Raw genomic sequence first — 230,686 nt, forward strand, 5'->3', positions numbered from 1 at the left:
TGTGCTGTTAAAGCGCTGAACGATGTTGCGGCGGATGAGTCTCTGCCTAAAGAAGTGCGTGAAAAAGCGGCATTTGCTGCGGCAAACCTACTGATTTCAGATTTTGAGGATAAGTAATGAATCTAGCGAACTTTGAATCCATGGATCCTGTCATGCTCATGAGCATTGTAAATATGAAGCTACGCGACGACTTCGGTGGTGACTTAGATAAACTGGTAGCTTTCTTCGATATCGATCGCACAGCACTAGAAGCAAAACTGGCTTCTGCTGGTTTTGACTTTCTTCCAGAAGCAGGACAATTCCGTTAACCCGCAGCAATCACCGCGGGTAACTGAAACGGGGAATAACCAACATGAAAAAGGGCTTGATGATCACTCATCAAGCCCTTCTCTTTTGTCCAATAGACGTTTCGATTAGCCGAATGAAGCCCATATGACCGTAGCCACAAGAATTGGACATACAAACTTCACATACGCAGGCCATAACTTACCAAACCAACCTTGCGTAAACTCCGGGCAACCTTGCTCAAGCTCTTTGATTTTTGAGTTGCGATTCCATACCCAACCACCAAATAAGCAGAATAAGAGCGCAGCGGTTGGTTGTAGATACTGAGTAGCAACCGTCGCGACCATACCAAACAGAGCGCCAAAGTTATAAACAATCACCACACTGAGCAAGGCGATGAGACCACCTAAAACCCAGCTCGTTGCGCTACGCTTGGTGTTGAAACGCTCACTCACTAACGCCACTGGACACTCTAACATTGAAATTGAAGACGTTAGCGCCGCAATCGTCAGCAATAAAAAGAACACAATAGAGAACAATTGACCAAGCAAACCTAAGCTATCAAACATCAACGGCAATACGGTAAATACCAACGTATCAGAGCTTAATAGAGAGCCATCTTCAGCATAGATTTGAACGCCTTTTTGCATCGCAACAAACATCGCTGGCATCACCACTAACCCTGCAATGAAAGCAACGGCAGTATCTACCATGGTCACGTTCATCGCCATCTTTGGTAGGTTCTCTTTCTTACTCAAGTAAGAGCCATAAATCAGCATTGAACAGCCACCGATCGTAAGCGAGAAGAAGCCCTGCCCCATTGCAGCAAGAATCAACTTGCGGTCCCATACCTTTTCGAAATCCGGTACCAAGTAATGCTTTAGCCCTTCCATCGCACCGTTTTGCGTCATGATGTAAGCAAACAGTAGAGCAAACAAAACAAACAATGCTGGCATCAAACGTGTGGACCACTTCTCAATACCTTGTTTTACGCCACCTTGTACGATGAGAATCGTTAGCACATAAAAAGTAATGGCTCCGAACAAGTTACGTTCAACGCTAAAGCCCTTTAGCCATTGAGTTACAGCTTCTAACCCCATTAGATCTGTGATTGCACCCAGTAAAAAGCAGATCAACCAACCACCGACAATAGAGTAAAACGCTAAAACAGCGCTTGGTACGCTTAAACCAATCCAGCCCACAATACCGCCGAGCTTTTTACCTACCGGATGATTGGTAAGCAAACGCATACTATCCACCGGGTTGGCTTGACCATGACGACCAATCGCCATTTCAACCACCAGCATAGGAAATGCGACGATAAGAATCATCACCAAATAAACCAACAGGAAAGCACCGCCGCCATTACTGGCAGCTTGGGTTGGAAAGCCCCAAATATTGCCAAGGCCAACTGCGGCACCTGCGGCTGCTAAGATGAATCCGAGACGAGAGCCAAAATGCTCACGAGGCTGAGAAGAGGTTTGCTGTGTCATACTACTCACACAAAATATCATTGAACTAGCTAACTAGTACACTATAGCAATATTCACTATTCAACAAGAGCACTCCGGTTAAATACTCGACAGTTGAAACAATTCACAGTCATTCAGCTTGTAAATTTTAACGTACATCTCACATTCATCATTCTAAGACCTGGCGACTTTTGTCTTTTTCACACGCCTAGAATTTGTGATTCTCCCATCGTGAAGTGAGCCGAAAAATAATGAGCTTTGGTGTAAGGAACGAATAGTTCCTCGTGATACTGTGTCGAAAAGCAGAATATTGTGCTTCGCTTTTTCCCCCTTATGTCTATTTATCAGCTAGTTATTACTCTGTTCTCATTTATATCCATGACTCAAGGAGAGGAAAATGAAGGTCACTCTACTTCACGGAGCGATGGTTGCAGCACTCAGCGTCAGCTACCAAGCTCAAGCCTATAACTGCCAAAGCCTACCCGACTGGGACAGCACTGCGACTTATACATCGGGCACTTTAGTAAAAACGCAAGGAGCCGCTTACGAGGCCGCGTATTGGACGCAAGGCAATGACCCTGTTACCAATTCAGGGGCTTGGGAGGCATGGAAAGCGTTAGGGCAATGTGATGGTGGAAGCAACAACCTAGAGCCAACAGTGTCATTCTCCTCTCCAACAAACAACGCACAAATTCCCGAAGGCAGTGCGATCACCTTGCTAGCCAACGCAGCCGACGAAGATGGCCAAATCGCACAAGTTGAGTTTGTTGCAGGCAACCAAACGGTTGCTGTGGTAACTCAAGCACCATTCGAAGCATCTTGGACCGCTATTGAAGGTGTCTCGCAATTGACCGCGATTGCGACCGATAATGAGGGAGCCGTTACCACCACGACGATTTCTATCCAAGTTCAACCACAAGTCGAGTTGCCACCACCTAGTATTTCACTGACAAGCCCATCGGGAACGGAAGCGCTTAACGTGGGTGGGAACCTCACGGTGGCCGCTCAAGCTGATGATATTGATGGTGTGGTCACACAAGTTGAGTTCTTCGTGAACAATCAATCCGTTGCGATTGATACCAGCGTACCTTACGAATATCAATGGACCGCGAGTGCTGGTACACATTCGTTTAAAGCACAAGCGACTGATGACACAAACCTCTCAACCATGAGCCAAGAAATAACGCTTGTTGTTAGTAATTCAGAAACAGGGACGGGCGGATGTGCAGATGCAGTGCCTTACGCGGCGGGAACGAGTTATCAAGTTGGCGACCTAGTTTCTCACTTCAACCAAAAATATCGTTGTGACGTTGCGGGTTGGTGTTCCTCGGATGCGACATGGGCTTACGAGCCTGGTGAAGGGTTATATTGGCAAGATGCTTGGAGTGGCCTAGGTGCTTGTTCGACACCACCGCAAGTTGCCATTACGGCACCAACGGATGGACAAGTTGTGCTCGCTGGCAGCAATAACGAAATCACGGCTAACGCAAGCGATGCTGATGGCACAGTCACGCAAGTTGAGTTTTTTGCGAACAACACCAGCTTAGGGGTCATCACTCAAGCACCATATTCCGTTACTTGGAACGCCACACTTATTGGCGCTAACCAGCTTAAAGCCGTCGCAACCGATAATGATAACAACACGTCAGAGTCCTTGGTTGGTGTGGAAGTCAGCGATAAAGATTTGGTCGTCTCACTGACTTCACCAAGTAGCGGTCAAACCGTCGGCTTAGGCAAAAACCTCACATTAAGTGCCAATGCAACGTCTTTAACTTCAGGCATTAAGCACGTTGATTTCATGATCAACGGCTCTATTGTTGCAACCGATACCACGGCACCTTACACAGCCAACTGGACACCAACTGCACTTGGTAACTTTACAGTTAGCGCCCAAGCTGTGGATTTGTCAGGAAGCAATGCATTGTCTGACGCAGCAGCAATAACGGTGGTTGAGCAAGCAGAGAAACGTCATAAACTCATCGGTTACTGGCACAATTTTGTAAATGGGGCTGGCTGTCCAATTCGTCTAGCGGATATGGCTGATGCGTGGGATGTGATTGATATTGCCTTTGCCGAAAATGACCGCAACAGTGATGGTACCGTGCACTTTAATCTATATTCAGGCGATATTTACAGCGATTGTCCAGCACTCGATCCAACACAATTCAAGCAGGACATGGCAGCGCTTCAAGCTAAAGGTAAGAAGTTTGTTCTCTCTCTTGGCGGCGCAGAAGGCACGATTACGCTGAATACCGTTCAAGACGAAGCCAACTTTGTCTCTAGCCTAACAGGTCTTATCGCTGAGTGGGGCTTTGATGGTCTTGATGTGGATTTAGAGAGTGGATCTAACTTGGTTCATGGCTCGCAAATTCAAGCTCGCCTTGGTCGTGCTTTGCTTCAAATAGAGCAAAATATGGGTGGCGACATGTACCTAACCATGGCACCTGAGCATCCTTATGTTCAAGGCGGCTATGTGGCTTACAGCGGTATTTGGGGAGCTTACATTCCTGTGATAAACGAGACACGCAGCACGCTCGACCTACTTCACGTCCAGCTATATAACAACGGTGGCTTGCCAAACCCATATCTGCCAGGCAGTGCACCAGAAGGCTCTGTGGATATGATGGTAGCGCAATCTAAAATGCTTATAGAAGGCTTTGAATTGGCCGACGGCACTCAGTTTGCACCACTACGTGATGATCAAGTCGCAATCGGCTTACCTTCAGGTCCTAGCTCGGCAAATTCAGGCCAGGCTCCGACACAGAATATTATCAGCGCACTAGATTGTTTAACCAGAGGCACTTCATGCGGCACCGTTAAGCCAGCGTTCAATTACCCGAATTATGCAGGGGTAATGACGTGGTCTATCAACTGGGATCAGCATGATGGTTTTAATTTCTCAAAACCTGTCGGCGATAAGCTCACCGAGATGAACGCGCAATAAGCTATCAAAGAACAAGCGGGTAAAACGGAAATATCGTCTTGCTTTCATTACTTGTTCAAGTATGTAAAAACGAAAAGAGAGCACAATTGTGCTCTCTTTCTTTATACCATTGAGTTCTACTTTTTGAAGGGTAATTAAATCGTAAATACTCGGTAATCTTTTAGCTCAGGGATTTTCTTCAACAAATCGTCTTCTTGCCCTGCCATGTCATCCAACGAGTCGCACAAGTCTTCTGCTTGTTGCTCTACCTCTTTCGAATGCTCAGCTAAACGCTCTTCTACTTTCGCGCTGAGTTCAGCCATACTCTCCGATAATGCAGTGAGGTTTATTCCCCCCTCTTCCTTCATTTTTTTCGATAAAGCATCCAACGAACTCGCTAAAAACTCTTTATTGAAGATCTCTTGTGCTTTTGCAAAGTCTTCAGTCCACCCTTGTGTCATGGACTCAAAGCTTTCCGCTGGTAGAATGAAATCACCATCTTTGTAGTAACGTGATTCAACATCAGCGAAAAAGTCCTGTACTGCGACTTTGACGTTATCAAACGCGCCAGGTGCGTCTAGGCTTTCCGCGACATCATCGATGATGTCATTTGCAAGCGCTAAACCATCACTCGCCAACTGCTTTGCTTGTGGAATATACGCGTTCATTTTTTCGCGATAGTCTTCAATTGCCGCTTTTTGGTCGGCATTGAGTTCAATTAGCTCACCTTTGATGAATAGGTTGTTATCCTCATCCACGACAGCTTTATCACCTGTCGTTTGGCGAATTTCCAAGCTTTGCCCATCCATACGAACTTCATTATTGATGTCCACACGACACTGCGCTGCATAACCAGTAGCACTGACCATCAGCAATGAGAGTGTAAAAAGCTTTTTCATGTCATTCTCTTTTATTTAACATTACTCGTGTTAAACATAACACTGAGTGATACATGAGATGTCAGCAAACCGTCACGACTTCGTAACAAGTTGTTTTTTCTCCTATTTTTACATCAATCTCATCGCCTTCTTCTTTCCCGAATAACGCTCGACCAAGAGGAGATTTTGCTGTTAAGACAAAGACTTCCTGAGCCTGATATTTAACAGTCAGACCACCAGAACAAGGGCCTACAAAGAAGTGCTTTTCAAGCAAATTCTCATCTGCGAGAACGACGTAAGCACCTACACCAACAGGTGCGCCTTTAAAGTCGCGAGTCACTAGAGCGCGATATTGACGCAGCTCGTCTTCACTCTCTTGGATTCGCATTGCTTGTCCATGAGCAAGATACGCGGCTTCAAGTGCTAACGTATCGTACTTATGCTCGGGAACAGTTTCTTCATCTGTCGCGGCATCAATGGCTCGCTGAGCCGATGCATGGGCCACTTGAAGTTTTTCTTCCAGATGTTGGATGATAATTTGGACTAAGTCAGCTTTGTTCATACTTTTAGGACGCGCGTTTGGCACTCAGGGTGTGTTAATGTACCTAAGTTTACCATCAAAGAAAGGTTTCCCTATTATGCAAAGTGACTCGCTGCATCAAACACTTCAATCCGTATTTGGTTTTGACTCATTACGCCAAGGTCAACAACCCGTAATTGAAGCGGTTATGAATGGTTACTCTGCTGCGGCCATCTTTCCTACGGGTTCGGGTAAGTCTCTCTGTTACCAATTGCCAGCAACCGTATTGCCTAATCTTACGTTGGTGATCTCGCCGTTGTTGGCGCTAATGAAAGATCAGCTAAACTTTTTGCAAAATAAAGGGATCCCAGCCGCTTCTATCGATAGCAGTCAAAGCAGAGAAGAGTCACAACGCGTCATGGCAGGGGTAAAAAATGGACAGATCAAAATATTGATGATTTCTGTTGAGCGCCTAAAGAACGAGCGTTTTCGTGAGTTCATTCGCCAAGTGCCGATCTCTTTGATGGTGGTTGATGAAGCGCACTGTATTTCCGAATGGGGACATAACTTCCGCCCTGATTATCTCAAGCTACCGCAATATCAACGTGAACTGAACATTCCACAATCTTTGCTTCTCACTGCAACAGCAACGCCCGCAGTTATTGAAGACATGAAACAAAAGTTCGATATTGCCAGTGAACATATTACCGTTACAGGCTTCTACCGCCCCAATCTGGATATCTCGGTGATCCCGTGCGAGGAAACAACGAAACAAGAAAAGCTAAGTGAAATCATCGCCTCTTCTCCTAAGCTTCCAACTATCGTATACGTGACACAACAGCAGACAGCAGAGCAAGTAGCAAAATCACTAATCCATATTGGCATTAATGCTCACGCGTACCATGCTGGTATGAAAAGCGACATCCGTGAACAAATCCAACAGCAGTTCATGGATAGCCAAATTGACTGTATTGTTGCAACGATTGCATTTGGTATGGGGATCGATAAATCTGATATCCGCCGCGTCATTCACTTCGACTTACCCAAATCAATCGAGAACTACGCACAAGAGATTGGACGTGCAGGCAGGGACGGGCAACGTTCTGAGTGCATTCTGCTAGGCAATACGTCCGGCTTAACGGTGTTGGAGAACTTTGTCTATGGTGACACACCTGAACTAACCTCGATTAACTATGTAGTCGAGCAAGCGAAAGAACATGCTCCACAATGGGAGGTAGTGCCACTGCGTTTATCGCGTGAAAGTAATATCCGCCAATTGCCACTCAAAACCTTGTTGGTTTATTTGGAGCTACATAAACTCATTGAAGCAAAATACAGTTACTTTGCGGAATATCGCTTTAAGTTTTTGCACGATCAGCAATTTATTGTGAATCAATTTCAAGGCGAGCGACGTCAATTCGTGGAGGCTATTTTCTCCTGCTCGCAAAAAGCCAAAGTGTGGTGCCAAGTTGACCTAGAAGCGTTATGGATGAACTATCAATCGGAACGCAGCCGAGTTGTCGCAGCCCTCGACTATTTTCACCAGAATGGTTGGATAGAGCTAGAGAGCAAACAACTGACCGACGTGTACTCTGTTTTGCCAACCACACAGAGCTCTGATGTTTTAATCCAACAACTGTATGAACTGTTCCAATCCAAAGAAAACAAAGATATCGAAAGAATTCACACCATGCTGCGCTTGTTCCAGTCAGAACACTGTTTGAGCTCACAATTGGCGAACTACTTTGCGGATCACAATGCACCAGAGCAATGTGGTCACTGCTCCGTGTGTCGTGGTCAAGTCGCCTCGTTCCCAACACCACAAGGTAAGGATATTGAGCCACCTCAAGTAGCAATGTGGGTGCAGGAATTTATTCAGCTCTCCCCTTCCGCTATCAGCAATAATGCTGTCGCCCGCTTCTTGTGTGGAATTAGTACCCCTTTAATTAGCCAGCTAAAAGCTTCAAAACTGGCGGGTTATGGTGCGATGGCCAATACAAGCTTTGAACAAGTATTAGCTCAGGTAGAAGCAGTAAGAGCCTAGAAAAAGCTCAATTGACGCGCTTGGTTCTCGGGCTTGAGCATCACGTTCAAGCCTAAAAGGCGTATTTCCCGTCCGTTTTGGCGCTTAAGAATATCTCTTAGCAAGATCTTGAAGTCCTCAAGCTCCAATTGCGGATGGATATGCTCAATTGTTGTCAGTTGAAAGTCGGCAAATTTGACTTTAATACCTTGTTTAATAATCGATTTATCTGGGCTTGCACGCTCTAAGCGTTTCTCGAGTTCAGGATAAAGTTTATCCTCGATCACTTGCCAACATTCATCATAGCTCGAGATATTCTGGCTGAATGTCCGTTCCACACCGACGGATTTTCTCTCTCGCTCAACGACGACCTCTCGATTATCAATTCCATGGCTACGCTGCCATAAAGATGCTCCCTGACGACCAAACTGTCTCAGCAATTCACGATAGTCGCTGTTTTTAATATCCTCACATCGATAAAAGCCCGCTTGATGTAGCTTCTCAAGACTCACCTTCCCAACACCAGGAATGTTTTCCAGCGGAAGTGTATCGATAACTTCCTGGACCTTATCTGGCGGGATAACAAACTGACCGTTGGGTTTATTCATATCAGAGGCAACTTTGGCAAGGAACTTAATCGGTGCAATGCCCGCCGATGCCGTCAGCCCAAGCTCATTCCAAATGTCGCGTCGAATAGACTCTGCGATCAACGTTGCGGAGCCACGACAAGCTGTCGAGTCCGTGACATCGAGGTATGCTTCATCTAATGATAGAGGTTCAATGATAGGCGTATAACGCTCAAAAATAGCACGAATCTGCTGAGAGACTTGTTTGTACACGTGCATTCGACCGGGAACGACTAGTAAATGGGGGCAGAGTTGCAATGCTCGCGCCGTTGACATTGCACTACGAACGCCATATTTGCGCGCCTCATAATTACAGGTGCTAATCACGCCACGCTGTTTTTCATGACCGCCAACGGCGAGTGCAATGCCACGGTAACTGAGGTTATCTCTCATCTCTACGGCAGCATAAAAACAATCCATATCGACGTGAATGATTTTTCTGATTCGGTCTGACATAGCCATTAAACACTGTTCAAAAAAACAGTATAATTTAAATCTGCCTTGATAGAAATGAGAGTTTGTAAACGTGCTTTAATCTCGTAACATCACATCAAGCTGATCGACCAACTCTGCCCAGTCTGCGTCTTCTTCAATGGCTTGTTTGAGAAATGTGGCCTGCGAACTTGTCCAAAAGCTGGCTTCATGCAGAGGGGCTGAAGCTCTTTTGTGCCGATGTTCGTTAATAAAGTCCTTTATCTCTTGAGGAGAGCTGCCGAGGCCTAGTTGTTGAAACAATTCAGCCATACCGTGTTGATGCATTTCCATATTTCCTCCTAAGTTAACGCGCTTTAGTTTGAGTATATAACCAAATAACAGTTAAGTACGGTGATTAAAGGGAAATGACTTGGCTGTGAAGTCTGCACCGACTTAAGCTTCCGGTCATCCTAGATTAAACGTAGCAAGCAAAGTATAAACTCTCAGAGAAGTAGAGCGAGAAATATAAAAAAACCCAGCTTTAGCTGGGTTATTTTGTATTACTCTTTGGATGACCGATACTTAAGCAATTCGATCTTTTTCCCATGCAGCCAATTTCTCAGCTCGCGCCGCTTCACGTGCTTCACGTTTCTTACGCGCGTCACATGGTTCTGGACAGTTACATACTTTCTCAATACCCACTGCACCAAGACCGCCACAGCTACCCTTCACTACTTTCTTCTGGAAGATGTAGCCAACAGCCATCGCTGCGATTACCGCAACAAAAACTGCAAACGTAATTAGAAATGTACTCATAAGAACATGCTCACTTCTGTTGTTATTTCTTCATGAACGGCTTGTATGCTTCCGAAGCCAGCTCTTTAAAACCATTTTCCGTCTTCACAATCATGAAAACAGGAATATTATTTTCGTTCGCAATTGCCATGCCTTTGTCTTCACCTAGCACCATAAGACCAGTTGCAAGACCATCAGCAGTCATCGACGATTTATCTAATACCGTTACAGACACCACTTTATGATGAATAGGTTTGCCTGTTCTTGGATTAATAATATGAGAGTATCTCACACCATTACTCTCAAAGTAATTACGATAGTCACCACTTGTTGCAATTGCCATGTCCCCTGGCTCAATAATTTCTTGAATTGAGCGCTCATCAATAGTCGGCTTTTCAATCGCTATGCGCCACGGCACGCCTTCACGATTCACGCCTTTGAGGCGCATTTCGCCGCCCACTTCTACCATGAAGTTATGAACCCCTTCAGATTGAAGGTAGTCAGCAACCACGTCAACCCCCCAACCTTTAGCAATAGTTGATAAATCGACATACAAGTTAGGAATATCTTTGGACAATTTATTGCCATCAACAGATAGGTGGTGAATGCCAGTATTGGCTTTGCGTGCCGCTAGCTCTTCATCTGTAGGAACGACATCAGGGCGAGCTTCTGGGCCAAAGCCCCACAGGTTAACTAAAGGACCGACTGTCACATCCAACGCACCTAAAGTAAGACCGTTAAGGCGAATTGCTTCTTTCACTACCGTTGCAGTTTGTGTCGAAACTGTAAATGGCTCGCTCGTTTGATGCTGGTTAAAACGACTTAACTCTGAATCATCACGGTAGGTCGACATTTGGTCATTAACCTCTTCCAATAAGCGATCAATTTCCGTCTGCATCGCTTTTGGCGTTGGAATACCATCTTGCTCAATATATTTGATGTTATAAGAAGTCCCCATGGTAGGGCCACTTAGATGAATTTGATCTGCTGGCTGCTCACAGCCAGCCAAAACCAATAGAGAAGCGAATGCAACAAGCCACGTTTTCACTTGTTAACTCCCAATGTTGTTGAATTGATATGGGGAATGGGACCGATTACTTAAATCCAATTACCTATATCAACTGTTGAATATTATTTTTACTTCTACAAAAAATAATGGCTAGCTCTTAGAGAGCTAGCCATAGATTCAATCACTTGGAGGGATTAACCACCGAAGTCATCTAGTAGGATGTTTTCATCCTCTACACCTAGATCTTTTAGCATGCCGATAACAGCCGCATTCATCATAGGTGGACCACACATGTAGTATTCACAGTCTTCTGGCGCTTCGTGATCACGTAGATAGTTCTCGTAAAGAACGTTGTGAATAAAGCCAGTGTAACCATCCCAGTTATCTTCTGGAAGTGGATCAGACAGTGCACAGTGCCATACGAAGTTATCATTCTCAGCTTGTAGCATATCGAAGTCTTCTACGTAGAACATTTCACGCTTAGAACGTGCGCCGTACCAGAAAGACATCTTACGCTTAGAGTGTAGACGCTTAAGTTGGTCGAAGATATGTGAGCGCATTGGAGCCATACCAGCACCACCACCAACGAATACCATTTCTGCATCTGTATCTTTCGCAAAGAACTCACCAAATGGACCAGAAATAGTACACTTATCGCCTTCTTTTAGAGACCAGATGTACGAAGACATGATGCCTGGTGGTACGTCTGGATTGTTCGGCGGCGGAGTTGCGATACGAACGTTAAGCATGATGATACCGTGCTCTTCTGGGTAGTTAGCCATTGAGTATGCACGGATGGTCTCTTCGTTAACTTTAGACTCGTAACGGAAAAGGTTGAACTTCTCCCAGTCTTCACGGTATTCCTCAGGAATATCGTAGTCTGCGTATTTCACGTGGTGAGCAGGTGCTTCAATCTGGATGTAACCACCAGCACGGAAAGGTACTGATTCGCCATCTGGAATTTGTAGCTTAAGCTCTTTGATGAATGTCGCTTTGTTATCGTTAGAGATAACGGTACATTCCCACTTCTTAACGCCGAAGATTTCTTCAGGAAGCTCGATGTCCATGTCAGTTTTCATAGCAACCTGACACGCTAGACGCTCACCTTCACGCGCTTCACCTTTAGTAATATGGTCAAGCTCGGTTGGTAGGATGTCGCCGCCACCTGATTTAACTTTTACGCGACACTGACCACATGAGCCACCGCCACCACAAGCAGAAGATACGAATACGCCAGCACCGGCTAGAGCACTCAGTAGCTTACCACCTGGTTGTGTAACGATCGCCAGAGAAGGGTCATCGTTCACAGAAATTGTAATGTCACCTGTTGGTACAAGCTTAGACTTAGCGAAAAGAATCACTAGTACTAGTGCAAGTACGATCAGAGTAAACATCACTACACCAAGAATAATGTCCATTGACTATTCCTTAATTGTTGCGGTTTACCCGACTTACAGTTGAACACCAGAGAAAGACATAAAGCCTAACGCCATAAGACCTACAGTGATAAATGTGATACCAAGACCACGCAGACCTGGAGGTACGTCAGAGTACTTCATCTTCTCACGGATACCTGCAAGAGCAACGATTGCTAGCATCCAGCCCACACCAGAGCCGAAACCGTAAACGATAGATTCAGCAAAGTTGTAGTCACGTTGTACCATGAAAGATACACCACCGAAGATTGCACAGTTTACTGTGATCAGCGGTAGGAAGATGCCTAGCGCGTTGTACAAAGGTGGGAAGAAACGGTCTAGAACCATCTCTAGAATCTGTACAAGTGCTGCAATTACACCGATAAAGGTGATGAAGTTTAGGAAGCTAAGGTCCACGCCCTCAACTAACGCGTTCTCTCTCAGAACTAGGTTGTATACTAGGTTGTTCACAGGAACAGCGATAGTCAGTACTACCACAACTGCAACACCTAGGCCGAAAGAGGTCTTAACCTTCTTAGATACGGCAAGGAAAGTACACATACCTAGGAAGAAAGACAGAGCCATGTTTTCGATGAAAATCGATTTAACTAACAGACTAATGTAATGTTCCATGACGTCCTTACTCCTTCGCTTCTACTTGTTCTGGTTTCAGAATACGGATTACCCAGATAAGGAAGCCGATTAGGAAGAATGCTGATGGTGCTAGTAGCATTAGGCCGTTAGGCTGGTACCAACCACCGTTGCTCACTAGAGGTAGAACTTCTAGGCCAAATAGTTTGCCTGAGCCAAATAGCTCACGGAAGAAACCTACAGTGATAAGAACGAAACCGTAACCTAGACCGTTACCAATACCGTCAATAAGAGATGGTACTGGCGCAGACTTCATTGCGAATGCTTCAGCACGACCCATTACGATACAGTTAGTGATAATCAGACCAACGAATACAGATAGCTGTTTAGAGATATCGTATAGGTAAGCTTTTAGCACCTGGTCTACCACGATTACTAGCGATGCGATAATTGCCATCTGAACGATGATACGCACACTGTTAGGAATGTGGTTACGGATCAATGAAACAGAGAAGTTAGACAGCGCAGTTACAAATGTTACCGCTAGCGTCATTACAAAAGCTGTTTCTAGTTTAGTTGTTACTGCAAGAGCAGAACATACACCAAGAACTTGTAGCGCGATTGGGTTGTTATCCAATACTGGCGCTAGAATGCTCTTTTTAACGTTTTGTGCACTAGACATTAGTTAAGTTCTCCGTCACGAACTTTTGCTAGGAAAGGACCAAAGCCCTTGTCACCTAACCAGAAGTCAAATGTGTGTTGAACACCATTACTAGTGAGCGTTGCTCCTGATAGGCCATCAACACCGTGCTCAGAACCTTGCGGTGCACCGCCTTTCACGACCTTAATCGCTGGCTGATGATCTTCATTGTACAATTTCTTGCCAATGAATTGATCGCGCCATGAAGGGTTCTCTACTTCACCACCAAGTCCAGGAGTTTCACCTTGCTCGTAGTAAGTAATAGCAGACACAGTGTTACCATCAGTTTCAACGGCTACAAAGGCATACATCATCGACCATAGTCCTTTACCGTGCATAGGCAAGATAACTTTTTGGACTTCATCTTGGTCTTTTACTAAGTACACCACTGCTGTATTCGCACGACGACGGATATCAGCGACGTCTTCTTCTGGTGTCAATGCGATTGAACGTTCTGCATCTTTTGATGCTTCACGCTGATCGTACGTAGATGCATTACCCTCAGTAAAGTTACCTGTTTCAAGGTCTACCAGACGAGGTTCGATGTACTCAGCAAATAGCTCTGGTACTTTCTTACCGTTCGCGTCAATGCCTGCAACTTCAACGATCTTTGATTGCTTATCTAGGACAGCGTTAGCTTTTTGCTTATCACGCAGACCTACTGCTGCTGTTGATACGATGATTGAACAAACAAGGCTCAACCCGATAACAACACCCAGCGTCTTTTTAATGCTGTCGTTATTACTTGCCATAGCGTGCTAGTCTCCGCTTGATGTTCTTCTCAATCACTACATGGTCGAACAGAGGTGCGAATAGGTTCGCGAATAGAATCGCCAGCATCATACCTTCTGGGTACGCCGGGTTAACTACACGGATCATCACACACATTGCACCAATCAGGATGCCGTACCACCATTTACCTTTGTTAGTAAATGACGCTGATACTGGGTCCGTTGCCATGAAGAACATACCGAATGCAAAACCACCTAGAACTAGGTGCCAGTGCCATGGCATGTTGAACATTGGGTTAGTGTCAGAACCGATCACGTTAAACAGAGTCGATACTGCAATCATACCGATCATTACGCCCGCAATGATGCGCCATGAAGCGATTCGCATGTAAACGATCATCGCTGCACCGATCATTAGAGCTAGAGTCGATACTTCACCAATAGAGCCAGGGATGTTACCGATGAAAGCGTCCATCCAAGTGATAGGAGAACCAGTTACTGTGTTAACTAGAGCACCGTTACCACCTTGAGCCCATTGGCTAAGAGCAGTTGCACCAGAGAAGCCGTCAGCTGCAGTCCATACTACGTCACCCGAGATTTGCGCTGGGTAAGCGAAGAATAGGAATGCACGACCTGCAAGTGCAGGGTTAAGGAAGTTACGACCTGTACCACCGAAGATCTCTTTCGCAACAACAACACCAAATGTGATACCTAGTGCCGCTTGCCATAGAGGTAGCGTTGGTGGAACGATAAGTGCGAACAAGATAGAAGTAACAAAGAAGCCTTCGTTTACTTCGTGCTTACGCACCATACAGAAAAGCACTTCCCAGAAACCACCAACAAGGAATACTGTTGCGTAGATAGGTAGGAAGTAGGTCGCACCTAGTAGCATCTTACTGCCAACCCCTGCATCAGCGGCAATCGTTCCGCCCAGCATTTCAGTTAGCCAGTAGTGCCAGTTACCAGAGATAACTGTCGCTAGTTGATCACCAGCGTACATGTGGTTAAGCGCTGCAATAGCTTGGCCACCTGCGTTGTACATACCCCAGAACATTGCTGGGAATACCGCAAACCAAACCATGATCATGATACGTTTTAGGTCAACGCTATCACGAACGTGCGAGCTTTTATTTGTTACGATACCTGGAGTGTAAAAAACTGTTGCTACAGCTTCGTACAGGGCAAACCATTTTTCGTGTTTACCACCAGGCTCAAAATGATGCTCGATGTCTTCAAGAAACTTTTTAAGAGCCATGAAAATTACCCTTCCTTCTCGATAGTATCTAGGCATTCACGAAGTAACGTACCGTACTCGTACTTACCTGGACATACAAAGGTACACAATGCTAGATCTTCTTCATCCAGTTCAAGCGCACCCAGTGCTTGAGCACTGTCTGTATCACCTGCACATAGATCACGAAGCAGCAGAGTAGGCTCCATATCTAGAGGCATTACGCGTTCGTAGTTGCCAATTGGAACCATTGAACGATCACTACCATTGGTCGTCGTTGTCATATTGAACAACTGACCTTTGAATACGTGACCAAGGAAAGAGCGAGTTACCGAGAACTTATTCTTACCAGGCATTGCCCAGCCAAATAGTTCTTTCTCACGGCCTTCACGTAATACAGAAACCTGTTGATGGTAACGGCCAAGATATGCGTGTGGACCAGTTGCATGTGTACCTGTCAGTACAGAACCAGAAATCACACGAACTTCGCCAGGCATCAGCTCGTTATCTGTTAGGTCATCCAAGCTTGCACCGATTACGGTACGAACTAGACGAGGGTTATTCACAACTGGACCAGCTAGAGACACAACACGATCTGTGTATAGCTCACCAGTTAGGAACAGCTTACCGAACGCGATAACGTCTTGGTAGTTGATGCTCCATGCCACATTTTCTGCATTCACTGGGTATAGGAAATGCATGTGGGTGCCAGCAAGACCTGCTGGGTGAGGGCCATCGAAGACGTGTTCTTCTACGTTAGACTGTGAAGAGCGTGGCAAACTAGTGCCAGATTTACATACGTAAACCTTGCCTTCTGTCAGGGCTGAAAGAATGTCTAGACCAGCAATGAATGCTTCTTGTTGCTCATTAATGATCAACTCAGGCTTAGCTGCTAGTGGATTAGTATCCATTGCAGTTACGAAAATAGCCTTAGTAGAAGACTCGATTGCAGGAACCTTGCTAAACGGACGAGTACGTAAAGCGGTCCATAGGCCAGAGTCAACCAACTGAGTCTTGATCACTTCACGATCTAGACCTGAAAGTTGAGCGGCTTCGAACTTATCAAATGTCACCTGCTCTTCACCTGCCACTTCAATCACTACAGATTGAAGGACACGTTTAGCGCCACGGTTAACTTCGATCACTTTACCGGCTGCTGGTGCAGTAAATTTCACGCCAGGGTTCTTTTTATCTTCAAAAAGAACTTGCGCTTTTTTCACTTCATCACCAACGCGGACATGCATGGTAGGACGCATGCCAACGTACTCTTCGCCAAGCAAGGCGACTTTTTTGATGGTCTTACCATCATTAATCACCTGGGATGGAGTTCCTGCGATAGGAAGATCCAAGCCCTTCTTTATTGTAATCATACGCACTTGCACTACTTTTATCGGGAAAAAGATTCTTTTGATTGCGTAACTTTTAGACACGACATCAGTGTCCGGTTTTGATGTTGTTTTAAACATCAAAATCGCAACATCCTATTAAAAATCTCGTCACAAGGAATACGCGAGATTTATCAGGTGCCGTAGTCTAGCATTTTTTAGGAACTTGATGCCATGACCAATCATTAGAATAGAGGGGTTATTTCGGTAGAATCAGGTCTAAAAGGTCAAAGAATAGTCATAACTTTGACCGATCGCACAAATGCCATATTCCATACATATCTTATGGAAAAGTCATATTCATCGCCTGAAATACCCTGCAATTTTCATTCATTTGTTGAAACACTGTTAACACATTTTTTAACCAGAATTTGTGCCACATCAATGCCCCTAAAGAATGTAAAACGAAAAAAGATGGCCTTAGCCACCTTTTCTCTGCACCTTTATATTTTGCGTCTTTAGTGACCGCCACCCATACACATAGGGCTATCAGGAGCGCCATCTTGTTCTCGCTTCCACTCTTCATCAGTGTATGTATGGATAGCTAGTGCATGAATGTGGTTATCTAGCTCATCTGCCAAAATTTGATGAACTTGGCGATGGCGTCCAATCAAACGCTGTCCCGCGAACGAATCACTCACAACAATCACTTTGAAGTGACTCTCCGAGCCTGGTGGCACATTATGCATGTAGCTCTCATTAATCACTTTGAGATAGCTTGGTTGCAGCTCACTGTGTAGTTTCTTCTCTATGATTTCTTGGATCATATTCGTTCCTCATTGATGCGAATTCCATAAGTATATACCTAAGTAAAGCAGACGTGTATCACTCAAACATCACTCTCATTATTGATGCATTTTACGTTCAACTGATTTCAAAGCGCTTGACGCTATGAACATGCCTAGAGAGCGAGCACCACTGAACACGTAAAATTTGACAGCTTTTTGTATCTCGACACGTCATCATTTGCGACAATAACACTTAATTTCTAAATCAACTTACATTTAGCTATGAAAACCGAACTGAATCTTCACGAGCGAAGCCTAACACTTTATCGTTTCCCAAAACGCAGCAATGAAACTCTACAGGCGTGGGATGCCGGTGATGAGTATCTTATTAATCATGTTGAAGAACTTGCTTTGCCAAACAATCAAAACATCCTCGTGATTAATGACAGCTTTGGTGCCCTCTCCTGCTGGTTTTCAGAAAAGCACCATGTGACGCTAATGAGTGATTCATTCATTTCTCATAAAGGTGTGCAGCAGAACCTTGAGCAAAACCAGTGCAATAAGGTAGCGTTTTCAACCACGATGGACCCCGTACCTTCCAATACTGATCTCGTATTGCTGCAACTGCCAAAAAGTAACCGTCACCTCGTTTGGATACTCAGTCAGTTAAAAAAAGCACTGCCTGCATCCTGCCCCATCATTGCAGTTAATAAAGCGAAAGACATTCATACTTCAACGCTAAAACTGTTTGAAAAATACTTGGGTGAGACAAAAACATCTCTGGCATGGAAAAAGCACCGATTGGTATTTGCTCAAGCAACGGTTGAACCAACAATTGAAGTGAGCCCTTTCACTACTTGGCGCGTTGATGGCGAAGATATCGAACTCAAGAACATGCCAAATGTCTATTCAGGAGAAAGCTTAGATTTAGGTGCGCGTTTTATGCTGCAGCACCTACCTCAAGACCCATTGGTAGATAATGTTATCGATCTCGGTTGCGGTAATGGTGTTCTGTCTGTGAAGTTTGGTCAGCTGAATCCGAATGCTCGATTAACATGTGTTGATGAAAGCTTTATGGCGCTTGAGTCCGCGAAGCAGAACCTGCTAGATAACCTTGGTAAAGATAGAGACATACAGTGTGTTGCAAACAATTGTTTGGACGGTTTTAAACACAACAGCTGCTCTATGATTATGTGTAACCCACCCTTTCACCAACAGCAGGCAATCACCGATCATATTGCTTGGCAAATGTTCTGTGATGCAAAGCAAGTATTAAGTGAAGGTGGTAAGTTACTGGTGATTGGAAATCGTCATCTTGGTTACGACGCAAAACTAAAACGGCTGTTTGGCGATAAGAATGTGAAACTTATCGCTTCCAACAATAAGTTTGTGATTTTACAGGCCACAAAAAATCCTGCTAAATTAAGCGCAAAATAAGCTTTAGCAAAATAGTTAAAAGGAATAATAAAATGAGAAAATTGGTACTTGCGGCTTCGGTTGCGTTGCTTGCTGCGTGTTCAGCTCCTCAACAGCCTCAGCTGAATTTGATGCCAGAAAGCACACTGAGCACCAATCCAATTGTTCAAGGCAAGACTTACAGCTTGACCAGCAAAGATGTACGTGCAGCGCAGTACGTGGCGTTGGTGGATAACGGCCGTTCGAACATTCTTCCTCTTCATGCTAAACAGAATTTACGTATTGCGTTAGAAGAAGCATTAGAGAAGCAGTTTTTATCTCAGGGCTTCCATGCCGATCTAAACAGCAACAATGCAATTGAATTAAACGTTCAAGAAGCATTAGTTAACGTAAAACATTCGGTGATGGAAAATGAGATGGATGCGAAAGTCGTGCTTGAAATCACCGCAGAAACACCAGAAGGTAAACTGGTCAAAACTTACACAGGCACTGCGAAGCGTTCTGGCACATTGAGTGCGTCTGATGCCGACATTGAGCAAACACTGAATGATGTAGTGACATTAACACTTAAAGAAATTGCCAATGATCCTGAGCTTCGTCAATACATGCAGGAGCGTTTCTAATGTTACGCAAGGCAATTCTTTCTCTCGCGCTACTCAGCTGCAGCGTTTGGGCTGGACCAAAAGTGGCGTTTGAAACAACGTTAGGTTCATTTACTGTCGAACTGAATGAAGATAAAGCGCCGATTACGGTAGCGAACTTCCTGAAATATGTAGAAGACGGTAGCTATGAAGGCACTATTTTTCACCGCGTTATTCCAGGCTTTATGGCGCAAGGTGGTGGCTTTAACCAAGATATGCAAATGGTGAAGACTTACGCTCCAATCAAAAACGAGGGTAATAACGGTTTAAATAACGACCGTGCGACGATTGCAATGGCACGCACCAACGCGCCTGACTCTGCTACTCGTCAGTTTTTTATCAATTTAGTCGACAATGATTTTCTAAACTACGGCGCTCGTCCACCGGGTTATGCGGTATTTGGCGAGGTCACGGAAGGATTCGACATTATCCAAAAAATGGCAAAACAGCCAACTACGACGACTCGCGGTATGCGTGATGTTCCCGAGACTCAAATCGTCATCACTAAAGCAACACTACTTAAATAGCCAAAACGATAAGCCCTTTGAATAATCGAAGGGCTTTCTCTTTCAACGGCTTCATTTTATTGGATTGATTTATGTCTTCATTACCTTCCATCACTTGGTTGGAAACGGTAAAAAGTTACCTCGATAAACGACTCATGTGGGTTTTCATGTTGGGCTGCTCTAGCGGCTTTCCGTGGGTACTTATCGGTTCAAATATGTCTGGCTGGCTAAAAGACGCTGGTTTGACCCTATCCGCAATAGGCTACTTTGGTAGTGTCTTTGCGGTTTATGCAATTAACTTTCTCTGGGCGCCACTCGTAGACCGGGTGAAGCTACCAGTGCTCTATCGACTACTTGGACAAAGGCGTAGCTGGATTTTCTTCTGTCAAAGTATTGTACTCGTCGCGACGGTATTTATTGCGGGCGTGAATCCAGCAGAGAACTTGGTGTTTGCGTCTCTACTCGCCTTGTGTATTGCAACCGCATCAGCCACACAAGACATTGCGATTGATGCTTTTCGTATTGATACTTTCCCAAAATCAGAAGAATCTAAGCTGCCACAAGCTTCTGCAATGGCGGTCATTGGCTGGTGGACAGGTTATTCATTACCAGGTTATTTAGCGTTTGTTAATGCTGATAGCGTCGGTTGGAATGGCGTGTATTACGGGATGGCGGTGATAGTCGGCATTCTAATGGTTTTTACGATTTTAGTCGGAGAGCCTAAAACTCAACGCGAACAACTTCAGTCTGCCGCTGAACAACGCCACAAAGAAGTGGTTGGTTCAAAAGTCGTGGCTTGGTTTACTGTGACTGTTGTAGAACCTTTCCTTGACTTCTTTAATCGCAATGGCGTCCGTGTCGCGATTACTCTTTTGCTGTTCGTTTTCCTATTCAAAATTGGCGAAGCGTTTTTGGGCAGGATGTCGATCGCGTTCTATAAAGATATTGGTTTTAGTAACGAACAAATTGGTTATTACTCCAAACTGATCGGATGGGGAGCCACTATCTTCTTTACCTTTGTCGGAAGCATGTTCAACGTCAGGTTTGGTATTGTACGTGGATTAATGATCGGCGGTATTGCTATGTCTGCCAGCAACTTGATGTTTGCTTGGATTGCATCGGTAGGCCCAAATGAGCACCTGTATTTAGCAACCATTATTGTCGATAACTTTACGACTGCTTTCTCAACTGTCGCTTTTGTTTCATTTTTGACGATTCTAACCGGACAAGCATTCTCGGCAACTCAGTATGCGTTGCTTGCCTCTTTGGGCAACTTCGGACGAACGACTCTTGCTTCTTTCAGTGGAGAACTGGTGGACTACCTCAATGACTGGAGCACGTTCTTTGTGCTTACCGCTGTTATGGTCGTGCCAAGCTTGATTATGTTGTACTCGCTACGACATTACTTTGATGCTCTATTGGAAAAAGCACGTCACAAGCACTAAGAAGCGCATCAAAAAACCACCGAATTCGGTGGTTTTTGTTTTGCGAGATATGAGATAAGAGGTCTATGGGTATAGCCCTTTGCCAAACATATTAAATATACGTGCCACACCTTGAGTAAAGATCATCGGCTCGGTCAATACGGTTAAACACAAGCAATCTTCTCCGACTTTAGTGTAAGGGCTGTGCTTCACTGACGCGTCTCGAATCATCAAATCGCCCTCTTCATATTGGCCATCCTCATCACTAAACCCACCATGTAGGATCAATGTAGATTCTAAGCCTTTGTGCGTATGTTGAGGGATTTGCACATCTTCTCCGATGTACATTAAGCTAACACGAGCATCTTCCCCTAGATCAATCTGAGCACTGAAAACCTTGCCTCCGTAACTTCTCCATGACCCTACAAGGTCAGAGAAACGCGCTAAGGTTTTGGGAAGCTCAAAGCTCTTTCCTGCAACATTCACTGCGGCAGGATCTCGGATAACGATGTTATCTGTCGCTGGCTCCGCATTGATAATATCATTGAACATATCGTCGAATTCAGGGACATATTCAGAGGGGATGTCGCTCACGATATTCGCTTGGCTGGCTTCGACTTGGTTCACATAAGCTCGGCACTTGGTACATGTTTCTAAATGGGTTGCGACCACAAGACCAGAAACTGCATCAATGCTTCCCGAAGCGTATGCTTCTAACAAGCTGTTATCTGGGTGTTTGTTCATAGTTGCTCCGTATGCATTGAATGCCTTAGCTTTTCTACTGCAAGCCTCAGCCTGGATTTTACGGTACCGAGGGGTATATCAAATAATTCAGCGACCTGCTGATGAGGTAGCTCTTCAAGATACACCGCTTGTAAAACGTCTCTCTGATTTTTCGGTAAAATATCTAAAAATTTAACCACCTGTTCTTTCAACATGTCTTGCTCTGGTGAATAATGATCAACAAGATCTGGTGGATAATATTCTGACGGCCAAATGTCATCAGAATGAATGTGCAACTCCTTACCTTTCTGCTTTCTCAACAGATCAAAGCATAGGTTTCGGATTATGGTGTATATCCAAGTCGATAACGCGCTCTTTTCCCCATCATAGAGGTGCGCTTTCTGCCAAACTGTCGCCATGGTCTCTTGCACCATCTCCATAGCAACTTGCTCATTACCAACATGTTTGTAAGCGAATTGCTTCAGCTTGGGTGCGTAAAAACGGAATACAAAAGCGAACGCATCTTTATCTCGAGCCTTCACTTTGTCCATGTAATCGTTCCAATCACTGCGCCCCAGTTTTTTTGGGCTATCACTCATCATAATCGGCCTTAATTTTAGGGAGGAGTCATCTCCTCCCATTCGTCCTAATCGGTAACGTCATCAACCAACAAGTTGAAGCCACCGTTGTTCCCATCATCAATGGCAACCACCTGATACACAACACCATTCATCACATTGACTGGTGCTGAATCAACAGCAACCGTACTTGGATCGCCTGCCACTGTCACGGTTACATAATAGGTACCTTCAGCGACATATAATCCCTGAACGCTATCTTTGTACGCAAAATTAGCAATAGTTGGATCACTTCCATCTATTCCAGCGCTTGTAGTGAGATAAATATCCACCATTTCCGCTACGGGATTCGCCGCCGCATGTGTCACATTCAGCGTCGCGCTAGTTGCCACTGCACGTCTCATGTCTTCAACAACTAGAGGTTCGATATCAATCGTTGGGCTAACAACACCGACTGCGTAAACACTGTAATCCATTCCGCCCGCAACCATTAATCCGTCAACATCGATAATAGGGTTGGTTGTTGTGCCATCCACGTAAACGTCAATATCGTAAGCGCCAGCATCGAGATCCAAATAACCACGAATCTCTTTGAACGCTAAGTCGGCAAGAGGACCGAAGGCCGCCCCGTTAACGTTGACATCGACGATTGGCGCTCCATCGACAAGATGTCCAACTCTTACTTCAGCTTGGCTGCCCATATCCTCGATTATAGAAGATCCTGAACCATCCAATACCAACAGCTTAACCGGTGACGTGCTATTTGAATCTCCGGTACTGATAGCGGCAATCGTCAAGTTTGAATTAGCAGCAAGAGATATTGTGCCCGAGTCAAAAGCAACGCTATCCCCAACAGCAAGTCGAACTTGGTACTCACCAGCGGGGATGTTCAATACGTCTGTAGATGCTTTATATGCAAGATTCATAAGCGGTGTCGCGCTAGCAAGATCAGCCCCTGGCTCAGTGACGTAGAGATCAACGGCAGGAACGCCAGACGCTGCATGAACAACTTGAACATCTAAACTATTGGCATCAGCCATTGAATCGGCGCTGCGAGTCACAACTAAAGGTTCTACTGGGTTTGGTGAACCATTGGCATCACCAACAACGAACACGTTGTAATTGAGGTCTGAATCAAGGTCTAGTTCTGTTTTAGGTATTACGGTCGCGGTTTCATCGCCTGGAAGTTGAACATCAACTTGAATGGAGTTCATGCCCTCACGTAACTTCATGTAACCAGAACCCATACCATAATCAACACCTGTCAATGATGATTTATCGTTTATCCACACATTTGCAAGCGGCGCATCAGAAGACGCATGTACTGCTTGCAAATTGGAATACTCGATGGTGTCGCTGTCGGAGCCACACGCCGCCAGTCCTAATGCCGCCACCATAGTTAGCGCAGCTCTGCTAAATCCTTTCATATCCTTGCCTCTTTGTTAGTCGGGGCTTCTATGGCTTCTGTCAGAAATTGCAACGCAGGAATGCAGTTCTCTGCGCCAACGAGCTGTTCGAACAGATTGCAGTCTAAAGGAAGTAATTCAAGCCAGCGCTGGGTCACCCAAGCTGAGTCATCGTAAAAACGATGCTGGTAGAGATTTCCAAGTTGAGGAAACTCTTCATAAACATGGGATAACTGCTTGCTTAAATAGAAGAAATCTGGTGAGTTGTCTGGATGTTGCCAATTTTCTAACCATTCGACCTCTGCATGGCGTAAGCCGTCCGCATCTGCACGAACTCGTTTGACAACAAAGCGTTTCTCACCAGCGACTGTAATACCAAGAAGACCATCACTGAGTGTTTCAAAATCAACGATCCTGACCAAAGTTCCGATAGATGAAACATTTCCCACGTCTTTAGGGTCACCTTCATTACCTACTAGGCAAACTCCAAAACCCACATTTTGTAGGCTGCATTCCTTTACCATTCGCTTATATCGTGGCTCAAAAATGCGCAGATTCATTTTACCTTCAGGGAGTACAACTGAAGTGAGTGGGAATAACATGACTTCTTTCATTCAAACGTCCTCTTTGATTCACCGATACATACGAATCCCTTATCACTCCGATCACTAACGATTTATGTTGGTTAATCGACTGGCTTAAAAAGTCATAAAATCGCTTACGCAAACGATCCAAATCACATATTTATTGCAATCAAATGCAACAAACAAAAAGTTCCGTAAATAAAGATAATTTCGTGACGCAACTCACCAAAAACGTTCAATTTTGCACCCTTTATCACTTTCATTTGGGATTTTTATCGCTATTATTCCCGCCAATTGGAAAGCGCAGCACAGATTGCGTGTTCTGAATCATTACAAACATAGAGAGTCCCCTTATGCGTAAATCACTTTTAGCTCTTAGCCTTCTAGCGGCTACTTCAGCTCCAGTTATGGCGGCAGATTACTCTGACGGCGATATCCACAAAAACGATTACAAGTGGATGCAATTTAACCTAATGGGTGCATTTGACGAACTTCCAGGTGAGTCTTCGCACGACTACCTAGAAATGGAATTCGGCGGCCGCTCTGGTATCTTCGATCTATACGGCTACGTTGATATCTTCAACCTAACTTCAGATAAAGGCAGCGATAAAGCAGGAGATCCTAAGATCTTCATGAAATTTGCACCACGTATGTCTCTAGATGCAGTAACTGGTAAAGATCTATCTTTCGGTCCAGTACAAGAGCTATATGTAGCAACGCTTATTGAGTGGGATGGCACAGATTACAAAACTAATGCATTCTCAGTAAACAACCAAAAAATTGGTATTGGTTCTGACGTAATGGTTCCTTGGTTTGGTAAAGTTGGTGTTAACCTATACGGTACTTACAACGGCAACAAAAAGGATTGGAACGGTTTCCAAATCTCGACTAACTGGTTCAAACCATTCTACTTCTTCGAGAACGGTTCATTCATTTCTTACCAAGGCTACATCGATTACCAATTCGGTATGGATGATGATGCAGGTAACAAATTTGGTTCAACCGCGTCAAACGGTGGTGCAATGTTCAACGGTATCTACTGGCACTCAGACCGCTTCGCAGTGGGTTACGGTCTAAAAGGCTACAAAGACGTGTACGGTATCAAAGATACTGATGGGTTTAAGTCAACTGGCTTTGGCCACTACCTAGCTGTAACTTACAAGTTCTAATTGAACCACTAAGTTTGCTCAAAAATGGCGCCTTTCGGCGCCATTTTTATTTGCTTTCCTTTTTTCCCTCATTATCCTTGCAGCAAACCTTTTTAATGAGAGCGTTTGGTGAATATCCTTATCCTCGGTCCAGGTGCGGTGGGCTCACTCTGGGCAACAAAATTTCAGCTTGCCGGACACAATGTTTCATTGTGGGGAAGAAGTTCAGAGAGACAACAATCACTTCAGTTGGATGACACACCTGCAACCGTATTCAGTAATCAAGATATTTCCTCAGTAAATAAAGCGGATCTCATTTTGATCACGGTAAAAGTTTGGCAAGTGGAAGACGCCATTCAGCCTTTACTGCCTCATATCAACGCTGACACGATTATCATGCTGATGCACAATGGTATGGGTACCGCCTCTGGCGTGGAGAAGGCTCTGCCAAACAATCCGATAGTGCTCGCCACAACGACGCACGGCGCATACAAACCAGATAACCAACACGTACTGCATACCGGTCACGGAACAACGCAAGTGGGTGGTTATAATGACAAAGGAATGCAGTGCGCTTTTCTGCAAGATGTTATGCATCATGCCCTTCCAGAGGCCATTTGGAATCCACACATCCAATCTGCGTTATGGACTAAGTTAGCAATTAACTGCGCGATTAACCCACTGACTGCGATTCACCAGTGTAAGAATGGTGAGCTTGCGCAGCCCGAGTTTAAGATACAACTCGAAAGCATCACTCAAGAACTGGTTGAAGTAATGAGTAAAGAAGGTATTGCTATCGAGTTTCGCTCTCTTTTCGATACGGTAATGCAAGTGGTGAACGCCACAGCTGAGAACTATTCTTCAATGAGACAAGACGTATTCCATCAGCGTCGAACGGAAATTGATTTTATAACCGGATACTTGTTAAAGGCTGCCGAGAAACATCGCATCAATACGCCTGAGAATTTAAAACTTTACCAACGCATCAAACAAATAGAACAAAGCTGGACAGAACAATGAGTAAGAAAATCTTAGTGCCAATCGCTCCGGGCACCGAAGAAATGGAAGCCGTCACCGTTATCGACATGATGGTTCGCGCGGGTTATGACGTTACGGTAGCGAGTGCTGCTTTTGATGGCTCATTGACGATGAAAGCTTCTCGCGGAGTCACACTAACAGCCGATTGTAAGCTGGTCGATATCGCTGATGATGAGTTTGACGCCATAGCGCTTTCTGGTGGTGTTGGTGGTGCAGAAATTTTTCGTGATAGCACGGTGATGATAGAAATCCTTAAGCAGCACATCTACGAGGGAAAGTTGGTCGCTGCTATCTGCGCAGCACCGGCGTTGGTATTGCAACACCATGATCTTTTCCCACAATCACTGATGACCTGTCACCCGAGCTTTCAGTCACATATCCCGGAAGAGAAGTGGCGCAGCAAACGCGTGACCTTTGATATCAACCACAACCTTATCACCAGTCAAGGTCCGGGCACTGCTTTAGAGTTCGCAATGGAAGTAATCATTCAACTCTCAGGTAAAAAACACGCATGGTCAGTTGCTGAACCAATGATCCCTCTGCCTACTCTGCATTACCATAAGCTTGGTGAAGAATAATGTTTGACGTAAATGCTGTACGTGAGCAATTTCCCGCTCTAAATCAATCCGTCAACGATACGCCCTTAGTGTATCTAGATAGCGCAGCGACAACGCAAAAACCGCAATGTGTGATTGATGTCATCAGTCATTACTACAGTGCGCAAAATGCCAATGTTCACCGTGGCAGTCATAGTTTAACGGCTAATGCCACCAGCCAATTTGAAGCGGCACGAGAACGAGTGGCAAACTTTATTGGTGCAAACAGCTCTAAAGAGATCATTTGGACACGGGGCGCAACCGAAGCACTGAACTTAATTGCTCAGACTTACGCCCGCAGCACGTTACAACCGGGTGATGAGATCTTGATTAGCGAGATGGAGCACCACGCTAACATCGTGCCTTGGCAAATCGTGGCAGAGCAAACGGGCGCCAAAGTCATAAAAGTTCCAATGACATCAGATTGCCAGTTCGACATCAGTGCATTTGAGGCGCTTCTGTCTGACCGCTGTAAAATTGTTGCTTGTGCGCAAATCACCAACGTCACGGGCACACGACAACCTATCGAAAAAATCACTGAACTAGCGCACAGCGTTGGCGCGGTTGTTGTGATTGATGGCGCTCAAGGCATCGTCCATGAGCAGCTTGATTTATCGGTATCAGATATCGATTTTTACGTTTTCTCAGGTCACAAACTTTATGCGCCAGCAGGTATTGGCGTTTTATACGGCAAGCTTGAACTTTTGGAAGCCATGCCACCATGGCACGGCGGTGGTAAAATGGTTGAACGCGTTTCGTTCGAGAAAACGACGTTTTCTGCACTTCCTGGTAAATTTGAAGCGGGCACACCAAACGTTGCGGGCGCGATTGCTCTAGCGAAAGCCATTGAGTGGTACCAAGGTTTTGACCATCACGAAGTAGAGGATCATCTCCATGTGCTTCAGGATAAGGCCTACCAAGCACTAAGCGCGTTGGATGACATTCATATTCTAGGCTACCAACCGAACGCCTCTGTACTGACGTTCGTCATGGACGGCGTTCATCACCAAGACATGGCAACGCTGCTCGATCAACAAGGCATTGCGGTACGAGCAGGACACCACTGCGCTCACCCATTGATGGATGCGCTAAATGTGAAAGGCACGGTACGCGTCTCTTTTGGTATTTATAACACGACGAACGATGTGGAAAGACTCATCGCCGCTGTAGAAAAAGCCGTCGACATGCTATAACGCCAACGGTTTGATTTGGAGTAACCAACAAGGTTACTCCATCTGCCTATCCAGAGTCGCCACGCAATTTCTGCCATTTCTTTTCGCAGCATAAAGCGCTTTATCTGCATGCGCATACAAACGTTTGGTGGTTTCATTTCTGCCTATTTCCACCACGCCTACACTCACCGTGACCGGAATTTCAATCTTTTCAAATTCGAACTGACAATTTTGAATATGGGAACGTACTTCCTCTCCTACCTCTTTCGCCGCCGACAGAGAAGTTTCTGGCAAAATAATCGCAAACTCCTCCCCTCCGACTCTTGCGAAAATTTCGTCTTTGACGAGTAAGTGAGAAACCAAATCAGCTAACGTCTCTAAGACATAATCCCCCGCATCATGACCACGTTTATCATTGATAACTTTAAAAAAATCCAAATCAAATAATAACAACGCGGAGTGATAATCCGGAGCTTGGGATTTAATAACTTCTTCTGTGAGCTTTTCGAAAAAAACACGTCGATTGTAGATGTTGGTAAGAGCATCAATTTGGCTTTGATGGCGAAGAAGGGTTTCAACTCGGTGGCGATTGGAGATGTTACGTGTAAGAATAAGGACAACGCGACGACCTCGGTATTTTATAGCGAGTGGGCAATATAATGAACCAGGATCAATAGAATGGTTAATTAACGCTAAAATAGTCGACCATTTGCATATTTTTACCCATATGCAAAAGATGTCTCAACTCAGATACAAAAAACGCCAAACAGCTAGGCTATCCGGCGTTTTTTAAGAATTGGGAAAATGACTCATTACACGGCGGTTTGCTTAATCTGCTCTACAATAGCTTTCAAGCCATTACCACGTGACGGGCTTAAATGTGCAATAAGCCCCAGTTGATCAAAATAAGCATCGATGTCAAATGCTTGAATTTGATCGGCCGTTTTTCCGTCATAAGCCGCCATCACCAAGGCAATCAATCCACGGACGATACGCGCATCGGAGTCCGCACAAAAATGCCAAACGCCATCTTGCTCTTGGCTCACTAACCACACCAAGCTTTCACAACCCGAAACGGTAACTTGTTCTGATTTCAGCTCTTCTGGCATTTGTGGCAGCTTTTTACCCCACTGAATAACCTGACGGTAACGATCTTCCCAGCCTTTAAATTGCTGCATAGTCGCTACAATGTCTTCGCTGGTGATATCTGTACCAAATGGAGAAACGGGAAAATCTGTCATGATGCGCTCTTCTTCTAGTTTACTTCTTATATTTTGAAATCAACTTCTCAACGATTCGCGATACCGCGACAAAGCCAAACGTTGCAGTTACGACAGTCGCCGCACCAAAACCGCTAGCACAATCCATACGTTTTGGGCCTTCCGCTGTCGACTTCACACCACACACTGAACCGTCTGCTTGAGGGTACTTCAACTGCTCGGTTGAAAACACGCAATCAATACCAAACTTACGAGCCGGATTCTTAGGGAAGTTATGATGACGACGCAAGGTGTCTTTGATTTTCTTCGCTAGAGGATCTTGGATCGTTTTCGTTAAGTCAGCGACCATGATCTGCGTTGGGTCAACCTGACCACCAGCGCCCCCCGTAGTGATCACTTTGATCTTGTTGCTGCGGCAATACGCCAACAAAGACGCCTTCGCTTTTACGCTGTCAATCGCATCTAGCACGTAATCAAACTCTTTGCTTAAGTACTCATGTTGATTGTCTGGCGTGATGAAATCATCAATCAGATTAACTTTACACTCTGGGTTGATCAATTTGACACGCTCGGCCATCACTTCAATCTTGCTTTGGCCAACGGTGCCAGTCATCGCATGAATTTGGCGGTTAATGTTCGTGACACAAACATCGTCCATATCAATCAGAGTTAGCTCACCGATCCCCGTACGAGCCAGCGCTTCCACCGCCCATGAACCTACGCCACCAATACCAATCACACAAACGTGTGCAGCGCGAAGAATGTCCACTTCGCTGTTGCCATAAAGACGACGAGTGCCGCCAAAGCGTTGATTGTAGCTGTCAGATGCTGGGGTATCGAGTTCACGCATATTGAAGTCCAGATGATCGATAGAAAAACAAAGAGTGCGATTTATACGCACTCTTTGATGAAATGTCTAGATAAGAGAGTGTTCCTCTCTCTTGGACGACTATTGTAGCTTTTCTGGCGGTAAAGCCCAAGGCGCTTGAGTTGGTGAGTTTTCTAACCCAAGTTTCCACACTCGACCAAAATGCTTGTAGTGCCCTGCTTCCGTTCCTGCTCTCGCACCAATGCCATGATACAGATCCAAATGGTTCTGTTTTACCGCACCACCAGTGTCTAAAACGATCAGCATTCGCAGTTGATGCGCACCACTCCACGTACCATCGGCATTCAGCAGTGGCACTTCCGCCAAGATTGGCGTACCCATTGGTAAGATAGAACGGTCACCCGCGACGGCGGCCATTGGCAACAACGGAATACCAGCCGAGCCTGTTACTGGCGCTTCTGCTTTTGGCGCAAAGAAAACGTAAGAAGGATTTTGCTCCAACAACTCGCGTACTGTTGCGTCGTCGTTGTCCATCACCCACTCTTTAATCGCTTTGAGAGACATTTTTTCACGCGGCACTTCACCACGTTCAATCAAAATGCGGCCAATACTGACATAAGCTTTGTTGTTTTTACCCGCGTACGCAAAGTACTCCAACGTATCATCATCTTCAAAATGCACGTAGCCACTGCCTTGTACTTCCATCATAAATGGGTCGATACGATTAGGCGCGTAACCTAGCACCAAACCTTGTCCATCTAGTGCTCCATTGTAGATCTCCGCGCGAGTCGGACAATCTGATGAGCAGTTTGGCTTGCCATAAACTGGGTACTTAAAAATGTCGTTTGGTGTATGACGCAGTTCCATCACGGGAGAGAAGTATCCGGTAAACAACACATTACCTTTTTTATCACCACCACCCAATTGCGCGGCTTGAATGCCAAACGCACTCAACGCACTGGTATCTCCGCTCTGTTGCGCCCACTCACTTAATCGTTGATATAGCGGTTGGTACATCTTCGCCATGGATGGTGACTTTATCACCACTTGCTCAGCTTGCTTGTTAAATTCAGTAAAATCGCGTGGTTTGTTAGACTCAACCACATCCACTTGATTGAGGATCTGAGGAAACTCACCATCAAGATATTGCTGAGCACGTTCATTTTGTTGAGCACAGCCAAAAAGTAGGCTCAAAGAGATAATAGGAAGGAGTTTTTTTAACACGTGTCTTTTCCGTAAAAGAGAATAGCAAAAGGATGGCAAACAAATGCATACGGTGCAATTGAAAAGCAACGACAAAATGTTTCAACGCTAAGCCAATCCGTTCACTCGTTGTGAATTCATTCAGTTAATGCAACATGATAGCAGCGGAAGAATTACGGAATTGTCCGGATTATGTTTGGAAGTAAAATTTACTGATTGAGAGATGAAGTTGTGATCATCCATGTGACTCACAGACGCAAGGACTCTCAGCTTAAGAGACAATAATAAAAACGACTATCTTACCGCAATCCTTGCTCGACCCTCTAAACGGAATACAGGTAGATAATGCGCATTGGCATCCAGCTTCATTTCTGCATGCTGCTTACCCACAAAATTGAAGTGCCGCTCATTTGAACCCACTCGATACGAAAACGAATCCCCATCGAATTCAAAACTGGTCGCCACTGTAGAACCATTTACGGTAACACCGCGCTCACTCAACACAAATTCTTCACGAGCATAAGGCGCAACATCTTGCTCAACCCAGCGACCATAAATAGTCGATTTGGGAATGGGCGGATTAATGGTTCGAGTAATCAAATCACTATACAGCATGCACACGACAACGGTTCCAACTATCGCTATAAGCATGAGAGAACGCTCTAGCCACTTACGAAGCATTGATTTAGATGACGTTTTTGACAGATTTGAAGCAGTGATCGCAGCATTCTTATTAACAACAGAAGACATGAGGTTCACGTATTGAGAAAAGACGCGCTCATTGTAACTCTCCCCTTCAACGGGACCAAGAACCTACCTCAATATGTTTGTGCTTTATTCCAAAATTTCACCTTGCCACCAAGTGAATAAAAAGGCATTATTTTGACATAATTAAACAAAGGAATGGCTGTAGTGAAAATTCGTAGTACTGCTCTCGTAAAAGGATTCCGTCAATCAACACCTTATGTCAATGCTCACCGCGGAAAAACCATGGTGATCATGCTGGGCGGAGAAGCCGTCGCACACAAAAATTTTGGCAATATTATTAATGATATCGCACTCATGCACAGCCTCGGAATTAAAGTCGTGGTGGTGTATGGTGCACGTCCTCAAATTAATCAGCTGCTAGAAAAACAAGACCTCACTACGCCTTACCACAAAAATATCCGCATTACGGATGAATCGGCTTTATCTGTTGTTATGCAAGCTGCCGGACAACTTCAACTTGCGATTACTGCGCGCCTATCAATGAGCCTCAACAACACTCCGATGGCAGGCACCCAGCTCAATGTCGTTAGCGGAAACTACATCATTGCTCAGCCACTCGGCGTTGATGACGGGGTGGATTATTGCCATAGTGGACGCATTCGCCGCATTGACACCGACGCGATTAATCGCACGCTAGACCAAGGCTCTATTGTGCTACTTGGCCCCATTGCGAGCTCCGTGACTGGCGAGTGTTTTAACTTACTTTCTGAAGAAGTCGCGACGCAACTGGCGATCAAGTTGGGCGCAGACAAACTGATTGGTTTCTGTTCAGAACAAGGTGTCATTGATGACAACGGTAATGCTGTCGCCGAGTTGCTGCCAATTGAGGCGGAACATGTCATCAAGACGCTCTCTGAAAATACGTCTCCTGACCTAGATTACAACACTGGAACACTGCGCTTTCTTAAAGGCTCTATTGCCGCTTGTCGTGCCGGAGTGCCTCGTAGCCACTTGATCAGCTATAAAGTGGATGGAGCCTTAATTCAGGAGTTGTTCTCTTTCGACGGTATCGGAACCCAAGTCGTTATGGCGAGCGCTGAACAAGTGAGGCAAGCCAATATTGACGATATTGGCGGTATCTTAGACCTCATTCGTCCTCTAGAAGAACAAGGCGTACTCGTTCGTCGCTCTCGAGAGCAGCTAGAACAAGAGATTGGAAAGTTTACCATTATCGAAAAGGACGGTTTGATTATTGGCTGCGCTGCCCTTTATCCGTACCCAGAAGAGCGTAAAGCTGAGATGGCTTGCGTAGCGATTCACCCTGACTATCGTGATGGGAACCGAGGTTTGTTACTGCTCAACTACATGAAACATCGCTCAAAATCCGAAACCATTGATCAAATCTTTGTCCTCACGACACACAGTCTGCATTGGTTCAGAGAACAAGGTTTTTACGAAGTCAGTGTCGACTATTTACCTGGAGCCAAACAAGGGTTATATAACTTCCAGCGTAAGTCAAAAATCTTAGCGCTAGATTTGTAGCTTAACCTTAAATCACGAAGCAAAATTTAACGCTCCGCTATACCAAAACCTCAAGGTGCGGGATTCTGCTCATTGACGCTCAATCCTGCACATCAAGTTTGTTTTGGAGTAAGGCCTCACATAAATCCTGCTTCGAGCTAGCGAGTCATCATGTAAACACCAACTTAGAAATGCGCAAACCATTGCTTAATTTTCGTTCCAATTTTATCTTTTAAATATACATTTGGTTGGCTATACTCTGCTCGCTAGTGATTGGTTTTTAACCAATACGAATGGATCTAGGTGATGTAATGTAGCCTTCACCCTAAAATACTGGGCAATTGAAAAACTAGTTAGCTCCGTATTGCGTACCAAGGACAGTTGTTAATCTGACTTTAAATAAGCCGAGACGAGCACTGTTATGAGAACAATCATTTGTAATTCGCTTCAAAGCTTCTGGGATATGGCTGACAATCAGTTTTTAGAAGGCCTAGACGTCCACTGTGTTTTCCCCGTAAATGACGCTGTCCGAGATTTTATTCTTGCTTATCAACAGCAATACAAAATACGCAGCGTGTCTTTTACCAATGCGTTTGCAAAACATGCATAAAAGAAGACCGAGCCATAAGCTCGGTCTTCTTTTACGTACGGAATCAATTCAAAACAAAATCATAGCCAACAAAGATGCAAAAATAGTGACTACGATAAAGATTAAAATAGTCCAGTACACTACCCCAATACTTATGAACCACTTTGGGCAAACTCTACGAATATCTGTTAGCTTTCTTTTTTTGGCCAACTTAGGAAATGCAACTGCGGCATCAAGGGCTAATCCATGTATTAAGGCCCCAAAGTGACATCCAGAAACTAAAGCAAGCTCAATATCTGTATAATGCTCACTAGTGTACGCATAGCGCTTTACTTTTTGCGGCGTGATAACAATAAGCAAAATACCTACTATCAGGTACCAAAAAACTAACAAAGCACCTGCAACAAAAAATGTAATAAAAGAAACTTCTAATAACTGCAAACTTCACCGACCTTCTATTCCAGCTCTCAAGTAATAGACATCCAAACCACCATTGAGCCTAAAGTGATCATAGCTAGAAGCAATAAAACGCTTATATAAATACGGCAAATTCCGATGAATAGACCGGAGCAAACTTGATGAATATCAGCAAAGCCCCTTCTCCTCGCTAAAGTTGGTAAAGCGACCGCCGCAACTAAGCCTACACCATGTACTAAAGCACCAAAGTGAAAACCCGAGACTAAGGCTAACTCTACTTCTGAATAATGTTTCGGATTAAAAGCAAACCGCTTCACCTTTGGCGGTATAAAAAATATAAAAATTGCTCCGATAATAACGAACCATAAAAACGCGACTCCTCCGGCGATAAAGAAGGTTAGAAAGGACCAATCTAATAACTGCATATATTACCTACACCTGTCGATTTAACTACGTCTAAGTGAGAATAGTGCTCTTTATATACCGCTGCAGCTTGTTTTCCTGAATAATAACTTCCGACAGATGAAGCAACTCCCAATACCAGAGCTCCCACCCAACCAACGGGTGTAGCAACAACAAATAATGATATTGCAATACCAGACATAGTACCTACAACTGTACTTGCTGCAGTTTCCACCAATATTTCGTTTTTCTTTGCCTTAGAGTCTGCTCTAGCTATCTGATCGCAGGCAATACCAATATTAACTGCAGTCAATACAGTGCCACCTTTAGCTGCTACTTTTGATAACTTTGCTAACCTATCAGTATTCTTCTGAAGCGCCGCGGTAGTCATAACCCCGCCGTTTCGAGATATCCTCATAGCCTCTCGAGCTTTCTTACCATTAAAGAGAAGCTTCTCAGTTGGTCCAAGGTTTTTTGCTACATTCTCTAATAGTTTTTTCCTGCGGTAATCATATTGCCCTTTCGAAAACTTTCCTGATTTATAATCTCTATATAAACCATCAAGCTTTTTTAGCTCTGCGACATTTCCTTTTTCACTATCTCCTAATAAAGCCCCCATGGACGCAAAAGTAGCACCGATACCTGCGCTCGCAGGCCCCCAATTGTCATCAAGCCAAGAAAGAGCCCAAAATGCTTCCTTTTCGTTTTGCGACATAGATTTCATCGTTGATTCAAATTGCGCTTGATCATGATCTGAAATGGCAATTTTAGAAGAAAACTCAGATTGCTTGGTGTTTGAAACGTTCAACTTTCTCAAGTAAATAGATTGACCAGATTTAATCGAATTAGGGTCTGAAATTTTTGGGTTGTCTTTTTTTATTTGAGCAACAGCAAAATTATAGCCATCTGTTCCAAACTTAAAATGATAAAACTTCCATATAATTCTCGTAAGAGTATCACCAGGCTTAACACTATATATGTAGCTATACCTATTAACGCTGTTAAAATAAGTTGTATTCATTCCATTCAAATCCTTATGCTCACAATTGCGCATAATGTTAACGTTTCAGATTCAAAAACATCAATTGAAATGACTTTTCTTTCAGAAAGAGAATTGTTAAAACACAACTCATCACCAAGTTTGACATGTAACAAAGGTAAAACTGACTGTAAACTAAGTCCATAATCAGTTAGTAAGCCGCTGTACTAACCCACTCGCGCGAGTCGTTTTCACCTTAATACCTCGCTTCAGAACGTTGAGTTCGGCGTAAAGAGCTAAACGCTTTTTCGCGCGGGTAATGCCTGTGTAAATCAACTCACGAGTTAATATCGGGCTAAAGTCTGGTGGCAAAATCATCAGGGTGTAATCAAATTCACTGCCTTGCGATTTGTGGATGGTCATGGCGTAAGCCGTTTCATGTTCAGGTACTCGGCTTGGCAAGACCGATTTCACACTGCCGTCAGGTAACTCGAAAAAGACTTTCAAACGCGGTTCATCTTCACTGTCATCTCGCATACAAATACCAATATCGCCGTTATACAAACCTAAACCGTGATCATTACGCGTAACCATGACGGGTCTGCCGTGATACCAAATTTCATCCTGAACTTGAATGAACTTGCGCGCCGCGAGCGCTTTCTCGATGCGTTGGTTTAGCCCAGCCACACCGAAGTCACCTTCACGGATCGCGCACAGCAGTCGGCATTGGTTGAAGGTATCTAACACCGCTTTGGCTTTGTGCGTTAACGACTCTGGCTCTCCGGTTTTAGGATCGGTTTCCTGTTGTCCAATGCGTTTGAGGTAACGACCGTATTCCTGCACCAACGTCTGCATCATTTGGTTGTAATGTTGGCTACTTAGCGCGAAATGTTCGATGTCAGAAAAATCTTTCGCCCAGACATTATCTACGCTCGCAGCAGAACCTGAGTTAACCGCTTTTGCCAACTGACCAATGCCTGAGCGAGCATCAAATCGGTAGCTCTTTTGCAGCATACATAAACTATCGGCAATGCTAGATGCACTGTTACCCGTATGCGCTAAAGTATCGAAACCCGTCAGTTTTGCGATGGCTGATGCCTGCTCTTTGCCATAGCCCAATGCATGGAACGAACAGATATCACCCAACACAGCCCCAGCTTCAACTGAAGCAAGTTGGTCTTTATCACCTAGCAAAATCAGCCGCGCATGTTTCGGTAAGGCATCGACCACTTTGTACATCATTGGCAAATCGACCATCGACGCTTCGTCGATAACTAAAATATCCAAATGAAGTGGATTTTGCTTGTTGTGACGGAATTCTGCGCTATTAGGAATCGCGCCCAGCAACCGATGTAAGGTGCTTGATTCAGTCGGAATTTTGGCTTTTAGCTCCGGAGAAACTGGCAGCTCTTGCACCGCTTTACCAATGGACTCGGTTAATCGCGCCGCCGCTTTCCCCGTCGGGGCCACCAGCTTGATGGTTAGGTTTTTCTCGTGCGTCGCCTGTTCAATCAAAGCGGCAAGCAATTTGGTTACTGTCGTCGTTTTACCCGTGCCTGGACCACCAGAAATCACAGCAAATCGACGGGTTAACGCAACTGCCGCCGCGACTTTTTGCCAGTTCACGCAAGCCGAGAGTGGTACGAGTTCATCCAGTATTTGCAAATCTTGAACCTTGCGCGCATTGCTAAGCACGGAATCAATGGCGTGCCAATCCAACGATTCGCTTGCGACCACATCAAGGTGGTCACACACCAATTGCTGACGCAACACTTGGTTGCTGCTTCCCGCTTCTACTGCTTTGCCTAACGCGTTAAACAGAAAATGGTATTGGCGTGCAAACAGATGGTTGAGCAAGTCCGATAATCGCGCTAACTCTTGCGACTGCAAGTTCACTACAGCGCCCAACTGATTGAGCTTTTCCGCCAGTGTCACTTCATAATGCCAATAGCGGTGCAGATACAGACGCTCACCATCGAACATCAGCGGCAAGGCTTCTCCTTGCGCGCCAACCACGCTGGAATTTTGTAATACTTCAATCCAGTCTATGCCTTGCAACTGTGTGTTGAGCGCCAATGCCGACTCACCAAACAGCCCTAGCTTACTGGCTAAATCCGTAGATTGCCCTTGTGCATCGAACAGAGACAGACAGATATGTCCTTTGCCAAGCTCACTACTGACAACACCAGCGATAAACGCCAGTGCTTGGCTATCCGACTGTTCATCATGCGTTTGAGAATCAATAAAACAGGCAAATTGATAGTCGAGCTGACGAATAGCACCTTTGTGCGCCAAGCGTTCTAGCACTACCAATAGGCTATCTTGGTCAGAATGAAGATTGTGATTTGTCGTCATTAAAGTAGCTCCATCTGCCCGGCTTGAGTTGAGCGCGTTTCAAGTGCTTGACCATCAATCAAACGATCCATCTCTTGTAAGAACTCGAAAGTTGGTTTCGCGGCAAAAATGCCGTGGTCACTCTGCCCATCCATGCCGCGCAAGAACAAGTAATACACGCCACCGAAGTGCTGCTCATATTGATAATTCGCCAATCGGCTGTGTAGGAAACGATGCAGTGCTAACGCATAAATCTGGTACTGCAGATCGTAGCGGTGATCCGCCATGGCCGATTTCAGAGCCTCACCATGGTAGTGCGTCACATCGTCGCCAAGATGATTCGATTTCCAGTCAAGCACATAGTATTTACCTTGATGTTCAAACACCAAGTCGATAAAACCTTTGAGCATGCCTTGCACGGTTTGGAAACCTAAATCCCCCGCTTTCGCCGACAACGGATCGTGACGTTGAATGACTCGGTTTAACGCCGGCGCAGACAACACTTCAATCGGCAACAAAAATTCCATCTCCACCAAACGTTGCGACGGTGCTTTTTGATTCAGCAGCAAAGACTTACCATCCAACGGCGTTGCGAGTACGGTATCAATCAATTGTTGTAAAATGGGCAACCACTCTTCATCGAGCTGTTCGCTTTCCATCAAACCAAGGATGATTTGTGTATTCTCTTCCGTCGTGGCTGGCTGAGTAAATTCAATTTCCTCAAACAGGCTGTGCAGGAACGTACCCGGACGCGCACCGCGAGGGAAGGTAAAAATAGAACGCTCTGGCTCCACCAAATCCGCTTCGTCTTGCTCTTCAGATGAGTCGATATCAAAACCCGTAATCTCAATCGTGGCATCATGCTCGGCGTGATGAGAGCCTTGCTTGACCAAGCCAGAATAACTGGTGATGCGCCAGTTTCTGTCGATAGGGTTTTGCAGCTCTTTCGCGCTAAGATCGTATATTTCTTCTTGTGGCGCTACGTACTTCTCTTCGAGTTGCTGCGGCGGATCGGCCACAACGACACAATCAAGCTCGTCTTGTTGCTGTGTTAAACCTTGGTGCAAATCGTTAATGCCACCTTCTTGACCATTCTGAATCAAATAGCCAATCGCACTGCGGTGTACGCCAGTTGGCTCTTTGGTCGAACGACCATTGCGCAAAGGCGAGGCTCCAATAAAACACGCATACACTGCACGCGTTAGTGCCACGTATATCAAGCGTAAGTCTTCCGCCAAACGCTCTTTATCCGCTTGCTTCATGGACGCATCGTTGCCAGTGATATCCAGTACCGTGCGATCATTGGCTGCATCGTAATATTTGGCTTCACTGGCTTCTCGATAGCTGAACACAAACGGCAGAAATACGAGGTCATACTCCAAGCCTTTTGATTTGTGAATAGTTACGATCTGCACTAAGTTACGTTCCGATTCTAAACGTTGGATTTGGTCATCACTGCCACCCAAACCGTTTTCCGCATCACTGATAGACTGAGCGAGCCAACGCAGCAGACCGTGGTCGCTATCCAGTTCATTACTGGCTTGTTGCAGCAGTTCACCGATGTGCATTAAATCGGTAAGTACTCGCTCACCATTCTCACCCTGTGAACTCGCACCTTCTTCTAGTAATCGCTCGGCAATATGGCGTTTGCTGATCACCGCGCGTAACATCGGCAGCACACCACGCTGAACCCAAAGTTTGCGATATTCTTTGAATTCGTTTACGGCATTTTCCCACACCACTTCATCGTTATTAAGCGCATCCAAACTTGCTGCATCGAGGGCAAACAGCTCAGAGGCAAGACTTGCACGCAGCGCACGGTCATTTTCTGGAGTCAGCACCGCTTGCAGCAAACGCTGTAGATCCTGCGCCACCGAACTGGTAAACACACTGTCTCGGTTAGACAGGTACACACTGGCAATGCCTTGGTCTGCTAGCGCTTGTTTGATCATTCGACCTTCACTACCTGTTCGAACCAACACCGCGATATCGCCCGCTTGAACCGCTTTCTGTTTTTCGCCATTCACCAGACACGCTTGCCCCTGTTGAGCCTGCGTCAAAATAGTTTGGATTTGGCTTGCGGTCGCCTCTGCCATTCGAGTCAAATACTCGCCTTTTGGTAGCGGTTTATCGTCCGCTTCTTGCAACCAATAAGTCAGCGCGGGTTGCTTTTGGCCACCCATAGTCCAAATGCGTTTTTCGGCATTGGGACTGTACTTAACGGGTAAGAACGGAATATCCGAATCATAGATAAATGGACTGTCTGGCAAAGCAAATACTTGGTTTACCGCCTGCACCATATCGGCACTTGAACGCCAGTTGGTTCCTAACGTGTAGTGGGCACTTACTTGGTTACGCGCTTTGATGTAAGTGAAAATGTCTGCTCCACGAAAGCCATAAATCGCCTGCTTGGGGTCACCGATCATAAACAAACCACATTCCGGGTTGTTCAGATAAATACGGCTGAAAATACTGTATTGAAGCGGGTCAGTATCTTGGAACTCGTCAATCATTGCGACAGGGTACAAAGTACGAATACGCGCCGCTAAAAGCTCGCTTTCGTCCGTATCGATAGAAGCAGAAAGTTGCGTCAGCAAATCATCGAAAGAGAGCCACTGTTTTTGATTTTTCGCATTGGCCAGCATCACACGACAATGCTCAATCGCATGCGCAAGCAGTGGCGCTTTTAAGCTGATTGGATTGGCAAGAAATGTTTCAATGGCTTCAAATACCGCGTGCTGCGGCGCACTGCCTTTCGGTGTTTTTTCCAACAAGACGTTTTGCGCGAATTTCTCCAGCTTGTCTGGATAATCGTAACCTGTGGTTTCCGTTGCTGCCCAAGCGTTTACCGCCTCCAACCACGTCGGCAGAGACTTTTTTGTGTAGCTGCGTTTGTTAATATCTGAATCTGAAATCAGCGTGAAGAAGTCATCTTGGCTTTCTCGCCACTGTGCTTTTAATTCATCAATTTTTTTCAGATTTTCAGTATGAAGATCAGCCAAACTGCCTTTCATTGCAGGAACAGAAAGGCTTAACGGCGCACCGGTTAAGTAATTGCTGATGTCAGACAACAACGCAGATGGAGAGCTCCATAGCTGGCGAATTTCCCCAGCCAAGGTAAATGGTAACGGGTAGAAATTGCGACGCCAGTAATCGGCTACAACTTGCGCTTTTAGGTGACTTTCATCGGTCACAAACTCGTTATTAAATCGGCTGCCAGATTCAAACGCATTTTGCGTTAGCATACGTTGGCAAAAACCGTGAATGGTGTAGACCGCCGCCTCGTCCATCTGACGCTCTGCCTGCAATAAAATTTCTGCGGCTTGCTTGTGATCGTCAAACTCATTAAGCAAAGGTTGGATCACCGGATCGGAACTCTGTCCACGCGCAAACGCGATTCGCGCATCATGGATTCTTGCCCTGATACGATCGCGTAATTCCGCAGTTGCCGCTTCGGTAAAGGTTACGACCAGAATTTGGTCGACCGTAAGCGGTACGCGATGTCGAGTTTCCGCGCTGCCGTGACCAAGCAAAAGGCGCAGATATAAACCTGCAATAGTGAAGGTTTTACCTGTACCTGCTGATGCCTCGATTAACCTCGCACCATGCAGAGGAAACGTCATCGGTTCTAGTGGCGTTGGTTGAGGTTGCTCTGTGCGGTCTAACGTATGTAGAGGACACTCTGCACCTGACATTTGATCCATAACGCTGAATCTCTCCGGATTATTTACTAGGGCGTATCACCTAATAAATGTGATCTATAGTTAAAAATTCTATTAATATGTTTAACAAGTTGGATAATTTAGAGCTTTGTGAGATCTTTCTCACGGTTATCCATAAGACGTACCGTTAGTATGCGCCCCACGAGATAAGCCAAACCTTTTTGGCGGCACAACTCAAATGAATTAAACAAAAGTATCATGGTCCCTCTGACCTTGTGGCCGTACAGCGAACGCCCTACAAAAAATAATGATTTTCTGGCGGCCACCCTACTCTTCCTTCTCTTTATCCAACTATCGTTATTACGCTTTTACGTCATCGGCGTCTTGAACCGCTAAGCGCGCACCTTGCAAAACTAATGCTGTCAGCAAACGAACTTCTGAGGCCAACTCATCATTCCAAGCTGGCCAAATTCGAGAGATGTACGCATTATTGCCTTCGCCCGGGCTCATGAAGCCATCATTGAATGCGTCAGCCATTTTCTTCAAAGATTTCTCTTCGTCATCGACCCACTGACCGCGGCTAAAGCCCGCTTCAACACAAGCCAACGCCGTTTTCGGGAAATAAGGCAAAGGCTTAGTCATGCCTTCGAAGAATAAGCGAACTAATTCAGTCAGTAGCTGTTTGGCATACTGCGCATCGGCAATTTCTGGGTAGATTAAATGCAGCGCACCTTCTTTACGATCGTAACCAATGATGTGGGTTTTCTTAGCATGACCCGACGCCGACATGGCAAGGTGATCGATCCACGCTGCAAGGTAATCCTGCGCTCGAATCTTACCGCTTCGGTAGCGAATCAAACCGGATTGGTAGTATTGAGTTAGCCAACCTGTTAGGCGAACGTTTTTCTCTTCGCCTTCATTTCGCTCAAACAAGGCATCAAACGTCAGGTCGATTTCCAGATCGTCTTGAGGCGCACCAGATAAAAACGCCAGTTTATCCACTAGCTCTTCCGCCTGAACTCGGTTGGTTTCAAATTCGATATCACCAAACGCTCCCACCGGAAGTTTGCCTTGAGCGCGCTGTTGACTCATAAAGTGTTTAAGCACTTCTGCTTTTTTCTCTGGCTGTATCAATGTCGTTTCAAGCAAGGTTTCTAGCAGCTCATCACGCATTTGATAGCTTTCCAAACCACCTAAAACAAAGGGTTCGTCGTCTTCCATCACCGGCAGTGGCGGTTCAAAGATTACTTTTAAACGACGATTGAAAAAATACTGCACAGGTAAGCGCCAGAAACGTTGCAATTCGACTAAGTCGAGCTCAAGTGGGAACGTCGCTCCTAACAGATAGTCGTCTAATGCACGGTTAAAATCACGACGAACATAGCCTTGCGATTGACTACTTTGAGTCAATGCCGCTGGAATCCATTCTTTCGCGTAGCTGGCATGCATGCCTTGGAACGCACTTGGGCTAAACGGCACCATGGCGTGGGTATTCACCAACGCATTTAATAAGTTGTCGCCAGACTCATCAACGGGCAACGCTTCATCACCACTTAAACAATAGTTTTGGTGGCAGTATTCCATCAGCTCAGAAACCAGAACCGAAGGCACTCGCTCGGTGTTGTCTTGGATTGAACGGCCAACATAACTGATGTAGAGCGTTTGCTGTGCCGATAGCATTGCTTCGAGGAATAGGTAACGGTCATCATCTCGGCGCGAACGATCGCCCGGTTTGGTTCTTCCCGTCATCAAGTCAAAACCTTCCGGCGGCATGGAACGCGGGTACACGCCGTCATTCATCCCCAGCAGACAAACGGTTCTAAACGGAATAGAGCGCATCGGCATCAAGGTACAGAAGTTCACTTGACCAGCCAGGAAGCGCTGGCTGACTCGTGTGCCAGATAATTTGTTTTGAAGGTATTGGCTGATGATCGACGGCGATAACGCATCATCAAATGCGGCATCAGCCAATTGCTCTTTGAGTTGGCTGAGCGTATCGCGAATGGATTTGAGCGCCATTTCGCCTTCTAACTCAACTGAGAAGAAGTCATCCAGCAGTGAAACCAAAGTCTCTCGCCAACCATCAATAGTCTGAACATGAGAAAGTTTGCTTCGATAAGTGCTAATTTGTTGGATAAAGTGTGCCAACTTGCCCGCAAGCTCTGCGCCCATGCCTTGCACTTCGTTGTACGGAGATAAACTACCTTGCTCGGTTTCAAATAAACCTGCGGATTCTGGCATCGCGTAGCCAAGCAACATGCGTTGAATACCAAATTGCCATGTGTTTTGACGGGTTTCCGGCAGTTCAAATTCGCGCCCGGTATTGGCATCCAATCCCCAGCGAATCCCCGACTCCTCAACCCATTGTTTGGCTTGTAAGAAATCATCTTCGCTGAGTTCAAAACGCTTTAATATCGATGGCGTTTCCAGAAGCTCGAGTAGTTCTGATGCCAAACAGCGCGTATTGGGTAAGTTCACCAACTGCATAAATGCGGCCAGAATTGGGCTCTCTTGATCGGCGGTTCGGTCAGAAATCGAATATGGAATAAAACGCTCACCCGGAGCGTTACCAAAGACCGCCTGAATCGCAGGGCTGTAAGCGTTGATGTCCGCGACCATCACGATAATATCGCGCGGTTTTAACGTTGGGTCAGCATCGAACATCGCCAATAGTTGATCATGCAGCACTTCCACTTCACGCATCGGGCTGTGACAAGCGTGTAGGCTCAGTGATTTATCACCCAAGCTAACCACTTGTTTGTGATGACTGTTTTCAATCTGTTGGTCATCTTGATGTTCTTCAAGATTGAGAATATCCGCTTGCAATTGATGGAGCAGACTGTCGCGCTCAACATCAACAAACGCCTCAATTTCATGAGATTCCAGTTGAGACAACAGATACATATTGTCACGCCCGAGTTTACCCATGGACGCCAACAGACTGTTTCCAACCACATCGGTGTGCAGCTCATCGATCACATTATCTTCCAGTGATCCTTTCAGTTGCTCAGTTTCACCTTGCACTTCCGAGTGATCGTCCTGCCACACAACGTGCTGACGATGTTTCGCCGCCAAACGAGCCAGATATTTGCGATCTCGAACTTCACCCCAGTAATAACGACACGGGTTGGTGAACATCAGATGCACGTCGATGTGTTCACCAATTGCTTTTAGCGCATCCATATAGCGAGGCGGCAACGAAGAAATACCAAAAACAAACAAACGCTTGGGTAAATGGTCAAAATTGCCGTTAAAACTCGCTAACGTGTCGATAAAGTGCTCATAAAGGTTGGCACGGTGATATGGAGACTGCCCTAACGACACAGTGTGATCGTACAACGCTTGCCATAAGATCGGCTGCCACGGATGTTCATCTTCCAGCTCTGGCACACTCTGCCCAGCTTCCCAACTTGCGATCCATTCCGGACGATACACCAAGTAACCATCGAAAATATCGGCAATTTTCTCAGCCAGCTGATACAGCTTAGAGTGGTCACTGTCATCTTTGAGGTACTGCGCTAACGGCGAAAACACCTCTTGGTTGAGAAGCCCCGGAAGCAGATGCATCAACTTCCACGTCATCGCTTCTTTGTTAAACGCACTGCGTTTTGGCACGTCTGGCAACACCTGCGTAAACATTTCCCAAATGAAAGTAGCAGGAAGCGGAAAATCAATGTTCGCGGCAACACCAAACTCTTTGGCCAATTCCATTTTTAGCCATTGAGACATGCCCGGACTTTGAACCAGAATTTGTTCTTTTTCGAACGGGTTTTCCAGCGGACTGATTCGAATCAGTTCGACAAGGAGTGATTTAAGAACGTCAACTTGGTTGGAGTGATAAACAGTAAACAAATTGGGAATACCGAGCGCCGATTGAAACTGTTAGCTAGCTTAGCACAGCCCCATTTAAACCCGCAGTGATCTCGCGTTCGGAAAAAACAAAAGGTTATATATCACTCAAATAGAGTATGAATCTTCTTAATTTTCACATGTCAATCAAGTCTGACACTTCCATACAAAATGTGACATTCGTCGCAACTATTCCATAATAAAAAACACTGTTTTATACTCCCTCTACCCATAATTTATAAACAAACAAAAAGTATGTTTCGCAAACTGTCTTCCAACAGCGCTTGGCTGATTGCTTTTTTTGCTTGCTTTGCAGTGTATCTGTCGATCGCTTGTTATCCTTTTGTGTTGTCTAACAATCTGAATGAACCGCTAACCTTGTTGCAAGGTTACTATTTGGTTTCGACTCAATATGGCTGGCTGGGCTTGATCGCTCTTCCATTTATGTTGTTGAGTTTATTGCTCTCTTTTCTACCGACTCGAGCATTCAAAGGCATCGTGGTCGCTATTGCGATCTGTCTATTGGTCATGTTTAAAGTCGATATCCTCGTTTTTCAGCAATACAAACTTCACATCAACGCCCTATTAATCCGTATGTTTTTCGAAGGTGGCGGTGATGTCTTCGATATTTCTTGGATGAGTTGGCTAATCTTCATCAGTGAAGTTGCCGTTCTGGTGATCGGGCTCGCCTGTACCGTTTGGATGAGTAATCAACTGGCAGAAAGCCGAGCTAAGTTCGTTTTGATCAGCGTCTGGTTTGCTGTATTGGTCAGCACACAGATGATTCATGCGTACAAAAACGCGCTTTACGACGATGAAGTCAGTCAGTTTTCGAATAACTGGCCACTTTACTACCCGCTGACGGCTCGTAAATTTATTTACAAACACGACCTAGTGGATGAGAGCATTGCATCGAAGAACCGCGTAGCGTTAACCAATATTGAACGTAGCTCACTCAACTACCCGCTTGCGCCGATTCAAGTGCAAAGCAAAGAGAAACAGCCCAATGTTTTGTTTATCTTGGTTGACGCGTGGCGCTACAGTGATGCGACGCCGGAAGTCATGCCAAATGTCAGCAAGTTCGCCGAAAAGACGGTGAATTTCACACAACATATGAGCGGCGGCAACTCAACTCAAGCGGGTATTTTCAGCCTGTTTTACAGCTTGCCAGCGACCTACTGGGAAAGCTTTTACGCAAGCCAACGCTCTCCTGTTTTTATGGATACGCTGCAAGAGGAAGGCTACCGCATGGGCATTTTTGGCTCGGCACCGCTCACCAGCCCGCCACTTTCTCGCACGGTATTCAAAAAAGTGTCGGACTTGACCTTGAAACAAACTGGGGAAACAGCAGTCGAGCGCGATCAGCAGATCACAGACAAGTTCATCGAGTTTCAAAAAAAGGACAGCGACAAACCGTACTTTGGTTTTCTGTTCTACGATGCCGCCCACGGCACAGTATTTCCCGAACCTGAATTTGCGAAATTCAAACCATACTGGGAACGCGTTGACCACATTTTGCTCAACAACGATTTTGACGCTTCGCTTTACCACAATCGATACAAGAACTCGTTGTACTACATCGATAGCTTGATTGGTGATGTGCTGAAAAACGTCGACTTAGACAACACCATTGTGGTGATTTCATCTGATCATGGTGAAGAGTTTAACGACCATAAGATGAACTATTGGGGCCACACGGGTAACTACAGTGACGTACAAGTGCATGTGCCTCTTTACGTGTACATACCAAATCGTCAACCAGACCAAATTGATTACCGCACGACCCATTTCGACGTCGTGCCAACCATGATGAATACGCTGTTTGACGTTCAAGGCACAACGAGTTCATACAGCGTTGGTCATAACTTGTTTGATAGCTCTGCCCCTCGCGATTGGTATATTGCTGGCAGCTACTACAACTATGCATTGGTCGGCAAAGAATTGATGCTTGTGGTCAATCCTGGCGGGCACTCTCAGCAACTGAATCGCCAGTTAAAAGTCGAGAAAGAACAGAAAGTTCCTGTCGATATCATTCGTCATTCTCTGGATGAGATGTCGCGATTTTACAAAAAAGGCTAGTGTCCAACATCGACGCCGATTGAAATAAAAAAGCCTCTTGGTTGTAAGACCAAGAGGCTTTTCCCTATCTGCTATTTAAGCGTGATGAGCGTGCATTAAACGTGGCTGAATCAATAAGTTGTTGATGTATTGTAAAGCCACATAAGAGACAACAAATGTTGCCACAATCAACTCAAGACCAGCTAAGCCTCGCACTTGTTGAACATAGTGCGCAGCCAATCCTTGCAACTCCATCCAATTCGCCATTTTAAACAGCGCCGTCGCACCGATCACCATCGGGAAAGTGAACGCCGCATAGCCTGGGCTAAATGGCAGTCTAAGCAATTTAAAGAATGCGAGGTAAATGATGGCTGTCATCAATACCGCGATACCAAATAGCATAGCGATGATCACTGGTGATGGTGTCGCAGTGACCGTTAAGTACCCTGCCAATGATAGACTTGCTGGCGCAGCCATGATTGCCATTGTTGGTTTCGCTGCATCCGGAATTTCATGGGTAAACATGAAACGGTAAATCATCATCGGCAACATGATCGCGTACGCCACCATACCAAACATCAATGCACCTTGTGCTACTGGTGCTAACATCGGGTTGCCAGAGAAAGACACATCCGCAACGATGATACCCACAGGCGGTACAAACCAACTAGGAACCATGTGGTGCAATTCAAAATCTTTGGCGCGATGGTAAACAAAGCTCACCAAGAACACGATGTGCAGAACCACCGCAATCAGCCAAAGCACATCACCAGCCAATGGGTAAAAATGGCCGAGAGAGTTCGATACCACCATAGTGCCCATCGCAAAAGTCGGAACCACGCTGCCCACAACCGGATGAGCAAGATCTTGTCTCAATAGATGGTTATGTAGCAAAAACTTGGTTGCCAATATAGCCAACAATACGCTCGCGATACCCGCACTAATCCACTGTCCGTAGCCATGTAATTCGGCGAAGTTTTCCCAACTCCAGCCTAAGCTTGCAATACCAAGAGCCAAACCCGCCATCGGAGTTGGTGCTCCCATTACTTTTGCTTTTGTTCTTTGAATCATGATGACCTCAACCAGACTCACTCTTGATGGAGCGTATAATACGCTTGCACTTCGTTCCGATATATCTAATTATTTAAAACAAACGTTCAAAATTACTTAACGGTGGGGTATGGCAAGTCACATTTCTCTTAAACAACTGAAAGTGTTTACGACGATCACGCAGCACAAAACGCTCACAGCCGCTTCTGATAGTCTCTTTTTATCAAAAGCCGCTGTGAGCATGGCACTCTCAGAATTAGAAAAGCAGATCGGCCATCACTTGTTTGATCGTGTTAATAACCGACTAATTCTGAACCAAGAAGGTCAAAAACTGCTGCCACTGGCGGATGAATTACTCAACCGAGCCAAGGACATCGAGAGCATTTTCGATGGTGATCAAGCGCTGTCGGGCCAACTTCGCATTGGTGCCAGTGACACCATTGGCAACCAAGTCGCGCCCTATTTGCTTAGCGAATTTCGTCAGCAAACGAACCATCGTTCTCAAAGCCTGTTTATTTCTAACTCTGCACAAATCTGCGACATGCTGACCGATTACGAGTTAGACATCGCCCTAATTGAAGGCAAAACACTTCACCCTGAATTGCAGTCCACCCAGTTTAGCGAAGATGAAATGTGCGTGATTTGCGCGCCAGATTACCCAGCCGCGCACGAAGGGCCCGTAAATTTAACCGAGCTAGAAAACAGCGAATGGATATTGCGAGAGGCGGGGTCTGGTTCACGCGAATTTTTTATGCGCGTTGTCGCGCCGCGCTTGGAACATTGGCATGAAGCTTTTCAGCTCAATACCACCGAAGCGTTGATCAACTCAGTATCTGCTGGGCTGGGCTTAGGTTGCTTGTCACGTTTGTCTGCAGAACCTGCTATTAGTGACGGCCGCGTAAAACTGCTCGACATGCCTTTAGATATGAAACGTCGCTTCTGGCTACTGGTTCACAAAGAGAAATACCAAAGCCCACTACTCAGAACGTTTATCGAATTTTGCCAAGATTGGGAACGACCAAATAACCTTTATCTAGAGAATACGCCCTCCAAGTGAAACGGAGATAGTTTAAATGCTGGTCAGTTAGTTGTACGTGTCTCTCATTCTTAGGCTTGTCGCTAGACTTAACTGGTCAAAAACTGTATAAAAAGCCAGTATCAATACACCAAGTTAGGGGACCAACCATGGCTGTAATCGTCAAGTACGTGGTAGAACGCAATGGAGAAGAGAAAATGACTTTTACCTCTAAAGCGGAAGCTGACGCATACGATAAAATGCTAGACATGGCAGACGAACTATTCACGCTGCTAGGTAAAAGTGAACTTCTAGAAGACGAAGGTAAGCAAGAAGATCTTGCGATGTACCTCGCTCAAAACAAAGAAGAAGTGCTTTACGCACTGGGTGCAAAACGCAAACCGGCACCAAAGAAAGCAAAAAAGCTTGAATCTGTAGAAGAAGACAAGCAAGAAGACGCTGCATAAGCCTCTCATTTGTTAAAGAAACGCCGCATCATGTGGCGTTTTTTGTATCTGAAGGCACACATCATCATGGAAAGATCGCCCTTTCTTTCGAGCACAGATACGACAAATCGCCTTCTTTCATTTCAACAAACACCCGCTAATTGACCACCTCACAACCACATTTCTCATCAGACAGACATATCTCCCAAAAGACAAAAGGTATCCATCTACAGACTTTATCTATTTCCCCTCTTTAAACTCCCTAGCACTCTCATTATGATGGCTGACAACTTAATTATTTCTTGTCAGTGAACAGACGAGACACAAGACTCAACACATGGAGATCAACTATGGCTTTCTTTTCTCTAGCCTTTGGTACAGCGACTAAAAACCGCGATGGCAAAATCATTGAAGCGTTTTTTCCAAACCCTGTTCTTAACCCAAATGAAGAGCTTGTTAACGCACTAGCAGCAGTAGCAGGTTACGAACAAGGCAACCAAGCTATCGAGATCTCTGCAGCACAAAGCGCAGAACTTGCGGCGGCTTTCGAAGCAAACGGCGATGCAGCAAACGCATCTTTCGCAACCAAAGCAGCAGAATCAGCACAGCCGCTTGTACTGGTTATCCTAGCTACGGATGAACAACCACAATCTGTTGCTGAAGGCTTCCTAAAACTTCAACTTATCTCCAACCGTCTAGTTAAGCCACACGGCACAGTACTGGATGGCATCTTCGGTCTACTACACAACATCGCATGGACTAACGAAGGACCAATCGACCTACCTGAGCTGGCTGAGCGTCAAATCGAAGCTCGCCTAGCTGGCCGTACGCTAAGCGTAGATTGCGTAGACAAGTTCCCTAAAATGGTGGACTACGTGGTTCCAACTGGCGTTCGTATCGCAGATACTTCTCGCGTACGTCTTGGTGCACACGTTGGCGAAGGCACAACGGTAATGCACGAAGGCTTCATCAACTTCAACGCGGGTACAACAGGCGTGAGCATGGTTGAAGGTCGTATCTCTGCTGGCGTAGTGGTTGGTAACGGCTCTGACATCGGTGGCGGTGCATCTATCATGGGTACACTATCTGGCGGCGGTAAAGTGGTGGTTTCCATCGGTGAAAACTCTCTACTAGGCGCAAACGCAGGTCTTGGCTTCCCAATGGGTGATCGTTGTACTATCGAATCAGGTCTGTACGTAACCGCTGGCTCTAAAGTACTCATGCTAGATTCTGAAGGTCAAGAAGTCGAAGTGGTTAAGGCTCGCGATCTTGCTGGTGTTTCTGACCTACTGTTCCGTCGTAACTCTGTAACTGGTCAAATCGAGTGTCTTGCAAACAAGAGCGCGGTTGAACTGAACAGCGAACTGCATAAAAACAACTAATAAGAATACCTAAATAACCTCGAGATGCTTGATTCAGCGAGGCTAACTTGGCTTGCAGGCGCGGCAACGAGTTGAAGATCTAGTTAATCTAAATCAAAGCTCGTTAACAAAGCATGAAAGCCAAGACAACTCGCCCTTTGGGAGCGTGTCACTATCACGATTCCCGCGTCAAATAACTCGAAAATAGCGAGCTATTTCACTTCGTCATTTTCCTTGAACTCGTATCAGTGACCACGCTCTGAACTGAGCATCTTGAAGTCATTTAGGTATTGCAGTGAATTAGCCCTACGAAAAATCCCCCAACAGGAAACTGTTGGGGGATTTTTTAGCTTAAAGCAAAATTCGTGAGTGCTGGTTACTGATTTAAAAAGCTGACCGCTTTATCTGGGAAGTCAGTAAACAAACCATCCACCTTCACTTGGTTGTAGTACACATCCATCATGCCTTCAAAACTGTCCGTGTACGCTGGAATGCGTCCTGGATCGGCGCGGAACGTGTATGGATGCACTTGCAAGCCAGCGTCTTTTGCAGCCTTCATCAACGGCTTGATGATGATATTGTCTTTGGTTGACTTATCATCCACCAGCATCGGCTTCCAAGGTCCAATTCCTTCCGCGTAACTCGCTACTTTCTTCATGCCGTCGGCTTCGAACATCCAGTCATAACTGTATGGTGTTGCCTTGTCGCCTTTGTACACCATAGTTTCGTTCCAATCGGTGTAAGCCATAAGCTGAACGAGCTTTAAGTCCATATCCATTGCAGGCATGAGTTCACTGTTGATGCGTTGAAGTTCATTCGCATCAAAACACTGAAGGTAGACTTTGTCGTCTTGAGAGCCGTAACCGTACTGCTTCAAGACTTTAAGTACTGCTTTAGAAATGTCCTTACCTTCATGACGATGGAACCAAGGCGCTTTAATTTCTGGGTAAATACCGATGTCATAACCCAGCGTTTTGTTTAAGCCTTGGATCAGCTCAATCTCTTCAGCAAACGTCGGCACGGTGAAATCAGATTTCCACATAGGGAATCGGGTTGGATAGCCCGCTACTTTGTTGCCTTTGTCATCGATATTAAAGCCTTCAGTTACTCGCAAGGATTTGATTTCCGCCAGTGTGAAATCAATCGCGTAATAACGGCCGTCTTTGCGTGCGCGATCAGGAAAACGCTCCGCAACATCCGTTACACGATCGAGATAATGGTCATGCAACACGACCAACTGGTCGTCTTTCGTCATTACCACATCTTGCTCTATGTAGTCAGGTTTCATTGCGTAAGCAAGCGCTTTGGCTTCTAGCGTGTGCTCAGGCAAGTAACCCGATGCGCCACGGTGTGCAATTACAAGCGGTTTCGCAATCGCACCAGCTGAGAGGCTAAGTGCTAAAAAAGTAAGACATACTGACTTTGTTTTCATTGTTATTTCCTTGATAAAGCGAAGAGGCAGTATTCCACTGCCTCTTTAAATAAATATTACGCTAGCGCTTCCTTTTCGCGCTCTTTTTGCTCGTGGTGCGCACGCTCACCTAAGAAGGCGTACATCAAACACACAATAGAAGTAATACAAGAACCAACCAAGATGATAAAGCCACCATCCCAGCCAAAGTGGTCTACCGTGTAGCCCAGAATCGCGTTTGCGGCAACTGCCCCACCTAAGTACCCAAATAAACCAGTAAGACCAGCAGCAGTACCAGCGGCTTTCTTCGGAGCGAGTTCAAGTGCGTACAAGCCAATCAGCATAACCGGACCATAGATTAGGAAGCCAATTGCAATCAGCGCCATCATGTCCACCATTGGGTTACCAGCAGGGTTAAACCAGTAAACCATCACTGCAACGGTCACTAGCACCATAAATAAGATGCCAGCAGGTGCACGACGACCTTTAAACAATTTGTCTGAAATCCAACCACACAATAATGTGCCTGGAATGCCGGCCCATTCGTATAAAAAGTAAGCCCATGACGATTTATCTACCGAGAAATCCTTCGCTTCTTTTAGGTAAACAGGTGCCCAGTCCAGTACGCCGTAGCGAATTAGGTAAACAAATGCGTTTGCAATTGCAATCGACCAAAGCAGCTTGTTGTTGAATACATACTTAAAGAAGATTTCCTTGGCTGTCATTTCTTGTTCGTGCGACTTGTCATAGTCATCAGGATAATCGTCTTTATACTCTTCGATCGGTGGCAAACCACAAGATTGAGGCGTATCGCGAACCGTCATCCAAACAAACACAGCAACCAACGTGGCGAAAAATGCAGGAACATAAAATGCAGTGCGCCAATCATCGTTAAATGCCCACAGGCCAAGAATGAATAGTGGACCAATCAAACCGCCACCCACGTTGTGTGCCACGTTCCAAACCGAAACGATCTCACCACGCTCTTTACGTGACCACCAGTGCACCATGGTTCGTCCACATGCGGGCCACCCCATGCCTTGGAACCAACCGTTCAAGAAAAGCAAAATGAACATCGCAGTGACGCTGCCAGTCGCCCATGGCATAAAGCCAAAGCAAAACATCACTAATGCAGACATCAGTAGGCCGCCACTAAGGAAATAGCGAGGGTTGGAGCGGTCAGAAACGCTGCCCATTAGAAATTTAGAGAGACCATATGCAATGGAAACAGCAGCCAGCGCGACACCTAAGTCACCGCGGCTAAAGCCTTGCTCGATAAGATAAGGCATCGCCAAACTGAAGTTTTTACGAACCAAATAGTAACCGGCGTAGCCAACAAATATACCGATAAAGAGTTGCCAACGGAGGCGAGAGTAGGTGCTATCGATACTGCCTGGGGACAGACGATCAATGTGCGCCTTAGGTTTGAATATTCCAAACATAGGAACCTCATTATTTTGTATGTGATGGTAAAAAACACAAAAGGAGCGAACGAAACAAAAAAACCTTCGTTCGAAAGTTCATGAATTGTATTGAGTTAGGATTTTATTTCTGTGACAAATGTTGCACATGAATTAAATATAAGTAAATACAGTAAATTAGAGCGCATTAATTAGACCATCGTTCAACTTTACTCATAATTAGTTAATATGAAACTGATGTTTCAACCTCTCATTTGAGCATTCTAATTCGAAACCAATGAAACAAAGGCTCGAATAAGAACACAAATTAACCGTAAAAAGGGTGTTTCACATCCATCCTTATTACGCGAAACCACTAAATAACTAAAAAGATGAAAAATGTTCGCGCTTAGTATCAAACGAAATAACAAAACTAATGTTATCTGAACTCAAACCTAGACAGTGATTCACGAACACAAGACATAAACCGTGTTTATTTTCCTCTCCATTTTCATAATTAACACTAATTTGGATAACAAGTTCCTCTCGAGATATAAACATAGCAACGCATTTTCTTATATCACCGCTAGTCCTTGATGTACTTGACCTCGCCTTACCTCTTTAGGGTTAATTACTACGCAAAATCTGAGTAATAAATCCCCAAGCACGTAGCAGCTTCACAAAACTCCTCTTACCAGTTGTGCATTCTTTTTCACATCGGTAATTTGAGCGCTTCCAAAACACACTTCGTAGCAAAGAAGTTCTTTTCGTTGTTTTCTTTTTCGATTAAAAGATGCGCCATTTAACAAAAACGAAGACTTTGATTAACAATTTTATGCTCAAACGCTCATTTTTAACGCTCGTTTGTTTTCGCAAACGTTTATATGTGCACAATAGTATCGTGCTAGACAGGCAAAAATGATCAAAGGACTTTTAACATGACAACGAACAAACACCCCTCTCTGCTCGGAGAATGTTTGGCCGAGTTTATCGGTACAGGACTACTTATCTTCTTCGGCGTAGGCTGTGTCGCAGCCTTAGTTCTAACAGGCGCATCATTTGGACAATGGGAAATCAGTATTGTATGGGGCCTAGGTGTCGCCATCGCTATTTACTGTACTGCCGGCGTTTCAGGCGCGCACATCAACCCAGCGGTAACCATCGCACTCGCTATGTTCCATGGTTTTGATAAGGCGAAAGTGGTGCCATACATCATCGCCCAAATGCTTGGCGCATTCTGCTCTGCTGCGTTGGTTTACAGCTTATACAGCAACCTTTTCACCGACTACGAAATCGCACATAACTTCGTCCGCAGTAGCCAAGATGCACTAGCAACCGCTGGTATCTTCTCAACCTATCCACATGCTTCCCTCTCTTTCTTTGGCGCTTTTGCTGTGGAATTCGTTATCACTGCCGTGCTGATGTTTGCGATTTTGGCTTTGGGCGATGAAAATAACGGCGCTGCACGAGGTGCAATGAACCCGCTGTTAATCGGTATTTTGATTGCCGTGATCGGTGGTTCTCTTGGTCCACTAACTGGCTTCGCGATGAACCCTGCGCGCGACTTTGGACCGAAACTGTTCGCTTACTTCGCAGGCTGGGATTACGCTCTGACAGGTGCTAAAGACATTCCTTACTTTATCGTGCCTTTACTTGCTCCGATTGCAGGTGCGTGTTTTGGTGGTTGGTTGTATCCAAAAGCGATTGCGGCTTACCTTCCACAACAAGGCCACGGCTGTACGATTCCAAACCAATGTGAGACGGAAGAAGAAACAGAAGAAGCTAGAGCTTAAAACTGACGCAACTCGAACATTTACTAAAATATAAATAACGAAACAAAAGGATTCTTACCATGACTGAGCAAAAATACATTGTTGCCCTAGACCAAGGTACGACAAGCTCTCGCGCAGTAATTCTTGATCATGACGCGAACATCGTAAGCGTCGCACAGCGCGAATTTACTCAGATTTATCCAGAGGCAGGTTGGGTAGAACATGACCCTATGGAAATCTGGGCAACACAAAGCTCTACGTTGGTAGAAGCTCTAGCTAAGTCTGGCATCCGTAGCGACCAATTGGCGGCTATCGGTATTACTAACCAGCGTGAAACCACCATCGTCTGGAATAAAGAAACAGGCAAACCCGTTTACAATGCGATCGTATGGCAATGTCGCCGTACTGCTGACATCTGTGAAGATTTAAAAGCGCGTGGTCTAGAAAACTACGTACGTGACAACACTGGTTTGGTACTTGACCCTTACTTCTCAGGTACCAAAGTGAAATGGATTCTGGACAACGTTGAAGGCGCGCGCGAAGACGCAGAAGCAGGCAAGCTGTTGTTCGGTACCGTCGATACTTGGTTAGTTTGGAAGATGACTCAAGGCCGCGTTCACGTGACCGACTACACTAACGCATCGCGTACCATGCTATTTAACATCAACGATCTATGTTGGGATCAGAAAATGTTAGATGAGCTTGGTATCCCAGCATCTATGATGCCAGAAGTAAAACGTTCATCGGAAGTTTACGGTAAGACCAACATTGGTGGTAAAGGCGGTACTCGTATTCCTATTTCTGGTATTGCTGGTGACCAACAAGCTGCGCTTTACGGCCAAATGTGTGTTGAAGCGGGTCAGGCGAAAAACACTTACGGCACGGGTTGTTTCTTGCTAATGAATACGGGCCAAGAAAAAGTCACTTCGACGCACGGCCTACTGACAACTTTGGCTTGTGGTCCGAAAGGTGAGCCTGCTTATGCACTTGAAGGTGCCGTATTCATGGGTGGTGCTTCTATCCAATGGCTACGTGATGAATTAAAAATCCTAAACGGTGCAGAAGACTCTGAATACTTCGCAACCAAAGTGGATACCTCAAACGGCGTTTATGTCGTGCCTGCCTTTACTGGTTTAGGCGCACCATACTGGGATGCCTACGCACGTGGCACGATTGTCGGCCTTACTCGCGGCGTGAACTCAAACCACATTATCCGTGCGACTTTGGAAGGCATCGCTTACCAAACTCGTGACGTACTGGATGCGATGCAAGCCGACTCAGGAATTAAACTTGCGAATCTTCGCGTCGATGGCGGTGCGGTAGCGAACAACTTCCTAATGCAGTTCCAATCCGATGTATTGAATACAGAAGTACACCGCCCTCAAGTAACAGAGGTTACCGCTCTTGGTGCAGCCTACCTTGCAGGTCTTGCCGTGGGTTACTGGGACAGCATTGACGAGTTGCAGAATAAAGCGGTGCTTGATCGCACCTTTGAGCCGCACGATGATGAAGAAAAACGCAATCGTCGTTACAAGGGTTGGAAACGCGCAGTGAAATGTGCGCAAACCTGGTCTGAGCTTCACGACGAAGAAGATTAATCTCACCTCCATACGAAAAAAGAGCGCCATTTGTGCGCTCTTTTTTGCGCTTTGCCCCTGATTCCTGAACTCGCTTACTTCTCACAACGCGCAAATTCGAGCACAATAGAGCTTCGAATTTGAAGCATTGGCCGTTACCAATGCACAAGGGAGTGGTAAGTGAAGCAAATACCTCGACACCAACAGATTGTTGAGTTGGTGAAAAAACAAGGCTATGTCAGCACGGATGAGTTGGTAGAAAGATTCAATGTCAGCCCACAAACCATCCGACGCGATCTTAATGAACTCGCCGACGACAACAAAATTCGTCGTTATCACGGTGGTGCAACCATCCCTCTCAGTTCTGAAAACACATCTTACAACACGCGTAAAGCGCTCAACTTCAATGAAAAAGATGTCATTGCAGACGAGGTGGTCAAGCACATTCCTGATGGCGCGACTCTATTTATTGATATCGGCACCACACCAGAAGCGGTTGCGCGAGCGCTCAATAAAAACCATAAACAGCTACGCGTGGTTACCAACAATATCAACGTGGCAACCATTCTCTTCCCCAACCCAGAGATCAAAGTCATCTTAGCAGGCGGTGAAGTTCGAAGTCGCGATGGCGGCATTGTTGGAGAAGCCACTCTCGACTTCGTTAAACAGTTCCGTCTCGACTTTGGCATTCTTGGCATCAGTGGTATCGACTTTGATGGCTCGCTATTAGACTTTGATTACCACGAAGTCAGGGTCAAACAAGCGATCATCGACAACAGCCGCAGTGTATTTCTCGCCGTCGACCACACCAAATTTGGGCGCAATGCCATGGTGAAGCTAGGCAATATCGCTCAGCTCAACATGATCTTTACCAACAAGCAGCCACCAGAAGAAATCTTGTCGATTTTAAAAGAAGCTTCAATTCCGCTTGAAGTCGTTGAAGCGAACGAGACAAACTTCGAAAACGAGTAGTTCCAGTCATTAATTTGCCTCTCAAATGACCTCTGTCTTAATTAGGCAGAGGTTTTTTTGTGCCTAAATCACACAAAACGCTCACAAACGAAAATAATAGATGATCACAAACGAAACCTAAGCTAGGATTAGATCATGTTCCAAAATGCTCGTTCGCTCACCAAGAGGTCAAATTTATGAGTATACAAAAAAATGCTTCCACTACTAGCTCATCCACTACCTTAGACTTGATCGTAATTGGTGGCGGCATTAACGGGGCTGGTATTGCGGCAGACGCAGCTGGCCGCGGTTTGAGTGTTGGCTTATACGAAGCAAGTGACTTCGCGTCCGCTACTTCTTCGGCAAGTTCTAAACTGATCCACGGCGGTTTACGCTACCTTGAACACTACGAGTTTCGTTTGGTTTCGGAAGCGCTCGCAGAACGTGAAGTTATTCTTCGCAAAGCGCCTCACGTTGCCCTACCAATGCGTTTCCGTTTGCCTCATCGCCCATTCCTACGCCCAGCTTGGATGATTCGCTGTGGTCTGTTCCTTTACGATAACTTGGGTAAACGTACGACTCTGCCAGGCAGCAAAACCGTCAACTTAGCGAAATCGGGCTTGCTAAAACCAGAAATGAAAACCGGTTTCGAATACTCTGACTGTTGGGTTGATGACGCGCGTTTAGTATTACTTAACGTTCTGGCTGCTCGTGAAAACCATGCAGAAGTACGTAACTACTGCCGCGTAGAAAAAGCACACCGTGAAGGTGGTATCTGGCATGTCACAATTCATGACGTGATGACAGACCAACGTTTCGAACGCAAAGCAAAAGCACTAGTAAACGCAGCTGGCCCTTGGGTAAAACAGTTCTTTGATGATGGATTAGAGCAAGCCTCTCCTCGTAACATTCGCTTAATCAAAGGCTCGCACATCGTTGTTCCTCGTATCCACAACGAACCGCAAGCCTACATTCTTCAAAACAAAGACAACCGCATCGTATTTATGATTCCTTACTTAGATAAGTTCTCAATCATTGGTACAACAGATGTGGAATACAAAGGTGACCCACGCGAAGTGGCGATCTCAGATGACGAAGTCGATTACCTCATCGATATCGTAAACCAACACTTTGTCCACCAGTTGACTCGCGAAGATGTGGTTTGGACATACAGCGGTGTTCGTCCTTTATGTGACGATGAATCTGACTCTCCGCAAGCGATCACACGAGACTACACGCTAGAACTCGATGCGGAATACGACCATGCACCTCTGCTTTCTGTCTTTGGTGGTAAGCTGACGACCTACCGTAAGCTGGGTGAAGCGGCAATGAAAAAGCTGGCTCCTTTCCTACCAGAGATGGGAAGCGACTGGACGGCAAATCAAACCCTACCTGGTGGTAACTTCAGCTGTAGTCGTGAACAATTAGCTAAACAAATTCATGCTAAATACGCTTGGGCGCCAGAAGCATTGATTCTTCGTTACGTAACACAATTTGGTACCCAAACGTGGAACTTAATGGAAGGCACAGTAAGCGAAGCTGACCTTGGACACGCGTTCTCATCGCAAGCCGGCGGTGTTTACCAACGTGAGATCGACTACTTAATGAACCATGAAATGGCAATGACCGATGAAGACATTTTGTGGCGTCGTACCAAACTTGGTCTGTACATGAACGATGAAGAAAAGCAGGCTTTATCGGACTATTTAAAAGAAAAGCTACAACAGAAAGTGGTTAATCTTTCTCAAGTTGGCTAACTGCTCCTCTCCACCCCACTAGAAAGCCTGCCTCGCTGCAGGCTTTTTTATTTTGCTGTTTTTACACCACACTTTGGCTTGCTTCACTTGATTACAAATAAGAGCAACTATTCATAGACATTTAGCGTTAAATGCAATCATACTCATTTTGAATAATTATCCCTGAATAACTTCATGGCGCTGGGTTCAGAACGTTATCACTGATGCACTTCCCGGAAAAAATGCAGTGGAAGAACAGGCTCTTTCCGAGTTATTTGGGGAAAGGCTCAGACAAGGAAAAGAAAATGGGTTTTATGATTGAACATTGGGATTTTTCAACCCCAGAAGCAACTCAGCAATCCACAACGGCGGAGCAGATTCAAGCCAAACATTGGTACCATTGTGAGCGGCTGCATCCCGATATTCGGGGCTGGCTAGAACAAAACCAAGTGCCACGTGCCACTGTTGATCACCTGTTAGCCGACGAGAGCCGACCGTCTTTCCACCCTTTGGATGACGAGAACTTCATGTTGATTTTACGAGGCGTCAATATGAATGGCGATGCTTCACCAGAAGACATGCTCAGTATTCGAATTCTCTATTTTCAAGGCGCACTGATTTCAACACGTAAGATCCCATCGCGTGCCATCATGGAAATTCGTCAAGCATTGGCGGAACACAAAGGTCCGAAAAGCCTTGCGGGTTTACTTCATCAGATTATTGAAGGATTAAATAGCAAAATAGACGTTTACCTCGATACGATTGAAGAGACGTTAAACCAGTTTGATGTGAATGATGAATCGACGTACAAGCATATGGCGACTCAAAAAGCGCTTATCTCCATCAAACGTTTTATTCGCCCTCAGCAATATGCTATTCGAGATCTCGTTGAATCAGAGTCCGAGTTGGTGGCTTTAAGGCCCCATCAATATCGCTTCGCCCACAATAATATTACGCGCATAAATGAAACACTTGAGTTTTATCTTGGAGAAGTCGCTCTCTTTCAAGAAGAAATCAAACATCATCGTGACGAGAAAACTAATAAAAACAGTTATCTATTCACCCTAGTGGCGACTATTTTCTTGCCAACCAGCTTCCTAACAGGTTTGCTTGGCATCAACATTGGCGGTATGCCAGGCGTGGAATCCGCCATGGCGTTCACCTGGTTCTGTATCGCTTTAATTGTCATCTTTGCTCTAGAGTGGTGGCTATTCAAACGTTTGGGGTTTACGAATAAAACGGACGACGAAGACGAATAAGCACTAATCCTATAAAGAACAACAATCAAAAGAAAAGAGGAGCGCGCGGCTCCTCTTTCTCTACTCACATTAGAGCCCTATCCGGGATGACCATCAACGCGAGGGGTAATAAGCATCACGCCAAAGCGCCAAACAAACAGGCCAAATGCGACAATCCACAATCCGCCACTGATATTAATCCACAGCATCATATTGGCAGGATCAAATATCACGGCAAAACTGCGAACCAAAGCTGCCGCGGTAATCGCCGCAAACGCAAGGCTCATGTTCGGACCTTTGTAGATCATGCGACCAGTATGTCCCATCGTCACGCGTGCGATCATCGCTAAAATCAAGCCGCCTAATGCACCTATCGCAAACAGGTGAATCAGGTTATGGCTGGCAAATGCATCTCCCCAAGTGCCTCGCAAAATTAAGCTTAGTGGCAAACACAAATACGCAGCATGCAGCGACCACACTAAAGGCTCGCTCAGGGTTAACCAAGGTTTCCAGCGAACAAAACGCACCAACTGAGCAACTCCTGCAAACAGCATCAACGGATTACCTAGTTCTGCAAACGTCACAGGGAAAAAGCTCAGCACAAATAGCATTACCAACGGCAAGTTCGCGAACCACTCTAACCAAGCCAATGGTTGCGCTTTTTCGAAATTAAATCGACGCGCAGTAAAGAATGGAATCACACGCCCGCCCATGACCGACAGCAACAACGTAAACCACCACAACATCGCCTGCCATACAGCAGAAGAGCTAAACGGCGGCATGCCTTTTATTGTTGCGTAGCTTGCAAAGTTCGCAAAAATGGCCAAAAGAAACAGCGGCACAAAAAACAGATTACGCCAACCTTTGGCTCGATAAACACGAATGCCTACCTCATAGGCAACAAACAACAAAAATACCGCTTCAATGCTGCTGGTTAACCATAACGGCGCTGACGTCCAAAGCAATATTCGGGGCGCGAGCCATAAGCCAAATAAGACCAAAAGCGTGTAATGCTTGGTGCCATTAATGCCAGTCCAGTTTTGTACCGCGGTCAGTACAAAACCAACCACAATCGCCATCGAAAAGCCGAACAACATTTCATGAACGTGCCACCATAATGCCGGTACAGTTAATGCGTTTGGCTGTCCGCTCTGGAACATCCACACCCACAACGCGATCGCAACAATGGCGTAAATCGACCCAAACAGAAAAAACGGCCGAAAGCCTAATCTCAGCCATGCAGGGATTTTTTCTTCCACTTTTTTATCGGTGATATTCAGCATTATCTTGCCCTCAAGCGTCTCTTGATGCTGGTTAACTCAACTACAATATTGATGCTACCACAAACATGCATAAAAAATACATGTTAAGAGTTAAGATTATACTTAAGAGGTAAAGTTGTGCTTCAGAGGCGGGTTAGGTATAAACGGTGAGAGACACAACCATCAGTTAAGGGATGCAACGAAGATGTACATATTTGGCTATGGCAGTTTGATTAATTCTGCGTCACGTAAGTTAACCGGACAAACGGGAGAAGCCATTCCCGTCATTGCTCATGGACTGGTGCGATACTGGGGAAAGATTGATGACAGCTACACTCTGTCTCCTCTGGTTGTAAACCAAGGCAATGGGCAGGTCAACGGCGTTTTACTCGAAGTGAATGAAGAGGCTCTCGCAGAATTCGATCGCCGTGAGCGTGGTTATCATCGTATTCAAATTCAGCCAGATCAAATAGAAACGGACGCGAACTTTAACCAAGAACATAGCATCTGGGTTTACGTAAAAGACGAGCCATTACCACCGTGCGTAAAAAGCCCAATCATGCAAAGCTATGTCGATACCGTGCTAGCAGGTTGCTTAGAAGTATCTCATGCGTTTGCAGAGCATTTTGTGCGTCACACCATTGGCTGGCAACACGCAAAAGAAAATGACCGCCACCAACCTAAATATGGCAACCTTGCAGGCGTGCAAGAGCATCATTACGAGTTGATTGATAATCTGATTGCCCAAAATTCGTAGCTCAATCCCATCTGTAAAAACAGCTCTAAACTAAGAGCTGTTTTTACAATAGAGCGACCAGTGAACTGATTAAACAATTCTCACCCCAGTCGGCATCGCTCTTTCTGGAGTTAGCAACACACTTTCGGATTCATCATCCGTTTCTGCGCACAACAACATACATTCTGAGGTTTCACCGCGCATTTTGGCTTTGGCAAGATTACACAACACGACCACTTGTTTGCCCATCAACTCTTCCTCGGTGTAATAAGGTACTAAGCTGGTTACGGTTTGCAGTGTTTTTTCACCAATATCAATTTGCACAATGTACAGCTTGTCTGCATTTTGATGACGAGCCACTTCAATGATTTTTCCGGTACGAATTTCCAGTTTGGCAAAATCTGAGTAAGCGATAGTTTCCATAATTAAAACCTCAGTAAAGTTTTACTAAAAAGATAACGTTTACACTATCAGTAAGCTTAATAAATACAAGTGGTAAAGATCTCATTTCCGAAAGCAAATCCCCTATCAAATTGCACTTATTACACAATGGGTGTTTAATACTTCCAGTCAAAATTTTTAGCCACTAAAGGTTCTATATGGCAACGATCAAGGATGTCGCGAAAGAAGCCGGTGTTTCGGTCGCAACGGTTTCTCGCGTGATCAACAAGTCCCCAAAAGCCAGTCAATCATCGGTAGAGTCGGTCACCAAAGCAATGAGCAAATTGGGTTACAGACCCAATGCCGCAGCTCGCGCACTGGTGAGTCAAAGCACAAATACCATGGGTGTGTTGGTGAGTGATGTGTCCGATCCTTTCTTCGGCACACTGGTCAAATCAGTCGATAATGTCGCGCGCGAAAATGGCAAACATATCTTGATTGGCAACGGTTACCATAATCCAGAAGATGAGCGTCAAGCCTTAGAATTGCTGATCAACAGCCGTTGCGATGCAATAGTCATCCACTCGAAAGGATTATCTGATGAGGAGCTAATTGGCTATGCCCAAGAAGTGAAAGGTATGGTGATTATCAATCGTCATATCCCAGAGCTTGCTGAGCGCTGTATTTCCCTTGATAACCGCAAAGGAGCATTCCTCGCGACAGAATATTTAATTCGTCACGGGCATCGCAAAATCGCTTGTATTGCCTCATCCCACGATATCGAAGATACCGATGAGCGATTGCAAGGTTACCAAGCAGCGCTTAAAGAACATGGTATAGAACTCTCCACAAGCTACATCGAATACGGTGAGCCCAACAGTGATGGTGGCGAAGTTGCGATGACCAACCTGTTAACCAAATCTTTGGAGATTACTGGAGTGGTGGCCTACAACGACTACATGGCCGCTGGCGCACTGGCAGCGTTGGATCAAAATGGCATAGACGTACCAAATAAGGTATCTATGGTCGGGTTCGATGATGGCTTGATCGCCCGCTTTGTTCACCCTAGCCTGACCACTATTCGCTACCCAATCGAGATGATGGCAGAACGCGCCGCCCGTTTGGCTTTGGCGCTATCTCGTGACGAAAAAATTGAAGACGAAACCATTATTTTTAGCCCAACTTTGGTACGAAGAAATTCTGTTGAGCGTTGTTGATATATGCGTTAAATGTTAGCGCGAAGCATTAACTAAAACATGTAATGGCGCAGATGAAAGGCCAAACAAGCAATTAATCTGTGCTAGATATAGTTCGGCAGTCGCTATCGCATCATTTAGTGCGTTATGGGCTTGATATGTTGGTAGGTTGAGTTCCTTTCGAATTGAACTTAACCGCCAGTCAGACCGAGTAGGTCTCAGTTGGGTGCGATATTGCTCGATTTTTAATGTATCTAACCATATTAATGGCAACTTCAAATTCTGGTACTTCATCTTGATGTATTGCTCTAAAAACCTCTGCTCCATAATGCAGCCATGTGCAACAAGAATTTTACCAGCAATTACATCCAGCAACTGAGTGAAAGCAACTTGTTCTGAAATCCCCGATACATGCAACGTTTCAGGCCTGATATGGTGAACTTTGACTGACTCATGACAAATATCAATTGCATGATTAATGAAGATATGACGTGCACTATTTAGACGAATATTGCTGTTTCGAATTTCGACCCATCCAATACTGATTACTCTATCTACTTCAGGATTAAATCCTGTCGTTTCAAAGTCCAAGACTAACGTGTCTAACTCTCTAGCGTCCGATAAAGCTCCAGGTAGAGGCGTATTTCCTATAGAGTTAAATACATCTGGCAAGCTAGATTTTTCTAGCTCTCTGCGCACGTGTTCTAGATGTTCAATTGACTGGAATGAGTAGCCAAACATACTAAGAGCCAAATTTCATTTTTAACGTGTCTTGATAACCGCGTATTATGCGAAAAGCATCTTTGAGGTGTTGTCTTTCAAAGCTGCCAAAATGCTCAGGAAATATAGCATTCGTTACTGGCTTTCCACCTTGTAAGCATTGCAGCTGATGTGAGTAACGTAATTGCGTTACATAACGATAAGTCCCTATCAAGTCTTGATGTGAAGTGCTATTAATCAATCCTCTATCATACGCAAAATCGAATCTTTCTTCCGTAGACAACATACCTCCGCCTTTATGAAGAGCATAAATTCTAGCAATATCGACCACCAGACCAATCGCAGACTTTTTAATATTCAGCGATTTTTCGTTGTGACCATTGTTTTCTAACACTAAGTTATTGAATATCCCTAGTGGTGGACGGTGTGATATTAAATTTCTAACTAAGGCTGCGATTAAATGAGGGTTATTTTTGGTACACCGCTCGCGTTCACTATTTAGTTCATCAAATAGTGACCTATCCCCGGAAACAAAGCGCACTTCAAGAAAGACATTAAGATTTAGTAACATATTGTATTCTGGATTGTTTGCCCATTTTCTGTAGAGCTGCTTCCAGATGAATAATGGCTGATTCCACTTTGGTGTAGCCGCCATAAAACGCCCATTACACAAAGGATACCCGCATTCCGCTAATCCTTTACATATATACATAGCAAAATGTCGAAAATAAATTCGGTCACTTTCTGTTGCTGAGTCATCAAGTACTAAAGCGTTATCTTGATCAGAACCTAAGTGAACCTCTCCTCTCGCATGCGAACCCGCCACTAACCAAGCATAATTACAAGGAGGTAAACCCACGTTTCTTTCTGCTAATTTAATCAATCGACAGGTAAAGGCATCATAAATCATCATTAAAACTTGCCCAATTACATTGGCTGGCAAATGCGATTCTATCATCGCCTCAAACACTGCCTGACGTTCGTTTACTAACAATGAAAGCGACTCTAGGCTATTACACTTACTGATTTTTTCAATCAAAAAAACAGCCTGGATGCCATGCCTCTGAACTAACTCTTGAGGGCTAATCAAACCTAAAACCTGTTTATTTTTGTCAAGAACAGGGATATTACGAATATTGTGTTTCATCATCAGATTGAGCACAGAAATCACGGGCTCATTTTGGTCAACACTCTGAGGATGAGCGTTCATAATATCCTCAACAGGTCTATAGATATTAAACGCCTCAGCAACCACTCTACTTGTCATGTCAGTCTCGGTAACCACTCCAACCAAGGCATTGTCATTGGTAACCAAGGCACAAGTGCAGCCTTTTTTACTCATGATTTGTGCCACTTGCTGGATACTTTGGTTTGTATGCACCACCACAACATTATGATTGGCTAAATCTCTAGCCCTTTTAAAAAACAGGCTTTTTTCTGCTTGTGAATACTGTGCATTAATACTTGAAGTGAGACGTTGACTTGCACGGATTGCAAGCTGGTTAACAACATTTTTAAAATTCGAAACTTCTTTTAGTAAGAACGCATAATTAATTTTATATATTAAACAATTTTCAATGGTTTTTACTTTATATTTATCCTGTTCTAAATTAAATCCAAATACATCATTTTCGCCTAATCTAGCTCTTAATTCACCATTAGGAAATCTCTGTTCGATAACTCCAGCTCGAATAATATATAAATTTTTTCCTTCAGGCATGACTAAGGAGACGCTCTCTCCCTTTCCCCAATAAACAATATCTGTGTTCGTAGCGATAGCATCAAGAACATGGTCAGGAAGTAAATGAAATGGCTCTATCGTTTTAAAAAAAGAAACGACATTTGGCAGCAAGGTTGAATCCATATGACACTCTTTTAATTAGAAAAACTCCGCTCAAAAAAGAGCGGAGTATAATAAAGAATGGTTTTACCAGAACAATGTATATAACACTGCCAAAACAATCATTATGCCGTAAGAAGCGATATTAAAGCTTCGATCTGTTACAAACATCGATGATGTAACACTAATACCTTTAGGATCATCATCATTAATTGATGTGCTCAAACTTGTAAATGCGATAACAACCATTGTAAACAATAATGTGTATAGCATTTGATCCATAAATGGCATGGAAAGTGGCATAAATTTCAAGAACAAGGCAAATGGTATTGATGCTACTACACCAATAATAGCCCCTTTACTGGTTGTTTTCTTCCAGAATAAGCCAAGTAAGAATACAGCCAAAATTCCAGGGCTAACTAAACCTGTATATTCTTGGATGTATTGGAATGCTTGGCCAATACCACCTAACATTGGAGCAATTAGGCAGGCAATAATTAGTGCCACCACAGCAGCAGTACGCCCAACATTCACCAACTTGTGGTCACCTGAGTCAGGAGAGATATACTCTTTGTAAATATCCATAGTGAAGATAGTGGCTGTTGAGTTAAGCATTGATGCTAGTGAAGAAACAATTGCAGCAGCAAGAGCCGCAAAAACAACACCTTTAACACCAACAGGCAAGAACTGAGTTAGCCAAGGGTATGCTTTATCCGCATGAGCAGCACTTGGAAGGTTTTTTGCTGCAATATCACCAAGGCTTGCCATTAGTTGTGGGTCCGAAGTAATAACGTAAGCGGCAATACCTGGCAATACCACGAGAAACGGAACGATAAGTTTCAAAAATGCTGCAAAAACAATACCTTTCTGAGCTTCCGATACTGATTTTGCAGCAAGCGTTCTTTGAATAATGTACTGGTTAAAGCCCCAGTAATATAAGTTTGCTACCCAAAGACCACCAATTAATACGGCAATACCAGGAAGGTTCATGTATTGTGGATTACTTTGATCCAAGATCATCTCAAAGTGGCCTGGAGCGGCATCGACCATTTTAGACAACCCAGCGAACCAACCGTCCGTACCACCAATAAAACTCACTGCCATGTAGGTAGTCATAAAACCACCCAAAACTAAGAAGAACACTTGGATGACATCGGTCCATACTACTGCCGATAAACCACCGTAAATTGAGTACACCAACGCAAACAGAGCAAGACCTAGAATTGAGTACATCAACGGAATACCCAAAATGGTTTCGAGAGCCAAACCACCTAAATACAGTACTGAAGTTAGGTTTACAAAAATGTACAAGGAAATCCAAAAAACGGCCAAAATTGTTTTTAGTTTTTTATTGAAGCGTTTTTCAACAAATTCAGGAATGGTATAGATTCCTTTTTCAATGAAAATAGGTAGAAAGTACTTACCAACAATAATCAATGTTATTGCCGACATCCATTCATAAGATGCGATAGCCAAGCCGATTGAATAGCCTGAACCAGACATTCCTATAAATTGTTCCGCAGAAATATTTGCAGCAATTAGCGAAGCACCGACAGCCCACCAAGGCAAAGATTTTCCCGCCAAGAAATAATCTTCCGTACTTTTCTGAGTGCCTTTTTTATCACGAGATACCCAAAGTCCGACCCCAATGATAATTGCGACATAAATGGCGAAGACCATTATGTCGATAAAGCTTAGACCATGTTCTATATTCGACATCAGTTTCATCCTGTAGTTTTGTTTACGCCGCAAAGTGTAAACGTTACCACTCAAATGAAATGCAACTCAAATCACACATATTGATACATATTACGCTAAAAACCTTATAACGAGCTAAAGATCACAAATATTAAGAGAAGTGTCATTTAATTAAAACACTCTAAAGTCAACAAAAATGTAAACGATAACAACAAAGGTAAAACGAAGAGTAATAAGTAGGAAATTACGGGGACATCCACCGTACAGTATTGTGTCGAAAGTGAGGTAAGTGATTTAAACTTCCTAGTAAAAATACATATCAAAAACAAAAAAGGTGGGCATGTAAGCCCACCATAACACCCAAAGTCGTTGGAGTTGCAGCATCGCTGCCGCTGCAAGTTCAAAGGGCAGAAGTGCTATCTAAAATTCAAACTGATAAGTAGTTTGATGCTGATAGCAATCCCCAGAGATCAACACCCCATTGTTGAGTCCCCATTCTGGTTTGTTTGGCCCGTCTGGAAAGTATTGTGTTTCCAATGCTAGGCCGTCATAGCGTTCGTAAGTTTTACTTGCACCTGGCGTACCGGCTAAGAAATTCCCTGAATAGAACTGGATGGCAGGTTTGGTGGTTTTCACCTTCATCACCACATCTTCTTTTGGTGCAATTAAAACCGCAGCGACAGACACGCCATCGGTCACTTCAGGCATGAATACAAAGGCGTGATCGTAGCCACCAGCAGTTTTCTGATCTTGCTCGGCAAGAAATTCTTGGCCAATCAATTTTGGCTCGGTGAAGTCGAAACTGGTGCCCGAAACTGGCTTTTGTTCACCGGTAGGAATTAACCCCGCATCCGTTGGCAAGTAATGCCCAGCATTGAGCTGTAAAGTATGATCCAAACTTTTCGCGCGGCTCGCCTCACCAGCCAAGTTAAAGTAAGCGTGATTGGTTAAATTCACTGGCGATGTTTTGTCGGTCTTAGCATCATAGGCGATAGCTAGTTCATTCTCGTCAGTGAGCGTGTACGTCACCTTCACATCGAGGTTTCCCGGATAGCCTTGGTCACCGTCCGGGGAGCGAAGTGAAAAAGTGACCTGTTGATCATTTTGCTCTTCAACCTTCCAGCGGCGTTTATCAAACCCTTCTAGGCCACCGTGCAGTGAGTTTTCACCGTTATTGATACCAAGTTGATACTTCTCTCCGTCTATCTCAAACTGCCCTTTCGCAATTCGGTTAGCAAAGCGGCCAACAATGGAACCGAAGTAAGCGTCTTGCTTCATGTGTTCAGCCATATTTGGTGAGCGCAACAATAATTCGCGGTTTTCACCATTTACCGGTAATGTGCAACTCAACCACGTCGCACCGATATCCATAAACGACGCCGTCATACCATTCGCGTTGGTCAAATGAATCAGATTCACAGTTTGGCCATCAAACGACGGCGTTTGCGCCATCGCTTGTTCTAGTTGTTGAAAATAGGCTTTCATCATCATTCCTTACAGCACTTCAACCAAGCCCGCACCATTTTTGGCTTGGCAAACATAAATCGACTCTTTTAAGCCCGTTGCCGCTTGGTACTTCGCTTCAACTGCCGCTTTCACGTCATCAACCAGTGCTGGCGGTACAAGTGCCACGATGCAGCCACCAAAGCCACCGCCAGTCATGCGCACGCCGCCTTGATCGCCGATCACCTCTTTGACTATCTCCACCAGCGTATCGATTTCTTTTACCGTGATTTCGAAATCATCGCGCATCGAGGCATGAGACTCGGCCATCAGCTCACCCATGCGCTTCATGTCGTGTGCTCGTAGCGCTTGCGCCGCTTCCACCGTACGACCGTTTTCTGTGATGACGTGACGGGCACGTTTTGCCACCATTTCATCCAGCTCAGCAACTTTCTCGTTGAACTGCTCAATCGTCACATCACGCAAGGCTTTCACACCGAAAATGCGCGCCGCTTCTTCACATTGCTGACGACGAGTGTTGTATTCACTGTCGACCAAACCACGTTTTTTATTCGAGTTGATGATCACGACGGCCATCTCTTCTGGCATGGAAACCGATTCCGTTTCTAGGCTACGGCAGTCCAATAGCATCGCGTGATTTTCATGCCCTTCCGCTGAAATCATTTGGTCCATGATGCCGCAGTTACAACCGACGAATTCGTTCTCAGCTTGCTGACCGTTTAACGCGATTTCGGCTTGGCTGATCTCAAGGTTGAACAACACTTTAAACGTTTGACCGATCACTACTTCCAATGCCGCCGATGAGCTCAAACCCGCGCCTTGAGGCACGTTGCCGCTGACTGAAATATCCGCCCCAGTAAACTGGTAGCCACGCGCCAGAAGACACTTCACCACGCCGCGAATGTAGTTCGCCCACATTTTGTCTTGCTGGAAGGTAATGGCTTGCGTGATATCGAATTCGTCGACTACGTTACCGTAATCGACCGACACCACACGCACGATATTATCTTCACGCTTTGCCGCCGCCACGACCGTTTGGTAGTTAATGGCACACGGTAGGACAAAACCATCGTTGTAATCAGTGTGCTCACCAATCAAGTTCACACGACCAGGCGCTTGGATAATATGGCTAGGTGCGTAGCCCAACACTTGCTCAAATGACGCTTTCACATTTTGGATAAGTTCAGACATAGGGACGTTCTCTTAAAATAGTAATTTGTGTGGGATAGCGCGTTGAGCCTAACTTTCTATCTGTAAAGTCGCGCTATCCCGTTATTCGTAGTCAGTCCAATTTAAAGACTTAGCATTCTTTGTAGTGGACATCACTCACATCACGCAGACGCTGTGCCGCTTGCTCTGCGGTGAGGTCACGTTGGCTTTCAGCCAGCATTTCGTAGCCCACCATGAACTTACGAACCGTGGCACTGCGCAGTAGTGGCGGATAAAAAAGTGCATGAAGTTGCCAATGGTCGATGTCTGTACCTTGGTCAAAAAACGGTGCGTAGTGCCAGCCCATTGAGTAAGGGAAAGAGCATTGGAATAAATTGTCGTAACGGCTGGTCAGCTTCTTAATCGCTAGCGCTAAATCGTCTCGTTGCTTATCGCTGAGTTCGCTCATGCGACGAATGTGCGTTTTCGGCAACAACATGGTTTCGAACGGCCAAGCTGCCCAGTAAGGCACCACCGCCAGCCAGTGTTCGGTTTCCACCACAATGCGTGAACCGTCTTTGAGTTCCGCTTGTACGTAATCCACCAGCAAGTTGCTGCCGTGTTCTTGGTAGTAGGCTTTTAGGTTGTGCTCTTTGCGCTCGATCTCATTTGGTAAGAAGCTGTTCGCCCAGATTTGACCGTGTGGATGAGGCTGAGAACAGCCCATGGTTTCGCCTTTGTTTTCGAACGCCTGAACCCAAACGTACTCTTTGCCTAGCTCTTCAATTTGTTCGTTCCATGTATCAATCACGCCACGAATTTTATCCACTGGCAGCTCCGGTAAGGTTTTGCTGTGATCTGGCGAGAAGCAAATCACTCGGCTCAAACCACGCACGCCTTGCGTTTTGAATAGCGGGTTGTTTGACTCTGGTGCATCTGGTGAATCCACCATCAGCGCAGCAAAATCGTTATTGAACACATAGGTGCCTTGGTAGTCTGGATTGACATCGCCAGAGATACGTTCGTTGGTTGGACAAAGGAAACATTTACCGTCATAGCTTGGTAGCTCATCCAACGCGGGCTTTTCATCTGCGCCACTCCAAGGGCGTTTAGCACGGTGAGGTGAAACCAAAATCCATTGCCCAGTCAGAGGGTTGTAACGGCGGTGTGGATGATCCACTGGGTTAAATTCGACATTCGACATGTTACTTACTCAACTTTTAAGAATTCTTTCATCTGCATTTCTCAATGAAATTGGAAAGTGCAGACAACAATGCGGCGACGTAAACTACGCAGGGGAATAGCCTTTGGGATTTTTTGACTGCCAGTTCCACGTATCGGCGGTCATTTCAGCCACCGTGCGTGTTGCCTTCCAGCCTAGTTCACGCTCAGCTTTTTCCGTGCTTGCCCAACATTCAGCAATATCCCCAGGACGACGCGGGCATAACTCGTAAGGCACAGGTTTACCGCAAGCCGCCGCGAACGCATCCACCATCTCAAGTACGCTCGAGCCTTTACCTGTACCTAAGTTGTAAATGTGCAAACCCGATTTCTCACCCACCGATTTCAATGCGGCGATGTGGCCGTCGGCCAGATCCATCACATGGATGTAATCACGTACGCCAGTGCCGTCAGGGGTTGGATAGTCGTTACCAAATACCGCGAGTTTTTCTCGGCGACCAACTGCGACTTGAGCGATAAATGGCATCAGGTTATTGGGCATACCTTGTGGGTCTTCCCCCATACTGCCAGATGGGTGCGCGCCAACTGGGTTGAAGTAACGCAGTAATGTGATGCTCCAGTCGTTTTCAGCATGGAACAGATCGCTTAAGCACTGCTCCACCATATATTTGCTGCGTCCGTATGGATTGGTGGTTGCGCCTGTTGGTGAGTCTTCCGTAATCGGCACTATTTCAGGGTCACCGTAAACCGTTGCCGATGAACTGAATACGATGCTTTTCACGCCCGCTTTACGCATACTGCGCGCTAACACCAATGAGCCATTGACGTTGTTGTCGTAGTACTCAAGTGGTTTTGCCATCGATTCGCCAACCGCTTTGAGGCCAGCAAAGTGGATCACGGCTTGGATGTCGTGCTGCGCGAACACCGTATCCAAAAATGCTTCGTCACGGATGTCACCTTGGTGGAACGCAGGCTGCTTGCCTGTCAGCGCTTCAATACGGTTTAACACTTCCAGTTTGGCGTTACACAAGTTGTCGACGATGATAGGTTCTATTCCCGCTTCAATCATCTGAACGCAAGTGTGACTACCGATATATCCCATACCGCCTGTGACAAGAACTTTCACTTTTGCTTCTCCACGTTTGCTGCTTTCTGTTCATACCTCACTCTGATGCGCTAAAAGCCAATCGCTATTGCATCGAATCAGTACGCCCATTTCTTAACTGGCTAAAAGTCTAGCAACCAATCTCGATCCAGATCCGTGATCGAATTCAAATTGTGTAAACGTTTCCACAAAATTACACAAAAGCCTTATTTTAGATGCTGACTTTAGTTAAATTAAACCAGGAAGATGATGAGCAGTGAAGATGAGTCGAGCAGATACCACTCTCTTTCGTGGATCGCACGATTTTACTAAAAGTTTGTGCATCCCTAAGTAGCTGTTTACAATAGCCAGATTATTGAGTTCTCACTTGGACTGTGAGCAATGCCAACGGGAAATGTACATGGCAACACTAAAAGATATCGCCACTGAAGCGGGCGTCTCACTTGCAACTGTATCGCGAGTTTTGAATGACGATCCGACGTTGAGCGTTAAAGAAGAAACCAAACGCCGCATTTTAGAAATCGCAGAAAAGCTGGAGTACCGCACCAGCAGCTCGAAGAAAGCCACCAAAGAAGCCAAGCAAAAACATCACTTTTTGGCCTTGTACAATTACAAACAAGAAGCAGAAGTGAACGACCCGTACTACTTGTCGATTCGTCATGGGATTGAAACTCAGTGCGACAAACTCGGCATTACGCTAACCAATTGCTACAACAGCGAAGTTGATGTTGAAACGCAAAAGATCACGGGTGTCCTTTTAGTCGGGAAAGTCGACCAAAAGGTGGTCAATAAGTTACCTAAACGCCTAGCCGATAGCATCTGTTACATCGACTTTTCAGATCCAACTAGCCCTTACGATTGCGTTGATATCGACCTTGTAAGAATCAGCAAGCAAGTGGTTGATTTCTTTGTACAACAAGGCTACGAACGCATCGGCTTTATTGGTGGACAAGACGAGCCCAACACCGCAGACATTCGTGAAAATGCGTTTGTGGACTACGGCAGTCTAAAAGGTGTGGTTTCTGAAGACGACATTTATCGTGGCGATTTCTCTAGCTTGTCCGGTTATGACTTAGCGAAAGAGATGCTGGCCAAAGGCGATTTCCCAAAAGCGATGTTCATTGCTTCGGACTCCATTGCGATTGGTGTGTTACGAGCAGTGCATGAGTTTGGTTTAAACATTCCTGATGATATTGCGCTGATCAGCGTGAACGACATTCCTACCGCGCGCTTTACCTTCCCACCTCTATCTACCGTTCGTATTCATTCTGAAATGATGGGGATTCAAGGCGTGAACTTGTTAGTAGAAAAATACCGTGACGGACGCGCACTGCCCCTTCAAGTGTACGTTCCAAGTAAGCTCAAACTACGCGGCACAACTCGATAAAAACACCCGCAAAACTGTTCAAATAAAGCACTGAATTTTCAGTGCTTTTTTGTTTCTTCTTTTATTTTCTATCGAGTTTTTACTGTTTTTACTTTCCAAAACAATCTAGATCTCATTCCTTTACGCTGATCACATCTTGCTCAACATTGGTCATTTAAAACGTGACCAAGTTAAAGTAAAACGTTTTCACCAATTTATTTTAGTAAAACTTTTACTAATATCTTTCTCAGATTATTCATAAGCATTTTTCACAATACATCGGCCGTTGTTTTTGCACTGATGTTGAGCCGCGATGAAACCAATCCGCACTCCAACATAAGCGCACCAAGCCGAGGGGAGATCAAAACGTGAACAATTGGGAAAACTTCCAACACTTACACGAGAATCGTATGGCACCGCGTGCGTACTTTTTCTCCTACGACTCTGTTCAGAGCGCACAAACCTTTCAACGTGAACTGAGTCGCCGCTTTATGTTGCTCAGCGGCCAATGGAGATTCCGTTATTTCACCAACCCAATGTTGGTACCTGATGAGTTTTACTCACAAACAATGAACGACTGGGGACACATTACCGTCCCAAACATGTGGCAAATGGAAGGCCACGGCGATCTGCAATACACCGATGAAGGCTTCCCATTCCCGATCGACGTCCCGTTTGTACCAACCGACAACCCAACGGGCGCTTATCAACGCACATTTACACTTGGTCCACAGTGGGATAACCAACAAACCATCATCAAGTTCGACGGCGTGGAAACCTACTTTGAAGTGTACATAAACGGCGAGTACGTCGGCTTTAGTAAAGGCAGCCGACTCACAGCGGAATTCGACATTTCCAAGTTCGTCCAACAAGGCGAAAACTTACTCTCTGTACGCGTGATGCAGTGGGCCGATTCCACTTACATTGAAGACCAAGACATGTGGTGGACGGCGGGGATCTTCCGCGATGTTTACCTTGTGGGCAAAGAGCAGGTTCACGTCCAAGATCTCACCATTCGCACCGATTTCGCCAACGATTACCAAAGTGCGACGCTCAGTGCTCAAATCGAATTGGAAAACCTTTCCGCCGCTATCGCGTCTGGCTATACGCTGGAATACGCGCTGCATGACAAAGGTACTGTCGTAGCCAGTGGTCAATGCGATTCACTGACTATCCAAAACCACCACTCAACAAGCTTTGCGATTGATATGGTGAATCCAACGCATTGGACAGCTGAAAATCCTTACCTTTACCACTTGTTCATCACCTTAAAAGATCACCAAGGCAACGTAGTGGAAGTGATCCCACAACGCGTGGGTTTCCGTGATATCAAGGTGCGTGATGGCCTGTTTTACATCAACAATCAATACGTGATGCTGCATGGTGTCAACCGTCATGACAACGACCACCTAAAAGGTCGCGCAGTGGGCATGGACCGAGTGGAAAAAGATCTGATTTTGATGAAGCAACACAGCATCAACTCAGTTCGCACCGCACACTACCCGAACGACCCACGCTTCTACGAGTTGTGTGATATTTACGGCCTGTTTGTGATGGCAGAAACCGATGTGGAAACCCACGGCTTTGCCAACGTTGGCGACCTGAGCCGTATCACCAATGATCCAGCATGGGAAGCGGTGTTTGTTGATCGCGCAGTGCGCCATGTGCACGCACAGAAAAACCACCCATCGATCATCATGTGGTCACTCGGTAACGAATCGGGTTATGGCTGTAACATCCGAGCGATGTATACCGCGACCAAAGCAATTGATAACACCCGTTTAGTTCACTACGAAGAAGACCGCGACGCTGAAGTCGTCGATGTGATTTCCACTATGTACTCGCGCGCACAACTGATGAATTACTTTGGCGAGCACCCACACGAGAAGCCACGCATCATCTGCGAATACGCCCACGCGATGGGTAACGGACCGGGTGGTTTAACCGAATATCAAAATGTGTTCTATGCGCACGACCACATTCAAGGTCACTACGTTTGGGAATGGTGTGATCACGGCATTCTAGCGCGTGATGAACACGGCCAAGAGTTCTACAAATACGGCGGCGATTACGGTGACTACCCAAACAACTACAACTTCTGTATGGATGGTTTGATTTACCCAGATCAAACCCCGGGCCCAGGTCTCAAAGAATACAAACAAGTCATTGCACCGGTGAAAATCCGCGCCGTCGAAGGTTGCCATGATCGCTTCATCGTTGAGAACAAATTGTGGTTCACCAACCTCGATGATTACACCATTACTGCTGACGTGCGTGCCGAAGGTGAAACCCTGCGTAGCGTGCAATTCAAAGTCGAAGCTTTGGTAGCTAACAGCGAACGTGAAGTGAGCATCGGCTTGCCAGAATTGGATGAGCGCGAAGCCTTTGTTAACTTCACCGTACGCAAAGACAGTCGCACGCTTTACAGCGAAGCCAACCATGAAATTGCGGTGTATCAGTTCCAACTGAAAGAAAACACCGCCACGTTGCCTGCGTTGGTCAACCACAATGTTCAACCATTGGTGCTTGAAGAAAGCCGTCTAGAGCACGTGATCACAGGTCATAACTTCACGCTTACCTTCTCGAAAGTAAACGGCAAGCTGACTTCTTGGCGCGTAAATGACGAAGAGATCATTCAATCTGAGCCGAGACTGAACTTCTTCAAACCGATGATTGATAACCACAAACAAGAGTATGAAGGTTTGTGGCACCCAGCCCATCTGCAAATCATGCAGGAGCACTTCCGTACTCTTGCGGTGGAAGCAACCAATGATTCCGTCTTAATTACGACCACCAGCATCATTGCGCCGCCGGTCTTTGATTTTGGCATGCGTTGTACCTATCGCTATCAAATCAATGCTCAAGGCCATTTGAACGTGGAACTGAGCGGCGAACGTTACGGCGACTACCCTCACGTGATTCCGGTCATTGGCTTGGATTTGGGCATTAACGGCAGCTTTGACCAAGTGAGTTACTACGGTCGTGGCCCAGAAGAAAACTACCAAGACAGTCGCCAAGCTAACCTCATTGATGTTTACCACAGCACCGTAGAAGACATGTTCGAAAACTACCCGTTCCCGCAAAACAACGGCAACCGCCAACACGTGCGCTGGGCCTCACTCACCAACCGTCATGGCACAGGGTTATTGGTGAAACCTCAGCAAGAAATCAACTTCAGCGCGTGGTTCTACACCAACCAAAATCTGCATGAAGCGCAACATACGATCGAGCTAGAAAAGAGTGGCTACATCACCCTTAACCTTGACCATCAAGTGATGGGGTTGGGCTCGAACTCATGGGGCAGCGAAGTGCTCGACTCTTACCGCGTGTACATGGACGAGTTCCGTTACGGTTTGACGCTGATGCCACTGCAAGCAGGCGATTGCAACGCACAAGTGATGGCAAACCATGATTTCGACAACGCGTTTTTCACTCAAACCAATACTCAATCAGTCAACGAGGCGTAACTCATGATCGTGTTAGACAGCTTAGAGCAATTCAAACAGGTATATCGCAACGGTCGTAAATGGAACCGCTGTGTGGAAGCCATTGGCAACATCGGCAACATCAAAGATGGCGTGATGCACTCGATTGGCGATTCACTGGTTTACATGGTTGAAGATGGCATCGCGAAACAAACCGAAATGTTCATCGGTAACCGTCGTTACTTCGATGTGCATTACTACCTCGAAGGCCGAGAAACCGTTGAGTTCGCGGATAAAACCGCGTTGACACTAGAACAAGCTTATCGTGATGAAACCGACCGCGAATTTTTTTCTGGTCAGGGTGAAACACGTGAGCTTTGCGAAGGCCAAGTGGCGATTTTTGAAAACAGTGAAGCGTACCGCTTCCATGGAGACAACCGCGTAAGAAAAGTGGTGCTCAAAGTGACCATCGAAGATGGCTACTTCCTAAATAAATAAAACAAGAGAAGGGCTGTGGTCACAGCATTACAAGCCCTTCCTCCCTACAATTCCAACGTGATTCACCGGAGATAGAACATGTCTGAATCCAAACGTAATACGATAGGCAAATTCGGGTTGTTGTCCCTCACCTTTGCCGCAGTATTTAGCTTTAATAACGTAATCAATAACAATATCGAGATCGGTCTAGCTTCTGCGCCAATGTTCTTTCTGGCGACCATTTTTTATTTCATCCCTTTCTGTTTGATCATCGCAGAATTCGTATCTCTGAATAAAGATTCTGAAGCGGGGGTCTACGCATGGGTAAAAAGCTCACTCGGCGGTCGCTGGGCGTTTATCTCTGCCTACACTTACTGGTTCGTTAACCTATTCTTTTTCACGTCCTTGCTACCGCGCGTTATCGCTTATGCGTCTTACGCGTTCTTGGGCTATGAATACATTCTGACGCCATTCACCACTACCGTGCTCAGTATGATTTTGTTTGCGTTTGCGACCTACGTATCGACAAACGGCGCGAAAATGTTGGGGCCAATTACGTCGGTGACCTCCTCCCTCATGCTGCTACTGACAATGTCGTATATTTTACTGGCCGGCGCTGCGTTGATCGGCGGCGTAGAACCAGCTGACCCAATTACTGTAGAAGCGATGATCCCTGATTTCAGCTGGGCATTTTTAGGCATTACTACATGGATCTTTATGGCGGCAGGCGGTGCGGAATCGGTCGCGGTTTACGTAAACGATGTGAAAGGCGGCTCGAAATCGTTCGTTAAAGTCATCATCATCGCAGGTATCTTTATCGGTGTACTTTACTCAGTCGCGTCTGTGTTGATTAACGTGTTTGTTCCTAGCGAAACCCTAAAATACACGGGTGGCTCGGTACAAGTATTTGAAGGTTTGGCTGCGTACTTTAGTTTGCCAGAAGTATTGATGAACCGCTTTGTAGGCTTGGTATCCTTCACCGCTATGTTTGGGTCTCTACTGATGTGGACAGCAACGCCAGTGAAAATCTTCTTCTCTGAGATTCCAGAAGGCATTTTTGGTAAGAAAACCGTAGAGCTGAACGAAAACGGCGTACCAGCTCGCGCAGCTTGGTATCAGTTCCTTATCGTTATCCCACTGATGATCATCCCAACATTAGGTTCTAACACCGCTCAAGATCTGATGAATACGGTGATCAACATGACCGCAGCCGCTTCGATGCTGCCACCGCTGTTCATCATGCTGGCGTACCTGAATCTGCGCTTGAAACTGGATCACGTCGAGCGTGATTTCAGAATGGGCTCACGCAAAATGGGCATTGCTACCGTATCGGTACTGATCGCTATCTTTACGGTTGGTTTCTTAGCATCGACCTTCCCTACAGGGGCCGACATCATGACCATCATTTTCTACAACGTTGGTGGTATCGTGATTTTCCTTGGCTTTGCTTGGTGGAAGTACAGCCAATACGAGAAATCATTGAATCAGGAAGAGCGTATAAAAGAAGCCGCGCCAGCTTCGCAAGCGGTATAACACAGACTCTCAATGACAAACATTCTGGGCACCCTTTGGTGCCCTTTTTTATATGTGAGAGGTGATGGTCGAAGAAACCAACTCGCGTAGCCAAATGCCTTTGTCTTCATTGTTTCGGCTGGAATGCCACAGCATGGCAATATCAAAATCCGCAACGGCGATCGGCGGCTTAATAGTAATGAGATCGTCCGAAAAGCCCTCCGCCAACGCCATTTTTTCTGGCACGATGGCAATGAGATCGCGCTTTTTCAATAAATGCCGAATAGTGAGAAAGTTGCGCGACGCCACGGTGACCTTACGGCTCAAGCCATGTTCTGCGAGCTTTTGGTCTACTTGTGTCTTTAAGCTCCCATCGGGACTTACCAGAGCTTGCTCTATGTTCGCGAACGCTTCCAGAGACAGCTGTGTTTCCCCTTGCAATACCTGTTTATCACACATACACACATGTTTTTCCGTGTACAAGTACAAGCTCTCAAAGTTGTCATCCAACACTGGCATGCTGCCAATAATGACATCGAGCTTTTCGTGCTCAGTTAATGCCACGTAGTTGCTGCGATTGACGTTAATAAAACTGATCTGGGCCTCTGGTGCGCGCTGGCGTATTTCGTCATAAAGCCGAGGAGCAAAAATAAACTCGGCATAATCCGTTAACCCAATGCGACATATACCCGCGTAATTTTCAGGTTGGAAGGCAGACTTAGTGAGCAAGTCTTTGGCGATAGAGTCCAGCAAATGATGCACGGTTGGCGCGATGTGGTGAGCGTGCTCGGTGGGCTCCATCTTGTGCCCTTTTCGCTCAAAAAGCGGGTCGTCAAACAACAACCTTAAACGAGACAAACTATGACTCATCGCCGACTGGCTAACGTAACTTTTCTCTGCCGCAACGCTAACGCTTCGATAGCGATACAAGTAGGAAAACGTCACCAATAAGTTCAAGTCAATGTTGCGCCACTGAATGTCCTCTTTCACCTCAGCACCCTTATCCCATTTCATTCATAAATGAAATTAAATTTATCAATTTGAGTCATTTTAGAGCATCCGATAAATTAGCAACAATGCTTTTTAGATAAACAGGCTCGACATGTTCACCATCTTCAAAACTTTTTTCTGGCTGGGTTGGTTCAGCTTCGGCGGCCCTGCGGCTCATATCGGTTATTTTCGCCAAACCTTTGTTGAGAAACTGAAATGGCTTGATGACAGCGAGTACGCGCAAATTGTCGCGCTCAGTCAGTTTTTGCCGGGACCCGGCTCAAGCCAAGTCGGCTTTGCATTGGGTTATAAACGCGGCGGTTTAGGTGGCGCATGCGCAGCATTTGTCGGATTCACGCTTCCTTCGGTGATCATCATGTTGTCGCTGGCGATGGTGAGCAGCCAAATCACCGACACCGCAGTGTTCCAAAACATCGTTCACGGCCTAAAACTGCTCGCTGTCGTCGTCGTGGCGGATGCGGCTTGGGGCATGTACAAAAACTTCTGCCAAGGCAAACTGACCGCGGGTTTGTGCGTCGCGACTGCGATTGCGTTGCTGGTGGCACCAAGCATCATGACGCAAATGCTCGTGTTGCTCGCAGCAGGTTTTGTTGGCATGCGATATCTGAAGAAAGACTCCGCGCCATCAGCCGAGCCGTTTAAACCGTCTATCGCACCATTGGCTCTATTTACGGTGCTTTTGCTCGGCTTACCGTTAGTGGCTCATACGTTACCTTTGCTTGGACTGTTTAGTGATTTTTTCCAAGCTGGTAGTTTAGTGTTTGGTGGCGGTCATGTGGTGCTGCCGCTTCTACAAAACATTGTTGGCGACCAGCTCAGCCAAGATGCATTTTTAACAGGCTACGCCGCTGCACAAGCTGTACCGGGGCCAATGTTCACCTTTGCGACTTTTATCGGTTATGAGCTTTCGGATACGCCAATTTTAGGCGCTCTGATCGCAACGCTTGGCGTATTCCTCCCAGGGTTTCTTTTACTGCTTGGCGTTCTTAAGAACTGGCAAGCACTGGCAGGCAAACCGTTGGTCTCTGGTGCCATCAACGGTGTAAACGCCTCGGTAGTAGGATTGTTACTCGCGGCACTTTACCAGCCAGTATTTAGCAGCGCAGTTGTTGCTCCCATCGACATGGCGTTAGTGGTTGCGGGTTGCTATCTACACAAAAAGCTCAACCTTTCGGTGCTGTGGATGATCGTGTTTTTTGTGGCGGCAGGCCTTGTCACGGGCATGATGTAGCCTGCTGATACGCCAACTATTGAATCCAGATAAACCACGGGTACTCAAATACGAGTGCCCGTTTTCTCAACTAAGCTTAATGATATTGGAAGGATAGAGATGATGGATCGTCGATGGAACAAGACAACAATTACCAGATCAACGTAAGTTGGCAGCAAAAAGCAGCGACTTGGCTCCAGTCTATGAAGAACGAGTTATTGATCGATAAGATTTTCTACACCTATTGCTTTATCTCGACTACTGTCATTTATCTTTGTTCTTTATATCTCGATTTCCCTATTGATTACTCTTTTACCACTTACCTTGAAACGCTCATGCAAGCTTTGTATGTCACAGGTTTAAGCTGGTGTATCTATTATTATTTCTATCTCATACTGCGCAAAGAAAAACAGCCAGCAAAGCGCTTCATACGAAAACTGAAGCATCTTATTTTTCCACTGCACCGCCCTGTATCAGTATTTGTTTCGATGATGGCACTTAACCTGATTTTCTCTAACCACACGTTTTTGAAATCGCTTATTCCAATCATCAATCCTTTTAAATGGGATCTAACCTTTGCGAATATTGATACGATGTTGCACTTCGGCGTTGCACCTTGGGAATTGACCCATGCATTATTCTCCAATGCTTGGGCCTCGCTGGTGCTAAACGTTGCCTACAACGCATGGTTTTTTTGTATGTGGGGTATACTCATCTTTTTCCTTATCTACAAAAAATCCCCTTTGGTAAGGCAACAGTTTTTACTCACGTTCGCATTGTCTTGGATGATTCTTGGTGTCTTCTTCGCCACGTTACTTTCTTCAGCAGGTCCTTGCTACGTGGAGCTTATTACTGGAGATGAACAGTTTGTTCCTCTGATGAAAACGCTCGAAGCCCAAAGCCAATACCTTACCAATGTAGACGCTGGGCAATTGTGGGCATTGCCTACACAGCAATATCTTTGGGATGAGTACATCGCGAATACCAATGGTATTGGCTCTGGCATTTCGGCAATGCCGAGCTTGCACGTTTCCATTGCTGTTTTGATGGCGCTATCAATTTATAGACTCAACAAAACCATCGGCTACTTTGCTTACGCTTTCGCAGTCATCATTCAAATCGGTTCGGTACATTTAGCCTGGCATTATGCGATTGATGGTTACCTCGCAACACTCTTAACGGTGATGTTATGGAAGATAGTTGGTTGGGCTTTGCGGCGCTATGCTTCTTACCCAGAAAGAAGCGAATGAACGGCTAATTGAACAAACAATTTTACAACGGCACTACTCCCCCAGGAATGAAAAAGTCCCCAAAAATGAAAAAGCCACTCCATCTTGCTGAGTGACTTTATTTTTAAATAGACTGTGAAGTTATTGGAGAAGCGCGGTAGAGGTATCCCCTCGCTCTCTGACCATTGCTAATGCTCGCTCTAAGTTTTTATTTGCCAGTTCATAGTAGGCCGGATTCTTATCAATGGCCTGTTGTAGATAAGGAATCGCCTCGCCTGGTTTGCCTTGAAGGATCAAGAAGTAACCAACATTATTGAGTGCTTCCGGCTCTGTCATGTGTCGACTAAAAATACTCAGAGCTTGTCGTGGTTGATCTTTTGCCAGTGCAATGAGACCCAAGTTATTGATTCCCTTTTCATCCCCCGGCTTAATGCTCAGCGCAGCTTGAGTAAAGTGCGCCGCTTTTGAATAAGCTTTTTCCATGTAGTAGGAATAGCCTAGGCTGACTAAAGCGTTGACGTTTCTTGAATCAATATCCAACGCTTTTCGAATTAATGCCTGCGCAATATCGTGGTCGCCACGAATGTCGTAAAGCACACCTAGACCAGAGTAAGCAGAAACCGGTGATTTATCATCATAGCGATACGTTGCAACGCTCTCAGCTGTAATATTGTCTTTGGTGATAATAGGATCGCCATCCATACGAATTTGGTCAGCATTCAAAGCGCGGATGTAGTAACTCTTCCCGACGTCCTTTTCGCCACGTTTCGTATACAGAGTGCCAAGTTCTGTGAGGGAACCAATGTGATCAGGGTTCTCTGCTAAAGATGCTCGAAATGATTTATCCGCAAGTTCTGAATTCTCTCTTGCCAAATGGATACGCCCCACGGTGTATAACGTTTTGTCTTTATGGACAGCATTCGGGAAAGAGAGCGAGCGAATGTATTCATACAACGCTAAGTCGACATTTTTATTGCTTAATGCAATATCCCCTCGAGAGATTGCCTCCTCCTCTGTTTTTGGAGGTTCATCATTGGTGAGTGACTCAACGGGCTTACCTGAGTACAGCGTTGAATCGAAGTCTGATGACTGTTCAGTTGTTGAACATGCGGTAAGCACCAACAACGAGATGATGACGTATTTCTTAATCCACATAACGATCCCTATTTTGCTTTTTAATTAGAAAATGCCTCAGCCAATGAAATTAACGCAGGTCCAATAGCCACGATGAAAAAACATGGCCAAATAAACAGCACCATTGGAAACATCATTTTGACTGGGATTTTTGCAGCAATTTCTTCTGCTGCTTGTTGACGCTTATCCCTATAGTCTTCGGTATACTCACGCAAGGAGTTGACTAAGCTCCCACCTATTCGAGAGGCGTGGCTAAGCATGCTCACCAGCCCCATCAATTCTTCTAACCCTGTCCTTAATACTAGCTCTCTTAAGGCTTCAGGCATTGGTTTACCCGCTTTAATTTTATTGCACACCGTGTCTATTTCATCGGCAAGCTCTGGGTGAGAGATAACCAGCTCATCTGCAACGCGACGCAAAGCCGCATTAAAGCCAAGCCCTGATTCGGTACAAACCACCAGCAAATCGAGCATGTCGGGCACACCTGCACGAATCGCTTGCTGACGCTTGTTGACCATTCGGCGCAAAATAAAATCAGGAATCAGAAGCCCAATAAATACGGATAACGCCATGTAGGTGTACAGATATTTAGATTCCGGAATCGAGAAATACACCAGTGCCGCCACCATCACACCTAGTATTGTTGTGACCGATTTAATGGCATAAAACATCGACAATGCATTGCTTTCATGAAACCCAGCATGCATCAGTTTATTGCGTGTCGTTTGGCGCTCTTTTTCACTGGTTGGCGAAGTTAAAGGCGCTAACGACTCCAATGTGTCAGCCATTTTTTTGTTGTGGTGAGAGACTTCCTTTTTATCACCAGACAGTTCGGCTAACTTTCTTTTAATTGGCGAGTTGACCCCGATAATTATCGAGCCCAGCGTCATCACCACTAACACGGTGGTGATGAGGATCAACCCCATGAGTAACGTCTCTTGGCCGACAGCAAAACCGTTTAACCATCCTTGAATGCTTTCCATAGCTACACCTCAATATTGACGATTTTACGAATCCACAGCGTGCCGATAAATAAGGCCACCATCCCACCAATCACCATTTTGATCCCCATTGGGTGCGTATGAAGCAGCTCAATATACTCAGGCCGAACGAGTGAAATGATGACGTACAACCCAAAAGGCGCTAATACTAATACCCATGCCGACATTCGAGATTCCGCAGAAATAGTTTTGATTTTTCGAGCGAGTTTGAAACGAGCACGTAGGATATGAGAGAGCTTTTCAATGTTTTCGACTAAGTTACCACCCGTTTCTTTTTGCAGTAACACCGCACTCGAGAAAGCAAGCATGGATACCGTAGGGGTTCTTTCCGACATTTGCATAATCGCCAAGCGGAGGTCATAACCATAGTTGAGTAAGTTAAAGGTATTCATGAACTCAGGGCCAAGCGGCGCACTGACCTCTCTGCCTACTTCCCCAAACGCTTGTGTAATTGGCTGACCGGCCTGTAGTACTCGCTTAATGATATCGAGCGCCTCTGGTAGTTGCTCTTCGAACTTCATTAAACGATCTGCAATTCTTTTCTGTAGGTAGAAGTAAACCGACACCCAACAAGCGACAGCAACACCGGCACAGAGGTACCAAACTTGCCCGAATAAGAACAGAAATAGCCCAACCGCAACCCCACCGAGGAAGGTGAGAAAAATAAACCGACTGAACCCCATGTGTATCCCAGCCAATTCCAACTTCTTCTTAAAGTTATCGAATAGGCTGAACCTCACAAGCCATCGCTCTAATGGAGAAAGGTTTTTGAGCGAGTTTTCCCTTAGTAGGGAAATACTCTCTTGATCGATGTGTTTATGACTTTCGTGTATCCGCTTAATTAACTGCTTATGCTTAACCTTTTTACCCGCAGAAGGCAGAATTAACGCCTGGCTAATAAAGAATACGGACAAAAAAAGCAGCACAAGAAAAAGGGGGAATTGACTATCCATAGCAATCTCCTAACGGGCTTTTTCATTGAATATTTCAAATGGTACGTCTAAGCCTCGTTTTACTAATTGGTCATGACAGCTTGGTACAATCCCTGTTGCCATGTAATCACCTAACACATTGCCTTCTTGATCGACCCCTCTTCTTTGGAAGGTGAAGATCTCCGACATGGTGATAACGTCGCCTTCCATGCCATTGATTTCTTGTACGCTGACCATGCGGCGTTTACCATCTTCTTGGCGATCCATTTGCACGACAATATTGATAGCGGAGGCAATCTGCGCTCTCAAGTTTTTGGTCGACACGTTCCAACCCGCCATCGAGAACATATTCTCAATACGGCTCAACGCATCCCTTGGTGTGTTCGCGTGAATGGTGGCCAGAGACCCATCATGACCCGTGTTCATTGCCGATAACATATCCACCGCTTCTGAGCCACGAACCTCACCAACCACTATCCGGTCAGGACGCATACGTAGCGAGTTTTTCACTAAATCGCGCTGAGATATTTCGCCTTTACCCTCGATGTTAGAAGGACGTGTTTCTAAGCGAATAATATGTGGTTGTTGGAGTTGTAACTCTGCCGAATCCTCAATGGTCACAATACGTTGATCACTTGGAATGAAGCCCGACAAAATATTCAGCGTGGTTGTTTTACCAGAGCCTGTACCACCAGATATCAGGATATTCATTTCCCCCACAACCGCAGCATTGAGAAACTTCGCCATCTCTGGAGATAACGAACCAAGCTCTAATAGGTTATCCATATTCAAACGTTCAACCGCAAAACGTCGAATAGAAACGGAAGGGCCATCAATGGCAAGAGGAGGAATAATCGCATTGAAACGCGAACCGTCTTTGAGTCGAGCATCCACCATTGGTGATGCTTCATCGATTCTTCGTCCAACCTGGCTAACAATGCGATCAATGATGTTGCGCAGATGGCGCTCATCTAAGAAGGTATGTGGCGTTTTCTCGAGCTTACCAAAACGTTCGACAAAGATATTTTTCGGACCATTGACCAAGATATCTGAGATCGTTGGGTCTTCAAGCAGCGGTTCCAGCGGCCCTAGACCAAACACTTCATCTTCAATTTGATGTATCACGCGATTGCGAGCTTCAGAGCTCAACGGGTGTGTTTGATCTTCAGCAATGAGCTGAACGACCGCTTCGCGTAACTCCTCTTTCGCGCGATCTTCTTGCAAGTGCGATAGAAGCCCGAGATCCAAGGTATCCAGTAGCTTTTTGTGATAGTAGTGTTTGATCGAGAGATCTTGTTCTAGCTGTTTTTTCTGCTCCTCGATCGCTTTCATCTTGGCTTCAACAGGCGATAAAGCCCTTTGCTCATCTGACGTATCTTCGTCAGATTTTGCCAACTCGACATTCACAACTTTGGATTCTTTTGTTTCATCTACGGAATTGAAAGAACTCCCGACGCCTTTCCGTTTGAAAAACATAACTCCCCCCTTACTAAGAAAATAGTTTTTTGATCCAACTTTGATTCTCTTTGGTCGGACTTTCTAATAAGTGCGATATTTCAGCCAAAGAGGCTTTCAGCGCACTATTTTTCTTAGATTGAACAATTGGGTTACCCAAATTAGCGCTCTCGATAGCAATAGCAAAATTATTAGGTACTAAATGTATCGCATGTCCACTAACTGCATTTTCAATGTCTTTCAAAGATATTGTTGATTTCTTTTCAAAACGATTAACAATCAGTTCAACCTGATGACTACTTAAACCATAGTCTAATTCTAAAGAACGTATGTAGCTGACAGCATGCTTAACCGAAGTAACATTCTGCTGCATAATTAAAAAGATATGCGTAGCCGGAGAAACAATTTGTTGATAAACATGCTCAACACCATGAGACAAATCCACAATAATATGTGAGTAAAACTGTCTCAGAATAGGTAATAACTTACTGACTTGAACTGCGTGTTTATGATTATCCTTGGTATCATTTTGGTTAAAACATAAATAATTCAAACCTGAAGGATGTTGATATACGAGACCTTCTAGTGATAACTCATCCAAATCATTAACAGAATCAATCACATCATTAATGTTGTATTTTGGCTTACAGTTTAAATAATCGGCCGCATCACTAAACTGCATATCTAAGTCAATGAGCAATACTTTACTCTTCGCGTAACTTGACAGTTCTATCGCGGTGTTGATCGCCAGTGTTGTTGCACCCGAACCACCTTTTGTATTGATAAATAAAGTTAAATCGCCCATTTGTTTATTGGCAATCTTTTCATCCGCGGTCGATTTTAATAGCGGATAAAGCTCACCAAGATCAACAGAACGCGACAAATAGTCTGTTGCCCCAAGCCTCAATGCCATTTTGAGAGATGCAGTATCGTTTTCATCACCAAATACAATCAAAGCGGTGTGATTATGCTGTAAGCTACTGTCACTAGAGTACACATGAGCCACTTTCTGCGCCCAACTTTCACCGGTTTCAATATAAATAAGATCGGGAATTTGCTTATTTTTAACAAAGTCTAAATTAAAAGACTCTAGCTCTATCCAATCAATATTTAGATTGACACATCCAGATAATTCATCAGCAATATGAATTTTAAAGTTTGACGTAGAATAAACTATCCAAACAATCAAGTTAGTTTTTAAACTTTTATATGTTTCTTCATTTATTTTAACTGGTTTCAACATAAAGCTACTCCATTAGCAATCCGTAATGACATTGGTCCCTTCGGGTCTAAGTATTCCTAAACTCTCTGCAGGCAATATAGTTTCAAAAGCTGGAGTACTCCCTACTGCATTAATTAAAGCAGCTAAAACAAAAAACTGAAAAGTATAATTCACCGCTCTTGCTCGAACATATTTAATTTGAGAAAACTGCGCATTTAATACGTCATTAGACGCTGGAGGGGTAGAAAGAAAGCCTGATACGTCAACACTTGCACCAGCTTCATCAAGATAATCTATCTGTAAATTACTCGCAGAAAAGCCTGATGGATAGAGATCTGATACAGCTGGTAAGTTAGGAATGTCATCCCTATCAGCGATATAGCACACGGTAGCAAGCCTCGCAGCTCTTCGTGTTACCTCATTGACCATTTGCACCGAAAAGAAATAGATCGCAAACTCGATGATCAAAAACAGGACTAATATAACGGCCAAAGCGATTACCGAGAACTCAAGCTGCGTCACTCCTTTTTGTTTCGTTATCAATCGTTTCATGGGCCTGTCCTCATAGACGTGGTCGCCCCAATGCTAAATTGCAAAGAAGTGCTCGAAAAAGGTAAGGTCGAGAATATCGGCACGTAATTGTAAGTCGCCGATAGAGTGACCACCTTATTGGTACTCGTTGGTTGGGTAATGACAATATCATCCACACTGATATGGTCTATCACAGGTGTAGTAGAGGCAATTGGGCTTCCATACACAACGACATTCTTGATACTGGTTTCGTCAGCAATTGACTCAAAGTTCAACGTGCCGTACGTATCAACGACGGCATACCTTGCCCCATTCTGCAGCGCTTTATTGACCTCGGTATACTGAATAAAAGCTCGGCTCACATCGATCACTAAAACGGTTAGCATCAATAGCACTGGCAAGGCGAGAATAAACTCTATGATTGCCAGCCCTTGTTGACTGCAAATATTTGGCCTTTGATGCTTTCTATTTGAATACAACATATCAAGAGGCCCCGCTAAACGGATCTTTGTATAGCTGGATACGGTAGAAGCCTTTATCTGTCGGATCCGTGCCAGTCGAACCGTTATTAATTAAACAATCATAAAGAAATTGCCCAAACACTGATGATTGACCTGAGTTACTGACTTTTTGTAATAAAAAGAAGCAACCAAAGCCCAAAACATCAAAATCAGACTTACCTGTCGAGGCCGTACAATCTACGATAGGGATACGCAAAATACGGCGTCCGTTCAGACCACCATCACCGGTATAACTATTGCCATCACAAGCACCACCGCTTTCACAAGAGCTTAGCTCCTGACGATAGTTGGCGTAATACAGATCGCCTGCGTACTCCGCATCGGTCTCAGCCAAAACATCGGGCTCTCTCACGTATTTGTCTGGTAAAACCGTTCCGTCATTTTTAATCGGTCCCGAAAAGTCGTTGAGCCTCACATTCAGTCCCTGTGCAACTGGACCTGCACTATTACCAGGTTTAGTTGTAACGGTATCGCCAATTGATGCGCAACCGTTGTAAGCCCCAGACAATGCATCACGAACCAAGGCCGCACCACTATTACCCGTTCCTTGTCCAAAATCGAGCAACTGAAAGTTCCCGGGTCCCATATCGGTGTTATTCTGATCCCCGACTTTCAGCTCATGCACTAGAGAAGGATCCATATCTACATTAGGGTCATAACCCGGCGGACGATACCCCCATGCATCACTCACATCACCGGCAGGGTCACCACACATGGCGATTGGCGTTAAATTACACGTATATGCAATCGCCGCACTTCGCCCCGCAACCGCACTCGCAGAGACCTCTTTATTAATCCCAAACAAACCACTCAAATACTGCGTTAGGCTAATATCGGTGACCGCTACGCGGACATAAATATCGTACTCCCCCAATGGCGGTGTAAAACTTGCTGCAGTTACAAACGTCTGCATATCATGCGAGAATGTCACCGCTGTATTACTGTCACTAAACGTCAGCTCAGAATTTCCAGGCTCGGTTGATATTCCACTAAGCGTTGTTCTCACTGCGGTTTCAGCCTGATTCACATCCTCTGTCTTATCGGCAACGACAGCACCTGCAAGGGCCGCAGTATCGACCGCATTCTGTAAACGTGTTTTATTAAGAACTTGGTGATTTAAATCAATACCAAACGCCGCAACGCCTAGCAGAATCAACAAAACCAAGCTTATCAACACTAAGGTAATCCCTTTCTGGGTTCGCCTTGGTGCTATATGCATATTCCTTCGCATAGCCCCTCCTAAGTGAACACATCACTTACTCATCTTTGGCTACCCCGTTGTTGTTATATACCTCTAAGCTAACTTGTGTACGCTCACCACTACCTTCCGGTAAATAACCCAAATTCTCATACCACGCTTCTGGATTAAGAGTTTGTTCAGCGCGCAACTGGCTAACCGAGATACCAAGCTCGGGGTCATTCGCACAGCCAAACAAGCCGAATGATGTGAAACAAATGGTCATTATCATTATGCTTTTCATCTTGCTCTCCCACTTATAGACTGTGCCCAAACTTGCCCTCAGAGCCACCTTCTGACGAACCGTATTGAATAAAGTTGTTGTTAGTATCTTCTTCGCTGATGTCGTTTAGCTGGTATCTATCAAAATCCAACTCAGCACCTTTACCAAGCAAATAGAACTCCACATCGTTCGGAGCCACAAAGCCATCCGTTGGCAGTGTGATTCGACGTCGATCGATTGGGGTTGCTAATCGAGGGGTGACCAGAATGACAAGTTCTGTTTCCCCTGAGGTAAACTCTTCACTCTTGAACAAGCGTCCCAATACAGGTAAATCACTCGCTCCAGGTATGCCATCCGCGACATTACGTGCGTTTTCACTCAATAAGCCTGCAATACCAATAGTTTGGCCATCAGCCAGCTCAATCGTGGTGCCAGCACTTCGTTTAGTGATTGGCGGAATAAAGAACGTCGCATTCACTTCGTTTGGATTAAACGTCAGCACACCTGAGTTGGAGATTTCACTCACATTGACGTTCAATTTGAGGTTGATTCTCTTATCACTCAAAATAAACGGAACGAAGTCGAGTTGAACACCGTACTCTTTATAATCGATGGTAATACCATCTTCATTTGGTACTGGAATTGGGAATTCACCACCAGCGACAAACTCGGCTTGCGTACCACTTAATGCGGTAAGGCTAGGCTCTGCCAACACTTTCGCCACACCATTTTGTTTCGCCACATCAAGTGCGAAGGTAAACAAGGTATTGCTGTCGATAAACGACCCAAGAAAACCGAAATCTTCGACTGTTGGGACGTTCAAAATCGGTCCAATGCCATCAATACCGCCACCAGCAGTCGTACCACCCCAGGTAAAGTCTCCACTTCTTTGGAAAAAGTGGAAGTTTGAATCAAAGCGTCTTACTAGTGTGCGCTGCACTTCGGCAACGGTCACTTCTAACGTCACCTGTTGAGCCCCGCCAATAGAAAGTAGGTTGATCACCATGCTGTCATCATCTTTAGAGTTTTCATCTTCTTCATCTGCCGCTTCACCCAAAGCGAAGGTTTCAGCAATTTTGACCGCAGTGTCCATGTTTTGCTGACTGCTGACCAAGCCTCTAAGTACCACTTTTTCTTGCGCACTGTGCACTTCGATATTTTCATCCGGCAAGAACTGATAAAGCTTCGATTTAAGCGTGTTTAGATCATGCGTAACTTCCACGTTAAATTGCTCAATTAACCGGCCTCGGCGATCCCACACCGACACATTCGTGGTCCCTAACTTCTTACCAATAAGAAACAGCTCGTTCGATCTGAGCACTAAAATATCCAAGACTTCTGGATCCCCTAACGTCACTTTCTTCGCTTTACCGGATATCATCAATTGGGTTGATTGGTGATGCGCAACGGTCACGACTTTTCCTGACTGCACCGTGGCTGCGTTAACAGACAAGCTGACAAAAAGTAACTGGCTAACGAGTAATATTATTGTTTTCATAATTCACCTAATTGCTGACTCGGACACTGGATGCCTGAGATCCCTTAATAATGGTCACACTAGGTCGTGGCGTGTATTTTCTTGCTACCACAGGTTTATCCACTTCATGAGGGTTGCGTAGAGCAAGTTGAATGTCGCCTTTGCTGTTCGCCGATAGGAGCTTTTCTGCCTCTTTCGGTGTTACTTCTAAAGTCACCGCACGCACAATAACGGGTTTGTTATCATTGGTTTTGGCTGTTTGGTCGACCGCAAGGACGTTGATGTTTTTAAGCACCGTTTTTGTTGTGGCGTTTTTACCTTGTCCATAACTCACGGTACTTAATACATCGACCTTATTGCCTGGTAACAAGAAGCCAGCCACACCGATAACGTCATTAACACGAATGGTGATAGCTCGTTTGTTTTCAGGAATTAAAGCAGCAAGTGTCGCGCCCTCACCGGGCAAGGCAAGACGATTCGAATTAACCAGCTCACCCGCATAAATGGTATTAGCAACAATTCTTCCCAATGCCTGTTCTTTTACTTTTAGCGTTTCCTCGTCTATCCAATCCACTTCCATAAGCTTAGTAGACAAATGTTTCTCAGCTAGAATGGTCCCTGGTTCTAGCTCCATAGTGGCAACTAAAACTGGGTGTCTTTCTACCTCTTCTAACTCGACAGTTGGTTGGTTTCTGCCATCCATCCATTGTTTAGCTATCAAAACGGCGGCAAGGCCGAAAACAATGGAGAGCAACAGCAACATGATGACTTGAGTCCGACTCATAATTTAGATCTCCCTATTCATCCACTGTGAAATACAGTCCCCAGGCACGAGTTAAAATGTCTGATGAGACGACTTTTCGTTTTCCTTCAAAAACGAGAACATCTCGGCTAATGCCCAAAAGATCTTTAGGTAGACATGGATAATTAGGCATTTTATTTTCACGGTGCAATTGATTTAATGTGTCAAAGAATTCAGGCGCTAATGCCAGTTGCAAGTCCTTCGATAGAGATAACCAAAGCGCTTTATAGTCATCATCATCAAGTGGCTTGAATTCAATTTTGTAACCCAAACGACGTAGAAATGCGGGGTCTGCAATTTTGCTTGGTGCAAAGTTGGAGGAGAATGCCAGAGTGAGCATAAACGGCACCGTGACTTGTTGACCATTTGGCAAAGCTAGATGGTCAAATAAGTATTCCATTGGAACGATCCATCTATTTAGCAGGGCATCAACAGGCATTGACTGACGACCAAGGTCATCAATCACCAAGATTCCGTTGTTAGCCATCATTTGCAGTGGCGCAATCCATACACGATTATGCTCGCTGTGGTTTACTTCAAGCATCTCCAATGTCAGCTCACCGCCCACTTGAATGTTTGGTCTTTCACAAAGAACCCAGCGTTTGTCGTAATGCGTTTCCAACTTAACGAAAACCTGAGAATGGGAGTTGTCTAAACGACGATGATGATGCTCTGAGAACACTTTGATGATGTTGCCATCGGCATATACGGCATAAGGAATGAATACCGAAGTGTTCATTGCATTGAGCACTCTTGATGCGACGTAACTTTTACCGGTACCCGCATGTCCATACAGCAACAAAGCCCGCCCCGAGTTGATGGCCGGTCCTAAAACAGGTACCAAGTGATCCGAGCCAAAAACATCAGACAATGCGCGCTCTACATCGATACGCGTAACTGGGTTTTTGCGTAGATCTTGTCCTTCTACAATGGTCCAATACTCCTCCAGAGAAACAGGAACAGGACCGATATACGGATCTTTTCTATAAGCAATGTCTGCTTCCGCAAGTCCTAATTCCGTTAGACTATAACGAACGTTCGAGTACGAATGGCTTAGCTTCTCAGATGTAGGCTGATATACCTCAACCCAGCTTCGTTTTCTCAACTGCGCTAAAGCAAGTTCAACAATATTTGAAACCACGCATAACCGTTGTGTTAATTCAATCAAATCACATTTCGGATAGGCAGACAGATGTTTCAACACGAGGTTTTCGACGACTGAAGCCGGTATGCCAAGCCCCTCTACAGACGAAGGCACTTTTGGTGGATTTATTTGTGGCACGAGTTTTTCCCAATACACAGAGCCCATCACACTTCCCCTCCTTGAAGTTGCCTAGCCAACTGATGCTGCATGTGCTGCATGCCATTTATTATTTTTATTTAGTGGGTGTAGGAGAAATAAGCTAATCCAATTACGATTATCGGCGCGAAAGGAATGACTAACGGCTTATTAGACCTAAAGCCTGGTGTTACTTTTTCTAAGCAATACCCTTTTAACTGATGTGATAGAGCAACACTGGTCGATGACACGTGTAACATTAGATAAAAAATGCCCACGATGCCTCCAGCAAGTATTATCCCGGTAGACGCTTCCCCAAGATTACTCAGACCGAGCCATGTTCCTATGACGGCGAGTAACTTAACGTCTCCTCCAGCCATTACTTTGAACAGATACAGCGCGAAACACACTGCAAACGCAACCAGCCCACCATATAAATGATCCAAACCACTTGTTGCTGGGTTGTAAATTACGTTTGCAGTAACAGCAACCAAAAGCATAAGCACCGCTTTATTTGGTATTCTGTGTTTCTGAGCGTCTGAGACTCCAATCGCAATAAGCAATGACCAAATAATCAGCTCACTAATCATTACGAGTTGTTGATTTGAGACGCCACTGATGTGAACTTACCAGACAAAGTCGTCCAGAAGCCTGAAGTCAAGAACGCTGTAACAATTAACGCCGCACCTAGGATGTACTCCAAAAGTGTTAGCCCCTCTTCATCTTCCATGAAGTCCTTGATTAGATTGCGAAAGTTATCCATAAGATAGTCCCCTTTATTTAACCATATCTCGCTTGTCCATGACGCAGGTATCATATACACCCGAATCATGCTTAAACATTAGTCACCGAGAATTAGGGGGGTTAGGACTTTTTTGCCAAAGGTTGGTACTTTCTTGCCCACCTGTGCTTCAGAGCCAAAATGTATCAATAGTGAGACACTTCACTAAGATCTATGTGACATATTTCACACTTGCAGTATGACTATATAAGCCTAAGCTTAATAAACGAAAGGGTGAGGTCTGAAGCTCAAGGAATGAGGCTCGACTGACCTCAATACATACTAACGTTGGTGTAGTACGTACTGAGCGGGATTCATATGGATAGACTGACCAAAGCTTATTGGATTGGAGAGACTCTTTGCTCGCTGCCGGAATCACTTCGCTGTGAGTTTGATAAGAGCTTTGAGGTTATGGACTGTAGCAACGATATCTCTGTGCTTAGCGATAAAGAACACAGCTATTTCTTCTACTACATAACTTGCGATCATCGAGAGCACCTGAAAGGCGTCATCACGCTCTGTGAAAATCTCGACAAAAAACTGATCGTTATACATCCAACCGATATCGAGCCTCACTTACCGCCAAAGCATATTTGTGCGGAATATTATACGTTGAATGAAATCACCCTCCCGATTTGGCTATCACAGATAAAATTGAAATACTTTTTGCATAGCAAGGTCGACGAAGAACAAATTTCGGTCGATAAACTCTTTTCTCGAAGCGGAAAGTCGAATTTTTCTGACGTGGTTCATTACATCGCCAATAACGTCCATAAAGACCTAAGGGAAGAGGAAGCAGCTGCGCTTTGTCACTACTCACCGAACTACTTTTCCAAAGTATTCCATCGCAAAGTTGGTATGTGCTTTCGTGATTATGTCACTGCGAAACGCATTTCATTAGCAAAGAAAATGCTCGTTGAAAATGAATCCATGAAAATTGCCTATATTGCTTATCAATGTGGATACCGAGATGTCTCTTACTTTTCTCGAATTTTTAAGAAAAAAACAGGCCTGTCCCCAGCGAATTATCGGCAACAGTTTTAGGCGCTATTAGTACCGACTTTAGGGGTAACTAACGCTATCCTCCCCACATATTTCATCAAAATGCATTCCCGTGTCGTTATTTAACATGCTAAAGTTAACAATGCGTTAACAATTATAAATACAACGAGAAGACATGGAGTCACTAAAAATGAATCAGCCGAATCTAAACAGCGCTGCTGGTTGCGCTCTCCCACCACCAAATGAAATGATTCTCAAATGGGCTCAAGAGCGTCCAAATGAGGTCTATCTAAAACAAATTATTAACCGACAATTTGTTGAATACACGTTCGCTGATGTTGCCGATCAAGCCTTAAAACTCGTCAGTGCACTACGCAACCTCGGAGTACAGCCTGGTGACAAAGTGGCGTTAGTGTCTAAAAACTGTGCAGAGTGGTTTATTTGCGATCTTGCGATGATGCTTGGCGATTATGTCAGTGTGCCAATATTTCCTACCGCCGGCGCGGACACCATCGAATACTGTGTGACTCATAGTGAAAGTAAAGCACTCATTGGCGGAAAACTCGATGATCCTAATGCAACCCAGCAAGTCATTGATGCAATGCCGGAGCTCATTAGTATCTCGCTCCCCTACGATACTGCACCAAAATGTCAGTATGAATACCAAGCACTCATTGCCGATGCAATGCCAAGTGAAGAGCGTCCACAGCACTACGACGACAAGCTAATGTCTTTGGTGTATACCTCAGGTACGTCAGGATTACCGAAAGGTGCGATGCTGACCTACGGAGCGTTTAACTGGTCAGTACAACAACTGATAAACCATATCGGTATTCAAGAAAATGATCGTCTATTTTCTTACTTACCTTTGGCTCATATTACAGAGCGCGTCTACATTTTTGGCTCATCCATCATGGGTGGTGTACCAACCGCATTTCCAGAATCATTGGATACCTTTATCGAAGATGTAAAAATGCACCGCCCGACTCTGTTTATCTCAGTCCCGCGATTATGGACGCTATTCCAACAACGCATTCAAGACAAACTTCCACAGAAGAAGCTCAACATTCTATTGAAAATCCCATTCGTCAATTCTCTGATCAAGAAAAAGCTCGCAGAAGGATTGGGGTTGGATCAGGCTCGAGTATTAGGCTGTGGCTCTGCCCCAGTATCACCAGCACTGCTGGAATGGTACCACTCTGTAGGACTCAATATTACTGAAGCTTGGGGCATGACAGAATCATTTGCCTATAGCACGCTCAACTACCCATTTAGAGCTGACAAAATTGGTAGTGTCGGTAATGCTGGACCAGGTATTGAGTTAAAAATCGCTGACGATGATGAAATCATGGTGCGTGGCAAAGGGCTATTTTCTGGCTACTACAAAAATGACATTGCCACCCAAGAGTCTTTTGATTCAGAGGGCTGGCTACACACAGGCGATATCGGCTCTATCGACTCAGATGGTTACCTAACTATTCAAGGCCGTAAAAAAGATAACTTTAAAACCGCCAAAGGTAAGTTTGTCTCTCCAGTTCCTATCGAGAAAAAACTTTTCGAATACAGTCGCGTAGAGATGATGTGCCTCATCGGTTTAGGGCTACCAGCCCCGATTCTTTTGGTTGTGCCACATGATTTTCCTAACTTTGATCGGGAGCGGTACGCACGAACCACCCGCAAAGTCATTGCAAAAATGAATCAAGAACTCGCCTCTCATGAGCAAATCAAAGGCGTATTAATGATTAAAGAGCCTTGGAGCATTGAAAATGGCGTATTGACGCCAACACTCAAAATTAAACGTCATGTGCTTGAGCAAAAGTATCATGAAATTGGTCACAACTGGCCGAAAGGTGAATTGGTTGTGTGGGAAGAAGACTTATAGCCTTGTCTGCACTCCTCAATATCATTGGGGAGTGCAGTTTAATTCTGAGCTTGAAGCAAACTCATAAACTACTCTCTCCAAAAAGGCTTCCTCACTTCACTATTAATCTCCTTTTCATCTAATCCTATATCGTCCCAAAGATGTTCTGGTAACTCTCTCAAGTGACGACGTGTCTTGTAGTTTCTTCTCCAACTAGCAAGTTTAGAATAAATTAACTGTAATCCGGTCTGATGGTCAGCTGGTAAAGTGCGCTCACAAGTGTGTGTCATGTTTTCCATGTAACCAACTCCTATAACAATGTTGACCACTTAATAATCAGCGACTACGCTGATATCCTCAAACGATAGAATCTGCCATTGAGTTAAGGAAAACTAATGTGAAAGATCGAATGCCTCCTTTACAGGGCTTGTATTACTTCTTCGTTGCAGCAAAGGAAGGAAGCTTTAAAACAGCGGCAAAAGAATTGTTTGTTACGCCAGCTGCCATTAGTCAGCAAATTCGTCATCTTGAAGAGTTTTTAGGAACGGACTTATTTGTTCGCCAGCACAGAAAAATCGTGCTCACACCTGAGGGAGAGCTGCTGTTTACTCAGGCTGAAAGAGGGTTTGCTCATTTGCAGCAAGGGGTGAGATTGGTTAATCAAGATCCTAATCCTAACCACCTTTCGATATCAACACTCCCCTCTTTCGCTCACCATTGGTTAGTCCCGAAAATTACGGCTTTTCGTCAGCGTCACCCTGATATCGCCTTACTATTAGAACCAACCAATGATTTGGTGTCTTTTCAAGATAGTCAGATCGATTTGTGTGTCCGTTACGGTTTAGGAAAATACCCTAATTTAGAATCACAATGGCTAATGGATGAAGCTTTTTACCCTGCCTGTCACCCTGTATATCAGAAAGAGCACGGCATCTATCGCATTGAAGATTTAAGCAAAGCAGAGCTCATCGAAGACGTTTGGCCAGATCTGGACTGGAACATGTGGTTAGCGAGACTTGGTCATTCAGCGGCAAAGCCTGCTTTAAAATACAGTGGCTCACACTTAGTGTTAGAAGCCGCGTTATCACTACAAGGCGTAGCGCTCGTCAAACACAGTTTAGCTCATCAATATTTTCGTTCAGGCAAACTGGTCCGAATTGGTGATATAGCCATTAAACCCAAATTTGCGTATTACCTGTGCGCTCCAAAAGGCTACTTAAAGCGACCTAAAGCCCAATTGTTTGCACAATGGTTGAGAGAAGAAATAGAAACATTTGAAAAGTCAGTGATACCAGATTTTAAAACCATCGACCTCAATGTTAGTAATACTGGCTCAGCTTCAGAATAATCGGTAAACAACACCAAAGGCGTATATCAGCGAAACAAAAACGCGCTGTGTGTAAGCGGTTAGATACAAAAAGCCCCGCACTAGGCGGGGCTTTCAAGTTATAGAGTTAACTTAAGAATTACTTCTTAGCGTTACGCTCTTTAACGTCAGCAATTACTTGCTCAGCAACGTTTGCTGGACATGGTGCGTAGTGTGAGAACTCCATAGAGAACTGACCACGACCAGAAGTCATTGTACGTAGAGTACCGATGTAACCAAACATTTCTGATAGAGGTACATCACCCTTGATACGTACGCCAGTAGACGCAGCTTGTTGGTCTTTGATCATACCACGACGACGGTTAAGGTCACCGATTACGTCACCAACGTGATCTTCTGGAGTGAACACGTCAACTTTCATGATTGGTTCAAGAAGTTGCGCGCCAGCTTTAGGCATAGACTGACGGAATGCGCCTTTAGCAGCGATTTCGTAAGCGATTGCTGAAGAGTCAACTGCGTGGAAACCACCGTCGAATAGTTCAACTTCAACGTCTAGAGTTGGGAAGCCAGCTAGAACACCGTGCTCCATCATTGACGCAAAGCCTTTCTCAACTGCAGGCCAGAATTCTTTAGGTACGTTACCACCAACAACTGTTGACTTGAACGTGAAGCCAGAGTTTGGCTCACCTGGTTTGATGCGGTAATCGATCTTACCGAACTGACCAGAACCACCAGACTGTTTCTTGTGCGTGTAGCTGTCTTCGATTGCTTGAGTGATAGTTTCACGGTAAGCAACCTGTGGAGCACCAACTTCTAGCTCAACGCCGTAAGTACGCTTAAGGATATCTACCTTGATGTCTAGGTGAAGTTCACCCATACCTTTCAGGATAGTTTCGCCTGAATCTTCATCAGTCTCAACTTGGAATGATGGATCTTCTGCAACCATTTTACCGATCGCGATACCCATCTTCTCAGAGCCGCCTTTATCTTTAGGCTTAACTGCGATAGAGATTACTGGATCTGGGAAGATCATTGGCTCAAGAGTACATTCGTGCTTAGGATCACATAGAGTGTGACCAGTTTGAACGTTCTTCATACCAACTACAGCGATGATGTCACCAGCTTGTGCTGAATCGATCTCGTTACGCTCGTCTGCGTGCATCTCAACCATACGGCCGATACGCTCTGTTTTACCAGTTGCAGAGTTAAGTACTGTGTCACCTTTCTTCATCTTACCAGAGTAGATGCGGATAAAGGTTAGAGCACCAAAACGGTCGTCCATGATCTTAAATGCAAGCGCACGTAGTGGCTCGTCTGCAGATACAGTCGCAACTTCACCAGTTGGCTCACCAGTCTCTGAATCAGTTAGAGGCTGTGGATCAACTTCTGTTGGAGATGGTAGGTAATCAATTACCGCGTCAAGAATAAGTTGGATACCTTTGTTCTTGTACGCTGAACCACAGTAAGTTGGGAAGAATGCTAGATCACGAGTACCTTTACGGATACAACGTTTGATGTCTTCTAGAGATGGCTCTTCGCCTTCTTCTAGGTAAGCCATCATTAGATCTTCGTCTTGCTCTAGAGCAGTTTCGATTAGCATTTCACGGTATTCAGCAGCTTTTTCTACCATGTCTGCTGGAATATCTTGAACTTCGTAGTTCTCTGGCTGGCCAGACTCATCCCATACGTAAGCTTGTTGGCTTAGTACGTCTACAACACCTACGAAATCTTCTTCGATACCGATAGGTAGAGTCATAACTAGAGGTGTAGCACCTAGTACGTTTTGTACTTGATCTACAACTTTGTAGAAATCTGCGCCCATACGGTCTAGTTTGTTAACGAAGATCAGACGTGATACGTGTGATTCGTCAGCGTAACGCCAGTTAGTTTCTGACTGAGGCTCAACACCACCAGAACCACAGAATACACCGATACCACCGTCAAGTACTTTTAGAGAACGGTAAACTTCGATAGTGAAGTCAACGTGTCCAGGAGTATCGATGATGTTTAGACGGTGATCGTTCCAGAAACAAGTTGTTGCTGCAGACTGGATTGTGATACCACGTTCAGCTTCCTGCTCCATGAAGTCAGTTGTAGTTGAACCGTCGTGTGTATCACCGATCTTATGGATCTTACCAGTTAGCTTTAGGATACGCTCTGTAGAGGTAGTTTTACCCGCGTCTACGTGAGCAAAAATACCAATGTTTCTGTATTTTGATAAATCAGTCATTGTCTTACTCTGTTAATAAGGTATAAAGTGCGCGCAGAGTATATCACATTCTGTCAATACTGATACCCTTGCGTGCGGATGGAAGAAAAAAAATTTTAACGTGAAATTTCCGTCCCCAAAGCATAGTCAAACACAGCAATTTATGTACTTTATTCGCATTTTATTGAGGACGGATAGAACAGTTTGTGATTACACAAATACCATTCTTATGAGCATTACAGCTCGTCAAAAGCCTCTATAGCTTCCGACAATTTCTTAACGCCGTGAATTTGCATGCCAGGAATGCCGCCTTTCGGCATGTTGGCTGCAGGCACAATGGCTTTCTTGAAACCATGTTTGAACGCTTCATTCAAACGTTCTTGCCCACTTGGCACAGGACGAATTTCGCCTGCAAGCCCGACCTCACCAAAAATAACCACATCTTTGGGTAGTGGACGGTCACGAAAACTCGATAAAAGCGCCATAACTAACGCAAGATCGGCACTCGTCTCCGTCACCTTAACACCGCCAACCACATTAACAAAGACATCTTGGTCTGCCATTTGTAAGCCACCATGCTTATGCAACACAGCGAGCAAAAGTGATAAGCGGTTCTGCTCCAAACCGACCGCAACACGGCGAGGGTTTGCCAATTGCGAGTAATCCACCAACGCTTGAATCTCTACTAATAGAGGACGCGTACCTTCCCAAACCACCATAACAGAAGAACCTGATGTTTCTTCTTCACCACGAGAAAGGAAAATCGCGGATGGGTTACTCACTTCTTTCAACCCTTGGCCTGTCATTGCAAAAACACCGAGCTCATTCACAGCGCCAAAGCGGTTTTTATGACTACGTAATGTGCGAAAGCGGCTATCAGTACCACCATCAAGCAGCACTGAACAGTCTATAATGTGCTCAAGAACTTTAGGGCCCGCAAGGGTACCATCTTTTGTTACGTGACCAACAATAAATACCGCGACGTTGTTCTGTTTTGCGTATCGTGTCAGAGCTGTCGCAGATTCACGTACTTGAGCAACACTGCCCGGTGACGATTGAACATCTGAAACGTGCATTACCTGAATCGAGTCAATCACCATAATGCGAGGTTGCTCTTTTTCGGCGATTTGGCAAATTTTGTCGACGTTCGTTTCCGATAGCATTTTTAAATGATCTTTCGGCAACCCTAGTCGAGAAGCACGCATCGCCACCTGCTGCAACGATTCTTCACCTGTTACATAGAGCGTTGGCATTTGCGCAGACAAACTACACATGGTTTGCAGCAGCAAGGTGGATTTACCAGCGCCAGGGTTACCACCAATCAAAATAGCGGCGCCGGGTACAACGCCCCCACCTAATACGCGGTCAAGTTCTTTAAACCCACTGGTGAAGCGTGGCACTTCCTGCAGATCAATGTCGGATAACGTTTGAACTGTAGCTTCTGTTGCGGAGCCCGCGTAGCCGGATAAACGTTCATTACGAGCAACCGTTGGCGATGCAGCGATACGGACTTCTGTTATCGTATTCCACGAACCACATGCGTTACACTGCCCCTGCCAACGGGGAAAATCCGCGCCACAATCATTACAAACATACGCTCGTTTTGCTTTCGCCATGATGCCTCGATTTTTTCTACAAATGTGACTAAGCACAGCCAAGTCAGACCTTAACTGAAATGAACTATTGATATACTTAAGTTTTACTTCGCTTAGCCGATACAATTTAAAGTAACGACATACTCTAACAGAAATAATGCAGCAATCTGAAATTCTCTCGATCGCAGAACGACTCATTCCCGTTTACGGTTCGGATGACTTTGACTTTGTCCTTGGCCAATTGACCGAGGAAGAGCCGCCTTCGGCCAAAATCTTAGTGAAAATGGAACTTAACCGCTTGATGGCTCCGTGCAAAAAAAGCATCGATTTGCGCGGTCGCGTCCAAGGTGAATGTCGCGAGTATATTTTGGATGGTATTCCACATTGGTTAGATGACGTTGCTTTCAACGCTTACCATAAAAACATCAAAAAGTTTGGCGGCTACACTGAGGGAATGTGGGAAGCTTTGGTCAACACACGGAATAACTTTCGCGTAATGAGCAAACGTCTTACTCAACAAAAAACGCAATCGTTAACGGATCCTAAAAGCCCTTTCTTAGCGGAGCCCGTTCACCTCGGCTATGACTTAAAGCGCCAAGAAAAGCGCTTGAAAGTCCAATCTCAAGTCGAGATTTGCCGCTCTAAAGGGCAACTTCTGCATGGGTTAAGCATTGACTTATCCTGCTCTGGCGCAAAGTTCAAAGTCCCAAGTGCGTTTAAATATAACCTTGGGGAGATTATTCAGGTCACGTTTACTGAATTTGCCAGCAAATCTCAGGTTGCCGGTATAGAGAAACCGCTGGCGTACCGCATACTTGCGGTTGATGACTGTTACGAGAATGACTCAGTTCGATACCTCAGAACCATACGTTTAACTGAAACCAATGTCGTTACTCGAGTGATCGATGAAGCGCTCAACAGCGCAGCTAAAAGAGCTCGTCACGATAATCAAGATAAGATCATTCGAGCTCGAACTCGTGGTTATGAGCACATCGCGCTTAAGCACACCAGCAGCTTACCTCTATTCTTTGATGGCAGTGAGCTGAAACTCGCTATGTTGACGCCAAACAATCAAAAGCTTTGGCAGTACTGGCATGATGAAAGGAACCAGCAAATGTTTGGATCCTTATTTAATGAGAAGCGAGTCGCGTCACTCATTAAACCTGGCGTTAAAGGCACCACAAACGTCCTTTATTCATTTACTCACGAGCACGAAAACCGAACCTATTTCTATTCGATGCTTCGTCCTGAGGCCACTCGTGAACAACGCCAGCTATTTTGGCATTTAGGTGCTAAACGTGAAAGTTGGCGCGCGTTTAGAATTTCGATATTTGAACTGTCAGAGCAAGAACAGGAAGACTTAGCCGCTTTCTCTCCGGAGTTGGCTGAAACGTCCCAATCATTGACTCATATTGGCATCTTGCAAGAAATTGCAGACGAAAAATCAGGGCAGGATTATCTGCTCACTGAAAAGCCGCGCTTACCCGCGAATACGTTAAATGCATTTCGCCATCCGAGAAGAATTATAGGCAACCCGAAAGGCATTTATTTTGATGCCAAGTCTCGTCGTAAAGAGCCACGTTACCGATTTAAGACCCCAATAGAACTGCGTTCTGGACCCGTCACAGCGAGCGGCAGCACCGTCGATATTTCAAAGCGAGGGCTCGGCATTAAACTGGACGAACCTACCATGTTGCGCTCTGGGCAAGAGGTTCAGGTCAACTTCCGAGAGTTACAACTCTACGACAAAAAGCTGCCTTTAACGTCGGTGCCATACCGGGTAATTCGTGTTAGCCCAGATGGCTGTAGCGTACAGCTAGTTATTGATGAAAGCAGCCACACCATTAAAGTGATCGCCTTTTTCAACAGCATTATCGAGTACAATCAAGATAAGTTGATCCCGCAAAAAGAGATGCTACCGAGTAATGCGTTACTTGAAAGACTGCATAGCATGTTGCTCTCTCGAACTCTGAGCACACCCATTTTTATCAGTAAAACTACGTCGTCTTCAATCAAAACCCCCGTTATTGGGGTGAATTTGCCGCTACCTAAGCACATTGAGCTTTTTGCACGCCTTGGGCACGATCAATTGTTGTCACTTGAACCTATCTTTAAAGGTCGAACAAGCACATTAATCGCAGAGCCGATAAAGCGTGTAGAGGGAGCTCAAGCAAGGCATCAGGATATCTACATTAGCGCAGCCAAAGTCGGCAATAAAATTACAGGCATTGAGTCTAAGCTTCATCAAGAGTTCAACAGCGTAAAAGAACGGATTCAATTTATAAAGAAAGCGCGAATGATGGGTGACTTCTACGTGATTCGCTTATCTACAGCCCCAATTTTCGATCCGATGACATCGTTGCTGCAACAAGATTTAAGTGACTTAACCCAATTTGGTGTACATCAAGCGAGCAAATTAGAAAAGGAGCTGACCGCTTTGGTCGGTTACAGTGAGTTTGAAGACATTACGGAAGAAGTTGTAATTAGATTGGAGTTAACCGAGTAAGTTTAGAGCCATACTAAGTCAACGAAAAACACCGCCAGAAAGGCGGTGTTTTTGAATGGATAAATTAAGGTTTTGCTTTCCAGCTGACCTTTTGCTGCTTCACCAGTGCACCAGATAAAATACAGAGCACACCGCCTAAGCCTGCAAAGCGAATCGCAGATTGCGCTTGAGCTTCCACTTTAGGTTTTGCGTGGTACGCGATACCTAAGCCCGCCACCGACATCATCACAAGATCGTTAGCGCCATCACCGACAGCAACCGTGTTGTGCTGCTCAATTTCGTATTCATCCGCCAACTCCACCAGGATATCTGACTTCATCTGCGCGGTAACCACATCGCCAAGTACGTTCCCCGTAAGCTTACCATCAATGATTTCTAACTGATTAGAGCGAGCAAAATCTAAATCGACTTTATCTTTGATGTAGTCCGAGAAGTAAGTAAAACCACCGGAAGCAATCGCTGTTTTCCAGCCTAGTGCTTTTAACGTTGCGATTAACGCTTCAAAGTCCGGCATAAATGGCAATTGGGAACGAACTTGTTCAAGAATTGATTCATCAGCACCTTTGAGCTTGCCTACGCGTTGACGCAAACTTTGCTCAAAATCCAGTTCTCCTTGCATCGCACGTTCAGTAACTTCTGCCACCTCATCCCCGACTCCGGCCAATTTTGCGATTTCATCAATACACTCTATCTGGATTGCCGTTGAGTCCATGTCAAATACAATCAACCCTTGGGTTGAGAGATCTGGAACTTCATTAAGCGAGGCGTAATCCAAGTTGAGGCTTTGTAAGATCGTTTCGTGTTGAGGGGTCAACTCTCCTGCCATCAAGGCGACTTCATATTGGCCAACTTTCCACGTTTCTAACACGGGGTTGTAGACACCTGTGAAGAAATCAATGTCTTCAAAATGACGTAGCGAAAGGTATTCTGCAAACACTATCCAGTTTGCTTTTGCTTTATCTAGTTGGGAGGCAAATCGAGTCTCGGGTAATCGTTTTAAAAGTGTCGTATGTTTTCTGATAGGCAAGCTTTTTGACGCGTCCATGTATATAATCCCTTATGACTTTGCTAAAACGTTACCTCAACAAACTAAAAAGGCAAGTCTTTGTTTTATTTTAAATGGATGAGTAAAGAGCATGAGTGAATCCTTGTTCTCAGTAAGGAATGCCCTAAGAATTCTGGCACTAATCCTACTGTGTGTGATGTTGTTTATCACGATCAAAAACAGTGTTGTGATCAGTAAGGGCAACGAGAAAATTCAAGCACAGCAGCTTGAGACACTCACCAAAGTTTTGATTTCACAGGCGTCTCTTTCTGCCAGTGAAATGATTTTGACCAAAGATCAAGAACGCTTACTTAAGCTGACAAACCAGCTAGCACAAGACCGTTTGGTGTTTGATGCAACAATATATGATGCACAAGGCGTACGTTTAGCGTCTAGTGAAGATGCGCTATCGGTACGCGAAGTTTTAGGCTTAGACACGCCCTTGGCAACAGCTTCCATTGGCCGCCAGCAGTTGGTTGAACCAGTATTTGCCGATGAAGCACTCATCGGTTTTGTTCGCGTTACCTTTGAGACAGGTCGTGTAACCGCGATTTCTGACCACCACTATCGTAAGAGTGATCGCTACATGTACATGATGGTGCTAATGAGTTTTGTGTGCGGCATGTTATTCATTATGATTTTACGTAGACAGCCTATCCGCCGTAAAAAAGCGCAAAACCTACTGCTAACCAAATAGTCAGTCGGTAATCAACATCTAATACAAAAACAGCCCGCATTGTGCGGGCTGTTCTTTTAGTTCTTAATGTCAAGAAACTAAGATGACTCTTTGTCGCTTATTCTTCGTCGCCTAGCAATACTGAATCTAGTGCGATTAGCATCATGTCGTTGAATGTTGTTTGACGCTCATCAGAAGTTGTTTGCTCACCCGTTTTGATGTGATCTGAAACCGTACAGATTGTCAGAGCTTTTGCACCGTATTCTGCCGCTACGCCGTAAATACCCGCCGCTTCCATTTCAACACCAACAATGCCGTACTTGTCCATTACGTCGAACATTTCTGGATCTGGCGTGTAGAAAAGCTCCGCTGAAAATAGGTTACCGACTTTCACATCAATACCACGTGCTTTTGCTGCGTCTTCTGCCGCGCGAACCATTTTGTAGTCTGCGATTGCAGCAAAGTCATGACCTTTAAAACGGATACGGTTCACTTTAGAATCCGTACACGCGCCCATGCCGATCACAACATCACGCACTTTGATGTCTTCGTTTACTGCGCCACAGCTACCAACACGGATGATTTTCTTCACGCCGAAGTCTTTAATTAGCTCCGTTGCGTAAATCGAGCATGATGGGATACCCATACCGTGGCCCATTACCGAGATCTTACGGCCTTTGTATGTGCCTGTGTAACCGAACATATTACGCACATCACACACTTGCACAACGTCTTCAAGGAAGGTTTCTGCGATGTATTTTGCACGTAGCGGGTCACCCGGCATCAGTACGACGTCTGCGAATGCACCCATTTCAGCATTGATATGTGGAGTTGCCATTTTCTTTTCCTTAACCTTTCTCTAGCGCTCCGCGCTTAAGGCGATATAAGCCAGAGTATTCTCATTTCCGACAAGCAGTACTTGCATACTGCAAACATAAAACTAGGAGCATTCAGCTCCTAGTTTTCAATATCCTAATTATAGGAAATTCTTACCGTAATCCATTGGAGAAGTACCGAAGTAGCTCGCCAATGTTTGGCCGATGTCTGCGAATGTTTCGCGGCGGCCAAGAGAGCCTGCTGGCACTTTTTGACCGTAAACCAATACTGGGATGTGCTCACGAGTATGGTCAGTACCTGGCCATGTTGGGTCACAGCCGTGGTCTGCTGTTAGGATAAGCACGTCATCTTCACCCATCAGTTCTAGCACTTCATTGATGCGACCATCAAAGTACTCAAGCGCTGCAGCGTAACCCGCCACATCACGACGGTGACCGTAAGCTGAATCGAAGTCGACGAAGTTAGTGAATACGATGGTGTTATCACCCGCTTCTTTGATCGCTTCTTTCGTTGCTTCAAATAGTGCTGGAATGCCTGTTGCTTTGGTTTTCTTAGTGATCCCACAACCAGCATAAATATCTGAAATCTTACCGATGGAATGCACCTGACCGCCCTTCTCATCAACTAACTTTTGTAAGATAGTCGCTGATGGTGGCTCTACAGATAGGTCACGACGGTTACCCGTACGCTCAAATTGACCTTTACCCGGACCAATAAATGGGCGCGCGATTACACGGCCGATGTTGTAATCTTCTAGTTCTTCACGCGCAATTTGGCAAAGCTCTAGTAGACGGTCTAGACCGAATGTCTCTTCGTGACAGGCGATTTGGAATACAGAGTCCGCAGAGGTGTAGAAGATTGGCTGCCCAGTCTTCATATGCTCTTCACCCAAGTCGTCAAGAACTTGAGTACCAGATGCGTGGCAGTTACCTAGGAAACCGTCAAGACCCGCGCGCTCAAGGATGCGATCCGTCAGCTCTTTAGGGAAGCTGTTTGCTTTGTCTGTGAAGTAACCCCAGTCAAACAGAACAGGAACACCTGCGATTTCCCAGTGACCAGACGGCGTATCTTTACCAGAAGAAAGCTCTGCTGCGTGACCGTACGCACCAATGATTTCTGCATCTGCGTCTAGGCCAGGTGCAAAGCGTCCTGTTGACTCTTTATGTGCCATTGCCAAACCAAGTTTGGATAGGTTTGGCAGGCGAAGTGCGCCTTGACGTTGGTCGTTATCTGCTAAGCCTTTTTCACATTGTTCTGCGATGTGGCCTAGTGTGTCTGAACCTACATCACCAAATTTCTCAGCGTCAGCGGTTGCACCAATACCGAATGAGTCTAGTACTAAAATAAATGCTCTTTTCATTGCTCGTTCCTTAGGCCCACTCGGCTTTTTATTATGGTTGAGTAGGCCTTGTGTAATTACTTGTTCTATTAAATATCTTCTGCACGAATTTGGCGGTAAACCTCTGGAGTTGGTGTGTACTCACCACCTACTTTGATTGCACTGCGCAGTGCTTTTGCCGCTTCTTCCCACTGCTCTTCGCTGCGAGCGTGGATAACGGCAAGAGGTTTATCGCTATCTGCAACTTCACCCAAGCGGATGAACTCGTCGAAACCTACGGCATAGTCGATTTCATCAGTAGCAACACGGCGACCACCACCCATAGCAACGACAGCCATGCCAATAGCACGCGTGTCCATTGCTGAAACAATGCCCGTTTCCGTCGCGTAAACTGGCTTGATAATTTCCGCTTTTTCTAGGTAGTTATCGTAGTTTTCTACGAAGTCTGCTGGGCCGCCAAGACCAGCAACCATCTTGCCGAAGCATGCTGCTGCTTTGCCGTTGTCTAGTGCTTCCATCAATTTCGCACGTGCGTCTTCTGTGTTCTCAGCCAGTTTGCCAAGTACCAGCATTTCTGCACAAGAAGCCATGGTAACTTCAAGTAGGCGTGGGTTACGGTATTCACCAGTTAGGAAACGAACCGCTTCACGAACTTCCACCGCATTACCTGCCGAAGAGGCCAATACTTGGTTCATGTCTGTCAGGATTGCAGTGGTCTTAGTACCCGCACCGTTTGCTACTGCAACGATTGATTTTGCTAGCTCTTCAGACGCTTCGTAAGTTGGCATGAATGCACCAGAACCCACTTTTACGTCCATCACTAGCGATTCCAGACCCGCCGCTAGTTTCTTAGAAAGGATCGACGCCGTGATCAGGGAGATATTGTCTACCGTTGCGGTAATATCACGAGTCGCGTAAACACGCTTATCCGCAGGAGCAAGGTCACCAGTTTGACCGATGATCGCCACACCAGCGTCTTTAGTTACTTGCCCAAACACATCGTTGCTTGGTGTGATGTTGTAGCCTGGAATAGACTCAAGCTTATCTAGCGTACCGCCTGTGTGGCCAAGACCACGGCCAGAGATCATTGGTACGAAACCGCCGCATGCTGCCACCATAGGGCCAAGCATCAAAGACGTTACGTCACCCACACCGCCGGTAGAGTGTTTGTCGACAATTGGGCCACCAAAGTTCATGTGGCTCCAGTCGATAACCATGCCCGAATCACGCATTGCACACGTTAGGGCGATGCGCTCATCCATCGTCATTTCATTGAAGAAAATCGTCATAGCAAACGCCGCGATCTGACCTTCAGATACGGTATTATTTGCTACGCCTTGAATAAAGAAGTTGATTTCGTCTGCGGTAAGTACTTCACCGTCACGTTTTTTACGAATGATTTCTTGTGGTAAATACATTAGTGCCTCCCATGCTCTCAGCGAGCCATGGTTAAGTAGGATAGAAGAGGTTTGGTAGCACCCGTTTAGGTGCTACCGTTCAGACATATTATTGGGATTAGTACGCTGCTGGATCAGCGGTTTCGTCTGTCACTTCTAATGTATTTAGTAGGTTAGTTAGCAGGCTAGACGCACCGAAACGGTAGTGACGGGCATCAACCCAGTTGTCACCTAGGATTTCGTCAGCCATTGCTAGGTATGCAGCTGCGTCTTCAGCAGTGCGCACACCACCTGCTGGTTTGAAACCAACAGTTTCTGCAACACCCATGTCGCGAATCACTTCAAGCATCATGCGTGCATATTCTGGTGTTGCGTTTACTGGCACTTTACCAGTTGAAGTTTTAATGAAGTCAGCACCTGCTTCAATACAGATTTGAGATGCTTTCTTGATTAGTGCTTCTTCTTTTAGTTCACCTGTTTCGATGATCACTTTAAGAAGAATGTCACCACAAGCTTCTTTACATTGCTTAACTAGCTCGAAGCCTACTTTCTCATCACCTGCCATTAGCGCGCGGTAAGGGAAAACTACGTCAACTTCGTCTGCACCGTAAGCAACCGCCGCTTTTGTTTCAGCAACTGCGATTTCAATGTCGTCGTTACCTTGTGGGAAGTTCGTTACTGTTGCAATGCGAACCTCTGGCGTACCTTGCTCACGAAGTGTCTTCTTAGCAATAGGAATAAAGCGAGGGTAAATACAAATTGCAGCTGTGTTGCCTACTGCTGTTTTCGCGTCATGACACAATGAGATCACTTTTGCATCAGTGTCATCGTCATTCAACGTAGTTAGGTCCATAAGTTTAAGTGCACGTAGCGCTGCTGCTTTTAAATCGCTCATTTCTATCTCCGATCAATATTCAAAAAATTCACTACTCAGCCTTACATCACGTCTCTAACTATAATCAACAAGTCGAGACAATGTGAGTAAATGGCTAAACAGTCTATTAATGAACGGACTTGGTTCCCTGAAGACTCGGCATATACAGCGAAAATTTCATATGCCAATTGCTATCCTTGTCACCGCACAGTACCAGTTTGGCCTATGGCACAACAATCTATGATTGCGGTGTCTTTAATATCACATCACACAGCAAAACGCCTATTAGATCTGATATTGCTGGGCAAGTCATTTGCCCATCGATTATGTAATATTCATTACGTGATTAAGTATCAACCTTAACCACTATCCTGTGATTAATACATTATAGAGTTTCACCGCAAAACTGTAGCACCAAATAGAGCGCAAACGGTTTGTATCTCAAAATTTCCTAGCCCCTATTCCATCGGCTGCGTAACTCCTAGACTGAGTCCGGCACCCGGTGAGATTTTGGAGCCCGAAAAACGAAAAATGCCCCGCAGCAATCTCTTGCTACAGGGCATGATGTAAAACGGCGTCTATATATTAAGAACCGATTCTAATTATAGTGCTGCAAGGCTTAAGCAGAAGCCTGCAATTGTCGCTGCCATAAGGTTAGACAACGTACCAGCAAGAACAGCTTTAACACCCATGCGAGCGATGTCACTACGACGGTTTGGTGCAAGGCTACCTAGACCACCAAGTAGAATCGCGATAGAAGAAAGGTTCGCGAAACCACATAGTGCGAATGAGATGATAGCTGTTGTCTTCTCAGACATTACTTCACCAGTTGCCGCGATTACTTGAGCGTTTTCACCTAGGTATGGTGTGAAGTTCAAGTAAGCAACGAATTCGTTCACTACGATTTTCTGACCGATGAATGAACCAGCAGTTACTGCTTCAGCCCATGGAACACCGATTAGGAATGCTAGTGGAGAGAATGCGTAACCTAGGATTAGCTCTAGCGTTAGTTCTGGCATGCCGAACCAACCACCGATGCCACCTAGCATACCGTTGATCAGCGCGATTAGACCAACGAATGCGATTAGCATTGCACCTACGTTAAGCGCAAGTTGTAGACCAGAAGCCGCACCGCCCGCTGCTGCGTCGATTACGTTTACTGGTTTGTCGTCGCCGCCGTCCATCGCTTCTTCGATACTTTCGTGAGGCTGGTCAGTCTCTGGGTGAAGGATTTTAGCAAATAGTAGACCACCTGGTGCCGCCATGAATGATGCTGCTACTAGGTACTCTAGTGGAACACCCATTGAAGCGTAGCCCGCTAGTACACCACCAGCAACAGAAGCTAGACCACCACACATTACCGCGAATAGCTCTGATTGAGTCATTTTTGGAACGAATGGACGAACAACTAGAGGTGCTTCTGTTTGACCTACGAAAATGTTTGCTGCTGCTGACATTGATTCCGCACGTGAAGTGCCCAGCGCTTTTTGTAGTGCGCCACCAAGAATCTTGATAACCCATTGCATAACGCCAATGTAGTAAAGAACCGAAATCAGTGCAGAGAAGAAGATCAGTGTAGGAAGAACACGGAATGCGAAGATGAAACCGCCGCCGCCGAATACTTCGAACATCTTGTCAGAAACAAGACCACCGAACAGGAATGATGAACCATCGTTACCGTAGTTGATAACGTTAGAAACACCTGAAGAGAAACCGTTTAGTAGATCACGGCCCCAAGGTACATACAGAACAAATGCACCTAATGCGAATTGGATAGCGAATGCGCCACCCACAGTTCTTAGATTGATAGCTTTACGGTTATTAGAAAATGCAAATGCAATAGCAAGAAGCACTACCATACCGATTAGGCTCATAAACAGGCTCATAGTTTATGACTTCCTTATAAGTTATTTATTGGCGTGTTACAAAATGGAGCTATAAAGCGGGAGCAATTATACTCATGCAGAATCAATTAAAGTAATGCCAGCCTCACACTTTCCTATAAGATTCATGATTGATTCAGCCAGCTTTGTGAGTTAATTCACAATAAGCAGGAAAACGTTTTCTATTTCAAACCACATCTTTAGATTTTATTCACATATCGAGAAAGCAAAATTGCTATTTTTCCATAACTGAGAGGCAATCGATTGCTTTGAGCCGTTATGCAACTCTACGAGCTCATTAAAGACATGAATGAGTTTGGCTGGGTGATTCGACTCCCCTTGATATCCAAGTATAGGCATATCCGGTGCATCTGTTTCGATCACGAGATGTTTGAGTGGTAATTTTTGAATTGCGTCGCGCGTTTTCTTCGCTCTTGGGTAGGTGATGGTTCCTCCTACACCGATAAAAAAACCTAATTTGACCCACTCCATTGCTTGCTGATAACTCCCAGAGAAAGCATGTAGCACACCGCCCCGAGGGAGCTTCGCCGCTTTAACCACTTGAATAAGGCGATTGTGCGCTTTTCGGCTATGTAAAATAACTGGGAGTTTGAAGCGTCTAGCCAGTTCAAATTGAACTTCAAGTGTCTCTTCTTGCAACTGTGGGTCAACATCAATGGCAAAATCTAGCCCACACTCTCCTATTGCCACGCACTGGGGAGCATTTTGTTTTAGATAATGTTCCAATTCAGCAAAGTGCTGCTCGACGTTATCTTCAAGAAAATACGGATGAAACCCAAGGGCGTAATACAAATTGGCATGTTGATCTGCCAAGGTTTGAATACGAGCCCAGTTTTGAGGTCCTACTGAAGGAATCAGAATTCTTGTCACGCCTTGCGTTTGAGCTAACTGAAGTTGATGTGCAAAGTCACCTTGGAATACATCAAAGTCAAAGTGACAATGGGTATCAAAGAGCTTCATCTTGAGACTTTTTATCTGTACCGACAAACTGAGAATCAGAAAATAGCAGAGCTTCGCTGTTCTCTTCATTTTGATGGGCAGGATCTTTTCGATACGGAACGCAGCTGCGTTTTTGATCGGGGGTTAGCCCCATCTGCTTGCACCAGTCGTCGTAACGCTTCAATCCTCGTTTAAACCAGTTCATATCTCATCCTTATAAAAAACGCCCTTGGCTAAGTTTATAGCCAAGGGCGTTTTAAAATCTAGTTTGCGTTAAAGCTTACCCAAACCGCTTTTTGATTAGTGCTCACGCGTCGCACGGAAATCAATATCAGGGAAACGCTCTTTCGCCAAGTTTAAGTTAACCATTGTTGGCGCAATATACGTTAGGTTATCACCACCATCCAATGCTAAATTTGCTTGGTTCTTACGTTGGAACTCATCCAGTTTCTTCGCATCATCACACTCAACCCAACGAGCAGTCGCAACGTTAATGCCTTCATAAATCGCTTCAACGTTATATTCAGACTTCAAGCGAGCGACAACAACATCGAACTGAAGTACACCAACGGCACCAACGATCAGGTCGTTGTTTTGTAGTGGACGGAATACCTGTACCGCACCTTCTTCTGATAGTTGCACCAAGCCTTTTAGTAGCTGTTTCTGCTTTAGTGGATCTTTCAGGCGAATACGACGGAACAATTCAGGCGCAAAGTTTGGAATACCAGAGAACTTCAGTGACTCACCTTGCGTGAAAGTATCACCAATTTGAATAGTGCCGTGGTTATGCAGACCAATGATGTCACCCGCGTAAGCGTGTTCTGCACGTGAACGGTCACCCGCCATAAAGGTTACTGCATCAGAGATACTCACCTGCTTGCCAAGACGAACGTGGTTCATCTTCATACCCTGCGTGTAAGTACCCGATACAATACGCATGAATGCGATACGGTCACGGTGTTTCGGGTCCATGTTTGCTTGGATCTTGAATACGAAACCAGAGAACTTCTCTTCTGTCGCTTCAACTTCACGCTCAACCGCTTGACGCGTTTTCGGTGCTGGTGCCCACTCTGTTAGACCGTCTAGCATGTGGTCTACACCGAAGTTACCTAATGCGGTACCGAAGTAAACTGGCGTCAGGTCACCTGTTAAGAACATTTCCAAATCAAACTCAGGGCAAGCACCCATAACAAGCTCAAGCTCTTCTCGAACACTTTCCGCAAGGCCTGCACCGACTTTTTCATCAAGCTCTGGGTTATCTAGACCTTTGATGATTCGAACTTCTTGAATCTCATGACCGTGACCAGATTCGTATAAAATCGTTTCATCACGGTGAATGTGGTACACACCTTTAAACTCTTTACCACAGCCGATTGGCCACGTGATAGGCGCACACATCATGCCCAATTCGTTTTCTACTTCGTCCAATACTTCCATTGGATCACGAACGTCACGGTCAAGTTTGTTCATAAAGGTCACGATTGGCGTATCACGTAGACGGGTTACTTCCATCAACTTACGAGTACGATCCTCGACACCTTTCGCAGCATCGATAACCATCAAACACGAGTCGACTGCCGTTAGAGTACGATATGTATCTTCCGAGAAGTCTTCGTGTCCAGGAGTATCAAGTAGGTTTACCAGGCAATCATTGTAAGGGAACTGCATCACAGACGTGGTTACCGAGATACCACGTTCCTTTTCCATTTCCATCCAGTCTGATTTTGCGTGCTGTGCATTACCACGACCTTTAACCGTACCTGCTTTTTGAATCGCGTTTCCGAATAAAAGGACTTTTTCAGTAATGGTGGTTTTACCCGCATCCGGGTGAGAAATAATAGCGAACGTTCTACGTTTAGACACTTCGCTTAGAAAAGGTGTATTTGACATGAAACTGGTCTTCTTTGATGTCTGAATGCTTGCTCGAAAAGCAAACACGCTTTTTAGATTCAATATTGCGCGGTATTCTCGCTTATTATTGCCTCAGGGGCAACTGATCGCTTTAGGAGCGACTTCCCTTATGGGATGCGTTAACGTTAGTGAAAGAAGAGATAACTCATGATGATCGCATCTTCTTTTCCCGTGCCAGTTTTCGCAGGGTAATAGTTATGACGTCGATCAACTTCATTGAATCCAGCTTGTTCATAAATATAAATAGCAGGCTTATTACTCTCTCGCACCTCAAGCCAAGCACTCTCCGCTTTTGATTGCTCACAATGTTCTAAGAACGCATCCAACAGTTTTTGACCATAGCCTTTACCCTGAAGATGCGGCGCGATAGCAATATTCAGCAACGTAACTTCACCGACAATATTCTGCGCATAGAAGTAGCCAATCACCATCTCGCCATCGAGCATCACATGATGACATGCTCCACGGCTGGATAAATCACGTACCAAAGACTCTGCCCACGGATGCGAGTGTGCTTGCAGCTCAATTTGCCAAACTTGATCTAAGTGCTCAGCGCACATTGGTAAGATTTTAGTTGTCATTATTTACCTAGGGGTTCATGTGCAATACCAATTGCAGTAAAACGGGGGATTAATGCTTATTTGCTCGAATTGTTGTAAGAACAAATCTGTTGCCAAAGTGCACGTTTTTGTTGGGTATTCCCATCCACATCTTGCAACAATGGCGATGTCAGTTGTTTAGTGTCAGGCAATACTTCGGCTTCACACCCTGCAAACCAAACCCACTCAAGCTCGTGCTGGCCAAGTAATGGAAATCGCTCTGGCTCAATATGTAACGCTTGGTCAAGCGTTAACTTCATACTCTTTAGGATGTTTTCAAACAAAACCGCCGTCTCATTCTCTGGACATACCGGAGAGATCAACAGGAGTTTGCAAGAACTTTGCAAATCGATTTTTGGCGATTGGTAACCTGCCAATCTATCTGGGTGTACCAGCTCCCATGTGCTGATGCCCATTTCGTGTAAATACTGTTTCTCGTTAATTGACATTTTCCGTCACCTATTTGAACGAGGGCAATCCTAACAAATAATCGTGATTATACCTAAAGGACTTCAAGGAACACCTCAATACATTGGAATGATTGAACTGTTCTGCCTATGACAATGGCCACACCGTAGGTATAACATATGAGGTACATTATGAAATTCTTACCTACACTGCTGCTTTGCGCACTGGTAGCCACCACCAGCATGAGTGTTTTTGCTAATGGCAGCGATGAGTGGGAGCTGATTGCAACGAAAACCGTCAAATTCCAAACAGAAACGGATACCGTGACACCAAATAGCCTATTCCGAAATCGCAGCTTCAGTAAAATTAAACTGAAATGTGTGCAGGGCACGGTAGACATTAACGACTTAAAAGTCGTGATGACGGACGGTAGTGAGAAAAAGCTAACCTCTATGGGTGTGCTAACAAGTGGATTATCGACTCGTGCATGGAGCCTTCCCGGCTCAAAAGAAGCGAAGCTAAAACAGATTGAAATGACTTACAGCAGTTGGGGGCAGCAGAAAACTCAATGTTTTAGGGCTAAGTAAGAAAGCAAAAATAGAGGTTTGGGGTAAGAAGAAAAGTGACCAGTCGTCTTAATCTCCCTATCTCAGTTTTCAATGAACTAAGAAAGAAGCCCACTGAGTTAGTGGGCTTCTTTCATTTACAGTTCAGAGAACTCTGGCGCGTAATCTATGCGTCCGGAGTGTCCGGCACATTGACCTTCGACCAACTCTGCGATACGAAATGCACCTTTAGGAACATCCCAAGCGCATTCGAATCCCATCTCGTCGCATGATTGAAAGCCCTGGCGCGCGTAATAATCAGGATCGCCCAACACCACACACACTGGATAGCCAAAATCACGAAGTGAATCAAAACCTTCTTTGATCAACTCTGCAGCGATGCCTTGGCGACGGTAATCTTCATGAACAGCCAATGGCGCCAGCCCTTGCCACGACAAATCTTCACCATTTAAGGTCACTGGGCTAAATAAAGCATGGCCTATCACCTCTCCCTCATCTGTACACGCGACTAAGGAAAGTGTGAATTTGCTGTTTTCGCGCAAACGCATCACAAGCTTAGCTTCAGCTTCCGTCGGGAAGGCGTGTTTCAATAAGCGGTCAATGGTAAGAATGTCCGCAGGGGCTTCAGTTCGAATAAGCATTCGCTACTCCGGTTGGTTGTGCAGGCGCTTGAACTCCTTTCTGAACAAAATCAGCCAATTGATTCAAAGCGACTTGCATTGCTTTCGGTAACTGCTCTAAGTCGACACTGTCCATTAAGTTTTTCACTTCTAAGCCAAGCTCAGTATCGCCTTCAATTGAAAGACGACGTTGGAAGAACAGTGTGTCAGGGTCTTCTTTACGACCAGCAATCAGTACTAGGTCGTTTAGATTACCACTAAAACTCACATCTTCCTGAACTGGTTTTTCAGCTACCACTAATTTTTCGTCTTGATAGCTGATGTACCATGCTAAGTTCAAGTCTTTAATCGCAACTTTTAACCACTTGTCTTCAAGGAACTCAAAGTCACCATCTTCCAAGGCTTCTTTAAACACCATTTTTAGCCCTTCCAGCAATGCTTTTTGCTGAATTGGCTGTGGTAATAACTGGACTGGAGAACGCAAAATGTTGGCTGCGTTCTTTACTAGTTGACTGCGAATCTTGTTTAACACGTTCATTATCCGTTACTTTGTCATTAGGTTGCCTATATTAAGCAATCGTGGCAATGAGATTACTGTTATGTATCAATAAAGTGCTTATTTTAGATTGGTGGATTATTGTTCACTAACGCTTCTTTTTTTGAAGTTACGTGTATTATTGATGCGAACAGGTGGATAAACACTTTTACAACCGTATTTTCAAAGTTATAGTTATCTGAGCGTATCCATGTGATTGTCGACTGTAAAGTTAAAACCGCGAGCCCTTTAATGGCAAGCGATACTGTGACTTGATAGTAGACCGCCGCAGGCTTATCAGGGTGTCGCTTTTTATACACGGACGAATAATCTGGCTCATTGGAGATCGGTAATACCCTAATGCCTTCCCAGCAATTAAAACATTGGTTTGCCACGCTAACCTCAAATAGCCCTTTCTTCTTTGCCATTCTTGATAAAAAACACAATTATCGAATGGTAAGTGACCGTTACTGCGATATCGCAGGTTTAAGTCATGAGGAAATCATCGGCTTAAACGATTGCCAGGTACTGGGTGAGCAGTTTTATAAAAAGCTGGCGCCCTACTATCAGCGTGCATTCAAAGGAACGCATGTCGAAGCCGAAATCACCCTCGATGAAACCGACCTTGAAACCAGCCTGCACTTTAGTCTGTCACCGGTTTTTGAAGGTAACGAAATTCGCTTTGTCGTTTTTCACGCTGTGGATACTTCAGAAAAGCAGATCCTCGTACGCTCCTTAGAGGAGTCCGAAAGTAAATTTGCTAAATTGACACAACTACTGCCTGACGGTCTGCTGCTTATCGAAGATGACATTATCATCTCTGCCAACCCTGCATCAGCACGCCTTCTGGGACTGAACTCTCCCCATGAGTTGCTAGGCGAGGAGCTCAGCCGTCTATTCATCGATGAAAACAGCAAGAAAGTGTTTAGTCATCGTTTGAGTGCATTAATTTCTGACAAGCCGTTTGTTTGCTTAACCAGCGCGAGATGTGGCTTTGAACGAAAAGTTCAGTTACACGCAGATTCTACGGCGATATTAGGCAGCGAGTCTCAAATCATCTTGATCCAAGACGCTGACGATACACCCAAGAATTTGTCTTCTGCATCGAATGAAGACATACACATTGATTCGCTCACCAAACTCTACAACCGCTTTGGCTTCACCAAACGTTTGGAACAGCTGATCAAAAAGCAAACACCGCTTCTGGTGTTCTATTTGGATATCGATAACTTCAAAAATATTAATGACTCACTTGGTCACCACATTGGCGATAAAGTGATTCAAGAGGTATCGGCCCGTCTTAAACGATTACTGCCAAATCAAGCGATTATTGGTCATTTGGGTGGCGATGAGTTTGGCGTCATTCTGCCAGAACCAGAAAATACCCGCATGGCTGAAATTTTGTCAGATCGCATTATCTCGTTGATCAACCAGCCTTTCGATTTACACCACTTCAGCAAACGCCTTGCGTGCTCAATTGGTAGCGTTCGTTACCCTGAAGACGGGCAAGATGCGCGAATCCTGCTACAAAATGCCGATACTGCGATGTATGAAGCCAAAGATCGTGGCCGAAATCGCCTGATCAAATTTAACGACCAGATGAACAAAGAAGCGCGCATGCGTTTGTGGCTTGAAATCGAACTGCAAAAAGCATTGCAGCAGAACGGTTTGGAGGTGTGGTATCAACCAAAGGTTAACGCGCGTGACTTCAGCATTAACGGTGCCGAAGCGCTCGTTCGTTGGAAACACCCTGTCGAAGGTTACATTAGCCCAGGTTCATTCATTCCTGTCGCCGAGCGTGCAGGGTTAATCGAACACCTTGGACGCGTCGTGATGCGTGATGTTTTCAATACGGTAAAACGTTGGAAACAACAAGGCATACTGCCAGGTCGTGTCGCTATCAACCTCTCTCCCGAGCAATTTGGTAATCCACAGCTGATCGACTTTATGGAAAAGTTGCTTCGCACTACCGAGCTTGATCCAAGCTGCATTACCTTCGAGCTAACCGAAAGTGCCGTGATGAGTGATAGCGAACATACACTGCAAATGCTGAATGCGATTAAGAAACTGGGCTTCGCCCTCTCTATCGATGACTTTGGTACCGGTTACTCTTCCCTTTCCTACTTAGCGCGCTTCCCTATCGACGAGCTAAAAATCGACCGCGCGTTTATTAACGATATCGACACGCTACCCAAACAGGTCACTGTGATTGAAAACATCATTAATCTGGGTAAGTCACTCGACTTGACGGTCGTTGCCGAGGGGGTGGAAACCCACCAGCAAGCTACTTTGCTCTCTAACCTTCAATGTAATGCGATTCAAGGATTCCATTTTTATCGCCCACAGCCAAAACATGAAATTGAAGAGCTGTTTGTACAGAATCGTCGTCACAAGAACTAACCCCGACTCGATATCCTTACTCTCAAGGGGTAAATATCGACTTTATTGAGCTAAACCTAACTTAGGTCAATTTCGCTATTCATAATTCTTCATAAAATGCGGACACCTTTTTATTCTCAATGATTGTGAGCATATGGAACTCTTGTGTCCCGCGGGTAACCTGCCTGCGTTAAAAACTGCGATTGATTGCGGTGCCGATGCCGTCTACATTGGCTTCAAAGATGATACCAACGCCCGTCACTTTGCTGGCCTCAACTTTAACGGCAAAAAGTTAGAAAAAGCGGTGCAATACGTTCACGACCGCGACAAAAAAATTCATGTCGCGTTGAATACCTTCGCTCATCCCAATGGCTTTGAGCGCTGGACGAACGCGGTAGACAATGCAGCGGCATTGGGTGTGGACGCGCTGATTGTTGCAGACATTGCAGTGCTGGAGTATGCAGCTCGCAAATATCCCGATCTGGAACTACATCTTTCAGTGCAAGCATCAGCGACCAACATCGCAGCCATTGATTTTTATAAACAGAACTTCAACGTAAAACGTGTGGTGCTGCCTCGCGTCTTATCGATTCATCAGGTGAAGCAGCTTTCGCGCAACATCACTAGCGATGTCGAGCTCGAAGTCTTTGCTTTTGGTAGCCTTTGTATTATGTCCGAAGGCCGTTGTTATTTGTCATCATACATGACGGGTGAGTCCCCAAACACTGTGGGTGCCTGTTCTCCTGCCAAATACGTTCGTTGGCAAGAAACTGAACAAGGTCTTGAGTCTCGTCTGAACAACATCCTAATTGACCGCTACTGCGCAGGAGAAAACGCAGGCTACCCTACGCTCTGTAAAGGTCGTTTTGAAACAGAAATTGATGGTGAGAAAAAACGCTATCATGCTCTGGAAGAGCCAACCAGTTTGAACACCCTTTCGATGCTGCCAGAACTATTTGCCGCTAATGTCGCGTCTGTAAAAATTGAAGGGCGCCAACGCAGCCCAGCTTACGTAGAGCAAGTCACTCGAACATGGCGAGCCGCGATTGATCGCTACCAAGCCAACCCAGAAGCTTACCAAGTTGAAGCCGCATGGGATGCGACGCTCGCAAATGTGTCGGAAGGAACGCAAACCACCCTAGGTGCTTACCACCGTAAATGGCAGTAGAGGTTAAGATGGATAACTCAATGAAATACGCACTTGGCCCACTACTCTATTTTTGGCCAAAACAAGATGTAGAAGCCTTCTACCAACAAGCAAAACAAAGCTCTGCAGACATTATTTACCTGGGTGAATCGGTTTGCTCTAAACGCAGAGAAATGAAATCAGCCCACTGGTTGGAAATCGCTAAAGACTTATCTGCCTCTGGCAAGCAAGTCGTTATCTCTACGATGGCGCTACTGGAAGCACCGAGTGAAGTAAACATCATGAAGAAGTACATCAATAACGGTGACTTCGCCATTGAGGCTAATGACGTATCGGCGGTTCAATTAGCATCAGAGCATAAAGTGCCTTTCGTCGTTGGTCCTGCAATCAATACTTATAACGCACACACGCTCAACTTATTTTTGAAGCAAGGTATGATGCGTTGGTGCATGCCTGTCGAGCTCTCTCGCGAATGGTTAAACGATACTTTAGTTCAGTGTGACGAGCTGGGTATTCGTAACAAGTTTGAAGTTGAGGTATTTAGCCACGGTTATTTACCTTTAGCGTATTCCGCTCGCTGTTTCACAGCCCGAGCTGAAAACCGAGCGAAAGACGATTGCGAAACCTGCTGTATCAAATACCCTACGGGTATCCAGGTCAGCAGCCAAGAAGGGCAAGAAGTCTTCAACCTTAACGGCATTCAAACGCAATCAGGGTATTGTTATAACCTGATCAATGACTTACCAAGCATGCAAGGGCTGGTTGATGTGGTCCGCTTAAGCCCTCTCGGTGTGAGTACACTTTCTGAGTTAGAGCATTTTCGCTCAAACGAGCACGGCGACAACCCTGAAAAACTTGAAAGCCGCCAATGCAATGGCTATTGGCATCAGCTAGCTGGCTTAGAAGTAAAAAACATTTAGCTCTCCAAAAAAGAAAAGCGAGGCCCAACCTCGCTTTTCTCTATCAGCCATTGTTAACAGGCTTGCACTGTTGGCTCAGCCGAAGTTTCGTTTAGCAGCTTTTTCACGTCCCGCCACAACATACTGACCACAACTAAACTCAGCGCAATATTGGACAATGGGAAAGCCAGCCAAATGCCTGTCACGCCAAACAGTTTCGGCATAACGAACAAAAACGGCAGTTGAACCAACATGTTGCCTAGTGTCACAAACATGGCTTTGCTGCCTTTGTTTACCGATTGGTAGTACGCAGCCGCCACGACTAAAAAGCCATCTAGGAACAACGCAAACATGTGTAAACGAATCCCGATCACCGTGCTATCAATCAACTGTTGATCAGCATTGTTAAACACCGAGACCAACTCGTACGGGAAAAGGTTCATCAAACCCACAAACGCTACACCACCAAGCACAGATGTCCCCATTGCGACTTGCAGTAATTTTCTGACGTTCGCCTGGTTGCGCGCCCCGTGATTGAAACTCACTAGAGGTTGCATACCGTTCGCGATTCCCTCTGCAATCAGATAGTAAACCGTCACGATATATCCCAAAATGGCATACGCCCCTATTAACATTGCACTTCCGTACTGAGCAAATAATGCGTTGTGCATTGCCACCATCACAGAGCCGTACGCGTACATAAAGAAGCTAGATGTACCGATCATTATAATCTTTGGTGCAACATCAACTTGAACCTTAAAGTCACTGATTCGAAGGCGTAAGGTCGCTTTTGAAGTAAAGAAGTAACCAATACCAAGCACGGTTACCACCAATTGTGCCAGCGCTGTAGCAATGGCCGCTCCGGTTAACTCCCACCCCAACCAAGCAATAAATACGTAATCTAATACAATATTAATGACGGCACCGATGACCATCAGCATCGTTGCTAAGTTCGGGCTGTCGTCATTGCGTAAAAGAAATGGAACCGCGATAGAGCCTAGCGTAAATACGCACGCGACAATCAGAATATGCAGATATTGCAGCGCGAGTTCAAACACTCGCCCTTCCGCCCCCTGCCAACGAATAAATTCATCGGAAAAATAGAACAATATGGTAGCAACGACCGGCATCAATATCGCTAACAACCCCAATCCGGTCGTTAAAATACGCTTCGCGCCCTCATGATCGTTTTCTCCTTGCTTAATCGACGTTAGCGCACCAGTCCCCACCCCAATCATCATCCCTATACCGAGGATAGAACCGATGATCGGCCACGCAACATTGATCCCTGCTAATCCGTCAGCACCAACATAACGGCCAATAAAAATGCCATCAACTATTTGATATAAACCGTTCACGAGCATTGCTGCGACGGTTGGAATCGTATATTTCCAAAACTGTCTATAAATTGAGTTTTGCATGACTGCCACCAGTAGTTAGCAAAGCTAACCATTTAATTAGCAAGACTAACTAAATGGTTGAATTAAATAAAAGAAAAATGAAACACCAAAGGCTAATGCGTACAGCGGAGGCCTTTGGTTTAATTTAAAATGACTTATTGCTCAATGCTTTATTCAGTAAAGCTTGTAACTGCTCAGCTTCTTGCTGATTTAATTGTTGCATCATTTGTTCAGAGATATCTTTGTAAACCACCTGCTCCAAAGACATTTTTTCTGCGACTTCTTCTGTCAGCAATACACGCTTAGCACGGGCATCCTCATTACATGCGATGCGTTTCACCAAACCCTTTTTTTCCAAACGAACAACCATTGTCGATGCGGAAGGCTTAGTCACTTGCAACTCTTCTGCAAGATCGGTTATTCGTACACCCTCAGGGTAAACCTGAATCACACGTAAATAATCGAACTCATTAAAGCTTAGATGTGATAACGGATCTTCTTTGGCATAAACACGCCAAGCTTTGGCGCAAAAACGCTCTAAATCAATCAAGCTTTCTTCTAGTGCCATAAAATCCACCACCACTTAGTTAGCAAGGCTAACTATTTTAAATGAGTCACTCATCAAGTTCAATCATAAAAAAGCCGCTCTCATCGAGCGGCTCTAAATCATTCAATTTCCTGCTTCTTAGCGGCCTTTAGCTTGGCTAATCTGTCTTGCTGTAATTGATCGTAGATTTGCGCCAATTCCAAGAAAGAATAGCGATGCTCAACATAATCGTAAACGTTGAACGAAATCGCGAGCTTATAAAGTGAGATGGCACTTGCGATATCACCTTCAAGCTGATTACGCTTTCCAAGGTAGAAATACGTTTCCGTCAATCGTTCAGCTAGGCGATAGTTCTCTCTCGTTCCATCCATAATTGCTTTAAGAGCGTCTTCGTCCGAGACGTCTCGTAGCATGATAGCAACAAGAACCCATCCCCACTCTTCACTACGATCTCGTAAATAACGCTGTTGAAGATTGGCTTTTGCTTGCTCTGGATTTTGCTCAGCTTCGATGATGTACAGCCATAATGAACGAAAAGGATCCGTTGGCATTTCTTGATAGTGCTTGGTCATATCTTCTAAAGCGAGATCGATTCGGCCACCGTAATACAGCGCAATCGCACGGTTGCGCTCAGCATAGGTATTATCCGGAGCCAACTCTATGGTCGAATCAAACGCTTCATAAGCCGCGTCAAACTCCCCTACTTGGGTGAAATACACCCCCAAAAGATTGAAGATATCCGGTTGAGCAGGATTCAACTGCAAAGACTGGTTAAAGTCCAAACGGGCAAGATCACGCAAACCAACGCTATCGTAGTAGCTACCGCGCTCATAATGCATTTTAGCGCGTACTTCATCACTGAGATCAGGACGTTGTAGCAACTGCGATAAACGCGCGATTTGTACTTCTTGTTGAACGCTAGGCTGAAGTGGCACCGCCATCGGTGGATATAGCCACTTTTGTGCTGATTGCTGAGAAGTATTTGCACAACCGGTCAGCGCGATAGCAACACATAAACTTGCGGTTTGAAACCATTTCACTAATTGATACTCCTGTTTGGACCGCTCAAAATTTATTTCTCTTAATGCAATATAGGCGATAACCTTGTTTGAGGTTAATGCGTCGAAATAAACCAAAAAAAGGGGAGCGAAAATGCTCCCCTTTTATAACATGCTTTCAGGCCCTTAATCTAATAAAAGGCTGAAAGTCTCACTTTGTCTTACTCGTCTTTCGCAGCTGGTGCTTCAGCAGCAGCTTCTTCAGCTGGCTTTTCTACCGCTTCTTTCATGCTTAGACGTACACGGCCTTGGCGGTCGATTTCAAGAACTTTAACTTGAACTTCTTGGCCTTCAGCTAGGTAGTCAGACACTTTCTCAACACGTTTTTCTGCGATTTGAGAAATGTGTACCAGACCATCTTTGCCTGGAAGAACCGTTACGAATGCACCGAAGTCAGCTAGACGTGCAACTTTACCCGTGTAGATACGGCCAACTTCAACTTCAGCAGTGATCTCTTCGATACGGCGGATAGCTTCTTTCGCAGCAGTGCCTTCAGTTGCAGCAATCTTGATAGTACCGTCGTCTTCGATTTCGATAGTTGTACCAGTCTCTTCAGTTAGAGCACGGATAACTGCACCACCTTTACCGATAACGTCTTTGATCTTCTCTGCGCTAATCTTCATCGTGTGAATACGAGGAGCAAATTCAGAGATGTCTTCACGGGCACCAGAGATTGCTTCATCCATTACAGATAGGATGTGCTTACGTGCGCCTTGAGCTTGGTTAAGCGCAATTTGCATGATTTCTTTAGTGATGCCTTCGATCTTGATGTCCATTTGAAGAGCAGTGATACCAGTGTTAGTACCTGCTACTTTAAAGTCCATATCACCTAGATGGTCTTCGTCACCAAGGATGTCAGAAAGAACAACGAAGTCGTCGCCTTCTTTAACAAGGCCCATTGCGATACCCGCAACAGAAGACTTGATTGGCACACCTGCGTCCATAAGCGCAAGAGACGTACCACATACAGAAGCCATTGAAGATGAACCGTTAGATTCAGTGATTTCCGATACAACACGTACTGTGTATGGGAACTCATCTACTGATGGCATTACTGCTGCGATACCACGTTTAGCCAGTTTACCGTGGCCGATTTCACGACGCTTAGGAGAACCTACAAAACCAGTCTCACCTACACAGTATGGAGGGAAGTTGTAGTGTAGTAGGAAGTGATCTTTACGCTCGCCTGTTAGCTCATCAATGATTTGAGCATCACGCTGAGTACCTAGAGTTGCCGTCACGATAGCCTGAGTTTCACCACGAGTGAATAGTGCGCTACCGTGTGTGCGAGGAAGAACACCAGTGCGTACATCTAGTGCACGAACCATGTCTTTTTCACGGCCATCAATGCGAGGGTTACCCGCGATAATGCTACGACGTACAACTGTTTTCTCTAGATCATGGAAGATAGTGTGGATTTCTTTTGTATCCGCTTCAGGATCTTCAGCAAGAAGAACTTCATTTACTTCCGCAGCGATCTCATTGATACGGTCGTAACGAGCCATCTTCTCAGTGATTTTGTAAGCCTCAACAAGCTTCGCTTCTGCTAGCTCAGCAATCTTATCTTTAAGCGCTGTGTTTTCTTCAGGAGCAACCCAATCCCAAGCAGGAGTTGCCACTTCTGCTTTGAATTCGTTGATAGCTTTGATAGCAACTTGTTGTTGATCATGACCGTAAACAACCGCTGCTAGCATTTCTTCTTCAGTTAGGTTGTCCGCTTCTGATTCAACCATCAGTACGGCTGATTCTGTACCAGCAACAACAAGATCAAGCTTAGAAGTTTCTAGTTCAGTTTGGCTAGGGTTAAGTACAAGCTGACCATCGATATGACCGACACGCGCCGCACCGATAGGGCCGTTGAATGGAATGCCAGAGATAGCAAGAGCAGCAGAAGTACCGATCATTGTAACGATATCTGGCTGAACATCTGGGTTTACAGACATTACTGTCGCGATAACCTGAACTTCGTTTTTAAACGCGTCTGGGAATAGCGGACGGATTGGACGGTCGATTAGACGAGCTGTTAGCGTTTCGCCTTCAGAAGGACGACCTTCACGCTTGAAGAAACCGCCTGGGATTTTACCTGCAGCGTAAGTACGCTCTTGGTAGTTAACCGTTAGTGGGAAGAAGTCTTGACCTGCAACGGCTTCTTTTTTACCTACAACAGATACAAATACAGACGTATCATCCATTGTGACCATAACTGCTGCTGTAGCTTGACGTGCAATAACGCCAGTTTCTAAAGTAACTGTGTGGTTACCGTACTGGAACGTTTTAACAACTGGTTTTTCGAACATTGTTATTCCTTGTTTCTAATCTTCCTTTAGTGCTAAAAGAAATCTTAGATGTGTTAATTGACACTCAAGACATTACGAATCGCGACTAGTAAAAAGAAACTCGGAAATTCCTTTTGAATAGTCGCGACCTTTTGGTCGACGTGGTTGACTGTAATGCTATGAGCTTTTGAGAAAACCTCTTACGAGGTTTAGCCGCCAGTATTATAACGGCATAAGTCTAATTTGGCTAAATTTAGGCAACAAAAAAGGGGCATAAAGCCCCTTTTTAGACAAACTGCTATGCAGTCGCTGATTAGCGACGTAGGCCTAGACGTTTGATTAGGTCTTGGTAGCGAGCTAGGTTTTTACCTTTTAGGTAATCTAGAAGCTTACGACGACGAGAAACCATGCGTAGAAGACCACGACGGCTGTGGTGATCGCCTTTGTGCGCTTTGAAGTGACCTTGTAGGTGGTTGATAGAAGCTGTAAGTAGAGCTACTTGAACTTCTGGTGAACCAGTGTCGCCTTCGCCTTGTGCGTATTCTGCAACGATTGCTGCTTTAGTTTCTGCATTCAGAGACATAATTCTCTCCTAATAAGAGTAGGTTTAAAGTTGTAGCAGCCAATCTCTGATTCAGCCGCTACGCGAAGCGCGGATTATAGGGAAATTTCCTATCTCGTGCAATATAAAAATACCGACACTCAGGTCGGTATTTTCAATCATTTACTTGGATGCGACGTCATCTCGGAACACAACCAATCGCTTAGGAGCGATTTTGCCATCTTCGTTCATTTCGCCAACGCCAATAAACAAACGCTCTTCACCCATGGTAAGGCGAAGTGAGCCTTCGGTAAGCGCACCAAATACTTGAACAGGTTGCCCATGCTGAACCATATCCGCCAGTTCAGGCACTAAGTTGACTTCTGGTAAGTCTTCTACCGCAGTATCCATTGGTAACAGCAATGGGTCCAGTAGTTCTCGAGGAGCGCGTTCTTCACGGTGTGCTTGCTCTAGTAACTCATTCAGTTGCTCAAGTGTCACCATCTTCTCGTAAGGGTATTTCGCAACACCAGTGCGTCGAAGCATAGTTACGTGCGCACCACAACCTAACATTTCGCCTAGGTCATCCACGATGGTACGAATGTAGGTGCCTTTTGAGCAATGCACTTCCATCTCGACTTCATCGCCTTCAAAACGGTGAAGAACAATCTCATATACCGTGATCTTACGAGATTCACGCGGAACTTCGATGCCTTTACGAGCGTATTCATACAAGGGTTTACCTTGATACTTCAACGCAGAGAACATGGAAGGCACTTGATCAGATTCACCACGGAACTTATCGATGCACGCTTCTAGCTTGTCTAACGTAACATCGATTGGACGCGTCTCTACAACTTCACCATCCGAGTCAGACGTATTGGTACGTTCACCCAGCTTTGCGATCACGCGGTAGCGTTTATCAGAATCTAGAAGAAACTGAGAAAATTTTGTCGCTTCACCCAAGCAAATTGGCAGCATGCCTGTCGCTAATGGGTCCAAGGCTCCAGTGTGGCCTGCTTTCTCAGCAAAGTAGATTCGCTTTACTTTTTGCAGTGCATCATTGGAAGAGATACCTGTTGGTTTGTCCAACAGTATAACGCCATTAATTGGACGACCTTTACGACGACGAGCCATTATTCTTCGTCCTCACGACCAGAATCTTTTTGCTTTTGTTTGTCTGAACTAACGACTTCAGACACTAGGTTAGACATACGCATACCTTCAACAAGCGTATTGTCATAGTGGAAGCGGATTTCTGGCGTTAGACGTAGGCGAATGCGCTTACCTAACATCATGCGAATGTGCACTTCGTGCTCGCGTAGTGCAGCTAGACATGATTCTGGTGTTTGCTCACCCACACATAGGAAGGTTACAAATACTTTTGCGTAAGCAAGGTCACGAGAAACTTCTACGTCTGAGATCGTCACCATGCCAAGGCGAGAATCACGAACTTCACGTTGAAGGATCATCGCTAGTTCTTTTTGCAGCTGCTGTGCAACGCGCTGCGTGCGGCTAAATTCTTTTGACATATCTTTACTCTTATATAGAAAGAATGGGGGGTTGGTCAAAGCCAGCCCCCCATGGTGTATTCAACAACCAATTACTACTTATCTTTCAAAGACAATATTAGTAATTTTAGTCAATTAGTCTAGAGTACGTTTAATTTCAACGATTTCGAAGACTTCGATTTGGTCACCAACGCGAACATCATTGTAGTTCTTAACGCCGATACCACATTCGTAGCCATTCTTAACTTCTTGAACGTCATCTTTGAAACGACGTAGTGACTCTAGTTCACCTTCGTAAATAACAACGTTATCACGCAGTACACGGATTGGGTTGTTACGCTTGATCACACCTTCTGTAACCATACAACCAGCGATAGCGCCCAGTTTCGGTGACTTAAACACGTCACGAACTTCAGCAAGACCAATGATCTCTTGCTTGAATTCTGGAGCAAGCATACCGCCCATTGCTTGTTTCACTTCGTCAATCAATTGGTAAATGATTGAGTAGTAACGTAAGTCAACAGCTGCGGCTTCAACAGCACGGCGAGCAGAAGCATCTGCACGAACGTTAAAGCCAAGGATGATTGCGTTTGAAGCTTCCGCTAGTACTACGTCAGTTTCCGTAATACCACCAACACCAGAACCAACGATGTTCACTTTAACTTCGTCAGTAGATAGCTTAACTAGTGAGTCTGCGATTGCTTCTACAGAACCTTGAACGTCTGCTTTAAGTACAACGTTAAGTTCAGCAACTTCACCAGCAGTCATGTTAGAGAACATGTTCTCTAGTTTAGATTTCTGCTGACGAGCAAGTTTCACTTCACGGAACTTACCAGCACGGTAGTTAGCTACTTCACGCGCTTTACGCTCGTCACGAACTACTGTTGCTTCATCACCTGAAGATGGTACACCTGAAAGACCTAGGATCTCTACAGGGATAGATGGGCCAGCCGAAGTAATTTCTTTGCCTAGCTCATCACGCATTGCACGAACACGGCCGTACTCTTGACCACAAAGAACAATATCGCCCTTGTTTAGCGTACCTGATTGAACAAGTACTGTTGCAACTGGACCACGACCTTTATCTAGACGAGATTCAACAACAACACCAGACGCCATGCCTTCTTTCACTGCTGTAAGTTCTAGAACTTCAGATTGAAGAAGGATTGCTTCTAGAAGACCATCGATGTTTGTACCCTGTTTAGCAGAGATGTGAACAAAGATGTTCTCACCGCCCCACTCCTCAGGAATAACGTCGTATTGAGCAAGCTCGTTCTTAACGTTATCTGGGTTCGCGCCTTCTTTATCGATCTTGTTCACAGCAACAATTAGAGGAACGCCTGCCGCTTTCGCGTGCTGAATCGCTTCTACTGTTTGTGGCATTACGCCATCGTCTGCTGCAACTACAAGAACAACGATATCTGTCGCTTGAGCACCACGAGCACGCATTGCAGTAAACGCTGCGTGTCCAGGAGTATCAAGGAACGTGATCATGCCGTTGTCTGTTTCAACGTGGTACGCACCAATGTGCTGAGTAATACCACCCGCTTCGCCAGAAGCAACGTGTGTGCGACGGATGTAGTCAAGTGTTGACGTTTTACCGTGGTCAACGTGACCCATGATAGTAACAACTGGAGCACGTGGAACTGCTTCCGCGTTAGTGTCACGGTCAGATAGTACCGCTTCTTCCAGTTCGTTCTCTTTACGAAGAACTACTTTATGGCCCATTTCTTCAGCAACAAGTTGTGCTGTTTCTTGGTCGATCACTTGGTTGATAGTCGCCATAGCGCCCATCTTCATCATTACTTTGATAACTTCTGTCGCTTTAACCGACATCTTGTTAGCAAGTTCTGATAGAACGATCGTTTCGCCAATTACAACGTCTTGCTTAGCAACCGTTGCTGACTTATCAAAGCCATGCTGCATTGAAGTCGGTTTAGCAAGTTTGCCTTTACGACCTCTACCGCCACGTTGGTTGTTACGGCCACCGCGAGCTTGGTCGTCTTTACCTGAAGCTTTTTTCTTCTTACGACGACCGCTCTCTACTTTGCGATCTGCTTCATCTTCGGCTTCACGTGCGTATTGTGAAGTCGTTACATGGTAATCTGTATCTTCCATATCACCCTTTTTCTCTTCTGCAGCAGACCAACGCTCTTTATTCTTTTCAGCCAATTCGCGAGCTTCTTCAAGCTTGCGCTGACTTTCCTCTTCAGCCTTACGCTTAGCTTCTTCTTCCTGACGACGTTTAAGCTCGTCGGCCTCTTTTCGCGCTGCTTCTTGCTTAATTTTCTCTTCAGCATCACGCTTTGCTTTTTCTTCAGCATTGCGTTGTGCATTCGTATCTACGTCTCGCTTCGCTTTTTCTTCAGCTTCACGTTTCGCTTTTTCTTCCGCTTCACGTTTTGCAGCTTCTTCAGCTTCACGTTTTGCAGCTTCTTCAGCTTCACGTTTTGCAGCTTCTTCTGCTGCACGTTTTGCTGCTTCTTCTGCTTCACGTTGTGCTGCTTCTTCAGCTTCACGTTTCGCTTCATCTTCAATTGTGCTGCGCTTCACGTATGTACGTTTTTTGCGCACCTCAACCTGAACATTCTTACTCTTGCCACCACCCGCGTTCACACTAAGTGTACTACGAGTTTTACGCTGAAGCGTAAGGCGAGTCGGCTCTGAATCACCTGATTTATCACCGTGTTCTTTCTTTAAATGAGAGAGAAGCTTCTGCTTCTCTTCATCAGTAACATTGTCAGAGCTCGCCTTTTTAATGCCAGCGTCAGCAAGTTGTTCAATCAAGCGGTCGACTGGCGTACCAATCTCATCACTCAGTGCTTTAACTGTTAATTGTGTCATGCCGCTTCCTCCTTGCCGAAATTATGCTTCTTCGCCGAACCAACAGATGTTACGTGCGGCCATAATTAGCTCACCTGCACGTTCTTCGGTCAGGCCTTCGATACCTTCTAAATCGTCAATACCTTGGTCAGCAAGATCTTCCAGTGTCGCTACACCTTTCGCTGCCAATTTAAATGCCATCTCACGCTCAAGACCTTCAAGTGCAAGCAGATCTTCAGCTGGTTCTAGACCTTCAAAAGACTCTTCTTGTGCTAGTGCGATCGTCGTTAGTGCATCTTTTGCACGTCCACGAAGCTCTTCGATTAGTTCTTCATTCAAACCATCGATTTCTAGTAGCTCGTTAACTGGCACGTATGCGATTTCTTCTAGCGTTGAGAAACCTTCTTCAACAAGAAGTTGAGCGAAGTCTTCTTCAATATCTAGGTACTTCATGAAGTTTTCAATAGATGCTTGTGATTCTTCAGCGTGTTTCTTCTGAAGATCAGCAACTGTCATAACATTCAGTTCCCAACCTGTTAGTTGAGATGCTAGACGCACGTTTTGACCGTTACGACCGATAGCTTGCGCTAGGTTGTCAGCTTCAACTGCGATGTCCATTGAGTGTGCATCCTCATCAACGATGATAGAAGCAACATCAGCTGGCGCCATTGCGTTGATAACGAATTGAGCTGGGTTATCATCCCAAAGCACAATATCGATACGCTCACCACCAAGTTCGCCAGAAACAGCTTGTACACGTGCACCACGCATACCAACACACGCACCTACAGGGTCGATACGTTTGTCATTTGTTTTGACAGCGATCTTAGCGCGAGAACCAGGATCACGTGCCGCGCCTTTCAACTCGATAATATCTTCAGCGATTTCAGGCACTTCAACACGGAATAGTTCTGCCAGCATTTCAGGCTTAGAACGAGTGATGAACAGTTGGAAACCACGTGCTTCTGGCGCGACTTTGTAAAGAAGACCACGAACGCGGTCGCCTGGACGGAAGTTTTCACGAGGAAGTTGGTCATCACGTAGGATTACCGCTTCAGCGTTGTTACCAAGGTCAAGTACGATTGTGTCGCGGTTTACTTTTTTCACAACGCCAGTGATTAGATCACCTTCATTGTCGATGAACTGCTCAACGATTTGTGCACGTTCAGCTTCACGAACTTTTTGTACGATAACTTGCTTAGCCGTTTGAGTCGTAATACGGTCAAACGTTACTGATTCGATTTCGTCTTCTACGTAGTCGCCAAGCTCGATTGAGTCATCTTCGTACTGTGCTGCTTCTAGTGAGATCTCTTTTGTAGGGTTCTCAACATCATCAACAACTAACCAACGACGGTAAGTCACAAACTCACCAGTTTTACGGTCAATGGCAACACGTACGTCGATTTCGATTTCGTATTTTTTCTTTGTAGAAGTTGCTAGAGCAATCTCAAGAGCCTCAAAGATACGCTCACGAGGTACCGCTTTTTCGTTCGATACCGCTTCTGCTACCGCTAAAATTTCTTTACTCATTGTATTTAGCCTCTAAGCTTAAACTTTTTTAGGGAACTAAAATTTAGGGATCAGGTTAGCTTTGGAAATGTTACTTAGAGCAAACTCTTCTTGCTGACCGTCTACAGTAATTGTCACTGTTTCGCCATCAACGCCGTGGATAATACCTTTCCACTTACGACGGTTTGCTACAGCCATTTTCAATACGATGCTGACCTCGTGACCAATAAATTGCTCGTAATGTGCTGCTTTAAAAAGTGGTCTTTCTAAACCTGGAGAAGACACTTCTAGGCTGTAAGCAACAGAAATTGGATCTTCAACGTCTAAAACCGCACTAACTTGGTGGCTAACTTCTGCACAGTCGTCCACGTTAATACCATTTTCATGGTCAATGTAGATGCGTAACGTTGAGTGCGCGCCTGCACGAATGAATTCTAATCCAACCAACTCATAGCCTGATGCCTCTACTGGTGCTTCAAGCATTTCAGTAAGTTGTCTTTCTAAACCAGTCATTTAACCACTCCAGAAACAAAAAAAGGGCTCAGAGCCCAATCAAAAAACCAAGCAGTCTCTGAGCTATTTCAAAAAGCTCAGATAACAAAAAACCCCGATAGTCGGGGTTTTATGCTGCTGGACCCTGATACGTTAAGAATAGCCAACAAATGCTTCTCTTAACTCGTAGTGTGGTTAGCACTACGCAAACTTGCCAATCTACGATTTCTTCTTAAAGAAAGAGATTGGTTGCGGGGGCCGGATTTGAACCGACGACCTTCGGGTTATGAGCCCGACGAGCTACCAAGCTGCTCCACCCCGCGTCCGACTTGCTGAGCATTATACTCGCAAACAAGTGATTTACAAGTTTGTAAATACATGGTGCCGAGAGAGGGACTCGAACCCTCACACCTAAGGCACTAGCACCTCATGCTAGCGTGTCTACCAATTTCACCATCTCGGCATCAAAACCTTACAGCTTATTGAGGAATTTCATCACCCGCAGGGGCTGGAACTTCACTCGCTGCATCATTAACTTGTTCAACAACTGGTTGACCTAATGTTGGGTCTACCCATTGTGATTCAATCTTGTGCGTAGACATACGACCAAGCAACAAGCTAACGATAAAGAATACGGTTGCTAAAATAGCAGTTGTTCGGGTTAAGAAATTACCTGAGCCGCCAGCACCAAACACTGTGTTTGAAGCACCAGCACCGAACGAGGCTCCCATATCTGCGCCTTTACCTTGTTGAATCAACACAAGGCCAATCACACCAAGCGCTGCCAACAGGTAAATCACAAGTAGAACTGAAAACATTTTTTCCACCTATGTTCCAAATTGTTGAGCCAGCGCCGCTCAAGAGAATAAATCATAATTGAACAAGGCTAGCGACCTCCTAACGGGAGGCGGAGCAATACTAGCGAAAGCCGGTAACGCTGACAAGGGAAAATTAGTAAAAAATCAATGCCAATGCGCTAAGCGCTCAAAAAAAGGGCAAAAGATGCCCTTTTCATTCACCGCACACTTTAACGCAATGATTAACAACTTGCTTTTACAGCTTCGGCAATTTTCAATGCAGAGCTTTGAACTAGCTCGCCATCCTCACCTTCCACCATAACGCGAATCAAAGGCTCTGTGCCAGATTTACGCAGCAATACACGTCCTTTATCACCCAGCGTAGCTTCTACTTCGGCGACGGCGTTTAGTACTGCTTGAGCTTCAAGAGGATTACTTTCCCCTGCAAAGCGGACATTTTCTAGAACCTGAGGATACAACGTCATGCCTTGCGATAGCTCATGCAAAGACATATCACTGCCAACTACAGAAGCAAGTACTTGCAGTGCTGCAACAATCGCATCGCCCGTGGTGACTTTATCTAATAAGATCACATGGCCTGAGTTTTCAGCACCAATTTTCCAGCCTTTTTCTAGCAGTTGTTCCATGACATAACGGTCACCAACAGCGGCACGTACGAATGGAATGCCTAGCTGCTTTAAGCCATTTTCCATGCCCAAGTTAGTCATCAACGTACCAACTACACCACCCTTTAGCTCGCCACGACGAAGAGCATCACGAGCAATAATGTAAGCAATTTGGTCGCCATCGACTTTGTTGCCAAGGTGATCGACCATAATGATACGGTCACCATCACCATCAAATGCTAAACCAAGGTGCGCTTGCTCTTCAACGACACGCTTTTGAAGCGCACGAACATCTGTTGCGCCCACTTCTTCATTAATGTTGATGCCGTTAGGCTCTACGCCCATTGCAATAACTTCTGCGCCAAGCTCTTTGAAGACATTTGGAGCAATGTGGTACGTTGCACCGTGCGCACAATCTACCACGATTTTAAAGTTTGCAAGACTCAATTCAGATGGGAAAGTACTCTTACAGAATTCGATGTAACGGCCTGCAGCGTCATTTAGACGAGTGGCTTTACCAAGTTCTGCAGACTCAACACATTCAATGTCTTTATCCAGCTCAGCTTCAATCGCCAACTCGATATCGTCAGGTAGCTTAGTACCTTCAGAAGAAAAGAATTTAATGCCGTTGTCGTAATATGGGTTATGCGATGCAGAAATCACAATCCCCGCCTCTGCGCGGAAAGTTTGAGTTAAATATGCCACTGCTGGGGTTGGCATTGGACCAGTAAATGTTGCTTTAAGTCCCGCTGCAGCAAGGCCTGCTTCTAATGCAGATTCAAGCATATAACCGGAGATACGCGTATCTTTACCTATAATAACTTTCTTTGTGCCTTGTTTTGCTAGTACACGACCAGCAGCCCAGCCAAGCTTAAGTACGAAGTCCGGAGTGATTGGGTATTGTCCTACTTTACCGCGCACACCGTCAGTACCAAAGTAACGTCTTTTATTCGACATAAACTTTCCTTTATTATTTTTAAATATTGTTTTTCGTCATCTCAACAACTTTCATTGCTTCGATTGTCTCTTCAAAGTCATGCACACGAATGATCTGCGCGCCTTTCATTGCTGCAATCGTAGCGCAAACGACACTCGCATTTGTACATTCAGCCGCTGGCTTATCCAACAACTTAAAAATCATTGACTTACGAGACATGCCAGCCAAAATTGGCAGGCCGAATTCATGAAACTTTTCAAGATGAGCGAGCATATGATAATTGTGTTCTATCGTTTTGCCAAAGCCAAACCCAGGATCGAGAATCAGTTGAGATTTATCAATCCCTGCTGCTTCACATGCCGCGATACGTTCTTCTAGAAAGGCAGATACGTCGCTCATCAAATCATCATAATGAGGTGCAACTTGCATGGTTCTAGGTTGACCTTTCATATGCATCAGACAAATTGGAAGCTTTGCTTCTGCTGCGACTTCGAGAGCACCAGGTTCTTGCAAAGATCGAATGTCATTGATCAAATCTGCACCAGCATCAATAGCTTGACGCATAACTTCCGCTTTACTGGTATCGACCGAAATCCACACATCGTACTTTTCACGAATGGCCTTGATTACTGGGACAACACGTCGAAGTTCTTCTTCTAAAGACACATCTGGCGCGCCAGGCCTTGTCGACTCCCCACCAACATCAACAATGCTTACACCAGCCTTTATCATTTTATCAACTTGAGCAAGGGCGAGTTCAATCGAGTTGTATTTACCACCATCCGAAAAGGAATCCGGAGTCACATTTAGAATGGCCATAACATGTGGACGGGAAAGATCTAAAGATTTGTTATTTGCTGTAATCATCATCATAAACACAAAAACCCCGAGATAACTCGGGGTTTATTATTATCAACACTCTTTATTCAGAGTCTTTCTTTTCAGGCGCTTCGCTAGAAGTCGCTTCTGAAGAGCTAGACTTTTCTGCATCTTTCGCAGCGTCCGTTGCTTCTTCTTTAACTTCTGGCTTTGCTTGAGGCTTCTCGCTGTCTTCAGGTTTGCTAGTTGAGTTATCACTCCAACCCGCAGGCTCACGAATTTCAGCTTTGCGCTCCATTAAATCATCAATTTGACGAGCATCAATGGTTTCATACTTCATCAGCGCATCTTTCATCGCATGCATGATATCCATGTTTTCTTGAAGAATCTTCTTCGCACGGTCATAGTTGCGGTCAATGATCTGACGAACTTCATCATCAATCAACTTCGCCGTATCGTCAGATACATGCTTAGTCTGAGTTACACTACGTCCTAAGAACACTTCGCCTTCATCTTCTGCATACAGTAGAGGACCAAGCTTTTCAGAGAAACCCCATTGAGTAACCATCTTACGAGCAATATCAGTTGCACGTTCAATATCGTTTGACGCGCCTGTTGAGACTTTATCAGCACCGTAGATGAGTTCTTCCGCTAGACGACCACCGTACAAGCTAGAGATCATAGACTCTAGATGCTGGCGAGACATGCTGACACGGTCTTGCTCCGGTAGGTACATAGTCACACCCAACGCGCGACCGCGTGGAATGATCGACACTTTGTACACTGGATCGTGCTCAGGTACTAAACGACCAACAATTGCGTGACCTGCTTCGTGATAAGCCGTTGACTCTTTTGTCTCTTCAGACATCACCATTGAACGGCGCTCGGCACCCATCATGATTTTGTCTTTCGCTAATTCGAATTCAACCATAGAAACGTTACGCTTGTTACCACGCGCAGCAAATAGCGCCGCTTCGTTGACTAGGTTTGCTAAATCAGCACCAGAGAAGCCTGGTGTACCACGAGCGATTAGAGAAGGCTCTACGTCACCTGCTAGAGGGACTTTACGCATGTGTACTTTTAGAATCTGCTCACGACCACGTACATCTGGCAATCCAACCACTACTTGGCGGTCAAAACGACCAGGACGTAGCAACGCTGGGTCAAGAACGTCTGGACGGTTAGTTGCAGCGATTACGATGATACCTTCGTTACCTTCGAAACCATCCATCTCTACTAGCATTTGGTTTAGTGTTTGCTCACGTTCATCGTGACCACCACCAACACCAGCACCACGCTGACGACCTACCGCATCGATTTCATCGATGAAGATAATACAAGGCGCTGCTTTCTTAGCTTGTTCGAACATGTCACGTACACGAGATGCACCGACACCCACAAACATTTCTACGAAATCTGAACCCGAGATGGTAAAAAACGGTACTTTTGCTTCACCAGCAATGGCTTTCGCTAGAAGCGTTTTACCAGTACCAGGAGGACCAACCATTAACACACCAGTAGGAATCTTACCGCCCAGTTTTTGGAAGCGGCTTGGATCACGCAAGTAGTCCACCAGCTCTTTCACGTCTTCTTTTGCTTCGTCACAACCAGCGACGTCAGCAAAAGTTGTCTTGATTTGTTCTTCGCTCATCATTCGAGCTTTGCTCTTACCAAAAGACATAGCGCCTTTACCGCCGCCGCCTTGCATTTGACGCATGAAGAAAATCCATACACCAATCAGTAAGATCATTGGGAACCAAGAAATGAAAATAGTACCAAGCAAGCTCTGCTCTTCTGGAGGCGTGCCCTGTACTTTCACGTTTTGGTTAATTAGGTCATCTAGAAGCTTTTGGTCATACACTGGCATGTAAGTGACCATTTTGGCACCGCCGCCACGACGAACAAAGCTAATTTCACCGTCTTTAAAAGTTGCTTCTTGAATCTGGCCTTGGCCAACTTCCTGTACAAACGTGGTGTAATCCACGGTTCTGCCATTGCTTTCTCCAGGGCCAAAGCTCTGGAATACCGACATCAATACGACGGCGATAACAAGCCACAGAATTAAATTTTTTGCCATGTCACTCAAGGTGTAAGCCTCTCGATAACTAATTGTAATTAAAGGTAGGGTACTACAGTTCATTCACTGTAGCTATAGTGTTAACACGCTCTCAAGAGAGCAAAATGGTTAACCTTTGTAACCAGTGGCTACAACAAAGACTTCTCGAGAGCGAGCTCGCGATGAGTCTGGTTTTCTAATTTTTACGGCTTTAAACATGTCTCGGACTTCTTTCACATACTGATCGAAGTCTTCCCCCTGGAAAACCTTTACGACAAAGCTACCATTAGGCGCTAGAACTTGTCGACACATATCTAAAGCCAATTCAACTAAATACATAGCACGAGGTTGGTCAACAGAGTTATTTCCCGCAATATTAGGTGCCATGTCAGACATTACTACGTCTACCATTGAAGGTTGGATTCTTTCTAGCAAAGCTTCCAATACAGCATCATCGCGAAAGTCGCCTTGTAAAAAGCTGACACCCGCAATCGGGTCCATAGGAAGCAAATCACACGCAATGATCTGACCACTGTCTCCTACTATCTTAGCAGCATATTGAGACCACCCGCCCGGTGCCGCACCCAAATCGACGACTGTCATCCCAGGCTTTAACAATTTATCTTTCGTTTGAATCTCATCGATCTTGAAATAAGCACGTGAGCGATAGCCTTTTTTACGAGCCTCATTCGCGTATTTATCATCAAAGTGTTCTTTCAACCAACGACCAGAACTAGCCGAATGTTTTTGTTTACTCATTTTAATCCCAACAAGGCGCAAATTGGAGCTATTGTTTTAATAGGCGCTACCTATTACTCAATAAATTATAGTCTTCAGCAATAGATGGCGTTAAAATAGCTTTTTTCAACCCTTATTTTAAAGAAAATTGGCCGCGTAATGAACCTAAGCACCAAACAAAAGCAGCACCTTAAAGGCCTAGCTCACAGTTTAAAACCTGTCGTGCTAATGGGCGCAAATGGACTTACAGAAGCCGTGCTAGCAGAAATTGAAATCGCTCTTAACCATCACGAACTGATCAAAGTAAAAGTTGCTTCAGAAGATCGTGAAACAAAACAGCTAATCATCGACGCTATCGTACGTGAGACGGGCGCAGAAAAAGTTCAGACTATTGGTAAAGTGCTTGTGCTGTACCGCCAGTCTGAAGAGCGTAAAATCGAAATCCCTCGTAAGTAATTCTACTTACGTTGCTGAAGAAAAAAGGTCGCCATTGGCGACCTTTTTGCGTTTTATTGGAGTAACAGACTACTCTCAACGACTTAGATGTACTCTACTCGGTCGATTTCGAAGTCTTTCGCGCCACCCGGAGTTTGAATAGCAACCTCATCGCCTTCCATCTTACCGATCAAGCCACGAGCAATTGGTGAGCTTACTGAAATACGGCCAGCTTTAATGTCTGCTTCGTCATCACCAACAATTTGGTATGTTTTTTCTTCTTCGGTGTCGATGTCAATCAAGGTTACGGTTGAACCAAAAATAACTTTACCCGTGTTCTCCATCTTCGTTACATCAATTACTTGAGCAACTGACAGTTTGTATTCAATGTCACGGATTTGTGCTTCACAGATACCCTGCTCTTCTCGAGCGGCGTGATATTCTGCGTTCTCTTTTAAATCACCTAACTCACGAGCTTCAGCGATTGCCTCTGAAATTTGAGGACGTAGTTTAAGTAGACGATCGAGTTCTGCACGTAGCTTTTGCTCGCCACGTAGTGTCATTGGAACTTTTTCCATTTTATAACCTCAAGCCCAAATGGGTCTTTGGACAAAAAAAAGCCCACCCTGCCATAGGGCTGGGTAGTGCGCTTAAAGATGTATTTCATTTAGTGTAAACAAACTCCCGGACGAAATCATCTTAATTCGAAAGGCTGTAAGACTATGCCCTTTCGGCATAATGATATAAGTCACTTTTAGAACGATTCTAGAGTGCATCACTGTCGCAATTTGTTGAAAAACAACACTGTTCATTACACAAAAAACATCAAAAAAGATAAAAACTAATCAATGTCAGACGAATGTTATAGCCAAAAAATCTCACTCAAAACAAAGAGTTAAACCCAAAACCAGAGCAATCGAACAGTGTTCATAGATACGATTTATATCATTTTACTAACTCATACGGAAACTTTAGCAGTAAAACATGTCCAGCGAGTTGTTAGATCAAAGGCTTACAAGGGCGAATTATACCGCTCATTGGCCGATTATAGACCAACAACTTGTGAGAGATTACCTCTCCCCCATACAACAATGATTATGGACAGCTAACTAGGACAAATAAGATGAAAAAGACTCTAATTGCTCTTTCTGTATCTGCAGCAGCTATGGCAACTGGCGTAAACGCAGCTGAACTTTACAACCAAGACGGCACTTCTCTAGAAATGGGCGGCCGTGCTGAAGCACGTCTATCTATGAAAGATGGCGACGCTCAAGACAAATCTCGCATCCGTCTAAACTTCCTTGGTAAACAAGAGATCAATGACAACCTATACGGTGTTGGTTTCTGGGAAGGTGAATTTGAGACTGCTCAAAACGGTACTGTAGACGGCGACGACAAGAGCGATCTAGAAACTCGTCTTGCTTACGCTGGTCTTGGCGGTGCTTACGGTGAGTTCGCATACGGTAAAACTGAAGGTGCACTAGGCGTTATCACTGACTTCACAGATATCATGGCTTACCACGGTAACTCTGCAGCAGACAAACTAGCTGTAGCAGACCGTACAGACAACATGATGGCTTACAAAGGTCAATTCGAAAACCTAAGTGTTAAAGCAAGCTACCGCTTCGCTGACCGTGTAGAACAAAACGGTGAATACTCTGATAACAAACAAGACGGCTACTCTCTATCAGCTATCTACGCTGTAGCAGACACTGGTCTTGAGCTTGGTGCTGGTTACGCAGACCAATACGATGCAAACGAGTACATGCTAGCTGCATCTTACACAATGTCTGATCTTTACTTCGCTGGTATCTTCACAGATGGCGAAAAAATGACTGACACATTCAACAACACTGTTGATTACACTGGTTACGAACTAGCGGGTGCTTACACGCTAGGTCAAACAGTATTCACAACAACGTACAACAATGCAGAAACTGACAACGAAACTTCTGCAAACAACTTCGCTGTTGATGCTTCTTACTACTTCAAACCTAACTTCCGCGGTTACGTTTCTTACAACTTCAACCTAATTGACGCTGGCGATAAGTTCGGCTCAACTAGCGGTAAGACAGTTGCGAACAAGATCGATGCTGAAGACGAGCTAGCTCTAGGTCTACGTTACGACTTCTAATTCCGGTCTTTGACTAGAATATCGAATGCCCGCTTCAAGCGGGCATTTTTTATACTCCATTTTAAGCCGCGCGCCTTTCTCTCATGTCTCATTCCTGATGACATATAAAGCATTTCTTTAGTTACCTAGCATATTGAAAGGACTTGCGTATACTCAATCACATAACTCACCTTAGAAAGTATCATTATGCGTTTACGTTGGCCCTTGCTCATATTCTCTTCATTACTTTCTGCTTTTTCACAAGCGTACCCTCATCAAGAAGTGTTGCCGGAAGGCTCTCGCATCAGTTTAGTCGCGGAAAAACTCAGTGAGAATGCTGAACTTGACGGTGTTCATCCTACCGAACAACTGTTCCCACCAGCCAGTACATTAAAAATCGTCACAGCATTAGCGGCGAAGTTAGAGCTGGGTGATAACTTCCACTTTCGAACCAAGCTAGAAGCGTCGAGCTCAGACGCAGTGATTTACTTTGTCGGCGATCCAACGCTCCAAACCAACGATTTAAAATCACTTCTTACCCTAGCCAAGAAAAATGGTTTAAAACGTATTGACGGTGACTTATGGCTCGATAACAGCGCATTCACTGGTTACAACCGTGCAGTGGGCTGGCCGTGGGATATCTTGGGAGTTTGCTACAGCGCTCCGGCATCGACCATCACACTCAATAACAACTGCGTGCAGGCTTCTATCTATACGCAAAAAGACGGTGGGACTCGAGTCTACGTACCTGAGCATCAACCTATTCGTGTAACAAGTACTGTCGAGACCGTTTCTAAAACGATTAAGAAAAGTCGTCATTGCGATTTAGGCTTAGTCGCAAACCCTGATAACAACTACAAGCTAACTGGATGCTTAGTTGAGAGGGAGAAACCATTGCCACTTAAATTTGCCGTTCAAGATCCCGAACTTTATACCAGCCATAGATTGGCAGCTTTGCTTAAGCAGCTCAATATTGAGTTATCAGGAAAGATTAGGATCGGTTCGGCTCCGGAAAAACAGCGCAAGCCAATCGCCATGCATCAATCAGAGGCATTACCAGACATTCTGGAAGAGATGCTTAAAAACTCTGATAACTTGATTGCAGATACATTAACCAAAACACTTGGCGCTAAGTTTTTTGTTCAGTCAGGTAGCTTTGCCAACGGTACAGAGGCGATCAAGCAGATCATTTTCGCCAACACTGGTATTGATATTCGTAATGCGCGCCTAGAAGACGGCTCAGGACTTTCACGAAACAATCGTATCTCCGCCACCAAAATGGCGGAAATTCTTCGTTATATTTGGAAGCACGAAGACGAGCTTAAACTGATCGCCATCATGCCGAAGTCAGGTGAGTCAGGCACACTAAAGTACCGACAAAGTATGCGAAAGTTGCCAATTAAAGGACAATTGATCGCCAAAAGCGGCTCCCTCTACGGAACTTACAACATGGCCGGATATGGCTTGGATAAAAATGGTCAACCTAATACCGTTTTTGTTCAGTTTGTTTCAGACTACTTCCCAGAAAAAAGGGACGATAACAAACCTGTCATCGCCCCTATTACACATTTTGAGCAGCTTTTTTATAGTGATATTGTGAACTTTAGTCAGGCAATACCTAAGAAATAGTTCACCACGTTAAAGTAAATCCACATTCCTGAAATATCGACGATAGACGCAAGAACTGGACTCACCAATACGGCTGGGTCCAACTTGCAAGCTCGTGCAATAATTGGCAACAGCCCGCCCAATGTTGTAGAAATGGTGACTTGAATGAACAGCGCAACTGCTATTGCCAGTGCGATATCGGTAAGTTCAAAGCCCCCTGTTGATTGACCGGCACTAAATAACATAATGCGTCCAATCATCACGATAGCGATAGCTAACGCAATAAATAGAGCAACGCGGCTCTCTTTCCACAAAACTTCTAACCATTGGCGTTTTTTTAGCTCTCCAGTTGCAAGAGCACGAATCACCAAAGTTGCAGCTTGTGTTCCTGTATTACCACCAGCCGCAGCGATCACAGGCATGTACACCGCAAGCAAAACGAGCTGGCTAAGGGTGTCTTCATACTGAGCAATGATCAAACCCGACACAATCCCTAAAAGGGCCAGTGCAATGATCCACCCAATACGCTGCTTCACGTGCCCCAAAACACTAGTCGATAAATAACCATCAGGGGTATCAACTTCAGACATATGCAAACCTAATTGGTGAGCATAATGACGTGCGCGTTTGTCATGGCCTGCTTGCTCAAGTTGAGCAATAAGACTATTCACATAACCGACAGAGCAATGCTGCAAAATACCTACCGCCTCATCAATCGGCATGATCGTAAGCAAATGGATTTGTTGCTCTTGCTCATACTGCAAAAATGCATTGCGAGCTGCACCAATTTCTACTTCAGAAAAGTTTGGTGTTGTTTCAATAAAAGTGTTGTTCATTACCGTCATGGCGAATCTCCCGATTGGCATTGGTAACGACCATCGACAAGGCACGCAAAGTCAATCTTGCATACTTAAAGTCACACAACAATTAAGATGCACAGAGAAAACCAATGCGGATGCACTGTCTATTCAGAATGTATGAAGGAAATAACGAGAAGAAAATTAGAAAAGATGCCTCACCACTTAGGTAAGGCGGAGATCGCCAATACCGAAGCGGGTTATTTCGCTCCCTTGATCTTACTCACCCAACGACTGGGAGGATGGTCGGTATTGTTCATGTAAATCTCCGATAACGCTGCCATTATTGGCAGCGTGAGTATAGTAGCAAAGTTCAACATGTTTGGAAGTTTTACTTTGTCTTTTTCGCTAAATTTTTATACAAAAAAAGCGCCCATCAGGCGCTTTCATTTGCAGCGATTATTGATTACTGAATAGTAATACGTGCAAATTTACGTTTGCCTACTTGGAACACGTAAGTACCCGCTGCTGGAGCAAATTTGCTGTCCGCAATTTTTTCACCGTCTATCTTCACAGCGCCCTGCTTAACCATACGCATCGCATCTGACGATGATGGGCATAAGCCCGCTTCTTTCAACAGATTGCTCACTGGGCGACCTGCATCAAAATCAAATTCTGGCATTTCATCAGGAATTTGGTTCTTCGCAAAACGGTTTACGAATTCTTGCTCTGCCGCATCTGCATCAGCTTCACTGTGGAAACGAGCAATAATTTCTCTTGCTAGCAATACTTTGATGTCACGAGGGTTTTTCCCCGCTTCTACATCAGCTTTGAATTGAGCAATCTCTTCCAGAGGACGGAAAGATAGCAGCTCGTAGTAGCTCCACATTAGGTCATCAGAAATAGACATGATTTTACCAAACATTTCGCTTGGCGCTTCGCTGATACCGATGTAGTTGTTTGCTGACTTAGACATCTTCTTCTCGCCATCAAGGCCCACTAGAAGAGGCATCATCAGTACAACCTGTGGTTTTTGACCGTGAGACTTTTGCAGTTCACGACCCATTAGCAGGTTGAACTTCTGGTCAGTACCACCAAGCTCAACGTCAGTTTCCATTGCTACTGAGTCCCAACCTTGTAGAAGTGGGTACATGAACTCATGAATAGCAATTGGCTGACCACCCGCGTAACGCTTTTTAAAGTCATCACGTTCTAGCATACGAGCAACGGTTTGGTTTGCAGCAAGACGAATCATACCTTCTGCACCAAGCTCAGATAACCAATCAGAGTTGAACTGAATCTTAGTTTTTGCAGGGTCTAAAATTTTGAATACCTGCTCTTTGTAAGTTTCTGCATTACGCAATACGTCTTCGCGGCTTAGCGGTGGACGTGTTGTGTTTTTACCTGTTGGGTCACCAACCATTGCAGTGAAGTCACCAATTAGGAACGTCACCTCATGACCTAGCTCTTGGAACAAGCGAAGCTTATTGAAAATAACCGTATGACCTAGGTGAATATCTGGAGCCGTAGGATCCGCACCCAATTTAATACGTAGAGGACGGTCTTCTTTTAGTTTTGCGATAAGCTCTTCTTCTGGAATCAGCTCTTCAACACCGCGCTTAATCTCGGCTAGTGCAGCTTCAATGCTCGCCATTCTTGTTCACTCCCACAGATTTGGCAAAAATATAATAGCTGAACATATTACTTGAATAGCGATGCATTTTGAAACACGTTAGACTAGGTAGTTGTGAATTTTTCCGTTTAATTTAGCAATCAAGTACCTCATGCATTCGATTTTTGTCCGACTTCCACTCTTGCACAAAGTATTGATCGGTTTTTTTAGTGCGCTGATTATCTTCGCGCTCTTCTTTTTACCTGATCCGCAAGACCTAGACCCACAGCAGAGCCGATTAAAAGTTGGTCAACATTATCCTGTGCCAGTTTCCCTAGAACTCAGTGCACTAAACAGTTCGTCTCCAGCGTCCTCCGCTGTACTGCGTTGGGAAACGTACAAAGTGAAAAATGGTGAGAGTGCCGCCATCTTGTTTAGTCGCGTGGGGCTTTCTGCCCGTCTATTGCATGAGCTTGTCTCATCAGACAAAGAAGTGGAAAAGCAATTAACCCGACTTCGACCTGGCGATCGATTGCAATTCGGTTTTGATGAAAACAACGACTTAGTACAGTTAAGAAGAACATTAAGCGCATTCGAAACTTTTCGTATCACGTTAAAAGACGGCAAATACGTCTCAGAAGTCGATAAAAAAGAAGTCGACTTCCAGTACAACTACGCTGAAGCCACCATCAAATCAAACTTTTGGAATGCGGGAATATCTTCTGGATTAAATGGTAACCAAATCATGGAACTGGCTGGCATATTTGGTTGGGACATCGACTTTGCTTTAGATATTCGTAAAAACGACAGCTTCCGAGTGCTTTACCAAGAGGAAGTGGTAGAAGGTGAAGTAATCGGTCGTGGAAAAATCATTGCTGCGATCTTTAAAAACCAAGGCGATACCTTCACCGCAATACTGGATCAGAAAAGTGGCAAGTATTACGACGAAAATGGACGAGCAATGAAAAAAGCGTTCTTGCGCGCGCCGTTGGATTTCCGTCGAGTTTCGTCTAACTTCAACCCACGCCGCTTACACCCTGTAACGGGACGCGTTCGTCCTCATAGAGGCACGGACTATGCGGCACCAGTGGGCACCCCGATTTGGGCGGCTGGCGATGGTGTCGTTCAAAAATCGTCTTACAACAAATTTAATGGTAACTACGTTTTCATTAAACATAGCAATACTTACATTACCAAGTACCTGCACTTAACTAAACGTACAGTACGAGCTGGTCAACGCGTTAAGCAAGGTCAAACCATTGGTACGCTTGGCGGAACAGGTCGTGTAACAGGCCCTCACTTGCACTATGAGTTCCTTGTGAATGGTGTCCACAAAAACCCGCGTACGGTGAATTTGCCACAATCTAAATCCCTAACAGGCAAAGCAAGACAAACTTTCATGGCAAACGCAAAAATTAGCATGGACAAACTTGAGCGCTACAGCAAACTGTTAGCAATGAAGTAAATTGATGTATTGAAAAGGGCAGCTCAGCTGCCCTTTTTGTTTCTTTAATATCATTACGATGAAGCTTACTTTTCGGAGTGATGCTCTCTCCCGAGCATGAGCAAGCATGGTGTCAGAACCAGTGTTAGCAAAGTCGCAAACGCCAATCCACCCGCGACAGCCGTCGCAAGTTGAGACCACCATTGAGTGCTTGGCGCGCCAAATTCCACTTTTTGGTTAACTAAGTCGATGTTCATTTCTAGCACCATTGGCAATAAGCCTAGTATGGTGGTCACCGTCGTGAGTAAAACGGGTCTTAAACGCTGCACACCTGTGCGCAAAATAGCCTCAGATTTTTCTAAACCACGTTTACGCATCTGATTATAAGTATCGATTAAAACAATATTGTTGTTTACCACGATACCAGCCAACGCAATCACTCCAATTCCCGACATAATGATGCCAAATGGCTTTTGGAAAATAAGCAATCCAGCAAAGACCCCAACGGTAGAAAACAACACAGCACTGAGGATTAAGAAAGCTTGATAAAAGCTATTAAACTGCGTAATTAAAATCAGAGCCATCACACCAAGCGCGACAATAAAAGCATTTTGCAAGAATGCTGATGAGTTTTCCTGCTCTTCATTTTGACCCCGAATCTTATATTCAATGCCTTCCGGTAAGTCGAGCTGTTCCATTCCAGCGGCAATCTTAGGTAACTCAAGCGCCAAATTGTAACCTTCCACCATATCCGCTTTAATATTGATAACTCGATGACCGTCGACCCGACGAATGGTGTCTTGCTTATGATCTGGTTTGATTTGAGCAAAATTCGTAATCGGTACCAGACCAGCTGCCGTTTTCACTCTCAGTTGGTCAAATCGACCAATATCGCGCTTATCTTGTGGATAGCGTACCAAAATATCGACTTCTTCATCCGCATCATCGGGCAAATAATCGCCTATTTTCAAACCGTTTGTAACAAACTGAACAGTATTCCCGACTAAGGTCGCATCCGCTGCAAAGCGAGAGGCGTCATCTCGCTGGATATCAATTTGCCAATCAATCCCTTCCTTATTAGTGGTATCACTCAAATTGGTCAGTGCAGAATTACCATCAGCCCAGTGTCGGACTTGTTTGGCCGCTTCATCTAACGCACTAACACTCAAGTTTCGCGATGACACTTCAATCACGAGATCATGCTCAACAGGCGGTCCTGCGTCCGGGAATTTATACTCAAGTTCAACACCATAAAAGCGATCTGTGGTCTCTTTTAGCTCTTCAATAATGGTTTTCACTTTGCGTCGATACTGCCAATCCACAGGTGTTATCTGAATCTGGCCGATTTCATCCCCATTATCACTGGAGCCTGTACGCGTGTAGACACTTTCAAACTCGTCATGACCGAGCATCACCTTCTCGATTTCGCGCATAACAACGTCTTTTTCGTGAATAGACAGGTCACCATAAGAGCGAACTTTAACGGTAAAAAAGGCAGGGTCCACTTCAGGGAAAAACTCTGCGCCCAAGCCAGCTTTGTTGTAGGTAAAACCGACACCTGCCGCTAGCAGTATCGCGCTGAGTAATACTTTCCATGGGTGACGAATCGCCACCGACAGAGTCTGGTAATAAAGCTTGGTAATGCCTGTCGCTTTTTCAAAGTTGCCGTTATGCAGCTCAACCATTTCTCGCTGAGCTTTCTGATTGACTACTTGAGGCTTGCCAATGATCCCACCGATGACAGGAACGAACAGTAAAGCCATCATCAGCGAAGCGGCCAAGGTAGCAATTAAAGTAAGTGGTAAGTACTTCATGAACTCACCTGTGATGTCTGGCCAGAAAAGTAACGGAGCAAACGCAGCCAATGTGGTTGCAGTGGATGCGGTAATTGGCCATGCCATCCGCTTTGCTGCATCTCGATAGGCTTCTTTACGAGGTGTACCTTCTTGCATGCGCCTGTCAGCAAACTCTGTCACCACAATGGCACCATCCACCAACATGCCCACCGCCATAATTAAGGCAAACAGTACGACGATATTGACCGTCAACCCAAATACCGATAACACCAACAACCCAGTCAAGAACGATCCCGGAATAGAAATACCTACGAGAAGCGCGGTCCTAACCCCCAATATGGCGATAATGACGATAACTACGAGGATAATTGCGGATAAGATATTGTTTTGTAGATCACTGAGCATCAATTTGACATCGTCGGATTGATCCCAAGTGTATTTAACTTGCAAATTACTTGGCCACTCCGCTCGCAGTTGTCCTTGAGCAATCACCTCTTTGACTAACGCTACGGTTTCAATAATGTTCTCGCCCGCACGCTTTTTCACGTCAAGCACAATGGCAGGCTCACCATCTAAACGAGCAAAACTTTCAGGGTCGCGAAATGCACGTCGTACTGTCGCCACATCGCCAAAAGTGATCACCTCTTTGCCATTCACCTTGATCGGTAGTTCAAGCACATCTTTCAGTGAATCAAAAACCGATGGGACTTTTACCGAAAAGCGTCCATACCCAGTATCGACAAACCCCGCTGCCACAACCCGGTTATTCAAGGCGATTAAATTATAGATATCCGCTTGATCGAGACCGTAGCTTTCCATTAATAGTGGATCGACAACTATCTCCACGATGTCTTCGCGATCTCCTGCGATTTCAACCTCAAGAATCTGACGGAAACTTTCCAAGCGATCACGTAACGTTCTAGCAATCTGAACAATGGTTCGCTCTGGTACGGTGCCATAGAGCACAACGGTCAAAACAGGCTCTTCAGATGCAAACGTGACTTCGTTTACCGTTGGCTCATCACTGTCCTCTGGCAATTTTGGCTTCGCAAGGTCAACGGCGTCTCGGACATCTGCCATCGCTTTATCAAGATCCACTCCAACACTAAATTCCAGCGTCACCGAAGCATGACCTTCTGATGCCACAGAGGTCATCTCTTTTACGCCTTCAATAGAGCGCAACTCTTGCTCTATTGGGCGAACTAATAAACGCTCGGCATCGACGGGAGAAATGCCTTGATGTCCAACGGAAACGTAGATAATAGGAATGGTAATATCAGGGCTCGATTCCTTGGGGATAGTGACGTAAGTAATGACACCGGCAATTAAGATCATCACCAATAATGTCAGCATAGTGCGAGCGCGAGATAACGCAGCATCAATCAGAGTGTACATAGGTGCTCCTTACTGCTCACTAGCCGCTTCAACAACTACGTCATCAACTTTGTTGGCCAGTACTTGATCGCCATCGCGTACAAACCCTTGCCCCAGTACGATAATATCGGCTCGCTCTCCTAACCCAGAGAGCCAAACACCATCATCCTCGGCCTTAACGAGCTGAATCGGAACAAATTCAACATGCTCATTACGCAGTGTTTTAACGCCTAAATTACCTTCTTCATCGAGTGCTAGCATTGCAGCCGTAATCTTTACCGCTAACACTTCACTCAACGGCAACTGTACTTCAGCGCTCATACCGGCCGGAATTCTTGCGTCTTGGTTATCAATTTCGATTTCAATTGGAAAGGTGTTAGTAGAAGCAGAAGAAACACGCCCAATGTAGCGTACCCGACCTTGATAATGCTGTTGGTTAATGGTTCTTACATCGGCTTGTAGACCTTCCTTAAGGTATTGTATATGCCGCTCACTGACATCAGCTTCAATCACCAAAGTGTCCAAATCAATGACCGTCGCAATAGGATCGCCAATCCCTACAAAGTCGCCTAACTCAACAAAGTGGTGATCAACAATGCCATCGAATGGTGCTTTCACCTCGGTATTTCTTAATGCCGTTTGCACGTTGCTCAAATTCGCTCGAGCATCCACCAATGCCGCTTGTGCTGTCGCAAACGCAACTTCGCCCTGTAGTCCGCGACTTTTTAGCGATTTAGCTGCATTAAACTCTTTCTCTTTAACCAACAGCATCGCCTGAGCCCGCTTGAGCTGAATACCAAGATCGCGCTTGTCGATGCTTGCGATCACTTGCCCCAGCTTGACTGTTTGACCTTTTTCTATATTGAGGCTGACTATTTTACCGGCGACTTCAGCGCCAAGGCGCGCTTGACGATTGGGTGCAGTCCGCCCATACAGTTCGATGGTTTTACTTGTGGGTTCAGCAATAAAGGTGTCGAACATCACCTTTGCAAGTGGCGTGGTGTTCGTTGAAGAGGATGAAGAATTGAGATTATCATCTTGTGCTTTCAGTTGACCGATTGCCAACCATGCAACAAGAAGCAATATGAGGATAAGAGATACTAGCCACGGGCGCTCGACAATGCGACGTCCGAAAGACGATCCAGACATATAAAGTCCTTTTTATTATTTCTCTGCATATTCTGCGAGAGCGACTTTACGTGACATCCTTCTACGTAAAGTTCAGGCAGCCACTGGCTGCCTGATTGGTGTTAATTACACACTGAACGATGCACCACAACCACATGTTGTCGTTGCATTTGGGTTGTTTACAAAGAAGCGCGCTCCTTCTAACCCTTCTGTGTAGTCAACAATGCCGCCAACGAGATATTGCAGACTCATAGGGTCTACAACCAGCGTTACACCACTGTTTACGATTGTCGTATCGCCTTCGTTTACATTTTCATCAAAAGTAAAGCCGTATTGGAAGCCGCTACAGCCGCCACCAGTAATGTATACGCGCAGTTTCAATGTTGGGTTTTCTTCTTCAGCAATCAATGCTTTAACGCGAGATGCTGCTGCGTCAGAAAAAGATAATGGTACGTTTACTTCGCTCACGAAGACCTCTCTCACTCGTGTAATGCGTCAAGCCTGAAGCAAGACGTCAAATTTGTGCTAATTGAGACGATTATCCAATACCTGACAAACTCGTTCAAGTATTCACCGCCGATTCTTTATAACAGATGCGGATATATAAGATTACACTGCGAAACAACACATAAATTAAGCAAAACGTTTCTAACTTGATTATAGCTAGGTACAATGCGCTCCACTTGGTCCGAGCAATCAAAAGAGGATAACCCCATGACCAAATCATCAGAGCTGTATCAAAAAGCTCAGCAAACCATCCCTGGCGGTGTCAATTCACCAGTTCGTGCATTCAACGGCGTTGGCGGCTCTCCGCTATTTATCGAACGAGCAGACGGTCCACTGATTTTTGATGCCGATGGTAAAGCGTACATTGATTACGTTGGCTCTTGGGGTCCAATGATTCTTGGCCACAACCACGCGGTTATCCGCGAAGCCGTCATTGACGCAGCGCAACGTGGCCTCAGCTTCGGTGCGCCAACAGAACTTGAAATCGCGATGGCAGAGTTAGTTTCTGAACTTGTTCCATCAATGGAGCAAATCCGCATGGTAAGTTCTGGTACCGAAGCGACTATGAGCGCGATTCGCCTTGCACGTGGCTTCACTGGTCGCGACAAGATCATGAAATTTGAAGGTTGTTACCACGGCCACGCTGACAGCTTGCTAGTCAAAGCGGGCTCTGGCGCATTGACTCTTGGTCAACCAAGCTCTCCTGGCGTTCCTGCAGATTTTGCTAAGCACACGCTAACAGCAACATTCAACGACCTAGATTCTGTACGTGAGCTTTTCGCTGCTAACAAAGGCGAAATCGCTTGTATCATCGTTGAGCCAGTTGCAGGCAACATGAACTGTATTCCACCAGTGGAAGGCTTCCACGAAGGTCTACGTGAAATCTGTGATCAAGAAGGCGCGCTACTGATTTTTGATGAAGTTATGACAGGCTTCCGTGTGGCACTTGGTGGCGCACAAGCGCACTACAACATCAAGCCAGACCTAACGACACTGGGTAAAGTGATCGGTGGTGGTATGCCAGTGGGTGCTTTCGGTGGTCGTAAAGAAGTAATGCAATATGTTGCGCCAACGGGTCCGGTTTACCAAGCGGGTACGCTTTCTGGCAACCCTGTCGCAATGGCTGCAGGCTATGCATGTTTGAACCTTCTTAAAGAAGAAGGCAACGAAAAACGCCTAGCTTCAAAAACCAAACAACTAGCAGATGGCTTTAAGTATCTAGCAGAGAAACACGGTATTCCTCTGGTTGTGAACCAAGTGGGCGGCATGTTCGGCTTCTTCTTCACTGACCAAGAAAAAGTGACTTGCTACGAAGACGTAACGAAGTGCGATGTGGAACGCTTCAAGCGCTTCTTCCACTTAATGCTCAAACACGGTGTCTACCTAGCGCCTTCAGCGTTCGAAGCTAGCTTCACTTCCCTTGCTCACGGTTCAAAAGAAATCGATGCCACGCTAGAAGCGGCTGACCGCTGTTTTGCAACTCTTGCAGAAGAAGCAAAATAATCGCTTAAAAGCTGCGATAACTAATTTAAAAAAGGACCATCACGGTCCTTTTTTATTGCCAATTCAATATAACCAATACTGCTAAAACACCAATAACAATGCCAAACCACGGTATTCGTTTGGCTTTTTTCTCGGTTTGACACTTTTTATCATCGTTGCAACAACCCATACTTCATCTCTTGATTGATAACCGACTGATTTGTGGTCATTATAACAAGGTATATTGCTCTGCTCTAATTCGGCATTGTCATAAGCTTGAAAGAGTTAAGAGTGCAAAGTAATAAAGGTTCAACGCCATCTTTGAAGGCGCAAACCGTAAACGTCACCTGTAAGTTGGACTAATCTCATGCCAAATAATGTAAAAATAACGTCGAGTCACCGAGTGCTAATGGTCGCTTTACTCGCCGCTGCTTTTGCTTGCTACTTATTGGTTGAGCCATACATCAATTCCATTGTGATGGCTTTTATCATTTCTTTGCTCATGTTTCCGGTACACGAATGGTTTGAGCGAAAAATTCCCAAGCACCCCAATATGGCCGCACTGCTGTCATGTGTCGTCTTGACGTTTATTATCGTTATCCCACTGCTATTTGTGTTTGCAGCCATTGTTCAACAAGGCTCTGTTTTTTCACAAAATACGTACAACTGGGTCACTAATGGCGGCATCCAAGATATATTTCAACATCCTTTTGTTATCAAAGGTTTAGCTATAGTTAATGAGTACTTACCTTTCGATAAAATCGAGCCAAAAGCCATTGCTGAGAAAATTGGTCAATTTGCTACATCGTTTGGCTCTAACCTAGTTGCTATCAGCGCCAAGATTTTAGGAGACGCCACCAACTTCCTAATGAACTTCTTCCTGATGCTGTTTGTGCTGTTTTTTCTGCTTCGTGACCACGACAAAATTATCTCTGCGATTCGTCATATTCTGCCACTCTCACGTAGCCAAGAAGACCGCATATTGACAGAGATAGAGCAAGTTTCTAAATCAGCCGTGATGGGCTCATTCATGACAGCGATTGCTCAAGGTCTGGCTGGCGGTATCGGTATGTGGCTCGCCGGCTTCCCTGGGTTATTTTGGGGAACGATGATGGGCTTTGCATCATTCATTCCAGTTGTCGGAACCGCACTAATCTGGATTCCTGCAGCAGCGTACTTGTTCTTAACAGGCGATATGACTTGGGCTATATTCTTGACGGTGTGGAGTGTGGTCGTCGTTGGCTCTATTGATAACCTATTGCGTCCGCTGCTAATGCAAGGCAGCGCAGGCATGAACACCCTAATGATTTTCTTCTCGTTACTGGGGGGTCTGCATTTATTTGGATTGATCGGCCTGATTTACGGTCCACTGATTTTTGCCGTGACAATGGTACTGTTTAATATCTACGAAGAAGAATTCAAAGACTTCCTCAACCAGCAAGACAACAGCTAGTCACAGCTTAATCACTTCAAGCTTGGGGCAGATTGTGCGAAAATCTGCCCCAAATTATTTCTGATGAACCCAATTTATGTCTGCTTATATCGCTCCTAGCCAAATAGCTCAGCGTCAGCTCGAGTACTTCAACGGAAAACATGTTTTAGTTGCAGGTGAAATCGAAGATCTCTTTCCACTTGAACTGACCAAACACTGTGAATCTGTAGAAGTCTTCACATCAAACTACAGCTTCTACCGTCAAATTCGCACTCATAACAAGGTTAAAAGCCATTTTGGTTCTGAGTTTAATACTGAGACACAAGCAGACATGGTGCTTTTGTACTGGCCTAAAGCCAAAGCCGAAGCCGAATACCTCCTGGCGATGTTGATGGCGAAACTAGGCGTGAACACTGAAATTGTAGTGGTTGGCGAAAACCGCTCAGGTGTTAAAAGCATCGAGAAGATGTTCAAAGAGTATGGCCCGGTCAATAAATACGATTCCGCTCGTCGCTGTTCATTTTACTGGGGCACTTGCCTCAATGAACCAAAGCCGTTCAATCAAGCAGACTGGTTTAAAACCTATACGGTCACACTTGGTGAGCAATCACTGACTGTTAAGAGTTTGCCTGGAGTATTCAGTCATGGCGAATTCGATTTAGGTAGCCGCCTATTACTCGAAACCTTACCTACTCTATCAGGTAAAGTCCTCGACTTTGGATGTGGTGCTGGGGTGTTAGGTGCTTTCATGGCAAAAGCCAATCTAGAAATTGCGATTGAGATGTGTGACATTAACGCGTATGCCATCACATCGAGTCAAGCCACACTAAAAGCCAATGGATTAACCGGCCATGTATTCGCCTCTGATATTTACTCAGACACTGCCGACGATTATCGTTTTATCATCAGTAACCCACCTTTCCACAGTGGTTTAGATACGAACTACAACGCAGCAGAAACACTCTTGGGTCAGGCTCCAAAGTATCTCGATAACCATGGTGAAATGCTCATTGTCGCGAATAGCTTCTTAAAATATCCACCAATTATTGAGCGAGCGTTTAATAATTGCGAGACGCTAAATAAGACCAATAAGTTTTCTATCTACTACGCCAAAAAGTCATAATCTTCCCTCGCGCAGGTACAAACCTGCGCGATTTTTTCTCAAAAACTCAACACTCATAAGAAAAACTGCGTCACCCTGCACGCTTTACAACTAACTTTCTTGTCAAAGAAAAAAAACTCGTTAATTTTGTTAATTCTATCTAGTTGAACATCTTATCCGTTTTTAACGAGAACCTCGGCAGCGATGTACATTTTAGAACTGCCCTTTATGAGTTGTAATCTTATCCATGTTTAAATTCTACAAAAAACAGAAATTTAAGCGCCTTCAGAGTACACTGATGACCGCATTTCTGGTGCTCAGTATCACACCTCTTACTATTACTGCGATTTTTTTCCTACAGTCCCACAGTAAAGATCTGCAAGAACAAAGCACCTCACACTTGTTGTCTGTTCGAGATACAAAACAACAGCAAATTATCGACTACTTTGAGGCGCGGGAAACCGAAGTCATGGGCTTTGTGCGCTCTGAACTGGCTTACGCCAGTGGTGGTCGATTCTACGGTCTCGTCAATGCTTTTAGTCGTTTAGGCAATGACATTGAAGAATCTCGTAAAAATGCCCAACAGCGCTACATTGAAGGCAGCGGAGATCAAATCAAAACGTCAACGTTACCCGAGTCTTCCAACTATGTCGGAAGTGAACGTTACCGACTCTTACATAAACGTTACCACTGGGCCTACTTGGAGCTCCTCAAGCGCTCTGATTTTAATGATATTTTGCTGGTCGATATCAACGGTAATGTCACCTACTCGATCAACAAAGACGATAACTACGGAACAAACTTATTATCAGGCCCCTACAAAGACTCAGCACTTGGCAAAACCTTCAAGCGTCTAGCTGATGACGTCACTGAACGCCGTAAGGTGAATGAAGACTACACCCCTGTGATTGTGTCTGATTTCGAACTGGAAGGTGGTAAACAAGTCGCTTGGTTAGGTGCTCCAATTGTTCAGCAAGGCTACCTACACAGCTATGCTATGTTCCGCTTACCAAATAATGGCATCACGAAGTTAGCCGCAGACGCCAACCGAGAGTCATCCATTAACACCTTACTGGTTGGAAATGATCACCAACCTCGCACAATTAACACCAAGCAAGATGACATTAAGAACAGCTTAGAAGTGATCGATAAAGCACTCTCTGGTGCATTTGGCGTCGGCACTTACACGAACGGTTTAGGTGAAGAGATCATCGCTGCTTATGCACCGATTGAAACGCGTGGTGTTATTTGGGCACTCGTCGTGCAATTACCAGAAAACGAAGCTTTCGCTCGTATTCATCAACTAGAAAAACTGTTTGTTATCGCCATGCTGATCGCCATCATTCTAGTGGTAATCGCTTCCCATTATTTATCAAACTTTATTACTTCTCCGTTGCTGAAGTTAACTTGGGCTGCCGAAAAAGTGTCTGCCGGAGATCTTGATGACACCACCTTTAATACGGTTCGCAAAGATGAAATAGGCCGTCTTGCGCTGAGTTTTGAACGAATGCAACGCTCTATTCGAGAGAAAATTCAAACCATTAAGAAGCAAAATGAAGAGCTCGAGAGCAACATACAGATCATTCAAAAACAAAATGATGAACTGCAATTGGCCGACAAACTTAAAGATGAGTTCTTAGCCACCACTTCTCATGAACTCCGCACACCATTGCACGGCATGGTCGGAATCGCTGAGACTTTAGCGTCCGGCGCTAACGGTGCTATTCCTGCTAGCCAAAAATATCAGCTTGATATCATCATTAAAAGTGGGCAACGTCTCGCAAACCTTGTTGATGACTTATTGGATTATCATAAAATGCGTTACGGAAGCATGGATATCCAGAAGTCAGCGGTGAGTTTAGCCAGTGCAACGCGACTGGTACTAGAGCTTTCCAGCCATTTACTCGGAAATAAAACCATCCGTATCATCAACCAAGTACCAGCGGATTTGAAAGCGGTGTCTGCCGATCCTCAACGCCTTGAACAAGTGTTATATAACCTGATCGGTAATGCGATTAAGTACACCTCAGAAGGTAAAATCGTTATCTCCGCCAATGTGGTTGATGATCATGTTCGTGTGCAAGTTGTGGATACTGGGCAAGGTATTCCCGCAGAACATCTTGAACATATTTTCGAACCACTTATCCAAGCAGGACAAGACGCAAGTCGCTATCGTCAAGGTGCGGGGCTCGGGCTTTCGATTAGCCGTCAATTGATTGAGTTGATGGGTGGCTCGTTATACGTCAGCAGCCAGCCTATGGTCGGCACCACCTTCAGTTTCACGTTACCACTTGCCAGTGAAGAAGAGATCCAAACAACTCAAACCCTTGCAGCGCACGGACACTTCCAGATTCCTGAAATCGATGTAGAGAACAATGAAGACTTATCACTGCCAGAGAATCCAGACGGCCCGTTACTGTATGTCGCTGACGATGAGCCAGTAAACCTGCGTGTGCTTGAGAGCTTCTTACGTTTAGAGGGCTATCGCGTACGTACCGTCTCTGATGGACCAGAAACATTAGCACTCGTTGAGCAGGAAAAACCGGAACTCCTATTATTGGATATCATGATGCCAGGCATGAGCGGCTATCAAGTCTGTAGTGAATTACGTGAAACTTATGACCATGCCGAGCTACCTATCATTATGCTCACCGCGCTTAGTCAAACAGAAGATCGTGTACGAGGCTTTGAAGCAGGAGCCAACGACTATTTATCTAAGCCATTCAATAAACAAGAGCTAGCTGCGCGCATCCAAGCGCACTTAACGGCAAGCCAAGCTGAAATGCGCCACATGGAGAATAAGATACTTGAATCTGAACTTCGCCAACGAGCGGCTGTAGAGGCAAGCTTATTAGAAACTCAAGGGCGATTGTTGGAACAACTGGAATCGGCTCCTGAAGCGATTATCTGTTTGCGTGAAGATAAACGTATCCGGTTTGCTAATGAAGCTGCTTGCAAGCTATTCAAGCGTAACTTAGAACAATTAAAACGTTCATCTGCCGATGAGTTGATTGCACCTAAGTATCTGACCGTCAAACAACCTCATTACTGTGGCAAGATTGATATCTATATTGAAGATATTCGTCAAAACATCGAAGCAGACATTCTTAAACTACCTGAAGGCTCAGGCTTAGATGTCATGTATATCTTTAATGTTGGCGGAGGAGCCAATGCCGCTCGCATACACAACCTAGAAACCGCAGTAGAGGTGCTTTCAAGTTATGCTTTTGATGGCGATAAAGACCAGCTGCAGAAGCTGAAAGAACTCGGTGGAGAGTTTACACGCCTTGCAGACAAAGCGCTTGGTAACAAAAAAGACAAACAAGAGCTAATGCGAGAAATTCTGGTCGACGCAATGACACATGCCTTAGAGTATTGGGAGTCAGTCACTGGTGAAAGTAAATTCGCATTTGCCGAACAAAGTGGCTTATGGCGCGTTTATCTTGACCGTAGCACTCTGCAAACACGCACTTTGGATAAATACATGCGTATAGAAACTCTGCCGAAAACGCCACGTTGGAGAACGGTGTTGAGCTCGATAGAATTCATCCTTGAACACTGTAAAGAACAGAGTCCTGAGCGTGCGTACATCGAAGCTCAACGAGATAAACTACAGCGACTGTTGACCAGCTAATACCTATCAAAAAAACTAGCCCAGCGCATACGCTGGGCTTTTTATTATCCAAGCCTTCTCTTTCTCTAAAGACGAACAATACAGCGACTCTCTACCGTTACCACATTAAAATGCCGAATAAGCCTCTGGACAAAGTTGTCCATGGTAGGCATTCCAAACATACGCTTCTATCGATATAACCTACCCAAACCAGGTTGAATCGAGCGAATAAAACACTTCATTTTCACAATAAAAAAAGAGCAATAAATGAGAGAAAACTGTCGATAAAAGAGACTATTTTTCAGATAACAAACGGTTTTTAACCAACAATTGACAGAGATTGCGAACTCAATCACAACAGAACGGCAGATTAATTTTTAGCTAATTAATTAACACATTTTCTGCATGTGAGCGAGATCTCCGAACCAGGAAGAGAATCAGAAGGCTTTTATTTTAAATAGATTATAAGTTAGCAATCACTAACACTCACTATTAACAAGGATATAAACTGCGACGCATATCAACGTTTATTTTTTGGTCTATCTCTAGTCAAAATTAGCCAAAGTAACGTTTATAACGGAGAGTGACGATATTTTAACGTTTTTAACGAGAATCGAGTTTGATTATTTTATGGATAAGGTGTTTTCTTACTCCTGCCTAAGGCCTACAGGCCACTCTTGGCGAAACTCAATATTGTAATGAGTAATGCATAAACAAGAGGTAGGTCTTGGAGAGTGTTTATCAATTGATGACATTCAATTCCATTTAGTGAAATGAAAGCAAATAGTAAGGAACAGCTATGCTTGCCAATATTAAAAAAACAGCACTAGCAACAGCAATTATTGCAACGGCTACTACAGGTTTTGCATCGGTAGCTACTGCGGCTGAACGCAGTGAACTGACTATCCACCCTAAAGAGTTTACAACTTTCGTTCGTAACTTTAACCCTTTCTTGGGTGCAACTAACCTGCACACAACAACCGACTTTATTTACGAGCCGCTCGTTGTTTTTAACGAAATGCACGGTAACACGCCAGTATTTCGTCTAGCAGAAAACTTTACCATGGCTGATGACCTAATGAGCGTGACCTTCGATATTCGTAAGGGCGTAAAATGGTCTGACGGCAAAGCGTTTACCGCTGATGACGTAGTTTATTCTTTCAACCTAGTTAAAGAGAAGCCAGAGCTAGACCAATCTGGTATCAACTCTTGGGTTACTGGCGTAGAGAAAGTTAACGACTATAAAGTTAAATTCCGTCTAAGCGAAGCAAACTCAAACGTTCCTTACGAAATTGCGAAAGTACCAGTTGTACCTAAGCACGTATGGAGCAAAGTGAAAGATCCAGCAACATTCACAAACGAAAATCCAGTAGGTAGTGGTCCATTTACCGAAATCGACACTTTTACACCGCAACTATACATTCAGTGTGAGAACCCGAATTACTGGGATGCTGATAACCTAGATGTAGACTGTCTACGAGTTCCACAAATCGCGAACAACGACCAATTCTTGGGCAAAATCGTTAACGGCGAAATGGACTGGACGTCTTCATTCGTACCAGACATCGACCGTACTTACGCTGCAGCAAGTCCGAATCACCACTACTGGTACCCACCAGCGGGTACTCAAGCGTTTGTAGTGAACTTCAAAAACCCAGACGCGGCGAAAAACGAAGCACTTACTAACGTTGACTTCCGTCGTGCGTTCTCTATGGCGCTAGACCGTCAAACGATTATCGACATTGCATTCTACGGTGGCGGTACAGTAAATGACTTCGCTTCAGGTCTAGGCTACGCATTCGAAGCTTGGTCTGACGAAGAGACGCACAACAAGTACAAAGGTTACAACACATACAACGCCGAAGGTGCGAAAAAGCTTCTTGCTAAAGCAGGCTTCAAAGATGTAAACAAAGATGGCTTTGTAGATACACCATCTGGCAAGTCTTTCGAGCTTCTCATTCAATCGCCAAACGGTTGGACTGACTTTAACAACACTGTACAACTAGCTGTTGAGCAACTAGCAGAAGTAGGCATTAAAGCACGTGCTCGTACTCCAGATTTCTCGGTATACAACCAAGCAATGCTAGAAGGTACATACGACGTTGCTTACACCAACTACTTCCACGGTGCGGATCCACACTTGTACTGGGACAGCGGCTACAACTCGAAGCTACAGTCTGGTGACGGTATGCCTCGCTTTGCAATGCACTTCTACAAGAACGATAAGTTAGACGGTCTTCTTAACAGCTTCTACAAAACCGCTGATAAGCAAGAACAGCTAGAAATCGCTCATGGTATCCAGAAGATCATTGCTCAGGACCAAGTAACCATTCCTGTGCTATCTGGCGCGTACATGTATCAATACAACACAACTCGCTTCACTGGTTGGTGGAACGAAGAAAATCCTAAGGGCCGTCCAAACATTTGGGCTGGTATCCCAGAGCGTCTACTTCACGTGCTGGACCTAAAACCAGTTAAATAAGTAGAAGTTCATTTCAAGCGGCATACATCCCGTGTGCCGCCTATAAAAATCCCTTGTTAACGAAACCAATATGTGGCGCTCGTCGTCAGGGGATTTTTCGCTCTAAATTTCGCTAGGAGCGACCTGAAACCAGAAACAGGGAAAAAATCTGGGTGAGTAAGGTGTGAGTTATGGGTTATTTTTTAAGACGTTTGTCGTTCTATCTTGTCGCGCTCTTAGTTGCAGCGACGTTAAACTTTATTATTCCGCGAGCAATGCCTGGTGACCCAGTTACCATGATGTTTGCTAACGCTTCTGTACAGGTGACGCCAGAACGAATCGCAGCAATGAAAGAACTGCTCGGTTTCGTTGATGGGCCGATTTACATTCAGTACTTTTCGTACATTAAAAACATTCTAAGTTGGGAGCTAGGTACATCAATCCAGTTCTACCCTCTTTCAGTTAACTCTTTACTAGGTAGTGCATTTGGCTGGTCTCTCTTCCTAGCTGGTACTGCGGTTGTACTTTCTTTCTCAATCGCTTCTGTACTCGGTATTTTTGCCGCATGGAAGCGTGGTAGTAAGTACGATGCATTCGTAACGCCTGGTACATTGATCATTCAAGCTATCCCACAGATGGTTATCGCAATGTTAGCGCTGTTTACCTTTGCGATTGGCCTAAAATGGTTCCCATCTGGCTATGCTTACACGCCAGGTACTATCCCTGATTGGTCAAGCTGGGAGTTCATCAAAAACGTGGGTTACCACGCAGTACTCCCTCTATTCTGTGCAACCATCGTTCAGATCGGCGGCTTCCTCGTCAATATGCGTAACAACATGATCAACCTTCTCGCCGAAGACTACATCACGATGGCGAAAGGCAAAGGGCTGAGCGAGAACCGTGTCGTCTTCAATTACGCCGCACGTAACGCGCTACTTCCAAGTGTAACCGCGCTATCTATGTCTTTGGGTATGGCCATTGGTGGCCAATTGATCATCGAGATGATTTTCAACTACCCAGGTTTAGGCACCGTGCTACTTAACGCAATTCACGCTCGTGACTACCAAGTACTTCAAGGTCAGTTAATTATCATGACGATGTTCATGCTGTGCTTCAACTTAATGGCTGACATGCTGTACATGATTCTAGACCCTCGCCTACGTACGGGAGGCAAATAATCATGAAAGAACTATTCAAACTTATTTTAGGTAACTCATTCGCTCGCATTGGCCTTGGTATTGTTACCGTATTCGTATTCGTTGCGATCGCAGCTCCTTTACTTACGAAACATGCGCCAGACAAGCGAACCGGTAATCCACACGAATACCCTAGCTTTGTCGTAAAACAAGCGCAAAATAATCCTGATGGCTGGGTAGCTAAAAATCTAGCAGATGATCGTCGTACGCTGATTATGTCGAAAAAGGCTGATCACGTTCTGGGAACTTCACGTATGGGTCGTGATATTTGGTCACAAGTGGCTTACGGTGCTCGCGTATCGCTAGGTGTCGGCTTTGGTGCTGGCATCATCGTATGTTTCCTAGCAACGGTCATTGGTATCTCGGCAGGTTACTTCGGCGGCAAAGTGGATGACATATTGAGTGCAGCGATGAACATCATGCTGGTAATCCCTCAATACCCATTGCTCTTTGTACTGGCAGCCTTTATTGGCGAAGCAGGTCCACTCACCATTGCCTTGATTATCGCTGGTACCTCTTGGGCGTGGGGCGCACGTGTTGTCCGTTCTCAAACCATGGCTCTGCGCGAGAAAGAGTTTGTGAAAGCCGCTGAAGTATTGGGCGAGTCTTCATTCCGCATCATCTTCGTTGAAATTTTACCAAACCTAATCCCGATTGTCGGTGCAAGCTTCATCGGCTCAGTAATGCTCGCTATCAATACTGAGGCTGTAATCTCGTTCTTGGGCCTGGGCGATGCCAACACCATCAGTTGGGGCATCATGCTTTACAACGTGCAAACCTCATCAGCAATGTTGATTGGCGCATGGTGGGAAGTATTAGCACCTTGTATCGCCTTAACTCTTTTGGTGACTGGTCTTGCTCTACTTAACTTTGCCGTTGATGAAATTGCTAACCCACAGCTTCGTTCTCACAAAGGCATGAAACGCTGGAAGAAACTGGCAGAGAAAGACAAGAAAGAGCGCGCGCCTGAAATGGCACCACAAAATGCACTATGGAGCGGAGATAAATAATCATGACTGCACCACTAATTTCTATCCGTAACCTATGCGTAGATTACATCACAGATGCGGGCGATGTCCGCGCCTGTAACAACGTTAGCTTTGACATTGCGCCAGGTGAAGTCTTTGGCCTGGCAGGTGAATCTGGCTGTGGTAAATCCACAGTTGCTTTCTCGCTCATGCGTCTTCATAAGCCGCCAGCATTCATCACTGGTGGTGAGGTCATCTTCAACGGTGAAGACATCATTAAGTACAGCGATGAACGTATGCAATCATTCCGCTGGAGCGAGATGTCGATGGTGTTCCAAAGTGCTATGAACGCATTAAATCCGGTGCTTACGATGGAAGAGCAGTTTTGCGATGTCATCATGCGCCATACCAACATGACACGTGAACAAGCGAAAAAGCGCGCCGAAGGATTGTTGGAAATCGTTGATATTCACCCAAGCCGCTTGAATGACTACCCACACCAATTTTCTGGTGGTATGCGCCAGCGCTTAGTCATTGCGATTGCTCTGGCTCTCAATCCAAAGATGATCATCATGGATGAGCCAACGACGGCACTCGATGTTGTGGTTCAGCGTGAGATCTTACAAAAAATCTATGCACTGAAAGAAGAGTTCGGCTTCTCGATCCTTTTCATTACCCACGACTTGTCACTCATGGTCGAGTTCTCGGATCGAATCGGCATTATGTACTCTGGTGAGTTGATTGAAGTCGCCCCTTCTAAGCAAATTCTGGAAAGTCCTTACCACCCTTACACCAAAGGTTTGGGTAGCTCTTTCCCTCCACTAACTGGTCCTAAAACCAAATTAACTGGTATTCCAGGCAACCCTTTGAACCTATTAGAGATTCCTCAAGGCTGCCGCTTCCAAGCTCGCTGCGACCGCGTCCACGAAGCTTGTACACGAGTACCAACTCAGCTGCGTCAAATTGAACCTGGTCGTTTTTCAAATTGCCACTTATACGGCGACACGATTGCTCAAGCTAAGGTTTAACAACAAAAAATAACGCTAGCTAAGAACAAAATTACACTGGAGAGAATTATGAGCAAACAACTCGGCGAACTGCTGATTGAGGGTAAACATGTCGTTAAGGACTTCCCTTTAAATAGTAACTCAATCAAGCAGTCAAAAATGCGCGCGATCAACGACGTGTCATTCAAGATGTACAAGAGCCGCGGTTTGTCAGTAGTAGGTGAATCAGGATCTGGTAAATCTACTACCGCTAAAATGATAGCTAAAATGTACGCCCCTACCGAGGGTGTAATCGAATACAGAGGTCGTGATATCCAAGATATTACCTCTCGACATGACTTGATGACATACCGTGAAGGCGTACAAATGGTATGGCAGGACCCATTTGGCTCACTAAACCCTACACACAATATCTTTCACCACATTGCTCGCCCGTTGCTGATCCATAAAAAGATTGCACCAGGCAACAAAAAGGAACTGGAAGAACGTGTGTACGACCTACTTGAACAAGTTGGTCTTATTCCACCAAAAGAAACGGCGCAAAAGTTCCCGCACCAGCTATCTGGCGGTCAGCGTCAACGTGTAAACCTAGCTCGTAACATCGCTGTAGGTGCAGAAGTGGTATTGGCAGATGAGCCAACATCAATGCTGGACGTGTCAATTCGTGCTGGTGTTCTTAACTTGATGGAAGAGATGAAGTTCGAGAAACAAATGTCTCTGCTTTACATCACTCACGACATCGCAACGGCGCGTTACATTGCTGAAGATCTCGCGGTTATGTACGTAGGTCACATGGTTGAATGGGGGGATACTGAGGAAATCATTCACGATCCTCAACACCCATATACGCAACTGTTGGTATCTGCTGTGCCTGATCCATCGAAGTCTATCCACGAGAAGCTGAAAGGCAACAAAGGGGAAATCCCACTTTGGACACCGGATTCAGTCGGCTGCCCATTTGCAGGACGCTGCGTACACGCAACCGATAAATGTCGCGAACGACTACCAGGCGTCACTCAGCTTTCTGAGAACCACTTTGTTCGCTGTTACTTATTTGAAGATTAATTATAACGAGGGTCAGGTTCAGCCTGACCCATTCCTGTTTTATCGTTTCCCGGAGACATTGAATGCTGCTACTGACTAACCACATTGGTTATGAACATCTGGGCCCAAAGAAAGCCATTGTCCAGACCGAACAACCACACTTGTCTTCTTACACTGCTCAATTGATTTGTGCCACTAGCGAGCAAACCGTGGCAACTTTTGCGGTTGAAGAACAAGGTAAAGTGGCGAACTGGCATCAGGGCTATTTCTACCTCATCGACTTTTCATCTTTCACAGATTCAGGCGACTATTTCCTGCAAGTGGAAGATACGCGCTCTTCCTCTTTCACCATTGGCGAACATATTCTGTTGGATCAAACTTTGTCGGATGTGATCCACTACTTCAAATCACAACGTTGTGGTGGAATTTTCGATCAACAAGATCGACAAGTTCCAGTGCTCAGCGCCAACCAAACGGTTGATGTACACGGAGGGTGGTACGACGCATCTGGAGACGTTAGCAAGTATTTAAGTCATCTTTCATACGCTAATTATTTGAACCCTCAACAAACCCCAATGGTGGTTTGGAACATCCTAAAAGGACTTTCATTGCTTGAAGGAAGCGAAGACATTGCAGCCTTCACACGTACACGTCTTATTGAAGAAGCCCTGTTCGGTGCAGACTTCCTTGTTCGTATGCAAAACGAAAAAGGCTTCTTCTACATGACAGTCTTTGATAAGTGGAGCAAAGATACTGCGCAACGAGAAATCTGTGCCTACGAAACGCAACTTGGTCACAAATTTGATGACTACCAAGCAGGCTTTCGACAAGGTGGCGGTGTCGCCATCGCAGCGCTGGCCGCGGCGTCGCGTTTAGGTGTTCACGGCGAATACGATCAACAAAAATACCGCAATGCTGCTGAAAATGGTTACTGGCACTTAAAAGAGCACAATACGCAGTACCTCAATGATGGTGCAGAAAACATTATCGACGAATATTGTGCGCTACTAGCCAGTGTAGAACTGTTTAAAGCCACCAAAGAAACTCGCTACTTGGAAGAGAGCCGTTTGTGGGCACAACGCTTAGTTGCCCGCCAAATGAGCGACGAGCAGATTCAACACTTTTGGTCAGCAAACCAAGACGGCAGTCGTCCATACTTTCACGCTGCCGAAGCAGGTCTACCCGTTATTGCCTTGTGCGAATATCTATCAATTGAAGACGACTCCGTACAGACAGAATCTGTAAAACGCATCGTTAACCGAGCGTGTGAGTTTGAGATCAAAATATCGAATAAAGTGACCAACCCATTCGGTTACCCTCGCCAGTATGTTAAAGGCGTAAATGAGTCAAAACGCGATGCATTTTTTGTCGCACACAACAATGAATCCGGCTATTGGTGGCAAGGCGAGAATGCTCGATTGGGCTCACTCGCGACCATGGCGTATCTTGCTCAACCGCATATAGCGTCGCAGGAAATACAGCAACAACTTTCCGTGTTTGCTCAAGATGCCTTGAACTGGATTGTAGGCTTAAACCCATACGACATGTGCATGCTTGATGGCCACGGTCGCAACAACCCTGATTACCTTCCTCAATATGGTTTCTTCAACGCTAAAGGCGGTGTGTGTAACGGAATCACTGGCGGCTTTGAAGACGAGGAAGACATCGCATTTAACCCACCAGCACAAAAAGACGACATGTTACAAAACTGGCGCTGGGGCGAACAATGGATCCCGCATGGCGCTTGGTACTTACTCGCGATAATGAGTCAAGCTCAGCATATTTCTCAGTTGGCAACCTCTAAAAATATTAAGGAACAATAATCATGGGGATGTATTTTGTCGGTATCGATGGTGGCGGCACGTCATGTCGAGCCAGGATTAAAGATTCACAAGGTAATTTTATTGGCGAGGCCAAAAGCGGCAGCGCCAACATCATGCTAGGAGCTGAAATAGCAATGGCTTCGATTCTTGAATCCATAACTTCAGCAGCCGAGCAAGGCGGTCTGACACAACAAGATTTTGCATCGATGCATGTCGGCTTAGCCCTTGCAGGTGCTGAGCACAAAGCATCTTGGCAAGCCTTCATGTCTCTTCCTCATCCGTTTACCAGTATGACTCTTAATACTGATGCTTACGGCGCGTGCGTTGGTGCACACAATGGCGAAGATGGCGCAATCATGATCGCAGGAACGGGTTCTTGTGGCATCTATCTTAAAGGATTGGAGCAGCACGTTGTCGGTGGTCGCGAATTCCCGATTTCGGATCAAGGTGGCGGCGCAGTGATGGGGCTTCGCCTAGTTCAACAAGTGTTGTTAGCTGAAGATGGCATCAGAGAGAAAACGCCTCTAGCACAACACGTCATGGCACATTTCGAAAATGACGTTGATAACGTGGTGGCTTGGTCTAAACAAGCACTTCCTCGTGATTATGGGCAGTTTTCTCCTGCAATTTTCCAACATGCAGAACAAGGTGATGCACTGGCAATTGAAATGCTGAAACAAACTGCAGCTGATATAGAAATGTTTCTCGTGGCATTAAACAAGCGTGGCGCAACGCGTATTTGTTTAATGGGCAGCATTGCTGAACGTATTTTACGTTGGCTTTCGCCACCAGTTCAGCAATGGGTTGTTGAGCCACAGTTTGACGCGATTGAAGGCGCAATTATGTTTGCAGGTAAACCTGAACACAACCTTTACTCGCTCAGTGCGGCGTAGGAGTAGATATGGAATATCGTGTTGATCTCGTCGTCCTATCAGAGCAAAAGCAAAACTGCCGTTTTGGATTGACGTTTCATAATTTAAGCGATCAAGATCTCCACAATTGGAGCCTGATTTTTGCTTTTGATCGCTACATTCTGCCGGATAGTGTTTCGAATGGTCAGCTCAAGCAAATTGGCAGCTACTGCACCCTCAAACCAGAAGGGTTGGTGCTGGCAGCTAACCATCATTTTTACTGCGAGTTCAGTATTGGTTCGAATCCATTCCGTTACTATTCTGATGGATTCAATGAAGCCTTGGTCAACTTTGAAGTCAACGGCAACCTTCAGCGAGCTCAAGTCGATGTCACGCCGATCGTATTGGCTTCACCGTACCGTGAACGTAGTGAGATCCCTTCCAGCTTGACGCATGCGCAGCCTTTATTGCCAAAACCAAACCATATAGAAGTCAGCGATCACTACTTTAGCTTTAATCATCAAGCTGGCGTTGCGGTTTATTCAAACCTAGCCAATTCAGCTAAAGAGTGGTTACTTGAAGAGCTTAAGCGCATTCATCAATTTGAGTTCGCATCAGACAATGGCAGTCAGATCATCTTCAAAGGCAACCCAACCTTGGATGAAGGCGCTTACAAACTGAAGGTAGCAGAAGAGTCGATCAAAATTGAAGCTGGCTCTTCGTCTGGTTTTACCCATGCTTGTGCAACGTTATTGCAACTGATCAAAGTTGGCGATCAACCAGCCTCAATGGAAGTGGTTTGCTGTTCAATCAAAGACCGACCACGTTTTCGTTACCGCGGTATGATGCTAGATTGTGCTCGCCATTTTCACTCCGTTGAGCAAGTCAAACGTTTGATCAACCAGTTGGCTCACTACAAGTTCAATACATTCCATTGGCACCTTACCGATGATGAAGGTTGGCGAATTGAGATCAAATCATTGCCTCAACTAACCGATATTGGTGCATGGCGTGGGTTGGATGAAACCAATGAGCCACAGTACACGCACCTTGCTGAGCGTTACGGCGGTTTTTACACTCAAGAAGACATCAAAGACGTGGTTGCCTTTGCTTCGAAACGAGGCATCACTGTTATCCCTGAAATCGATGTACCAGGCCACTGCCGAGCTGCCATCAAGTCGTTACCACACCTATTGGTAGAAACAGAAGATACCACCGAATACCGCAGTATTCAGCATTACAACGACAACGTCATTAACCCAGCTCTGCCGGGAAGTTATGAGTTTATCGACAAAGTGTTGGAAGAAGTCTCCGCGCTGTTCCCTGCGCCTTATGTTCATATCGGTGCGGATGAAGTACCTAACGGGGTTTGGTCAAAAAGCCCTGCGTGCCAAGCACTAATGGAACAACTGGGTTACAGCGACTACAAAGAGTTACAAGGGCACTTCTTGCGTCATGCCGAAGACAAACTGCGCAAACTTGGCAAGCGCATGCTGGGTTGGGAAGAAGCACAGCATGGTGACAAAGTCAGCAAAGACACAGTGATCTATTCGTGGTTAAGCGAAGAAGCGGCGTTGAACTGCGCGCGCCAAGGTTTCGATGTGGTGCTACAACCTGCACAAACCACCTACCTAGATATGACCCAAGACTACGCACCAGAAGAACCGGGCGTGGATTGGGCGAACCCGTTGCCGCTAGAAAAAGCTTACAACTATGAACCACTCGCTGAAGTGCCAGCCGACGATCCAATACGTAAACGCATTTGGGGCATTCAAACAGCATTGTGGTGCGAAATCATTAACAACCAGTCTCGTATGGACTACATGGTCTTCCCGCGCTTAACCGCAATGGCAGAAGCATGTTGGACAGACAAACAACACCGAGACTGGACCGACTATTTATCACGCTTGAAAGGACACCTATCGCTGCTTGATTTGCAGGGAGTGAATTACCGTAAACCGTGGAAGTAATACAGAGCTGATGTAGAAGCATCACGCTTGAAGAGTTTTTAAATTTTGGCTGCAGATGCAGCTTTGTAAAAAGGAAATACACAAATGAAATACGGCTATTTCGATAACGAGAATCGTGAATACGTCATTACTCGCCCTGATGTACCTGCTCCTTGGACCAACTACCTAGGTACAGAAAAATTCTGTACCGTTATCTCGCACAACGCGGGTGGCTACTCGTTCTACAACTCTCCAGAATACAACCGTGTTACTAAATTCCGTCCAAACGCGACATTCGATCGCCCAGGACACTACGTTTACCTACGTGATGATGAGACGGGTGATTACTGGTCAATCTCTTGGCAACCAGTTGCCAAAAGCCTAGACGAAGCGAACTACGTAGTTCGTCATGGTTTGTCGTACTCTAAATTCAAGTGTGAATACAGCGGCATTAGCGCAACCAAAACGCTCTTTGTACCAAAAGGCGAAGATGCAGAAATTTGGGATGTGGTCATCAAGAACACCTCTGACAAACCGCGTACGATCAGCGCATTCTCATTTGTCGAGTTCTCGTTCAGCCACATTCAATCTGATAACCAAAACCACCAGATGTCTCTCTACTCTGCTGGTACGTCATACAACGAAGGCGTGATTGAATACGACCTGTACTACAACACGAACGATTTCGAAGGCTTCTACTACCTAGCGTCAACGTTTGATCCAGATTCATACGACGGTCAACGTGATAGCTTCCTAGGTCTATACCGCGACGAAGCAAACCCACTAGCAGTAGAACAAGGTAAGTGTTTTAACACCGCACAAACGTGTTACAACCACTGTGGCTCTCTGCACAAGCAATTTACTATCCAACCAGGTGAAGAAGTTCGCTTTGCTTACATTCTGGGTATCGGCAAAGGTAACGGTGAACGTCTGCGTGCTAAGTACCAAGACCTTGCAGAAGTCGACAATGCATTTGCGGGTATCAAAGCACACTGGGATGAGCGTTGTGGCAAGTTCCAAGTGAAATCACCAAACGAAGGTCTAGATACCATGATCAATGCTTGGACACTGTACCAAGCAGAAACTTGTGTGGTGTGGTCTCGTTTTGCTTCGTTCATTGAGGTGGGTGGTCGTACTGGTCTTGGTTACCGCGATACAGCGCAAGATGCAATCTCAGTTCCTCACGCTAACCCAGCAATGACGCGCAAACGTATCGTTGACCTACTGCGCGGCCAAGTGAAAGCGGGTTACGGTCTACACCTATTCGATCCAGACTGGTTCGATCCAGAAAAAGCGGATGTTAAACCATCGAAATCCCCAACAGTTGTTCCTACTCCATCTGATGAAGACAAGATCCACGGTATTGAAGACACGTGTTCTGATGACCATCTATGGCTAGTTCCAACCATCTGTAAGTACGTGATGGAAACGGGTGAGCACAGCTTCTTCGACGAAGTGATCCCTTACGCAGATGGCGGCGATGCAAGCGTTTATGACCACATGAAAGCAGCGCTAGACTTCTCTGCGGAGTACGTGGGTCAAACCGGTATCTGTAAAGGTCTTCGTGCAGACTGGAACGACTGTCTAAACCTAGGTGGCGGCGAGTCTTCAATGGTGTCTTTCCTACACTTCTGGGCGCTACAAGAGTTTATCGACCTTGCAAAATACCTACGCAAAGACGCTGACGTTGAGAAGTACACCGAGATGGCGGCAAACGTGCGTGAAGCGTGTGAAACACACCTTTGGGACGAAGAAGGCGGCTGGTATATCCGTGGTCTAACGAAAAACGGCGACAAGATCGGTACTGCACAGCAAAAAGAAGGTCGTGTACACCTTGAGTCAAACACGCTTGCAGTACTTTCTGGTGCGGTATCTCAAGAGCGCGGTGAGAAAGCGATGGACGCAGTCGACGAAAATCTATTCTCTGAATACGGCCTTCACCTAAACTCGCCATCATTCGCTACGCCAAACGATGACATCGGTTTCGTAACGCGTGTTTATCAAGGCGTAAAAGAGAATGGCGCAATCTTCTCGCACCCAAACCCATGGGCTTGGGTAGCTGAAGCGAAACTGGGTCGTGGTGACCGTGCAATGAAGTTCTACGATGCACTTAACCCATACAACCAGAACGACATCATCGAAAAACGTATTGCAGAACCTTACTCATATGTTCAGTTCATTATGGGTCGTGACCACCAAGACCACGGTCGTGCAAACCACCCATGGTTAACAGGTACATCTGGCTGGGCTTACTTCGCTGTTACCAACTTTATCCTTGGTGTGCGTACAGGCTTCGATGGCCTGACTATCGATCCATGTATCCCAACAAACTGGCCAGGGTTTGAAGTGACTCGTCAGTGGCTAGGCGCGACTTACAACATAAAAGTCGTTAACCCTGACTCAGTCAGCAAAGGCGTGAAATCTATCACTCTGAACGGCGAAGCTATCACTGGCGCATCAGTACCAGTTCAAGCGGAAGGTTCCGTCAACGAAGTGATCGTAACACTAGGTTAATCGCTTCAAAACGTCCCAATGCACTTTTGCTTTTTAGCTTGTGCATTGGGCTCGCTAGCAAAATTTTAAGGCGCGGAGTATTGCCGCCCTTATTGAGGTTCGAATCATGATCAAATTTGGTACAGGCGGTTGGCGCGCATTCATCGGTGAAGAATTCACCAAAGATAATGTACGTTTGGTGGCTCAAGCAGTCGCAAACATTACGAATAACGAATCTGTTGCTGATCGCGGCTTTGTCATTGGTTATGACCGACGCTTTCTGTCTGACAAAGCTGGCCGTTGGTTTGCCGAAGTTTTAGCAGCAAACGGCATCGTCGTTAGCTTTATCGATAAGTTTGTTCCAACGCCTATCGTAATGTTTAAAGCGAAGGAAATGGGCTGCGCTTACTCGGCATGTATTACGGCATCGCACAACCCGGCCGATTACAACGGCATTAAAGTCTTCATTGAAGGCGGTCGTGATGCAGATGAAATCATCACCCAGAAAATCGAATCACAAATCAATACGCTCACTGCACAAGATGTAAAAAGTGTCGATTTTGAACAAGCGGTTGAAGATAAGCTGATTCAAATTATCAACCCGATGAACGAATTCGTAGATTCGATAATTAACTTTATTGATATCGAGTCGATCAAAAAAGCCAACCTACGCGTTTTGATTGACCCGATGTTCGGTGTCGCAAAAAATGCACTGCAAACCGTATTAATCAACGGCCGCTGTGACGTTGATGTGATTAACGATGGAAAAAACCCAGACTTCGGTGGGTTAATGCCTTCGCCAAGTGCTGCAACACTCTACCGTTTGATGCACCTAGTAAAAGAGCAAGGTTACGATATTGGCATCGGTACCGATGGCGATGCGGACCGTCTTGGTATTATTGACGAAAAAGGTAACTTCATTCATCCGAATGAAGTCCTGATTCTACTTTATTATTACTTATTGGAGTACAAAGGTTGGACAGGTTCCGTGGTACGTAACATCGCGACGACTCATCTTCTCGATAAAATTGCTGAAGACCACGGTGAAAAATGCTTTGAGGTACCAGTAGGCTTTAAGCACATCAGTTCTCAAATGGAAGCGGATGACTCACTGATTGGTGGGGAAAGCTCTGGTGGTTTAACTATTCGCGGTCATATCAAAGGTAAAGATGGTGTGTTCGCATCAAGCTTACTGGTTGAAATGATCTCGGTAACGGGCAAAAAGTTGTCTGAACTACTAGATGAAATCTACGGTAAGTACGGCTACGCGTACATGGCAGAAGGTGATTGCAAATTCAAACCAGCGCAAAAAGAAGCCCTGTTCAACAAGATATATGTTGAAAAACAACTGCCTGAGTTTGAGTTCGATATTGAAAAAGTCAGCTACGAAGATGGTGCGAAAGTGTACTTCAAGAATGGCGGTTGGATCATCGCCCGCTTCTCTGGTACTGAGCCACTACTGCGTATTTTTGCAGAAATGCAAGATAAGGACACTGCGGAACGTGTTCTTCAACAGTTTAAAGACTTCTTATCTTTATAACTGACCTTGTGCCCGCTTCGAGCACTTCGGCTACGCTTGTCATGTAATTCAAGCTGTCGCTAAGGGGGAGAATACTTGCCCGGCATTACTGCCGGGCTTTTTTATTATGTGTAGGAAGGAATAAGAGAAGTAGTAAAGGTACCCAGTAACGTTATGCGAATGCCAGCACGCCCTGCGTTTCAATTTTCACAGCAACAGACTCACCAATATTTAATGCCTGCGATGCTGTAGCCAACAAACGGTCGCCATTCGCATCAATCACGTAACGGCAATGGTCGCCCATAAAGTGCTGCTCCAGCACCGTTACTGAGCTCTCTTCATCGGATTGAATTTGCACATGTTGCGGCCTTAGCAACAAAGAGCATTCAGACTGCACTGGGATCTCTTGTTGGGCTGTGGCTTCAACCACACCCAAGTGGGTTTCATATTCTGAATCCGAAACTCGTTTAGCAGCCAGATAGCTACCACCACCTAAGAAATCCGCAACAAACTTACTTGAAGGCTGATAGTAAAGCTCAGATGCCGTGCCATACTGCTCGATAACACCATTGTTCATCACTGCCATTTTATCAGCGAAGGCAAAAGCCTCTTCACGGCTATGCGTAACAAAAATGGCAGTCACGCCTTGCGCCTTAAAAATCTTACGGATCTCACTTATCAGCTCATGGCGAACTTGCGTATCAATATTAGAGAACGGCTCATCCAGCAGCAATAAGTCTGGGCTGTAAGCTAATGAGCGAGCAATCGCAACACGCTGCTGCTGTCCACCAGACAACTGATGTGGATAACGATCGCCATAGCCTTGTAAATGCACGAGCTCGAGCATCTCTTGAACTTTGCCATTTTTCTCTTTTGTCGAGTAATGCTTTAAGCCAAAGGCAATATTTTGCTCCACCGTCAGGTGAGGAAAAAGCGCATAATCTTGGAAAATCATCCCGATATTACGCTGTTCTGGTGGCAACCAGTTCTCCCCATCATCAATCGTGACGCAATTTAAGCTCATTTCGCCTGACGTTAATGGCAATAGCCCTGCAACGGCTTTTAATAGTGTTGTTTTTCCGCAACCACTTGCACCTAGTAAACAGACAATTTGCCCTTGTTCCACCTCAAGAGACAATGATTCCAGTACGGTTTGATCATCATATTGGCAAGTTAGGTTTTTAATTGATAATGCGCAGCTCATCAGTGATTTTGCTCCAGTGAACGGTTAACAACAACAAGCGGGATCAACCCAACAAGAACCAACAAAACCGCAGGCAAAGCGGCCAATTCCAAATGCTCATCCGAGGCGAAGTTATAAACGTATGTGGCTAGTGTTTCAAAGTTAAACGGACGAAGTAATAGGGCCGCATTGAGCTCTTTCATCGACTCGATAAACACTAACAGAGCCGCAATCAGTGCACCACGTTTAACCAGCGGAAAGTGCACACGCCACAGCATGGCATTAGGCTTACAACCCATGGTGCGAGACGCCATATCTAACGAAGGCGAAATTTTATTTAAGTTACTTTCGATACTACCAATCGCCACCGCTGAAAAGCGCACAACCATGGCAAAAACCAGGGCGAACATGGAGCCAGAAAAAATAAGTCCCGGTCTTCCCCACTCCATGGCTTTAGCAAGGTCGTTGACGCGGTGATCCATAAACAGTACTGCGACCATCACACCAATCGCTAATACGGTTCCTGGCACTGCATACCCCATCGAAGAAAGACGCATAAATGCCAAGCTTTCGCGCTTGCCATTAACGCGATGGGTAAAGTTAACGATCAGTGCGACAGCAACACCAATAATGGCGGCAATAACCGACACGACCAAACTATTCCATGCGTATTCACGAAACTCGGGGGTCCAACTCTGCGCAAAGTAAGTTATCGCATAATCAATCAGCTGTAGTAATGGCAAAATAAACGCGACCGAAACCAAGCCCCAACACCAAACCAGCGCGGTCCACTTTTTCCAGCCCGTCAACTCATAACGAAAATCTTCGTGACTGTTAAATTGGCTTTGAAAAAGCTTTTGTTTACGACGACTGTAGCGTTCGGCACTGAGAAGCAGTACTACAATGACGAGCATCATGGCAGAAATCTTGGCTGCAGCATTAAGATTAGAGTACCCCAACCAAGTATCGTAGACCGCTGTGGTTAACGTATTCACAGCGAAGTAACTTACAGTACCAAAGTCACCGATAGTCTCCATTGCGACCAGCGACAAACCCACAGCGATAGAAGGTCGCACTAATGGCATAGAGATGCGCCAAAAGCTTTCCCATGGAGAGCATTTGAGCAAACGCGCGCTTTGCAACAAAGAGACATTTTGCTCCATAAATGCAGCTCGACACAGCAAATACACATAAGGGTACAGCACTAAAGCCAACACAAAGGTCGCGCCAGGCAAGGTGCGAATATCAGGGAACCAATACTCGCCAGGTCCCCATCCGGTTACATCACGCAAAAAGATCTGAATCGGTCCTGCAAAATCAAACCAATCCGTAAAAATATAACCAATGATATAACCTGGCATCGCAAGAGGTAGCACCAATGCCCACTGCAACCATTTTTCGGTCGGCAGTTTACACATGGCCATTATCCAAGCGCTTGGTATACCAAGAATTAAGGACAACACCATTACGCCAATAGTGAGCGCAACCGTGTTAAAAATATAAGTCGGCATGACTGTCGCCATTAAATGGGCAAACAAATCATCCGTTTCACCAATTGCGGTGTAGAAGATCGCTAAGATCGGCAAAACCAGTAGCAGAGTTATTACCCCACTACTGGTTTTCCATAAAGAGTGTTTATCTTTCATCGCCTAATTACTGCAAGGCTGTATGAAATACAAATGCTGTTGCAAATACATCTCATATCCTTTAATCAAATGGGGGTACTGTTATACCCCCACAAGGAATTAAAGGTCAAATTTCACTTCGTCTAATAGCTTAATTGCCGCTTCGTGGTTGGCTGCAATATCGTCTAGAGAAAGCTTGTCTGCTTTAAAGTCACCCCAAGATTCCACAAGTTCAGAACGCTTCACGCCTTCTTTAACAGGGTACTCGTAGTTAACTTCTGCGTACATCTGCTGCGCTTTGTCACCCGTTAGGAATTCCATTAGCTTCACAGCATTGTCTTTGTTTGGAGAGTACTTCGCCATCGCCATACCAGAGATGTTTACGTGAGTACCTGTAGTCTCTTGGTTAGGAAAGTTGATGTAAACTGCATCTGCCCAAGCTTTTTGCTCTTTGTCGTTAACCATTTTACCTAGGTAGTAGCTGTTACCTAGAGAAACATCACATAGGCCTTCTTTGATCGCTTTAACTTGTGCACGATCGTTACCTTGTGGTTTGCGAGCAAGGTTTGCTTTCACGCCTTCCAACCACTCTTTGGTTTCTGCTTCGCCATTGTGAGCAATCATTGCTGAAACTAGAGAAACGTTGTACGGGTGCTTACCGCTACGAGTACAAATTTTACCTTTGAACTCTGGCTTAGCTAGATCTGCATAGTTGAAATCTGCGCCTAGTTTACCTACGCGATCACGTGAAGAGTAAACACTACGTGAGCGTAGAGTTAGGGCAAACCACTCATTCTCTTTATCTTGGTATTGAGCTGGTACGTTTTCTTCAATGATTTTGCTATCTACTTTCTGAACTAAACCTTTGTTTGTCAGTTCAGCTAGACGACTGATGTCTGTCGTAAGGATAACATCAGCTGGGCTGTACTCGCCTTCTTGAGCTAGCTTTTCTGCTAAGCCTTTTTTAGCAAATTTTACGTTTACTTTGATGCCAGTTTCTTTAGTGAACTCGTTGAACATAGGCTCAACTAGGAAAGGTTGACGGTAAGAGTAGACGTTCACTTCTTCAGCAGCCATTGCTGTTGGAGCTAAGGTTGCGCAAGTTAATGCTGAAAGAGTTAGCAGTTTTTTCATTGTTTAATCCTTTACCATGCTAATGATAACGTTTATCAGTTGCGTTATTATATGTATGTTCAATAAGAAGACAATGACAAATATTAAAAAACCTGCTCATCGGAGCAGGTTTTTATATGTTGAGAGTGTAACTATTTATTACAGGCTATTGATTACTTCACAGTGACAAATTCTGGGTACGCACCGACGCCACAATCATGCATGTCCATACCTTCCATTTCTTCATCTTCCGTGACGCGAATTCCAACGGTTGCTTTCAAGATAGCCCACACCACTAGACTGGCACCAAATACCCAAGCAAAGATAACGACTGCACCTAAAAGCTGCGCACCGAATGTAGCATCGCCGTTACTTAGTGGCACAACCATCAAACCAAAGAAGCCACAAACACCATGCACTGAAATCGCACCGACTGGGTCATCAATTTTTAGTTTATCTAGGCCAATGATGCTGAATACGACTAGCGCGCCAGATACTGCACCGATAGCAACTGCATATAATGGCGATGGTGATAGAGGATCTGCGGTGATAGCAACCAAGCCAGCTAGCGCACCATTGAGAATCATCGTTAAATCCGCTTTGCCCCAAGTCGTTTTACATACAAATAGCGCCGCAATAGCACCTGCAGCAGCAGCTGCGTTGGTGTTTAGGAAGATCTGACCTACCGCTGTTGCGTTCTCAAAGTCTGAAACCATCAACTGAGAACCACCGTTAAACCCAAACCAACCAAACCAAAGGATGAAAGTACCTAGTGTTGCCAAAGGCATGTTTGAACCTGGAATCGGGTAGATTTCACCGTTTTTTCCATATTTACCTTTACGAGCACCAAGCAATAACACACCAGCGAGAGCTGCAGAAGCACCAGCCATATGTACGATGCCTGAACCCGCAAAGTCGCTAAATCCAGCTTCTGCTAGGAAACCACCGCCCCATGTCCAATAACCTTCCATTGGGTAGATAAATGCGGTCAAAATTGCAGAGAAAACCAAGAAAGACCAAAGCTTCATACGTTCAGCCACCGCACCAGAAACGACGGACATTGCCGTTGCAACGAAGACGACTTGGAAGAAGAAGTCAGATTCTAGAGAGTGATCAGCCCCTTCTCCTTGGGTACCAATCAACGCACCAAATGAAGGTAACCAGCCTCCTTCTCCGTTGTCGACATACATGATGTTGTAACCAACGATCAGAAACATCGTACATGCAATTGCGTACAAACAGATGTTCTTCGTAAGAATTTCTGTTGTGTTCTTAGAGCGCACAAGACCAGCCTCTAGCATCGCAAAACCAGCTGCCATCCACATTACCAACGCACCGGAAATGAGGAAGAAAAAGGTGTCAAGTGCGTAACGTAACTCGGTTACTGTTGTTGTTAATTCCATAATAAGTTTCTCCAATCCCTTGAATTCTTAAAGTGCTTCTGCGTCCATTTCGCCCGTTCGGATACGCACCGCTTGGTTCAGGTCGTAGACAAAAATTTTACCGTCACCAATCTTTCCTGTTTGCGCAGCTTTTGTAATCGCTTCAACCACTCGCTCAACATTATCCGCATGAGTAGCGATTTCAATTTTCACTTTTGGTAGGAAATCGACCTGATACTCAGCGCCGCGATACAGTTCCGTGTGGCCTTTTTGACGACCAAACCCCTTAACTTCTGATACCGTCATCCCTTCGATACCGACGTTAGCCAATGCTTCTCGCACATCGTCTAATTTAAACGGCTTAATAATGGCATTGATTATTTTCATTCAATTCTCTCCGAAGCTTTCATCCTGAAACACTTCTAATAATCCAATCTACGTGCCAAGTTTTTAAGTCATTGAATAATAAAAACTAACGTCAATTTACATATCTATAAACAAAAAGGGCGCACCATATCGGTGCGCCCTTTTCACAAATTTAAAGCAACAGAAGGAAAGTTACCCAAAACTGTGCACTAAATGTTCAAAAAGTCTTTCCATCGCTCGATAAGAATCATGAAGTCCTCTATTCCACAGCTTGCTGTACTTTCTGCATTGTAGAAATCGAATTCACTTTCCATCTCAACATCATGGTCATGGGCCAATGCGTTTTCTTGCACTAGGACTTCATCGCCCTGAATCATCAAGCTAATTTCTGTTCCTGTTAGGTTATGCTCTTGAGAAGGCGCTGAAAATGACTGCTCAATTAGCTTTTCTACCTGAGCAATCTTCATAGGATCTTTGCCAATTTCTTCTTGTAGCCAGCGCCCAACAATCTCATGCCCCATGCTGCATTTTACGTAGTACTCGCCCATCAACGTGTTACGGATGAATTCAAATTCCATCGAGATTGCCTTTTCGTATCAATTTGGTGCGGAGTATAGCGAATTGCGCCCATAAAAAAAGCACCTCGTTTGAGGTGCTTTTTAATTGTGCCGTTAAACTTATGCAGGCTCTTGGAAGATCACTTCATCCGCTTTCTTGGTGTACTGATCCATTTTATGGAAGTTCAAGTAGCGGTAAGTATCTGTAGCGGTTGCATCAATTTGCTTCGCATACTCCAAGTACTCTTCTTTAGTTGGAATCTTACCAAGGATTGCACCTACGGCAGCTAGTTCCGCAGACGACAGGTAAACATTCGCACCAGTACCTAGACGGTTCGGGAAGTTACGCGTTGAGGTAGACATCACTGTTGATTTGTCTGCAACACGCGCTTGGTTACCCATACACAGTGAACATCCTGGTGTTTCGATTCGAACCCCAGCACGGCCAAAGATACCGTAATAACCCTCTTCCGTTAGCTGATCCTTGTCCATCTTCGTTGGCGGAGCGATCCATAGACGAGTTGCAAGCTGTCCGTTGAACTTATCTAGCAGCTTACCAGCAGCGCGGAAGTGACCGATGTTCGTCATACAAGAACCGATGAAGACTTCATCAATCGCTGTGCCTTGTACTTCAGACAACAAGCGAGCGTCATCCGGATCATTCGGTGCACATAGTACTGGCTCATTGATTTCAGCCATATCGATTTCAATAACATGTGCGTATTCAGCATCTTTATCCGCTTGCATCAGCTCAGGATTTGCCAACCACTCTTCCATCGCGGTAATACGACGTTCGATAGTACGGCGGTCACCGTAACCTTCAGAGATCATCCACTTCAGCATCACGATGTTAGAGTTTAGGTACTCTTCGATCGACTCTTGAGACAGTTTCACAGTACAACCTGCCGCCGAACGCTCTGCAGATGCATCAGAAAGCTCAAATGCTTGCTCAACCGTTAGCGTTTCTAGGCCTTCAATCTCAAGGATACGGCCAGAGAATTCGTTGATCTTGCCCGCTTTCTCTACTGTTAGTAGACCTTGCTGAATCGCGTAGTAAGGGATGGCATGAACAAGGTCACGCAGTGTGATACCCGGTTGCATTTCACCTTTAAAGCGAACCAAGATTGACTCAGGCATATCTAGTGGCATAACGCCTGTCGCAGCTGCAAAGGCAACCAACCCCGAACCTGCTGGGAATGAAATACCTAGCGGGAAACGAGTATGTGAGTCACCACCCGTACCGACTGTATCCGGCAGTAGCATACGGTTTAGCCATGAATGGATAATACCGTCACCCGGGCGAAGAGATACGCCACCGCGGTTCATGATAAAGTCCGGAAGTGTGTGGTGCGTGTTTACGTCTACTGGTTTTGGGTACGCAGAGGTGTGACAGAAAGACTGCATGACAAGGTCAGCAGAGAAGCCCAAACACGCCAAGTCTTTAAGTTCATCACGAGTCATAGGGCCGGTAGTATCTTGCGAGCCTACTGTCGTCATCTTCGGCTCACAGTAGGTACCAGGGCGAATGCCTTCTACGCCACACGCTTTACCAACCATTTTCTGTGCAAGCGTGTAACCCTTGCCAGAATCTGCAATTTCACCAGGTTTACGGAATACATCCGAAGGCTCAAGACCTAGCGATTGACGCGCTTTGTCTGTCAAACCACGACCGATGATCAATGGGATACGACCGCCAGCACGAACTTCATCAATCAGTACTTCCGTTTTCAGCGAGAACTCAGCTAAAACTTCACCTGTTTCGTGATTACAAACTTTACCTTCATATGGGTAAACATCGATAACATCGCCCATGTTGAGCTTAGTCACGTCGACTTCGATTGGTAGTGCGCCCGCATCTTCCATTGTGTTGAAGAAGATAGGTGCAATTTTACCACCAAGCACATAACCACCAGCACGTTTGTTTGGAACGTAAGGGATATCATCTCCCATGAACCAAAGTACTGAGTTGGTTGCAGATTTACGTGAAGAACCAGTACCAACAACATCACCAACGTAAACCAATTGGTGACCTTTTTCTTTCAATTCTTCAATTTGCTTGATCGGACCAATATTGCCCGGTTGATCAGGATTGATGCCTTCACGCTCGTTCTTCAGCATCGCAAGTGCGTGCACTGGGATATCAGGACGAGACCAAGCATCAGGTGCAGGTGAAAGGTCATCCGTGTTCGTTTCACCTGTTACTTTAAATACAGTTAGAGTGACTTTTTCTTCAAGCTTAGGCTTAGAAAGGAACCACTCAGCATCAGCCCATGACTGAAGTACTTTCTGTGCATGCGCATTGCCTGCTTTTGCTTTCTCTTCTACATCATAGAAAGCATCAAACATCAGAAGTGTATGAGACAGCGCTTCTACAGCAATCTCTGCCAGTGCTTCGTCATCCAATAGCTCAACGAGCGGTGCGATGTTGTAACCACCTTGCATAGTGCCTAGCAGTTCAGCCGCTTTTTCACGGCTCACAAGTGGTGATTTAACTTCACCTGTTGCTACAGCGGTTAGGAAACCCGCTTTAACATAAGCGGCTTCATCAACACCTGGTGGGATGCGGTTTTCAAGTAGGTCAAGAATGAACTCTTCTTCACCTTGTGGGGGATTTTTCAGAAGTTCTACAAGTCCAGCAACTTGTTCTGCGTCTAGCGGTTTAGGAACAACTCCTTCAGCAGCACGCTCTTCGACGTGTTTACGGTAGGCTTCAAGCACGACTTTTTCCTCTCATTGCGGTTCCTCCTCTATTATTACTATTGTTAAAGTAAAGGAGTGAACATCCTTGGAAACTTGGCTCTCCATTGCCCTTGTTTTCATTCAATTATGATTGAGAAACAGCGCCGTAGAGGCCAAACTGTGGGCAAAATAATAGCAAATTTAACCTTAAATTAAAATCTTATCATTTTGACCAACATAGCAACTTACGACTAAAGTTCTGCTAATTTTGACCAAATATGCCAAGTTTTTGCTTTCTCATACCCGATTAATTAAACGATGTTCCTACGATCAAATACACAGCATCCAAATCTTGCTCGGTACGACCGTATGCCAACATTATTGGTCCTATTGGTGAGTCAACACCGAAGAAGATGGAGCCTGCATTGTAAAGCGGCGCTTCGTTTAGTTTCAGATCATTATCAGACCAAACACCGCCATATTCGACCGATGCGCCCAGGTAGACTGGAGCTTCAAACAATCCGAAATCATTATCAAACCACTTATATCGGTACACCAAACTGCTGAAAAATAAGTTCTGTCCGATCAGGCTATTTCTTGGGATTCCCGATAGGCTTAAAAAGCCGCCCAACTCTCTGGGATCAAGCGGTAAAGATGAGTTTTTACTCTCTACAAAACTATATTCAGCATGTCCGACTAAAGTATGACGCTGATGACTCACTGCACCTTTAAATCGTGCAGAGATTTCATACACGGTATCTTCAATAATTTTGTCAGTCTCTAAAAGGCTAACGCCTTGAGGACTTTGATCATGAGACACTAAATATTCGAGATCGACTAAAAGTCCACGAGTCGGAAATGCGAAATCATCAAGTGTATCTAGGCGATAGTTGGCAAACAGGCCACGACGTTCAAAATCCAATTTACCAGCAGAAGCCAAAGTAGAAAGCTCAATATCTCCGGTTGAGTAGCGAGCGCCAAATCGAAGTTCTTGCCACAATGTGGGTTGGATACCTATCGCTAACTCTGTTGTAAAATCATCGTAAGTGACCGGAAAAAAGTCATTTACTGACTCTAAATCTGGTGCTTGAGGCTCTGTTAAAGGTAAGTTTCGGCTCTCACTGCCATAGGAAATTCGCCCCGATACAAAAAGTTCTTGGCTAGATAAAACAGGGGAATACAACTCAGCTTCAATCAGCTTATCCGTGCCCATTTCTACGTTGAACGCCAACTCCGCGCCATGAGAGTTTAAATTGGTAAAGTTGGTCGATATTCCTATGCCGTACTGGCTATCTGTATCGAAGTCATCTTCAAGAAAAAATCGGAAGTTGAGATAATTAGGTCCCCACGACTTCTCGTTAACATCAAAAACCAACAATGTCTCACCATCCACCTCTTCAAAGTGATAAGTGATGAGCTCGAACCGATCTAACGCGTAGAGGTTTTCAACGGCTTTCTCAATTTCGGCCGTTGAAATACGACGTCCGGTTTCTAGTTCAATACGATTCGTCAATAGCACATCGCTGTAGTGCGTGTTATTTACAATCACAATGTCATCAACCACACGCTGATCGCCATAAATCAAAGTTTTACGAACTTCTTGTTTGCGATCGATGTATTTTTGATAGTCCGCGTTGGACAAGCGCAACCCTTTCAGCTTGTCTTTTAACTGCTTGGTAATATCGTAACCCGCTTGAAAAGCCCAAGGCATTTTGTCGAACTCGACCGTTTCCATGGTGCCCACATTGGGACGAATATAAATATCTTGTGGTTCAAGCTCGTCCACTTGCTGTTGCGTACTGCGACGAACTAGGTAATTAGAAAGTTGATCCGCTACAGTAAACAGCCCGGTAAACTCATCTTCGGTTTTGTAGTCGGTGCTAATATCGACAGCAATAACAACATCTGCCCCCATGGCGCGAGCCACATCGACAGGCATGTTATTGACGACGCCACCATCGACAAGCATATGGCCATTGAGCTTATAGGGAGGGAGCGCTCCTGGTACAGACATACTGGCCATCATGGCGTCCACGAGGTAGCCATTGCCAAGAACCACTTCCTCTAGCGCAAGAATATCTGTCGCCACAGAGCGGTAAGGAATGGCAAGATCATCAAAAGAGTCGAATCGCCCTAAGTTCCCTGTAGTCTCACGCAATACGCGCAACATGTTCTGGCCTTGCACGACACCCGTTGGGGCACGAACCTCACCAAATCTTAAGCCGAGGTCAGTGTTAATTTGATAGCGGTCTTCATACTCTTTATCACGAACTCGGCGTTGACTACGGTCGACACGATCTCGATAACCACTGCTCCAATCGACGGTGTAGATAAAACTTTCAATTTCATCAGCGCTCATCCCCGTTGCATAGAGACCACCAACATAAGCGCCCATACTGGTGCCCGTTACGATATCGACCGGGATCTGCATCTCTTCTAATGCTTTGAGAGCGCCGATATGCGCAGCGCCTTTTGCTCCGCCACCAGCGAGCACAACCGCCACCTTTGGGCGAGGCTCCAAGTCATCCGTTTTTGCTAGAGAGTTTGCGAGGGAAACTGAAGGAGTGGTGATCAAAAAGGCACTAACCCAAAGCGCGAAATGGCGAGTCGACGGGCTTGATAACAGCTTTTTGAACATTCACTTCTTCCTTTGTTGAATTTCTTATCAAGTAGGGCGTGCTAGCAGCACCGCACTAACACGCCCTAATATGTACTAAGAATTGACCAGAGAGACAAGCTAATGTTGTTGATTTGGCGATGCTACCAATCAAATAAGCTGTTAAGCCAGTTTGATTTCTTCTCACACTGCTGCTTTATTTGACCCGTTTTATCCCAAACTGGCAGTTTGTAATCACTACGACAGTTCATTTCTAAACCACCATCTGATGTCGGCTTAAATCCTAACGTGGTGATCTCTCTTGGCCATGGAAGCTCTAAACGCTCAGGAATGCGTTGCTTCAAATACTCTGCGTACACTCGTAATGCACCGCTCGATCCCGTTAGATGAACCGGTTTGTTATCGTCGCGACCTAGCCAAATTGTCGTCACTTCACGGCCATCAACACCGACAAACCAGCTATCGCGGTTATCGTTACTGGTACCCGTTTTTCCTGCCAGTGCAGCCCAACCAAACTGGCTTTGTAAGAAGCGGCCTGTACCTTGAGCAACCCCCTGTTTCATCGCGTAGGTCGTTAGCCATGCTGCTTGCTCATCCACGGCTCTTGATGAACGAGGCAAGGATTGATACAGCACATTACCTTCCATATCCATCACTGAACGCAGAGCGGTCAGTTTCGCACGTTTGCCTGAGTTCGTCAGTGTCTGATACATCTGCGCGACTTCAAACGGCGTCAAAGAAAACGAGCCCAAAAACATCGAAGGCACTGGGCGGATTTCGTCTTTGTTGACGCCCAAACGTTCTAAAGTATTGGATACTTCTGGGATACCAAGCGCCATGCCTAAGCGCACAGTTGGCACGTTGAGTGACTTCGCTAAAGCAATGTAGAGTGGCACATCACCACGGTATTTTCGGTCGTAGTTACGCGGTGTCCATACATTACCTTTACTGCTTTTCAGGCTTAGCGGCGTGTCGTGCAGCGTCGTGCCTAGGTTATATTTTTCCGGTTGTTCTAAAGCCGTCAAGTAAATCGCTGGTTTAACTAGAGAACCAATTGGACGACTGGCATTGAGCGCGCGGTTAAAACCTTCATAACCAACACGTTTACCGCCAACCATGGCACGGATTTCACCACTATGACGATCAACCGCAACAGCGGCAGCTTCCAATTCTTTACCGCCTCGTTTAGCTAGCTCCGGGATCTTTTTCGCGATGGCTTGCTCCATTTTGCTTTGCGATACCGGATCCAGAGACGTAAACACGCGTAGTCCGGTTTCCGCTTTAAATCGCTCCCCCACTTTTTCTTTCAATTCAATGCTCAATTGTTGGAAATAAGCGGGCTGACGGCTCGCAATACGTGGTTTACTCTGCGTATCAAGCGAACGACTGACGGCTTGCTCATACTGCTCAGATGTCAGCATGTTTTGCTGCATCAACAAACGTAATACAAGATCGCGGCGCTCTTTCGTGCGCTCAGGGTAACGAATTGGATTGTAGTAAGATGGTCCTTTTACCATCCCAACTAACATCGCCAGCTGATCGATTCGCAGCTCTTGGATCGGTTGTCCAAAGTAATAACGCGATGCCAAGCCAAACCCGTGGATCGCTTCACCACCGCTTTGCCCTAGATACACTTCGTTAAGGTAGGCTTCCAAAATACGATCTTTGCTGTAACGGTAATCCAAAATTAACGCAATATACGCTTCTCTAACTTTGCGCCACAGCGTCTTATCACGGGTCAAAAACAGGTTTTTCGCCAACTGCTGAGTTAGCGTACTACCACCTTGAACAGTACGACCCGCTTTAATGTTTGCAACCATTGCTCGTGCAATCGCGAGTGGAGACACCCCATCGTGTTGATAAAAATCCCGGTCTTCGGTCGCAAGCAGTGCATCAACTAAAATTTCCGGGAACTGATCACGACGCAAGAACAGACGCTGCTCATCTTGATCTTTCTCCAGCATCCCCAACATCTTAGGCTCTAAGCGTAAGTAACCAAGATCACCTCGGGACTCTAAAGACTGAATACGCTGTAAGCCAGAATCTGAAAAATGGAGCATCACGTGACGATCCGGTTCAGGACCATCGGCAAATTCAAATGGACGACGGATCAGCTCAATACGAGTGGAAGAAGAAGAGTACTCACCAGGATAGCGAGGCTGACTTACCTTACGGTAATTCAGTACATCCAGCTCGTTGCGCAGTTCTTGAATGGTGATATTTTCACCCGGATTTAAGTTCAAGATGCGAGCATAAACCACCGTTGGCAGTTCAAACAGCTGGCCTTCAAAGCGCTCTTTCACGACACTATCTAAATAAATACCCACAAACAGCAAAACAGCGGCAAGCGCAACACCGGCTTTCCAGCTAAATGACCACAAAACTTTCAGCCACGAACGTTTCTCGTTAGCCGGCTTTTTACTCGGTGTGCGTCGAGTCGGTTTTGTCGTTCCTTTATTGGTTGTACTTTTCTTCGCTGGCGCTTTTTTCGCGCTAGGCTTCTTGCTGTTAGTCATTATTCAATTGTCTTTTTGTTTTCGTAGTTGCTACATGATTGGCAGGATCATCTGGCCAAACGTGTTTTGGGTAGCGCCCTTTCATCTCTTTTTGAACGTCTTTATAGCTTCCGTTCCAGAAAGCCGCCAAGTCAGACGTCACTTGCAGCGGACGTTGTGCCGGCGAAAGCAGTTCAAGCACCAAACGCTTACGACCAAGCGCTACCGTAGGGGAGCCACTCTCACCAAATACCTCTTGCATACGCACCGATAATTTCGGCTCATGGCCATACTGGTAACGGATACGCTTCTTTGAACCTGTAGGCAGTTGGTAATGCTCTGGTAACCATTCATCCAGTTGTTGATTGAGTGGCCAACCTAATCGAGCGTTCAGCGCTTCGACCAAGTTTATCTTGCTCAAATCGTTAACCGAACTGACGGACGTCATGTACGGCTCTAACCACTCTTCTAATGAATCCAACAAACTGGCTTCATCAAACATTGGCCATGATTGCTCGGGTAACCATTCCACCGCACAACGAACCCGAGCCAACAAGCTCTCCGCTGCCGGTGTCCAGTTTAGACTCTGTAAGCCCTGGCGGCGGACATACGTGAGTAAAGCTTGTGTCATTTTTTCTTTGCCAGGGCTTGGCAAAGGCTCGCGTTCAACCACCAGCTGACCGAGTTTTGTTTGTCGCTCAGCCATTAGACGCCCTCTTTTTTCATCCCAGTCTACAACTTCTTCAGACGAAAATAGCGCTTCAAAGGTCGCTCGCAATATATTGACATCCAATTCACATGCCGAATGAATTTGACTGGAGTTAGAATGAGAACGCATTAAGTCAACGGCAACCAAATACTCACAGCCACCTAGCATGTCTTCCTGACGACATTCTGCACCATGACCATTAGCCAAAGTAAATCGCCCAAATTGATTCGTACGCTGCTGCGCAATGCGATCTGGAAATGCCAAACTTAACACCAGCGGTAATGCTTCTTCATCCACGCCTTTCAGGTCAAATACCGTATCCAATTTGTACGCTAGAGATCGAGCACGCTTGAACAACAGCGACTTTTTTGGATGAGTACCAACAAGCCAACGATGCAAGCTATGAGCGATATTGGTAACGTTTCTCTCTGGCTCTTCAATCAGTGCGACCGCTGCCAAAGCAGCATTTAACATCTTATCACTGTAAGATTGCGCTTTGATTAGCATCGCAGCCGCACGAGGCTCAACGCCTAGTTCATGCGCCTGTTTTCCTTCAGACGTTAATTGCCCTTTTTCCGTCAGTAGTCCCAATGACACCAATAGCTGCTTCGCTTGTTCCAATGACGCATTAGCAGGAACATCAAGCCACTTGAGATCGTGGATATCACCCGCTCCCCAAAAGGCCAGCTCCATAACTAAACTCGCCAAATCGGAATGCAAAATTTCGGGTTGAGAAACCTGCGGCTGTTGCTTGAACTGACTTTCAGAATAAAGACGAACACAAATGCCCTCTTCGATCCGCCCTGCTCGTCCTGCACGCTGAATCGCTGAAGACTGTGCAATGCGTGTTTGCTCTAAGCGTGTTAAACCGTTTTTCAAATCAAACCGGGCAATACGCTCTAACCCAGAATCAACCACAAGGCGAATGCCTTCAATCGTCAGTGAAGTTTCTGCGATGTTGGTCGCGAGTACGACTTTACGCTTGCCGTGTTCTGCCGGCGTGATGGCTTTTTGTTGCTCAGTAAAGCTCAGTTGCCCATAAAGCGGACACACTTCAATATCATCCGCCAAATGAGATAAACGTTCTTCGACTTGTTTAATGGCCCCAACGCCCGGTAGGAAAACCAACAAAGAGCCGGACTCTTTGTTCATAAGACTTTCTATTGTTTTTGCCATACTCGTAGGTAAATGATCATTCACACCTAACGGTTGGTAACGCATTTCTACGTCGAAACTGCGTCCTTCTGATTCAATGTAACTGGCTTCCGGCAACAACGACTGTAAGGCTTGTTGATCAAGCGTTGCCGACATTACCACCAGCTTGAGATCGTCTCGCAATGCCTCTTGAACTTCTAAACTGAATGCCAAAGCGGTATCGGCATGAATGCTGCGTTCATGAAACTCATCAAAGATCAGCAGATCAACACCATCCAGTTCAGGGTCAGTTTGAATCATCCTAGTCATGATCCCTTCAGTCACGATCTCCAACTGCGTTGCAGAACTTACCTTTGCCTCGCCACGAACTCGATAACCCACGCGTTGACCAACTTGTTCTCCCAATTGCTCAGCAAGATAACGGGCAATGTTACGCGCCGCGAGTCGTCTTGGTTCGAGCATGATGATTTTTCCAACAACCGAATGGTTTAAGAGGAGCTGTAAAGGGAAGTAGGTCGACTTACCGGCACCAGGCGCCGCTTTTAAGATCACTTGATGTTGATTTTTGACCGCCGTCAGCAACTCAGGCATCACGGCTTCAATCGGCAATTGTGACAAAGGAAATACCTTATGGTGTAATGGTGGCAACATTGTACATAAAAAAATTTTTGTCTAAATAAGCAAATGCATTTCACACCCGCTTTAGAGTCCGCCACTCTAATCAAACGCTATAAACGCTTTCTTGCCGATATCGAACTCGATACCGGTGAAATTCGTACTATCCACTGCGCAAACACTGGCGCTATGACAGGTTGTGCGACACCGGGAAACAAAGTTTGGTATTCCACTTCCGACAACCCGAAACGAAAATATCCCAATAGTTGGGAGTTGAGTGAAACCGAACAAGGCCACCGTATTTGTATCAATACCGCGCGCGCCAACCAACTGGCCGTTGAGGCTATTGAAAATAATGTCATTTCAGAGCTTTGTGGTTATGACACACTTCAAACTGAGGTGAAATACGGTAATGAAAATAGCCGAATTGATATCTTGCTCAGCGCAGACAACAAGCCAAAGTGCTATATAGAAGTGAAAAGCGTCACTCTTCTTGATGAGACCGACTCTACTGGACAAGGATACTTCCCAGATGCGGTCACGACTCGGGGACAAAAGCACCTGAGAGAGCTCACAGAAATGGCACAAAATGGAAGTAGAGCCATACTTTTATTCACTGTTTTACATTCAGGTATTGAAAAAGTATCCGCGGCGCACCATATAGACGCGAAATATTCACTATTACTCAAACAAGCACAAGACGCTGGAGTGGAAGTTCTCTGCTACAAAGCTGAACTGAGCGATACTGGAATGAAGCTGATTTCCGCTATTGATTTTATCAATTAAGAGAAAAAATGATGTCGTCTTCACATTGACGATAACTTTGCGATTCAGTATTTGCTTGCACCGCCTCTTTTTGCTATAGATACCCGCCTTAAATTGACTGCGTAGCAGTTGACTAGGTGTAAGTAGGAGATGCTGTATGCCAGAATCAAAGAAGAAAACGATAGGCATCCTAGCCATTGCCGGCGTGGAGCCATATCAGGAAAAACCTGGTGAAGAGTACATGTCACCAGAGCAGGTTGAACACTTTACGAAAATCTTAACAGCTTGGCGCGACCAGCTGAGAGCTGAAGTGGATCGTACCGTTCACCACATGCAGGACGAAGCAGCAAACTTCCCAGATCCAGTTGACCGCGCCTCTCAAGAGGAAGAGTTCAGCCTAGAACTGCGTAACCGCGACCGCGAACGCCGTTTGATCAAGAAGATTGAAAAGACTTTGGATAAAATCAAAGAAGACGATTTTGGCTTCTGTGAGTCTTGTGGCGTAGAGATTGGCGTTCGCCGTCTTGAAGCACGTCCAACCGCTGACCTATGTATTGACTGTAAAACACTTGCAGAAATCAAAGAGAAGCAAATGCAAGGTTAATCAACCAAGCATTATGATTATTGAAGGGAGCTCAGGCTCCCTTTTTGTTTTGACTATCTCTGCATCCCATTTGTTTACTAAATTCGAGATACACGCATGACACGCTATGTAGGTCGATTCGCCCCATCTCCTTCTGGTCCTTTACATTTTGGTTCACTGATTGCCGCTCTTGGCAGCTATTTTCAAGCGAAAGCACACAACGGAACCTGGTTAGTACGTATTGAGGACTTGGACCCACCAAGAGAAATGCCAGGTGCGGCGCAACTTATCCTAGATGCGCTCAAAGCCTATCAGCTGCATTGGGATGGAGAGGTGGTATACCAGAGTGAACGTCATGACCTTTACCAAGCCCAAATAAACACATGGCTCGAAAATGGTGAGGCCTATTATTGCCAATGTACTCGAAAGCAAATTAAAGAGCATGGCGGGTTTTATCCTGGCACTTGCCGCGATAAAAACTTGAAAGACGGCGCGATTCGCCTAAAAATGACCAAGCCTGTCGCTCATTTCTTCGATCAGAAGCGTGGAACAATTAAAATTCCAGAGCAACTCGTTAATGAAGATTTCATTATTAAACGTCGAGATGGATTATTTGCTTATAATCTTGCGGTAGTATTGGACGACATCGACCAAGGCGTCACCGAAGTCGTGCGTGGTGCAGACTTAATCGAGCCAACAGGCCGTCAAATCAGTCTGTACCAGATACTTGGGCAGCCTGAAGTCAGCTACTTGCATTTACCATTGGCGATGGACAACAACGGCAATAAACTGTCGAAACAAAATCACGCGACGGCTATTGATATAGAGACACCAAAGCCTACTCTATTACGCGCCATGACATTTTTGGGCTTCGAGATACCTGAAGCCATAAAAGCGGCCAACATAGAAGAGATTCTTCGTTGGGGCTGCGAAAACTGGCGCTTGGAACAGCTTCCAACAGAGATCGAGATCACACCGTGATTCTCAAATGGCATTGTGTAGGCTATCATTAGCCGCAAATTAGGCCCTAGAGGCGCAAAAACTAACCAAAGCAAGATTGGACTAAACCCAGTTATTGCCAGATGCACATGAATACAAACGACTATACACCAAGCGAACCTGCCACTATTCCAGAGCTCGCTCTCAATGTAATAACTCGTGAAGAGCACAACATTTCGCGTAAGCAGATCAGTGATAATGCACTGAAGGTACTGTACCGCCTAAATGGTGCTGGTTTCGATGCTTTTCTTGTGGGTGGCGGGGTTCGAGACTTACTGCTTGGACAGAAACCAAAAGATTTTGACATTGCGACCAACGCAACGCCGGAACAGATCAAACAGCTATTTCGTAACTGCCGTTTGATTGGTCGCCGCTTCCGCTTGGCTCACATTATGTTTGGCCGAGATATCATTGAAGTAGCGACATTCCGCGGTCACCACCAAGAGCAAAAGAATAAGAGCATCTCTCAGCAATCGAAAGAAGGAATGCTGCTGCGGGACAATGTCTACGGCACCATCGATGAAGATGCTGAGCGCCGTGATTTCACGATTAACTCGATGTACTACAACATCGCGGATTACTCGATTCACGACTACGCACGTGGTATTGAGGATTTAGAAGATCGCCTCATTCGACTGATTGGCGATCCAGAAACACGCTACCGTGAAGATCCAGTACGTATGTTGCGTGCGGTTCGCTTCGCGGTAAAGCTGGACTTTGATATTGAAGAAGACACCGCGGCACCAATCGAACACATGGCACCGTTGCTCGGTGACATTCCGTCAGCGCGTCTTTTTGAAGAGTCACTCAAGTTATTGCAATCCGGTCATGGCTTAGAAACCTACCACCTACTGCGTGAGTACAACCTATTCCAACAGCTCTTCCCGACGATTGCAGCGCACTTTACAGAAGATTACTCCTCTCACACTGAGCAAATGTTGGATCTCGTGTTGGATTCTACTGACATGCGCATCGAAGATGGGAAACGCATCAATCCAGCATTTATGTTTGCTGCAATGCTGTGGTACCCACTGTGTGCGAAAGCCGATGAACTGATGGAAGAGCGCAACCTAGGCCATTACGACGCTATTATGGAAGCGAGTAACATCATTCTTGATGAGCAAGTTCGTACAATTGCTATTCCAAGACGCCACACCGCAACCATTCGCGAGATTTGGCAGTTACAGCTTCGTCTTCCACGACGCAACGGTAAACGTGCATTCCGCCTGATGGAGCTCAATAAATTTAGAGCTGGCTTTGATTTTCTTGAAATGCGCGGTGAAATTGAAGGTGATGACACTCAGAAGCTTGCCAAGTGGTGGGAAACTTTCCAAAATGCAGGCCGAGAAATGCGTCAAGCAATGGCTGCCGACCTAGACGGTCAATCACCGAAGAGTGGTCAGCGCCGCCGTAAAACCTATCGCAAGAAAAAGAGTAAGCCTAAGTCATGATCACAGCGTACATTGCGGTAGGCAGTAACTTGGCTGATCCTGTCAGCCAAGCGAAGCAAGCGATTGAAGCGTTAAAAACGCTGCCTAAATCAGAATTTGTTCAGGCTTCTTCGCTATACAGCAGCACGCCAATGGGACCACAAAACCAACCGGATTACATCAATGCGGTTGTGTCGATTAACACCAGTTTGACGCCTCTTGAATTGCTCGATTGCACACAAGCCATTGAGCAAGAACAAGGGCGTGTCCGTAAAGACGAACGTTGGGGACCAAGAACCTTGGACCTCGACATTGTTCTTTATGGCAATGAGGTGATTAATTCCGAGAGGCTGATCGTTCCTCATTATGGAATGAAAGAGCGTGAATTCGTACTCTACCCTCTTGCGGAAATTGCACCAAGTTTACAACTCCCCGATGGGACCGAGGTCTCTAAACTACTGGAACAAGTAGATAGAAACGGCCTCAGTATCTGGCAGTCATAGCCAACTCCTAGTAAGGATAAAACCATGAAAAAAATGACCATCAACGACCTAATCAAGTGGAAGCAAGAAGGTCGTAAATTTGCTACTTCAACCGCTTATGATGCGAGCTTTGCCCAACTGTTTGAAAGCCAAGAAATGCCAGTACTTCTTGTTGGTGATTCTCTAGGTATGGTTTTGCAAGGTCACAACGATACTCTGCCAGTAACGGTCGATGATATCGCTTACCATACTCGTTGCGTACGCGCAGGTAGCCCAAATTGTTTGTTGATGGCTGACATGCCATTCATGAGCTACACCACGCCAGAGCAAGCTTGCGAAAATGCGGCTACACTGATGCGTGCGGGTGCCAATATGGTGAAAATTGAAGGTGGTGACTGGCTAGTCGACACTGTAAAAATGCTCACTGAACGCTCGGTTCCAGTTTGTGCTCACCTTGGTTTAACTCCTCAAGCCGTGAATATTTTTGGTGGTTACAAAGTTCAAGGTCGCGATCAAGAAAAAGCGGACCGCATGGTGAAAGATGCGTTAGCACTGCAAGAAGCAGGCGCTCAAATCGTCTTACTAGAGTGCGTGCCTGCTGAGCTTGCTGAGCGTATTACGCAAGTGCTCGACGTGCCTGTTATCGGTATTGGAGCTGGTAACGTGACAGATGGTCAAATTCTCGTGATGCATGATATGTTCGGTATCTCTGCCAACTACATGCCGAAATTCTCCAAAAACTTTCTTGCTGAAACAGGTGATATGCGCAAAGCCGTTGCTAAATATATTGAAGATGTAGCCAACGGTGTATTCCCAGACGACGCTCATACCATTGCCTAGAGGATAAATGCATGCAAACTTTTGCGGAAATCTCAGCAGTTCGTGAACACCTTAAAACCTTTAAACGTGAAGGTCGTAAAATTGCGTTTGTCCCAACCATGGGCAACCTTCACGAAGGTCACTTAACTTTAGTGCGTAAAGCACGCGAATACGCTGATATCGTTGTCGTAAGCATCTTTGTTAACCCGATGCAGTTTGATCGTGCAGACGATTTAAATAATTACCCACGTACGCTAGAGGAAGACTTAAGCAAGTTGACCTCTGAAGGGGTCGATGTGGTATTTACGCCAACACCAGAAGTTATCTATCCTGAAGGGCTTGATAAACAAACGTTTGTTGATGTTCCGGGTCTATCGACAATTCTCGAAGGGGCTTCACGCCCAGGTCATTTCCGTGGCGTCACAACCATCGTAAACAAGCTATTTAACATCGTTCAGCCAGATGTGGCCTGTTTTGGTGAGAAAGATTTTCAACAACTTGCGGTTATCCGCAAGATGGTTGTCGATCTTGCGATGGACATTGAAATCATTGGTGTACCAACCGTACGTGAAATGGACGGGTTAGCTATGAGCTCTCGCAATGGCTTACTCACGCTGGATGAGCGCCAGCGTGCGCCTGTACTTGCTCGTACAATGCGTTGGATCAGCAGTGCCATTCGTGGCGGCCGTGATGACTACGCATCGATCATCGAAGATGCGAGCGACCAACTGCGAGCTGCAGGTTTGCACCCTGATGAGATCTTCATTCGTGATGCTCGTACATTACAAGTGATCACACCAGAAACGACACAAGCCGTCATTCTGATGTCTGCGTTCTTAGGCAAAGCTCGTCTTATCGATAACCAAACGGTAGATATGGTTGTCGAAGCGAAGGAAGAAGCAGAGTCTAGTAATACAAACTCAGAGAGCGCAGAGTAAGCTCTGAGCCATCAAGACGTAAAAAGGTCGACTCTTAGTCGACCTTTTTTATGTTCTACGTATAGACGCAATCTAATCCTTCAGGACGTGTTTTAAACCGCTTGTGCAACCACATCCACGCTGGAATATCACGTTTTATCATTTTCTCGAGTTCTTGATTCAAGATACTTGCCGCTTTAATCGCATTACGCCTCTCGAAACGCTCACTGATATCTTTTCCAATATACAACGTGTAATGGTGATTCTTGCTCACTGTGACGCCAGATATGACCGCACACTTTGTTGCGTCTATAAGCACACTAGAGCCCACGGTACTCGCGGCTTGTTCAACAGCAAAGAACGGCGCAAAAACAGAATGGCTAACGCCATAATCATGGTCGGGCAAATACCAAAGTCGATGACCATTTTTCAGAACTTTGAGCATTGATTTCACGTCTTTTCGATCAATCATTTGATACCCAAAACGAGTTCGACCTCGATGTTGAATAAACTCATAAGCAGGATTCGAATTTGGGCGATACACACCGTAACCTTTGGCAAACTGGCTAAAAATACGAGCGGTTATCTCCAAGTTTAAATGGTGACTGCACACCACCAACACACCACGGCCATTCTTTTCCTCAGCGAGTAAACGATCTTTCCCAACAGTAGAGGTTATCCGACGTATCCGCCAATCTGGCCAAAACCAGGCGATCCCCGTTTCGATGATCGCCATTCCCGTATATTGAAAGTTTTTTCGTACTACGTCCTTACATTGCCAATCCGTAAAATCAGGGAAACACAGCTGGAGATTACGCAGAGCGATCTTGTGTCGGCGCTTCATTACATGCATCGCAACACAGCCGATACTTCTACCTAAGATTCGCAATACTATGTATGGCAGTACATTAACAAGAATCGCTAAAGATCCAAATGCCAGCCAAACAGACCAATATTTGGGCTTAAGTAACTGATAGGAGAAAGGCGGCGGCGGGACAATATTCATAGGATTACTCATTTATTACAAATGATTGAAACCTATCATGATAAAAACTGAATGATTGTATGGGCATGTATTGTTATGCATGCCAAAGAGCAGCATGATTCGCTGCTCTTTGTTGTGTGGGAGAGTCTTAGCTTCTTAGCCCAATACCTTTCGTTACTAAGTAATGAGCAACGGCATACAGCGCTATCACAAACACCGCAAGCACACTGAATGAGGTGACAATACCTACATCCGATACGCCTAAAAAACCATAACGGAACGCATTCACCATGTAGACGATTGGGTTAATCTTAGAGACACCTTGCCAAAATTCAGGCAGTAAGCTGATGGAATAAAAAACACCACCCAAGTAGGTTAACGGGGTCAACACAAATGTAGGAATGATCGAAATATCATCAAACGTTTTTGCATAGACCGCATTGATCAGCCCGCCTAGAGCAAATACAACGGATGTCATGAAGACGGTCGCAACAATAATACCCCAGTGTTCAACTTGCAGATCCACAAACAATAGAGACACACAGGTAACAATAGCGCCTACTAACAAACCTCGAGTCACACCGCCCATTACGTATCCAGCAATAATCACGTAATTTGGCACCGGTGCCACCAGCAGCTCTTCAATGTTCTTCTGTAGCTTTGCACTAAAGAACGAAGACGCCACATTCGAGTATGAATTGGTGATAACCGACATCATGATCAAACCTGGAACTATGTACTCCATGTAGCTAAAGCCGCTCATCTCACCGATTCGAGAGCCAATAAGATTACCGAAAATGATGAAATACAGTGTCATTGTGATTGCAGGCGGAACTAAAGTTTGCACCCAAATACGCGTAAAACGGGTGATCTCTTTGCTCAGCAAGCTACGAAATGCCGTCCAATATAAACCGTACATTTACTTACTCCCTTCTCTTACAATGCTGACAAACAACTCTTCCAGTCGGTTGGCTTTGTTACGCATTGAAAGAACTTTAATACCATGCTCTGTTAACTGACTGAACACTGAATTCAATCCTTGGCTTTTATCTAGCTCTATCTCTAAAGAGCCATCAACAATACTTTGTCGATTGACGCCTTCAAGCTCAGGCACCTCGCCTTCAGATTCAATGTCTAGGATAAATGTCTCGACGCTTAACTTACCTAGCAACGCCTTCATGGTGGTGTTTTCGATCAACTCACCTCGGTTAATAATGCCGATATTTCGACACAGCATCTCCGCTTCTTCTAGGTAGTGCGTCGTCAAAATAATCGTAATCCCTTGCTCTTGGTTGATCTCTTTCAGAAATTCCCACATTGAGCGGCGTAGTTCAATGTCCACCCCAGCCGTTGGTTCATCCAAAATGAGCAACTGCGGCTCGTGCATCAAAGCTCGGGCGATCATCAAACGGCGCTTCATCCCGCCAGATAAATTACGGGCACGCTCTTTACGTTTTTCCCATAAATCGAGTTTTTTCAGGTACTTTTCAGCTCGTTCTTTGGCTAATACTTTAGACACACCGTAATAGCCCGCTTGCTGCATCACAATTTGCTCAACGGTTTCAAACTGATTGAAGTTGAACTCTTGTGGCACCAAGCCTAAATTCTGTTTGGCCAACTCAAGGTCGGTATCAATGTCATAACCGAAAACTTTCGTCGTTCCAGAAGTTTTGTTCACTAAGGAGGAGATGATGCCGATCGTGGTCGATTTTCCTGCACCATTGGGACCCAGAAGCGCGTAGAAGTCACCTTTTTTCACTTGGAGACTAATACCTTTTAACGCCTCAAAGCCACCTGCATACGTCTTGCGCAGCTGTTCAATTTCTAATGCGTACATAAGGTCTTGATTGCCGTTTGTTTGTGATTACTAATACCGACTCGATGTTTATCAGCGGTTTACTACGAAATCGCCTTGGGTATTGTACTGGAGGCCCATCAGTTTATCGTTGAATAACGATGATTACAATTAAACCTTTCGATAATGTTGGAAATATAGTCCCTATCAACGTAAAGGTTATCTGCAAGTAAGGAAAAGTTAGGGAATAAAAAACGCAACAGAGCGCTGTTGCGTTTTTAACGATCAGAGTGATTACGCCGTTATACGCTGATACTGGTCCGCCTCGACATGTGCTACCGCCGCATTTAATGCTTCATAACGGAATTGGTACATATTGTCATTTGGGACAAGATCAATGACGTGGAACTTTTCTAGCTGTTCTCGCGTGCGCTCATTTGGACACAACAAATACACGGCACAATTAGCATCAAGCGCATCTTTAATCGCGTTTTCTAACGCTAAACCGACGGTGACATCAATCATAGGTACATCGGTAAGATCGAGAATCATCACATCATAATCCGAAATACTGGAGTGCTGGCGTGAAATTGCCTTAGAAACACTGAAGATCATTGGACCCGAAAGATAAAAGAACAGTACTTTGCCATTGGCGCGATCAAGCAAGCCACGCTCGCTGTCAGTTAGCGGCACATCGTCTTCATCCGCGTCACTGATCGCTTTCACTTGTCTCGCCTGTTCTCGGCTCAGACGCTCAATGATAATAATGTTGGAAATAAAGACGCCCAAGCCCACGGCAACGATAAGATCAACGAACACTGTGAGCAACATAACGCCATACATTACCGCCATTCCGGAAAAGCTAACCTTGTGTGCTCGTTGAATAAAACTCCAATCCAAAATGTTAAAGCCGACATATACTGCAATGCCAGCCAACACAGCCATTGGGATCGGCTCCGTTAATCCACCAGCAACCAATACGACCAATGCAAGCATAAGTGCACGAATCACACCGGACAATGGCGAACGAGCCCCAACTTGAATGTTAGTCACCGTGCCCATGGTTGCGCCCGCGCCAGGTAGTGCACCGAACAAGCCTGAGATCATGTTGGCAAGACCTTGGCCTCGCAGTTCTTTGTCTGAGTCGTGCTCTTTACGAGTCAAGGAATCACCGATAACCGCCGTTAACAAAGTATCGATACAACCTAAGGTGCCGAGCACCAACGCATCAATAACCATCTCAACAAACATATCTGGATCAATATGAGGTGCAACGAGAGAAGGCAATCCTGCCGGGATTTCACCGATACGACGAATGTCTTCCGTATCGAAGAGCATCACAGACAACAAAGTCACCGCAACCAACGCCACGAGTTGCGCTGGTACATATTTTCGATATTGCTTAGGGAAGAAAAAGAGAATCCCCAAAGTCAGTAGACCTAAAAACAGTTCACTGAACTTAAGGTTAGAAATGGTGTCCGGCAAAGCAGATAATGTTCCGAGCACTCCTCCAGAAGGAGCAGCATGCCCCATCAAAGGTGATAGCTGCAAAATGATAAGAATCACGCCAATCCCTGACATAAAGCCCGAAATCACGCTATAAGGCATCAAGGTAACGTATTTACCCAGTTTTAACGTCCCTAATAGGATTTGGAACGCGCCAGCCATCATAACAACCGTGAAGGTCATGGCCATGCCCGTTTCTGGATACTTCGCCATCATACTGGTTAACACAGCGGTCATGATTACCGTCATTGGCCCTGTTGGTTCTGATATTAACGTATTAGAACCACCAAACAACGAAGCAAACAGACCGACCATTATTGCGCCCCAGAGGCCTGCTTCTGCCCCTGCACCGGATGCAACACCGAACGCTAATGCCAAAGGAAGAGAGATAATCGCCGTGGTTACCCCGCCAAATACATCCCCTTTGAAATTAATATCTTCAAAACGACTACCGAACACTGCTGATTTCCCTGCATTCAATTTTAAAAAGTAAAATGTCATTACTTTAACGAGCCAGGCGAAAATTTAAACCATAAATAGATTAAGGCTAAATTCACACCACAAATAATTAGGCCTAATTTTACGTTTTTATTGATGAAAACTAGTCAGATGAGTCCTGTCTGACGAATATTTAACGGGATCGAAATTGTAACATTGTGTATAGTTACAACACTGATCGCTTGCATGTTCATATAAGCGGCAGCGCTTTTGTCTTTTAAGGGAAGTAGTTTGCAAGATGCCGGAAATTAAACAGTTATTTGAAAACAATTCAAAATGGTCTCAAGAGATCAAATCTGATCGACCTGAATACTTCGCAAAACTCGCAGAGGGTCAAAAGCCCGATTTTCTTTGGATTGGCTGTTCTGATAGCCGTGTCCCTGCCGAGCGACTAACCGGACTATACTCGGGTGAACTATTCGTTCATCGGAATGTTGCAAACCAAGTCATCCATACTGATCTCAACTGTCTGTCCGTCGTTCAATACGCCGTAGACGTTCTTAAGGTTAAGCACATCATTGTCTGTGGACACTATGGCTGTGGTGGCGTAAACGCTGCCATTGATAACCCTAAGCTAGGTCTTATTAATAATTGGCTATTACATATCAGAGATATCTATTTCAAACACCGCACTTACCTAGATCAAATGCCGCAGCAAGATCGAGCAGATAAACTAGGCGAGCTTAATGTCGCAGAGCAAGTGTACAACTTGGGTAACTCAACCATCCTGCAAAACGCTTGGGAGCGTGGGCAAGATGTTGAAATTCATGGCGTGGTATACGGTATTGAAGATGGTCGTTTAGAGTACTTAGGCATTCGTTCTAACTCTAAGGAAACCGTAGAAGCGTCTTATCAGAAAGCCCTTTCGACGATTCTAAATACAGACAACAAGCTGCTTTGTCGCTAAGCTACATCTAAAGGTTGAACAAAAAACGCCCATCTGAGATGGGCGTTTTTTTATATTTTTAATGCTGCTCTCAATGATTATTCTTGAGGTACAACTTTACCGATGTATGGTAAGTGGCGGTATTTCTGCGCGTAATCAATACCCACACCAACGACAAACTCATCTGGGATTTCGAAACCAATCCAATCCACAGGAACATTCACTTCACGACGAGATGGCTTATCTAAGAGCGTACAAATCGCGATAGACTTCGGCTCACGCAGCGATAAGATCTCACGGATTTTATTTAGTGTGTTACCTGTATCAATGATGTCTTCAACAAGCAAAATGTCTTTGCCTTTGATGTCATCATCCAAATCTTTCAAGATACGAACGTCACGTGAACTTTCCATTGTGTTGCCATAGCTTGACGCAGTCATAAAATCCACTTGGTGAGTCAGTTCGATAGCACGTGCCAAGTCTGCCATAAATACAAATGAGCCACGCAATAAGCCTACCAACACAAGATCTTCACTACCTTGATAACGCTCTGTAATTTGTTTGCCTAATTCACGAACTCGTTCCTGAACTTCTTGCTCAGAAATCATGACTTCTATTGTATGTTTCATACTGTGCTCAATCTAATTTGTGGGTTGAGGTAAGTCGCACGCAAACGATCACCTAATCTTACGGCGTGTAGTGTACCACCACGTTCATTGGGTTGAAAGTCACATCCTGTTGCCAAAAAATCTTGGAAGAAGGTCTTAGTTTTATAAAGTTCATAGCTAATTTTATCAATAATAATGACATTACTGTATATAAATTGTTCTACAGATGTTGACCTTGTTGATATGCACCATTACACTCATCACTGCTTTAAGCAACTATTAAAATAATCAATTAGGGGGTTACCCCCAATATCAACTCAAATGGCAAGGAAAATGGATATGGACTCAATTGCAAAGAGACCTAGAACTAGGCTTTCCCCAATTAAGCGTAAGCAACAGTTAATGGAAATCGCATTGGAAGTGTTTGCGCGCCGCGGCATCGGTCGTGGTGGTCACGCAGATATCGCAGAAATTGCTCAAGTTTCTGTGGCGACCGTTTTTAACTACTTCCCGACTCGTGAAGACTTGGTGGATGAAGTACTCAACCACGTCGTACGTCAGTTCTCGAACTTCCTATCGGATAACATTGACTTAGACTTACACGCGCGTGAAAACATCGCCAATATTACTAATGCAATGATCGAGCTTGTCAGTCAAGACTGTCACTGGCTAAAAGTTTGGTTCGAGTGGAGTGCTTCAACACGTGACGAAGTATGGCCATTGTTTGTTTCAACTAACCGTACTAACCAGTTGCTGGTACAAAACATGTTCATTAAAGCGATTGAACGTGGCGAAGTGTGTGACCAGCACGATTCAGAACACTTGGCAAACTTGTTCCACGGTATTTGTTACTCACTGTTTGTCCAAGCGAACCGTGCAAAAAGTGAAGCGGAACTTAAGCACCTTGTTAGTTCATACTTAGACATGCTCTGCATTTACAACCGTGAACACTAAAGCTTAACTCGCAATATATGTCAGCCCACCGTTTGGTGGGCTTTTTATTGTCTGCTGTCAGCTGAACACACGTTTTATATTCCTAACTAACAAGCATAAAAAAACCGCTGCAATGCAGCGGTTTCTACCATTCAGTCAGAAAAAGCTTACTTCTTCTTAACTGCTTTTTTGTTTGGCAGGTCAGTGATTGAACCTTCAAATACTTCAGCAGCTAGACCTACAGACTCATGTAGAGTTGGGTGAGCGTGGATAGTCAGAGCGATATCTTCTGCATCACAGCCCATCTCAATTGCAAGGCCGATTTCACCAAGTAGTTCACCACCGTTAGTACCAACGATAGCACCACCGATTACGCGGTGAGTTTCTTTGTCGAAGATTAGCTTAGTCATACCGTCTGCACAGTCAGATGCGATTGCACGACCTGATGCTGCCCATGGGAATGTCGCCACTTCGTACTTGATGCCTTCTTCTTTCGCTTCTTTTTCAGTCTTACCAACCCAAGCTACTTCTGGCTCAGTGTACGCAATTGAAGGGATAACTTTAGGGTCGAAGTAGTGCTTCTTACCAGAGATAACTTCAGCAGCTACGTGACCTTCATGCACACCTTTGTGAGCAAGCATTGGTTGACCAACGATATCACCGATCGCGAAGATGTGAGGAACGTTAGTACGCATTTGCTTATCAACGTTGATGAAGCCACGCTCGTCAATTTCTAGACCCGCTTTTTCACCGTCGATTAGCTTACCATTTGGTACACGACCGATAGCAACTAGAACCGCATCGTAACGCTCAGCTTCAGCTGGCGCTTTCTTGCCTTCCATTGAAACGTAGATACCGTCTTCTTTTGCTTCAACTGCTGTTACTTTCGTTTCTAGCATTAGCTTGAACTTGTCTTTGATACGCTTAGTAAATACTTTCACGATATCTTTGTCTGCTGCAGGAATTACCTGGTCAAACATTTCAACAACTTCAACTTTAGAACCTAGAGAGTGGTAAACCGTACCCATTTCTAGACCGATGATACCACCACCCATGATAAGCAGTTTTTCTGGCACTTCTTTTAGTTCAAGAGCGTCAGTAGAGTCCCAAATACGTGGGTCTTCATGCGGGATAAATGGCAGTTTGATTGGACGAGAACCAGCCGCAACGATTGCATTGTCAAAGTTAACAACTGTTGGCTCACCTTCGCCTTCTACAAGGATAGAGTTAGGGCCAGTGAACTTACCGTAACCGTTAACTACTGTAACGTTACGCATCTTAGCCATGCCGCTTAGGCCGCCAGTTAGTTGGTTAACAACTTTTTCTTTCCAGATGCGGATTTTGCTGATGTCTGTTTGAGGCTCACCGAACACAACGCCGTGGTCAGCCATCGCTTTCGCTTCCTCAATTACTTTAGAAACGTGAAGCAGTGCTTTAGATGGGATACAACCCACGTTCAGACATACACCGCCAAGCGTGCTGTAACGTTCAACTAGTACAGTTTCAAGACCTAAGTCCGCACAACGGAATGCAGCGGAGTAACCAGCAGGACCAGAACCAAGTACAACAACTTGGGCTTTAATTTCTTTGCTCATTTTGACCTCTTGTAGTCATTATCCCTAACAGGCTGAGTGGGTATCGATTTTTTATGTTTAAGAGAGATTTGTTTTAAACAGTTATTTTCAGACCGCTAACAGTTTACAGAGATGTTAATGGTGTGAAAAGTAAATCAATTTAGCCTGTGAGCTAGACAACAATTCGATTGTGAAAACCCTGAACGAAGCAAGGCTGATAACCAAATTGTCGGTAATTATGATTAGCAGAGGCGGCTAAGTTGCCGCCTCTCATTCATCTAATTTCTATTACAGAACTAGACGACGAATGTCAGATAGACATGAGTTTAGGTAAGTGATGAAGCGCGCACCTTCAGCACCATCGATCACACGGTGGTCGTATGATAGAGATAGTGGAAGTTGTAGACGCGGTTCGAACTCTTTACCGTTCCATACCGGTTTCATTTCTGACTTAGACACACCTAGGATACCAACTTCTGGCGCGTTTACGATTGGAGTAAACGCCGTACCGCCGATACCGCCTAGGCTAGAGATAGTGAAACAGCCACCTTGCATGTCAGCCGCAGTTAGCTTACCAGCACGTGCTTTCTTAGAAACAGCCATTAGCTCTTCAGATAGCTCGTAGATGCCTTTCTTGTTCACATCTTTAAATACAGGAACAACTAGACCGTTTGGTGTATCTACCGCAATACCAACATTCACGTATTTCTTCAGAATTAGGCTCTCACCGTCTTCTGATAGAGAAGAGTTGAACGCTGGGAACGCTTCAAGCGCTTTAGCTACCGCTTTCATGATGAACACAAGTGGTGTGATCTTCATGCCAGTATCTTTCTTCGCTTCAATCGCGTTTTGCTCTTTACGGAATGCTTCAAGAGCCGTGATGTCTGCGTTATCCCACTGTGTAACGTGCGGGATCATTACCCAGTTACGGTGTAGGTTTGCACCAGAGATCTTCTTAATACGAGATAGCGGTTGAACTTCTGTCTCACCAAACTTGCTGAAGTCCACTTTTGGCCATGGTAGTAGACCAAGAGCCGCGCCGTCGCCTTTGCCAGATGCTGCTGCACCTGCGCCAGACTCAAGACGCTTAAGTGCATCTTTCACGTAAGCTTGAACGTCTTCTTTTAGGATACGGCTCTTACGACCAGAACCTTTAACCTTAGAAAGGTTAACGCCAAATTCACGTGCTAGACGACGAACAACTGGAGACGCGTGAGCATACTCATCGTTTTCTTTGAAATCGCCAGTCGCTGCTGGAGCTGCTGCCGCTGGAGCATCTGCTTTAGGAGCCGGAGCTGCAGGTGCTGCCGCTTGAGCTGGAGCTGCTGCAGGAGCAGGTGCTGCGCCCGCCACTTCGAATACCATGATTAGTGAGCCAGTAGACACCTTGTCGCCAGCTGCAATCTTGATTTCTTTAACCGTACCAGCAAATGGTGCAGGAACTTCCATAGAAGCTTTGTCACCTTCAACAGTGATTAGAGATTGCTCTTCTTCCACTGTGTCGCCAACGGCAACCATGATCTCAGTAACTTCAACTTCGTCGCCGCCGATATCTGGAACGTTCACTTCTTTTGCCGCAGACGCTGCTGGAGCTGCTGCCGCAGGAGCTTCAGCTGCCGCTGGTGCTGCTGGAGCGCCTGAACCTGCTGTTTCGAATACCATGATAAGTGAGCCAGTCGATACTTTATCGCCCGCTGCAACTTTGATCTCTTTTAGAGTCCCTGCGAATGGCGCTGGAACTTCCATAGAAGCTTTGTCGCCTTCAACAGTTAGAAGAGATTGCTCTTCTTCGATGCTGTCGCCAACGGCAACCATGATTTCAGTAACTTCTACTTCATCACCACCGATGTCTGGTACGTGAACTTCTTTTAGTTCTGCCGCTGCTGCTGGAGCTGGAGCTGCTGCTGGAGCTGCTTCTGCCGCAGGAGCAGGTGCAGCAGCAGCTGCACCCTCGGCTTCGAAAATCATGATTAGAGAACCAGTAGAAACCTTGTCGCCTTCTGCAACTTTGATTTCTTTAACGATACCCGCTTGAGAAGCAGGAACTTCCATAGAAGCTTTATCGCCTTCAACTGTGATCAGAGACTGCTCTTCTTCAACCTTGTCGCCAACGCTTACAAGAATCTCAGTAACTTCAACCTCATCCGCACCGATGTCTGGTACATTAATTTCGATTGCCATTTCTTATCTACCTTCTTAATTAAGCGTATAGCGGGTTTGTTTTCTCTGTGTCGATGTCGAATTTCTTAATTGCTTCTGCAACTACAGATTTCTCAACTTCGCCACGTTTCGCTAGTTCAGTTAGCGCTGCTACTACTACGTAACCTGCGTTCACTTCGAAGTGACGACGTAGGTTTTCACGGCTGTCTGAACGACCGAAGCCATCAGTACCAAGCACTTTGAAAGACTCAGCAGGAATGTATGCACGAACCTGCTCTGCGTAGTTCTTCATGTAGTCAGTTGCTGCGATAGCAGGCTCAGTGCCCATTACTGTTTGGATGTAAGGTACTTTTGCTTCCGCTTCTGGGTGAAGCATGTTGAAACGCTCTGCATCTTGACCATCGCGAGTTAGTTCGTTGAATGACGTTACAGAGTAAACATCAGAAGCAACACCGTAATCTTCGCTTAGGATTTGAGCTGCTTTACGTACTTCATTCATGATAGTACCAGAGCTCATTAGCTGAACTTTCGCTTTGTCGCCAGTGTAAGTTTCTAGCTTGTAGATACCTTTACGGATGCCTTCTTCAGCGCCTTCTGGCATTGCTGGCATTGCGTAGTTTTCGTTCATTAGCGTTAGGTAGTAGAACACGTTTTCTTGTTCTGGACCGTACATGCGACGGATACCGTCTTGCATGATCACTGCTACTTCGTACGCGAATGTTGGGTCGTAAGAAATACAGTTAGGAACCGTACCCGCCAAAATGTGCGAGTGGCCGTCTTCGTGCTGTAGACCTTCACCGTTCAACGTTGTACGACCCGCAGTTGCACCTAGTAGGAAACCACGTGCTTGTTGGTCACCAGCCATCCACGCCATGTCGCCAACACGTTGGAAGCCGAACATTGAGTAGTAGATGTAGAACGGAATCATTGGTAGGTCGTTTGTCGAGTATGAAGTCGCAGCAGCAACCCATGAAGACATAGCACCTAGCTCGTTGATACCTTCTTGTAGAACCTGACCTGAAGTCGCTTCTTTGTAGTAAGAAACAACGCCACGGTCTTCTGGTGTGTAAGTTTGGCCGTGCGGGTTGTAGATACCGATTTGACGGAACAGACCTTCCATACCGAATGTACGCGCTTCGTCAGCAATGATAGGAACGATGTTCTTACCAATGTTCTTGTTCTTAAGTAGAACGTTTAGTGCACGTACGAATGCCATAGTAGAAGAGATATCACGCTTCTGTTCTTCTAGTAGTGGCTTGAATTCTTCTAGCTCAGGAACGATGAATTCTTGAGTGAATTTTGGTAGACGCTGTGGTGTGTAGCCGTGTAGCGCTTTACGACGAGCGTGTAGGTATTCGTACTCTTTTGAACCTTCTTCAAGTTTCAGGTACGGAAGTTCTTTCACAGCTTCGTCAGTTAGGATGTCTTGAAGACCTAGACGATCACGTAGGTGTAGTACGTGAGTCATGTCCATCTTCTTAACTTGGTGCGCGATGTTCTTACCTTCAGCCGCTTCACCCATACCGTAACCTTTAACAGTCTTAGCTAGGATTACTGTTGGACGACCTTTAGTTTCTGCCGCGTTTTTGTATGCCGCGTATAGCTTAGAAGACTCGTGACCACCACGCTTAAGTGCGAAGATTTCGTCATCAGTCATGTCAGCAACAAGTGCCGCTGTCTCTGGGTACTTACCAAAGAAGTGCTCACGTACGTACGCGCCATCTTTTGATTTGAATGTTTGGTAGTCGCCATCGATCGTTTCGTTCATAAGCTGTAGAAGCTTACCAGAAGTATCTTTAGCTAGCAGTGAATCCCAGTTGTTACCCCAGATTACTTTCACTACGTTCCAACCAGCACCTTTGAACAGACCTTCAAGTTCTTGAATGATCTTACCGTTACCCATTACAGGGCCATCTAGACGCTGTAGGTTACAGTTGATTAGGAAACATAGGTTGTCTAGTTTCTCACGCGCAGCGAAAGAGATAGCACCACGTGATTCTGGCTCATCCATCTCACCGTCACCTAGGAACGCGTAAACGCGCTGCTCTGAAGTATCTTTAAGACCACGGCCTTCTAGGTACTTAAGGAAACGAGCTTGGTAGATAGAAGCGATTGGACCTAGGCCCATCGATACTGTCGGGAACTGCCAGAATTCAGGCATCAGTTTAGGGTGCGGGTATGAAGGAATACCTTTTCCGTCTACTTCTTGACGGAAGTTGTCTAGCTGCTCTTCAGTTAGACGACCTTCAACGAATGCACGTGAGTAGATACCTGGTGAAATGTGACCTTGGTAGTAAACTAGGTCGCCACCGTCCTTCTCGTTTGGCGCACGGAAGAAGTGGTTGAAACATGTCTCGTAGAACGCAGCAGAAGACTGGAAAGACGCCATGTGGCCGCCTAGCTCTAGGTCTTTCTTAGATGCACGTAGAACGATCATGATAGCGTTCCAACGAATAATTGAGCGAATACGACGCTCAAGTGTTGTGTCACCTGGGTATGCTGGTTCTTGGTCTGCAGGAATCGTGTTGATGTAGTTAGTTGTGATACCTGTTGGCATATCAACACCGTCTAGACGTGCTTTATCTAGAACTTGCTCTAATAGGAATTGAGCACGCTCTAGACCTTCTTCACGTACAACTGACTCAAGCGCTTGTAGCCATTCTTGAGTTTCCAGTGCATCTACGTCATGCTTCATATCAGACATGGCGATCTATCCTTCTGTTGGTTGGATCTACTTATTTAAGTAACGCTCTTACGAGTCGTTACCCTGCTGAATTCGACGTAGAGAACGCTCTCGTCGAGACTCTTCTCGAGTCAAATCCAACAATGTTTCTTCGATGTAAGCCAAGTGCGAGTGGGACATTTCTCGCGCCTTTTCAGGCTGACCAGAAACAATCGCATCCACGATATTGGCTCGGTGTTTACTGACTTTCTCGACCGCTTCTGGGCGGCGACGTAGTAATTTAAAATTTTGTAGAATATTTTGCTCAAGCAAAGGTGCTAAGCTTCGAACAATGTGCAACAAAACCACGTTGTGCGCGGCTTCTGTCAAAGCGATCAAAAATTGCATCACTTCCGCAGATTCAGCTTCGATATCGTTGTTTGCTTGCTCTTGGCTAATGCGCTCAAGGCAACCTTGAATACGCGCAAAATCTTCTTCGGTACCACGTAAAGCTGCAAAGTAAGCTGAAATTCCTTCCATTGCATGACGAGACTCAAGCACATCAAGCTGGGTTTCAGAATGACTAGACAACAAATTCAACAAGGGATCTGAAAAGCTCTTCCAGATATTCTCACTTACGAATGTTCCGCCACCTTGGCGACGAGTCAACAAACGCTTCGCTTCTAAGCGTTGAATGGCTTCTCGGACTGAAGGACGAGACACATCGAACTGTCTTGCCAGTTCACGCTCTGGAGGCAGTTGTTGCCCCGGAGACAATGTTCCTTCCACTATCAACCTTTCTAACTCTTGTTCTATAACATCAGAGAGTTTTGGCTGACGAATCCTTTGATAAGCCATAATTTATTGTTCTTCTACTCTTGCAGGTAATTGGTAATACCAATTTTAAGTTGGTGCAGAAATTAACATAATTAAAACGCCACTGTCCAGCCGAAAATTGACCTAAATCATAGAACGAGCTTACTTCCAACACTCTGATAACAATCGACTGTTAAAACAGCAATAGAATTGGTATGACCAATTACATAAAGCATACAAATGGGAAGTCGACGTGCTAGCAATTTTGGAAAAGAAATACAGAAAATGACAAAACTATCAGTCTATTTCTTCACCAAAATGGCGTATACGAGCGTAAAAATGTAGTTAACTTTTAACAATCATTAATATTTCTGGTATCAAAAAAAGGCATACCTGATCGTATGCCTTATTTATTTCGCTTTTTTGAATTTACACTTTCGCTACAAATCAACGCTGTATAAGCTGTCTATATTTCACCCAATCAAAGCTTAGACCAGGATCGCTTTTTCTCAAGGGCGCAATATATTGATGACCGGTAATTCGTGGCAGGGTGATGTGGGGATAAGACTGCATAATTACCTCAGTGATCTCTGCAAGTGATTGATATTGCGCTTCTGTGTAGGCAGTAAATTCTGTCCCTTCAAGCTCGATACCAATGGAATAGTCATTACAACGCTCCCTGCCCGCGAAACTGGATTGACCGGCATGCCATGCTCTATCGAGAAAAGAAACAAATTGAACGACCTCGCCATTTCTCTTAATCAAGCAATGTGCAGAAACGCCCATTTTGTGAATAACTTCAAAAAATGGATGTGCATTTGGGTCTAGCTTGCCAGTGAAGAAGTCCTCTATATACGGTCCACCAAACTGCCCAGGAGGCAAACTGATGTTGTGTACCACCAGCAGAGAGATGTCGTTTATATCAGAGCGGGCATCAAAAAATGGTGACGGAACATGCTTTGCCTGTGTCAGCCAGCCATTCTCGATAATTGGGCGCATATCAACCTCTCTTCTTTGCAAATTAACTGCTGAAATTATTGACACCGGAGAGTATCATCCGTTGCCATCTCCCTTTCAAGACAAGATTTGCGATGAAGAACACACACAACATTCAAGAACGCCTAGAATACCTTAAACAACAACTCCCTTTAGAGATCACTCGCTCTGTCGCTGATACCTTAAAAGAAGATCTAGGTGGCAGTGTCGACGCAGATAACGACATTACTGCATCTTTGATCCCTGCCGAGGCGGTTAATACCGCAACGATTATTACTCGTGAGCATGGTGTGTTCTGTGGTCAAGCATGGGCTGATGAAGTTTTTAAACAGCTCGGTGGTAAGGTCAGCATTGAATGGCACGTAAAGGACGGCGATAAAGTCGAACCTAACCAAACCCTTTGTACGCTGACAGGCCCTGCTCGTGACTTGTTAACTGGTGAGCGTAACGCAATGAACTTCATCCAAACGCTGTCTGGCTGCGCAACAGTTACCGCAGAGTACGCTGAAAAAATCGCGCATACTGAGTGTCGTCTACTAGACACACGCAAAACCATTCCTGGTCTGCGTAGCGCACTAAAATACGCCGTGACATGCGGTGGTGGCTTTAACCATCGCATCGGCGTGTTCGATGCTTACCTCATTAAAGAAAACCACATTATTGCTTGTGGTGGCATCACTCAAGCCATCCAAAAAGCGAAAGAGCTCAACCCAGGCAAACCGGTAGAAGTAGAAACGGAAAGCTTAGAAGAGTTGAAACAAGCGATAAACGCTGGTGCCGACATCATCATGCTAGATAACTTCACAAAAGAAATGATGCGTGAAGCCGTAGCGATTAACGCAGGTCGTGCCGCTTTAGAGAACTCCGGCAACATTACGCTAGAGACCATCGCAGAATACGCAGAAACCGGTGTCGATTACATTTCGGTAGGCGCGTTGACTAAGCATCTAAAAGCGATGGATCTTTCGATGCGCTTCAAATAATAAAAGCAACACAACCTCAATTACTTCAACTAACTCAGTAGGTTGTGAGTAAATCATCATTAAAAAGGGCCTATTGGCCCTTTCTTTTTATCCACTAAAAAAATAGTGCTACTCGCAAAACTCTGCATACGGTATGCAACTTTCCACCAAAGAGTTTTACCTCACTCGAGAGCCCATCTCTTCCCCATTTTCAACCCACCTTAACTCTCCATAATCTTTCGCTAATGCAAGAGCATTATTAATTTTTAGGAAAGGGTTAAAAATGAAAAATAGTAAACAGAAAAAACAGCAAGGTTTTACCTTGATTGAATTGATGATTGTGGTGGCGGTAATTGGCGTACTAGCATCGATTGCGATTCCCCAATACCAAAAATATGTGGCAAAGTCAGAAGTAGCATCTGCTCTTGCAACAATGACTGGCGTAAAAACGAACGTAGAAGCATATGCAGTTGAAAATGGCGAATTCCCAGATACAGGTAAAGAGAATGATCTGGGTGTTCCGAGTTCCATTCCCTCAGGAAATATAGCGTTTGCTAAAACGGCATCTGCTGCAACTGGTACCATTACTTTCACATTTAAAACTAGTGGTGTAAGTAACCTAATTACAGGTAAAAAATTCGCTTTAGCAAGAGATGGTAACGGTACTTGGACTTGTGATGGCACTGCAAGTAATGCAGTTACAGATGATCTTCTGCCGAAAAACTGCCGTCCATAAATGTACACCAACCTCTCCACGGTTCTTCGCCAAAAAGGGTTACTAACATTTTCCCAAGAAGAGTCGTTAATAGAGCAAGTCAAAGCTTCTGGCATTTCGATGCCAGAGGCTTTACTCAGTTCTGGATTATTTACATCAAGTGAACTCGCTGAGCACTTAAGTACTCTCTTTGGTTTAAATCAGCCCGAGTTATCTCAGTATGAGTACGCTTCGCTTTGTCAGCAACTTGGCCTTAGGGAATTAATCACACGGCATAACGCACTCCCACTCCACCGTACGACTTCAACGTTATTACTCGCCGTTGCCGACCCCACGAACCAACAAGCAGAAGACGATTTCCGCTTTGCCACTGGTTTACAGATTGAATTGGTGTTGGCGGATTTTCGTCAACTCAGCGCGGCAATTCGACGCTTATATGGTCGCTCATTGAGTCATGAGAAGTCCGGGTTAAAAGAGATCAACCAAGAAGAGTTAGCCAATCTGGTTGACGTGGGCGCAGATGAAATCGATAACATTGAAGACTTGAGCCAAGACGAATCTCCTGTTAGCCGTTACATAAACCAAATTCTGTTGGACGCTGTGCGCAAAGGCGCATCCGATATCCACTTTGAACCTTATGAAAAGATGTACCGCGTTCGCCTACGCTGTGATGGCATCTTAATTGAAACACAGCAGCCACCAAGCCACTTAAGTCGCCGCTTATCCGCTCGTATCAAAATCCTCTCTAAGCTTGATATTGCAGAGCGACGTTTACCACAAGATGGGCGTATTAAGCTCAAGTTGAATCACGACACCGCGATTGATATGCGTGTATCCACGCTACCGACTCTATTCGGAGAGAAAATTGTATTACGACTGCTCGACAGCAGCTCTGCGTCACTGGATATCGACAAGCTTGGTTATAGCGAACAACAAAAACAATTGTACTTGGATGCGCTGCGTCGCCCACAAGGCATGATTCTGATGACAGGCCCAACCGGGAGCGGTAAAACCGTTTCTCTGTACACTGGGCTGAGTATTCTCAATAAACCAGAAATCAACATTTCCACAGCAGAAGATCCGGTAGAAATTAACTTATCGGGCATTAACCAAGTACAAGTACAGCCCAAGATCGGCTTTGGCTTCGCAGAGGCGTTACGCTCTTTTCTTCGTCAAGACCCCGATGTAGTAATGGTCGGTGAGATTCGTGACTTAGACACTGCGGAAATCGCCATAAAAGCATCGCAAACTGGTCACTTAGTACTTTCAACCTTGCATACCAACTCTGCGGCTGAAACGGTTATTCGTTTATCAAACATGGGCGTAGAAAGCTTTAACTTGGCCTCCTCTCTTAGTTTGATTATAGCCCAGCGCTTAGCCCGTAAACTGTGCTCACACTGCAAACAATCACAAGAGCTTACCGTTCAGCTACAACATCTCGGAATTCAAGCAAGCGACAACATTTTTAAAGCCAATCCCGATGGATGCAATGAGTGTACCCATGGTTATTCCGGCCGAACGGGGATTTATGAAGTGATGCGCTTTGATGAATTTCTTTCCGAAGCGCTTATAAAAGGCGCATCAGTGCATGAGTTAGAAAAACTCGCCATCGCAAACGGCATGAGCACGTTACAAATGTCGGGCATAGAAAAACTCAAACAAGGAATCACAAGTTTTAGTGAACTACAGCGCGTACTTTATTTTTAATCCTTTAATCAGCAGTCACCTCTATGAAAACCACTACACCACAACTTAAAAACTTCCGCTGGAAAGGCATCAACAGTTCAGGCAAAAAGACGTCTGGACAAACCCTCGCGATGACAGAAATTGAAGTACGCGAGCGTCTAGACGCACAACACATCAAGATCAAGAAGTTAAAGAAAAGCAGTATCTCGTTTCTCACTAAACTCAGCCATCGCGTGAAAGGCAGAGACATCACGGTGTTTACCCGGCAAATTTCGACGATGTTGATAACCGGTGTCCCCTTAGTTCAGGCTTTAAAATTGGTATCAGAAAACCACAAAAAAGCAGAGATGAAATCCATTTTGATGAGCGTGACACGCGCCGTTGAAGCGGGTACGCCCATGTCAAAAGCCATGCGCACTGCAAGTGAACACTTTGACCCACTCTATACCGACCTTATCGCCACAGGTGAGCAATCCGGTAACTTAGCAGAAGTATTCGAGCGCTTAGCCACCTACCGAGAAAAAAATGAACAACTCCGTGCGAAAGTGATCAAAGCCTTGATTTACCCAGCCATGGTAGTGCTAGTAGCGTTAGGCGTCTCGTTTATCATGCTCACCAAAGTCATTCCCGAGTTTGAAAAAATGTTTGTTGGTTTTGGTGCTGACTTACCTTGGTTTACCAGGCAAGTATTAGATCTTTCCGCCTGGACACAAAACTGGAGCCCATTTATATCACTAGGCTCTATCAGTCTATTCATCTCGGCGAGAATCCTCTCTAAGCGTTCAGATTCTTTTCGCTTAATGCTCAATCGCTCTGTGCTTAAATTTCCTGTTCTTGGCCCTGTATTATCAAAAGCCGCTATCGCCAAATTTAGTCGAACACTCGCCACAAGCTTTACAGCGGGTATTCCAATTCTAACCAGTTTAAAAACCACATCAAAAACCTCAGGAAACTTACACTATCAACTCGCCATAGAAGAAGTTTACCGTGATACCGCCGCAGGTATGCCAATGTATGTTGCCATGCGTAACTGTAATGTGTTTCCTGAATTAGTGTTACAAATGGTCATGATCGGTGAAGAGTCTGGTCGACTTGACGATATGCTCAATAAAGTTGCAACGATCTACGAGTTTGAAGTCGATAACACCGTCGACAACCTTAGTAAAATTCTAGAGCCGCTAATTATCGTTTTTTTAGGCATCGTTGTTGGCGGATTAGTGACAGCAATGTACTTGCCAATCTTTAACTTAATGAGTGTATTGGGCTAGAATGAGCTGTTAACTCCTTTAAAACAGCATCTTGCTGGTTTCACTCATCGCTCAAGAGACAAATATGGAAGTATTCCAGTACTACCCTTGGCTATTCGTTGTGTTTGCCACCATCTTCGGTCTGATCGTGGGTAGCTTCCTCAATGTGGTTATTTATCGACTACCTAAAATCATGGAACTAGAATGGCGACGCGAATGTGCCGAGTCATTTCCTGAATACAAAATAGAACCTCCTAAAGAAGTGCTGACCTTGAGCGTCCCACGCTCCTCCTGTCAGAAGTGCGCAACGCCGATACGAATTCGAGACAACATCCCTGTGATTAGCTGGCTGCTTTTAAAAGGCAAATGCCACAACTGTCAGACAGCCATTAGCGCACGCTATCCACTGATTGAACTGCTCACTGCGTTCTGCTCAGGCTTTGTCGCTTACCACTTTGGTTTTAGTTACTTTACCGTTGCCCTACTCTTTTTCACTTTTATCTTAATCGCCGCAACATTTATCGATCTCGATACTATGTTGTTACCTGACCAATTAACATTACCATTAACTTGGGCTGGCATTGCCTTAGCATTAGTCGAAATAAGTCCTGTTACTCTACAAGATTCTGTCATTGGTGCTATTGCTGGTTACCTATGTCTCTGGTCCGTTTACTGGGGCTTTAAGTTACTTACCGGTAAAGAAGGAATGGGATATGGTGATTTTAAACTACTAGCAGCACTAGGGGCTTGGCTGGGCTGGCAGTCACTGCCGATGATCATTCTACTTTCTTCTGTGGTTGGCATCGTATTTGGCATCATTCAACTACGCTTGCAAAAACAGGGAATTGAAAAAGCTTTCCCTTTCGGTCCTTACTTAGCAATTGCTGGTTGGATAAGCTTAATTTGGGGCGACCAGATTTTAAACTGGTACTTTACTTCAGTTTTAGGAGTGTAAATGGCTTTGGTTATTGGTTTAACAGGTGGCATCGCTAGCGGTAAAACAACCGTCGCGAATCTGTTCAAACAACAATTTAAAATCGATATCGTCGATGCCGACATTGTAGCAAGAGAAGTTGTCGAGCCAGGCACTCCCGGCCTAAACGCGATTATTGAACATTTTGGTCACGATATCGTTCGTGAAGACCAAACTTTAGATCGCGCAAAGCTGAGAGAGAAAATCTTTTCAAACTCAGATGAAAAAGCATGGCTCAACGCACTGTTGCACCCGATAATTCGTGAAAAGATGATCGAAGATTTGCAGCAAGTCACCTCAGATTATGCGTTACTTGTGGTGCCGTTGCTCGTAGAAAACAAGCTAGACAGTTTGTGTGATCGAGTTCTTGTCGTCGATGTAGAACCGAATACGCAGATATCTCGCACGATGAAACGAGACAATGTGAGTGAAGAACAAGCACGCGCTATCCTTGCCTCTCAAGCATCAAGAGAGCAAAGACTCGCGCTTGCAGACGATGTGGTTAAGAATAATCCAAGTGACCCAGATCTTTTGCTTCAAATCACAGATTTGCACGAAAAGTACCTAGCCATGTGTAAGAAAAATCTGCGAAAATAGGAACGAAACTCACAAAGGCTTATGTCGATGACCACGCACAAATTTGAACATCCGTTAAATGAGAAAACTCGTATTTATCTAAGAGTGGAGTCTCTGCTGCGTCAGGCTCACTTGGCCTCTGGGTTTAGCGAAAATCACCAGTACCAACTGTTTTTTCGTGCGTTATTCGATATGGTTGAAATCTTCGAACAGATCCAGCTGAAAAGTGAACTGGCCAAAGATTTAGAGAAACAACGACTGTCGTACCGCCATTGGCTCAATGTTGATGGTGTCGATCAAGACGCATTAAATACCTTGCTACAAGAGATAGATGTCGTTCATAGCCAACTAATGGGTGCAGAGCGTTTTGGTCAAGCACTAAAAGAAGATCGCTTCCTAAGCTCTATCCGCCAACGCTTTAATCTACCGGGTGGTTCATGCTGTTTTGATTTGCCAGCGTTACATTACTGGCTTCACCTACCCATTGAACGTAAAAAGCATGATGCGCAGCAGTGGCAAGCAAGCTTAAGGCCCTTGTCTGATGCGCTTTCATTATGGTTAAAGCTCACTAGAGAGACCGGACATTTTAAAGCTCAAATCGGTCGTGCGGGTTTCTTCCAAAGTGACGCTGATGAAGCTAATATTCTAAGACTTCACATCCCAATGGAATATGGCGTTTATCCTATGATTTCTGGCCATAAAAACCGCTTTGCGATCAAGTTTATGTCGTTTGAAAACGGTCAAGCGTGCACACAAGATATTGAGTTTGAACTTGCTGTGTGCAGCTAAGACTCACCCCCACAATCTAAAATTCAACGCTTTATTGTGCGTATATTGGATAAAATTTCGTAGCAGCAATAGCGCGTTGAATAAGCCATCTTGAATTCATTTAGGTATACTACCCTTTAACACCAATTAGTAATGGGACGCTCAACTATGTCTAAAATTACCATCGTTCAATGCCCACAATGTGGCGCCGACGTAGAATGGGGAGAACAAAGTCCTCATCGCCCTTTCTGCAGTAAACAATGCCAAATGATTGATTTTGGTGAATGGGCAGATGAAGAAAACACCATCCCAGGCGCCCCTGATATGTCCGACAGTGATGGCTGGTCTGAAGACCAGTATTAATTGAAGCTCTAGGGTAAAGGAATATCCTAGGCTCCTTCTTGGGGAATCTGAATCACGCTCCTTCGTCGCTGTCCAGAGTGACGAATTTTAACCGCCGTGCCCTGTAATCTTTGGCCATCATTTCCCGTCATTCCGAGGAGCCATAGCGACATCAGGAGTCTACTCACTGTAAGGACGCAGCTAAAGCTGACGACTTAAACACTTACATGCTCGACTAGTAGATTCTGAATCACGCTCCTTCGTCGCTGTCCAGAATGACGAATTTTAACCACGGTACTCTATAATCTTTGACCATCATTTCCTGTCATTCCGAGGAGCCATAGCGGCATCAGGAATCTACTCATAGCAAGGATGAAGCTAACAACTTAAACAATTGCATGCTCGACTAGTAGATTCTGAATCACGCTCCTTCGTCGCTGTCCAGAATGACGAATTTTAACCACGGTACTCTATAATCTTTGACCATCATTTCCTGTCATTCCGAGGGGCCATAGCGGCATCAGGAATCTACTCATAGCAGAGCTGAGGCGCGGAGTGTACGTCAGTGCATGAGCATCGACAGTGCAGGTCGGGTGAAAAGAAACGAGCAAGCTAATTACACAAATAAAAAAACGGAGCCCTAAAAGGACTCCGTTTAAGATGAGAACGCTAGTTATAGCATTACTTCTTAGCAAGTTTCTCTTTGATACGAGCAGACTTACCAGAACGCTCACGTAGGTAGTACAACTTGGCACGACGTACTGCACCACGGCGTTTAACTTCGATGCTATCAACGATTGGAGAGTGTGTTTGGAACGTACGCTCAACACCTTCACCGTTAGAGATTTTACGTACAGTGAAAGCAGAGTGTAGACCACGGTTACGGATTGCGATTACAACGCCTTCGAAAGCCTGTAGACGCTCACGGTCACCTTCTTTTACCTTAACTTGAACTACAACAGTGTCACCTGGTGCAAATTTAGGTAGGTCTGATTTCATTTGCTCTTCTTCAAGAGCTTTGATGATGTTACTCATTTTTTAAATTCCTAGAATAAACTGATACTAAATAAATTAGGTTACTTTGCGTTATGTTCACTAATGAACTCAGCAAGTAATTGTTCCTGTTCGTCAGTCAGAGCTAGGTTTTCCAGGAGCTCTGGTCTTCTTAGCCAAGTTCGGCCCAGCGACTGTTTTAGTCGCCATTGACGAATGTCCTTGTGATTGCCTGACATCAGTACCGCTGGTACCTCTTTGTCATCCAATACTTCTGGACGCGTATAGTGAGGGCAATCTAACAAGCCATTTGCAAAAGAGTCTTCTTCTGCTGACGCGAAATCCCCTAGTACACCCGGAACAAACCGAGAGACAGAGTCGATTAACGTCATGGCTGGTATCTCACCACCCGTCATCACAAAATCACCAATCGACCATTCTTCGTCGACTTCAGATTGAATGATGCGCTCATCTACCCCTTCATAACGACCACAAATCAGAAGCAAGTTCTCATTCGTTGCCAGTTCTTCCACTCCTTTCTGGTCGAGCTTGCGACCTTGAGGAGAAAGGTAGATGACTTTCGTCTTGCCCGGTGAGGCTGCTTTCGCGGTATGAATGGCATCGCGCAAAGGCTGAACCATCATTAACATACCAGGGCCACCACCGTAAGGTCGGTCATCGACAGTGCGATGTTTGTCGTGAGTAAAATCTCTAGGATTCCAAGTCTCAATCGACAAAAGACCTTTTTTAACCGCTTGACCTGTTACTCCAAAATCAGTAACAGAACGGAACATTTCTGGAAAAAGGCTAATAACGCCAACCCACATGTTTATCTCGCTCTGTAATTTTGGAGATTAGAATCCAGGATCCCAGTCAACTTCGATCCGTTGAGCTTCGCGATCAACATTAATGATCACTTGCTCTTCAAGGAACGGGATTAATCGTTCCTTCTGCCCGAAAGCATCTTTAAGATTTGCTTTAACAACCAGAACATCGTTTGAGCCAGTTTCTAGCATGTCAGTAACGACACCTAGATCGTAACCTTTAGTGGTTACAACTTGCATCCCAAACAATTCGCGCCAGTAGAACTCATCTTCTGACAATTCAGGAAGTACCGCAGGGTCAATAGCAATTTCAAAGTTCGTCATTAGATGCGCGTCTTCACGAACATCCATGCCTTCCAGCTTAGCCACCATACCTTTGTTATGGCGCTTCCAGCTTTCTACTTTGTACTCAACCCACTTGCCCTTTTGGTTAATATACCAAGGGCTGTAATCGAAAATGCTTTCAGCATTGTCTGTGTAGGAAAAAACCTTAAGCCAACCTCGAATGCCGTAAGTAGCACCAAACTTGCCTACAACAATCTTTTCGTTGCTCATTGTTTCTTTACCTTTCATCGACATAAACTAGTTTCTACTTTTCAAGTAAAAAATTAAGCCGCTTTTTGAGCGTCTTTAACTAGCTTAGCAACGCGGTCAGATACAGACGCGCCTTGACCAACCCAGTGGTTAACGCGGTCTAGGTCTAGACGTAGACCTTCTTCTTGACCTTTAGCAGTTGGGTTAAAGAAACCAACTTTCTCGATGAAACGGCCAGTTGCAGCGTTGCGGCTGTCCGCTACTACGATTTGATAAAATGGACGCTTTTTAGCGCCGTGACGTGCCAAACGAATGGTTACCATGTCGTCCTCTTTGCTTTCTCAAAAATAAAATTAACCCCAAAAACCATTCAAGAAATTAAATAGTTTGGGGGCTCGTGCCAAAATAAAGCTCCGGAATTTTACTCTTCTCCCGGAGCAATGCAAGGAGTTTAGTTACTTTTTCACCAACATAAATTGAATTTAAAGTTTGTGACGTACCTAACACCCTGAATCTATGCGTGATCGATTAATTAACGACCAAATGGGTTGAAGCCACCGCCTCCACCCATGCCGCCCATCATGCCTTGCATGTTGCGCATCATGCCTTTCATGCCACCTTTTTGCATCTTTTTCATCATCTTCTGCATTTGGGTGAACTGTTTTAGTAAGCGGTTTACGTCTTGAACCTGCACACCAGAACCAGCCGCAATACGTTTCTTGCGTGAGCCTTTGATAATCTCTGGGCGTTGACGTTCTTTCATTGTCATGGAGCTGATGATCGCTTCCATCTGCTTGAACATCTTGTCATCGACTTTGTCTTTCACATTGTCTGGTAGCTGAGACATGCCAGGAAGCTTATCCATCATGCCCATCATGCCGCCCATGTTTTGCATCTGGCCTAGCTGTTCACGGAAATCTTCAAGGTCGAAACCTTTCTTCTCTTTGAACTTCTTCGCCAGCTTTTCTGCTTTTTCTTGGTCAACGTTGCGTTGTAGGTCTTCAATTAAAGACAGAACGTCACCCATACCAAGAATACGTGAAGCAACACGATCTGGATGGAACGGTTCTAGCGCGTCAGTTTTTTCACCGACACCCAAGAATTTGATTGGTTTGCCCGTTACATGGCGTACTGACAGTGCCGCACCACCACGAGCATCACCATCAACTTTAGTTAGAACTACACCGGTAAGAGGTAGCGCATCGCCAAAGGCTTTTGCTGTATTTGCTGCGTCTTGACCCGTCATAGCGTCAACAACAAATAGCGTTTCTACTGGGTTGATAGCTGCGTGAAGATCTTTGATCTCCCCCATCATCTCTTCATCAATCGCCAAGCGACCTGCGGTATCGACAATCAATACGTCGTAGAATTTTTTCTTCGCATGGTCAATCGCTGCATTGGCGATATCAATAGGCTTCTGGTCTGGTGATGATGGGAAGAAGTCAACACCGATGTCTGATGCCAGCGTTTCAAGCTGCTTGATTGCAGCAGGGCGGTAAACGTCGGCAGACACAACCAAGACTTTCTTCTTGTCACGTTCTTTTAAAAGCTTAGATAGCTTACCTACCGATGTGGTTTTACCCGCACCTTGTAGACCCGCCATAAGAAGCACAGCAGGTGGTTGAGCGGCAAGGTTTAGCGCCTCATTCGACTCACCCATTACGGCTTCAAGTTCTGTTTGAACGATCTTGATAAATTCCTGACCTGGAGTCAGAGATTTAGAAACTTCTACACCTACCGCTTTTTCTTTAACGCGGTTAACAAATTCACGAACAACCGGAAGCGCAACGTCAGCTTCAAGTAAGGCCATTCGTACTTCACGTAGGGTCTCTTTAATGTTGTCTTCGGTCAGACGACCTTTGCCACTGATATTTTTCAGCGTTTTGGATAATCGATCCGTTAAATTCTCAAACATCTTTGTCTCTTCGCTAAAATGGCGATTAATTAGTGTGAGTATACATTAGCCAAGGTCTGAGTCATACCCGTACCGCTGCTCTATTCTTGTCTCTATTTCTATATGGTGCGGTAACTTATTAATTTCAATATCTCATCTCTCACGATTGATGTCGGATATAACGTAGCCCCAAAGTGTAATGCAAGGTATAATTTCCTCATTGTGCACAATAATATTTAGGATTCATGGATAGCTTAATAGCCATCGCGGCCGCCATACTTTATGTTTTGGCGATTGCGACCATCATACCCGGACTCTCACAGCAGTCAGGAATCAAAGCAAAAACAGTGTTTGCTAGTGCTGCCTGTGCGCTTGTTTTTCATGCGTGGATTTTGAGTGATCTGATTTTTGATGGAGCAGGTCAAAACCTTAGTATTCTCAACGTAGCCTCTTTGATCAGTTTTATTATTTCTCTGGTCATGAGCCTTGCTATGTTGAAAAATCGGTTGTGGTTTTTATTGCCTGTCGTTTATAGCTTTGCTGCCATCAATTTATCTGC

The 230,686-nt window shown here is 45.2% G+C and carries 193 protein-coding genes, 2 tRNA genes and 1 pseudogene (2 of these 196 only partly in view); 76 read left to right on the forward strand and 120 right to left on the reverse strand.

Translation table 11 applies throughout. The features are described 5' to 3' along the window. Window positions 1-117, forward strand: the 3' portion of a protein-coding gene (locus FKN16_RS17335) for a YaeP family protein (RefSeq protein ID WP_005391765.1). It extends 90 nt beyond the left edge of the window; the window shows 117 of its 207 coding nt (coding positions 91-207); its start codon lies off the left edge, out of view; the stop codon is at window positions 115-117. Continuing rightward, window positions 117-308, forward strand: coding sequence for a DUF4250 domain-containing protein (locus FKN16_RS17340; RefSeq protein WP_012841490.1), 192 nt, complete (start codon window positions 117-119; stop codon window positions 306-308). Before FKN16_RS17335 ends, FKN16_RS17340 begins: the two co-directional genes overlap by 1 nt. A 105-nt stretch (window positions 309-413) precedes the next feature. Here FKN16_RS17340 and FKN16_RS17345 read toward each other — a convergent pair whose 3' ends face one another. Beyond that, window positions 414-1,778: a sodium-dependent transporter gene (locus FKN16_RS17345; protein ID WP_170903216.1), complete on the reverse strand. Its 1,365-nt coding sequence runs from the start codon at window positions 1,776-1,778 to the stop codon at window positions 414-416. Between the two features lie 376 nt (window positions 1,779-2,154). Here FKN16_RS17345 and FKN16_RS17350 point away from each other — a divergent pair, with 376 nt between their 5' ends. Beyond that, window positions 2,155-4,701, forward strand: a complete 2,547-nt coding sequence (locus FKN16_RS17350) for an Ig-like domain-containing protein (protein WP_170903218.1) — start codon at window positions 2,155-2,157, stop codon at window positions 4,699-4,701. 134 nt (window positions 4,702-4,835) lie between these two features. Here FKN16_RS17350 and FKN16_RS17355 read toward each other — a convergent pair whose 3' ends face one another. Continuing rightward, the gene (locus FKN16_RS17355) at window positions 4,836-5,579 is read right to left on the reverse strand and encodes a YggN family protein (RefSeq protein ID WP_005385316.1); all 744 of its coding nucleotides are present in this window, start codon (window positions 5,577-5,579) and stop codon (window positions 4,836-4,838) included. 61 nt (window positions 5,580-5,640) lie between these two features. Next, window positions 5,641-6,120 carry a GreA/GreB family elongation factor gene (locus FKN16_RS17360; protein ID WP_109169655.1) on the reverse strand — a complete coding sequence of 160 codons (480 nt, stop codon included), beginning with the start codon at window positions 6,118-6,120 and terminating at the stop codon, window positions 5,641-5,643. A gap of 76 nt (window positions 6,121-6,196) precedes the next feature. On the opposite strand from FKN16_RS17360, the gene FKN16_RS17365 reads away from it, so the two are divergent. Then, window positions 6,197-8,122, forward strand: a complete 1,926-nt coding sequence (locus FKN16_RS17365) for a RecQ family ATP-dependent DNA helicase (protein ID WP_170903322.1) — start codon at window positions 6,197-6,199, stop codon at window positions 8,120-8,122. Here the strand turns inward: FKN16_RS17365 and dinB are convergent. From dinB to bolA, 11 genes are all read right to left on the reverse strand, one after another. Then, window positions 8,119-9,147: a DNA polymerase IV gene (gene dinB / locus FKN16_RS17370; RefSeq protein WP_249370556.1), complete on the reverse strand. Its 1,029-nt coding sequence runs from the start codon at window positions 9,145-9,147 to the stop codon at window positions 8,119-8,121. The genes FKN16_RS17365 and dinB overlap by 4 nt on opposite strands. A gap of 111 nt (window positions 9,148-9,258) precedes the next feature. After that, the gene (locus FKN16_RS17375; protein WP_012841486.1) at window positions 9,259-9,492 is read right to left on the reverse strand and encodes a DUF2789 domain-containing protein; all 234 of its coding nucleotides are present in this window, start codon (window positions 9,490-9,492) and stop codon (window positions 9,259-9,261) included. 231 nt (window positions 9,493-9,723) lie between these two features. Then, entirely contained in the window at window positions 9,724-9,957 is a 234-nt protein-coding gene (nqrM, locus tag FKN16_RS17380; protein ID WP_005436655.1) for a (Na+)-NQR maturation NqrM, read from the reverse strand. Between the two features lie 22 nt (window positions 9,958-9,979). Continuing rightward, window positions 9,980-10,984, reverse strand: coding sequence for an FAD:protein FMN transferase (locus FKN16_RS17385; protein WP_170903222.1), 1,005 nt, complete (start codon window positions 10,982-10,984; stop codon window positions 9,980-9,982). 155 nt (window positions 10,985-11,139) lie between these two features. Then, entirely contained in the window at window positions 11,140-12,363 is a 1,224-nt protein-coding gene (gene nqrF, locus FKN16_RS17390; RefSeq protein WP_005380271.1) for an NADH:ubiquinone reductase (Na(+)-transporting) subunit F, read from the reverse strand. A 33-nt stretch (window positions 12,364-12,396) separates the two neighbouring features. Beyond that, window positions 12,397-12,993 (reverse strand): NADH:ubiquinone reductase (Na(+)-transporting) subunit E, encoded by a 597-nt coding sequence (nqrE, locus tag FKN16_RS17395; RefSeq protein ID WP_005380270.1) that lies wholly within the window; start codon window positions 12,991-12,993, stop codon window positions 12,397-12,399. Window positions 12,994-13,000: 7 nt separating this feature from the next. Beyond that, window positions 13,001-13,633 (reverse strand): NADH:ubiquinone reductase (Na(+)-transporting) subunit D, encoded by a 633-nt coding sequence (locus tag FKN16_RS17400; protein ID WP_005380269.1) that lies wholly within the window; start codon window positions 13,631-13,633, stop codon window positions 13,001-13,003. Then, window positions 13,633-14,403 (reverse strand): Na(+)-translocating NADH-quinone reductase subunit C, encoded by a 771-nt coding sequence (locus tag FKN16_RS17405; protein ID WP_006742550.1) that lies wholly within the window; start codon window positions 14,401-14,403, stop codon window positions 13,633-13,635. Before FKN16_RS17405 ends, FKN16_RS17400 begins: the two co-directional genes overlap by 1 nt. Further along, a complete protein-coding gene (locus FKN16_RS17410; protein WP_006742551.1) occupies window positions 14,393-15,637 on the reverse strand; it encodes an NADH:ubiquinone reductase (Na(+)-transporting) subunit B in 1,245 nt (414 codons plus the stop codon). Before FKN16_RS17410 ends, FKN16_RS17405 begins: the two co-directional genes overlap by 11 nt. Window positions 15,638-15,642: 5 nt before the next feature. Next, complete coding sequence (locus tag FKN16_RS17415; protein WP_041853022.1) at window positions 15,643-16,983, reverse strand: Na(+)-translocating NADH-quinone reductase subunit A; 1,341 nt, start codon at window positions 16,981-16,983, stop codon at window positions 15,643-15,645. Between the two features lie 473 nt (window positions 16,984-17,456). Continuing rightward, window positions 17,457-17,765 (reverse strand): transcriptional regulator BolA, encoded by a 309-nt coding sequence (gene bolA / locus FKN16_RS17420; protein WP_005380262.1) that lies wholly within the window; start codon window positions 17,763-17,765, stop codon window positions 17,457-17,459. A gap of 243 nt (window positions 17,766-18,008) precedes the next feature. On the opposite strand from bolA, the gene FKN16_RS17425 reads away from it, so the two are divergent. The 4 genes from FKN16_RS17425 to FKN16_RS17440 all read left to right on the forward strand — a co-directional run bounded on the left by FKN16_RS17425 (window position 18,009) and on the right by FKN16_RS17440 (window position 21,734). Next, on the forward strand, window positions 18,009-19,163 hold the full coding sequence (locus FKN16_RS17425) for a methyltransferase (protein ID WP_170903224.1): 1,155 nt from the start codon (window positions 18,009-18,011) through the stop codon (window positions 19,161-19,163). A 32-nt stretch (window positions 19,164-19,195) separates the two neighbouring features. After that, window positions 19,196-19,765, forward strand: coding sequence for a YajG family lipoprotein (locus FKN16_RS17430; RefSeq protein WP_170903225.1), 570 nt, complete (start codon window positions 19,196-19,198; stop codon window positions 19,763-19,765). After that, complete coding sequence (locus FKN16_RS17435; RefSeq protein ID WP_053809811.1) at window positions 19,765-20,310, forward strand: peptidylprolyl isomerase; 546 nt, start codon at window positions 19,765-19,767, stop codon at window positions 20,308-20,310. The genes FKN16_RS17430 and FKN16_RS17435 overlap by 1 nt, the downstream gene beginning before the upstream one ends. Before the next feature lie 71 nt (window positions 20,311-20,381). Continuing rightward, window positions 20,382-21,734, forward strand: coding sequence for an MFS transporter (locus FKN16_RS17440; protein ID WP_006742554.1), 1,353 nt, complete (start codon window positions 20,382-20,384; stop codon window positions 21,732-21,734). A gap of 63 nt (window positions 21,735-21,797) precedes the next feature. Here FKN16_RS17440 and FKN16_RS17445 read toward each other — a convergent pair whose 3' ends face one another. From FKN16_RS17445 to FKN16_RS17460, 4 genes are read right to left on the reverse strand one after another with little or no spacing between them, the layout of a single operon-like run. Continuing rightward, the gene (locus FKN16_RS17445) at window positions 21,798-22,457 is read right to left on the reverse strand and encodes a ChrR family anti-sigma-E factor (protein ID WP_006742555.1); all 660 of its coding nucleotides are present in this window, start codon (window positions 22,455-22,457) and stop codon (window positions 21,798-21,800) included. After that, entirely contained in the window at window positions 22,454-23,038 is a 585-nt protein-coding gene (locus FKN16_RS17450) for an RNA polymerase sigma factor (RefSeq protein ID WP_005380255.1), read from the reverse strand. The genes FKN16_RS17445 and FKN16_RS17450 overlap by 4 nt, the downstream gene beginning before the upstream one ends. 44 nt (window positions 23,039-23,082) lie before the next feature. Then, on the reverse strand, window positions 23,083-24,441 hold the full coding sequence (locus FKN16_RS17455) for a DUF4397 domain-containing protein (protein ID WP_046874987.1): 1,359 nt from the start codon (window positions 24,439-24,441) through the stop codon (window positions 23,083-23,085). Then, a complete protein-coding gene (locus tag FKN16_RS17460; RefSeq protein ID WP_053809813.1) occupies window positions 24,438-25,034 on the reverse strand; it encodes an LON peptidase substrate-binding domain-containing protein in 597 nt (198 codons plus the stop codon). The genes FKN16_RS17455 and FKN16_RS17460 overlap by 4 nt, the downstream gene beginning before the upstream one ends. Before the next feature lie 323 nt (window positions 25,035-25,357). On the opposite strand from FKN16_RS17460, the gene FKN16_RS17465 reads away from it, so the two are divergent. The 4 genes from FKN16_RS17465 (at window position 25,358) to csdA (ending at window position 28,979) form a co-directional block, all read left to right on the forward strand. Further along, a complete protein-coding gene (locus FKN16_RS17465; RefSeq protein WP_109169582.1) occupies window positions 25,358-26,173 on the forward strand; it encodes an outer membrane protein OmpK in 816 nt (271 codons plus the stop codon). Between the two features lie 108 nt (window positions 26,174-26,281). After that, window positions 26,282-27,172 (forward strand): 2-dehydropantoate 2-reductase, encoded by an 891-nt coding sequence (gene panE / locus FKN16_RS17470; protein WP_170903227.1) that lies wholly within the window; start codon window positions 26,282-26,284, stop codon window positions 27,170-27,172. After that, on the forward strand, window positions 27,169-27,768 hold the full coding sequence (locus FKN16_RS17475) for a DJ-1 family glyoxalase III (RefSeq protein ID WP_006742560.1): 600 nt from the start codon (window positions 27,169-27,171) through the stop codon (window positions 27,766-27,768). The genes panE and FKN16_RS17475 overlap by 4 nt, the downstream gene beginning before the upstream one ends. Continuing rightward, complete coding sequence (gene csdA / locus FKN16_RS17480; RefSeq protein ID WP_104970874.1) at window positions 27,768-28,979, forward strand: cysteine desulfurase CsdA; 1,212 nt, start codon at window positions 27,768-27,770, stop codon at window positions 28,977-28,979. The genes FKN16_RS17475 and csdA overlap by 1 nt, the downstream gene beginning before the upstream one ends. 33 nt (window positions 28,980-29,012) lie before the next feature. Here csdA and FKN16_RS17485 read toward each other — a convergent pair whose 3' ends face one another. The 5 genes from FKN16_RS17485 to FKN16_RS17505 all read right to left on the reverse strand — a co-directional run bounded on the left by FKN16_RS17485 (window position 29,013) and on the right by FKN16_RS17505 (window position 32,960). Next, on the reverse strand, window positions 29,013-29,696 hold the full coding sequence (locus FKN16_RS17485; RefSeq protein WP_346341434.1) for a GGDEF domain-containing protein: 684 nt from the start codon (window positions 29,694-29,696) through the stop codon (window positions 29,013-29,015). Window positions 29,697-29,770: 74 nt separating this feature from the next. Further along, on the reverse strand, window positions 29,771-30,199 hold the full coding sequence (gene csdE / locus FKN16_RS17490; protein WP_046874993.1) for a cysteine desulfurase sulfur acceptor subunit CsdE: 429 nt from the start codon (window positions 30,197-30,199) through the stop codon (window positions 29,771-29,773). 19 nt (window positions 30,200-30,218) lie between these two features. After that, entirely contained in the window at window positions 30,219-31,028 is an 810-nt protein-coding gene (gene tcdA / locus FKN16_RS17495; RefSeq protein WP_005380241.1) for a tRNA cyclic N6-threonylcarbamoyladenosine(37) synthase TcdA, read from the reverse strand. A 99-nt stretch (window positions 31,029-31,127) separates the two neighbouring features. Further along, complete coding sequence (gene mltA / locus FKN16_RS17500) at window positions 31,128-32,231, reverse strand: murein transglycosylase A (RefSeq protein WP_170903229.1); 1,104 nt, start codon at window positions 32,229-32,231, stop codon at window positions 31,128-31,130. 273 nt (window positions 32,232-32,504) lie between these two features. Further along, on the reverse strand, window positions 32,505-32,960 hold the full coding sequence (locus FKN16_RS17505) for a DUF2850 domain-containing protein (protein WP_065645491.1): 456 nt from the start codon (window positions 32,958-32,960) through the stop codon (window positions 32,505-32,507). 162 nt (window positions 32,961-33,122) lie between these two features. Here FKN16_RS17505 and argA point away from each other — a divergent pair, with 162 nt between their 5' ends. Beyond that, on the forward strand, window positions 33,123-34,460 hold the full coding sequence (gene argA / locus FKN16_RS17510) for an amino-acid N-acetyltransferase (protein ID WP_012841478.1): 1,338 nt from the start codon (window positions 33,123-33,125) through the stop codon (window positions 34,458-34,460). A gap of 400 nt (window positions 34,461-34,860) precedes the next feature. Next, window positions 34,861-35,049: a hypothetical protein gene (locus FKN16_RS17515; protein ID WP_074191720.1), complete on the forward strand. Its 189-nt coding sequence runs from the start codon at window positions 34,861-34,863 to the stop codon at window positions 35,047-35,049. 48 nt (window positions 35,050-35,097) lie between these two features. Here the strand turns inward: FKN16_RS17515 and FKN16_RS17520 are convergent, their stop codons facing one another. From FKN16_RS17520 to recC, 6 genes are all read right to left on the reverse strand, one after another. Next, window positions 35,098-35,469, reverse strand: a complete 372-nt coding sequence (locus tag FKN16_RS17520) for a hypothetical protein (protein WP_170903231.1) — start codon at window positions 35,467-35,469, stop codon at window positions 35,098-35,100. Between the two features lie 26 nt (window positions 35,470-35,495). After that, window positions 35,496-35,870, reverse strand: a complete 375-nt coding sequence (locus FKN16_RS17525) for a hypothetical protein (RefSeq protein WP_033905548.1) — start codon at window positions 35,868-35,870, stop codon at window positions 35,496-35,498. Further along, window positions 35,858-36,868: a LysM domain-containing protein gene (locus FKN16_RS17530; protein ID WP_164666293.1), complete on the reverse strand. Its 1,011-nt coding sequence runs from the start codon at window positions 36,866-36,868 to the stop codon at window positions 35,858-35,860. Before FKN16_RS17530 ends, FKN16_RS17525 begins: the two co-directional genes overlap by 13 nt. 165 nt (window positions 36,869-37,033) lie before the next feature. Next, a complete protein-coding gene (gene recD, locus FKN16_RS17535) occupies window positions 37,034-39,181 on the reverse strand; it encodes an exodeoxyribonuclease V subunit alpha (protein WP_170903233.1) in 2,148 nt (715 codons plus the stop codon). After that, on the reverse strand, window positions 39,181-42,855 hold the full coding sequence (gene recB / locus FKN16_RS17540) for an exodeoxyribonuclease V subunit beta (RefSeq protein WP_170903323.1): 3,675 nt from the start codon (window positions 42,853-42,855) through the stop codon (window positions 39,181-39,183). Before recB ends, recD begins: the two co-directional genes overlap by 1 nt. A gap of 327 nt (window positions 42,856-43,182) precedes the next feature. Next, complete coding sequence (gene recC / locus FKN16_RS17545) at window positions 43,183-46,674, reverse strand: exodeoxyribonuclease V subunit gamma (protein ID WP_170903235.1); 3,492 nt, start codon at window positions 46,672-46,674, stop codon at window positions 43,183-43,185. A 252-nt stretch (window positions 46,675-46,926) separates the two neighbouring features. Here recC and FKN16_RS17550 point away from each other — a divergent pair, with 252 nt between their 5' ends. Further along, window positions 46,927-48,750, forward strand: a complete 1,824-nt coding sequence (locus FKN16_RS17550; RefSeq protein WP_170903237.1) for a DUF3413 domain-containing protein — start codon at window positions 46,927-46,929, stop codon at window positions 48,748-48,750. A 75-nt stretch (window positions 48,751-48,825) separates the two neighbouring features. Here the strand turns inward: FKN16_RS17550 and FKN16_RS17555 are convergent, their stop codons facing one another. Next, window positions 48,826-49,800 carry a TDT family transporter gene (locus FKN16_RS17555; RefSeq protein WP_005484954.1) on the reverse strand — a complete coding sequence of 325 codons (975 nt, stop codon included), beginning with the start codon at window positions 49,798-49,800 and terminating at the stop codon, window positions 48,826-48,828. Window positions 49,801-49,909: 109 nt separating this feature from the next. Between FKN16_RS17555 and FKN16_RS17560 the strand changes: the two genes are divergently transcribed. The 3 genes from FKN16_RS17560 to dapD all read left to right on the forward strand — a co-directional run bounded on the left by FKN16_RS17560 (window position 49,910) and on the right by dapD (window position 52,622). Further along, window positions 49,910-50,836 (forward strand): LysR substrate-binding domain-containing protein, encoded by a 927-nt coding sequence (locus FKN16_RS17560; protein WP_170903238.1) that lies wholly within the window; start codon window positions 49,910-49,912, stop codon window positions 50,834-50,836. A 128-nt stretch (window positions 50,837-50,964) separates the two neighbouring features. Further along, window positions 50,965-51,261, forward strand: a complete 297-nt coding sequence (locus FKN16_RS17565) for a YebG family protein (RefSeq protein WP_041852896.1) — start codon at window positions 50,965-50,967, stop codon at window positions 51,259-51,261. A 329-nt stretch (window positions 51,262-51,590) separates the two neighbouring features. Next, window positions 51,591-52,622 carry a 2,3,4,5-tetrahydropyridine-2,6-dicarboxylate N-succinyltransferase gene (gene dapD / locus FKN16_RS17570; protein ID WP_074191726.1) on the forward strand — a complete coding sequence of 344 codons (1,032 nt, stop codon included), beginning with the start codon at window positions 51,591-51,593 and terminating at the stop codon, window positions 52,620-52,622. A gap of 355 nt (window positions 52,623-52,977) precedes the next feature. On the opposite strand, the gene glpQ is transcribed toward dapD, so the two are convergent. Together glpQ and glpT are read right to left on the reverse strand one after the other, a co-directional pair. Next, complete coding sequence (gene glpQ / locus FKN16_RS17575; RefSeq protein WP_025768218.1) at window positions 52,978-54,033, reverse strand: glycerophosphodiester phosphodiesterase; 1,056 nt, start codon at window positions 54,031-54,033, stop codon at window positions 52,978-52,980. 56 nt (window positions 54,034-54,089) lie between these two features. Further along, window positions 54,090-55,454: a glycerol-3-phosphate transporter gene (glpT, locus tag FKN16_RS17580; RefSeq protein WP_006742417.1), complete on the reverse strand. Its 1,365-nt coding sequence runs from the start codon at window positions 55,452-55,454 to the stop codon at window positions 54,090-54,092. 896 nt (window positions 55,455-56,350) lie between these two features. Here glpT and FKN16_RS17585 point away from each other — a divergent pair. The 5 genes from FKN16_RS17585 to FKN16_RS17605 all read left to right on the forward strand — a co-directional run bounded on the left by FKN16_RS17585 (window position 56,351) and on the right by FKN16_RS17605 (window position 62,707). After that, a complete protein-coding gene (locus FKN16_RS17585) occupies window positions 56,351-57,205 on the forward strand; it encodes an MIP/aquaporin family protein (protein ID WP_046875005.1) in 855 nt (284 codons plus the stop codon). A gap of 59 nt (window positions 57,206-57,264) precedes the next feature. After that, a complete protein-coding gene (glpK, locus tag FKN16_RS17590; protein WP_006742415.1) occupies window positions 57,265-58,782 on the forward strand; it encodes a glycerol kinase GlpK in 1,518 nt (505 codons plus the stop codon). 159 nt (window positions 58,783-58,941) lie between these two features. Further along, a complete protein-coding gene (locus FKN16_RS17595; RefSeq protein ID WP_006742414.1) occupies window positions 58,942-59,733 on the forward strand; it encodes a DeoR/GlpR family transcriptional regulator in 792 nt (263 codons plus the stop codon). Window positions 59,734-59,909: 176 nt separating this feature from the next. Further along, a complete protein-coding gene (glpD, locus tag FKN16_RS17600) occupies window positions 59,910-61,469 on the forward strand; it encodes a glycerol-3-phosphate dehydrogenase (RefSeq protein ID WP_170903240.1) in 1,560 nt (519 codons plus the stop codon). 284 nt (window positions 61,470-61,753) lie between these two features. Then, the gene (locus tag FKN16_RS17605; RefSeq protein WP_012841472.1) at window positions 61,754-62,707 is read left to right on the forward strand and encodes a CorA family divalent cation transporter; all 954 of its coding nucleotides are present in this window, start codon (window positions 61,754-61,756) and stop codon (window positions 62,705-62,707) included. 77 nt (window positions 62,708-62,784) lie between these two features. Here FKN16_RS17605 and FKN16_RS17610 read toward each other — a convergent pair whose 3' ends face one another. Next, window positions 62,785-63,969 carry an NnrS family protein gene (locus tag FKN16_RS17610; protein ID WP_170903242.1) on the reverse strand — a complete coding sequence of 395 codons (1,185 nt, stop codon included), beginning with the start codon at window positions 63,967-63,969 and terminating at the stop codon, window positions 62,785-62,787. A 184-nt stretch (window positions 63,970-64,153) separates the two neighbouring features. Here FKN16_RS17610 and FKN16_RS17615 point away from each other — a divergent pair, with 184 nt between their 5' ends. Further along, window positions 64,154-64,705: a gamma-glutamylcyclotransferase family protein gene (locus FKN16_RS17615; RefSeq protein ID WP_170903244.1), complete on the forward strand. Its 552-nt coding sequence runs from the start codon at window positions 64,154-64,156 to the stop codon at window positions 64,703-64,705. Window positions 64,706-64,774: 69 nt separating this feature from the next. Here FKN16_RS17615 and FKN16_RS17620 read toward each other — a convergent pair whose 3' ends face one another. Next, window positions 64,775-65,107 carry a tRNA-binding protein gene (locus FKN16_RS17620; protein ID WP_005494151.1) on the reverse strand — a complete coding sequence of 111 codons (333 nt, stop codon included), beginning with the start codon at window positions 65,105-65,107 and terminating at the stop codon, window positions 64,775-64,777. Window positions 65,108-65,283: 176 nt separating this feature from the next. Between FKN16_RS17620 and FKN16_RS17625 the strand changes: the two genes are divergently transcribed. Further along, on the forward strand, window positions 65,284-66,282 hold the full coding sequence (locus FKN16_RS17625) for a substrate-binding domain-containing protein (RefSeq protein ID WP_170903246.1): 999 nt from the start codon (window positions 65,284-65,286) through the stop codon (window positions 66,280-66,282). 15 nt (window positions 66,283-66,297) lie between these two features. Here the strand turns inward: FKN16_RS17625 and FKN16_RS17630 are convergent, their stop codons facing one another. The 7 genes from FKN16_RS17630 to galE all read right to left on the reverse strand — a co-directional run bounded on the left by FKN16_RS17630 (window position 66,298) and on the right by galE (window position 75,440). Beyond that, window positions 66,298-67,014 carry a 3'-5' exonuclease gene (locus tag FKN16_RS17630; protein ID WP_226977477.1) on the reverse strand — a complete coding sequence of 239 codons (717 nt, stop codon included), beginning with the start codon at window positions 67,012-67,014 and terminating at the stop codon, window positions 66,298-66,300. After that, window positions 67,004-68,845, reverse strand: coding sequence for a DUF294 nucleotidyltransferase-like domain-containing protein (locus tag FKN16_RS17635; protein WP_170903248.1), 1,842 nt, complete (start codon window positions 68,843-68,845; stop codon window positions 67,004-67,006). The genes FKN16_RS17630 and FKN16_RS17635 overlap by 11 nt, the downstream gene beginning before the upstream one ends. Window positions 68,846-68,908: 63 nt before the next feature. Beyond that, window positions 68,909-70,540: a sodium/sugar symporter gene (locus tag FKN16_RS17640; RefSeq protein ID WP_170903250.1), complete on the reverse strand. Its 1,632-nt coding sequence runs from the start codon at window positions 70,538-70,540 to the stop codon at window positions 68,909-68,911. Window positions 70,541-70,939: 399 nt separating this feature from the next. Further along, window positions 70,940-72,004 (reverse strand): galactose-1-epimerase, encoded by a 1,065-nt coding sequence (gene galM / locus FKN16_RS17645; protein WP_170903252.1) that lies wholly within the window; start codon window positions 72,002-72,004, stop codon window positions 70,940-70,942. A 9-nt stretch (window positions 72,005-72,013) separates the two neighbouring features. Further along, window positions 72,014-73,174: a galactokinase gene (gene galK, locus FKN16_RS17650; protein ID WP_170903254.1), complete on the reverse strand. Its 1,161-nt coding sequence runs from the start codon at window positions 73,172-73,174 to the stop codon at window positions 72,014-72,016. Window positions 73,175-73,283: 109 nt separating this feature from the next. Further along, window positions 73,284-74,336 (reverse strand): UDP-glucose--hexose-1-phosphate uridylyltransferase, encoded by a 1,053-nt coding sequence (locus FKN16_RS17655; protein ID WP_170903256.1) that lies wholly within the window; start codon window positions 74,334-74,336, stop codon window positions 73,284-73,286. Window positions 74,337-74,420: 84 nt separating this feature from the next. Then, entirely contained in the window at window positions 74,421-75,440 is a 1,020-nt protein-coding gene (galE, locus tag FKN16_RS17660; protein ID WP_170903258.1) for a UDP-glucose 4-epimerase GalE, read from the reverse strand. Between the two features lie 379 nt (window positions 75,441-75,819). On the opposite strand from galE, the gene ebgR reads away from it, so the two are divergent. The 4 genes from ebgR (at window position 75,820) to FKN16_RS17680 (ending at window position 82,220) form a co-directional block, all read left to right on the forward strand. Further along, entirely contained in the window at window positions 75,820-76,806 is a 987-nt protein-coding gene (gene ebgR, locus FKN16_RS17665; RefSeq protein ID WP_025591165.1) for a transcriptional regulator EbgR, read from the forward strand. 347 nt (window positions 76,807-77,153) lie between these two features. Beyond that, entirely contained in the window at window positions 77,154-80,252 is a 3,099-nt protein-coding gene (gene ebgA, locus FKN16_RS17670; RefSeq protein WP_170903260.1) for a beta-galactosidase subunit alpha, read from the forward strand. Between the two features lie 3 nt (window positions 80,253-80,255). Next, the gene (locus tag FKN16_RS17675) at window positions 80,256-80,708 is read left to right on the forward strand and encodes a beta-galactosidase subunit beta (RefSeq protein WP_005484991.1); all 453 of its coding nucleotides are present in this window, start codon (window positions 80,256-80,258) and stop codon (window positions 80,706-80,708) included. Between the two features lie 78 nt (window positions 80,709-80,786). Then, on the forward strand, window positions 80,787-82,220 hold the full coding sequence (locus FKN16_RS17680) for an amino acid permease (protein ID WP_069484911.1): 1,434 nt from the start codon (window positions 80,787-80,789) through the stop codon (window positions 82,218-82,220). Window positions 82,221-82,268: 48 nt separating this feature from the next. Here the strand turns inward: FKN16_RS17680 and FKN16_RS17685 are convergent, their stop codons facing one another. Then, window positions 82,269-83,213, reverse strand: coding sequence for a LysR family transcriptional regulator (locus FKN16_RS17685; protein WP_170903262.1), 945 nt, complete (start codon window positions 83,211-83,213; stop codon window positions 82,269-82,271). A gap of 88 nt (window positions 83,214-83,301) precedes the next feature. On the opposite strand from FKN16_RS17685, the gene chrA reads away from it, so the two are divergent. Then, window positions 83,302-84,441, forward strand: coding sequence for a chromate efflux transporter (gene chrA, locus FKN16_RS17690; protein WP_170903264.1), 1,140 nt, complete (start codon window positions 83,302-83,304; stop codon window positions 84,439-84,441). A gap of 113 nt (window positions 84,442-84,554) precedes the next feature. After that, a complete protein-coding gene (locus FKN16_RS17695) occupies window positions 84,555-85,670 on the forward strand; it encodes a phosphatase PAP2 family protein (RefSeq protein ID WP_170903266.1) in 1,116 nt (371 codons plus the stop codon). Window positions 85,671-85,790: 120 nt separating this feature from the next. Here the strand turns inward: FKN16_RS17695 and FKN16_RS17700 are convergent, their stop codons facing one another. From FKN16_RS17700 to FKN16_RS17765, 14 genes are all read right to left on the reverse strand, one after another. Further along, window positions 85,791-86,804, reverse strand: a complete 1,014-nt coding sequence (locus tag FKN16_RS17700; RefSeq protein ID WP_006742396.1) for a tetratricopeptide repeat protein — start codon at window positions 86,802-86,804, stop codon at window positions 85,791-85,793. Window positions 86,805-86,824: 20 nt separating this feature from the next. Beyond that, on the reverse strand, window positions 86,825-87,766 hold the full coding sequence (locus FKN16_RS17705; RefSeq protein ID WP_047008928.1) for a type II secretion system F family protein: 942 nt from the start codon (window positions 87,764-87,766) through the stop codon (window positions 86,825-86,827). 2 nt (window positions 87,767-87,768) lie between these two features. Then, window positions 87,769-88,737, reverse strand: a complete 969-nt coding sequence (locus tag FKN16_RS17710) for a type II secretion system F family protein (RefSeq protein ID WP_006742394.1) — start codon at window positions 88,735-88,737, stop codon at window positions 87,769-87,771. Window positions 88,738-88,746: 9 nt separating this feature from the next. Beyond that, window positions 88,747-90,192: a CpaF family protein gene (locus tag FKN16_RS17715; RefSeq protein WP_006742393.1), complete on the reverse strand. Its 1,446-nt coding sequence runs from the start codon at window positions 90,190-90,192 to the stop codon at window positions 88,747-88,749. 13 nt (window positions 90,193-90,205) lie between these two features. Beyond that, window positions 90,206-91,414 (reverse strand): AAA family ATPase, encoded by a 1,209-nt coding sequence (locus FKN16_RS17720; protein ID WP_048625931.1) that lies wholly within the window; start codon window positions 91,412-91,414, stop codon window positions 90,206-90,208. Window positions 91,415-91,426: 12 nt separating this feature from the next. Continuing rightward, window positions 91,427-91,945, reverse strand: coding sequence for a TadE family protein (locus FKN16_RS17725; protein ID WP_041852895.1), 519 nt, complete (start codon window positions 91,943-91,945; stop codon window positions 91,427-91,429). Beyond that, window positions 91,942-92,406, reverse strand: a complete 465-nt coding sequence (locus tag FKN16_RS17730; protein WP_012841464.1) for a TadE family protein — start codon at window positions 92,404-92,406, stop codon at window positions 91,942-91,944. Before FKN16_RS17730 ends, FKN16_RS17725 begins: the two co-directional genes overlap by 4 nt. Before the next feature lies 1 nt (window position 92,407). Then, window positions 92,408-93,676 carry a pilus assembly protein TadG-related protein gene (locus FKN16_RS17735; RefSeq protein WP_170903268.1) on the reverse strand — a complete coding sequence of 423 codons (1,269 nt, stop codon included), beginning with the start codon at window positions 93,674-93,676 and terminating at the stop codon, window positions 92,408-92,410. A 25-nt stretch (window positions 93,677-93,701) separates the two neighbouring features. Further along, a complete protein-coding gene (locus FKN16_RS17740) occupies window positions 93,702-93,926 on the reverse strand; it encodes a hypothetical protein (protein WP_012841463.1) in 225 nt (74 codons plus the stop codon). A 13-nt stretch (window positions 93,927-93,939) separates the two neighbouring features. Continuing rightward, window positions 93,940-95,403: a type II and III secretion system protein family protein gene (locus tag FKN16_RS17745; protein ID WP_046875029.1), complete on the reverse strand. Its 1,464-nt coding sequence runs from the start codon at window positions 95,401-95,403 to the stop codon at window positions 93,940-93,942. A gap of 7 nt (window positions 95,404-95,410) precedes the next feature. Then, window positions 95,411-96,166, reverse strand: coding sequence for a Flp pilus assembly protein CpaB (gene cpaB, locus FKN16_RS17750; RefSeq protein WP_170903270.1), 756 nt, complete (start codon window positions 96,164-96,166; stop codon window positions 95,411-95,413). Window positions 96,167-96,179: 13 nt separating this feature from the next. Then, window positions 96,180-97,493: an AAA family ATPase gene (locus FKN16_RS17755; protein WP_170903324.1), complete on the reverse strand. Its 1,314-nt coding sequence runs from the start codon at window positions 97,491-97,493 to the stop codon at window positions 96,180-96,182. Between the two features lie 71 nt (window positions 97,494-97,564). Next, entirely contained in the window at window positions 97,565-98,053 is a 489-nt protein-coding gene (locus FKN16_RS17760) for an A24 family peptidase (protein ID WP_047008933.1), read from the reverse strand. Further along, the gene (locus FKN16_RS17765; protein WP_005494099.1) at window positions 98,053-98,226 is read right to left on the reverse strand and encodes a hypothetical protein; all 174 of its coding nucleotides are present in this window, start codon (window positions 98,224-98,226) and stop codon (window positions 98,053-98,055) included. Before FKN16_RS17765 ends, FKN16_RS17760 begins: the two co-directional genes overlap by 1 nt. 336 nt (window positions 98,227-98,562) lie before the next feature. Between FKN16_RS17765 and FKN16_RS17770 the strand changes: the two genes are divergently transcribed. After that, the gene (locus FKN16_RS17770; RefSeq protein ID WP_170903272.1) at window positions 98,563-99,288 is read left to right on the forward strand and encodes a helix-turn-helix domain-containing protein; all 726 of its coding nucleotides are present in this window, start codon (window positions 98,563-98,565) and stop codon (window positions 99,286-99,288) included. A 148-nt stretch (window positions 99,289-99,436) separates the two neighbouring features. Then, window positions 99,437-101,128 carry an AMP-binding protein gene (locus FKN16_RS17775; RefSeq protein ID WP_170903325.1) on the forward strand — a complete coding sequence of 564 codons (1,692 nt, stop codon included), beginning with the start codon at window positions 99,437-99,439 and terminating at the stop codon, window positions 101,126-101,128. A 68-nt stretch (window positions 101,129-101,196) separates the two neighbouring features. On the opposite strand, the gene FKN16_RS17780 is transcribed toward FKN16_RS17775, so the two are convergent. After that, the gene (locus FKN16_RS17780; protein ID WP_041852893.1) at window positions 101,197-101,406 is read right to left on the reverse strand and encodes a DUF1127 domain-containing protein; all 210 of its coding nucleotides are present in this window, start codon (window positions 101,404-101,406) and stop codon (window positions 101,197-101,199) included. Window positions 101,407-101,504: 98 nt separating this feature from the next. Between FKN16_RS17780 and FKN16_RS17785 the strand changes: the two genes are divergently transcribed. After that, window positions 101,505-102,455: a LysR substrate-binding domain-containing protein gene (locus FKN16_RS17785; RefSeq protein ID WP_065645470.1), complete on the forward strand. Its 951-nt coding sequence runs from the start codon at window positions 101,505-101,507 to the stop codon at window positions 102,453-102,455. A gap of 118 nt (window positions 102,456-102,573) precedes the next feature. Here the strand turns inward: FKN16_RS17785 and fusA are convergent, their stop codons facing one another. Further along, complete coding sequence (gene fusA, locus FKN16_RS17790) at window positions 102,574-104,664, reverse strand: elongation factor G (RefSeq protein WP_012841459.1); 2,091 nt, start codon at window positions 104,662-104,664, stop codon at window positions 102,574-102,576. 215 nt (window positions 104,665-104,879) lie between these two features. After that, the gene (gene radA, locus FKN16_RS17795; protein WP_124008472.1) at window positions 104,880-106,259 is read right to left on the reverse strand and encodes a DNA repair protein RadA; all 1,380 of its coding nucleotides are present in this window, start codon (window positions 106,257-106,259) and stop codon (window positions 104,880-104,882) included. Window positions 106,260-106,395: 136 nt separating this feature from the next. Here radA and FKN16_RS17800 point away from each other — a divergent pair, with 136 nt between their 5' ends. Further along, the gene (locus tag FKN16_RS17800; protein ID WP_170903274.1) at window positions 106,396-108,744 is read left to right on the forward strand and encodes a PilZ domain-containing protein; all 2,349 of its coding nucleotides are present in this window, start codon (window positions 106,396-106,398) and stop codon (window positions 108,742-108,744) included. A gap of 64 nt (window positions 108,745-108,808) precedes the next feature. Here FKN16_RS17800 and serB read toward each other — a convergent pair whose 3' ends face one another. Next, window positions 108,809-109,789: a phosphoserine phosphatase gene (gene serB / locus FKN16_RS17805; RefSeq protein WP_170903275.1), complete on the reverse strand. Its 981-nt coding sequence runs from the start codon at window positions 109,787-109,789 to the stop codon at window positions 108,809-108,811. Window positions 109,790-109,880: 91 nt separating this feature from the next. Between serB and FKN16_RS17810 the strand changes: the two genes are divergently transcribed. After that, window positions 109,881-110,486 carry a YtjB family periplasmic protein gene (locus FKN16_RS17810; protein ID WP_041852892.1) on the forward strand — a complete coding sequence of 202 codons (606 nt, stop codon included), beginning with the start codon at window positions 109,881-109,883 and terminating at the stop codon, window positions 110,484-110,486. A 97-nt stretch (window positions 110,487-110,583) separates the two neighbouring features. Here FKN16_RS17810 and deoD read toward each other — a convergent pair whose 3' ends face one another. The 10 genes from deoD to FKN16_RS17860 all read right to left on the reverse strand — a co-directional run bounded on the left by deoD (window position 110,584) and on the right by FKN16_RS17860 (window position 120,714). Next, entirely contained in the window at window positions 110,584-111,303 is a 720-nt protein-coding gene (gene deoD / locus FKN16_RS17815; protein WP_006742381.1) for a purine-nucleoside phosphorylase, read from the reverse strand. Window positions 111,304-111,441: 138 nt separating this feature from the next. Next, the gene (locus FKN16_RS17820; RefSeq protein ID WP_047008941.1) at window positions 111,442-112,662 is read right to left on the reverse strand and encodes a phosphopentomutase; all 1,221 of its coding nucleotides are present in this window, start codon (window positions 112,660-112,662) and stop codon (window positions 111,442-111,444) included. Between the two features lie 68 nt (window positions 112,663-112,730). After that, window positions 112,731-114,059 carry a thymidine phosphorylase gene (deoA, locus tag FKN16_RS17825; RefSeq protein ID WP_048625940.1) on the reverse strand — a complete coding sequence of 443 codons (1,329 nt, stop codon included), beginning with the start codon at window positions 114,057-114,059 and terminating at the stop codon, window positions 112,731-112,733. A 97-nt stretch (window positions 114,060-114,156) separates the two neighbouring features. After that, complete coding sequence (gene deoC / locus FKN16_RS17830; RefSeq protein ID WP_170903277.1) at window positions 114,157-114,933, reverse strand: deoxyribose-phosphate aldolase; 777 nt, start codon at window positions 114,931-114,933, stop codon at window positions 114,157-114,159. A 581-nt stretch (window positions 114,934-115,514) separates the two neighbouring features. After that, on the reverse strand, window positions 115,515-116,798 hold the full coding sequence (locus FKN16_RS17835; RefSeq protein ID WP_047008943.1) for a NupC/NupG family nucleoside CNT transporter: 1,284 nt from the start codon (window positions 116,796-116,798) through the stop codon (window positions 115,515-115,517). 204 nt (window positions 116,799-117,002) lie between these two features. After that, window positions 117,003-117,776, reverse strand: coding sequence for a TatD family hydrolase (locus tag FKN16_RS17840; RefSeq protein ID WP_170903279.1), 774 nt, complete (start codon window positions 117,774-117,776; stop codon window positions 117,003-117,005). After that, window positions 117,763-117,960: a DUF5363 family protein gene (locus tag FKN16_RS17845; protein WP_170903282.1), complete on the reverse strand. Its 198-nt coding sequence runs from the start codon at window positions 117,958-117,960 to the stop codon at window positions 117,763-117,765. The genes FKN16_RS17840 and FKN16_RS17845 overlap by 14 nt, the downstream gene beginning before the upstream one ends. 95 nt (window positions 117,961-118,055) lie before the next feature. Further along, entirely contained in the window at window positions 118,056-119,645 is a 1,590-nt protein-coding gene (gene prfC, locus FKN16_RS17850) for a peptide chain release factor 3 (RefSeq protein ID WP_012841453.1), read from the reverse strand. A 146-nt stretch (window positions 119,646-119,791) separates the two neighbouring features. Further along, window positions 119,792-120,247: a ribosomal protein S18-alanine N-acetyltransferase gene (rimI, locus tag FKN16_RS17855; RefSeq protein ID WP_170903284.1), complete on the reverse strand. Its 456-nt coding sequence runs from the start codon at window positions 120,245-120,247 to the stop codon at window positions 119,792-119,794. Between the two features lie 56 nt (window positions 120,248-120,303). After that, complete coding sequence (locus tag FKN16_RS17860) at window positions 120,304-120,714, reverse strand: DNA polymerase III subunit psi (protein ID WP_047008945.1); 411 nt, start codon at window positions 120,712-120,714, stop codon at window positions 120,304-120,306. A 150-nt stretch (window positions 120,715-120,864) separates the two neighbouring features. On the opposite strand from FKN16_RS17860, the pseudogene FKN16_RS17865 reads away from it, so the two are divergent. After that, window positions 120,865-121,312 (forward strand): annotated as a pseudogene (locus FKN16_RS17865) (hypothetical protein). 64 nt (window positions 121,313-121,376) lie between these two features. Here the strand turns inward: FKN16_RS17865 and FKN16_RS17870 are convergent. Beyond that, complete coding sequence (locus tag FKN16_RS17870) at window positions 121,377-121,880, reverse strand: N-acetyltransferase (protein ID WP_047008946.1); 504 nt, start codon at window positions 121,878-121,880, stop codon at window positions 121,377-121,379. After that, window positions 121,864-122,391 (reverse strand): SCP2 domain-containing protein, encoded by a 528-nt coding sequence (locus FKN16_RS17875; protein ID WP_005394645.1) that lies wholly within the window; start codon window positions 122,389-122,391, stop codon window positions 121,864-121,866. Before FKN16_RS17875 ends, FKN16_RS17870 begins: the two co-directional genes overlap by 17 nt. Window positions 122,392-122,754: 363 nt before the next feature. Here FKN16_RS17875 and FKN16_RS17880 point away from each other — a divergent pair, with 363 nt between their 5' ends. From FKN16_RS17880 to FKN16_RS17890, 3 genes are all read left to right on the forward strand, one after another. Beyond that, window positions 122,755-124,794 carry a bifunctional diguanylate cyclase/phosphodiesterase gene (locus FKN16_RS17880; protein ID WP_005394646.1) on the forward strand — a complete coding sequence of 680 codons (2,040 nt, stop codon included), beginning with the start codon at window positions 122,755-122,757 and terminating at the stop codon, window positions 124,792-124,794. Between the two features lie 133 nt (window positions 124,795-124,927). Further along, a complete protein-coding gene (locus FKN16_RS17885; RefSeq protein ID WP_048625944.1) occupies window positions 124,928-125,941 on the forward strand; it encodes a peptidase U32 family protein in 1,014 nt (337 codons plus the stop codon). 20 nt (window positions 125,942-125,961) lie between these two features. Next, window positions 125,962-126,840: a U32 family peptidase gene (locus FKN16_RS17890; protein ID WP_053809267.1), complete on the forward strand. Its 879-nt coding sequence runs from the start codon at window positions 125,962-125,964 to the stop codon at window positions 126,838-126,840. Window positions 126,841-126,893: 53 nt separating this feature from the next. Here the strand turns inward: FKN16_RS17890 and FKN16_RS17895 are convergent, their stop codons facing one another. The 17 genes from FKN16_RS17895 to rlmE all read right to left on the reverse strand — a co-directional run bounded on the left by FKN16_RS17895 (window position 126,894) and on the right by rlmE (window position 144,970). Next, the gene (locus tag FKN16_RS17895; RefSeq protein WP_161443023.1) at window positions 126,894-128,240 is read right to left on the reverse strand and encodes an MATE family efflux transporter; all 1,347 of its coding nucleotides are present in this window, start codon (window positions 128,238-128,240) and stop codon (window positions 126,894-126,896) included. A gap of 124 nt (window positions 128,241-128,364) precedes the next feature. Next, complete coding sequence (locus tag FKN16_RS17900; RefSeq protein ID WP_005394653.1) at window positions 128,365-128,787, reverse strand: MarR family transcriptional regulator; 423 nt, start codon at window positions 128,785-128,787, stop codon at window positions 128,365-128,367. A 98-nt stretch (window positions 128,788-128,885) separates the two neighbouring features. Beyond that, the gene (gene nlpI / locus FKN16_RS17905) at window positions 128,886-129,806 is read right to left on the reverse strand and encodes a lipoprotein NlpI (RefSeq protein WP_012841449.1); all 921 of its coding nucleotides are present in this window, start codon (window positions 129,804-129,806) and stop codon (window positions 128,886-128,888) included. 179 nt (window positions 129,807-129,985) lie between these two features. Continuing rightward, on the reverse strand, window positions 129,986-132,121 hold the full coding sequence (gene pnp, locus FKN16_RS17910; RefSeq protein ID WP_005394655.1) for a polyribonucleotide nucleotidyltransferase: 2,136 nt from the start codon (window positions 132,119-132,121) through the stop codon (window positions 129,986-129,988). 292 nt (window positions 132,122-132,413) lie between these two features. Further along, entirely contained in the window at window positions 132,414-132,683 is a 270-nt protein-coding gene (rpsO, locus tag FKN16_RS17915; RefSeq protein WP_005380094.1) for a 30S ribosomal protein S15, read from the reverse strand. Between the two features lie 141 nt (window positions 132,684-132,824). Beyond that, window positions 132,825-133,778 carry a tRNA pseudouridine(55) synthase TruB gene (gene truB / locus FKN16_RS17920; protein ID WP_170903286.1) on the reverse strand — a complete coding sequence of 318 codons (954 nt, stop codon included), beginning with the start codon at window positions 133,776-133,778 and terminating at the stop codon, window positions 132,825-132,827. Next, window positions 133,778-134,173 (reverse strand): 30S ribosome-binding factor RbfA, encoded by a 396-nt coding sequence (gene rbfA / locus FKN16_RS17925; RefSeq protein WP_005380087.1) that lies wholly within the window; start codon window positions 134,171-134,173, stop codon window positions 133,778-133,780. The genes truB and rbfA overlap by 1 nt, the downstream gene beginning before the upstream one ends. A 114-nt stretch (window positions 134,174-134,287) precedes the next feature. Beyond that, the gene (infB, locus tag FKN16_RS17930; RefSeq protein WP_104970912.1) at window positions 134,288-136,996 is read right to left on the reverse strand and encodes a translation initiation factor IF-2; all 2,709 of its coding nucleotides are present in this window, start codon (window positions 136,994-136,996) and stop codon (window positions 134,288-134,290) included. Window positions 136,997-137,017: 21 nt separating this feature from the next. Then, complete coding sequence (nusA, locus tag FKN16_RS17935) at window positions 137,018-138,505, reverse strand: transcription termination factor NusA (RefSeq protein ID WP_005380084.1); 1,488 nt, start codon at window positions 138,503-138,505, stop codon at window positions 137,018-137,020. Between the two features lie 36 nt (window positions 138,506-138,541). Continuing rightward, window positions 138,542-138,997, reverse strand: a complete 456-nt coding sequence (gene rimP, locus FKN16_RS17940) for a ribosome maturation factor RimP (RefSeq protein ID WP_005394659.1) — start codon at window positions 138,995-138,997, stop codon at window positions 138,542-138,544. A 225-nt stretch (window positions 138,998-139,222) separates the two neighbouring features. After that, window positions 139,223-139,299 (reverse strand) — tRNA-Met (locus FKN16_RS17945). Window positions 139,300-139,355: 56 nt separating this feature from the next. After that, a tRNA-Leu gene (locus FKN16_RS17950) sits at window positions 139,356-139,439 on the reverse strand. A 16-nt stretch (window positions 139,440-139,455) separates the two neighbouring features. Further along, on the reverse strand, window positions 139,456-139,794 hold the full coding sequence (gene secG / locus FKN16_RS17955; RefSeq protein WP_065645529.1) for a preprotein translocase subunit SecG: 339 nt from the start codon (window positions 139,792-139,794) through the stop codon (window positions 139,456-139,458). 221 nt (window positions 139,795-140,015) lie between these two features. Then, window positions 140,016-141,356: a phosphoglucosamine mutase gene (glmM, locus tag FKN16_RS17960; protein ID WP_005394663.1), complete on the reverse strand. Its 1,341-nt coding sequence runs from the start codon at window positions 141,354-141,356 to the stop codon at window positions 140,016-140,018. A gap of 19 nt (window positions 141,357-141,375) precedes the next feature. Beyond that, on the reverse strand, window positions 141,376-142,206 hold the full coding sequence (gene folP / locus FKN16_RS17965) for a dihydropteroate synthase (RefSeq protein WP_065645530.1): 831 nt from the start codon (window positions 142,204-142,206) through the stop codon (window positions 141,376-141,378). 52 nt (window positions 142,207-142,258) lie between these two features. Beyond that, entirely contained in the window at window positions 142,259-144,232 is a 1,974-nt protein-coding gene (gene ftsH, locus FKN16_RS17970) for an ATP-dependent zinc metalloprotease FtsH (RefSeq protein WP_085342669.1), read from the reverse strand. Between the two features lie 108 nt (window positions 144,233-144,340). Further along, window positions 144,341-144,970, reverse strand: coding sequence for a 23S rRNA (uridine(2552)-2'-O)-methyltransferase RlmE (gene rlmE / locus FKN16_RS17975; protein ID WP_170903288.1), 630 nt, complete (start codon window positions 144,968-144,970; stop codon window positions 144,341-144,343). Between the two features lie 138 nt (window positions 144,971-145,108). Here rlmE and yhbY point away from each other — a divergent pair, with 138 nt between their 5' ends. Further along, on the forward strand, window positions 145,109-145,405 hold the full coding sequence (gene yhbY / locus FKN16_RS17980; RefSeq protein WP_005380066.1) for a ribosome assembly RNA-binding protein YhbY: 297 nt from the start codon (window positions 145,109-145,111) through the stop codon (window positions 145,403-145,405). A gap of 83 nt (window positions 145,406-145,488) precedes the next feature. On the opposite strand, the gene greA is transcribed toward yhbY, so the two are convergent. After that, window positions 145,489-145,962 (reverse strand): transcription elongation factor GreA, encoded by a 474-nt coding sequence (gene greA, locus FKN16_RS17985; protein ID WP_005380065.1) that lies wholly within the window; start codon window positions 145,960-145,962, stop codon window positions 145,489-145,491. A 545-nt stretch (window positions 145,963-146,507) separates the two neighbouring features. Here greA and FKN16_RS17990 point away from each other — a divergent pair. After that, window positions 146,508-147,518: a porin gene (locus FKN16_RS17990; RefSeq protein WP_012841444.1), complete on the forward strand. Its 1,011-nt coding sequence runs from the start codon at window positions 146,508-146,510 to the stop codon at window positions 147,516-147,518. 186 nt (window positions 147,519-147,704) lie between these two features. Then, the gene (gene dacB, locus FKN16_RS17995) at window positions 147,705-149,126 is read left to right on the forward strand and encodes a serine-type D-Ala-D-Ala carboxypeptidase (RefSeq protein WP_170903290.1); all 1,422 of its coding nucleotides are present in this window, start codon (window positions 147,705-147,707) and stop codon (window positions 149,124-149,126) included. On the opposite strand, the gene FKN16_RS18000 is transcribed toward dacB, so the two are convergent. Both FKN16_RS18000 and tyrS read right to left on the reverse strand, forming a co-directional pair. Beyond that, on the reverse strand, window positions 149,105-149,950 hold the full coding sequence (locus FKN16_RS18000) for a magnesium transporter (RefSeq protein WP_170903292.1): 846 nt from the start codon (window positions 149,948-149,950) through the stop codon (window positions 149,105-149,107). The two genes, dacB and FKN16_RS18000, sit on opposite strands and share 22 nt — an antisense overlap. Before the next feature lie 418 nt (window positions 149,951-150,368). Then, window positions 150,369-151,556 carry a tyrosine--tRNA ligase gene (gene tyrS / locus FKN16_RS18005; protein ID WP_170903294.1) on the reverse strand — a complete coding sequence of 396 codons (1,188 nt, stop codon included), beginning with the start codon at window positions 151,554-151,556 and terminating at the stop codon, window positions 150,369-150,371. Window positions 151,557-151,686: 130 nt separating this feature from the next. Between tyrS and FKN16_RS18010 the strand changes: the two genes are divergently transcribed. Beyond that, complete coding sequence (locus FKN16_RS18010) at window positions 151,687-152,979, forward strand: peptidoglycan DD-metalloendopeptidase family protein (protein WP_065645536.1); 1,293 nt, start codon at window positions 151,687-151,689, stop codon at window positions 152,977-152,979. A gap of 65 nt (window positions 152,980-153,044) precedes the next feature. Here the strand turns inward: FKN16_RS18010 and vmeK are convergent, their stop codons facing one another. The 3 genes from vmeK to erpA form a co-directional block, all read right to left on the reverse strand. After that, window positions 153,045-156,149, reverse strand: coding sequence for a multidrug efflux RND transporter permease subunit VmeK (vmeK, locus tag FKN16_RS18015; protein ID WP_170903296.1), 3,105 nt, complete (start codon window positions 156,147-156,149; stop codon window positions 153,045-153,047). A 9-nt stretch (window positions 156,150-156,158) separates the two neighbouring features. Next, window positions 156,159-157,277 (reverse strand): efflux RND transporter periplasmic adaptor subunit, encoded by a 1,119-nt coding sequence (locus FKN16_RS18020; protein ID WP_170903298.1) that lies wholly within the window; start codon window positions 157,275-157,277, stop codon window positions 156,159-156,161. A 105-nt stretch (window positions 157,278-157,382) separates the two neighbouring features. Beyond that, window positions 157,383-157,724, reverse strand: a complete 342-nt coding sequence (gene erpA / locus FKN16_RS18025) for an iron-sulfur cluster insertion protein ErpA (RefSeq protein ID WP_170903300.1) — start codon at window positions 157,722-157,724, stop codon at window positions 157,383-157,385. Between the two features lie 246 nt (window positions 157,725-157,970). On the opposite strand from erpA, the gene hemL reads away from it, so the two are divergent. The 14 genes from hemL to FKN16_RS18095 all read left to right on the forward strand — a co-directional run bounded on the left by hemL (window position 157,971) and on the right by FKN16_RS18095 (window position 180,724). Continuing rightward, entirely contained in the window at window positions 157,971-159,266 is a 1,296-nt protein-coding gene (gene hemL / locus FKN16_RS18030) for a glutamate-1-semialdehyde 2,1-aminomutase (protein WP_170903301.1), read from the forward strand. A 346-nt stretch (window positions 159,267-159,612) separates the two neighbouring features. Next, window positions 159,613-160,698 (forward strand): AI-2E family transporter, encoded by a 1,086-nt coding sequence (locus FKN16_RS18035; protein ID WP_048625951.1) that lies wholly within the window; start codon window positions 159,613-159,615, stop codon window positions 160,696-160,698. 76 nt (window positions 160,699-160,774) lie between these two features. After that, entirely contained in the window at window positions 160,775-161,800 is a 1,026-nt protein-coding gene (gene rsmC, locus FKN16_RS18040) for a 16S rRNA (guanine(1207)-N(2))-methyltransferase RsmC (protein ID WP_170903302.1), read from the forward strand. 226 nt (window positions 161,801-162,026) lie between these two features. Beyond that, window positions 162,027-165,413 carry a response regulator gene (locus FKN16_RS18045; RefSeq protein WP_048625952.1) on the forward strand — a complete coding sequence of 1,129 codons (3,387 nt, stop codon included), beginning with the start codon at window positions 162,027-162,029 and terminating at the stop codon, window positions 165,411-165,413. 778 nt (window positions 165,414-166,191) lie between these two features. Then, window positions 166,192-167,874 carry an ABC transporter substrate-binding protein gene (locus FKN16_RS18050; protein WP_005394703.1) on the forward strand — a complete coding sequence of 561 codons (1,683 nt, stop codon included), beginning with the start codon at window positions 166,192-166,194 and terminating at the stop codon, window positions 167,872-167,874. A gap of 170 nt (window positions 167,875-168,044) precedes the next feature. Next, window positions 168,045-169,031, forward strand: coding sequence for an ABC transporter permease (locus tag FKN16_RS18055; protein ID WP_005394705.1), 987 nt, complete (start codon window positions 168,045-168,047; stop codon window positions 169,029-169,031). A gap of 2 nt (window positions 169,032-169,033) precedes the next feature. Next, window positions 169,034-170,059 carry an ABC transporter permease gene (locus FKN16_RS18060; RefSeq protein ID WP_005394707.1) on the forward strand — a complete coding sequence of 342 codons (1,026 nt, stop codon included), beginning with the start codon at window positions 169,034-169,036 and terminating at the stop codon, window positions 170,057-170,059. Window positions 170,060-170,061: 2 nt separating this feature from the next. Then, window positions 170,062-171,045, forward strand: coding sequence for an ABC transporter ATP-binding protein (locus FKN16_RS18065; RefSeq protein WP_005394709.1), 984 nt, complete (start codon window positions 170,062-170,064; stop codon window positions 171,043-171,045). A gap of 48 nt (window positions 171,046-171,093) precedes the next feature. Then, window positions 171,094-172,089, forward strand: a complete 996-nt coding sequence (locus FKN16_RS18070) for an ABC transporter ATP-binding protein (RefSeq protein WP_005394711.1) — start codon at window positions 171,094-171,096, stop codon at window positions 172,087-172,089. Window positions 172,090-172,151: 62 nt separating this feature from the next. Beyond that, complete coding sequence (locus FKN16_RS18075) at window positions 172,152-173,891, forward strand: glycoside hydrolase family 9 protein (protein WP_170903303.1); 1,740 nt, start codon at window positions 172,152-172,154, stop codon at window positions 173,889-173,891. A gap of 2 nt (window positions 173,892-173,893) precedes the next feature. Further along, entirely contained in the window at window positions 173,894-174,784 is an 891-nt protein-coding gene (locus FKN16_RS18080) for an N-acetylglucosamine kinase (protein WP_170903304.1), read from the forward strand. Between the two features lie 8 nt (window positions 174,785-174,792). Then, window positions 174,793-176,712: a family 20 glycosylhydrolase gene (locus FKN16_RS18085; protein WP_170903305.1), complete on the forward strand. Its 1,920-nt coding sequence runs from the start codon at window positions 174,793-174,795 to the stop codon at window positions 176,710-176,712. An 84-nt stretch (window positions 176,713-176,796) separates the two neighbouring features. Next, on the forward strand, window positions 176,797-179,205 hold the full coding sequence (locus FKN16_RS18090; protein WP_170903306.1) for a N,N'-diacetylchitobiose phosphorylase: 2,409 nt from the start codon (window positions 176,797-176,799) through the stop codon (window positions 179,203-179,205). A gap of 106 nt (window positions 179,206-179,311) precedes the next feature. After that, a complete protein-coding gene (locus FKN16_RS18095) occupies window positions 179,312-180,724 on the forward strand; it encodes a phosphoglucomutase/phosphomannomutase family protein (protein WP_047008966.1) in 1,413 nt (470 codons plus the stop codon). Window positions 180,725-180,875: 151 nt separating this feature from the next. On the opposite strand, the gene FKN16_RS18100 is transcribed toward FKN16_RS18095, so the two are convergent. From FKN16_RS18100 to hrpB, 10 genes are all read right to left on the reverse strand, one after another. Continuing rightward, the gene (locus FKN16_RS18100) at window positions 180,876-181,907 is read right to left on the reverse strand and encodes an ABC transporter ATP-binding protein (RefSeq protein WP_005396732.1); all 1,032 of its coding nucleotides are present in this window, start codon (window positions 181,905-181,907) and stop codon (window positions 180,876-180,878) included. Beyond that, window positions 181,907-183,532, reverse strand: coding sequence for an iron ABC transporter permease (locus FKN16_RS18105; RefSeq protein ID WP_005396731.1), 1,626 nt, complete (start codon window positions 183,530-183,532; stop codon window positions 181,907-181,909). The genes FKN16_RS18100 and FKN16_RS18105 overlap by 1 nt, the downstream gene beginning before the upstream one ends. A gap of 99 nt (window positions 183,533-183,631) precedes the next feature. After that, complete coding sequence (locus FKN16_RS18110) at window positions 183,632-184,645, reverse strand: Fe(3+) ABC transporter substrate-binding protein (RefSeq protein ID WP_005386566.1); 1,014 nt, start codon at window positions 184,643-184,645, stop codon at window positions 183,632-183,634. Between the two features lie 152 nt (window positions 184,646-184,797). Next, the gene (locus tag FKN16_RS18115; protein WP_046875065.1) at window positions 184,798-186,027 is read right to left on the reverse strand and encodes an ammonium transporter; all 1,230 of its coding nucleotides are present in this window, start codon (window positions 186,025-186,027) and stop codon (window positions 184,798-184,800) included. A 27-nt stretch (window positions 186,028-186,054) separates the two neighbouring features. Further along, the gene (locus tag FKN16_RS18120; protein WP_005396729.1) at window positions 186,055-186,393 is read right to left on the reverse strand and encodes a P-II family nitrogen regulator; all 339 of its coding nucleotides are present in this window, start codon (window positions 186,391-186,393) and stop codon (window positions 186,055-186,057) included. 188 nt (window positions 186,394-186,581) lie between these two features. Next, window positions 186,582-186,950, reverse strand: coding sequence for a YacL family protein (locus tag FKN16_RS18125; RefSeq protein WP_012841428.1), 369 nt, complete (start codon window positions 186,948-186,950; stop codon window positions 186,582-186,584). Between the two features lie 99 nt (window positions 186,951-187,049). Further along, the gene (acnB, locus tag FKN16_RS18130; RefSeq protein WP_074191768.1) at window positions 187,050-189,647 is read right to left on the reverse strand and encodes a bifunctional aconitate hydratase 2/2-methylisocitrate dehydratase; all 2,598 of its coding nucleotides are present in this window, start codon (window positions 189,645-189,647) and stop codon (window positions 187,050-187,052) included. A 268-nt stretch (window positions 189,648-189,915) separates the two neighbouring features. Next, on the reverse strand, window positions 189,916-192,246 hold the full coding sequence (locus FKN16_RS18135; RefSeq protein ID WP_170903307.1) for a patatin-like phospholipase family protein: 2,331 nt from the start codon (window positions 192,244-192,246) through the stop codon (window positions 189,916-189,918). A 122-nt stretch (window positions 192,247-192,368) separates the two neighbouring features. Further along, window positions 192,369-194,741: a penicillin-binding protein 1B gene (gene mrcB / locus FKN16_RS18140; protein ID WP_046875069.1), complete on the reverse strand. Its 2,373-nt coding sequence runs from the start codon at window positions 194,739-194,741 to the stop codon at window positions 192,369-192,371. Next, complete coding sequence (gene hrpB / locus FKN16_RS18145; RefSeq protein WP_170903308.1) at window positions 194,734-197,202, reverse strand: ATP-dependent helicase HrpB; 2,469 nt, start codon at window positions 197,200-197,202, stop codon at window positions 194,734-194,736. Before hrpB ends, mrcB begins: the two co-directional genes overlap by 8 nt. A gap of 66 nt (window positions 197,203-197,268) precedes the next feature. Here hrpB and sfsA point away from each other — a divergent pair, with 66 nt between their 5' ends. The 7 genes from sfsA to panC all read left to right on the forward strand — a co-directional run bounded on the left by sfsA (window position 197,269) and on the right by panC (window position 203,215). Further along, window positions 197,269-197,985 (forward strand): DNA/RNA nuclease SfsA, encoded by a 717-nt coding sequence (gene sfsA, locus FKN16_RS18150; RefSeq protein WP_170903309.1) that lies wholly within the window; start codon window positions 197,269-197,271, stop codon window positions 197,983-197,985. 136 nt (window positions 197,986-198,121) lie between these two features. Further along, a complete protein-coding gene (gene dksA / locus FKN16_RS18155; protein WP_005386584.1) occupies window positions 198,122-198,568 on the forward strand; it encodes an RNA polymerase-binding protein DksA in 447 nt (148 codons plus the stop codon). Window positions 198,569-198,664: 96 nt separating this feature from the next. Then, complete coding sequence (gene gluQRS / locus FKN16_RS18160) at window positions 198,665-199,528, forward strand: tRNA glutamyl-Q(34) synthetase GluQRS (RefSeq protein ID WP_046875072.1); 864 nt, start codon at window positions 198,665-198,667, stop codon at window positions 199,526-199,528. Window positions 199,529-199,629: 101 nt separating this feature from the next. Continuing rightward, the gene (gene pcnB / locus FKN16_RS18165; RefSeq protein ID WP_170903310.1) at window positions 199,630-200,997 is read left to right on the forward strand and encodes a polynucleotide adenylyltransferase PcnB; all 1,368 of its coding nucleotides are present in this window, start codon (window positions 199,630-199,632) and stop codon (window positions 200,995-200,997) included. After that, window positions 200,994-201,479 (forward strand): 2-amino-4-hydroxy-6-hydroxymethyldihydropteridine diphosphokinase, encoded by a 486-nt coding sequence (gene folK / locus FKN16_RS18170; protein WP_005396720.1) that lies wholly within the window; start codon window positions 200,994-200,996, stop codon window positions 201,477-201,479. Before pcnB ends, folK begins: the two co-directional genes overlap by 4 nt. 24 nt (window positions 201,480-201,503) lie before the next feature. Further along, window positions 201,504-202,298 (forward strand): 3-methyl-2-oxobutanoate hydroxymethyltransferase, encoded by a 795-nt coding sequence (gene panB / locus FKN16_RS18175; RefSeq protein ID WP_005396718.1) that lies wholly within the window; start codon window positions 201,504-201,506, stop codon window positions 202,296-202,298. A gap of 11 nt (window positions 202,299-202,309) precedes the next feature. Further along, window positions 202,310-203,215 carry a pantoate--beta-alanine ligase gene (panC, locus tag FKN16_RS18180; protein ID WP_005396717.1) on the forward strand — a complete coding sequence of 302 codons (906 nt, stop codon included), beginning with the start codon at window positions 202,310-202,312 and terminating at the stop codon, window positions 203,213-203,215. 55 nt (window positions 203,216-203,270) lie between these two features. Here the strand turns inward: panC and FKN16_RS18185 are convergent, their stop codons facing one another. The 4 genes from FKN16_RS18185 to FKN16_RS18200 all read right to left on the reverse strand — a co-directional run bounded on the left by FKN16_RS18185 (window position 203,271) and on the right by FKN16_RS18200 (window position 207,939). Further along, on the reverse strand, window positions 203,271-204,200 hold the full coding sequence (locus FKN16_RS18185) for a Kdo(2)-lipid IV(A) acyltransferase (protein ID WP_170903311.1): 930 nt from the start codon (window positions 204,198-204,200) through the stop codon (window positions 203,271-203,273). A gap of 127 nt (window positions 204,201-204,327) precedes the next feature. Continuing rightward, window positions 204,328-205,098: an ABC transporter permease gene (locus FKN16_RS18190; protein WP_005396714.1), complete on the reverse strand. Its 771-nt coding sequence runs from the start codon at window positions 205,096-205,098 to the stop codon at window positions 204,328-204,330. Further along, window positions 205,099-206,016 (reverse strand): ABC transporter ATP-binding protein, encoded by a 918-nt coding sequence (locus FKN16_RS18195; protein WP_005396713.1) that lies wholly within the window; start codon window positions 206,014-206,016, stop codon window positions 205,099-205,101. 252 nt (window positions 206,017-206,268) lie between these two features. After that, window positions 206,269-207,939 (reverse strand): SulP family inorganic anion transporter, encoded by a 1,671-nt coding sequence (locus FKN16_RS18200; protein WP_012841422.1) that lies wholly within the window; start codon window positions 207,937-207,939, stop codon window positions 206,269-206,271. Window positions 207,940-208,216: 277 nt separating this feature from the next. On the opposite strand from FKN16_RS18200, the gene can reads away from it, so the two are divergent. Continuing rightward, complete coding sequence (gene can, locus FKN16_RS18205; protein ID WP_005379996.1) at window positions 208,217-208,885, forward strand: carbonate dehydratase; 669 nt, start codon at window positions 208,217-208,219, stop codon at window positions 208,883-208,885. Window positions 208,886-208,962: 77 nt separating this feature from the next. Here can and hpt read toward each other — a convergent pair whose 3' ends face one another. Then, window positions 208,963-209,493 carry a hypoxanthine phosphoribosyltransferase gene (hpt, locus tag FKN16_RS18210; protein WP_005379995.1) on the reverse strand — a complete coding sequence of 177 codons (531 nt, stop codon included), beginning with the start codon at window positions 209,491-209,493 and terminating at the stop codon, window positions 208,963-208,965. A gap of 318 nt (window positions 209,494-209,811) precedes the next feature. On the opposite strand from hpt, the gene opaR reads away from it, so the two are divergent. Next, window positions 209,812-210,426 carry a transcriptional regulator OpaR gene (gene opaR / locus FKN16_RS18215; RefSeq protein WP_031780576.1) on the forward strand — a complete coding sequence of 205 codons (615 nt, stop codon included), beginning with the start codon at window positions 209,812-209,814 and terminating at the stop codon, window positions 210,424-210,426. A 146-nt stretch (window positions 210,427-210,572) separates the two neighbouring features. On the opposite strand, the gene lpdA is transcribed toward opaR, so the two are convergent. From lpdA to ampD, 5 genes are all read right to left on the reverse strand, one after another. Continuing rightward, the gene (gene lpdA / locus FKN16_RS18220) at window positions 210,573-212,000 is read right to left on the reverse strand and encodes a dihydrolipoyl dehydrogenase (RefSeq protein ID WP_005379993.1); all 1,428 of its coding nucleotides are present in this window, start codon (window positions 211,998-212,000) and stop codon (window positions 210,573-210,575) included. 267 nt (window positions 212,001-212,267) lie between these two features. Continuing rightward, complete coding sequence (gene aceF, locus FKN16_RS18225; protein WP_170903312.1) at window positions 212,268-214,160, reverse strand: pyruvate dehydrogenase complex dihydrolipoyllysine-residue acetyltransferase; 1,893 nt, start codon at window positions 214,158-214,160, stop codon at window positions 212,268-212,270. A gap of 19 nt (window positions 214,161-214,179) precedes the next feature. Continuing rightward, on the reverse strand, window positions 214,180-216,843 hold the full coding sequence (gene aceE / locus FKN16_RS18230) for a pyruvate dehydrogenase (acetyl-transferring), homodimeric type (protein ID WP_005396679.1): 2,664 nt from the start codon (window positions 216,841-216,843) through the stop codon (window positions 214,180-214,182). Window positions 216,844-216,891: 48 nt separating this feature from the next. Then, entirely contained in the window at window positions 216,892-217,659 is a 768-nt protein-coding gene (pdhR, locus tag FKN16_RS18235; protein ID WP_005396680.1) for a pyruvate dehydrogenase complex transcriptional repressor PdhR, read from the reverse strand. 405 nt (window positions 217,660-218,064) lie between these two features. After that, the gene (ampD, locus tag FKN16_RS18240) at window positions 218,065-218,616 is read right to left on the reverse strand and encodes a 1,6-anhydro-N-acetylmuramyl-L-alanine amidase AmpD (protein ID WP_046875077.1); all 552 of its coding nucleotides are present in this window, start codon (window positions 218,614-218,616) and stop codon (window positions 218,065-218,067) included. 92 nt (window positions 218,617-218,708) lie between these two features. Between ampD and nadC the strand changes: the two genes are divergently transcribed. From nadC to yacG, 8 genes are all read left to right on the forward strand, one after another. Continuing rightward, window positions 218,709-219,596 (forward strand): carboxylating nicotinate-nucleotide diphosphorylase, encoded by an 888-nt coding sequence (gene nadC / locus FKN16_RS18245; RefSeq protein WP_068864653.1) that lies wholly within the window; start codon window positions 218,709-218,711, stop codon window positions 219,594-219,596. 262 nt (window positions 219,597-219,858) lie between these two features. Beyond that, entirely contained in the window at window positions 219,859-220,311 is a 453-nt protein-coding gene (locus tag FKN16_RS18250) for a pilin (protein ID WP_139060512.1), read from the forward strand. Further along, window positions 220,312-221,997 (forward strand): type IV-A pilus assembly ATPase PilB, encoded by a 1,686-nt coding sequence (pilB, locus tag FKN16_RS18255; RefSeq protein ID WP_170903313.1) that lies wholly within the window; start codon window positions 220,312-220,314, stop codon window positions 221,995-221,997. Between the two features lie 23 nt (window positions 221,998-222,020). Further along, a complete protein-coding gene (locus FKN16_RS18260; RefSeq protein WP_170903314.1) occupies window positions 222,021-223,244 on the forward strand; it encodes a type II secretion system F family protein in 1,224 nt (407 codons plus the stop codon). A gap of 64 nt (window positions 223,245-223,308) precedes the next feature. Then, complete coding sequence (locus FKN16_RS18265) at window positions 223,309-224,178, forward strand: A24 family peptidase (RefSeq protein ID WP_012841418.1); 870 nt, start codon at window positions 223,309-223,311, stop codon at window positions 224,176-224,178. Continuing rightward, window positions 224,179-224,793: a dephospho-CoA kinase gene (coaE, locus tag FKN16_RS18270; RefSeq protein ID WP_012841417.1), complete on the forward strand. Its 615-nt coding sequence runs from the start codon at window positions 224,179-224,181 to the stop codon at window positions 224,791-224,793. A 27-nt stretch (window positions 224,794-224,820) separates the two neighbouring features. Next, window positions 224,821-225,561 (forward strand): cell division protein ZapD, encoded by a 741-nt coding sequence (gene zapD, locus FKN16_RS18275; RefSeq protein WP_005396691.1) that lies wholly within the window; start codon window positions 224,821-224,823, stop codon window positions 225,559-225,561. A gap of 147 nt (window positions 225,562-225,708) precedes the next feature. Then, entirely contained in the window at window positions 225,709-225,903 is a 195-nt protein-coding gene (gene yacG / locus FKN16_RS18280; RefSeq protein WP_005396692.1) for a DNA gyrase inhibitor YacG, read from the forward strand. A gap of 660 nt (window positions 225,904-226,563) precedes the next feature. Here the strand turns inward: yacG and rplS are convergent. From rplS to ffh, 5 genes are all read right to left on the reverse strand, one after another. Next, on the reverse strand, window positions 226,564-226,917 hold the full coding sequence (gene rplS, locus FKN16_RS18285; protein WP_005379971.1) for a 50S ribosomal protein L19: 354 nt from the start codon (window positions 226,915-226,917) through the stop codon (window positions 226,564-226,566). Between the two features lie 41 nt (window positions 226,918-226,958). Then, window positions 226,959-227,702 carry a tRNA (guanosine(37)-N1)-methyltransferase TrmD gene (gene trmD, locus FKN16_RS18290; protein WP_005425529.1) on the reverse strand — a complete coding sequence of 248 codons (744 nt, stop codon included), beginning with the start codon at window positions 227,700-227,702 and terminating at the stop codon, window positions 226,959-226,961. Between the two features lie 27 nt (window positions 227,703-227,729). Continuing rightward, the gene (rimM, locus tag FKN16_RS18295; protein ID WP_005379964.1) at window positions 227,730-228,278 is read right to left on the reverse strand and encodes a ribosome maturation factor RimM; all 549 of its coding nucleotides are present in this window, start codon (window positions 228,276-228,278) and stop codon (window positions 227,730-227,732) included. Between the two features lie 29 nt (window positions 228,279-228,307). After that, entirely contained in the window at window positions 228,308-228,556 is a 249-nt protein-coding gene (gene rpsP, locus FKN16_RS18300; protein ID WP_005379962.1) for a 30S ribosomal protein S16, read from the reverse strand. 209 nt (window positions 228,557-228,765) lie between these two features. Further along, a complete protein-coding gene (ffh, locus tag FKN16_RS18305) occupies window positions 228,766-230,148 on the reverse strand; it encodes a signal recognition particle protein (RefSeq protein ID WP_005385423.1) in 1,383 nt (460 codons plus the stop codon). 224 nt (window positions 230,149-230,372) lie between these two features. Here ffh and FKN16_RS18310 point away from each other — a divergent pair, with 224 nt between their 5' ends. Then, window positions 230,373-230,686 carry the 5' portion of an inner membrane protein YpjD gene (locus tag FKN16_RS18310; protein WP_047008980.1) on the forward strand. Its footprint extends 481 nt past the window's final position, so 314 of the gene's 795 nt are visible here — the first part of the coding sequence; the start codon lies at window positions 230,373-230,375; the stop codon falls past the right edge of the window.

The sequence above is a fragment of the Vibrio sp. 11-4(1) genome, from assembly GCF_013048625.1.
Classification (GTDB): Bacteria; Pseudomonadota; Gammaproteobacteria; order Enterobacterales; family Vibrionaceae; genus Vibrio; species Vibrio diabolicus.

Excerpts from the sequence above, each read along its gene's own strand:
- pnp (WP_005394655.1), bottom strand. The coding sequence starts at position 132,121 with ATGTTCGAAAAACCAGTTGTTAAAACGTTCCAGTACGGTAACCACACA.
- dacB (WP_170903290.1), top strand. The coding sequence starts at position 147,705 with ATGCGTTTACGTTGGCCCTTGCTCATATTCTCTTCATTACTTTCTGCT.
- FKN16_RS17455 (WP_046874987.1), bottom strand. The coding sequence starts at position 24,441 with ATGAAAGGATTTAGCAGAGCTGCGCTAACTATGGTGGCGGCATTAGGA.
- FKN16_RS17710 (WP_006742394.1), bottom strand. The coding sequence starts at position 88,737 with ATGGATAGTCAATTCCCCCTTTTTCTTGTGCTGCTTTTTTTGTCCGTA.
- FKN16_RS18000 (WP_170903292.1), bottom strand. The coding sequence starts at position 149,950 with ATGACGGTAATGAACAACACTTTTATTGAAACAACACCAAACTTTTCT.
- panB (WP_005396718.1), top strand. The coding sequence starts at position 201,504 with ATGAAAAAAATGACCATCAACGACCTAATCAAGTGGAAGCAAGAAGGT.
- ebgR (WP_025591165.1), top strand. The coding sequence starts at position 75,820 with ATGGCAACACTAAAAGATATCGCCACTGAAGCGGGCGTCTCACTTGCA.
- FKN16_RS18035 (WP_048625951.1), top strand. The coding sequence starts at position 159,613 with ATGCCAAATAATGTAAAAATAACGTCGAGTCACCGAGTGCTAATGGTC.
- FKN16_RS17860 (WP_047008945.1), bottom strand. The coding sequence starts at position 120,714 with ATGTCAATTAACGAGAAACAGTATTTACACGAAATGGGCATCAGCACA.
- FKN16_RS17695 (WP_170903266.1), top strand. The coding sequence starts at position 84,555 with ATGGAACAAGACAACAATTACCAGATCAACGTAAGTTGGCAGCAAAAA.
- FKN16_RS17635 (WP_170903248.1), bottom strand. The coding sequence starts at position 68,845 with ATGGATTCAACCTTGCTGCCAAATGTCGTTTCTTTTTTTAAAACGATA.
- FKN16_RS17460 (WP_053809813.1), bottom strand. The coding sequence starts at position 25,034 with ATGAAAGAAGTCATGTTATTCCCACTCACTTCAGTTGTACTCCCTGAA.
- FKN16_RS17615 (WP_170903244.1), top strand. The coding sequence starts at position 64,154 with ATGTACATATTTGGCTATGGCAGTTTGATTAATTCTGCGTCACGTAAG.
- nadC (WP_068864653.1), top strand. The coding sequence starts at position 218,709 with ATGAAGAACACACACAACATTCAAGAACGCCTAGAATACCTTAAACAA.
- serB (WP_170903275.1), bottom strand. The coding sequence starts at position 109,789 with ATGGACGCGTCAAAAAGCTTGCCTATCAGAAAACATACGACACTTTTA.
- infB (WP_104970912.1), bottom strand. The coding sequence starts at position 136,996 with ATGACACAATTAACAGTTAAAGCACTGAGTGATGAGATTGGTACGCCA.
- FKN16_RS17655 (WP_170903256.1), bottom strand. The coding sequence starts at position 74,336 with ATGTCGAATGTCGAATTTAACCCAGTGGATCATCCACACCGCCGTTAC.
- FKN16_RS18050 (WP_005394703.1), top strand. The coding sequence starts at position 166,192 with ATGCTTGCCAATATTAAAAAAACAGCACTAGCAACAGCAATTATTGCA.
- trmD (WP_005425529.1), bottom strand. The coding sequence starts at position 227,702 with ATGTGGGTTGGCGTTATTAGCCTTTTTCCAGAAATGTTCCGTTCTGTT.
- FKN16_RS17445 (WP_006742555.1), bottom strand. The coding sequence starts at position 22,457 with ATGAACAAACACCCAGATAACAGCTTGTTAGAAGCATACGCTTCGGGA.
- FKN16_RS17800 (WP_170903274.1), top strand. The coding sequence starts at position 106,396 with ATGCAGCAATCTGAAATTCTCTCGATCGCAGAACGACTCATTCCCGTT.
- rlmE (WP_170903288.1), bottom strand. The coding sequence starts at position 144,970 with ATGAGTAAACAAAAACATTCGGCTAGTTCTGGTCGTTGGTTGAAAGAA.
- glpQ (WP_025768218.1), bottom strand. The coding sequence starts at position 54,033 with ATGAAAACAAAGTCAGTATGTCTTACTTTTTTAGCACTTAGCCTCTCA.
- rpsP (WP_005379962.1), bottom strand. The coding sequence starts at position 228,556 with ATGGTAACCATTCGTTTGGCACGTCACGGCGCTAAAAAGCGTCCATTT.
- radA (WP_124008472.1), bottom strand. The coding sequence starts at position 106,259 with ATGGCGAAAGCAAAACGAGCGTATGTTTGTAATGATTGTGGCGCGGAT.
- secG (WP_065645529.1), bottom strand. The coding sequence starts at position 139,794 with ATGTTTTCAGTTCTACTTGTGATTTACCTGTTGGCAGCGCTTGGTGTG.
- FKN16_RS17990 (WP_012841444.1), top strand. The coding sequence starts at position 146,508 with ATGAAAAAGACTCTAATTGCTCTTTCTGTATCTGCAGCAGCTATGGCA.
- FKN16_RS18260 (WP_170903314.1), top strand. The coding sequence starts at position 222,021 with ATGAAAACCACTACACCACAACTTAAAAACTTCCGCTGGAAAGGCATC.
- folP (WP_065645530.1), bottom strand. The coding sequence starts at position 142,206 with ATGATGATTACAGCAAATAACAAATCTTTAGATCTTTCCCGTCCACAT.
- FKN16_RS17755 (WP_170903324.1), bottom strand. The coding sequence starts at position 97,493 with ATGGGCTCTGTGTATTGGGAAAAACTCGTGCCACAAATAAATCCACCA.
- FKN16_RS17840 (WP_170903279.1), bottom strand. The coding sequence starts at position 117,776 with ATGAAGCTCTTTGATACCCATTGTCACTTTGACTTTGATGTATTCCAA.
- FKN16_RS18065 (WP_005394709.1), top strand. The coding sequence starts at position 170,062 with ATGACTGCACCACTAATTTCTATCCGTAACCTATGCGTAGATTACATC.
- pcnB (WP_170903310.1), top strand. The coding sequence starts at position 199,630 with ATGCACATGAATACAAACGACTATACACCAAGCGAACCTGCCACTATT.
- FKN16_RS18100 (WP_005396732.1), bottom strand. The coding sequence starts at position 181,907 with ATGAGCTGCGCATTATCAATTAAAAACCTAACTTGCCAATATGATGAT.
- FKN16_RS17375 (WP_012841486.1), bottom strand. The coding sequence starts at position 9,492 with ATGGAAATGCATCAACACGGTATGGCTGAATTGTTTCAACAACTAGGC.
- dksA (WP_005386584.1), top strand. The coding sequence starts at position 198,122 with ATGCCAGAATCAAAGAAGAAAACGATAGGCATCCTAGCCATTGCCGGC.
- FKN16_RS17680 (WP_069484911.1), top strand. The coding sequence starts at position 80,787 with ATGTCTGAATCCAAACGTAATACGATAGGCAAATTCGGGTTGTTGTCC.
- csdE (WP_046874993.1), bottom strand. The coding sequence starts at position 30,199 with ATGACAGATTTTCCCGTTTCTCCATTTGGTACAGATATCACCAGCGAA.
- tyrS (WP_170903294.1), bottom strand. The coding sequence starts at position 151,556 with ATGGCGAGCATTGAAGCTGCACTAGCCGAGATTAAGCGCGGTGTTGAA.
- FKN16_RS17760 (WP_047008933.1), bottom strand. The coding sequence starts at position 98,053 with ATGATTAGTGAGCTGATTATTTGGTCATTGCTTATTGCGATTGGAGTC.
- fusA (WP_012841459.1), bottom strand. The coding sequence starts at position 104,664 with ATGACTGATTTATCAAAATACAGAAACATTGGTATTTTTGCTCACGTA.
- FKN16_RS17365 (WP_170903322.1), top strand. The coding sequence starts at position 6,197 with ATGCAAAGTGACTCGCTGCATCAAACACTTCAATCCGTATTTGGTTTT.
- FKN16_RS18010 (WP_065645536.1), top strand. The coding sequence starts at position 151,687 with ATGCATTCGATTTTTGTCCGACTTCCACTCTTGCACAAAGTATTGATC.
- FKN16_RS18060 (WP_005394707.1), top strand. The coding sequence starts at position 169,034 with ATGAAAGAACTATTCAAACTTATTTTAGGTAACTCATTCGCTCGCATT.
- glpT (WP_006742417.1), bottom strand. The coding sequence starts at position 55,454 with ATGTTTGGAATATTCAAACCTAAGGCGCACATTGATCGTCTGTCCCCA.
- FKN16_RS17885 (WP_048625944.1), top strand. The coding sequence starts at position 124,928 with ATGGAACTCTTGTGTCCCGCGGGTAACCTGCCTGCGTTAAAAACTGCG.
- nqrE (WP_005380270.1), bottom strand. The coding sequence starts at position 12,993 with ATGGAACATTACATTAGTCTGTTAGTTAAATCGATTTTCATCGAAAAC.
- galM (WP_170903252.1), bottom strand. The coding sequence starts at position 72,004 with ATGAAAGCCTATTTTCAACAACTAGAACAAGCGATGGCGCAAACGCCG.
- FKN16_RS18095 (WP_047008966.1), top strand. The coding sequence starts at position 179,312 with ATGATCAAATTTGGTACAGGCGGTTGGCGCGCATTCATCGGTGAAGAA.
- yacG (WP_005396692.1), top strand. The coding sequence starts at position 225,709 with ATGTCTAAAATTACCATCGTTCAATGCCCACAATGTGGCGCCGACGTA.
- FKN16_RS17685 (WP_170903262.1), bottom strand. The coding sequence starts at position 83,213 with ATGAAATGGGATAAGGGTGCTGAGGTGAAAGAGGACATTCAGTGGCGC.
- FKN16_RS17355 (WP_005385316.1), bottom strand. The coding sequence starts at position 5,579 with ATGAAAAAGCTTTTTACACTCTCATTGCTGATGGTCAGTGCTACTGGT.
- FKN16_RS18265 (WP_012841418.1), top strand. The coding sequence starts at position 223,309 with ATGGAAGTATTCCAGTACTACCCTTGGCTATTCGTTGTGTTTGCCACC.
- FKN16_RS17560 (WP_170903238.1), top strand. The coding sequence starts at position 49,910 with ATGGCAAGTCACATTTCTCTTAAACAACTGAAAGTGTTTACGACGATC.
- glpK (WP_006742415.1), top strand. The coding sequence starts at position 57,265 with ATGACTGAGCAAAAATACATTGTTGCCCTAGACCAAGGTACGACAAGC.
- vmeK (WP_170903296.1), bottom strand. The coding sequence starts at position 156,149 with ATGTACACTCTGATTGATGCTGCGTTATCTCGCGCTCGCACTATGCTG.
- FKN16_RS18080 (WP_170903304.1), top strand. The coding sequence starts at position 173,894 with ATGGGGATGTATTTTGTCGGTATCGATGGTGGCGGCACGTCATGTCGA.
- nqrF (WP_005380271.1), bottom strand. The coding sequence starts at position 12,363 with ATGGACATTATTCTTGGTGTAGTGATGTTTACTCTGATCGTACTTGCA.
- FKN16_RS17415 (WP_041853022.1), bottom strand. The coding sequence starts at position 16,983 with ATGATTACAATAAAGAAGGGCTTGGATCTTCCTATCGCAGGAACTCCA.
- aceE (WP_005396679.1), bottom strand. The coding sequence starts at position 216,843 with ATGTCTGATATGAAGCATGACGTAGATGCACTGGAAACTCAAGAATGG.
- FKN16_RS17675 (WP_005484991.1), top strand. The coding sequence starts at position 80,256 with ATGATCGTGTTAGACAGCTTAGAGCAATTCAAACAGGTATATCGCAAC.
- prfC (WP_012841453.1), bottom strand. The coding sequence starts at position 119,645 with ATGTCAAATACACCTTTTCTAAGCGAAGTGTCTAAACGTAGAACGTTC.
- FKN16_RS17730 (WP_012841464.1), bottom strand. The coding sequence starts at position 92,406 with ATGTTGTATTCAAATAGAAAGCATCAAAGGCCAAATATTTGCAGTCAA.
- hpt (WP_005379995.1), bottom strand. The coding sequence starts at position 209,493 with ATGAAACATACAATAGAAGTCATGATTTCTGAGCAAGAAGTTCAGGAA.
- FKN16_RS17430 (WP_170903225.1), top strand. The coding sequence starts at position 19,196 with ATGAGAAAATTGGTACTTGCGGCTTCGGTTGCGTTGCTTGCTGCGTGT.
- FKN16_RS17340 (WP_012841490.1), top strand. The coding sequence starts at position 117 with ATGAATCTAGCGAACTTTGAATCCATGGATCCTGTCATGCTCATGAGC.
- deoD (WP_006742381.1), bottom strand. The coding sequence starts at position 111,303 with ATGGCAACTCCACATATCAATGCTGAAATGGGTGCATTCGCAGACGTC.
- FKN16_RS17720 (WP_048625931.1), bottom strand. The coding sequence starts at position 91,414 with ATGTTGAAACCAGTTAAAATAAATGAAGAAACATATAAAAGTTTAAAA.
- rimP (WP_005394659.1), bottom strand. The coding sequence starts at position 138,997 with ATGACTGGTTTAGAAAGACAACTTACTGAAATGCTTGAAGCACCAGTA.
- FKN16_RS18070 (WP_005394711.1), top strand. The coding sequence starts at position 171,094 with ATGAGCAAACAACTCGGCGAACTGCTGATTGAGGGTAAACATGTCGTT.
- nqrM (WP_005436655.1), bottom strand. The coding sequence starts at position 9,957 with ATGAGTACATTTCTAATTACGTTTGCAGTTTTTGTTGCGGTAATCGCA.
- FKN16_RS17605 (WP_012841472.1), top strand. The coding sequence starts at position 61,754 with ATGGGTTTTATGATTGAACATTGGGATTTTTCAACCCCAGAAGCAACT.
- FKN16_RS18135 (WP_170903307.1), bottom strand. The coding sequence starts at position 192,246 with ATGTTCAAAAAGCTGTTATCAAGCCCGTCGACTCGCCATTTCGCGCTT.
- gluQRS (WP_046875072.1), top strand. The coding sequence starts at position 198,665 with ATGACACGCTATGTAGGTCGATTCGCCCCATCTCCTTCTGGTCCTTTA.
- greA (WP_005380065.1), bottom strand. The coding sequence starts at position 145,962 with ATGGAAAAAGTTCCAATGACACTACGTGGCGAGCAAAAGCTACGTGCA.
- FKN16_RS17350 (WP_170903218.1), top strand. The coding sequence starts at position 2,155 with ATGAAGGTCACTCTACTTCACGGAGCGATGGTTGCAGCACTCAGCGTC.
- FKN16_RS17810 (WP_041852892.1), top strand. The coding sequence starts at position 109,881 with ATGAGTGAATCCTTGTTCTCAGTAAGGAATGCCCTAAGAATTCTGGCA.
- FKN16_RS17610 (WP_170903242.1), bottom strand. The coding sequence starts at position 63,969 with ATGCTGAATATCACCGATAAAAAAGTGGAAGAAAAAATCCCTGCATGG.
- FKN16_RS17765 (WP_005494099.1), bottom strand. The coding sequence starts at position 98,226 with ATGGATAACTTTCGCAATCTAATCAAGGACTTCATGGAAGATGAAGAG.
- FKN16_RS18090 (WP_170903306.1), top strand. The coding sequence starts at position 176,797 with ATGAAATACGGCTATTTCGATAACGAGAATCGTGAATACGTCATTACT.
- FKN16_RS17565 (WP_041852896.1), top strand. The coding sequence starts at position 50,965 with ATGGCTGTAATCGTCAAGTACGTGGTAGAACGCAATGGAGAAGAGAAA.
- FKN16_RS17525 (WP_033905548.1), bottom strand. The coding sequence starts at position 35,870 with ATGCAGTTATTAGATTGGTCCTTTCTAACCTTCTTTATCGCCGGAGGA.
- FKN16_RS17700 (WP_006742396.1), bottom strand. The coding sequence starts at position 86,804 with ATGTGGATTAAGAAATACGTCATCATCTCGTTGTTGGTGCTTACCGCA.
- panC (WP_005396717.1), top strand. The coding sequence starts at position 202,310 with ATGCAAACTTTTGCGGAAATCTCAGCAGTTCGTGAACACCTTAAAACC.
- FKN16_RS17870 (WP_047008946.1), bottom strand. The coding sequence starts at position 121,880 with ATGCTTATTCGAACTGAAGCCCCTGCGGACATTCTTACCATTGACCGC.
- glpD (WP_170903240.1), top strand. The coding sequence starts at position 59,910 with ATGAGTATACAAAAAAATGCTTCCACTACTAGCTCATCCACTACCTTA.
- FKN16_RS17715 (WP_006742393.1), bottom strand. The coding sequence starts at position 90,192 with ATGTTTTTCAAACGGAAAGGCGTCGGGAGTTCTTTCAATTCCGTAGAT.
- FKN16_RS17705 (WP_047008928.1), bottom strand. The coding sequence starts at position 87,766 with ATGGAAAGCATTCAAGGATGGTTAAACGGTTTTGCTGTCGGCCAAGAG.
- coaE (WP_012841417.1), top strand. The coding sequence starts at position 224,179 with ATGGCTTTGGTTATTGGTTTAACAGGTGGCATCGCTAGCGGTAAAACA.
- zapD (WP_005396691.1), top strand. The coding sequence starts at position 224,821 with ATGACCACGCACAAATTTGAACATCCGTTAAATGAGAAAACTCGTATT.
- ffh (WP_005385423.1), bottom strand. The coding sequence starts at position 230,148 with ATGTTTGAGAATTTAACGGATCGATTATCCAAAACGCTGAAAAATATC.
- deoA (WP_048625940.1), bottom strand. The coding sequence starts at position 114,059 with ATGTATTTACCACAAGAAATCATTCGTAAAAAACGTGACGGTGAAGTA.
- FKN16_RS18055 (WP_005394705.1), top strand. The coding sequence starts at position 168,045 with ATGGGTTATTTTTTAAGACGTTTGTCGTTCTATCTTGTCGCGCTCTTA.
- FKN16_RS18085 (WP_170903305.1), top strand. The coding sequence starts at position 174,793 with ATGGAATATCGTGTTGATCTCGTCGTCCTATCAGAGCAAAAGCAAAAC.
- FKN16_RS17530 (WP_164666293.1), bottom strand. The coding sequence starts at position 36,868 with ATGAATACAACTTATTTTAACAGCGTTAATAGGTATAGCTACATATAT.
- FKN16_RS18105 (WP_005396731.1), bottom strand. The coding sequence starts at position 183,532 with ATGAAAGATAAACACTCTTTATGGAAAACCAGTAGTGGGGTAATAACT.
- FKN16_RS17505 (WP_065645491.1), bottom strand. The coding sequence starts at position 32,960 with ATGTCTTCTGTTGTTAATAAGAATGCTGCGATCACTGCTTCAAATCTG.
- FKN16_RS17450 (WP_005380255.1), bottom strand. The coding sequence starts at position 23,038 with ATGATGAGTGATAGCCCAAAAAAACTGGGGCGCAGTGATTGGAACGAT.
- FKN16_RS18075 (WP_170903303.1), top strand. The coding sequence starts at position 172,152 with ATGCTGCTACTGACTAACCACATTGGTTATGAACATCTGGGCCCAAAG.
- FKN16_RS17890 (WP_053809267.1), top strand. The coding sequence starts at position 125,962 with ATGAAATACGCACTTGGCCCACTACTCTATTTTTGGCCAAAACAAGAT.
- dapD (WP_074191726.1), top strand. The coding sequence starts at position 51,591 with ATGGCTTTCTTTTCTCTAGCCTTTGGTACAGCGACTAAAAACCGCGAT.
- dinB (WP_249370556.1), bottom strand. The coding sequence starts at position 9,147 with ATGGATTGTTTTTATGCTGCCGTAGAGATGAGAGATAACCTCAGTTAC.
- FKN16_RS17550 (WP_170903237.1), top strand. The coding sequence starts at position 46,927 with ATGTTTCGCAAACTGTCTTCCAACAGCGCTTGGCTGATTGCTTTTTTT.
- FKN16_RS17820 (WP_047008941.1), bottom strand. The coding sequence starts at position 112,662 with ATGAAAAGAGCATTTATTTTAGTACTAGACTCATTCGGTATTGGTGCA.
- FKN16_RS18250 (WP_139060512.1), top strand. The coding sequence starts at position 219,859 with ATGAAAAATAGTAAACAGAAAAAACAGCAAGGTTTTACCTTGATTGAA.
- FKN16_RS17775 (WP_170903325.1), top strand. The coding sequence starts at position 99,437 with ATGAATCAGCCGAATCTAAACAGCGCTGCTGGTTGCGCTCTCCCACCA.
- rsmC (WP_170903302.1), top strand. The coding sequence starts at position 160,775 with ATGTCTGCTTATATCGCTCCTAGCCAAATAGCTCAGCGTCAGCTCGAG.
- FKN16_RS17845 (WP_170903282.1), bottom strand. The coding sequence starts at position 117,960 with ATGAACTGGTTTAAACGAGGATTGAAGCGTTACGACGACTGGTGCAAG.
- can (WP_005379996.1), top strand. The coding sequence starts at position 208,217 with ATGCCGGAAATTAAACAGTTATTTGAAAACAATTCAAAATGGTCTCAA.
- yhbY (WP_005380066.1), top strand. The coding sequence starts at position 145,109 with ATGAACCTAAGCACCAAACAAAAGCAGCACCTTAAAGGCCTAGCTCAC.
- truB (WP_170903286.1), bottom strand. The coding sequence starts at position 133,778 with ATGGCTCGTCGTCGTAAAGGTCGTCCAATTAATGGCGTTATACTGTTG.
- FKN16_RS17620 (WP_005494151.1), bottom strand. The coding sequence starts at position 65,107 with ATGGAAACTATCGCTTACTCAGATTTTGCCAAACTGGAAATTCGTACC.
- FKN16_RS17740 (WP_012841463.1), bottom strand. The coding sequence starts at position 93,926 with ATGAAAAGCATAATGATAATGACCATTTGTTTCACATCATTCGGCTTG.
- glmM (WP_005394663.1), bottom strand. The coding sequence starts at position 141,356 with ATGTCGAATAAAAGACGTTACTTTGGTACTGACGGTGTGCGCGGTAAA.
- FKN16_RS17780 (WP_041852893.1), bottom strand. The coding sequence starts at position 101,406 with ATGGAAAACATGACACACACTTGTGAGCGCACTTTACCAGCTGACCAT.
- FKN16_RS17405 (WP_006742550.1), bottom strand. The coding sequence starts at position 14,403 with ATGGCAAGTAATAACGACAGCATTAAAAAGACGCTGGGTGTTGTTATC.
- FKN16_RS17735 (WP_170903268.1), bottom strand. The coding sequence starts at position 93,676 with ATGCGAAGGAATATGCATATAGCACCAAGGCGAACCCAGAAAGGGATT.
- FKN16_RS17425 (WP_170903224.1), top strand. The coding sequence starts at position 18,009 with ATGAAAACCGAACTGAATCTTCACGAGCGAAGCCTAACACTTTATCGT.
- FKN16_RS17585 (WP_046875005.1), top strand. The coding sequence starts at position 56,351 with ATGACAACGAACAAACACCCCTCTCTGCTCGGAGAATGTTTGGCCGAG.
- FKN16_RS17475 (WP_006742560.1), top strand. The coding sequence starts at position 27,169 with ATGAGTAAGAAAATCTTAGTGCCAATCGCTCCGGGCACCGAAGAAATG.
- FKN16_RS18115 (WP_046875065.1), bottom strand. The coding sequence starts at position 186,027 with ATGGAATTAACAACAACAGTAACCGAGTTACGTTACGCACTTGACACC.
- rimM (WP_005379964.1), bottom strand. The coding sequence starts at position 228,278 with ATGTCGATGAAAGGTAAAGAAACAATGAGCAACGAAAAGATTGTTGTA.
- FKN16_RS17625 (WP_170903246.1), top strand. The coding sequence starts at position 65,284 with ATGGCAACGATCAAGGATGTCGCGAAAGAAGCCGGTGTTTCGGTCGCA.
- bolA (WP_005380262.1), bottom strand. The coding sequence starts at position 17,765 with ATGATCCAAGAAATCATAGAGAAGAAACTACACAGTGAGCTGCAACCA.
- FKN16_RS17465 (WP_109169582.1), top strand. The coding sequence starts at position 25,358 with ATGCGTAAATCACTTTTAGCTCTTAGCCTTCTAGCGGCTACTTCAGCT.
- FKN16_RS18125 (WP_012841428.1), bottom strand. The coding sequence starts at position 186,950 with ATGGAATTTGAATTCATCCGTAACACGTTGATGGGCGAGTACTACGTA.
- ampD (WP_046875077.1), bottom strand. The coding sequence starts at position 218,616 with ATGCGCCCAATTATCGAGAATGGCTGGCTGACACAGGCAAAGCATGTT.
- FKN16_RS18110 (WP_005386566.1), bottom strand. The coding sequence starts at position 184,645 with ATGAAAAAACTGCTAACTCTTTCAGCATTAACTTGCGCAACCTTAGCT.
- FKN16_RS18020 (WP_170903298.1), bottom strand. The coding sequence starts at position 157,277 with ATGTCTGGATCGTCTTTCGGACGTCGCATTGTCGAGCGCCCGTGGCTA.
- tcdA (WP_005380241.1), bottom strand. The coding sequence starts at position 31,028 with ATGCGTGAACTCGATACCCCAGCATCTGACAGCTACAATCAACGCTTT.
- FKN16_RS17400 (WP_005380269.1), bottom strand. The coding sequence starts at position 13,633 with ATGTCTAGTGCACAAAACGTTAAAAAGAGCATTCTAGCGCCAGTATTG.
- pdhR (WP_005396680.1), bottom strand. The coding sequence starts at position 217,659 with ATGGCTTATCAAAGGATTCGTCAGCCAAAACTCTCTGATGTTATAGAA.
- hemL (WP_170903301.1), top strand. The coding sequence starts at position 157,971 with ATGACCAAATCATCAGAGCTGTATCAAAAAGCTCAGCAAACCATCCCT.
- FKN16_RS17515 (WP_074191720.1), top strand. The coding sequence starts at position 34,861 with ATGAGAACAATCATTTGTAATTCGCTTCAAAGCTTCTGGGATATGGCT.
- aceF (WP_170903312.1), bottom strand. The coding sequence starts at position 214,160 with ATGGCAATCGAAATTAATGTACCAGACATCGGTGCGGATGAGGTTGAA.
- FKN16_RS17900 (WP_005394653.1), bottom strand. The coding sequence starts at position 128,787 with ATGGCACTAGAAGAAAGCTTGATTGATTTAGAGCGTTTTTGCGCCAAA.
- opaR (WP_031780576.1), top strand. The coding sequence starts at position 209,812 with ATGGACTCAATTGCAAAGAGACCTAGAACTAGGCTTTCCCCAATTAAG.
- ftsH (WP_085342669.1), bottom strand. The coding sequence starts at position 144,232 with ATGGCAAAAAATTTAATTCTGTGGCTTGTTATCGCCGTCGTATTGATG.
- FKN16_RS17745 (WP_046875029.1), bottom strand. The coding sequence starts at position 95,403 with ATGAAAACAATAATATTACTCGTTAGCCAGTTACTTTTTGTCAGCTTG.
- cpaB (WP_170903270.1), bottom strand. The coding sequence starts at position 96,166 with ATGAGTCGGACTCAAGTCATCATGTTGCTGTTGCTCTCCATTGTTTTC.
- FKN16_RS18195 (WP_005396713.1), bottom strand. The coding sequence starts at position 206,016 with ATGTACGCATTAGAAATTGAACAGCTGCGCAAGACGTATGCAGGTGGC.
- chrA (WP_170903264.1), top strand. The coding sequence starts at position 83,302 with ATGTTCACCATCTTCAAAACTTTTTTCTGGCTGGGTTGGTTCAGCTTC.
- rimI (WP_170903284.1), bottom strand. The coding sequence starts at position 120,247 with ATGACAACTAAAATCTTACCAATGTGCGCTGAGCACTTAGATCAAGTT.
- recB (WP_170903323.1), bottom strand. The coding sequence starts at position 42,855 with ATGTCAGGTGCAGAGTGTCCTCTACATACGTTAGACCGCACAGAGCAA.
- FKN16_RS17770 (WP_170903272.1), top strand. The coding sequence starts at position 98,563 with ATGGATAGACTGACCAAAGCTTATTGGATTGGAGAGACTCTTTGCTCG.
- recD (WP_170903233.1), bottom strand. The coding sequence starts at position 39,181 with ATGACGACAAATCACAATCTTCATTCTGACCAAGATAGCCTATTGGTA.
- FKN16_RS17410 (WP_006742551.1), bottom strand. The coding sequence starts at position 15,637 with ATGGCTCTTAAAAAGTTTCTTGAAGACATCGAGCATCATTTTGAGCCT.
- FKN16_RS17440 (WP_006742554.1), top strand. The coding sequence starts at position 20,382 with ATGTCTTCATTACCTTCCATCACTTGGTTGGAAACGGTAAAAAGTTAC.
- folK (WP_005396720.1), top strand. The coding sequence starts at position 200,994 with ATGATCACAGCGTACATTGCGGTAGGCAGTAACTTGGCTGATCCTGTC.
- FKN16_RS17880 (WP_005394646.1), top strand. The coding sequence starts at position 122,755 with ATGCCTTCCCAGCAATTAAAACATTGGTTTGCCACGCTAACCTCAAAT.
- FKN16_RS18190 (WP_005396714.1), bottom strand. The coding sequence starts at position 205,098 with ATGTACGGTTTATATTGGACGGCATTTCGTAGCTTGCTGAGCAAAGAG.
- FKN16_RS17835 (WP_047008943.1), bottom strand. The coding sequence starts at position 116,798 with ATGAGCCTGTTTATGAGCCTAATCGGTATGGTAGTGCTTCTTGCTATT.
- rplS (WP_005379971.1), bottom strand. The coding sequence starts at position 226,917 with ATGAGTAACATCATCAAAGCTCTTGAAGAAGAGCAAATGAAATCAGAC.
- pilB (WP_170903313.1), top strand. The coding sequence starts at position 220,312 with ATGTACACCAACCTCTCCACGGTTCTTCGCCAAAAAGGGTTACTAACA.
- FKN16_RS17360 (WP_109169655.1), bottom strand. The coding sequence starts at position 6,120 with ATGAACAAAGCTGACTTAGTCCAAATTATCATCCAACATCTGGAAGAA.
- FKN16_RS17345 (WP_170903216.1), bottom strand. The coding sequence starts at position 1,778 with ATGACACAGCAAACCTCTTCTCAGCCTCGTGAGCATTTTGGCTCTCGT.
- galK (WP_170903254.1), bottom strand. The coding sequence starts at position 73,174 with ATGTCTGAACTTATCCAAAATGTGAAAGCGTCATTTGAGCAAGTGTTG.
- FKN16_RS17435 (WP_053809811.1), top strand. The coding sequence starts at position 19,765 with ATGTTACGCAAGGCAATTCTTTCTCTCGCGCTACTCAGCTGCAGCGTT.
- FKN16_RS17640 (WP_170903250.1), bottom strand. The coding sequence starts at position 70,540 with ATGTCGAATATAGAACATGGTCTAAGCTTTATCGACATAATGGTCTTC.
- FKN16_RS18185 (WP_170903311.1), bottom strand. The coding sequence starts at position 204,200 with ATGAATATTGTCCCGCCGCCGCCTTTCTCCTATCAGTTACTTAAGCCC.
- sfsA (WP_170903309.1), top strand. The coding sequence starts at position 197,269 with ATGCATTTCACACCCGCTTTAGAGTCCGCCACTCTAATCAAACGCTAT.
- rbfA (WP_005380087.1), bottom strand. The coding sequence starts at position 134,173 with ATGTCAAAAGAATTTAGCCGCACGCAGCGCGTTGCACAGCAGCTGCAA.
- FKN16_RS17555 (WP_005484954.1), bottom strand. The coding sequence starts at position 49,800 with ATGATTCAAAGAACAAAAGCAAAAGTAATGGGAGCACCAACTCCGATG.
- mrcB (WP_046875069.1), bottom strand. The coding sequence starts at position 194,741 with ATGACTAACAGCAAGAAGCCTAGCGCGAAAAAAGCGCCAGCGAAGAAA.
- FKN16_RS18045 (WP_048625952.1), top strand. The coding sequence starts at position 162,027 with ATGTTTAAATTCTACAAAAAACAGAAATTTAAGCGCCTTCAGAGTACA.
- FKN16_RS17895 (WP_161443023.1), bottom strand. The coding sequence starts at position 128,240 with ATGCAAAACTCAATTTATAGACAGTTTTGGAAATATACGATTCCAACC.
- rpsO (WP_005380094.1), bottom strand. The coding sequence starts at position 132,683 with ATGTCTCTGAATGCAGAAACTAAAGCAGCAATCGTTGCAGAATACGCA.
- csdA (WP_104970874.1), top strand. The coding sequence starts at position 27,768 with ATGTTTGACGTAAATGCTGTACGTGAGCAATTTCCCGCTCTAAATCAA.
- FKN16_RS17725 (WP_041852895.1), bottom strand. The coding sequence starts at position 91,945 with ATGAAACGATTGATAACGAAACAAAAAGGAGTGACGCAGCTTGAGTTC.
- deoC (WP_170903277.1), bottom strand. The coding sequence starts at position 114,933 with ATGAGCGATTTAAAAGCAGCAGCGCTACGTGCACTTAAACTTATGGAC.
- FKN16_RS18120 (WP_005396729.1), bottom strand. The coding sequence starts at position 186,393 with ATGAAAATAATCAATGCCATTATTAAGCCGTTTAAATTAGACGATGTG.
- lpdA (WP_005379993.1), bottom strand. The coding sequence starts at position 212,000 with ATGAGCAAAGAAATTAAAGCCCAAGTTGTTGTACTTGGTTCTGGTCCT.
- nusA (WP_005380084.1), bottom strand. The coding sequence starts at position 138,505 with ATGAGTAAAGAAATTTTAGCGGTAGCAGAAGCGGTATCGAACGAAAAA.